Annotated in this window: 197 protein-coding genes, 5 tRNA genes, 3 rRNA genes and 11 pseudogenes (2 of these 216 running past the window's edge); 107 read left to right on the top strand and 109 right to left on the bottom strand. The window is 47.3% G+C overall.

What is annotated here, in order from left to right; genetic code table 11:
* The 7 genes from xerA to QM717_RS17675 form a co-directional block, all read right to left on the bottom strand.
* A protein-coding gene (xerA, locus tag QM717_RS17705; RefSeq protein ID WP_415039505.1) for a site-specific tyrosine recombinase/integron integrase crosses the window boundary here: on the bottom strand, positions 1–297 show its start. 858 nt of this gene lie to the left of the window's left edge; 297 of the gene's 1,155 nt are visible here — the first part of the coding sequence; its start codon is at positions 295–297; the stop codon falls past the left edge of the window.
* A 385-nt stretch (positions 298–682) separates the two neighbouring features.
* The gene (locus QM717_RS17700) at positions 683–1,864 is read right to left on the bottom strand and encodes a DUF3570 domain-containing protein (protein ID WP_415039504.1); all 1,182 of its coding nucleotides are present in this window, start codon (positions 1,862–1,864) and stop codon (positions 683–685) included.
* Positions 1,865–1,883: 19 nt separating this feature from the next.
* Entirely contained in the window at positions 1,884–2,105 is a 222-nt protein-coding gene (locus QM717_RS17695) for a DUF4266 domain-containing protein (RefSeq protein ID WP_415039503.1), read from the bottom strand.
* On the bottom strand, positions 2,102–2,995 hold the full coding sequence (locus tag QM717_RS17690) for an FAD:protein FMN transferase (protein WP_415040166.1): 894 nt from the start codon (positions 2,993–2,995) through the stop codon (positions 2,102–2,104). The genes QM717_RS17695 and QM717_RS17690 overlap by 4 nt, the downstream gene beginning before the upstream one ends.
* 31 nt (positions 2,996–3,026) lie before the next feature.
* Complete coding sequence (locus tag QM717_RS17685) at positions 3,027–3,458, bottom strand: thioredoxin family protein (protein WP_415039501.1); 432 nt, start codon at positions 3,456–3,458, stop codon at positions 3,027–3,029.
* A 53-nt stretch (positions 3,459–3,511) separates the two neighbouring features.
* The gene (locus QM717_RS17680) at positions 3,512–4,279 is read right to left on the bottom strand and encodes a sulfite exporter TauE/SafE family protein (RefSeq protein ID WP_415039499.1); all 768 of its coding nucleotides are present in this window, start codon (positions 4,277–4,279) and stop codon (positions 3,512–3,514) included.
* Positions 4,280–4,285: 6 nt separating this feature from the next.
* Positions 4,286–5,119 (bottom strand): universal stress protein, encoded by an 834-nt coding sequence (locus QM717_RS17675; protein ID WP_415039497.1) that lies wholly within the window; start codon positions 5,117–5,119, stop codon positions 4,286–4,288.
* A gap of 107 nt (positions 5,120–5,226) precedes the next feature.
* On the opposite strand from QM717_RS17675, the gene QM717_RS17670 reads away from it, so the two are divergent.
* The 3 genes from QM717_RS17670 to QM717_RS17660 are packed head-to-tail and all read left to right on the top strand — an operon-like array spanning position 5,227 to position 6,267.
* Positions 5,227–5,481 carry a heavy-metal-associated domain-containing protein gene (locus QM717_RS17670; protein WP_415039495.1) on the top strand — a complete coding sequence of 85 codons (255 nt, stop codon included), beginning with the start codon at positions 5,227–5,229 and terminating at the stop codon, positions 5,479–5,481.
* A gap of 11 nt (positions 5,482–5,492) precedes the next feature.
* The gene (gene trxA, locus QM717_RS17665) at positions 5,493–5,813 is read left to right on the top strand and encodes a thioredoxin (protein ID WP_415039493.1); all 321 of its coding nucleotides are present in this window, start codon (positions 5,493–5,495) and stop codon (positions 5,811–5,813) included.
* A 13-nt stretch (positions 5,814–5,826) separates the two neighbouring features.
* Positions 5,827–6,267: an OsmC family protein gene (locus QM717_RS17660; RefSeq protein WP_415039491.1), complete on the top strand. Its 441-nt coding sequence runs from the start codon at positions 5,827–5,829 to the stop codon at positions 6,265–6,267.
* An 11-nt stretch (positions 6,268–6,278) separates the two neighbouring features.
* Here QM717_RS17660 and QM717_RS17655 read toward each other — a convergent pair whose 3' ends face one another.
* Positions 6,279–6,959 carry a Crp/Fnr family transcriptional regulator gene (locus QM717_RS17655; protein WP_415039489.1) on the bottom strand — a complete coding sequence of 227 codons (681 nt, stop codon included), beginning with the start codon at positions 6,957–6,959 and terminating at the stop codon, positions 6,279–6,281.
* Positions 6,960–7,063: 104 nt separating this feature from the next.
* On the opposite strand from QM717_RS17655, the gene QM717_RS17650 reads away from it, so the two are divergent.
* From QM717_RS17650 to QM717_RS17615, 8 genes are read left to right on the top strand one after another with little or no spacing between them, the layout of a single operon-like run.
* On the top strand, positions 7,064–9,523 hold the full coding sequence (locus QM717_RS17650) for a heavy metal translocating P-type ATPase (protein ID WP_415039487.1): 2,460 nt from the start codon (positions 7,064–7,066) through the stop codon (positions 9,521–9,523).
* On the top strand, positions 9,520–9,711 hold the full coding sequence (ccoS, locus tag QM717_RS17645; RefSeq protein WP_415039485.1) for a cbb3-type cytochrome oxidase assembly protein CcoS: 192 nt from the start codon (positions 9,520–9,522) through the stop codon (positions 9,709–9,711). The genes QM717_RS17650 and ccoS overlap by 4 nt, the downstream gene beginning before the upstream one ends.
* 2 nt (positions 9,712–9,713) lie before the next feature.
* Entirely contained in the window at positions 9,714–11,903 is a 2,190-nt protein-coding gene (ccoN, locus tag QM717_RS17640) for a cytochrome-c oxidase, cbb3-type subunit I (RefSeq protein ID WP_415039484.1), read from the top strand.
* A gap of 4 nt (positions 11,904–11,907) precedes the next feature.
* Entirely contained in the window at positions 11,908–12,084 is a 177-nt protein-coding gene (locus QM717_RS17635; protein ID WP_415039482.1) for a CcoQ/FixQ family Cbb3-type cytochrome c oxidase assembly chaperone, read from the top strand.
* A 17-nt stretch (positions 12,085–12,101) separates the two neighbouring features.
* Positions 12,102–13,022 (top strand): cbb3-type cytochrome c oxidase N-terminal domain-containing protein, encoded by a 921-nt coding sequence (locus tag QM717_RS17630; RefSeq protein WP_415039481.1) that lies wholly within the window; start codon positions 12,102–12,104, stop codon positions 13,020–13,022.
* Between the two features lie 3 nt (positions 13,023–13,025).
* Positions 13,026–14,438, top strand: coding sequence for a cytochrome c oxidase accessory protein CcoG (gene ccoG / locus QM717_RS17625; RefSeq protein WP_415039480.1), 1,413 nt, complete (start codon positions 13,026–13,028; stop codon positions 14,436–14,438).
* 6 nt (positions 14,439–14,444) lie between these two features.
* The gene (locus QM717_RS17620; protein WP_415039478.1) at positions 14,445–14,891 is read left to right on the top strand and encodes a FixH family protein; all 447 of its coding nucleotides are present in this window, start codon (positions 14,445–14,447) and stop codon (positions 14,889–14,891) included.
* Positions 14,891–15,592 (top strand): sulfite exporter TauE/SafE family protein, encoded by a 702-nt coding sequence (locus QM717_RS17615; protein WP_415039476.1) that lies wholly within the window; start codon positions 14,891–14,893, stop codon positions 15,590–15,592. The genes QM717_RS17620 and QM717_RS17615 overlap by 1 nt, the downstream gene beginning before the upstream one ends.
* On the opposite strand, the gene QM717_RS17610 is transcribed toward QM717_RS17615, so the two are convergent.
* The 17 genes and pseudogenes from QM717_RS17610 to mnmE form a co-directional block, all read right to left on the bottom strand.
* Positions 15,593–15,802: a hypothetical protein gene (locus tag QM717_RS17610; RefSeq protein ID WP_415039474.1), complete on the bottom strand. Its 210-nt coding sequence runs from the start codon at positions 15,800–15,802 to the stop codon at positions 15,593–15,595. It abuts the gene before it with no gap.
* 15 nt (positions 15,803–15,817) lie between these two features.
* A complete protein-coding gene (hemN, locus tag QM717_RS17605) occupies positions 15,818–17,176 on the bottom strand; it encodes an oxygen-independent coproporphyrinogen III oxidase (protein ID WP_415039473.1) in 1,359 nt (452 codons plus the stop codon).
* Positions 17,177–17,344: 168 nt separating this feature from the next.
* Positions 17,345–18,163, bottom strand: coding sequence for a DUF6544 family protein (locus tag QM717_RS17600; protein ID WP_415039472.1), 819 nt, complete (start codon positions 18,161–18,163; stop codon positions 17,345–17,347).
* An 11-nt stretch (positions 18,164–18,174) separates the two neighbouring features.
* On the bottom strand, positions 18,175–18,639 hold the full coding sequence (locus QM717_RS17595; protein WP_415039470.1) for a hypothetical protein: 465 nt from the start codon (positions 18,637–18,639) through the stop codon (positions 18,175–18,177).
* A 10-nt stretch (positions 18,640–18,649) separates the two neighbouring features.
* A complete protein-coding gene (locus QM717_RS17590; protein WP_415039469.1) occupies positions 18,650–20,005 on the bottom strand; it encodes an MBL fold metallo-hydrolase in 1,356 nt (451 codons plus the stop codon).
* Between the two features lies 1 nt (position 20,006).
* Positions 20,007–20,837 (bottom strand): restriction endonuclease, encoded by an 831-nt coding sequence (locus QM717_RS17585; protein WP_415039467.1) that lies wholly within the window; start codon positions 20,835–20,837, stop codon positions 20,007–20,009.
* The gene (locus QM717_RS17580; RefSeq protein ID WP_415039465.1) at positions 20,834–21,379 is read right to left on the bottom strand and encodes a hypothetical protein; all 546 of its coding nucleotides are present in this window, start codon (positions 21,377–21,379) and stop codon (positions 20,834–20,836) included. Before QM717_RS17580 ends, QM717_RS17585 begins: the two co-directional genes overlap by 4 nt.
* A 98-nt stretch (positions 21,380–21,477) precedes the next feature.
* Positions 21,478–21,777 (bottom strand): thioredoxin family protein, encoded by a 300-nt coding sequence (locus QM717_RS17575; RefSeq protein ID WP_415039463.1) that lies wholly within the window; start codon positions 21,775–21,777, stop codon positions 21,478–21,480.
* Between the two features lies 1 nt (position 21,778).
* Positions 21,779–21,982, bottom strand: coding sequence for a DUF2892 domain-containing protein (locus QM717_RS17570; protein WP_415039462.1), 204 nt, complete (start codon positions 21,980–21,982; stop codon positions 21,779–21,781).
* A 7-nt stretch (positions 21,983–21,989) separates the two neighbouring features.
* Positions 21,990–22,490 carry a hypothetical protein gene (locus tag QM717_RS17565; protein ID WP_415039460.1) on the bottom strand — a complete coding sequence of 167 codons (501 nt, stop codon included), beginning with the start codon at positions 22,488–22,490 and terminating at the stop codon, positions 21,990–21,992.
* 12 nt (positions 22,491–22,502) lie between these two features.
* Positions 22,503–23,186 (bottom strand): BON domain-containing protein, encoded by a 684-nt coding sequence (locus QM717_RS17560; RefSeq protein ID WP_415039458.1) that lies wholly within the window; start codon positions 23,184–23,186, stop codon positions 22,503–22,505.
* Positions 23,187–23,212: 26 nt separating this feature from the next.
* The gene (locus QM717_RS17555; RefSeq protein ID WP_415039456.1) at positions 23,213–23,740 is read right to left on the bottom strand and encodes a hypothetical protein; all 528 of its coding nucleotides are present in this window, start codon (positions 23,738–23,740) and stop codon (positions 23,213–23,215) included.
* Positions 23,737–23,934, bottom strand: coding sequence for a hypothetical protein (locus QM717_RS17550; RefSeq protein WP_415039455.1), 198 nt, complete (start codon positions 23,932–23,934; stop codon positions 23,737–23,739). Before QM717_RS17550 ends, QM717_RS17555 begins: the two co-directional genes overlap by 4 nt.
* Positions 23,935–24,034: 100 nt before the next feature.
* Positions 24,035–24,508: a hypothetical protein gene (locus QM717_RS17545; RefSeq protein ID WP_415039453.1), complete on the bottom strand. Its 474-nt coding sequence runs from the start codon at positions 24,506–24,508 to the stop codon at positions 24,035–24,037.
* A gap of 14 nt (positions 24,509–24,522) precedes the next feature.
* Positions 24,523–25,818, bottom strand: a complete 1,296-nt coding sequence (locus QM717_RS17540) for an acetyl-CoA hydrolase/transferase family protein (protein WP_415039451.1) — start codon at positions 25,816–25,818, stop codon at positions 24,523–24,525.
* A gap of 61 nt (positions 25,819–25,879) precedes the next feature.
* Positions 25,880–26,032 (bottom strand): annotated as a pseudogene (locus tag QM717_RS17535) (hypothetical protein); the annotation flags it as partial.
* A 36-nt stretch (positions 26,033–26,068) separates the two neighbouring features.
* Positions 26,069–27,463 (bottom strand): tRNA uridine-5-carboxymethylaminomethyl(34) synthesis GTPase MnmE, encoded by a 1,395-nt coding sequence (mnmE, locus tag QM717_RS17530; protein WP_415039450.1) that lies wholly within the window; start codon positions 27,461–27,463, stop codon positions 26,069–26,071.
* 139 nt (positions 27,464–27,602) lie between these two features.
* Here mnmE and QM717_RS17525 point away from each other — a divergent pair, with 139 nt between their 5' ends.
* Positions 27,603–28,436, top strand: coding sequence for a universal stress protein (locus QM717_RS17525; protein ID WP_415039448.1), 834 nt, complete (start codon positions 27,603–27,605; stop codon positions 28,434–28,436).
* Positions 28,437–28,451: 15 nt separating this feature from the next.
* Positions 28,452–29,819, top strand: coding sequence for an NAD-dependent succinate-semialdehyde dehydrogenase (locus QM717_RS17520; protein ID WP_415039446.1), 1,368 nt, complete (start codon positions 28,452–28,454; stop codon positions 29,817–29,819).
* A gap of 40 nt (positions 29,820–29,859) precedes the next feature.
* Here QM717_RS17520 and QM717_RS17515 read toward each other — a convergent pair whose 3' ends face one another.
* The 8 genes and pseudogenes from QM717_RS17515 to QM717_RS17480 form a co-directional block, all read right to left on the bottom strand.
* On the bottom strand, positions 29,860–30,270 hold the full coding sequence (locus tag QM717_RS17515) for a hypothetical protein (RefSeq protein ID WP_415039444.1): 411 nt from the start codon (positions 30,268–30,270) through the stop codon (positions 29,860–29,862).
* Positions 30,271–30,501: 231 nt separating this feature from the next.
* Positions 30,502–31,200 carry a Lipl32 family lipoprotein gene (locus tag QM717_RS17510; RefSeq protein ID WP_415039443.1) on the bottom strand — a complete coding sequence of 233 codons (699 nt, stop codon included), beginning with the start codon at positions 31,198–31,200 and terminating at the stop codon, positions 30,502–30,504.
* A 158-nt stretch (positions 31,201–31,358) separates the two neighbouring features.
* The gene (locus QM717_RS17505; protein ID WP_415039441.1) at positions 31,359–31,709 is read right to left on the bottom strand and encodes a hypothetical protein; all 351 of its coding nucleotides are present in this window, start codon (positions 31,707–31,709) and stop codon (positions 31,359–31,361) included.
* 170 nt (positions 31,710–31,879) lie between these two features.
* A pseudogene (dnaN, locus tag QM717_RS17500) lies at positions 31,880–32,999 on the bottom strand (DNA polymerase III subunit beta).
* A gap of 104 nt (positions 33,000–33,103) precedes the next feature.
* Positions 33,104–34,900, bottom strand: a complete 1,797-nt coding sequence (gldG, locus tag QM717_RS17495) for a gliding motility-associated ABC transporter substrate-binding protein GldG (protein WP_415039439.1) — start codon at positions 34,898–34,900, stop codon at positions 33,104–33,106.
* Complete coding sequence (gene gldF, locus QM717_RS17490; protein ID WP_415039437.1) at positions 34,900–35,625, bottom strand: gliding motility-associated ABC transporter permease subunit GldF; 726 nt, start codon at positions 35,623–35,625, stop codon at positions 34,900–34,902. The genes gldG and gldF overlap by 1 nt, the downstream gene beginning before the upstream one ends.
* 60 nt (positions 35,626–35,685) lie before the next feature.
* Positions 35,686–35,982, bottom strand: coding sequence for a putative quinol monooxygenase (locus QM717_RS17485; protein ID WP_415039435.1), 297 nt, complete (start codon positions 35,980–35,982; stop codon positions 35,686–35,688).
* A gap of 3 nt (positions 35,983–35,985) precedes the next feature.
* Positions 35,986–36,843, bottom strand: a complete 858-nt coding sequence (locus QM717_RS17480) for an SAM hydrolase/SAM-dependent halogenase family protein (protein ID WP_415039433.1) — start codon at positions 36,841–36,843, stop codon at positions 35,986–35,988.
* Between the two features lie 104 nt (positions 36,844–36,947).
* On the opposite strand from QM717_RS17480, the gene QM717_RS17475 reads away from it, so the two are divergent.
* From QM717_RS17475 to QM717_RS17450, 6 genes and pseudogenes are all read left to right on the top strand, one after another.
* On the top strand, positions 36,948–37,898 hold the full coding sequence (locus QM717_RS17475) for a PhoH family protein (RefSeq protein ID WP_415039431.1): 951 nt from the start codon (positions 36,948–36,950) through the stop codon (positions 37,896–37,898).
* Between the two features lie 3 nt (positions 37,899–37,901).
* Positions 37,902–38,363 (top strand): hypothetical protein, encoded by a 462-nt coding sequence (locus tag QM717_RS17470; protein ID WP_415039430.1) that lies wholly within the window; start codon positions 37,902–37,904, stop codon positions 38,361–38,363.
* A 242-nt stretch (positions 38,364–38,605) separates the two neighbouring features.
* Positions 38,606–40,273, top strand: a complete 1,668-nt coding sequence (locus tag QM717_RS17465) for a S8 family peptidase (protein ID WP_415039428.1) — start codon at positions 38,606–38,608, stop codon at positions 40,271–40,273.
* 121 nt (positions 40,274–40,394) lie between these two features.
* Positions 40,395–41,346 (top strand): annotated as a pseudogene (locus QM717_RS17460) (phosphoribosylaminoimidazolesuccinocarboxamide synthase).
* A gap of 190 nt (positions 41,347–41,536) precedes the next feature.
* Positions 41,537–41,905, top strand: a complete 369-nt coding sequence (locus QM717_RS17455; RefSeq protein WP_415039426.1) for an ankyrin repeat domain-containing protein — start codon at positions 41,537–41,539, stop codon at positions 41,903–41,905.
* Positions 41,906–42,098: 193 nt separating this feature from the next.
* On the top strand, positions 42,099–42,623 hold the full coding sequence (locus tag QM717_RS17450) for a hypothetical protein (protein WP_415039424.1): 525 nt from the start codon (positions 42,099–42,101) through the stop codon (positions 42,621–42,623).
* Between the two features lie 92 nt (positions 42,624–42,715).
* Here QM717_RS17450 and QM717_RS17445 read toward each other — a convergent pair whose 3' ends face one another.
* On the bottom strand, positions 42,716–43,804 hold the full coding sequence (locus QM717_RS17445; RefSeq protein WP_415039422.1) for a M42 family metallopeptidase: 1,089 nt from the start codon (positions 43,802–43,804) through the stop codon (positions 42,716–42,718).
* 81 nt (positions 43,805–43,885) lie between these two features.
* On the opposite strand from QM717_RS17445, the gene QM717_RS17440 reads away from it, so the two are divergent.
* The 6 genes from QM717_RS17440 (at position 43,886) to rrf (ending at position 50,309) form a co-directional block, all read left to right on the top strand.
* On the top strand, positions 43,886–44,551 hold the full coding sequence (locus tag QM717_RS17440) for a DUF4294 domain-containing protein (RefSeq protein WP_415039420.1): 666 nt from the start codon (positions 43,886–43,888) through the stop codon (positions 44,549–44,551).
* Between the two features lie 688 nt (positions 44,552–45,239).
* Positions 45,240–46,755: ribosomal RNA gene (locus QM717_RS17435) — 16S ribosomal RNA — on the top strand.
* 87 nt (positions 46,756–46,842) lie between these two features.
* Positions 46,843–46,916, top strand: a tRNA-Ile gene (locus tag QM717_RS17430).
* A 72-nt stretch (positions 46,917–46,988) separates the two neighbouring features.
* Positions 46,989–47,062, top strand: a tRNA-Ala gene (locus tag QM717_RS17425).
* Between the two features lie 156 nt (positions 47,063–47,218).
* A 23S ribosomal RNA gene (locus QM717_RS17420) occupies positions 47,219–50,091 on the top strand.
* 108 nt (positions 50,092–50,199) lie between these two features.
* Positions 50,200–50,309, top strand: a 5S ribosomal RNA gene (rrf, locus tag QM717_RS17415).
* Together the 16S, 23S and 5S rRNA genes with 2 tRNA genes alongside form the textbook arrangement of a ribosomal RNA operon.
* 372 nt (positions 50,310–50,681) lie before the next feature.
* On the opposite strand, the gene QM717_RS17410 is transcribed toward rrf, so the two are convergent.
* From QM717_RS17410 to QM717_RS17395, 4 genes and pseudogenes are all read right to left on the bottom strand, one after another.
* A complete protein-coding gene (locus QM717_RS17410) occupies positions 50,682–51,236 on the bottom strand; it encodes a 2'-5' RNA ligase family protein (protein WP_415039418.1) in 555 nt (184 codons plus the stop codon).
* Positions 51,237–51,412: 176 nt separating this feature from the next.
* Positions 51,413–52,042, bottom strand: coding sequence for an endonuclease III domain-containing protein (locus QM717_RS17405; protein WP_415039416.1), 630 nt, complete (start codon positions 52,040–52,042; stop codon positions 51,413–51,415).
* A gap of 54 nt (positions 52,043–52,096) precedes the next feature.
* A pseudogene (msrB, locus tag QM717_RS17400) lies at positions 52,097–52,487 on the bottom strand (peptide-methionine (R)-S-oxide reductase MsrB).
* A gap of 10 nt (positions 52,488–52,497) precedes the next feature.
* Positions 52,498–53,361: an alpha/beta hydrolase gene (locus tag QM717_RS17395; protein ID WP_415039414.1), complete on the bottom strand. Its 864-nt coding sequence runs from the start codon at positions 53,359–53,361 to the stop codon at positions 52,498–52,500.
* 96 nt (positions 53,362–53,457) lie between these two features.
* On the opposite strand from QM717_RS17395, the gene QM717_RS17390 reads away from it, so the two are divergent.
* On the top strand, positions 53,458–54,792 hold the full coding sequence (locus QM717_RS17390) for an APC family permease (RefSeq protein ID WP_415039412.1): 1,335 nt from the start codon (positions 53,458–53,460) through the stop codon (positions 54,790–54,792).
* A gap of 114 nt (positions 54,793–54,906) precedes the next feature.
* Positions 54,907–56,808, top strand: coding sequence for a 1,4-alpha-glucan branching protein GlgB (gene glgB / locus QM717_RS17385; protein ID WP_415039410.1), 1,902 nt, complete (start codon positions 54,907–54,909; stop codon positions 56,806–56,808).
* Between the two features lie 9 nt (positions 56,809–56,817).
* Here glgB and QM717_RS17380 read toward each other — a convergent pair whose 3' ends face one another.
* Entirely contained in the window at positions 56,818–56,976 is a 159-nt protein-coding gene (locus QM717_RS17380; RefSeq protein ID WP_415039408.1) for a hypothetical protein, read from the bottom strand.
* A gap of 301 nt (positions 56,977–57,277) precedes the next feature.
* Between QM717_RS17380 and QM717_RS17375 the strand changes: the two genes are divergently transcribed.
* The 5 genes from QM717_RS17375 to QM717_RS17355 all read left to right on the top strand — a co-directional run bounded on the left by QM717_RS17375 (position 57,278) and on the right by QM717_RS17355 (position 64,922).
* A complete protein-coding gene (locus QM717_RS17375) occupies positions 57,278–59,731 on the top strand; it encodes a hypothetical protein (RefSeq protein WP_415039407.1) in 2,454 nt (817 codons plus the stop codon).
* Positions 59,728–59,922, top strand: a complete 195-nt coding sequence (locus QM717_RS17370; protein WP_415039405.1) for a T9SS type A sorting domain-containing protein — start codon at positions 59,728–59,730, stop codon at positions 59,920–59,922. The genes QM717_RS17375 and QM717_RS17370 overlap by 4 nt, the downstream gene beginning before the upstream one ends.
* A 116-nt stretch (positions 59,923–60,038) precedes the next feature.
* Positions 60,039–62,435: a glycoside hydrolase family 31 protein gene (locus QM717_RS17365; protein ID WP_415039403.1), complete on the top strand. Its 2,397-nt coding sequence runs from the start codon at positions 60,039–60,041 to the stop codon at positions 62,433–62,435.
* A gap of 85 nt (positions 62,436–62,520) precedes the next feature.
* Complete coding sequence (locus QM717_RS17360) at positions 62,521–63,342, top strand: M48 family metallopeptidase (protein WP_415040164.1); 822 nt, start codon at positions 62,521–62,523, stop codon at positions 63,340–63,342.
* Positions 63,343–63,617: 275 nt separating this feature from the next.
* Positions 63,618–64,922: an MFS transporter gene (locus QM717_RS17355; RefSeq protein WP_415039401.1), complete on the top strand. Its 1,305-nt coding sequence runs from the start codon at positions 63,618–63,620 to the stop codon at positions 64,920–64,922.
* 34 nt (positions 64,923–64,956) lie between these two features.
* Here the strand turns inward: QM717_RS17355 and QM717_RS17350 are convergent, their stop codons facing one another.
* The 4 genes from QM717_RS17350 to QM717_RS17335 are packed head-to-tail and all read right to left on the bottom strand — an operon-like array spanning position 64,957 to position 67,932.
* Positions 64,957–65,718: a head GIN domain-containing protein gene (locus QM717_RS17350; RefSeq protein WP_415039399.1), complete on the bottom strand. Its 762-nt coding sequence runs from the start codon at positions 65,716–65,718 to the stop codon at positions 64,957–64,959.
* A 32-nt stretch (positions 65,719–65,750) separates the two neighbouring features.
* Positions 65,751–66,815: a hypothetical protein gene (locus QM717_RS17345; protein WP_415039398.1), complete on the bottom strand. Its 1,065-nt coding sequence runs from the start codon at positions 66,813–66,815 to the stop codon at positions 65,751–65,753.
* Positions 66,799–67,341, bottom strand: coding sequence for an anti-sigma factor (locus QM717_RS17340; RefSeq protein WP_415039396.1), 543 nt, complete (start codon positions 67,339–67,341; stop codon positions 66,799–66,801). The genes QM717_RS17345 and QM717_RS17340 overlap by 17 nt, the downstream gene beginning before the upstream one ends.
* A gap of 21 nt (positions 67,342–67,362) precedes the next feature.
* Positions 67,363–67,932 (bottom strand): RNA polymerase sigma factor, encoded by a 570-nt coding sequence (locus QM717_RS17335; protein ID WP_415039394.1) that lies wholly within the window; start codon positions 67,930–67,932, stop codon positions 67,363–67,365.
* Between the two features lie 157 nt (positions 67,933–68,089).
* On the opposite strand from QM717_RS17335, the gene QM717_RS17330 reads away from it, so the two are divergent.
* The 5 genes and pseudogenes from QM717_RS17330 to QM717_RS17310 all read left to right on the top strand — a co-directional run bounded on the left by QM717_RS17330 (position 68,090) and on the right by QM717_RS17310 (position 75,161).
* Positions 68,090–69,328: a hypothetical protein gene (locus tag QM717_RS17330; RefSeq protein ID WP_415039392.1), complete on the top strand. Its 1,239-nt coding sequence runs from the start codon at positions 68,090–68,092 to the stop codon at positions 69,326–69,328.
* Between the two features lie 223 nt (positions 69,329–69,551).
* Positions 69,552–72,003 (top strand): annotated as a pseudogene (gene lon, locus QM717_RS17325) (endopeptidase La).
* A 109-nt stretch (positions 72,004–72,112) separates the two neighbouring features.
* The gene (porQ, locus tag QM717_RS17320) at positions 72,113–73,141 is read left to right on the top strand and encodes a type IX secretion system protein PorQ (protein ID WP_415039391.1); all 1,029 of its coding nucleotides are present in this window, start codon (positions 72,113–72,115) and stop codon (positions 73,139–73,141) included.
* A 10-nt stretch (positions 73,142–73,151) separates the two neighbouring features.
* Entirely contained in the window at positions 73,152–73,844 is a 693-nt protein-coding gene (gene cmk / locus QM717_RS17315; RefSeq protein WP_415039389.1) for a (d)CMP kinase, read from the top strand.
* A gap of 69 nt (positions 73,845–73,913) precedes the next feature.
* Positions 73,914–75,161 (top strand): nucleoside permease, encoded by a 1,248-nt coding sequence (locus tag QM717_RS17310; RefSeq protein WP_415039387.1) that lies wholly within the window; start codon positions 73,914–73,916, stop codon positions 75,159–75,161.
* Between the two features lie 52 nt (positions 75,162–75,213).
* Here QM717_RS17310 and QM717_RS17305 read toward each other — a convergent pair whose 3' ends face one another.
* Together QM717_RS17305 and QM717_RS17300 are read right to left on the bottom strand one after the other, a co-directional pair.
* Positions 75,214–75,894: a T9SS type B sorting domain-containing protein gene (locus QM717_RS17305; RefSeq protein ID WP_415040162.1), complete on the bottom strand. Its 681-nt coding sequence runs from the start codon at positions 75,892–75,894 to the stop codon at positions 75,214–75,216.
* Between the two features lie 1,246 nt (positions 75,895–77,140).
* Positions 77,141–78,529 (bottom strand): hypothetical protein, encoded by a 1,389-nt coding sequence (locus QM717_RS17300; protein ID WP_415039385.1) that lies wholly within the window; start codon positions 78,527–78,529, stop codon positions 77,141–77,143.
* 249 nt (positions 78,530–78,778) lie between these two features.
* Between QM717_RS17300 and rpsA the strand changes: the two genes are divergently transcribed.
* From rpsA to QM717_RS17265, 7 genes are all read left to right on the top strand, one after another.
* Entirely contained in the window at positions 78,779–80,554 is a 1,776-nt protein-coding gene (gene rpsA / locus QM717_RS17295) for a 30S ribosomal protein S1 (protein WP_415039383.1), read from the top strand.
* Positions 80,555–80,655: 101 nt separating this feature from the next.
* Complete coding sequence (locus QM717_RS17290; RefSeq protein WP_415039381.1) at positions 80,656–83,238, top strand: T9SS type A sorting domain-containing protein; 2,583 nt, start codon at positions 80,656–80,658, stop codon at positions 83,236–83,238.
* Between the two features lie 94 nt (positions 83,239–83,332).
* Complete coding sequence (locus tag QM717_RS17285; protein WP_415039379.1) at positions 83,333–85,558, top strand: T9SS type A sorting domain-containing protein; 2,226 nt, start codon at positions 83,333–83,335, stop codon at positions 85,556–85,558.
* 84 nt (positions 85,559–85,642) lie between these two features.
* The gene (locus QM717_RS17280) at positions 85,643–88,453 is read left to right on the top strand and encodes a T9SS type A sorting domain-containing protein (RefSeq protein WP_415039378.1); all 2,811 of its coding nucleotides are present in this window, start codon (positions 85,643–85,645) and stop codon (positions 88,451–88,453) included.
* 110 nt (positions 88,454–88,563) lie between these two features.
* A complete protein-coding gene (locus QM717_RS17275; protein WP_415039376.1) occupies positions 88,564–90,777 on the top strand; it encodes a T9SS type A sorting domain-containing protein in 2,214 nt (737 codons plus the stop codon).
* 110 nt (positions 90,778–90,887) lie between these two features.
* Positions 90,888–91,316 carry a MarR family winged helix-turn-helix transcriptional regulator gene (locus QM717_RS17270; protein WP_415039375.1) on the top strand — a complete coding sequence of 143 codons (429 nt, stop codon included), beginning with the start codon at positions 90,888–90,890 and terminating at the stop codon, positions 91,314–91,316.
* 10 nt (positions 91,317–91,326) lie between these two features.
* Complete coding sequence (locus QM717_RS17265; RefSeq protein WP_415039373.1) at positions 91,327–91,689, top strand: MoaF-related domain-containing protein; 363 nt, start codon at positions 91,327–91,329, stop codon at positions 91,687–91,689.
* A 1-nt stretch (position 91,690) separates the two neighbouring features.
* On the opposite strand, the gene QM717_RS17260 is transcribed toward QM717_RS17265, so the two are convergent.
* Positions 91,691–92,395: a LytR/AlgR family response regulator transcription factor gene (locus QM717_RS17260; protein WP_415039371.1), complete on the bottom strand. Its 705-nt coding sequence runs from the start codon at positions 92,393–92,395 to the stop codon at positions 91,691–91,693.
* Positions 92,382–93,470: a sensor histidine kinase gene (locus tag QM717_RS17255; RefSeq protein ID WP_415039369.1), complete on the bottom strand. Its 1,089-nt coding sequence runs from the start codon at positions 93,468–93,470 to the stop codon at positions 92,382–92,384. The genes QM717_RS17260 and QM717_RS17255 overlap by 14 nt, the downstream gene beginning before the upstream one ends.
* A gap of 213 nt (positions 93,471–93,683) precedes the next feature.
* On the opposite strand from QM717_RS17255, the pseudogene QM717_RS17250 reads away from it, so the two are divergent.
* The 4 genes and pseudogenes from QM717_RS17250 to QM717_RS17235 all read left to right on the top strand — a co-directional run.
* A pseudogene (locus QM717_RS17250) lies at positions 93,684–94,829 on the top strand (FG-GAP repeat domain-containing protein); the annotation flags it as partial.
* Between the two features lie 181 nt (positions 94,830–95,010).
* Positions 95,011–95,451: a T9SS type A sorting domain-containing protein gene (locus QM717_RS17245; RefSeq protein WP_415039367.1), complete on the top strand. Its 441-nt coding sequence runs from the start codon at positions 95,011–95,013 to the stop codon at positions 95,449–95,451.
* Between the two features lie 95 nt (positions 95,452–95,546).
* Entirely contained in the window at positions 95,547–96,806 is a 1,260-nt protein-coding gene (locus QM717_RS17240; protein WP_415039365.1) for a T9SS type A sorting domain-containing protein, read from the top strand.
* A gap of 16 nt (positions 96,807–96,822) precedes the next feature.
* Positions 96,823–97,464: a hypothetical protein gene (locus tag QM717_RS17235; RefSeq protein ID WP_415039363.1), complete on the top strand. Its 642-nt coding sequence runs from the start codon at positions 96,823–96,825 to the stop codon at positions 97,462–97,464.
* 67 nt (positions 97,465–97,531) lie between these two features.
* Here QM717_RS17235 and fumC read toward each other — a convergent pair whose 3' ends face one another.
* Positions 97,532–98,929, bottom strand: a complete 1,398-nt coding sequence (fumC, locus tag QM717_RS17230) for a class II fumarate hydratase (RefSeq protein ID WP_415039362.1) — start codon at positions 98,927–98,929, stop codon at positions 97,532–97,534.
* Positions 98,930–99,224: 295 nt separating this feature from the next.
* On the opposite strand from fumC, the gene QM717_RS17225 reads away from it, so the two are divergent.
* Entirely contained in the window at positions 99,225–99,407 is a 183-nt protein-coding gene (locus QM717_RS17225; protein WP_415039360.1) for a hypothetical protein, read from the top strand.
* Between the two features lie 42 nt (positions 99,408–99,449).
* Here the strand turns inward: QM717_RS17225 and QM717_RS17220 are convergent, their stop codons facing one another.
* Together QM717_RS17220 and arsC are read right to left on the bottom strand one after the other, a co-directional pair.
* Positions 99,450–101,906 carry a TonB-dependent receptor domain-containing protein gene (locus QM717_RS17220; protein WP_415039359.1) on the bottom strand — a complete coding sequence of 819 codons (2,457 nt, stop codon included), beginning with the start codon at positions 101,904–101,906 and terminating at the stop codon, positions 99,450–99,452.
* Between the two features lie 106 nt (positions 101,907–102,012).
* A complete protein-coding gene (gene arsC / locus QM717_RS17215) occupies positions 102,013–102,354 on the bottom strand; it encodes an arsenate reductase (glutaredoxin) (RefSeq protein ID WP_415039357.1) in 342 nt (113 codons plus the stop codon).
* A gap of 86 nt (positions 102,355–102,440) precedes the next feature.
* On the opposite strand from arsC, the gene QM717_RS17210 reads away from it, so the two are divergent.
* Both QM717_RS17210 and QM717_RS17205 read left to right on the top strand, forming a co-directional pair.
* Positions 102,441–103,424, top strand: a complete 984-nt coding sequence (locus tag QM717_RS17210) for a lysostaphin resistance A-like protein (RefSeq protein ID WP_415039355.1) — start codon at positions 102,441–102,443, stop codon at positions 103,422–103,424.
* Positions 103,390–104,463, top strand: coding sequence for an AMP-binding protein (locus QM717_RS17205; RefSeq protein ID WP_415039353.1), 1,074 nt, complete (start codon positions 103,390–103,392; stop codon positions 104,461–104,463). Before QM717_RS17210 ends, QM717_RS17205 begins: the two co-directional genes overlap by 35 nt.
* A gap of 49 nt (positions 104,464–104,512) precedes the next feature.
* On the opposite strand, the gene QM717_RS17200 is transcribed toward QM717_RS17205, so the two are convergent.
* From QM717_RS17200 to QM717_RS17190, 3 genes are all read right to left on the bottom strand, one after another.
* Positions 104,513–104,935, bottom strand: coding sequence for a DoxX family protein (locus tag QM717_RS17200; protein ID WP_415039351.1), 423 nt, complete (start codon positions 104,933–104,935; stop codon positions 104,513–104,515).
* Between the two features lie 83 nt (positions 104,936–105,018).
* Entirely contained in the window at positions 105,019–106,632 is a 1,614-nt protein-coding gene (locus QM717_RS17195) for a M1 family metallopeptidase (RefSeq protein ID WP_415039349.1), read from the bottom strand.
* Between the two features lie 297 nt (positions 106,633–106,929).
* Entirely contained in the window at positions 106,930–108,558 is a 1,629-nt protein-coding gene (locus QM717_RS17190) for an acyl-CoA carboxylase subunit beta (RefSeq protein WP_415039347.1), read from the bottom strand.
* A 203-nt stretch (positions 108,559–108,761) separates the two neighbouring features.
* On the opposite strand from QM717_RS17190, the gene QM717_RS17185 reads away from it, so the two are divergent.
* Together QM717_RS17185 and QM717_RS17180 are read left to right on the top strand one after the other, a co-directional pair.
* Positions 108,762–109,409, top strand: coding sequence for a DUF47 domain-containing protein (locus QM717_RS17185; RefSeq protein WP_415039345.1), 648 nt, complete (start codon positions 108,762–108,764; stop codon positions 109,407–109,409).
* A gap of 24 nt (positions 109,410–109,433) precedes the next feature.
* Entirely contained in the window at positions 109,434–110,519 is a 1,086-nt protein-coding gene (locus tag QM717_RS17180) for an inorganic phosphate transporter (protein ID WP_415039343.1), read from the top strand.
* A 30-nt stretch (positions 110,520–110,549) separates the two neighbouring features.
* Here QM717_RS17180 and QM717_RS17175 read toward each other — a convergent pair whose 3' ends face one another.
* The 3 genes from QM717_RS17175 to QM717_RS17165 are packed head-to-tail and all read right to left on the bottom strand — an operon-like array spanning position 110,550 to position 112,630.
* Positions 110,550–111,098 (bottom strand): DUF1697 domain-containing protein, encoded by a 549-nt coding sequence (locus QM717_RS17175; protein ID WP_415039341.1) that lies wholly within the window; start codon positions 111,096–111,098, stop codon positions 110,550–110,552.
* 11 nt (positions 111,099–111,109) lie between these two features.
* Positions 111,110–111,802 (bottom strand): DUF3575 domain-containing protein, encoded by a 693-nt coding sequence (locus QM717_RS17170; protein ID WP_415039339.1) that lies wholly within the window; start codon positions 111,800–111,802, stop codon positions 111,110–111,112.
* Complete coding sequence (locus QM717_RS17165; RefSeq protein WP_415039337.1) at positions 111,803–112,630, bottom strand: endonuclease/exonuclease/phosphatase family protein; 828 nt, start codon at positions 112,628–112,630, stop codon at positions 111,803–111,805.
* 127 nt (positions 112,631–112,757) lie between these two features.
* On the opposite strand from QM717_RS17165, the gene QM717_RS17160 reads away from it, so the two are divergent.
* Entirely contained in the window at positions 112,758–113,294 is a 537-nt protein-coding gene (locus tag QM717_RS17160; protein ID WP_415039336.1) for a pyridoxamine 5'-phosphate oxidase family protein, read from the top strand.
* An 87-nt stretch (positions 113,295–113,381) separates the two neighbouring features.
* Here the strand turns inward: QM717_RS17160 and prfB are convergent, their stop codons facing one another.
* Positions 113,382–114,479 carry a peptide chain release factor 2 gene (gene prfB / locus QM717_RS17155; RefSeq protein ID WP_415039334.1) on the bottom strand — a complete coding sequence of 366 codons (1,098 nt, stop codon included), beginning with the start codon at positions 114,477–114,479 and terminating at the stop codon, positions 113,382–113,384.
* A 259-nt stretch (positions 114,480–114,738) separates the two neighbouring features.
* Here prfB and QM717_RS17150 point away from each other — a divergent pair, with 259 nt between their 5' ends.
* Positions 114,739–115,764: a threonine aldolase family protein gene (locus tag QM717_RS17150; RefSeq protein ID WP_415039332.1), complete on the top strand. Its 1,026-nt coding sequence runs from the start codon at positions 114,739–114,741 to the stop codon at positions 115,762–115,764.
* Between the two features lie 131 nt (positions 115,765–115,895).
* Here QM717_RS17150 and QM717_RS17145 read toward each other — a convergent pair whose 3' ends face one another.
* The gene (locus QM717_RS17145) at positions 115,896–116,207 is read right to left on the bottom strand and encodes a YbaB/EbfC family nucleoid-associated protein (protein ID WP_415039330.1); all 312 of its coding nucleotides are present in this window, start codon (positions 116,205–116,207) and stop codon (positions 115,896–115,898) included.
* 145 nt (positions 116,208–116,352) lie between these two features.
* Between QM717_RS17145 and QM717_RS17140 the strand changes: the two genes are divergently transcribed.
* Both QM717_RS17140 and QM717_RS17135 read left to right on the top strand, forming a co-directional pair.
* A complete protein-coding gene (locus QM717_RS17140; RefSeq protein WP_415039328.1) occupies positions 116,353–118,410 on the top strand; it encodes a S9 family peptidase in 2,058 nt (685 codons plus the stop codon).
* 76 nt (positions 118,411–118,486) lie between these two features.
* Positions 118,487–119,527, top strand: a complete 1,041-nt coding sequence (locus tag QM717_RS17135; RefSeq protein ID WP_415039326.1) for a PLP-dependent cysteine synthase family protein — start codon at positions 118,487–118,489, stop codon at positions 119,525–119,527.
* A gap of 105 nt (positions 119,528–119,632) precedes the next feature.
* Here QM717_RS17135 and QM717_RS17130 read toward each other — a convergent pair whose 3' ends face one another.
* From QM717_RS17130 to gcvT, 3 genes are all read right to left on the bottom strand, one after another.
* Positions 119,633–121,195 (bottom strand): hypothetical protein, encoded by a 1,563-nt coding sequence (locus QM717_RS17130; protein ID WP_415039324.1) that lies wholly within the window; start codon positions 121,193–121,195, stop codon positions 119,633–119,635.
* A 99-nt stretch (positions 121,196–121,294) separates the two neighbouring features.
* Positions 121,295–122,005: a YebC/PmpR family DNA-binding transcriptional regulator gene (locus tag QM717_RS17125; RefSeq protein WP_415039322.1), complete on the bottom strand. Its 711-nt coding sequence runs from the start codon at positions 122,003–122,005 to the stop codon at positions 121,295–121,297.
* Between the two features lie 86 nt (positions 122,006–122,091).
* Positions 122,092–123,174 carry a glycine cleavage system aminomethyltransferase GcvT gene (gene gcvT / locus QM717_RS17120; protein ID WP_415039320.1) on the bottom strand — a complete coding sequence of 361 codons (1,083 nt, stop codon included), beginning with the start codon at positions 123,172–123,174 and terminating at the stop codon, positions 122,092–122,094.
* A 303-nt stretch (positions 123,175–123,477) separates the two neighbouring features.
* Here gcvT and QM717_RS17115 point away from each other — a divergent pair, with 303 nt between their 5' ends.
* The 3 genes from QM717_RS17115 to QM717_RS17105 are packed head-to-tail and all read left to right on the top strand — an operon-like array spanning position 123,478 to position 125,551.
* Positions 123,478–124,338 (top strand): NAD(P)H-hydrate dehydratase, encoded by an 861-nt coding sequence (locus QM717_RS17115; RefSeq protein WP_415039318.1) that lies wholly within the window; start codon positions 123,478–123,480, stop codon positions 124,336–124,338.
* A gap of 57 nt (positions 124,339–124,395) precedes the next feature.
* Positions 124,396–125,178, top strand: a complete 783-nt coding sequence (locus QM717_RS17110) for a HipA family kinase (RefSeq protein WP_415039316.1) — start codon at positions 124,396–124,398, stop codon at positions 125,176–125,178.
* Positions 125,168–125,551, top strand: a complete 384-nt coding sequence (locus QM717_RS17105; protein WP_415039314.1) for a DUF3037 domain-containing protein — start codon at positions 125,168–125,170, stop codon at positions 125,549–125,551. Before QM717_RS17110 ends, QM717_RS17105 begins: the two co-directional genes overlap by 11 nt.
* Before the next feature lie 70 nt (positions 125,552–125,621).
* Here the strand turns inward: QM717_RS17105 and thrC are convergent.
* From thrC to QM717_RS17085, 4 genes and pseudogenes are all read right to left on the bottom strand, one after another.
* Positions 125,622–126,912 (bottom strand): annotated as a pseudogene (thrC, locus tag QM717_RS17100) (threonine synthase).
* The gene (locus QM717_RS17095; protein ID WP_415039312.1) at positions 126,913–127,842 is read right to left on the bottom strand and encodes a homoserine kinase; all 930 of its coding nucleotides are present in this window, start codon (positions 127,840–127,842) and stop codon (positions 126,913–126,915) included.
* A 30-nt stretch (positions 127,843–127,872) separates the two neighbouring features.
* Positions 127,873–130,322, bottom strand: a pseudogene (gene thrA / locus QM717_RS17090) (bifunctional aspartate kinase/homoserine dehydrogenase I).
* Between the two features lie 347 nt (positions 130,323–130,669).
* Entirely contained in the window at positions 130,670–132,037 is a 1,368-nt protein-coding gene (locus QM717_RS17085; protein ID WP_415039310.1) for a TlpA family protein disulfide reductase, read from the bottom strand.
* 138 nt (positions 132,038–132,175) lie between these two features.
* On the opposite strand from QM717_RS17085, the gene hutH reads away from it, so the two are divergent.
* Complete coding sequence (hutH, locus tag QM717_RS17080) at positions 132,176–133,684, top strand: histidine ammonia-lyase (protein WP_415039308.1); 1,509 nt, start codon at positions 132,176–132,178, stop codon at positions 133,682–133,684.
* Here the strand turns inward: hutH and QM717_RS17075 are convergent.
* A complete protein-coding gene (locus QM717_RS17075) occupies positions 133,673–135,160 on the bottom strand; it encodes a rhomboid family intramembrane serine protease (protein WP_415039306.1) in 1,488 nt (495 codons plus the stop codon). The genes hutH and QM717_RS17075 overlap by 12 nt on opposite strands.
* Positions 135,161–135,280: 120 nt before the next feature.
* Between QM717_RS17075 and QM717_RS17070 the strand changes: the two genes are divergently transcribed.
* A complete protein-coding gene (locus QM717_RS17070) occupies positions 135,281–135,535 on the top strand; it encodes a hypothetical protein (RefSeq protein ID WP_415039304.1) in 255 nt (84 codons plus the stop codon).
* A gap of 124 nt (positions 135,536–135,659) precedes the next feature.
* On the top strand, positions 135,660–136,472 hold the full coding sequence (locus QM717_RS17065) for an alpha/beta fold hydrolase (protein ID WP_415039302.1): 813 nt from the start codon (positions 135,660–135,662) through the stop codon (positions 136,470–136,472).
* 5 nt (positions 136,473–136,477) lie between these two features.
* Here the strand turns inward: QM717_RS17065 and QM717_RS17060 are convergent, their stop codons facing one another.
* From QM717_RS17060 to QM717_RS17045, 4 genes are all read right to left on the bottom strand, one after another.
* Positions 136,478–136,990 (bottom strand): DUF421 domain-containing protein, encoded by a 513-nt coding sequence (locus tag QM717_RS17060; protein ID WP_415039300.1) that lies wholly within the window; start codon positions 136,988–136,990, stop codon positions 136,478–136,480.
* Positions 136,991–136,993: 3 nt separating this feature from the next.
* A complete protein-coding gene (gene xth / locus QM717_RS17055; RefSeq protein ID WP_415039299.1) occupies positions 136,994–137,767 on the bottom strand; it encodes an exodeoxyribonuclease III in 774 nt (257 codons plus the stop codon).
* 6 nt (positions 137,768–137,773) lie between these two features.
* Positions 137,774–139,156 (bottom strand): 30S ribosomal protein S6--L-glutamate ligase, encoded by a 1,383-nt coding sequence (gene rimK, locus QM717_RS17050; protein WP_415039297.1) that lies wholly within the window; start codon positions 139,154–139,156, stop codon positions 137,774–137,776.
* A gap of 164 nt (positions 139,157–139,320) precedes the next feature.
* Positions 139,321–141,867, bottom strand: a complete 2,547-nt coding sequence (locus tag QM717_RS17045; protein WP_415039295.1) for an ATP-dependent Clp protease ATP-binding subunit — start codon at positions 141,865–141,867, stop codon at positions 139,321–139,323.
* A 265-nt stretch (positions 141,868–142,132) separates the two neighbouring features.
* On the opposite strand from QM717_RS17045, the gene gyrA reads away from it, so the two are divergent.
* A complete protein-coding gene (gene gyrA, locus QM717_RS17040; protein WP_415039293.1) occupies positions 142,133–144,730 on the top strand; it encodes a DNA gyrase subunit A in 2,598 nt (865 codons plus the stop codon).
* Between the two features lie 19 nt (positions 144,731–144,749).
* Entirely contained in the window at positions 144,750–146,030 is a 1,281-nt protein-coding gene (locus tag QM717_RS17035) for a tetratricopeptide repeat protein (RefSeq protein WP_415039291.1), read from the top strand.
* A 108-nt stretch (positions 146,031–146,138) separates the two neighbouring features.
* Here QM717_RS17035 and QM717_RS17030 read toward each other — a convergent pair whose 3' ends face one another.
* Positions 146,139–146,900 (bottom strand): C40 family peptidase, encoded by a 762-nt coding sequence (locus QM717_RS17030; RefSeq protein ID WP_415039289.1) that lies wholly within the window; start codon positions 146,898–146,900, stop codon positions 146,139–146,141.
* Positions 146,901–147,125: 225 nt separating this feature from the next.
* Positions 147,126–148,304, bottom strand: a complete 1,179-nt coding sequence (locus QM717_RS17025; protein WP_415039287.1) for an acetyl-CoA C-acyltransferase — start codon at positions 148,302–148,304, stop codon at positions 147,126–147,128.
* Between the two features lie 234 nt (positions 148,305–148,538).
* Between QM717_RS17025 and QM717_RS17020 the strand changes: the two genes are divergently transcribed.
* The 4 genes from QM717_RS17020 to QM717_RS17005 all read left to right on the top strand — a co-directional run bounded on the left by QM717_RS17020 (position 148,539) and on the right by QM717_RS17005 (position 149,670).
* Positions 148,539–148,622: transfer RNA gene (locus QM717_RS17020), tRNA-Ser, on the top strand.
* Between the two features lie 6 nt (positions 148,623–148,628).
* Positions 148,629–148,703 (top strand) — tRNA-Pro (locus QM717_RS17015).
* A gap of 172 nt (positions 148,704–148,875) precedes the next feature.
* Positions 148,876–148,949: transfer RNA gene (locus tag QM717_RS17010), tRNA-Arg, on the top strand.
* Between the two features lie 130 nt (positions 148,950–149,079).
* Complete coding sequence (locus QM717_RS17005; protein ID WP_415039285.1) at positions 149,080–149,670, top strand: M15 family metallopeptidase; 591 nt, start codon at positions 149,080–149,082, stop codon at positions 149,668–149,670.
* Here the strand turns inward: QM717_RS17005 and QM717_RS17000 are convergent.
* The 7 genes and pseudogenes from QM717_RS17000 to tsaD form a co-directional block, all read right to left on the bottom strand.
* Complete coding sequence (locus tag QM717_RS17000) at positions 149,667–150,242, bottom strand: hypothetical protein (protein ID WP_415039284.1); 576 nt, start codon at positions 150,240–150,242, stop codon at positions 149,667–149,669. The genes QM717_RS17005 and QM717_RS17000 overlap by 4 nt on opposite strands.
* A 4-nt stretch (positions 150,243–150,246) precedes the next feature.
* On the bottom strand, positions 150,247–151,422 hold the full coding sequence (locus QM717_RS16995) for a THUMP-like domain-containing protein (protein ID WP_415039282.1): 1,176 nt from the start codon (positions 151,420–151,422) through the stop codon (positions 150,247–150,249).
* Between the two features lie 2 nt (positions 151,423–151,424).
* Positions 151,425–152,513, bottom strand: a complete 1,089-nt coding sequence (locus QM717_RS16990) for an AI-2E family transporter (protein WP_415039280.1) — start codon at positions 152,511–152,513, stop codon at positions 151,425–151,427.
* 37 nt (positions 152,514–152,550) lie between these two features.
* Positions 152,551–153,193: pseudogene (locus QM717_RS16985) on the bottom strand (DUF4159 domain-containing protein).
* Between the two features lie 26 nt (positions 153,194–153,219).
* The gene (locus QM717_RS16980; protein WP_415039278.1) at positions 153,220–154,974 is read right to left on the bottom strand and encodes a T9SS type A sorting domain-containing protein; all 1,755 of its coding nucleotides are present in this window, start codon (positions 154,972–154,974) and stop codon (positions 153,220–153,222) included.
* A gap of 53 nt (positions 154,975–155,027) precedes the next feature.
* The gene (locus QM717_RS16975; protein ID WP_415039276.1) at positions 155,028–155,732 is read right to left on the bottom strand and encodes a 16S rRNA (uracil(1498)-N(3))-methyltransferase; all 705 of its coding nucleotides are present in this window, start codon (positions 155,730–155,732) and stop codon (positions 155,028–155,030) included.
* A 2-nt stretch (positions 155,733–155,734) separates the two neighbouring features.
* A complete protein-coding gene (gene tsaD, locus QM717_RS16970) occupies positions 155,735–156,757 on the bottom strand; it encodes a tRNA (adenosine(37)-N6)-threonylcarbamoyltransferase complex transferase subunit TsaD (protein ID WP_415039274.1) in 1,023 nt (340 codons plus the stop codon).
* 102 nt (positions 156,758–156,859) lie between these two features.
* On the opposite strand from tsaD, the gene QM717_RS16965 reads away from it, so the two are divergent.
* From QM717_RS16965 to QM717_RS16945, 5 genes are all read left to right on the top strand, one after another.
* The gene (locus QM717_RS16965; RefSeq protein ID WP_415039273.1) at positions 156,860–161,410 is read left to right on the top strand and encodes a translocation/assembly module TamB domain-containing protein; all 4,551 of its coding nucleotides are present in this window, start codon (positions 156,860–156,862) and stop codon (positions 161,408–161,410) included.
* A 146-nt stretch (positions 161,411–161,556) separates the two neighbouring features.
* Positions 161,557–162,543, top strand: a complete 987-nt coding sequence (gene pfkA, locus QM717_RS16960) for a 6-phosphofructokinase (RefSeq protein ID WP_415039271.1) — start codon at positions 161,557–161,559, stop codon at positions 162,541–162,543.
* 169 nt (positions 162,544–162,712) lie between these two features.
* Positions 162,713–163,717, top strand: coding sequence for a type I glyceraldehyde-3-phosphate dehydrogenase (gene gap / locus QM717_RS16955; protein WP_415039269.1), 1,005 nt, complete (start codon positions 162,713–162,715; stop codon positions 163,715–163,717).
* Between the two features lie 231 nt (positions 163,718–163,948).
* A complete protein-coding gene (locus QM717_RS16950) occupies positions 163,949–164,800 on the top strand; it encodes an N-acetylglucosamine kinase (RefSeq protein WP_415039267.1) in 852 nt (283 codons plus the stop codon).
* The gene (locus QM717_RS16945; protein ID WP_415039266.1) at positions 164,800–165,168 is read left to right on the top strand and encodes a methylglyoxal synthase; all 369 of its coding nucleotides are present in this window, start codon (positions 164,800–164,802) and stop codon (positions 165,166–165,168) included. The genes QM717_RS16950 and QM717_RS16945 overlap by 1 nt, the downstream gene beginning before the upstream one ends.
* 202 nt (positions 165,169–165,370) lie before the next feature.
* Here QM717_RS16945 and QM717_RS16940 read toward each other — a convergent pair whose 3' ends face one another.
* Complete coding sequence (locus tag QM717_RS16940) at positions 165,371–165,751, bottom strand: RidA family protein (RefSeq protein WP_415039264.1); 381 nt, start codon at positions 165,749–165,751, stop codon at positions 165,371–165,373.
* Between the two features lie 71 nt (positions 165,752–165,822).
* On the bottom strand, positions 165,823–168,576 hold the full coding sequence (locus QM717_RS16935; RefSeq protein WP_415039262.1) for a putative LPS assembly protein LptD: 2,754 nt from the start codon (positions 168,574–168,576) through the stop codon (positions 165,823–165,825).
* 55 nt (positions 168,577–168,631) lie between these two features.
* On the opposite strand from QM717_RS16935, the gene QM717_RS16930 reads away from it, so the two are divergent.
* The 10 genes from QM717_RS16930 (at position 168,632) to QM717_RS16885 (ending at position 179,165) form a co-directional block, all read left to right on the top strand.
* On the top strand, positions 168,632–169,822 hold the full coding sequence (locus QM717_RS16930; protein WP_415039260.1) for an N-acetylmuramoyl-L-alanine amidase family protein: 1,191 nt from the start codon (positions 168,632–168,634) through the stop codon (positions 169,820–169,822).
* 46 nt (positions 169,823–169,868) lie between these two features.
* Positions 169,869–170,825, top strand: coding sequence for an MlaD family protein (locus QM717_RS16925; protein ID WP_415039257.1), 957 nt, complete (start codon positions 169,869–169,871; stop codon positions 170,823–170,825).
* Positions 170,826–170,836: 11 nt separating this feature from the next.
* Positions 170,837–172,168, top strand: coding sequence for a 4Fe-4S dicluster domain-containing protein (locus QM717_RS16920; RefSeq protein ID WP_415039256.1), 1,332 nt, complete (start codon positions 170,837–170,839; stop codon positions 172,166–172,168).
* Positions 172,169–172,246: 78 nt separating this feature from the next.
* Complete coding sequence (locus QM717_RS16915) at positions 172,247–172,693, top strand: phosphoheptose isomerase (RefSeq protein WP_415039254.1); 447 nt, start codon at positions 172,247–172,249, stop codon at positions 172,691–172,693.
* 59 nt (positions 172,694–172,752) lie between these two features.
* Positions 172,753–173,544 (top strand): (Fe-S)-binding protein, encoded by a 792-nt coding sequence (locus QM717_RS16910; protein WP_415039253.1) that lies wholly within the window; start codon positions 172,753–172,755, stop codon positions 173,542–173,544.
* Between the two features lie 63 nt (positions 173,545–173,607).
* Positions 173,608–174,090, top strand: a complete 483-nt coding sequence (locus QM717_RS16905; protein ID WP_415039251.1) for an ABC transporter ATPase — start codon at positions 173,608–173,610, stop codon at positions 174,088–174,090.
* Positions 174,091–174,100: 10 nt separating this feature from the next.
* Complete coding sequence (locus QM717_RS16900; RefSeq protein ID WP_415039249.1) at positions 174,101–177,085, top strand: glycoside hydrolase family 3 N-terminal domain-containing protein; 2,985 nt, start codon at positions 174,101–174,103, stop codon at positions 177,083–177,085.
* Between the two features lie 4 nt (positions 177,086–177,089).
* A complete protein-coding gene (locus QM717_RS16895) occupies positions 177,090–177,500 on the top strand; it encodes an MFS transporter (protein ID WP_415039248.1) in 411 nt (136 codons plus the stop codon).
* Between the two features lie 88 nt (positions 177,501–177,588).
* Positions 177,589–178,731, top strand: a complete 1,143-nt coding sequence (gene bshA / locus QM717_RS16890; RefSeq protein WP_415039247.1) for an N-acetyl-alpha-D-glucosaminyl L-malate synthase BshA — start codon at positions 177,589–177,591, stop codon at positions 178,729–178,731.
* Between the two features lie 11 nt (positions 178,732–178,742).
* Positions 178,743–179,165, top strand: a complete 423-nt coding sequence (locus QM717_RS16885) for a protease complex subunit PrcB family protein (RefSeq protein WP_415039246.1) — start codon at positions 178,743–178,745, stop codon at positions 179,163–179,165.
* Here QM717_RS16885 and QM717_RS16880 read toward each other — a convergent pair.
* On the bottom strand, positions 179,155–179,994 hold the full coding sequence (locus tag QM717_RS16880) for a UDP-2,3-diacylglucosamine diphosphatase (protein ID WP_415039245.1): 840 nt from the start codon (positions 179,992–179,994) through the stop codon (positions 179,155–179,157). The two genes, QM717_RS16885 and QM717_RS16880, sit on opposite strands and share 11 nt — an antisense overlap.
* Before the next feature lie 138 nt (positions 179,995–180,132).
* Positions 180,133–180,585 (bottom strand): response regulator, encoded by a 453-nt coding sequence (locus QM717_RS16875; protein ID WP_415039244.1) that lies wholly within the window; start codon positions 180,583–180,585, stop codon positions 180,133–180,135.
* Between the two features lie 354 nt (positions 180,586–180,939).
* Between QM717_RS16875 and aroC the strand changes: the two genes are divergently transcribed.
* The 4 genes from aroC to QM717_RS16855 all read left to right on the top strand — a co-directional run bounded on the left by aroC (position 180,940) and on the right by QM717_RS16855 (position 185,552).
* Positions 180,940–181,998: a chorismate synthase gene (gene aroC / locus QM717_RS16870; protein ID WP_415039243.1), complete on the top strand. Its 1,059-nt coding sequence runs from the start codon at positions 180,940–180,942 to the stop codon at positions 181,996–181,998.
* A gap of 128 nt (positions 181,999–182,126) precedes the next feature.
* On the top strand, positions 182,127–183,386 hold the full coding sequence (locus tag QM717_RS16865) for a dicarboxylate/amino acid:cation symporter (RefSeq protein WP_415039242.1): 1,260 nt from the start codon (positions 182,127–182,129) through the stop codon (positions 183,384–183,386).
* Between the two features lie 78 nt (positions 183,387–183,464).
* Positions 183,465–184,526 (top strand): T9SS type A sorting domain-containing protein, encoded by a 1,062-nt coding sequence (locus tag QM717_RS16860; protein WP_415039241.1) that lies wholly within the window; start codon positions 183,465–183,467, stop codon positions 184,524–184,526.
* Positions 184,527–184,706: 180 nt separating this feature from the next.
* Positions 184,707–185,552: a T9SS type A sorting domain-containing protein gene (locus tag QM717_RS16855; protein WP_415039240.1), complete on the top strand. Its 846-nt coding sequence runs from the start codon at positions 184,707–184,709 to the stop codon at positions 185,550–185,552.
* Between the two features lie 47 nt (positions 185,553–185,599).
* On the opposite strand, the gene QM717_RS16850 is transcribed toward QM717_RS16855, so the two are convergent.
* Positions 185,600–186,010, bottom strand: a complete 411-nt coding sequence (locus QM717_RS16850) for a thiol-disulfide oxidoreductase DCC family protein (RefSeq protein ID WP_415039239.1) — start codon at positions 186,008–186,010, stop codon at positions 185,600–185,602.
* Positions 186,011–186,415: 405 nt separating this feature from the next.
* Positions 186,416–188,197, bottom strand: coding sequence for an endonuclease MutS2 (locus tag QM717_RS16845; protein ID WP_415039238.1), 1,782 nt, complete (start codon positions 188,195–188,197; stop codon positions 186,416–186,418).
* Between the two features lie 99 nt (positions 188,198–188,296).
* Between QM717_RS16845 and ung the strand changes: the two genes are divergently transcribed.
* The gene (gene ung / locus QM717_RS16840; protein WP_415039237.1) at positions 188,297–188,962 is read left to right on the top strand and encodes a uracil-DNA glycosylase; all 666 of its coding nucleotides are present in this window, start codon (positions 188,297–188,299) and stop codon (positions 188,960–188,962) included.
* 1 nt (position 188,963) lies between these two features.
* On the opposite strand, the gene QM717_RS16835 is transcribed toward ung, so the two are convergent.
* The 8 genes and pseudogenes from QM717_RS16835 to QM717_RS16800 form a co-directional block, all read right to left on the bottom strand.
* Positions 188,964–189,560, bottom strand: coding sequence for a hypothetical protein (locus QM717_RS16835; RefSeq protein WP_415039235.1), 597 nt, complete (start codon positions 189,558–189,560; stop codon positions 188,964–188,966).
* 36 nt (positions 189,561–189,596) lie between these two features.
* Complete coding sequence (locus QM717_RS16830; RefSeq protein ID WP_415039233.1) at positions 189,597–190,166, bottom strand: DUF3575 domain-containing protein; 570 nt, start codon at positions 190,164–190,166, stop codon at positions 189,597–189,599.
* Between the two features lie 68 nt (positions 190,167–190,234).
* Positions 190,235–191,167 (bottom strand): transglutaminase, encoded by a 933-nt coding sequence (locus tag QM717_RS16825; RefSeq protein ID WP_415039232.1) that lies wholly within the window; start codon positions 191,165–191,167, stop codon positions 190,235–190,237.
* A gap of 17 nt (positions 191,168–191,184) precedes the next feature.
* A complete protein-coding gene (locus QM717_RS16820) occupies positions 191,185–192,036 on the bottom strand; it encodes a substrate-binding domain-containing protein (RefSeq protein ID WP_415039230.1) in 852 nt (283 codons plus the stop codon).
* A gap of 117 nt (positions 192,037–192,153) precedes the next feature.
* Positions 192,154–192,549: a DinB family protein gene (locus tag QM717_RS16815; RefSeq protein ID WP_415040161.1), complete on the bottom strand. Its 396-nt coding sequence runs from the start codon at positions 192,547–192,549 to the stop codon at positions 192,154–192,156.
* A gap of 168 nt (positions 192,550–192,717) precedes the next feature.
* Positions 192,718–193,590: a nucleoside phosphorylase gene (locus tag QM717_RS16810; protein WP_415039229.1), complete on the bottom strand. Its 873-nt coding sequence runs from the start codon at positions 193,588–193,590 to the stop codon at positions 192,718–192,720.
* Positions 193,591–193,669: 79 nt separating this feature from the next.
* Positions 193,670–193,999 (bottom strand): translation initiation factor, encoded by a 330-nt coding sequence (locus QM717_RS16805; RefSeq protein WP_415039227.1) that lies wholly within the window; start codon positions 193,997–193,999, stop codon positions 193,670–193,672.
* Between the two features lie 66 nt (positions 194,000–194,065).
* Positions 194,066–195,020: pseudogene (locus tag QM717_RS16800) on the bottom strand (isopenicillin N synthase family dioxygenase).
* A 169-nt stretch (positions 195,021–195,189) separates the two neighbouring features.
* On the opposite strand from QM717_RS16800, the gene QM717_RS16795 reads away from it, so the two are divergent.
* Together QM717_RS16795 and QM717_RS16790 are read left to right on the top strand one after the other, a co-directional pair.
* Positions 195,190–195,909 carry a T9SS type A sorting domain-containing protein gene (locus QM717_RS16795; protein ID WP_415039225.1) on the top strand — a complete coding sequence of 240 codons (720 nt, stop codon included), beginning with the start codon at positions 195,190–195,192 and terminating at the stop codon, positions 195,907–195,909.
* Positions 195,910–196,243: 334 nt separating this feature from the next.
* Positions 196,244–198,220 carry a thiamine pyrophosphate-dependent enzyme gene (locus QM717_RS16790; protein WP_415039223.1) on the top strand — a complete coding sequence of 659 codons (1,977 nt, stop codon included), beginning with the start codon at positions 196,244–196,246 and terminating at the stop codon, positions 198,218–198,220.
* A gap of 76 nt (positions 198,221–198,296) precedes the next feature.
* On the opposite strand, the gene QM717_RS16785 is transcribed toward QM717_RS16790, so the two are convergent.
* The 14 genes from QM717_RS16785 to QM717_RS16720 form a co-directional block, all read right to left on the bottom strand.
* The gene (locus tag QM717_RS16785) at positions 198,297–198,458 is read right to left on the bottom strand and encodes a hypothetical protein (protein ID WP_415039221.1); all 162 of its coding nucleotides are present in this window, start codon (positions 198,456–198,458) and stop codon (positions 198,297–198,299) included.
* A 113-nt stretch (positions 198,459–198,571) separates the two neighbouring features.
* Positions 198,572–198,823, bottom strand: a complete 252-nt coding sequence (locus tag QM717_RS16780) for a hypothetical protein (RefSeq protein ID WP_415039219.1) — start codon at positions 198,821–198,823, stop codon at positions 198,572–198,574.
* A 155-nt stretch (positions 198,824–198,978) separates the two neighbouring features.
* Positions 198,979–199,218, bottom strand: a complete 240-nt coding sequence (locus tag QM717_RS16775) for a hypothetical protein (protein ID WP_415039217.1) — start codon at positions 199,216–199,218, stop codon at positions 198,979–198,981.
* 157 nt (positions 199,219–199,375) lie between these two features.
* Positions 199,376–200,269 (bottom strand): cupin-like domain-containing protein, encoded by an 894-nt coding sequence (locus tag QM717_RS16770; protein WP_415039215.1) that lies wholly within the window; start codon positions 200,267–200,269, stop codon positions 199,376–199,378.
* Positions 200,270–200,560: 291 nt separating this feature from the next.
* Positions 200,561–201,313 carry an Asp/Glu racemase gene (locus QM717_RS16765; protein ID WP_415039213.1) on the bottom strand — a complete coding sequence of 251 codons (753 nt, stop codon included), beginning with the start codon at positions 201,311–201,313 and terminating at the stop codon, positions 200,561–200,563.
* A gap of 225 nt (positions 201,314–201,538) precedes the next feature.
* A complete protein-coding gene (locus tag QM717_RS16760) occupies positions 201,539–202,453 on the bottom strand; it encodes a fumarylacetoacetate hydrolase family protein (protein WP_415039211.1) in 915 nt (304 codons plus the stop codon).
* Between the two features lie 102 nt (positions 202,454–202,555).
* A complete protein-coding gene (locus QM717_RS16755; RefSeq protein ID WP_415039209.1) occupies positions 202,556–203,665 on the bottom strand; it encodes a cupin domain-containing protein in 1,110 nt (369 codons plus the stop codon).
* Between the two features lie 48 nt (positions 203,666–203,713).
* Positions 203,714–204,694 carry a carbon-nitrogen hydrolase family protein gene (locus tag QM717_RS16750; protein WP_415039207.1) on the bottom strand — a complete coding sequence of 327 codons (981 nt, stop codon included), beginning with the start codon at positions 204,692–204,694 and terminating at the stop codon, positions 203,714–203,716.
* 47 nt (positions 204,695–204,741) lie between these two features.
* Positions 204,742–205,164, bottom strand: coding sequence for an acyl-CoA thioesterase (locus tag QM717_RS16745; protein WP_415039206.1), 423 nt, complete (start codon positions 205,162–205,164; stop codon positions 204,742–204,744).
* A gap of 15 nt (positions 205,165–205,179) precedes the next feature.
* Positions 205,180–206,763 carry an FMN-binding glutamate synthase family protein gene (locus QM717_RS16740; RefSeq protein WP_415039205.1) on the bottom strand — a complete coding sequence of 528 codons (1,584 nt, stop codon included), beginning with the start codon at positions 206,761–206,763 and terminating at the stop codon, positions 205,180–205,182.
* A gap of 20 nt (positions 206,764–206,783) precedes the next feature.
* Positions 206,784–208,346, bottom strand: coding sequence for a T9SS type A sorting domain-containing protein (locus tag QM717_RS16735; RefSeq protein WP_415039203.1), 1,563 nt, complete (start codon positions 208,344–208,346; stop codon positions 206,784–206,786).
* The gene (locus QM717_RS16730) at positions 208,346–209,950 is read right to left on the bottom strand and encodes an AMP-binding protein (protein ID WP_415039201.1); all 1,605 of its coding nucleotides are present in this window, start codon (positions 209,948–209,950) and stop codon (positions 208,346–208,348) included. Before QM717_RS16730 ends, QM717_RS16735 begins: the two co-directional genes overlap by 1 nt.
* 15 nt (positions 209,951–209,965) lie before the next feature.
* Positions 209,966–212,266: an FAD-dependent monooxygenase gene (locus QM717_RS16725; protein ID WP_415039199.1), complete on the bottom strand. Its 2,301-nt coding sequence runs from the start codon at positions 212,264–212,266 to the stop codon at positions 209,966–209,968.
* 2 nt (positions 212,267–212,268) lie between these two features.
* A complete protein-coding gene (locus QM717_RS16720) occupies positions 212,269–212,877 on the bottom strand; it encodes a flavin reductase family protein (RefSeq protein ID WP_415039197.1) in 609 nt (202 codons plus the stop codon).
* Between the two features lie 176 nt (positions 212,878–213,053).
* Between QM717_RS16720 and QM717_RS16715 the strand changes: the two genes are divergently transcribed.
* The 14 genes from QM717_RS16715 (at position 213,054) to QM717_RS16650 (ending at position 225,811) form a co-directional block, all read left to right on the top strand.
* On the top strand, positions 213,054–214,547 hold the full coding sequence (locus QM717_RS16715) for an MFS transporter (protein WP_415039195.1): 1,494 nt from the start codon (positions 213,054–213,056) through the stop codon (positions 214,545–214,547).
* A gap of 2 nt (positions 214,548–214,549) precedes the next feature.
* Complete coding sequence (locus QM717_RS16710; RefSeq protein WP_415039193.1) at positions 214,550–214,768, top strand: DUF6814 family protein; 219 nt, start codon at positions 214,550–214,552, stop codon at positions 214,766–214,768.
* An 81-nt stretch (positions 214,769–214,849) separates the two neighbouring features.
* Entirely contained in the window at positions 214,850–216,286 is a 1,437-nt protein-coding gene (locus tag QM717_RS16705) for an MBOAT family O-acyltransferase (RefSeq protein WP_415039191.1), read from the top strand.
* A gap of 1 nt (position 216,287) precedes the next feature.
* A complete protein-coding gene (locus tag QM717_RS16700; RefSeq protein WP_415039189.1) occupies positions 216,288–217,238 on the top strand; it encodes a hypothetical protein in 951 nt (316 codons plus the stop codon).
* Positions 217,239–217,295: 57 nt separating this feature from the next.
* Entirely contained in the window at positions 217,296–219,203 is a 1,908-nt protein-coding gene (gene acs, locus QM717_RS16695) for an acetate--CoA ligase (RefSeq protein ID WP_415039187.1), read from the top strand.
* A 117-nt stretch (positions 219,204–219,320) separates the two neighbouring features.
* A complete protein-coding gene (locus QM717_RS16690) occupies positions 219,321–220,457 on the top strand; it encodes an NAD(P)/FAD-dependent oxidoreductase (protein WP_415039185.1) in 1,137 nt (378 codons plus the stop codon).
* Positions 220,454–221,167 (top strand): methyltransferase domain-containing protein, encoded by a 714-nt coding sequence (locus tag QM717_RS16685; protein WP_415039184.1) that lies wholly within the window; start codon positions 220,454–220,456, stop codon positions 221,165–221,167. The genes QM717_RS16690 and QM717_RS16685 overlap by 4 nt, the downstream gene beginning before the upstream one ends.
* The gene (locus QM717_RS16680) at positions 221,164–222,216 is read left to right on the top strand and encodes a type III polyketide synthase (protein ID WP_415039182.1); all 1,053 of its coding nucleotides are present in this window, start codon (positions 221,164–221,166) and stop codon (positions 222,214–222,216) included. The genes QM717_RS16685 and QM717_RS16680 overlap by 4 nt, the downstream gene beginning before the upstream one ends.
* The gene (locus QM717_RS16675; RefSeq protein ID WP_415039180.1) at positions 222,210–223,001 is read left to right on the top strand and encodes an enoyl-ACP reductase; all 792 of its coding nucleotides are present in this window, start codon (positions 222,210–222,212) and stop codon (positions 222,999–223,001) included. Before QM717_RS16680 ends, QM717_RS16675 begins: the two co-directional genes overlap by 7 nt.
* Positions 223,001–223,447, top strand: coding sequence for a 3-hydroxyacyl-ACP dehydratase FabZ family protein (locus tag QM717_RS16670; protein ID WP_415039178.1), 447 nt, complete (start codon positions 223,001–223,003; stop codon positions 223,445–223,447). The genes QM717_RS16675 and QM717_RS16670 overlap by 1 nt, the downstream gene beginning before the upstream one ends.
* The gene (locus tag QM717_RS16665; protein ID WP_415039176.1) at positions 223,444–224,718 is read left to right on the top strand and encodes a beta-ketoacyl-[acyl-carrier-protein] synthase family protein; all 1,275 of its coding nucleotides are present in this window, start codon (positions 223,444–223,446) and stop codon (positions 224,716–224,718) included. Before QM717_RS16670 ends, QM717_RS16665 begins: the two co-directional genes overlap by 4 nt.
* A gap of 3 nt (positions 224,719–224,721) precedes the next feature.
* Positions 224,722–225,096 (top strand): VOC family protein, encoded by a 375-nt coding sequence (locus QM717_RS16660; RefSeq protein ID WP_415039175.1) that lies wholly within the window; start codon positions 224,722–224,724, stop codon positions 225,094–225,096.
* Positions 225,093–225,347 carry an acyl carrier protein gene (locus QM717_RS16655; protein WP_415039173.1) on the top strand — a complete coding sequence of 85 codons (255 nt, stop codon included), beginning with the start codon at positions 225,093–225,095 and terminating at the stop codon, positions 225,345–225,347. Before QM717_RS16660 ends, QM717_RS16655 begins: the two co-directional genes overlap by 4 nt.
* Positions 225,344–225,811, top strand: coding sequence for a 4'-phosphopantetheinyl transferase superfamily protein (locus tag QM717_RS16650; RefSeq protein ID WP_415039171.1), 468 nt, complete (start codon positions 225,344–225,346; stop codon positions 225,809–225,811). The genes QM717_RS16655 and QM717_RS16650 overlap by 4 nt, the downstream gene beginning before the upstream one ends.
* Here QM717_RS16650 and QM717_RS16645 read toward each other — a convergent pair.
* Both QM717_RS16645 and QM717_RS16640 read right to left on the bottom strand, forming a co-directional pair.
* Positions 225,808–226,401: a 3'-5' exonuclease gene (locus QM717_RS16645; RefSeq protein ID WP_415039169.1), complete on the bottom strand. Its 594-nt coding sequence runs from the start codon at positions 226,399–226,401 to the stop codon at positions 225,808–225,810. The two genes, QM717_RS16650 and QM717_RS16645, sit on opposite strands and share 4 nt — an antisense overlap.
* Positions 226,402–226,403: 2 nt before the next feature.
* Positions 226,404–228,316 (bottom strand): annotated as a pseudogene (locus QM717_RS16640) (DUF294 nucleotidyltransferase-like domain-containing protein).
* Positions 228,317–228,480: 164 nt separating this feature from the next.
* Between QM717_RS16640 and QM717_RS16635 the strand changes: the two are divergent.
* A complete protein-coding gene (locus tag QM717_RS16635; protein WP_415039167.1) occupies positions 228,481–228,987 on the top strand; it encodes a DUF2911 domain-containing protein in 507 nt (168 codons plus the stop codon).
* Positions 228,988–229,778: 791 nt separating this feature from the next.
* Positions 229,779–230,686, top strand: partial view of a DUF4832 domain-containing protein gene (locus QM717_RS16630; RefSeq protein WP_415039166.1) — the 5' portion only. Its footprint extends 733 nt past the window's final position; the window shows 908 of its 1,641 coding nt (coding positions 1–908); it begins with the start codon at positions 229,779–229,781; its stop codon lies beyond the right edge, outside the window.

Below are 230,686 nucleotides of genomic sequence, written 5' to 3'. Positions count from 1 at the left end.
TTCCCGGATTTGGTCTGGAAGTTCGATATTGGCCATGTTGTATCGGTTGCCATATTCTTTGCGTTCCAATGCGGCGGCATCGATTTCTGCATGACCGGTTAGCGTATCCATGATGCGTTTTTTGTTCGCTTCGGAATAATCCAGGTACCAGAATAATTTTGTCGGGCTCCAAGTGGCGTGGAGTTCATGTTTGACCAACGGAATAAAATCGCGGTTTTTCTCGAAATGGATGCTGATGATTTCTTTGTGATGGTGTAAAATAAGGTCCAATTTCACCGCAGGTAAGGAAGTGCTCATAGTCGAATGGTTTGGCGTGTACAAACGCTAATGTACAAAAATAAACCATTGGGAATTAGAATTTTATCCAATACTTTGAAGTTGGCGAATTGAAGGCTGCCGCCTTTGGAAATCAAGTCAGATGCGCATCAAACGGTTACTTCCCGATGCAGAAAGTGATAATAAAGTGTTTGCAAAAGTTAGGGGAGAAGTGAAAGCAAAATTGAAACAAATGTAATTTAGCCTTTTGATTGTAACCAATTAAACGATGCTTCAACCTCACTAAGAATCTTTTTTTGTCTGACTCGAGGAGACTTTTTTGGCGGGATTTCAAGCCAACAAATCGACGGCATTTAAATTTATTTTCAGTCCAAATAAAAAGGCCCAAAAAACTTGGGCCTTTGGATTATTTGTATTTTAAATTGATACTTAAGATATCCGCTGACATCTGTGTCGATTTTGCATAATGTCCGTAACGCATTTCCAGCGTATGAAAATGCCTGATACCAAACACACCTTTAACCGGTGAGTATTTCACGCCCATACCCATAAAATTGCTGTTGAAACGCGATAAGTCGTAGTTGCTCGTATAAAATTCCTGCGAACCGTCATGCATGCCATATCCTTCAAAATATTTGACGGCGCTTTGCGTATAATAACGATAGAACGGGCTCACGGAGAAGAACGGAGACAATTTGATCGGCACCTCAAGATCTAAGGTATGTGCAGTCAATTTCCAGTCGTCAGAATAATAGCGATAATACGCCCGGATAATTACATTGTCACCAAGGAAATAGCTTGCCCTTGCTGCCAATGGAATCTTCAACCTCGAATCCGGCAAATTTTCCTGATGTACCGTTCCATCATTGAAGTATACGCGGTGGAACGGCAAACTCAGGTATCCGTTTTGCGTAATCACATCGGCGAGGAACATGATTTGCAGGTTCTGGTTGATGACTTGCGAATAGCTCAATGAAGCGGCAAAAGTATTCCTCGATTCCGTTCCCGTAGGTGAGGTTGGCGTTCGCAGTTCCACAGGCAAAATCATTTTTACCTGGTCGAGATAAGCCTGGAATTTCGCCGTAAACTCGCCGTTCTTGTCCTTCGTCTTTTTGGAGTAGCTCACATTTCCGCCAAACGATTGGTAGTCGAATTCTGTTGAAGAAGACAGCCCTATGCCCAACGTATTTCCTTTTTCCTCATTTTCCCGGGTATAGGTAATTGACGGAAAGAAGCGGTTGTCTGCCGAAGATGCAGATGAATTGGCTTGGAGGTCGATTCTGTCCGAAGATGCGGAGGTGTAGTGGTCCATTCCGACTTCTATGTCGAAGCCGTGCTTGATTCCCGTCTTGCCGTATTTGAGCAATTTTACATCGATGGTGTTGGAAATATCGGTGAGTTCTTCGGTACCAATACCGCCGGTCACGGCCGAATTATTGCCATCTTGTTTGTAATAGCTTGAAACCAGGTTGATTTCGTCTATCTTGAGCTTGGTGCTTTTGTAGTTTGTCGAATCTGCCGGGGTTGATTGGGCCGACAGCCGCAAAATGCCCAGCAAAGCAAATCCTGTGAGGATGATTCTTTTCATTTGTCTGGTTTGTTAGGGGTTAATTACAGCCACAGCCGCCGCCGGTTTTTCCGCCATTGGCACCCGAGGCACCTTCGCGGTAGGTTTGGAAACTGTTTTCTGTTTTCTGGATTTTTCTATTGGATAATACCATTTCGGAATCGTTGAGCTTTCCTTTCTGGTATTCCTTGACGGGTGTGCAGGATGCCAATATTGACAGACTGCCCAGCAGCATTAGAAGTTGAATGTTTGGCTTTTTCATTTTAGGTTAATGTTTTTTGAAGTGTAAATATTGTTTTCATCATCAATGATGATGCAATGCAAGTCAGGGATTTGATTGATTAAAAATAGCCCAGCATTGATGCCCATCACCGCTATCGGGGTGGCCATCGCATCGGCAAATTCGGCATTTTCACTGATGACTGTCACGCTTTTGATGCCCGTGATGGGAAGGCCCGTTTTTGGGTCGATGGTGTGCGAGTACTTCTTGCCGTTGATTTGGATGAATTTTTCATAATTGCCTGAAGTCGCCACCGCTTTATTGGAAATTTCCAAATACGAAAATGCGGCCTGGGGTAAATCTGGGTTTGCGATGCCGATCGTCCATTGCATGCCGTTGGGTTGCAGTCCCCAAGCCGAGAGGTCCCCACTGGCATTAATGATGCCGCTTGCGACACCATTTTTGATCAAGACTTTTTTCGCCATTTCTGCAGCATAGCCTTTGCCGATGCCACCGAATCCGATGCGCATGCCTTTTTCTTTCAGAAAAACAGTAGTGTTTTCTTTATCGAGAAGGATATTTTTGTAATTGATCAGGTGTACCATTTTTTTCGCGGTTTCGGCATCGGGTAATGCCTTCATCGACCGATCAAAGTTCCATAGCGTTTTGTCGATGCTGCCATAGGAAAGGTCGAATGCGCCTTGCGTGATGTTCGATATGGCGATACTGCGCGCAATCAAATCAAAGACTTCAACATCTACCTTAACGGGTTTGATCCCGGCGTTGTCATTGATTGCGTTGGTTTGGCTGTCGGATTTGAAAGTAGTAAGCAATTGCTCAATCCTTCTGATTTCGGCAACGGCAAGATCAATATTTTGATTGGCGTCCGCGTTAGTTTCGGCGACAACCGTAATCGTAAAGTTGTTGCCCATCAACTTGAGGGATTGGGAAAAAGTTTTCACCTTATTTGTGTTTGGCACAGATGGATTGGATTTCGGCTGTCCATTCGGTTACATTTGTTTCTGGTTTACCGCGCCAGGATTTGAGGACCTTACCGTCAGCGTCGAGCAATAAGGTCAGCGGAAACGATCCTTCTTTATTGTACTGTTCGGCCAAAGCTTCGTTGCGTTTGATCAAGTCTGCATTGCCAATGTTCTTTTTCTTGCGCGGAAAATCGGCATTGACGAGTACCAGATTGTCGTTGGCCATTTGGGTGAACGTTTCACTTTCGAGGTATTCCTTTCGCATCAGGATGCAAGGCCCGCACCAGTCCGAACCTGAAAAATTGAGCAAAATCAGCTCGTGCTTTTCCTTTGCGATTTTTTTGGCATTTTCAAAGCTGGGCTCCCATTGTATCGGAAGCGCAAGAACAAAGAGAAGGGCAAACAGTTTCATGGGATTAGGTATTAAATGTTCAAATTAATTAACGAATAAATGTAATCGTTATTTTAGGAAAGATGATGGGAAAATGTAATATGGAATAAATCTAAATCTAAACTTTTTAACAGCGTCAATAATCCGGTCAACAGGATCAGGGACAGGACGATTTTTCGAAATTGCTGTTCGGAAATATAATCCAGTATTTTTTTTCCGGTGTAGGTGCCGATAAGACTGACAACAATCAAAGCCGGAATCAAGCGCAGCACTTCCTGATCCACATAACCATTGAGAAAATAAGAAATGCTCCTGCCTGAATCAATTCCCAAATCGATGATGGCCGATGTTGCTATGAAAGTAGCCTTATCCAGATTGTACGTGGCCAACGTCATGCCGCGTATGGCACCGCCCGTACCCAATAATCCCGCAAGCAATCCTGAAAAAATTCCGCCGCCAATCGCGTTGGTTGTATTGGGCCTGATTTCGAAATGCTTAAAAACAAGAAACGTCAGGCTGAGCACAATCAGGAATATTGATAAGGTGATTTCGAGCAATGCGGTGTCGACAAACCGTGTCAGATAGGCACCTATAACCACAAATACAACGGCAGGTATGCCCACTTTCAGGACAAGCTGTTTGTCAAACCCTTTACGGAAGATTCCAATTTTAATCAAGTTGCTGGACAAATGAAACAAAGCGGTCAATGCCAGCACGGAATGGAAATCCATGAAATAGCCCGCAATCGGCACAAAGAACAGGGACGATCCAAAGCCTCCCACGGTTCCGAGGATTTCCGAAAACAACGCCAGCAACAGGAAAATGAGCACATGTTCCATCATGAAGTTTTATTTAGTGTGGATTGCGAGTACAGGAACCTGCGAATGAAAAGCCATCTGCCGCGACAGGCTAAAAAGGAACAATCGTTCAAAAAAGTTTTTTTCATGGACGGGCATCGCCACAATATCGATCTTGTTGAGTCGTACGAAATCGATGGCAGTATCTTCGATCGATGCGCTGGCCAGTATATAAAAATAAATATCGGATTTGAGGAAATGCTTTTTCCATTTTTTGAGTAAGCTTTCTTCTTCATCGTTGTGTTTGCCTTTGATTTGCAAAACGTCTATGTGGGCTTTGAAAGGTTCTGCCAGTTGTTCGACTTGTTTGAGTGCTGTCGTCTGCAATTTATCGAGTTCGGCCAAGAATAAAAGGTTCTTGACGTTTTGGTATCGTGCTTTCTCGGGGACGGCCAGGACTAATGTTTTGGCGTGGTTCATTACTTTCTCGGTGACTGTGCCTAAAAAAACTTCTTTTACTCCCGAAGCGCCTGTGGTGCCCATTACGATCATGTCGGTTTTTTCTTTCTCGGCAACATCCAGGATTTCGTTTACGGCGTCTCCTTGTTTCAAAATATGACTAACCCTAACACTTTGGCATTGTTCTTTTTCAGCAAGCATACGCAATTTGGGAACTTCACTTTTGTAGTTTTCGAATTGTGCCAGTTCATTGATGTCGTAATTTTCGTAAATGAAATCGTAATAATCGCCATAGGTACCCGCAATGATAGGGTAGACGTGTAGCGTCACGATTTCGGCATTTGTTTTTTTGGTCAGATGCAACGCATAAACAAATGCATTGAGCGAGTTCTTGGAAAAATCGGTTGGAAAAAGAATTTTTTTCATGATTGACAAATTTGTATCACGAAATTAAGACCGATAAGTCTCAGAAACTATGATAATTATCATATGACGATTTTGAACGGCGGCCTAATTTTACCCAAAAAACAATCATGTTACAAATAGCAGTAGAAAACCTCAAGTGTGAAGGATGCGCGAGCAGTATCGAAAAAGCACTGATGCTGATAGACCAAGTTCAAAAAGTCCGCGTAGAATTGGATAAAAATCTGGTCATCGTCACAGGCGATGCCGACCGCAACGAAGTAATAGCCAAACTGACCGATCTGGGTTACCCGGAAAAAGGACAAAATACCTTAAAGTGCAAAGCCAAATCGTATTTAAGTTGCGCGGTGGGGCGCTTAACCTAATGAATAGCAATATGGAGATACCGTTTGAAACGCTGATTAATTCCGAAAAGCCGACTTTGGTGGACTTTTATGCCGATTGGTGCGGGCCTTGTCAAATGTTCGGTCCTATTTTGAAAGAAGTCAAGGATGCGCTCGGCGACCGCGTCACCGTAATAAAGATCAATGTGGATAGCAACATAGAAGTCGCTTCACATTACAGGATAAAGGGCGTTCCCACGATGATGTTGTTCCAAAACGGCAAGCAGCTCTGGCGACAATCGGGCGTATTGTCCAAAACCGAAATCATGCAGGTCATACTCGACAAGACCACATGGCCCGAATTACCCAAATAAACATCAACTTATCATGTCACATTCTTATCAAGTTAAAATAGATTGGATCGAGGGTCGAAAAGGCTTCCTGACGTCCGAGGTGCTCGATTCACACATTCAGGTCGTCACACCGCCTGAATTCCCGAACGGCATCGCCGGGCAATGGTCGCCCGAGCATTTGTTTGTCGCCTCGGTCAACAGTTGTTTCATGACCACTTTCCTGGCCATCGCCGACAATTCAAAACTCGAATTCAGCCGGTTCGAATGCAACGCGGTCGGGACGCTGGATAGGGTAGAAGGAAAATTCCAAATTACGCAAATCGAACTTTTGCCCATACTCGCGATTTTCGATCATGCGTTAAAGGAGAAGGCAATGCGCGTGCTTGAGATGAGCGAGAAAGCCTGTCTGATCTCGAATTCTGTTCTTTCAAAAGTAATTTTGGAACCGACGATTACCGTTGCATTTTTGCCTTGACGATGAGAAGGTCATTCGCACATGCGTGCCAGTTTGTTCCTGTCGGTAATGATGATCTTTTTGCCGCTGAGTTCAATCAGTCCCGATTTGTTGAATTCAGACAACAATCTGATACAGCTTTCAGTGGCCGTACCGATCATGCTCGCAATTTCTTCGCGTGACAATTGCAATTTCAACGATTTGTCGGGATTGAGGCCGAAGGTGTCTTCAAGGTAAATCAAAGTGTAGGCAAGTCGTTCCTTGACGGTCTTTTGTGCCATATTGACCATGATGTCGTCGGCTTCCTTGAGATCGCCGCAAATGGTTTTCATCACGTTCATCGAAAAGCGGTTGTTGTCGTTAAAGAAGCCCAAGATTTCATTTTTCGGGATGAAACAGACCTGCATGTCTTCGAGCGCCACGGCCGAAAGATTGGCCGGTTCGTCACTGATCATCGAACGCTGTCCGAGCAATTCGCCTTTTTTGACCAAATGCACAATCTGGTCGCGGCCATTGGAGCTGAGTTTGGTCATCTTGCAAACACCATCCTTGACGCAAAACACCCCATTGATGTTTTCGCCTTCACTGAAAATCACTTCGCCTTTGCGCACAATCTTGGACGTTTTACAGTTGGCCATTTTTACCAACTCGTCTTTGGTCAACGCTTTAAGGGAGCTGAATTCCCTAACGATACATTGCTCACACTTGCTCATTGTCAAAACGATTATGACAGGACAAATGTAGCAAGTTCACATGATATATATCATATTTCTGACAAATTTATTGCCGCAAATTTGCTCCAGGTAAATGAGCAATTATGGAAAATAGCACCTGTTTTCATTGTGGGCAGGATATGGCGAAGGCGCAAGCGATTTCGTTTCGCGACAAAGTATTCTGCTGCAACGGTTGCAAGACCGTTTTTGAAATTTTCAGCGACAACGGTTTGCATTCTTATTACGAATTGGGCTTGTCGCCTGGGGCGCGTCCGCTGGAGGATCAAAACAAATACGATTTCCTTGCCAACGAAGAAATCGTCTCGCGGTTGCTGCAATTCAACGAAGGAGGTATTCAAATCGTTAATTTAAACATCCCGCACATCCATTGCAGTTCGTGCGTTTGGATTTTGGAAAACCTGCGCAAATTGCACAAGGGAATCACGGCATCGCAGGTTAATTTTAACGAAAAAACAGTACGCATCACTTTCAATTCTTCGGCCGCCAGCCTCAAGGAAATTGTAGAACTCTTGTGTGCCATCGGTTACGAGCCTTATATTTCGTTGGAGCATTTTGACGCGAAAAAAAAGCAGCACGACAGGACATTGACCTACAAGTTGGGTGTGGCTTTTTTTTGTTTCGGAAACATCATGCTTTTGTCCTTTCCCGAATATTTCGAGATGAAGGAATATTGGCTCGACCAATACCGCGGTTTTTTCAGGGCGTTGATTTTTGCGCTTTCGTTGCCCAGTTTCTTGTATTCGGCCAGCGGTTACTATGTGGCGGCGTGGAAAAGCATCAAAGCCAAAATGCTCAACATCGAAATCCCCATAGCTCTGGGCATCATCGTGATGTTTGTGCGCAGTGTGTTCGACATGGCATTGGATTACGGCCCTGGTTTCTTTGACAGCATGACGGGCTTGGTTTTCTTTATGTTGCTCGGAAAGATGTTCCAAGCCAAGACCTATAATTTTCTCAGTTTCGAGCGCGACTTTAAGTCTTATTTTCCTATTGCGGTTACACGGATTTTGCGGGAGACCGAACAAAGTATTCCCATTTATAAAGTCGAACCAGGCGATCGGCTGTTAATCCGCAACCGCGAACTTATACCAGCAGATGGAATCCTAATGTCCGAAATGGCGGCCATCGATTACAGTTTTGTGACAGGTGAATCGCTTCCGGTCCATAAAAAGTCGGGCGATAAAGTGTTTGCCGGTGGCAGGGTGGATGGCAGTGCAATTGAAATCGAAGCCGTACAATCGGTTTCACAAAGTTACCTGACGCAATTGTGGAGTAATGCCGTTTTTGAAAAACGCAAACAGCGCACCAGACCATCTTTGACCGATGTGGTGAGCCAATATTTTACGCCTGCTTTGCTTTTGCTGGCCTTTTGCGGTTTTGGGTATTGGATTTTCTTTGATGCGGATAAAGCTTTTAATGTTTTTACGGCGGTTTTGATCGTAGCCTGTCCGTGCGCGTTGGCGTTGACCGCGCCTTTCACATTGGGAAATGTACTCAGGCTCATGGGAAAAGCCAAACTATACCTGAAAAGCGCGCCGGTAATCGAGCAACTATCTAAAATCGACACCATTATTTTCGACAAGACGGGAACAATTACTTGCAACGCACAATCACGGATTTCCTATGAGGGTAGCCCGTTATCGGACGAGCAAAAAAATTGGATCAAGAACATCGTACGCGGATCGAATCACCCGCTGAGCCGCATGCTTTATAATCATCTTGCTGCAACTGGAACAATAGCGATCACCGAATTTATGGAGACGACCGGCTTAGGGGTTGAAGCAAAAATTGCAGGCCACACCATACGCATCGGATCGGCGCGTTTCGTAGGGAGAGAATTCGCAGAGGCGGCATTACAGACCGCGGTTTATGTCAGCATCGACGGCAACGTTTCGGGCAAGTTCATCTTCCAAAGCCAATACCGCGAAGGACTCGCCGAATTGCTGCACCGATTGCACCCCCGTTACGAAATCAAGATACTTTCGGGCGATAATGAAGGCGAGAAGCACTTGCTCGAAAAATTACTACCGTTTGGAACCGAGCTGGTCTTCAACCAAACACCCGAACAAAAACTCGAATTCATCAAAAGACTGCAATCACAAGGCCGCTGCGTGATGATGGTAGGCGATGGACTCAATGATGCCGGTGCGTTGGCACAAAGCGATGTCGGGATTGCAATCTCCGAAAACGTCAACGTGTTTTCGCCTGCCTGCGACGGCATTCTCGACGCGACGCAATTTCAGGCACTCCAGCGTTTTCTGGCGCTGTCCAAAAAAGCAATGCTGACGATTAAGTTGAGTTTCGCATTGTCGTTGCTGTACAATGCAATAGGTCTTTCGTTTGCATTGTCCGGAAACCTCCTTCCGCTCGTAGCCGCGATCATCATGCCACTCAGCACGATTACCATCATCAGTTTTGTCACGTTGATGAGCAATCATTATGCGCGCAAATTCAAAATAACCGCGCAAATGCCAAAGCATGATAAATATCATGGTTTGCCTCAAACCGCCAATGTAATTTTGGTCCATAATCAAGCAATATGAGTGTCATCTATCTTTTGATTTCCGTTAGCATTGCGGTCGCCATCGGTTTTTTCATCGCCTTCATCAAGGCCGTGAAGTCCGGACAATACGACGACGATTACACCCCATCGGTACGGATGCTTTTTGATGACGAATTGAAACAATCGCCCGACAAACAGTTAAACACTAAACCCAAAAAACAGATTTAATTATGGAGTTGCAACAATTTTACTACGACAACAAAATTGTAAAGAAATTCATCTATGCCACGATTGTTTTTGGCGTGGTCGGAATGGCCGTGGGGTTACTGCTCGCCTTCCTTTTTTTGTTTCCTAACTTAACCGACGGCATCTCTTTTTTGAGTTTCGGCAGGTTGCGCCCGTTGCACACCAACGCCGTGATTTTTGCCTTCGTCGGCAACGCGATGTTTGCCGGGATCTATTATTCGATGCAGCGCTTGCTCAAGACCAGGATGTGCAGTGATTTGCTGAGCAACCTGCATTTTTGGGGTTGGCAGTTGATCATTGTCGCAGCGGCTATTACTTTACCGCTTGGATATACTTCTTCTAAGGAATACGCCGAGCTCGAATGGCCAATCGATATTGCGATTGCGCTGGTCTGGGTCATTTTCGGGATCAACATGATCGGCACGATCTTGCGCCGACGCGAACGCCATTTGTATGTCGCGATCTGGTTTTATCTTGCCACGTTCGTAACCGTTGCGGTGCTTCATATCTTCAACAGCATCGAGCTTCCGGTTTCGGCACTCAAAAGTTATTCGGTTTATGCGGGCGTGCAGGATGCGCTCGTACAATGGTGGTATGGGCACAATGCGGTGGCGTTCTTCTTGACCACGCCGTTTTTGGGGTTGATGTACTATTTTGTGCCCAAGGCCGCCAACCGTCCGGTGTATTCGTACCGCCTGTCGATTGTACACTTTTGGTCGCTGATTTTCATCTACATCTGGGCTGGCCCGCACCATTTGCTGTATTCGGCCTTGCCCAATTGGGCGCAAAATCTCGGGGTAGTATTCTCGATCATGCTCATCGCGCCATCTTGGGGCGGTATGATCAATGGATTGTTGACCTTGCGTGGCGTATGGGATAAAGTGCGCGTAGAACCCGTACTCAAGTTCTTTGTCGTTGCCATTACAGGGTATGGCATGGCGACGTTCGAAGGGCCGATGTTGTCGCTCAAGAACGTAAACGCCATCGCGCATTTTTCGGATTGGATTATTGCGCATGTGCATGTCGGTGCAATGGCCTGGAACGGATTTCTGGCTTTCGGGATGATTTATTGGCTCATCCCAAGAATGACCAAAGGGCCATTGTTCTCGACCAAACTCGCCAATTTCCACTTTTGGATTGGGACGCTGGGCATCATCATGTATACGCTGCCGATGTATGTGGCCGGATTTACGCAGGCTTCGATGTGGAAGCAATTCAATCCTGACGGTACTTTAACTTATGGCAACTTCCTCGAAACCGTCCAGCAGATCATGCCGATGTATTGGATGCGTGCCATCGGCGGAACGATGTACATCATCGGGATGTTCATTTTGGTATACAACATCGTGAAGACCGTAAAAGCGAATGCCGCGATTACCGATGAGTTGGCCGAAGCCGCCGAACTTGAAAAAATCGCGAGCGGACGGGTCAAAGGCGAAAAATTCCACCCATGGCTCGAAAGAAAGCCCATCCAACTCACCATCCTGGCTACGGTTGCCATATTGATTGGCGGTATCATCCAAATCGTTCCGACGATTATGGTCAAATCGAACATCCCGACCATCTCAACTGTAAAACCGTATACGCCGCTCGAACTGGAAGGCCGCGATTTGTACATCCGTGAAGGTTGTGTGGGTTGCCATTCGCAAATGGTGCGTCCGTTCCGCAGCGAAGTCGAGCGATACGGCCCGCAATCGAAAGCGGGGGAGTTCGTCTACGATCACCCGTTCCTTTGGGGCTCCAAACGCACCGGCCCCGATTTGCTTCGCGTAGGGCAGAAGTACAACGACAACTGGCATTTCAATCACATGTGGGATCCGCAATCGACTTCTTCCGGTTCCATCATGCCGGGTTACAAATGGCTATTCGATAATAAGGAAATGGATATTTCGGATATCGAAAATAAAATGCGCGTCATGCAAAAACTGGGTGTCCCATATTCTGACACGGAGATTGCAAACGCCAAAGCGGCCTTGTTCGAGCAAGCGCTGCGCATCGAAAAGAATCTGCATTCCGATCCCGATTTCGTCAAAAGTTATCAAGACAGTGAGAAAAAAGCAAAGGCAAAAGGGGAAAAGTTTGTACCGATGAACCAACGCGAAATCGTTGCGCTCATCGCCTACATCCAACGATTGGGCACCGATATCAAAGTCAAAGAAACCGCTAAAAAATAAAGTCATGTTCGAACAAATCAAACACAATATGGAAACCATCTCGGGCGTCGCGATTTACCCGATCGTGTCGTTGCTGATCTTCTTCCTGTTTTTTGTAGGTCTCGGCATCTGGGTGTTTTCCTATAACAAGGAAAAGATTGCCGAATTGAGCCGCATTCCGCTAAACGAAGAACCCAAATAATTTTAAAATACTGAAACATGAAACATTTTTTCCCGGCCTGGCTTCGTGTACCGGTCATTTTCTTTACGGTTTTTGGATTGATTGAATACTTTGTCGATTCGGGCGACCGTCCGGCATTCGTTAAATACCCGATCATCATTTTGGTATTGTTCGTTTTCCTGTTCATCCTAATTGCGTTCGAGATGTTGGCCAAAGCGACCGGCAACATTACCTACCATTTGATGACCGAGGAAGAAAAGCAGGCTTTCCACGAAAAAGAAAATCAACCTTTGCATCTTTCTGAACAGCAATGGTTCAAGAACCTGATGCAAAAACTCACGCGTTCCGAACCGGTCGAAAATAACGATTTGGTGATGCTGCACCACAATTATGACGGCATTCAGGAACTCGACAACCGATTGCCGCCTTGGTGGTTGTATTTGTTTTACGGCGGTATCCTTTTCGGGGTGATTTATCTCGTCCGGTATGAAATGATGGGCGGCGATGACCAGGAAACCGAATTGCGCAAAGAAATGGCCCAAGCAAAAATAGATGTGGCCAAATACATGCTTACCGCGCCGGACCAAATGAGCGAAGCCAAGGTAACGCAATTGACCGATGCAGCCGATTTAGCCAAAGGCAAGACCATTTTTACGGCCAATTGTGCGGCGTGCCATCGTGCGGACGGCGGCGGGCAGATCGGGCCGAACCTGACCGACGATCATTGGATTTTTGGCGGCAGCATCAAGAATTTATTCCATACGATTTCTAACGGCGGACGCGACGGAAAAGGAATGGTGGCGTGGAATGCCACTTTGAAGCCGACCGAAATCCAGCAAGTGGCGAGCTACATCTTATCGTTGCAAGGCAGTAATCCGAAAGATCCCAAAGCGCCTGATGGCGATGTTTGGGTAAATCCCGATGCCAATAAAGTCACCACGGACGAAACCAAAAAATAAACGATGGAAAAGAATGAAGCGTTTAGGGATACCATAGGGACTTTGGACGAAGAAGGAAAGCGCAAATTCATTTTCCCTAAGAAACCGAACGGTAAATTCTACAATTATAGAAAATACGTCAGTTATTTTTTGCTGGCCATCTTGATTGCGAATCCGTTTGTCAAAGTGGGCGGCAACCAGTTCATGATGTTCAACGTGCTCGAGCGCCGTTTCAACTTGTTTGGATTTCCGTTTTGGCCGCAGGATTTTTACATTTTCGTGCTCGCGATGATTACGATGGTGGTTTTCGTGATTCTGTTTACGGTGGTTTTCGGACGGATTTTTTGTGGATGGATTTGCCCGCAGACGATATTCCTCGAAATGGTTTTCCGACGCATCGAATACGTGATTGATGGCGACCGTGGCGCGCAAATCAGATTGGACAAGCAGCAATGGAATGCCGAGAAAATCGGTAAGCGATTGCTTAAATGGACCGTGTTCTTTGTCATTTCGTTTTTTATCGCCAATATTTTTCTGGCCTATGTAATCGGGAGCGATGCCTTATGGCTGATGATGGAGGAAGGGCCGGTCAACCAATCCGGTAATTTCATCGCGCTTTTGATTTTTACCGGGGTATTTTATTTTGTATTCGTGTGGTTTCGCGAACAGGTATGCATCATCGCCTGTCCATACGGACGTTTGCAGGGTGTTTTGCTCGACGATAAATCGATCAATGTCGCCTACGATTTTGTCCGTGGTGAAAAAGAACTCGGCCGCGCCAAATTCAACAAAAAGGAAGATCGGTCCACGAGCGGAAAAGGCGATTGCATCGATTGTATGCAGTGCGTTCATGTTTGCCCGATGGGCATTGACATTAGAAATGGTACGCAGCTCGAATGCACCAATTGTACGGCCTGCATCGACGAATGCGATACGATCATGAAAAGCGTCGGGTTGCCCAAAGGACTGATCCGTTACGCCTCTGAAGACGAAATCGAAAAGAAAGCGCCGTTCCGTTTTACCACGCGCATGAAAGGCTATACGGCCGTATTGGTCATCTTGATCGGAATACTGAGCGGATTATTGCTACTGCGCAATGATGTCGAAACCGATATTTTGCGATTGCCCGGACAACTTTACCAACACAAAGGAGCGAACATCAGCAATGTGTACACGTTCAAGATTGTCAATAAATCATCGCATGATTTCAATGATGTCCATTTCAAGTTGCTCGAGCAAAAAGGCACAATCAGCCTGGTAGGTCGTCCGCATTTCAAGGTCGTCCGGCAAGGAATGGCGCAGGGAACGATGTTCATAGAAATCAACCAATACCTGCTCGAAACCGAAAAGACAAAACTAAAGATCGGCGTTTACGATGGGCACACACACATCGAAACCGTCACCACCAACTTCTTAAGCCCGAGGAGTTTTAATTGAAACGTTATGAAAATAAACTGGGGAACTTCGATTGTGATTGCATTTGTGCTGTTCATGGCCTTCATCGGCTATTTTATCGTCAAGGTGCAAAGCAATTCCAAATATGATAATGAACTCGTCGTCGAAGAATATTACAAGCACGATGCGCATTTCGACGACGAATTGGTCCAATTTCAGAATGCGCAGGATTTGAAAATACAGCCTTCGATCTCGACTACCACTGAGGGCGTAAAGATTGTTTTCCCGAAAGCGATCTTTCCCCAAGAAATCGAAGGCAAAGTGTCCCTTTATCGTCCGTCTGCAAAGCGACTGGATTTTGAACTCCCATTCAAAATATCCGGCTCCACAGTGCTCATACCTAAAAGTGATTTTGCAGGCGGCAACTGGGACATGACTTTAACCTGGACTTACGAAAATAAGACCTACGCCGTCAAACACAAATTGTACCTCTGATGCTTTACTCGGCATTGTTACTTGGACTGGTCAGCAGCCTGCACTGCATCGGGATGTGCGGGCCGATTGCGCTCATGCTTCCCGTTGCGCGAAACCATCCGGAGAAAAAGGCGCTGCAAATTTTATCCTACCATGCCGGAAGGATTTTGGCGTACACTGCTATCGGATTGCTGTTTGCGTTGGTTGGTCGTGCCTTTTACCTGGCAGGTTTCCAGCAGCATCTAAGCCTATTCGCGGGATTTGCCATGATTGCGATTGCGATTGTACCTGAAAAAAGATTGGCGCGTTACAATTTTTCAAGACCGATATTCAAGATCATTTCGGAAATCAAAAGTGCTTTGGGTCGGCAATTCCGAAATTCGTCGTTTACCTCACTCTTTACGATCGGTCTGCTCAACGGATTCTTGCCTTGCGGAATGGTCTATGCCGCGGTGTTCGGGGCTTTGGCGATGCCGACAACCGGTTTGGCCGTATCGTATATGGTTTTATTCGGATTGGGAACGGCTCCGCTGATGAGCACCGTGGTTTATTTCCAACGACTGATTACCTTACCGGTCAGAAATAGCATCCAAAAAATTATCCCGTATGCGATGGTGTGCATCGGGATTTTATTCATACTCCGCGGATTGGGATTGGATGTGGCTTATCTTTCGCCATCGAACCTGAATTTATTGGTACAATCCGAACCCAATTGCCATTGATTATTTTTGTTTGTCCTGTTCCATTTTTTTGAACCACAACAACAACGAACGGATTACACTAATGGCAAAAACCAATACGATAATCAGGTAATAATTGCTGAAAAAATCGTGGTAATAACTGCCCATGTAAAGGTAGGCCGAACCGATGCACAGCTTGAGCCATACCATTTCGGCATTGGTCCAGCAGGTTTGTCTTTTAAAGAAATTCATGTCTTGATCTTTTGGTTAAACAGTCATTGAAAACAATTGCGTTCCCGGCGCATGACGCTTCATCCGCAAATCGAAAGCCATGCAGATGTTGCGCACAAATCCCTTGCCCGCGGCAGTCACCTTGAGCCATGAATCTTTGATGACCAATAAGCCATCGTTGCTCATTTCCTGCAATTGCGAGAGTACTTCTGGGATTTCACTGAAATAGAGTTCGGGATTTTCCCACGACGTTTCGAATCGGCACATCAAATTGAGGATGTGCTGGCGGATGATCAAATCCTCGGTGGTCAGGATGTGTCCTTTGAACAGCGGCAATTGGTTCCATTCGAGGATTTGTTGGTAGTCGTCGAGATCCTTGACGTTTTGCGCGAATCCGTACCAACTGTCGCCGATGGCCGAAACACCCAACCCAACCATCATTCTGGTTTTGGAAGCGCTGTATCCCATGAAATTGCGGTGCAATTCGCCCGAAGCCGCCGCACCGAACAACGCATCGGATTGCAAGGCAAAATGATCCATCCCGATTTCCTCATACCCGTGCAACTGCAGCAGTTTTTTGCCGATCTCGTACAGGATTTTTTTCTCATCGTCTTTCGGGATGTCTTCTTCCTTGAAACCGCGCTGACCGTTTCCTTTGATCCAGGGCACGTGCGCGTAGCTGTAAAACGCGATACGGTCCGGGAGCAGGGTTTTGGTTTTTTCGATGGTGTCGACCACATCCTCGACGCGTTGGAACGGCAGCCCGAAAATGATGTCGTGGCTTACCGATGTGTAGCCGATGTCCTTGGCCCACATCGTCACCTTGGCCACATTGCTGTAAGGCTGAATGCGGTTGATGGCTTGTTGCACCCTGTCGGAATAATCCTGAACACCAAAACTCACGCGGCGAAAGCCCAGATCGTATAACTTTTCAAGATGCTCACGCGTCGTGTTGTTCGGATGGCCTTCAAAGCTCATGTCGCAATCCATTCCTTTTCGTGCCAGCGAGAAGATGCCGTTGATGAGGTCTTCGAGGTTCTTTGGGGAAAAGAAAGTAGGGGTGCCGCCGCCCAGATGAAGTTCGCGGATCATCGGTTTTTCATCAAAAAGCTGGCAATACAACCGCCATTCCTTGAGTACCGATTGGACATAAGGATGTTCTAGCGCGTGGTTTTTGGTGATGCGCTTGTGGCAGCCGCAAAACGTACACATACTTTCGCAAAACGGCAAATGGATGTAAACGCTGATGCCTTCGTTTTTACTTTCATCATAGGCCAAAATAAAGGTATTCTTCCAGGTTGGGTAATCGAATTCGGGATTCCAATAGGGAACGGTAGGGTAGCTGGTATAACGCGGTCCCGGAACGTTGTATTTTTGGATCAGTGTTTTTTTCATGGTTGTTATTTTAAACAAAAGTAGGAGTGATGGTCCTCGAATCTTATGACAAATATCATGTTCGCGAAAACGAATTGCCGCCGACTTTGGCCAATATATCGTTCATCATTTCAATTTGCACACGCTGCAGTTCCAATAATTCTCGAAATCTTATGTCTTTTTTTTCATTTAGAACAATTGGTTTTTGTCATATTCCAATTCGGTGATTTGAAATTGGGCATACGGAAAATCCCGATCGCGCATTCGCCAGACCGCCTCGATTTTCGTAGGAATCAAAACGCCGTGAAAAGAGGCGTAGCCCGACAATTTCCCGATCCATGTCTCCAGATTTTTATCGCCCATATAGCGCTTGGTTTCGAGTTGCGTGATTTCGCCGATGTCGTTGAACGTCACGATGTAATACACGATGAATTTGTTACTGGTATAGGTGAGTTTGGCCGAATGGCTGTCAATGGCCGACCATTGCAGGAATTCTGTCGGCAGCAGATTGGTAGGGAACCACACGCTTTCGCCCAGCCACCGCAACAATTCGGCTTGGGAATATTTTAGTCCATGGCCATTGACGATCCGGAACATCGAAAGAAAATAGACGTCCAATTTGCCTTGGCCCGAGATGAAAACGTCGTAAGCGGTAAACCATTTGGTGTGGCCTTTCCAAACCAAACCGGGATCGGCAGTAGTAAAATATTCTTCGCCGGTAATGTCCATCCATTTGCCATGTTCAGAAGTCTTGAATTTTCCGCTGTGCTTGAGTCGAACACAACTGATGTAAGGCAGTCCTTCCTTCAATACATGCCTGAAATAGTTTTGCACGGGTTCCGGCAGATGGGCAAGGTTTCGGTGCGTAACTATTTTGTCCATTTGCTTTGGGGATTGCCCGAGCAAATGGGTAGCCTGTCTTTCAAATAATTGGTCGATATTCCTGAGCAATACCGCAAAAACAATAATGATTGAAAGCGGCAAAAGGGTCAATAAAATGAAAAACATGGCGATTGAAATTAAGGATTGATGGCTAAACCTTCGTCGAGACTCGAATGCAGGGCAACCAACTTGGCATTGAACGCCGTGCGCCATGATTCGTTTTTCAATAGATCTTCTGTCGTGAAATGATCGATGTTGTTCCTGAATTTGATGCCCTGACGAAACAGTTTGCTTTTGAGTTTTTCGAGTTTGTAGTCGCAGGAATTGAATACCCGGCGTAACCGCACTTTTTGGGTGCTTTTTTCATCAGTACATTGGTTTTCAAGCAGGTTCAGTTTTTCTTGTGCCTTCAAGAGCGATTCGCCTGCATCTTTCCTGAACTTTTGCCAATCCTCGATAGTTTGGAGCCGCGTCGAATCGGAAATCGGTTTGGAGCGTTCAGATTCCGATAATGTCGAAATGCTGTCTTTTTCTGGCCTTTCACATGCCGAAAGAACCAAAAGGGTAATGATAAAACAACTTAACAAGACGATGGTTTTCATTTTCGATAGTTTACAGATTGACAATTTCGTTATGGAGCGGCACCTGGCAAGCGTAGTTGTACTTTTCCCTGATTTTGATGCGGAGCTCATCGGCAGGTTCATTCTCACCGTGTACCAAGAATATTTTCTTCGGAGGGTCTTGTAGCTCGGAAAGCCAATGCAACAATCCATTTTGATCTGCATGTGCCGAAAGCCCTTGAATTTCAAGTATATTGGCTTTGACCGAGAAAAACCGGCCATGGATTTTAATTTCAGCAGCACCTTCCAGCAATTTCCTGCCACGTGTGCCTTCGGCCTGGTAGCCGACGATAATGACGGTAGTTTCAGGCCGTTCGATATAATGTTCGAGGTAGGAGAGAACCCGTCCGCCTGTCACCATGCCACTGGCGGCAATGACGACTTTGGGTTGATGGTCGTAAATGGTTTCGACAGTTTGCTCAAAATCAGCGATCATCGTAAATGTTTGTTCCATGGCTGCGCAATCCGAAAGCGACAACTTATGCGCTTGCGGGTTGGCCTTAAAAATTTCGAAAACGCTGATGCCCATGGGCGTATCGATGATGTACGGAACATCCGGGATGCGTTGTTCTTTGCGCAGTTGCCAAAGGAGGTACATGATCGACTGAATACGCTCGACGGCAAAACCCGGGATAATGACCGTTCCGCCATTCTTGAGCGTGTTGTTGATGTAGGTTTCGAGCTCGAGCTTGACATCGGTGTCGGGATGAACCCGGTTGCCGTAAGTGCTTTCCAGGAACAGATAATTGGCTTTTTTGGGACGAAATGGCGGAAACATCAGTACATCGTTGTCGCGTCCGATGTCGCCCGAAAAGACAAGCGTTTTGTTTTCCAGCTTGAGCTCGATGCTCGCCGCACCGAGGATGTGTCCGGCATTGGTAAACATGACTTTTATTTCCGGATTGATCATCACCGGCTCATTGAAGTGAACCGTATGGAATAACGAAAACACTTGCTTGGCCTGTGCTACCGTGTAAAGCGGTTTGGCCATCTGGTGTTTGGAGTAATGTCCGGCGTTGGCTTTGGCAGCTTCTTCTTCTTGGATTTTTGCACTGTCGAGCAGGATGAGCCTGGCAATCGCCTTGGTGGGTGAGGTACACAATATCTTGCCTGCAAATCCTTGCTCGACCAGGCACGGGAGCCAACCACAATGATCAAGATGACCGTGGGTAAGCAAGACATAATCGATCGTAGAAGGCCCTACAGGCAAAGTTTTCCAATTGAGTTCGCGCAATGCCTTGACACCTTGAAACTGGCCGCAATCGATCAGCATCGTTGCGCCATTGCTTTGGATGAGGGTTTTCGAACCCGTTACGGTTCCCGCGCCGCCTAAGAATTGTACTTCCATCTTAAAAAATATTGCAAAGCGAAGCCGCTTCGGTGAGTATGTTTTTTTGTCGGTTTTTGCTGATGCCGATTTGGTGCAGCCCTTCGGGTTTTTCAATCAGCTCTTTGACCAATAGGATGTCCAGTATCAGCAATTGCTCTTTTTCCATGCGCGACATCGTGGTCAGGCAAGTAATCGGGTAAAGCCCGGTTTGGTCGATCTTCGCCTTGATGTTTCCCGTCGTCGGATAATCCCAGCCGAGTAATTGGAGGCCAGAGCAATTCGCAAATTTGATGGCGTCGGCGGTAAATCGGTTGTTGGTAACGATCCAACATTTTTCAACCTGATCGGACTTTGAAAATATTTGATGGGTGTTTTCCTTCAGGTCATTGAAACGCGACAGGATGTACAAGGGTACTTTCACATCAGAATGCGCCGTCTGGCTGCTGTGGAACTTGCATTCGACCATTTCAATTGCGCCTGCTTTTTCTAAAACGACATCTACTTCATGGGTGACGCATTGGCCTTGGAGGATCAGATTGGTTTTTGTTCGATACCCATCGTGGCCGAAGATCCGTGCGATGAATTTCTCAAAGAAGAAACCCGCCGGCCCCAACAATTGCAACGCCGTTCGCAGATTGTATCGTGCCGCATGCGAAGCCGATACTTTTTTGAGCAAATGGGCCGCCATCCCGTAAATTTTTTTCGTAGGGATGCCGTCGTAGAGTTGGCGCTCTATTTTTTCGATAATGGTTTGAACGTCATTTTCGGCTGCGCCCGATTTGAGCAACGACTGCCTGAGTTTTTTGGTGTTGAAATCGGCTATTTCACCCGAATGCTTGCGGACTTTCATGGCGCTTTCCGTTCGGTTCGCCAATCCTTGCCCGCATATTTTTGCTTTGGGATGTGAAATTGCAGGATTTCACGGGCGTTATTTATTTCAATATTTTCGTCGGCCAGCAACAAATAATGGGCTGCCTTGACATCGGTCCGGTATTTTACTTTTCGCTTGTTCGAGAATCGGAAATATACCGCAGCGGAGATTGCGCTCAGGACCGCACCGACTATCCCCAACACCAATCCGGCGATGATCGCACCAATCCAGCCCTGTATCAATGACGGCCCGATTATGGGAATCGAATAGGTCGAAAACCCGAACAACAATCCCCAGAAGCCCGAGTAGAAACCGCCGATGAATGCCCATTTCTTCATGAGGTCGTAGGCATCATAATAACCCAAAACTTTCTCTGAGGTATACAAATCTGTGGCTACGATCGAAAAGCGGTTCATTTCATGGCCGTTTTGCTGTAATCGTATGATCGCATTTTCTGCCTGATCGTGCGAATCGTAGTGCGCCACGATGGTTCTTATAGGATTTGTGATGGTTGTTTTCATGCTAGCGTTTGTAAAAGTTCATATTGTAACTGATACAAAATTGAAGATTTGTATTGGCGAAAAAAATGACAATTGTCATGTTGTCAAACCATTGTAAATCAATTGCTTTTTTGCAAAATTGTCCCGAGTAATTCACCCGAAGACACCATCCCGGACTGTTGCCATAATTTCTTTCCTTTCTGGAAAAGCATTACTGTGGGCACCAGCCGAACTTTATAGGCATGTGCCAGCGCTTTGTTCCGCTCCACATCGACTTTGACGACTTTGATGCGGTTGCCCAGACTTTGTTTAACCGAGTCGAGCACAGTTGCTAATTTTTCGCAAGGTGCGCAAACCGGGAGATAGAAGTCGATCAGTACGGGTTTGTCTGAATGGATGATCTGCTCGAAGGATTTCATCTCAGAGCCGTTTTTTTCTATTTCGGGTATTGATCCCAAGCAGAAAATACAAGGGACAAAAATTGAAAAACGCCGTGGCCATCAAGAGGGCGAGTGCCACCAATGCCCACCAAAAATTGATGAGGTCGGTCAAATACAATGAAAGTACTATGAAAGCAATTAAAAACCGGATAAATTGGTCGTTCGATCCCACATTTTTTTTCATGATATTGCTACTTATAATAACCTGATCTGGATTTTTCGAGTAAATTATCAAGCGTTGTGTTGAGGTCGAACATGTCGCGTTTGAACTGCTTCATGAATGCTTCGTTCTTTTGTTGAACGGTTGGGTCATCGGGGTTGTAGGTCTGTAGTTCGGCCGAAAACTCCTTGTTGCGTTTGATACGCCGCGCCTTGAGTTTGAGCAAAGCCAAATTGCTTGCATTGCTCACTTGCTGCATTTCAATCTTTTCGTCACCGTCGGCTTCGTCGATTTTAGTCTCCAGGCTTGAAAGATTGGTTTCGGTGATGTCGATCAAATCCTGCGATTGTTTGAAAAAGGACTCCCAGCTTTCGATCGCCATTTCTTTGGTCACTTTGTCATTTTTGCCGTAATGCACTTCGTAATAATCCTGGTCTTCATCATAGGTTTCTTCAGCGTCTTTGGCGCATCCGCGTGCGAGAAACAAAAGAGGCAAGAAAGTAAACGTCAATAAATATTTTGCTGTTTTCATTGGTTTGGCAGATTACATATAAATATCATAGTAGATTTTGAGTTGGTTGTCCACCTGTGAGACACCCGGCGTCTTCCAGGCTATCTTCGCTGCTTCTTCTTTTTGGTACAGTGTGCTTACCGTCCCTTTGAGCGTAATGTTACTACCCGATACTTCTACACTGATGTTGGTCGGGTTGATCGACGCATGCCGGAACAGCGCATCGATGACTTTTTGCTTTTCAATTTCCTCGGCCACTTCAGATTCGATCTTGACCGAGCAGACCAACGCTTTGATGCCGTCGACATGTTCCACCAGCCGTTTCGCTGCCTGGCGCTGGTAATCCCACGGCAACGTGCCCGATAGATAAACATCGCCGTTCTCTACTTTTACCTTCAATCGGTCGGGAGGGATGTTCCAACTCTCGCCGAGTGCCTTGATTACTGCCTGGGCGATGTCGAAATCAGTTTTGCTATCTGAATTGGCATAACGGATCTCGATTTTTTCGACAACCGCCAGAACACCCGCGACATTTTTTGCCGCTTCTTCGGCCTGCATTTTCTTTTGGTATTTGTTGACTGTTCCCGTCAGCGTCACTATTCCGCTTTTGACGGTGACGCCAATTTCTGCCGCATGCAAAGCAGGCTCCCATTTGATGGCATCTTCAACATCCTGTTGCAGTTGTTCATTGGTTTTTTGTGGAGCGATGGTTTTCATTTGATTGTGATTTATAGGTTTTTGGGTTAAGGAGCATAGATGTAATCTCCAGTAATTTTCATTTCATTGACATTCAAATCGGTGCGTCGCCATTGTTGAGGATTTATTTTCGAAGTATCGGCTATGGAGACCAAATCGAGGTATGGCAATATTTTTTCGCGCTCGACGATTTGTCGTTTATAGCCAAATGAAAACCGGTCGCCGCGCATCTGGTATTCGATGGTTTGGGAAGGATTTTCGAGATTGCGGTACAAAATGGTCTGCGTTTTCCAATCGCCGTTCCAGGTCAAAAAAGCGGTCAGAAAGCTCACGCACAATGCCGAAAACAAGATAACCAGTACCGTATTGCGATCGCCAAGTCCGAAAAAATGGTATGCGATTAAAATTGGAAAAAGCGCCACGGCCAAAAAGAAAATGATAAAATGAACAACGACGTTATTGATGTACAGGCTGGTGTTGGCGTCCAGAAACAACAATAGAGCCGCGATTAAAAAAACAGCAAGCATCGAGATACTCTTGTAATGGCTTGGCGGTTGTTGGACTGTTTTTTTCATAACGACACCATATAGGTTTCACGGTTCATGTTTCCGGCGTGGAATTGATGATCGATACCAATCAACTGCCGCAAAATTTTCTTCAGTAGCGAAATATCCATTCCCAAACTGGAAAGCGCGTTGTTGAACACGAGCTGGCTTTCGATATTTTGTCCCACCAGAACGATGTTGATTTTATTGCCGGGATATTCCATTGCTATCGATTTTAAATTAAACAATAAGAACGTTTCGGGACAAAGTAAAATTAGGATGGCCTTATCTAAGGAAATATGATAATTGTCAGGCTTTTTAAATTTAAGGAGCGGTTTTTACATCCTCGAACCTGCAACCCAAGCCCACATTGATGCGGATGATTTCGCGCTTGAATTGCTTCTGGAATTCTTTGTTGCGCTTGTGGCTTATTGGATCGTATTGCCGCAGCTCATCGTTGAAGGCATCGTCGCGTTGCATCCTTTTGTGTTCGAGCTCATCGATTGCTTTCTTGTACCGTGAGTAGGTCTTGCCCAATTCGAATTTTTCGGGTCCCTTGCATTCGTCGATTTGGTATTGCAATGATTCGAGGTTATTGCGCGAATAGAAAATCAAATCCTCGGATTCCTTTAAGAATGTTTCCCAATCTTCAACGGCAGTTTCCTCGGGGATTTGGTTTTGATCAAATCGGTACTCGTCCAATTGTTCATTTTTATAAAATTGATTTTCCTCGGATTCACTGGTGCAATGTATCGCGAGCAACAACATCGGAAGGGCAAAAAAAGAATGGATTTTCATAAGATTGCATTTAATTACACATAAGCTACCCGACGTTCAGGTGTATTCAAAAGTTCATAATACTTGCGCTCGATTGATTCCTGATGGTTCGGGTGCGCAATATTGACCAATGCCTCGGCGCGTTGTTTGAGGTTTTTTCCGTACAGGTCGGCGATTCCGTATTCGGTGATGATGTATTGCGCATGCGAACGTGTCGTGACCACGCCTGCTCCCTGTTTGAGGAATGGAACAATTCTACTTTCGCCTTTCTTGGTGACCGATGGCAATGCGATGATGGCCTTTCCGCCTTCGCTGAGCGCAGCCCCACGGATGAAATCCATTTGTCCACCGACACCAGAATACATCTTGGCACCAATCGAGTCGGCGCAAACCTGACCGGTCAGATCGACCTCGATCGCCGAATTGATTGCGATCATCTTTGGATTGCGCCTAATGACAGCCGTATCATTAACAAACGACGATTCACGCATTTCGATAAACGGGTTGTCGTGCACAAAGTCGTACAGCCTTTGCGAGCCGATCAGGAACGTGGCCAGCGCACGTCCTTTGCAAACGCCTTTGTATCTGCAATTGATGACGCCTTTTTCAATCAGGTCGATGACACCGTCGGAGAACATTTCGGTGTGCAATCCCAAATCCTTGTGTGTTTTGAGGTTGGCCAATGCCGCATTCGGAATCGAACCGATGCCCATCTGCAAGGTGCTTTTGTCCTCGATCAGCGACGCAATGTGTTGGCCGATCTTATTTTCGGTTTCGGAAATGTCTTCCTGCTGGTGACTGTAGATGGGCACATCGACATCGACCAGGTAATCGATTTCAGAAACATGGATGATGCCGTCACCAAATGTACGCGGCATTTGCGGATTCACTTGGGCGATCACGGTTTTGGCGTGCCGTATCGCGGCAAGTGTCGCCTCAACCGATACGCCCAACGAGCAGTAACCGTGCGCGTCTGGTGTAGAGACATGGATCAGCACCGTATCGAGCGCAATGGCAGCCTTTTTAAAGAGATTGGGCAATTCGCTCAAGAACACGGGTGTGTAGGAACCATTGCCCGCAGCCAACGTGTGTCTTACATTTTTTCCTAAGAAAAACGAATTGACATGGAACGCGTAGGACAATGCCGGGTTGGCATAGGGCGCTTCGCCTTCGGTATGCAAATGGCAGATCTCAACATTCCTGAGTTCGGAGCCGCGCCGGCTCAGTGCTTTGACGAGTTCGGAGGGTGCGGCCGCTGCGGCTTGGATATAAATTCGGCTGTTGGATTGGACGGTTTTTAGCGCTTCTTCGGCTGAGGTGTAACGGGTCATGTCAAATAATTTTTGACAAAGTTAGATCGTCGGGCTTCTTTAAAATATGATATAAATCATGTTAGCCCTTCATGGCCCAATTGAATAGGATGATGACTTGATTTTGTTGAAACTTTTTGCTTCTTCGGTTCAAGAAACCCAACGAATTTAGTGCTTTGGCAATTGTGTAGAAAGATTTGCCTTGCGTTTTTAACGACACGACTAAAGCCGTTGTTTTGTGCTTATTTTCATTAAAATTTGCGGGCCAACTTTACTTTCCGATGCAGAAATTCGCAAAAATATTCCCCAACAGTTCATCATTGGTGACCTCTCCGGTGATGCTGCCAAAATGGTACAACGCTTCCCGTATGTCAATGGCCATCAGGTCCGAAGACAGGTTGGTCTGCAGTCCATACTGCACTTTCTGGATTTCCTCGAGCGCCTTGATCAACGAATCATAGTGTCGCGAATTGGTCACGATGGTTTCGTTGTTGCGCAGTGCACCCGTGTCGACAAACGAAATAAGTTGGTTTTTAAGATTTTCGATGCCGATATTTTGCTTGGCAGAAATCATTAGAATCTGGGGAATTTCAGTTTTGACGGTTTCAATTTGGGATTGCGAAAGCTTATCGGCTTTATTCCCGATTACAATCAATGGCTTAAGCGGAAATTGATTTTTGATTTTCTCAATTTCAATTTTCACCGCGTCCAGCTCATTATTAATTATTAATTGTTCATTATTAATTAAATACAAAACCACCTGTGCCATTTCCATTTTTTCAAAAGTCTTGCGGATACCGATGCTTTCCACGACATCTTCGGTTTCACGGATGCCGGCCGTATCGATGAACCGGAAGCCGATGCCGTTGATGACCAATTCATCTTCGATCGTGTCGCGTGTCGTCCCGGCAATATCCGAGACAATCGCGCGCTCCTCGTTGAGCAAGGCATTGAGCAAAGTCGATTTCCCGACGTTGGGTTCGCCTACAATCGCTACCGGAATGCCATTTTTAATGACATTTCCAACGGCAAACGAATCGATCAAGCGTTTGAGGACAAATTCGATGCGGTTGAGCAGTTCATGGAATTGCGTGCGGTCTGCAAACTCCACATCTTCTTCGGCAAAATCAAGTTCGAGTTCAATCAGCGAAGCGAAATTCAAAAGCTCTTGACGCAATTGCGCAATCTCGTTCGAGAACCCGCCGCGCATCTGTTTCATCGCAATCTGGTGCGAGGCTTCATTGTCGGAGGCAATCAGGTCGGCGACCGCTTCGGCTTGTGAGAGATCGAGCTTGCCATTGAGGAAAGCGCGCAGCGTAAATTCGCCGGGCTGTGCCATACGGCAACCTTTGCGCAACAACAATTGGATGATTTGCTGCTGGATATAGGTCGAGCCATGGCAGGAAATTTCAATCGTGTCCTCGCCTGTGTACGAATTCGGTCCTTTGAAAACCGACACCAGCGCTTCGTCGAGCGTGAGGATGCCATCGGTGATGTGCCCCAAATGCAAAGTGTGCGATTTCTGCTTCGTGAGGTCTTTTCCCTTTACCGATTTAAAGACGGAATTGCCGATGCCGATGGCGTCGGTTCCCGAAATCCGTATGACGGCAATAGCGCCTGAACCCGAAGGGGTTGCGAGTGCAACGATAGCATCCTGATTGATCATGATCAAAAATTTTATGCAAAAGTACGCTAAAGTTGGCAATCCCATACCATGCCGAAAGCCTAATAAAATGATAAACCGCAGCCATATTTAGCCCTCGATTTTGTAAATTTATACAACCAACAGCTAAATCCGCACACTTATGAAAAAGATCCTGTTTCCCACCGATTTTTCAGAAGTATCCAATAACGCTTTTATTTACGCACTCAAATTGGCCGAGAACATCAAGGCCGAAATCATCACCTTGCATGTGTACGATTTGCCCATCATCGACAACGAAGGCTTTCCGAATTACCTGCTTGAATTGTACGATGTGGTCGAGGTAGGGCAGTTCGAGAATTACAAAGGCCAGATTCCCGTATTGCGCGACATTGCCCAAAAGCACAAACTTGACCATATTAAATTGTCGCATGAGTTGCTGATGGGGGATTTGGTCGGAAACATCAAGGCGATCTGCAAAAAGGAAAACATCGATTATGTCGTGATGGGCACCAAAGGCGCTTCGGGGCTCAAGGAAACCTTTCTCGGTTCTACCGCCGGCAATGTCATCGCCGAAACCGATGTATTTGTTTTGGCGATTCCCGAACATTGCCAGTACCATTCGATCACCAACATCGCCTTTACCTCGCGTTTCAAGGACAAAGACCGCAAAGCGTTGCACAAAATCGTCAAGATGGCCAAGGGATTCAATGCGCAGGTGCATTGCCTGTACGTCAAGACCTCGCATTCGGATGTCAAAGAAATCACGATGCAGGACTGGAAATTTGTGTTCAGCGAGGACGATGTCGAATTCCATGTGATCGAAAGCGAACACGTCAAGGACACCATCCTGCATTTTACCGAGAATGAAAAAATCGACATGCTCGCGATGCTGCATTACAAGAAAAGTTTCCTCGAGGAATTGTTCCACCACAGCTTGACCAAAAGGATTGCGCACCACATCCAAATCCCGATACTGGCGCTGCACGACAACTAAGATAAATTTAAATTTATGCCGATACAAACCACGAATCCCTACAATAATACAGTCGTTAAAACCTTCGATGAGATTTCAGACGAAACACTCGAAAAGAAAATAGCCAAGGCACACAAAGCCTATCAATCCTGGAAAAATACCGATATTAAAACACGGGCGGCGCTGCTCCAAAAGGTAGCCGACCTGATGCGCCAAAACAAAACCGAATTGGCGCGGTTGATCACGCTTGAAATGGGGAAACTCATTGCACAAAGCGAAGCCGAAATTGAAATGTGCGCCTCGGTTTATGAATATTACGCGAAAAATGCAGCAGCATTTCTCAAAGACCAACCCATTCCGATCAAAGACGGAAAAGCCTTTGTGCGTTATACACCGACGGGGATTATTCTCGCCATAGAACCCTGGAATTATCCGTTCAACCAGGTCGCGCGATTGGCTGCGCCGAATATCGTTGGTGGCAATGTCGTGATGCTCAAGCACGCGTCGAATGTGCCGCAATGTGCCGCGATGATTGAAAAATTGTTCAAGCAGGCGGGCGCGCCAGAGGGCATCTTTACCAATTTGTATGTGGCCGGAAAACGCATCGCCAAATTGGCAGAAGACCCCAGAATTACCGGAATGTCACTCACCGGAAGCGAGGCTGCGGGTTCGAGCATGGCAGAAGCCGCGGGGAAAAACCTCAAGAAATCGGTATTGGAGTTGGGTGGCAGTGATGCGTTTATTATTCTGGATGATGCCGATGTGGATTTGGCGGTGGAGAAAGCCGTACTCGGTCGATTTGGCAATATGGGACAGGCTTGTACGTCATCGAAACGCATGATTGCGACGGCCAAAGTCGCCGATGAATTCCTAAAGAAATTGACTGCAAGGATTAAGGATTTGAAAGTAGGCGACCCGATGGATCCCGAAACCAAGGTTGGGCCACTCAGCAGCGAAGAAGCCGCGCAGAAAGTCGCCCGGCAAGTCGCCGATACGGTCAAGCAAGGCGCCAAGGTTGTCGTTGGCGGAAAGCGCATCGAACGGGAAGGTGCATTTATGGAATTTACGGTATTGACGAACATCAAGCCCGGAATGACGGCTTACAGTGAAGAAATATTTGGGCCGGTGGTTTCTTTTTACAAAGTCAAGGACGAAGCCGCGGCAATCAAATTGGCGAACGATACCAGTTTTGGTTTAGGTGGCTCGGTGTTCAGCAAGGACAAAACGCGCGCGATTCGCGTGGCCAGCCAAATCGATACCGGGATGGTGTTCATCAACCAGAATGTGGCCTCACGGCCCGAGTTGCCGTTTGGCGGGACGAAGCGTTCGGGGTATGGACGCGAGCTGTCGGCGCTCGGGATTGAGGAATTCATGAACAAGAAGTTGATTTATATTCCCGGATGAGATTGAAAGCCGGTTTTGGTATTGAATGTTTGCTGATTGGTTACCAGTTGAATCCAACGCCAACATAGCGAATTCCTTTTTGGCCGAAAAACCGTTTGTAGTTTTTCAGTTCTTCGCGAAGATCATTTAAATCATTTTCTACTTTCTGTTTGCTGAATTGCCAGCTTTCCCCATTGTTGGGGTTGGTCCATTTGATATTCCCGTCGGAATGTGAAACCTGGATGCCCTGTTTCCAACCACTGCATTCGGGAACGCCGCAACAACACGAGAAAATGGTAAACTCACCTTCTTGATCCAAGCTTTTTAAAAACTGTTTTTCATCAATGACGTCGCTGTCGGCATAGGGTCTTTCATTGTTGAGCCGGATTTCTAGCTTGCCTTGCATCCAAATATTGTCTGCCTCCATTTGACAGGCGGTTATGATCAATTCTACATAGACAGTGTCCAACATGGTTTCCGGGTATTTTATTAAACGATGGTTGTTTCGCGTTAGGATGGGAGCAAGGTGCCGTGTCCCGATGCGTTGGGACGGACAGCCCGGGCCGAAGGCAACGCCCAAAGTCCGCAAAGCTTGATTGGAAACGTTTAAATCTTACGGTCTTTGCGTAAAGACTTTGACCTTTGCGGTTAAAAAAAAGCCGTCCCTTTCGAAACGGCTTTTCCAATTAGTCAGATTGTTTTGTTATTTTTTAACGCCTGCGGCCAAAGTTGTGGGGTCTGCAGAGATCGCTACTCCTGGCAATTTCACCGGTGCGGCGATTTGTGCGAGGAAACTTCCTTCTACTTCACCTCTCTTGTAAGTGGTGAATGCGATTCTGTACAAGCCCATCACGAGTGACTTGGTAGGGTTTGACGTCTCAGAAGTGATGCGCATCAAAGAGTTGTATTTGCTGCCTGATGGCTGAGCCGGCATTTCTGATGAATCGTCGTTTGAATCGATTTTGGTCCATTTGGCTGTTTTGGCCTTGGCCGCAACGTCCTCGAGTTTGAGGATGCCTTCGGCACGTTCGAGCTGTACCCAAGTATCGAAGAATTTTTTGTTCTCGGTAGCATTGGCGGTGTAGTCAGCCGTTACGTAATCTTTGTCGGTTGGTTTCATTCCGTCTGGTGCCGGTGAAATCATACGAACGCCGATTTCTGGAGCGGCAACCGGGATCCAAACGTATACGTAGTACATTTTCTTACCACCGACTACTTCGTCAGGAGCAGCACCGGGCTTGATGTATCCGAAATAGCTTTGGATATCAGTGTAAGGAACACGGATTTCTTTTCCCATGACGCTTTTCTTTCCGAGGTCAGCGCCGAATTTGTCTAATTTTTGGGCAGAAGCCGTCATTCCAACCGCGAGGCATACTAAACCTGCAAGTACATTTTTTTTCATAATTAAAGTTAGTTTTTGTTAATTTTCCTACTCTTAAGGATTTTCGGTTACTCCATTTGGGTTAGTTATTGAATTTACGGTTATTTATAAACTCAGCGAACCAAATTTAAAAATATTAATAAATTAAATGATGAAATCATCGTTATTTTTTCGGTCCGTTAGTAAAGCAAAAACAGCAGCCAGATCAACAGCCCAAAAGAGCTGATGTTGATCAAAAGCATCGCCTTGTTTTTGTGTTTCAACGTCAGGAATCCCGAGAAGGCCAGCATGACATAACACAACAATGTGCTGACATTGGGGAAACCAGTGTAAAAAAAGCGAATAGATTTCGGCAATTCCTCGAGCCGGTTTTTCGGGATGCCTTTGGAGCCCATTTGCAGGAACTCCTCGGGTGCACACAAATAAGCCCAGCTTAAAATGATCAGGATCGAAACGGCATACAGCAGGATTGCTGCAGTTTGTTTCTTTCCGATGTTTTGATTGTAATTTTCTTGCAATACACTTTCCATTTTTAGTTAAACTTTATCATTGACGAAAGTAAACAGAATGCGAGGCGGGCGATTGCGAAAGTGATAAGTGCAGGTTTGCGTTTATTATCTGCAAGTCAATCCAATAAAAAAACCGCAGCTCCAAATAGAGGCCACGGCTTAGCGGTAATTATTTAGGTTGGTTTAGGTGCTTAATTGTTGAGCATGACCGGCATCACGAGCATCGTGACGGTTTCTCCATCTTCGAGTCCGTCGACCGGGGTCAGGATTCCGGCGCGGTTCGGCAGTGACATTTCGAGCATGATCATGTCCGATTGCAGGTTGGTCAGCATCTCGGTCAGGAAACGCGAGTTGAACCCGATTTGCATGTCGTCGCCCTGGTAATCACAGGTCAAACGCTCCTCGGCCTTGTTCGAGTAATCGATGTCTTCGGCAGAAATGTTGAGTTCGGCGCCCGCAATCTTGAGACGGATCTGGTGCGTGGTCTTGTTCGAAGAAAATCGCCACACGACGGACCGAGCTCAGGAACTGTGTACGGTCGATCATCAATTTGTTCGGATTTTCTTTCGGGATGACCGCTTCGTAATTCGGATATTTTCCATCGATGAGGCGGCACATCAAGACGTAATTGTCAAAAGAGAACGTCGCGTTCGAATCGTTGTATTCGATTTTGACTTCGGCATCCGAAGCCCCGAGGATATTTTTGAGGATGGTCAACGGCTTCTTCGGCATGATGAAATCGGCAACCTGTGAAGCCTTGACGTCGGTGCGTGCATATTTCACGAGTTTGTGCGCGTCGGTCGCAACGAAAGTCAAACCTTCGGGCGAAAACTGGAAAAATACCCCAGACATCACCGGACGCAAATCGTCGTTTCCGGCAGCGAAAATCGTTTTGCTGACCGCGGTAGCCAACACATCGGCCGGGACCAAAGTGGTAGACGGATCGTCGAGGTTCACTGCTTTCGGGAATTCTTCGCCCGGCGCATAGGCCAACGCATATTTACCCGAATTCGAACTGATTTCGATCGTACTGTTTTCCTCGACCGTAAAGGTCAGCGGTTGTTCCGGGAACGTTTTCAGGATCTCGAGCAAGAGTTTTGCAGGAACGGCGACGCTTCCTTTGCTGGTCGAATCGATTTCCAAAGTGGCCGACATGGTGGTTTCCAAATCGGAAGCCGAAACCGTCAGCGTTTTGTTGTCCAATTCAAAAAGGAAATTGTCGAGGATAGGCAAGGTGTTGCTGCTGTTGATCACGCTTCCCAAAACCTGAAGTTGTTTTAATAAGTACGAACTCGATACGATGAATTTCATTGGTCTGTATTTAATTTTTTGGTCGAAACCGCCCTATTTTTAGGCAAGTTACATTTTACAAATATATTTGAATCAGTCTAATATCAAAAAGAATTTTATTAACATTATCGGGCGTATTTGCGCTTGCGGAGCAGCACGAACACCAATCCGAAAATCGCCAGAATCACTATTGGAAGTCCGACAGTTATGAACTGCGAGACCGTGTAATTCGCATAGACTTTTTCCTTGTCGAGAATCGGTAGGTTGACTTGCTTGTTGCGAATGTTAATAAGTCCGCTGTCATCGAGCAGGTAATTGACGCAATTCATCAGGAATTCCTTGTTGCCGTAGAGTTTATTGGTCCATTTGTCATAGCCGAGTTCCATCGGTTGGAAATTCTTGTCGAGGTCATTCTTGATGACATCGCCATCCGAAATCACGATCATTTTGTTTTCTTTCCGGGCTTGTGGAATGTACGACTTGTCGGCAAACGGCAGGACGCGGTTTTCATAGACCGAGTGGAATTTGCCTTCGAGCAAAACCGCCACCGGGATATTGCCCTTACCGGTGAATTCAGATTGTTCCGGGCGTTCGGTCACCATGTCGAGGTTGACCTGCACCGGCGCACCGATCAATTTCGAATAAGGCGAAGATTGCAGCAATACCGTTTTGCGGATGTCGTTCTTGAGCACATCGATGCCGCTCGCGAATTCGAACTTGATGCCGTCGAGATTGCTCACGATCGGGTGTTTGGATGTCGGATAAACCAAGGGCGAATAAAACCACGGATATTGGGTGTATTGCGCCGCGCTGCCTTTTTCTCCCGTGGCCAGTGCAATTGGCGTGGCCATCAAATCCTTGACGAGATTCGGGTTGATGCGTACACCGTATTTGAAGAACAGGTCATTCAGGTTCAAATCATTCGGATAGGCCAGGGTAGCACCGGCATCGTTGTACAGGCTGTCCATTTCCATGTTGACCTGGTCGATGAGCCAAATCGTCTTGCCGCCATTGAGGATGAACTGGTCGAGCACTTCTTTTTCCTCGTCGGTGAATTTCTCGGTCGGCTTGGCGATGACGGCCAGGTCGTATTTCTTGAGGTATTCGAGGCTTTCATTCGGCTTTTTGGCCACCGAATCGAGCGTAAAGGTACCGATGTAATAATTCTCGCGGACATTCTTGATGAAATCGGCCATCAATTGGTCGGGCATTTCGCCATTGCCTTTGATCACGGCGATTTTCTTTTCCTTGGCATTGATGACCGTGTTGAACGCATTGGCGAAAGCATATTCGAGATGCTGTACCGAACCGTTGACTTTCTCTGCCGTGGACGCACCCATGAAATTCTTGAGCAACGGGATTTTGACACTGCGCGCACCGTAAGTAGCAATCGCCCATGGAAAAATGACTTCCTCGGACTGTTTGCCTTTGTCCTCAACGGTCACACTGGCCGGTGTCATGCCGTTTCCTTGAAAAGAGTTGACGATCGCCTCATCGAGGTTGGTGACCTTGTTGATGCTGGCCTTGATTTCGGCTTCGATTTTGGGCGACGGGACGGGGTTGTTCAGTCGGTACAATTTATAGATCAAATCACGTTTGGCCGTTTCGCTGCCTTCGGAGTCGTCCAGCGGATTGATGAAATTGAAAACGATACTCGAATTGTAAGCCTTGAATTCCTCGAGCAATTGCTGGGTTTCGGTTTGCAGTTTCTTGAATTCCCCGGGGAATTGTCCGTCGAGATACACATCGACAATCAAGGGTTCGCCGGCTTTCTTGATGATGCCCAAAGAGGTGCCGGAAAGCGTATAACGTTTGTCGTGCGTCAAATCAAAACGCTTGAAAATAGCGCTGCCAGCAATGTTGATTACAATTAAAACTATAATTGTAATTAATAAGTTCTTAATGTCTGATTTTCTTTTCATTACGCCTTGATTGATTTGAGTTTAAAAACGGTAAATGAAAGAAACAAAACGGTAAGACTGACGAAGTACAAAATGTCGCGTGTGTCGAGTACGCCACGGCCCATGCTTTTGAAATGGCTGTCCATACCCAAGTAAGAAATAAGATTTTGTATTTTAGGAACCAAACCCGCCAAACCTTCGAAGGCGAAATAAAAGAAAAAGCAGCCAAATACAGCAAGGATGAAAGCTACGATTTGATTGTCGGAAAGGGCCGAAGTGAAAACGCCGATTGCGGTATAAGCTGCAATCAAAAAAAGTAAGCCGAAATACGATCCCATAGTGCTGCCCATATCGATATTGCCTTCGGGCATACCGAGTCCAGCAATCACATAGACATAAACGAAAGTCGGGAGGATGGCAATGACAATCAGCAGCACCGACCCAAAAAATTTACCGCCTACAATCTCCCACATTCCCAGTGGTTTAGTTAACAATAATTCAAGTGTTCCTTGCTTCTTTTCATCGGAGAAACTGCGCATGGTGACCGCCGGAATCAGGAAGATCAAGATCCAAGGAGCGATGGTGAAAAAAGGACCAAGATCGGCAAAACCGCTGTTGAGGATGTTGTAATCGCCTTCAAAAACCCAAAGGAACAATCCGTTGAGCAGCAAGAAAATCGCAACCACAAGGTAGCCAATCGGCGACCCGAAAAAGGACTTGATTTCCCTTAAAAGTATTGCTTTCATTGTTTGTTTAATCGTTTAATCGTTTAATCGTTGATGTGTTTAATCGTCCTGGTAGGCTGGCTACTGCAAACTTACTAATTTATCGACGCTCCAGGCTTCGGGTTTGTCGTTGAACAGTTTTTTGGTGAATTGCCAGACGTCGTAGAACAATTCCGACTGGCGGTAATTCTCCAAATCCTGCTCGGTTTCCCAATAACTGTAGGTAAAGAAAATGCATTTGTCGTTCTTGTCCTGGTACAATTCCAGAAAACGGTTTCCGGGGCTGTTTCGTATTTTGAGCTTCATCAATTCGAAATTTTCGAGGAAAGCCGCAATGTGTTCTTCGTGGAAGCTCATTTTTACTATTCGTACGAACATGGTCTAGTTGGTTTCGGTGGTGAAATTGATGGTGATCGGGTCGCGGTAATTCAATCCCAGAAGCGTCGAGGCGTTGCCGTGGCTCGGGTTGCTGCGGAAAATGGCGATTTCGAGAAAGCCCGCCTCATTGAAAATCGCGAGTTTCGTGCCTTCGTAATATTTGATCGGATATTTGTCCGAGATCGCCGCATCGGAATAACGCGGCCAAATCGTCTTGATACTCGAGCGGTCGACCTGGTTGGCTTTCGGGTTCATCACGATTTCATATGGTCGGCCTTTGGCGATGTCGAGGAACATTTTTTTGGAAATATTCGTGACCACGTTGCCGAAATGATCGATATACACCACATAGCCTTTGATCGAGGCTTTGTTTGAGGCGATGACCGGTTGCAGTTCGGTGGCTTGTTTGATTGAAGTGATTTCCTTGCCGATGACATTGAGCAACCCGCCTTTGGCCAAGTGGCAGGCGACTTTGACAAAAACGTCGAGGTCGGTCGCGTCTTCGTGCAAACGGTCATGGATGTTGATCGCGACCATTTTCTGCGGGACGATTTTTTGCATCAGCATGCCCAGGATGCCATTGTCGGCGCAGAGGAAATAATGGTCGTTCCATTGCACGGCAATGTGCTGGTTTTCGGCATTCAATTCGGCATCGACGCCGATCAAGTGCACGCTGCCTTTGGGGAAACTGTTGTAGGATGCCCCGATGATGTAACTCGCCTCGGCGGTATTGAACGGGTCGATGTCGTGTGAGACGTCTATAATTACGGCTTCGCGGTATTCCGATAAGATTTTTCCTTTCAACGCGCCAACGAAATGGTCCTTTAATCCGTAGTCGGTCGTAAGCGTAATTATTGACATAAAATTGTTTATAAATAAAAAGACCTTCGTCTTGAAAAATCATTACATTTGGATGCAAAGCTACTAATTAAATGGCTAAATTTTCTAATTAAAATCGAAGGCTTTTGAACGAGAGAATTATTGAACTGGAAGATATCGCGCCTAAGGATTTTTGGGGCGCCCAGGATGCTCATCTTGAAACGATTAAGAAATACTATCCCAAACTCAAAATTGTTGCCCGCGGTACGACCATCAAGGCATTCGGGGAAAAAGAAGTACTCGATGAATTCGAGGTTCGCTTCAACCGATTGATGCAACATTTCACGCGTTACCAGCGCATCGACGATAATGTGATCGAGCGTGTCATCTCAAGCAACGCGCAGGATGAACAGCGCATGCCCGATCACGATAAGATCCTCGTGCACGGCGTAGGCGGGAAAATCATCAAGGCGATGACGCAAAACCAGCAATTGTTGGTGGACAAGATGGAGAAGAACGACATGGTATTTGCTGTTGGTCCGGCCGGAACCGGGAAAACGTACACCGGTGTGGCGATGGCGGTCAAAGCTTTGAAGGAAAAACAGGTCAAAAGAATCATCTTGACACGTCCGGCCGTCGAAGCAGGCGAGAACCTCGGATTTCTTCCAGGCGATATGAAGGAAAAACTCGATCCGTACATGCAACCCTTGTATGATGCGTTGCGCGACATGATTCCACCGCAATCTCTCGAAGATTATATCTTGAAAGGCATCATCCAGATTGCACCATTGGCTTTTATGCGCGGCCGTACGCTCGACAATGCCTTTGTGATTTTGGACGAGGCACAGAACACGACGCATTCGCAGATGAAAATGTTCCTGACACGTATGGGCCGGAATGCCAAATTCATGATTACGGGCGATCCGGGGCAGGTCGATTTGCCACGCAGGACGATTTCGGGATTGAAAGAAGCGCTGCTCGTATTGAAGGACATCGACGGAATCGGCATCATTTATTTGGACGACAAAGACATTGTACGCCACCGACTCGTCAAGAAAGTCATCGATGCCTACAAACAGATCGAAAACCAGGACTAAAAAATGAAGGAATATTTCAAATATGCCAACGGATATGTCAATATCAAGGGTGATGATTTATTCCTTACCAATTCGGGCAACTGGTCCGAAATCCAAGACCTCAAAGAAAAATCGCCCAAAACGGCCAGTCAGAATCGGCTAAAACGCTTCCGGTTTGACTTTTTCTTTTTCATTGTTCTGCTGCTGATCGGTTTTGCCGTGATGCGGTTTTTCAAGAACGGTTCGATTACTTTTCCGATTGTCATGGTGGCTTTGGGCTTTGGCGTCTACCGTTATTTTAAGAATGAAACGGGGAATTCGTACAAAATCCCAAGGCAAAAAATCATCCGGATTGACCTTTCGGGCCAACAGGCCACGATTGTTTTCTATAACGAACAAGAACAGCAGGATTTGGAAACCTTATCGGGCATTGAACCCAAAGGCGTCGATTTGCTCCAGCAGCTCTATCCGCCAACAAATCCTTAACCATAAAGCGCCATTGGAAACAGTGACGCTTTTTTTGATTCGCATTTTTCGGAACGCTCCATCGCATTAATCCGAACAAAGTTTGGCCGGTATTCTGCGGTCCGAATGGATTTATTCTTAACTTTATCACACTGAGCAGGAAAGCCTACCTTGCTTAATTTCATTGATTGCCATTTGCAGCCCCAGACATCCATCGAGATTTCGATGCCCCTTTTTATTCAGCAACTGTAAATTATAGCGATATGAGAAAAATCATTACTTTTTTGTTTTTGGCTTTGGCCAGCCCTATTTTTTCGCAGGAAACTGTGCGATATACCGAGCGCGACCTTATTGTGAAATTAACAGAAGCCGGGTATGAACAGGCAGATGTTGACCCCAAAAAGCGCAATTTTGGAATTGCATCTCTGGACAACCTGAACCTGGAAATCGGGATTGCTGATTTGAGGCCAATCGGCCAACCCGACAAGACACGGACTTTCGTAATCGGGTTTCAAAATCCTATCGATGCGGTTGCCTTGGCTTCAAGGTACAAACAATTGGGGATTTTTGAATATACGACGCCCAATTGCATCGGTAGCGCGGGTGGAAATTCGACCGAATCGGCAATCATTCCCAATGATCCGCGTTTTGCGATCAGGCAATGGGGATTGTACAATCCCGGGACCCAAACCGGAATCGGTCCTGTGGTAGAGGACGCCGATGTGGATATGGAATTGGCCTGGGACATCCAGACCGGTGACCCGGACATGATTATCGCCGTGGTGGATGGGGGCGCCAGAATGGGACATCCCGATTTTGCCTCGCGGATATGGACCAATCCGGGCGAAACGGCAAACGGGCTGGACGACGACGGCAATGGTCTCGTTGACGATTTGACGGGATGGGACTGGTTTTTTAACGACAACGACACCACCGACGAACGTGGGCATGGCATGAATGTCTGTGGCATCATCGGTGCGGTTTCCAATAACAACAACCTGTTTGCCGGTGCCAATTGGAACAGCAAGATCATGGTACTCAAATCGATCAATTATGATCTGAATGCGACGTACGAATCGGTGGCCAATGCGGTGTATTATGCGGTGGACAAAGGGGCGAAGATCATCAATTTTTCGATTGGCTTCAATCCACAGGCGCAAGTGCTGGAAGATTTTGTGGCATATGCGGGCAACCACAATGTGATCATTTCGGCCTGTATGATGAATTTCAACAACAATACTGTTTACTATCCGGCGGGTTATTCGCTTACGCACACCAATATTATCGCCTGTGGTTCGACATCGGCCAACGACTACCGCACGGTCCCTTTTGATTGGAGCCCGACCAGCGGCAGCAACTACGGAAGCCACATCAGCGTTGCTGCCCCGGGGAGTTACATCTACCAATTGGCGCACAACAATGATCTCGCGGGAGGGGTGTACTGGAGCGGGACTTCGATGGCCACACCTTTGGTCGCTTCGATTGCTTCGTTGGTTTGGGCAGAAGCACCGCAACTGACGCCTGCCGAAGTGCGTTCGATCATCCAAAATACGGCACAGGATCAGGTAGGCAATCCTTCCGAAGATACCGTCGGGTTTGATAATTATATGGGATATGGACGTGCCAATGCACATGCGGCGGTGATGGCGGCCCAAGCATTATCGGCATCCCAATTCAATGCAACACAAGCACAGGAATTCCAAATGATCAATCCGGTCCAAAAGGACAGATTGCAAGTTTCCTGCAAGGGACAATATCCGGGCAGGTATACCGTAATGGTCAACGCGATGGACGGTAAATTGATTGAATCGAAGGATATTGAAATCAAGTCCGGACTCAATGAAGTACCGTTTTCCTATCCGAGGGGAAATTACATCGTGACGCTCCAAAGCCAAGCCTATACCAAAATATTCAAAGTGCTCAAGGAATAATTCGTTCTAATTTTAGTTGAAAGGCTGCGGAATCATTTGGTTTCGCGGTTTTTGTTTTTAAGGTAAAACCGATTACTTTTGTGCCTCCGAAATGCATTCGGGAAATAAACAACACAACAACATGAGCAACACCATCACCACCACGCATTTTAATTTTCCAGGACAACGATCGGTTTACCGGGGCAAAGTACGCGAAGTATACAACATCAACGACGAACTATTGGTCATGGTGGCCACCGACAGGCTTTCGGCTTTCGATGTGGTTCTGCCCAAAGGCATTCCGTACAAAGGACAAATCCTGAACCAGATTGCGACCAGATTCATGGAGCTGACCAATGATATTGTTCCCAATTGGCTGATCGCCACACCAGACCCGAATGTTGCGGTGGGACACCTGTGCGAGCCATTTAAGGTAGAGATGGTCATCCGCGGCTATCTTTCCGGCCACGCTGCACGCGAATATGCGTTGGGGAAAAGGACATTGTGCGGTGTATCGCTTCCGGAAGGGATGAAGGAAAACGACCCATTTCCATCACCGATCATTACGCCGTCTACCAAAGCGGACAACGGGGAACACGATGAAGATATTTCGCGTGAAGATATCATAGCCAAAGGAATCGTATCCGAAGAAGATTATCGTGTGCTCGAGCATTACACGCATGCTTTGTTTCAACGCGGGACGAGTATTGCCGCTGCACGTGGACTTATATTGGTGGATACGAAATACGAATTCGGTAAAACGAAAGAGGGAAAGATTGTTTTGATCGACGAGATCCATACGCCGGATTCCTCTCGTTATTTCTATGCAGAGGGCTATCAGGAAAGGCAGGATAGGGGCGAAGGGCAGAAACAACTTTCGAAAGGAGTTTGTCCGTCAATGGTTGATTGCCAATAACTTTCAGGGGAAAGAAGGACAGCAAATTCCTGAAATGACCGACGAATATATCGCATCTGTTTCGGAGCGCTATATCGAATTGTATGAAAACATCCTTGGCGAACCTTTCGTAAAGGCCGATATTACCGATATTGACAAACGGATTGAAGCGCATGTTTTGGCTTTCCTGAGTAAGTAAGCACTTTGCATTTTATATTAGAACCGCCTGTTGGGCGGTTTTTTTGTTTTAAAATTTGCGTTCTTTGAACAGGTGGTTTAAATATATGTTAAAATTTGAATTTTTCGTAACGTTTTGCTTCTGGCAGACGTCTATGTTATAAAATCATCAACCCGACGGCGTAGCCAACGGAAATCAAATTTAAATCATCATGAAAAAAACAATCATTATTCTCGGAGCGGCGTTTATCGCTTTTTCTAATGTTTCATTTGCTTCAAATGAAAGTTTCCCAAAAACAATCTCAACAGTTGAATTTTCAAGCACACCACTTTGTGTTGCGATCAGCAAGGGTGAGGTTGAAGTAGTCAAAAAGTTTGTTGAATATGGAGCGGACGTCAATGAAATGTCCAATGACATGACCCCATTGATGGTAGCGGCACGTTACAACAATGTTGAAATCATCAAATTTCTTTTGGAAAATGGCGCCAACAAAGACAAGAAAAATGAAAAAGGCTACACTGCTTTGAAGTATGCCACCTTGTCTAATGCCAAAGAAGCAATGGAACTTTTAAAGAAGTAATATCTTCCGAGGCACTGTAAACACAGTGCCTCGGTTTTTATAAGTCCATTTTTAAGAATCAAATCGAAAACATAAATGTTAATTATAAGTTAAGATTAAGTACTATGCAAAACAAGATACTGTTTAAAAGATATATATTTGCATAGAATATTAATACAATCATTTAAATCATCAATCATCAAAATCAATCATCATGAAAAAGTTAATCACCTTAGGAATCGCATTGTTGGCAACCGTCAACCATGCTGTGGCCGAAACCACTCTTGTTAAAGGAGTCGATGCCAATCTTTCAACTGTCGCTGCTGTAAAAGCCCAACAGTTCGAGAACTTACTTACAGAGCAAACGCCTGCAGAAATCGGGAAATTTTCCCCAGTGGAAGACAAAACAATACTCAATCCGGAAACGGTAATTGTATTGCCGGCTGAAAAACCAATCGAAGAGGTAATCGCGCAAGACAAAAAAATAACCGAAAGCATCATCACCGATGAAGGTTATATTTTCTTCTACTTTGAAATTCCAACAGAAGAAATTATCGTTCAGGACAATAAAATCATCGACAGTGAGGCTTCTGCCGAAATTCAACCGTTGTATCTCGAGAGAACCATCGAGGACATCATCGCTGAAGATAACGCAATCATTGAAGGAACTGTACCGACACAAATGATGTGTCTGGATTTCGACAAAATCAACAAGAATTCAATTGTTGCCGAAAACTAAATTATTTTTCATAAATAAGTTAATTAGAGTTAGTTTACAACAAAAAGCACCGCTCATCACGGTGCTTTTTTATTTTCAGTTTGGTCTGTATTTTATTTGAAATAAGAAAAAGTATCTTCGTTTTTGATGTTCAACAACGTTTCGTAAATGAGCCTGATCACATTTTCGACATCGTCACGGTGTACCATTTCAACAGTGGTGTGCATGTAACGCAAAGGCAGTGAAATCAAAGCCGAGGCGACTCCGCCATTGCTGTAGGCAAAAGCATCGGTATCGGTTCCGGTTACGCGCGAAGACGCATGCCGTTGAAACGGAATCTTTTTGTCCTGGGCGGTATCGACAATCAATTCACGCAATTTATTCTGTACTGCCGGCGCATACGCAATGACCGGTCCTTTGCCCATCTGTAGATCACCTTCGATCTTCTTGTCGATCATTGGCGTGGTCGTGTCGTGGCACACATCGGTCACGATGGCCACATTGGGTTTGATCGTTTTGGTGATCATTTCTGCCCCGCGCAATCCAACTTCTTCCTGTACCGAATTGGTGATGTACAACCCGAACGGCAATTTCTTTTTGTTCTCATGCAACAAGCGCGCGACCTCGGCGATCATAAAACCACCCATTCGGTTGTCTATCGCACGGCATACGAATTTATTCCCGTTCAGGACCATAAAATCATCAGGATAGGTAATGACGCAGCCCACATGCACGCCCATTTTTTCCACTTCTTCCTTATTGCTGCAGCCGATGTCAATAAAAATGTTGTCGATTCTTGCCGCTTCTTCCTTGCCACGGCTTCTGGTGTGAATGGCCGGCCATCCGAAAACGCCTTTGACGATTCCATTTTTAGTGTGGATGTTCACGCGCTTGGAAGGAGCAATCTGGTGATCGGAACCACCGTTGCGGATGACATAAATCAAACCGTTGTCGGTAATGTAATTCACATACCACGAAATTTCATCGGCGTGGCCTTCAATGACTACTTTGTATTTGGCTTCCGGATTAATCACCGCAACCGCCGATCCATAGGTGTCGGTAATGAAAGTATCTACATACGGTTTGAGGTAATCCATCCAGATTTTCTGGCCTTCTGCCTCGAATCCGGTAGGAGAGGCATTATTGAGGTATCGTTCTAAAAAGTCAAGTGAGGATTTTTTCAGTATTGTTTTTGTACTCATTTTTGTTTTTTTGGCTAATTTAAAAATTTGGCACCACAGTTGTGTATTTAATGTATAATTTTGACCCATAAATTTCAACGTATGAAAATGATCAAATATCTTCTATTTGTTTTCCTGTTTTCCTTTGCCGCCAATGCCCAGGTTGAACGTGATTCAACAAAAATCACTTACAATTTAGAAGAATCTGATACGATAGTCGAAACCATCGAGCTCGAAGAAATCTACGTCACCAAAGACAAAATGACCGCCGAGGAAAAGAAAGCCTGGCTGCTGCTTCAAAACCGTGTCTATAAAGTATATCCCTATGCCAAAATCGCCGCCGATAGATTGACCGCGCTCAATAAAGGAATGACGGCCCTTAAGACCAACCGCGAGAAAAAGAAATATTTCAAGATTGTCGAGAATTATATGGAGAACGAATTCGAGGACCGGCTCAAGAAACTCTCGCGCAAACAAGGCCAGATTCTCGTCAAATTGGTCTATCGCCAAACCGGGCATACCACGTTCGACTTGATCAAGGACCTCAAAAGCGGCTGGAAAGCCTTTTGGTACAACAATACCGGCAAGATATTCGATATCGATATCAAGAGGAAATATTCCCCTTACGAAGACAACGAAGACTTTCTCATCGAAACCATATTGGTCCGTGCTTTTAATCGCGGTCGTCTAGTTAAGCAAGAAGCTGCCAATCCGGTCGACTTCGATGAACTCACCGAATATTGGGAGAAGAAGGCAGTTAAAAAGTAATACTATAATAAGTAATATAAATCCGTCCCCTGTGGCGGATTTTTTATTTATGGGCGTGCCGGCGCTATCAACCTAGTGATTATATAATGACATTTTTAAAAGCGCCGTCGGGCTGTCCGCTTTATCTTTTACAGCCTTCGCTGCGCTTCGGCCGCAAAAGGATGCCGCTTCCATCCCTCACGCGTGCGGGGCGGGCAAAAAAACTTTGATTTACAACTTGCGTCTTGCCAGTGTGTTAAGGGAAAATGAAGAAAATAATAAAAAAAAGTTTCTCCAAAAGTTTGGAAATGCGAAAAAGCGTACTACTTTTGCACCCGCAATAAAGCAGCACGTTCATCGGATTTTTGAAAAGCAGAAAAAAGTTTTGCAGGATAGGATAAGAGTTTATATCTTTGCCGTCCGGCTTTTTACGAAAGGCATCGCAAAATCACATTTTTTACTGTAAATCAGGGCTTAGGAAAAAAGTTTGAAATTTTTTTCGGAAAAGACTTGGAAATGCGAAAAAGGGTTGTACTTTTGCACCCGCCAAACGAAAGGATGGCGAGATTAAAAAGAATGACACGTTCATAGACATATTGGATTGACAGCCGTTTCAACAGAGATGTTGAAACAAATAAAGAGAGTAAGAAAGATACGTTAGAATATCGGACTAAGTCAAGGAATCACGTCGTAAATAATATAAAAATATACGATGAAGAGTTTGATCCTGGCTCAGGATGAACGCTAGCGGCAGGCTTAACACATGCAAGTCGAGGGGTAGATGGAGCTTGCTCCATTGAGACCGGCGCACGGGTGCGTAACGCGTATGCAACCTACCTTGAACAGGGGGATAGCCCAGAGAAATTTGGATTAATACCCCATAGTATTATAGTATGGCATCATATTATTATTAAAGTCACAACGGTTCAAGATGGGCATGCGTCCCATTAGTTAGTTGGTAAGGTAACGGCTTACCAAGACGATGATGGGTAGGGGTCCTGAGAGGGAGATCCCCCACACTGGTACTGAGACACGGACCAGACTCCTACGGGAGGCAGCAGTGAGGAATATTGGTCAATGGGCGCAAGCCTGAACCAGCCATGCCGCGTGCAGGATGACGGTCCTATGGATTGTAAACTGCTTTTGTACGGGAAGAAACACCGGTTCGTGAACCGGCTTGACGGTACCGTAAGAATAAGGATCGGCTAACTCCGTGCCAGCAGCCGCGGTAATACGGAGGATCCAAGCGTTATCCGGAATCATTGGGTTTAAAGGGTCCGTAGGCGGCCCTGTAAGTCAGTGGTGAAATCTCCCGGCTCAACCGGGAAATTGCCATTGATACTGCAGGGCTTGAATTACTGGGAAGTAACTAGAATATGTAGTGTAGCGGTGAAATGCTTAGAGATTACATGGAATACCAATTGCGAAGGCAGGTTACTACCAGTGGATTGACGCTGATGGACGAAAGCGTGGGTAGCGAACAGGATTAGATACCCTGGTAGTCCACGCCGTAAACGATGGATACTAGCTGTTGGGGGCAACTTCAGTGGCTAAGCGAAAGTGATAAGTATCCCACCTGGGGAGTACGGGCGCAAGCCTGAAACTCAAAGGAATTGACGGGGGCCCGCACAAGCGGTGGAGCATGTGGTTTAATTCGATGATACGCGAGGAACCTTACCAGGGCTTAAATGAGAGACGACAGGCGTGGAAACATGCCCTTCTTCGGACGTCTTTCAAGGTGCTGCATGGTTGTCGTCAGCTCGTGCCGTGAGGTGTCAGGTTAAGTCCTATAACGAGCGCAACCCCTGTTGCTAGTTGCCAGCGAGTCAAGTCGGGAACTCTAGCAAGACTGCCAGTGCAAACTGTGAGGAAGGTGGGGATGACGTCAAATCATCACGGCCCTTACGCCCTGGGCTACACACGTGCTACAATGGCCGGTACAGAGAGCAGCCACCCCGCGAGGGGGAGCGAATCTACAAAGCCGGTCACAGTTCGGATCGGAGTCTGCAACTCGACTCCGTGAAGCTGGAATCGCTAGTAATCGGATATCAGCCATGATCCGGTGAATACGTTCCCGGGCCTTGTACACACCGCCCGTCAAGCCATGGAAGCTGGGGGTGCCTGAAGTCGGTGACCGCAAGGAGCTGCCTAGGGTAAAACTGGTAACTAGGGCTAAGTCGTAACAAGGTAGCCGTACCGGAAGGTGCGGCTGGAACACCTCCTTTCTAGAGAAACGACGCCTTGATTGTCTGGATGAAGACGTTTTTTGCTTACTCTCGCTGTTGGTTCAAAATACAATTTAAGTAAAACAGAGTCTCGTAGCTCAGCTGGTTAGAGTACTACACTGATAATGTAGGGGTCGGCAGTTCGAGTCTGCCCGGGACTACTGATACTTAAGTTAAGGAAATTCTGGAGGTTGGGTTCCATCGTTTGGGATTCTTGCGAAGGAATCTGAAATGGGGGATTAGCTCAGCTGGCTAGAGCGCCTGCCTTGCACGCAGGAGGTCATCGGTTCGACTCCGATATTCTCCACTGGTCCTGTTTAATCGGGGCATCGTTTGATCGGTTGACCGGTTCGACGACTAAACGGTTAAACAAACGGACAGAAGTTCATTGACATATTGGGATAAGAAAATACAAAAAGTAGAAAGAACACAGTTGTGGCAGTGATGCCATCAACGAAAAGTACAATAAGCAAAATAAGGGCGTATGGGGGATGCCTAGGCTCTTGCAGGCGAAGAAGGACGTGATAAGCTGCGATAAGCTTCGGGGAGCGGCACACACGCGTTGATCCGGGGATTTCCGAATGGGGCAACCCAATGCATTGAAGATGCATTACCCGATAGGGGGCGAACGCGCTGAACTGAAACATCTAAGTAGGCGCAGGAGAAGAAAACAAAAGTGATTCCGTGAGTAGTGGCGAGCGAAAGCGGATTAGCCCAAACCAGAAATGTTACGGCATGTCTGGGGTTGTAGGACCACGATATTTCATGCAAAGTGAACCGGAAGGACCTGGAAAGGTTCGCCATAGAGGGTGATAGCCCCGTATGGGTAAGCGATGTTATGGATAGTGGTATCCTGAGTAGGGCGGGGCACGTGAAACCCTGTCTGAATCCGGCGGGACCATCCGCCAAGGCTAAATACTCGCAAGAGACCGATAGTGAACCAGTACCGTGAGGGAAAGGTGAAAAGAACCGTGAATAACGGAGTGAAACAGATCCTGAAACCATACGCCTACAAGCGGTCGGAGCCCTTTCGTGGGGTGACGGCGTGCCTTTTGCATAATGAGCCTACGAGTTAACGTTGCCGGCAAGGATAAGCATTTAAGATGTGGATCCGTAGCGAAAGCGAGTCTGAATAGGGCGCTTTAGTCGGTAGTGTTAGACGCGAAACCGTGTGATCTACCCATGGGCAGGATGAAGCTGTGGTAACACACAGTGGAGGTCCGAACCGGTTGACGTTGAAAAGTCTTCGGATGACCTGTGGGTAGGGGTGAAAGGCCAATCAAACTCGGAAATAGCTCGTACTCCCCGAAATGCATTTAGGTGCAGCGCTGGATACAGTTATATAGAGGTAGAGCTACTGATTGGATGCGGGGGCTTCACCGCCTACCAATTCCTGACAAACTCCGAATGCTATATAATGATTACCAGCAGTGAGGGCTTGGGTGCTAAGGTCCAAGTCCGAGAGGGAAAGAACCCAGACCATCAGCTAAGGTCCCAAAATCTACACTAAGTTGAAAGAACGAGGTTTGTCTGCCCAGACAGCTAGGATGTTGGCTTGGAAGCAGCCATTCATTTAAAGAGTGCGTAACAGCTCACTAGTCGAGCGGACGAGCATGGATAATAATCGGGCATAAGTGTAGTACCGAAGCTATGGATAGAATTTATTCTGTGGTAGGGGAGCATTCCAGCGGGGCTGAAGGTGTGGCGTGAGCCATGCTGGACCTTCTGGAAAAGAAAATGTAGGCATAAGTAACGATAATGCGGGCGAGAAACCCGCACACCGAAAGACTAAGGTTTCCTCAGCTATGCTAATCAGCTGAGGGTTAGTCGGGTCCTAAGGCGCACCCGAAAGGGGAAGTCGATGGCCAACGGGTTAATATTCCCGTACTTGTATCAGTTGTGATGGGGTGACGGAGTGATGAAAGTACCGCGAACTGACGGAATAGTTCGTTGAAGCACCTAGCTATATTCCTTATAGGCAAATCCGTAGGGAATGGTGAAATGCGATAGTACACGGAGTCTTCGGACAAAGTGATAGTGTACCTAAGGGCTTCCAAGAAAAACCTCTAAACTTAGATTGATACAACCCGTACCGTAAACCGACACAGGTAGTCGAGGAGAGAATCCTAAGGTGCTCGAGAGATTCATGGCTAAGGAATTAGGCAAAATAGACCTGTAACTTCGGGAGAAAGGTCGCCAGCGCAAGCTGGCCGCAGTGAAGAGGTCCAGGCGACTGTTTATCAAAAACACAGGGCTCTGCAAAATCGTAAGATGAAGTATAGGGCCTGACACCTGCCCGGTGCTGGAAGGTTAAGAGGAGATGTTATCTTCGGAGAAGCATTGAATTGAAGCCCCAGTAAACGGCGGCCGTAACTATAACGGTCCTAAGGTAGCGAAATTCCTTGTCGGGTAAGTTCCGACCTGCACGAATGGTGTAACGATCTGGACACTGTCTCAGCCATGAGCTCGGTGAAATTGTAGTAACGGTGAAGATGCCGTTTACCCGCAGTGGGACGAAAAGACCCTGTGCACCTTTACTATAGCTTAGTATTGACTTTGGATAAGTGATGTGTAGGATAGGTGGGAGACTTCGATCCGGCGTCGCCAGGCGTCGGTTAGTCATTGTTGAAATACCACCCTTTGCTTATCTGAAGCCTAACCCCGTACTGCGGGGGACATTGCTTGGTGGGTAGTTTGACTGGGGTGGTCGCCTCCAAAAGAGTAACGGAGGCTTCTAAAGGTTCCCTCAGCACGCTTGGTAACCGTGCGTAGAGTGCAATGGCATAAGGGAGCTTGACTGAGAGACATACAGGTCGATCAGGTACGAAAGTAGAGCATAGTGATCCGGTGGTTCCGCATGGAAGGGCCATCGCTCAAAGGATAAAAGGTACGCCGGGGATAACAGGCTGATCTCCCCCAAGAGCTCATATCGACGGGGGGGTTTGGCACCTCGATGTCGGCTCGTCACATCCTGGGGCTGGAGAAGGTCCCAAGGGTTGGGCTGTTCGCCCATTAAAGTGGCACGCGAGCTGGGTTCAGAACGTCGTGAGACAGTTCGGTCTCTATCTACTGCGGGCGTTAGAAATTTGAGTGGATCTGATTCTAGTACGAGAGGACCGAATTGGACCGACCGCTGGTGTATCTGTTGTCCCGCCAGGGGCACCGCAGAGTAGCTACGTCGGGAAGGGATAAGCGCTGAAAGCATATAAGCGCGAAACCCACCACAAGATGAGATTTCTTTTAAGGGTCGTGGGAGATGACCACGTCGATAGGCTACAGGTGTAAAGGCAGTAATGTCATAGCCGAGTAGTACTAATAACCCGTAAGCTTATGTACGCGCACCCGGGCCGCAAGGCCCGGGGCAAACTTTCTAAAACCAAAGTATATTCTTTATCCCAGTGTGTCAACAATATAATGTGATCGAAATCCGATCGCGTAACGGCCTAAGGTGGTTATTGCGGCGGGGCTCACCTCTTCCCATCCCGAACAGAGAAGTTAAGCCCGCCTGCGCAGATGGTACTGCAATCCTGTGGGAGAGTATGTCGCCGCCTTTCTTTTGTGAAGCCCAGCTTTTTAGCTGGGCTTTATTTTTTTATAGGTGCGGCGCGATTCGGGCTACGCCCTCGGGTCGCCGCCTTTCTTAAAGAAACCCTTCATCTTCGATGAGGGGTTTTTTGTTTTTGTTCCGGGGGGGCATGATGAATGCCGATCAACGAATGTTGAATGATGAGCTGCCGTTCGCGTGAGGGATGGAAGCGGCATCCTTTTATGGAGCGCAGCGAATAAAAGATACAGCGGACAGCCCGACGGCGCGCAACCAAATTTAATTCTTAGCAGCTAACTTCAAGCGCCGGCACGCCCAACAAAAGGTCGAAATGATTTGAAAGGCTTTATTTTAGTTTGAATCGTAGAAATTCAGAAACGATTTAAGAAAACAAATTCGGTTGGGGCTGGCCAATAAACGGGAATTGCTCGACAATGTGCGCATATTGTTTGGTTTCATTGTCAAATTGGCGCAATGTCAATCCACCGCAAAGGAACTCAAAATGAATCGGTTTGTTGCCAAACAAACGCTTGGCTTGTTCCAATTGCCCGTCTTTAAGGCTCCGGGCCACCGACATGTGCGCATGTGCTTGTGGTTTTTCTTGGATGAAGCGTGCAAACCTGGTGATGATTTCGTTCAAATAACGCATAGAGACAGCATTGGGAGCGATAAAAAAAGTGCGTGGCGGGAAGGTGTCAAAATGATCAAAGGTGACCTTTTCCGGAATGATGGCTTCACAAAACCGGTGGATGTTTTTTTTCCAGAGGAACAGTTCGTCTGGCGTGGCGTCAAAATTAAAAACGGTAACATGTGCCTGTGCATTGGCACTCCCGAACCAACCGATTTCTTCCTTGAGTCTTTTCTTTAAGGCCGCTACATCATCAATGATGTGCTGTGGCGGACGGATGACCAAAGAATATTCGGGAATATGAACCATAGTTGCTATTAAATTGGTGTGATTGAGGATCGAGGCCAAAGGGCGAACCGGCGAAGCAAAAGATAGGACGGTACATAAAATTAGGCCAAATATAAGCACAATCTGGAAACGCCGGCATGGTCAAAGTAGCAAATCTATACTGCGATTTCTAGCGCGTGTACGCAAAATATTTTTTTCTATCCGTGAATACGGCAGTATTCGCAATGTGTTTTCATGACGCACTGCTCGTGTTTGGGATTGGTCGGGCGGCAGGTTTCTCGACCCAAAAATGAAATGGCCATTCCGGTTTCACCCCAGAGTTCACGCGGGATGACAGCCATCATGTCTTTTTCCATCTTGTCACCGGTTTTGGCGTGTGAAATGCCCAGGCGGTCCACGACGCGCAGCACATGCAGATCGACCATGATGCCTTCGGCCGGGACTTCGGCTTCGCGCATGATGACATTGGCCGATTTCCTGCCGACGCCTTTGAGTGCGGTCAAATCCTTCATCGTGCTCGGGATGTTTTTGTCGTCCTTGAGCTCGCGTGCAATCCCGATGAGCCAATCGGCTTTCTTATCGAAACCACGCACTTTGCCGACAAAGGGTTCGAGCTCGTCCTTCTCGGCTTTGGCCAACGTTTTGAGGTTCGGGAATTTTTCGAAAAGGGCAGGGGCGAGCTTATTGATGTGCGCGTCCGAATCCTGCGCCGACAAAACGACCATGACCATCAATTGATATACATTGTGGTAATCGAGCGGATGCTTCTTGTTTTTGTATTGGGCGATAAGCGGCTCCAGTGCCGCGCCCCAGTCGGTAGTTGCCATAAATAAATCCATTTGATTAAAATTAGCAAAATTACCGCTCGGACTGATTCTAAATTACCCCTTTAGATCGATCGAAAGCGAGTTGACGCAGTAGCGCACACCGGTTTGGGTCGGTCCGTCATCGAACACATGACCGAGGTGACTGCCGCAATTCGCGCACAAAATCTCGGTGCGGATCATGCCGTGCGAAGTATCGCGGATGTATTCTACTTTGCCCGGAATCGATTCGTCGAATGACGGCCAGCCGCAACTCGAATTGAATTTGGAATCGCTTTTCGAACAAAGGCTCGCCGCACGCACCGCATATATAAGTGCCCTTGTCAAAGGTTAGGTTGTATTTTCCGGAATGCGGGAATTCGGTGCCTTTTTGACGCAGGATGCGGTAACGTTCCAATCCGAGTTCTTCTTTCCATTGTTCTTCTGATTTGTTGACTGGATATTCCATGGGTAAAATTTTAAGCGTTGATGAATTCGAGCGATTGCCGGATGACTTCAGGATCGCCCAATATTTTGCGGTGGCCGAGCTTTTTGGTCAGCATCAGTTGGCCATTTTTGAGGTTTTTATGAATGTTGATGGCACAATAAACAGGCACTTCCGCATCATCATGGTCGTGGATCACCAACACCGGGATGTCAATCACCTGAGCCGAAAGTGAAGCGGAAAACTCGGCCATCGTCTTGTTGTATTTGTGTTCGAAATAGTCGCGCATAAGGTCGCTGATTTCAGGTTGGAGTTCCATCTTGAAGACAAAATCATCAAAGATGTCCTTGATGATGTCGCCACTGCCGATGATAACCAAATGCTTGGCTTTCAATCCCAAACGCATGGCATTGAGCAAAGACATACCGCCCAAAGAATGGCCGATTGCCGCTTCAAATGGGCCGTATTGTTTTTCGATTTCAAGAATCGAGGCAATAAATTCGGGCATCAGCGTCGTTTTTCCAGGTGATTTTCCATGTGCGGGTGCATCGAAACTCACGACCGAAAATCCCGTTTCGACCAGTGCGTCGGCAAATTTGACGAGTTGTGTACCGCGCCCGGACCATCCGTGGACGAGCAATATTTTTTTGGGTCCGTCGCCCAAACGATAAACGACAATGTCTTTGCCGATTTCGGGAACATGCAATTTTTCCTGGACGCTGTGGCGGTCCATTTCAAATTCGCGCTTCGGGATTTTGTGTTTGATCGGGGAAGTGAACAAGCGGGCGGCAAATCGCACGATCCATTTGGTCGAAATAAACGCTATAAGTTTAGCAGTCAGGATGATTATCCTCGGAATTTTCAAGGATTGCGCTTGGTTCTTGGCTTTTTTTGACATTCCGCTAAAATTTACGGCAAGTTACCATTTTATGCTTTTTTATGTTAAATTGGGAATCATAAATAAAACTTAAATCATTCCAAAACGCTCGATCGAATGGACGAAAACACTCCGCACCACAGTCTACGCAAAGTTTTGGGTTTGGCCTTTGGTTTGGCAGTTGTGGTCGGGAGCACCATCGGTGTCGGCATTTTGCGCGCGCCGGGCAGTATCGCCGCCTTGACCCCCGATGCCGGACTCATTTTGGGCTGTTGGATTTTGATGGCATTTTACATCGTGCTTTCGGCCAGTTCCTATGCCGAACTCACGACCATGATGCCCAAGGCCGGTGGCGCTTACAATTACATCAAACGCGCCTTCGGAAATTATGCCGGATTCCTCAACGGTTGGTTTGATTTCCTGACCAATGCCATCGCGCCGGCCTACTTCTGCATCGTCTTGGGAGAATATTGCCTGTTGGTTTTTCCTCAATTTGCGGGGCATGAGAAAATAATTGCATTGGGCTTCCTGACCTTTTTCACGGCGATTCACCTTCCCGGGATCAAGGCCGGAAGTGCGGTACAGAAAACCACCAGTGCCATCAAGATCGTATTGTTTCTCGTGCTGATTGTCGGTTGTTTTCTGGCCCAACCCCTATCGGCCGATGCCGTACAAGTGACGGGACAAATGCTCGCCGGTGGCGGTATCATCGCTTTCTTCAAGGCAGTACAACTCATCAGCGGTGCCTATGACGGTTGGATGTCGGTTTCTTTTTTCGCCGAAGAAGACAGCGACCCGGCCAGGAACATCCCAAGATCTTACCTGTTGGGGGCAGCCACGATCGGCGTCCTGTATGTGCTAATCAATGCGGCCGTACTTTACATTCTTCCGGTTGAAGCCATCGCCAGATCACCTTTGGCCGCTTCGGAGGCAGCCACTGCCGCCTTTGGAAGTTGGAGTGGGACGTTCATGACTGCCGTGGCCATCTTTTCTTTGGTCAGCATCCTCAATGCCTACATGTTGATTCCTTCGCGCATCATGTTCGGGCTCAGCCGCGATGGTTTTTTTGCGCGCCAGTTCATGGCCGTCAACCGGGGCGGAACGCCTTATCGCGCCTTGTTGCTGTGCTACGCATTTGCCTTTGTGCTGATTTGCATCAGTTCATTCGAAACCTTGTTCGCCATTTCGGTATTCATGATGACCATCGTTACCGGATTTGCCTTTGCCTCACTGATCCGTTTGCGCTACAAAGAACCCGATTTGCCACGTCCGTATAAGGCTTTTGCCTATCCGTTCTCCACTTGGTTGGCTTTGGTGGTGACCTTTATCTTGTTCATCGGATTTGCAGTCAGTGACCAGTTGAGCCTGTTCATTGTACTGGTTTTCACCGTTGTTTCGTTTGCCGGATACAAGCTTTTGGTCAAACCGGATAATAGTGATACTTTTGATTAGGAGCTTGTTCCCGCTTTCGCCTTTATCTTTTGTTGCGTAAACTACACAAAAGGATACCGGCTTAATCGGGGCTAGGACCAGCCGAAACAACAACCAATCTCATCAAACAACACCATGAACGCCATTCAGTCCCACACACTTTTCACCGATTTCGACATCGACCTGTTCAAGGCAGGGAAGCATTTCCGTCTGTATGAAAAACTCGGCGCGCATTTGATTGAAGTCGACGGCATCAAAGGAACCTACTTTGCAGTCTGGGCGCCCGCAGCGCATACCGTTTCGGTCATCGGGGATTTCAACCATTGGAACGAAAATACGCACCAACTTTTCCCGCGTTGGGACAGCTCAGGAATCTGGGAAGGCTTTGTGCCGGATGTAGGGAAAGGGGCCATTTACAAATACAAAATCCATTCGACCAACAAGAACATCGTCACCGAAAAAGCCGATCCGTTTGCCTTGTATTGCGAACATCCGCCACAAACGGCATCAATCGTCTGGGAACTTGGTTACAAATGGAAAGACACCCAATGGATGAAATCGCGAAAGGAAACCAATGCGCTGAACCAACCGTTTTCGGTCTATGAGGTACATTTGGGTTCCTGGAAGTTGAACAAAGAAGGTCAATTCCTGACTTACCTCGAACTCGCCGACGAACTCGTGGCTTATGTCCAACAAACCGGGTTTACCCATGTCGAATTCATGCCCATCATGGAATATCCATACGATCCTTCCTGGGGTTACCAATTGGTGGGCTATTTTGCGCCCACGGCGCGATTCGGGAAGCCACAGGATTTCATGGTGCTCATCGATAAACTGCACCAGGCCGGGATTGGCGTGATCCTCGATTGGGTGCCTTCTCATTTCCCGGAAGACGGTCACGGTTTGGGGTATTTCGACGGCTCGAATGTGTACGAACATCCCGACCGGCGCAAAGGCTATCATCCGGATTGGAAAAGCCTGGTTTTCAATTACGGCCGCAATGAAGTGCGATCGTTCCTGATCAGCAATGCCTTTTTCTGGCTCCAGCATTACCATGCCGATGGTTTGCGTGTCGATGCAGTGGCCTCGATGCTGTACCTCGATTATTCACGCAACGAAGGCGAATGGGAACCGAATGAATTCGGCGGACGCGAAAACCTCGATACCATCAGTTTCCTCAAAGATTTCAACGAGGCGGTTTACAGTACCTTCGAGGGTGTGCAGACCATTGCCGAGGAAAGCACCTCTTTCCCGATGGTTTCCAAACCGACCTATGTGGGCGGCCTCGGTTTCGGGATGAAATGGATGATGGGCTGGATGCACGATACGCTGCAATACTTCAAGCGCGAACCCATTTACCGCAAGTACCACCAGAACGACCTAACTTTTTCAATGACGTATGCCTACAGCGAAAATTTTATGCTGCCGTTGTCGCACGATGAAGTGGTGCACGGCAAAGCCTCTATAGCCGGACGGATGCCGGGAGACGAGTGGCAACGCTTTGCCAATCTGCGGTTGTTGTACGGCTACATGTTTGCGCATCCGGGAACCAAATTGTTGTTCATGGGATCCGAATTTGGCCAAAGCCGCGAATGGAATTTCGCCGGCAGCCTCGACTGGGATTTGCTGCAATACGATTTCCACAGCGGGGTTCAAAAATTGATCACCGATTTGAACCAATTGTACCGAAGCCATCCCGCCTTTTACGAAAAGCAGTTCAGTCCCGAAGGTTTTGAATGGATCAATTATTCAGACCACCAGAATGCTGTGATTTCGTTTATCCGAAAAGGGGAGAACCCCAAAGAAAATGTAGTGGTGGTTTGTAATTTTACGCCGGTTGTACGTGAAGACTATCGCATCGGCCTGCCCCATAAAGGAAAACTGACCCAAATTTTCAACAGCGATGACAAGCAATACGGTGGAAGTGGCGTGACCTATGCCAAGCCCCTAAAAATTGACAAAAAAGCTTGGGACGGGCGTGAATTTTCGGCAGGGCTGACTTTACCGCCTTTGGGAATTGTGGTATTTAAAATGTAATCGAATCGATTAAAATCCGGAATCGGGATAAAAATCGTAGGAGTCTTTAAATGTTTCTGTATCAGTGTTTGGAAAATTGTTTTCCTGCGTCGATTGTGTTTCAAGGGTTTCTTCAATCGGTTCTTCGATCATCATCCAAAATCCTTTTGCTGTGTTGTTGGTTTCCATGGCTTTATGTTTTTAGATTGGGTTTGCTAAAGTTATCAAGTCTGGCATTCCGTACCTTATTAAGTCGATACAAAACCAAAATTTCGGTTGAAACGACTGATTCTGTGTTTAAACACCATCTATTTGCAAAATTAAGTTTTGGAGCGTGAATGTATATTTTCATCTTATTTGACTATATGATGTTAATATTTAAAGTGTTAGCAAATAAATTACGGTTATTCACTATCTTGTAAAGCTGTTGTGTTGCGAACAGTCTTTTTTACTTTCCACATTTCGGCATTCACATAAAATTCCAGACGATATGAAAAAGATCTACACTTTGTGCATCATCGCCTTTGCCGTTTTGCATGCTAAGGCGCAAGTGGGAAGCTATTCCTTTTCCGCTACGCAAGCCACCTACGAACCGCTGGTCAACGAAACAATATTGGCCACTGCCACGAATAACGGTAGCGGGTCGATTGACAACCAGGTTTTTCATCTTCCAGACGGAACCCTACCGTTTCCGTTTATTTACGATGGAATTTCGGGGTATACCGGACTGTATGTGAGTTCGAATGGCTTCATCACCTTCGGTTCGGCTCCTTCGTCTACAACGTTTTTTCCGTTGAGCAGCAACGAAAGTTTTATCGGAGCCATTTCAGTAATGGGGATGCATGCCAATGGCTTGTACAATATCGGAGGGCATTTCGGACAAATTAGTTATGGGATGAGCAACAGGGACGGCCTTGCTGAATTTGTCATTCAATGGAAAAATTTCCAACCGTATAATTCGGGAATTCCATCTTCCTATTATGAGATGAGTATGCAAATTCGTTTGGCAATTGATGGAAAAATACGCCTGCACTATAAAACGAGAGTCTGGGGATCGCCCGGCGGGTATTCCACCGAAGTGGGACTCAGAGGCCCCAATAATTCATTTCCATTACATGTAAAAAATCTTAAAGCTGTTGGGTCAGGTGGATTGTCATGGTTTAATTCCGTACCGGGAACGGCAAATGATACCAATAGTGGATTAAATTCAGCCAGTTATCCCAATTGCGAATTTATATTTACGCCAACCGAAACGACCCGTTGCATGACACCAAGGCCAATTATAGAACGTCTTACCGCTACTACTGCAAGAGTGAGTTGGATTAGGGCTGGAAATTCCATTGTTGAATGGGGTGAAATACCTTGCTCCGCTGGGACAGGCGCTTGGCCAGGTACTTGTGGCAATATTCTGCCGCCAGGACCATCTCCACAAATTATTACGGGATTGGTTCCAGGTGTGCTATATGGTTTGGCGGTCCGCCAAGATTGTACAGTCAACCTCTCAGGCTATAGTAACAATAATGGACCCGGATATCGAAATGTGCCCGTTTGCCCCAGCGGTTCCGACAATGGCTCAGTTATCATCCCAAGCCTACCTTACATCGCCGCCGAACAAACCACCTGCGGATCAGAAAACGCCGTCACAGCCCAAGTCGTGCAGGCAGTTGGAGGGAATCCGGCCTATTATGCAGGTGAAGACAAAACCTATATATTTACGCCAACTGTAAACGGCGTGCATAAAATTACATTGCATTCCACTACGAATACCAATACCAATACTGGAATGGTGCTGTACCAAGGTTGTCCGTTTACGGCAGGCAGTATGGTGGTTGGGTTTGTCCAGGAGGCCACAGGAAATACAAGAACACTTTTACCGATGCTGGCCAGCGGGGTGACTTATTATCTGGTCGTGGACAATCTTCCGGCGCCCAACTGTATCGCAGCTTTCAACCTAAATATCGACTTGCCCGATCCGCCGGTAGTAACCACTTTATTGCCAGGTTCCTGCGGTGCAACACTGGCTTCAATTGGCTCGCTGATTGGTATTCAAACCATAGGAGGCCATCCAATTACGGGCTACCGGATTCGATTGACCAACGGTTCACAGGTGCAGGTCATTGAAAAAACAGTTCCGCATTTTACGATTCCACAATTTCCCTCCTATGAGTACGCAACTACTTATACCGTCGAAATCCAATTGCAAAGGGCCGGGGTTTGGCAAACCGCTTGGGGCGCACCTTGTTTGGTGTCTACACCCGCAATTTTGGAAGAAGGCGGAGCAGCAAGCATAGCGCCGTCACAGTGCGGCATTACCTTGACAAAAATCAACACGCTTATTGCGACCACAAGCATCGCCGGCGTAACGGGATATCGTTTTCGGATCACCAACCTGACCGATCCGCTTTCGCCATTGGCTGTACAACAAATCGACCGCACACAGAATTGGTTCAGCTTCCCAATGCTTGCCCGTTACAACTATGGAACGACTTACCGGATTGAGGTTGCCGTGAAGACTACCGGTACTTATGGTGGTTTCGGTTCGCCTTGCGAGGTATCGTCTCCCACTGTGCCTTCTCTGATAAATTGTGGCGCATCGGTTTCTTTGGGAACAACTCCGGTGGCAGCTACAAGTGTGCCGGGCGCTACGCAATATCGTTTCCAGATCACCCGTGATTCCGACAATGTTTCGGCTACAATCGATACGAACCACAACTGGTTTATTTTCAATTCGCTTCCGGCTTCTGCATTCTCTGCAGGTTCATTGTATCGTGTTCGCGTTGCGGTGCTCACCACCGGAAATTGGTCGCCTTTGGGGACAGTTGTGCGGTTACGTCACCAGGTGGAACGGCAAGGGTTCAACAAAAAAACACCAGCCAAGAAATTATTCCTGAATTTAAGGTTAGTGTTTTTCCCAATCCATTCACGGATGGATTTCAGATCGTGATTGACGATCCCGGTGAAGCGGAATTGGAATGGTCGGTCTATGATATGTTCGGCAGGAAAATGACGACGGCTACGGTCGAATTGACAGCATTGGATCAAATGAGGATTGGAGCAGACTATCCTGCGGGAATCTATAATGTTATTGTCAAGCAAGGGAATCAGACACGAGTTGTGCGTATGATCAAAAGATAAAGCAGCATTGTTAACGATATCGTTTTCGTGAAAAACCACCAATTTCGTTTCGGGTGACGGTCGAATTTTGTATGTTTGAAATCGTCGGAAAGTAAGTTCCATTACACACAAATACTATGATTACAAACACCGAACTCGAATACAAAGGCGATCTTTTCCCTTCCAAAATAATCACTTTCAACAAAGACGGCGACTCCGTTTATTTCCAGACTGACAATAATGTCATCCTTAAATTGACCGTACTGCGCGATAGCCTCATCCGGTTTCGATACACGACCAAAGGCTATTTCAGCAAGGATTTTTCATATGCAATCGACAAATCACAATCACACGGTTACAATGTGCTCGAAGTAGATGAAGACAAAAGTTTTTACACCATTACCACGAGCAAAGTAATTTGTAAGGTAGGCAAAGCCAATATGCAAATTGTCATCACCGATTTGAATGGCCAGGTCATTTTAGAAGATGAAAAAGGGTTCCATTGGGAGGAAAGCTACCAATTTGGGGGCAATATCGTCAAGATGAGCAAGGCCGCACGCGATGGCGAAAGTTATTACGGTCTCGGCGACAAGGCGTCGCACCTGAACCTCAAGGGCAAACGGCTCGAGAATTGGGCCACCGACCAATATGCATTCCACAAAGACCAGGAACCGTTGTACAAAGTCGTTCCGTTCTACATCGGTTTGCACCATAAGGAGGCGTATGGGATTTTCTTCGACAACACCTTCCGTACTTTTTTTGATTTCTGCCACGAAAGGAGAAGCGTCACGAGTTTCTGGGCCGAGGGTGGCGAAATGAACTATTACTTCATCTACGGCCCGCAAATGGCCGACGTGGTAACGACTTACACGCATTTAACCGGTAAACCCGAAATGCCGCCGTTGTGGGCATTGGGCTATCACCAATGCAAATGGAGTTATTATCCTGAAGCAAAAGTCAAGGAAATCACGGGTAAGTTCCGGGAACTTAGGATTCCATGCGATGCGATTTACCTCGACATCGATTATATGGACGGTTTCCGATGCTTTACCTGGAACAAGGATTATTTTCCCGATCCCAAGAAAATGGTCGCCGAATTGTCCGAGGACGGATTCAAGACCGTGGTCATCATCGATCCCGGAATCAAAATCGATAAAGATTACTGGGTCTACCAACAAGCACTCGAAAAAGATTATTTCTGCAAACGCGCCGATGGCCCGTACATGAAAGGTAAAGTCTGGCCCGGCGAATGCAATTTCCCCGATTATACCAATCCCGCCGTACGCGAATGGTGGGCCGGATTGTTCAAGGAACTCATTTCAGATATTGGCGTCAAGGGTGTATGGAATGACATGAACGAACCCGCCGTGATGGAAGTCCCGGGTAAAACCTTCCCGATGGATGTGCGCCACGACTACGATGGAAACCCATGTTCGCACCGAAAAGCGCACAATATTTACGGCACGCAAATGGCGCGCGCCACCTATGAAGGCGTTAAACAGTTTTCGTATCCGAAACGACCGTTTATCATCACGCGTTCGGCTTATTCCGGCGCACAGCGATATACGTCTTCCTGGACGGGCGACAACGTCGCGTCATGGGAACATTTGTGGATTGCCAACATCCAGATGCAGCGCATGTCGATTTCGGGCATGGGTTTTACCGGTTCGGATATCGGCGGTTTTGCCGAGCAGCCTTCGGGTGAACTGTATGCGCGCTGGATCCAGCTTGGTGTATTCCACCCGTTCTGCAGGACACATTCCTCGGGCGACCACGGCGACCAGGAACCTTGGTCTTTTGATGTGGACGTGATCGACATCACCCGAAAATTTGTAGAACTGCGCTACCAATTGTTGCCGTACCTGTACACGATGTTCTGGGAATACGTCACCGATGGCGTGCCGATGCTCAAGCCGCTCGTGTATTTCGACCAGGAAGATCCGCAGACGCATTACCGCACCGATGAGTTTATTTTCGGCAACCAGATTTTGGTGTGCCCGATCCTCGAACCGAATGCGCAGGGCAGAAGGATGTATCTGCCGACAGGCAATTGGTACAACTACTGGACGGGCGATGTGATTTCAGGGCGCAAGGAACTGTGGGTCAGCACCGATTACGACCAGATCCCGATATTCATCAAAGAAGGCGCAATCATTCCGAAATATCCCGTACAACAATATGTGGGCGAACTCGAATTCGACGAGATCACGCTCGATGTCTATTTCAAACAGGGCAAGGAAACCTCGATGCTGTACGAAGATGCACAGGATGGTTACGATTACAACAAAGGCCGTTACAGTTTGTCGACGTTCCGACTCAAGGGAAGCGAGAACAATCTGGTAATCCAGCAATTCAAGGAAGGAAAATATACCGTTCCGTATGCCAAATACAAGGTCAACCTGCTTGCGTTGCCGTTCAAGGTCAAACGCATTTACATTGACAATGAGCGCGCTGAGTTCGAATCGGTCGCTTTCGACGGCAAAACATTGATAATCGATAAAGATTTTACCGAATTACATATCACGGCAGAATAATTTAATTGTAATTTTGCCCAATATGTTAAAATCGAAACGAATGAAATCGCAGATTCACGAATACCAAGAAAACAAATATTTGCGCATGAGTAAAAAACGTATTTTATTGTCAGGAATTGCTTTGGTAGGTTTGGCCTTTGCTTGTTCTACCAACCCGTTTACCGGAAAAAGCACGTTGAATTTTGTATCCAACGACCAACTGTTTCCGTCGGCTTTCCAACAGTACGACCAATTCTTGAAAGAGAACAAAGTCATCACCGGCACGCCCGATGCAAATCGTGTTTCCAATGTCGGCATGAAAATCAAGGCCGCAGCCGAAAAGTGGCTCGCTGCCAACGGACAGGCGGGTTACCTGAACGGCTACCAATGGGAATACAAATTGGTCGACGACAAGGCCGTCAACGCTTGGTGTATGCCGGGCGGAAAAATTGTGGTCTATACCGGAATCCTTCCGATCACCAAGGACGACGCCGGATTGGCAACGGTAATGGGACACGAGGTTTCACACGCCTTGGCCAACCATGGCGCACAGCGTATGAGCGCCTCGCAATTGCAGGCTTTGGGCGCAGTGGGAGTAGCCGTGGCGACCGGTGGACAAAGTGCAGAGAAGCAACAAATGTGGCAGCAATATTACGGTATCGGTTCGAATGTAGGTGTGATGTTGCCGTTTAGCCGAAGCCACGAAAGCGAAGCCGATATGATCGGTTTGACCTTGATGGCGATTGCCGGTTACAATCCGGACCAGGCGGTTTTGTTCTGGGAAAGGATGTCGTCCAAATCGGGCGGGCAGGCACCACCGGAAATGCTCAGCACACACCCGTCGGATGCGACGCGTATTGCGAACATCAAGAGTTTGATTCCGCAGGCGAAGGCTGAGGCGAAGAAATTTGGTGTCGTTTTTAAATAAAAATTTCGGACGTTCGAGGGTTCGCGTTAGGGATTGCAGCAAGGTGCCATGCACCGCGGAAAGCCCGGCCAGGGCCGAGCGTTAAGAAACAGCCCGGAGGACTGTTTTAGCGAGGAGCCAGCAGGTGCGCAGGCTGGTGTGAAAGGCAACGCCCAAAAAATAAAGATCAAAGTCATTCTTTACGGAATGGCTTTTTTTATTAGGATTATTTAATAACATTCAAACATGCGTTTCCAAGCAAAAAATAAATAAATTAGTGACCTCAAAACACAGCTATGGTACCTCTCGAAAAAGGAAGCAAGAAACTACTCAACGCCTGGGCGTTTTACGATTGGGCGAATTCGGTTTATCCGCTCACGATTTCATCGGCGGTTTTCCCGATTTTCTATAAAGCACAATTTTCGCAGGATGTGACGTATTTGCCTGTTTTTGGGACTGAAATCAAAGATACGGCGCTGATCACTTTTGTGACGGCGGCGGCTTTTTTAGTGGTGGCGTTTATTTCGCCTTTCCTTTCCGGTATTGCCGATTACGTGGGCAATAAGAAGAATTTCATGCGGTTCTTTTGTTACCTCGGCGCGTTTTCGTGTATCGGGTTGTATTGGTTCAATATTGAAAATATTTACCCGGGATTGCTGTTTTATTTCCTTGGATTGATTGGGTTTTGGGGCAGTCTGGTGTTTTACAATTCGTATTTGCCCGATATTGCTTTTCCCGAACAACAGGACAAAATCAGTGCGCGCGGTTATTCGTTGGGTTATGTGGGCAGCGTGATTTTATTGATCATCAACCTTGTCATGATTATGGGTGCTGAAACGGGTGCCGATGCGGTCATGGCCATGCGCTATTCATTTATCATGGTGGGCGTGTGGTGGATCGTGTTCAGCCAATACACCTATTATTACCTGCCGAAAGGCAACCAGAATGCCGAGAAAGTCACCAAGGAAGTGTTGTTCAACGGTTTCCGTGAATTGCGCAAAGTCTGGGGATTGTTATCGGAAAACCTGCGTTTGAAACGATATTTATCAGGCTTTTTTGTCTACAGTATGGCGGTGCAGACCGTGATGCTCGTGGCTACTTATTTTGGCGAAGGCGAAATCGAGTGGGCGAGCAAGGAAGAAAGCCAAAAAGGATTGATCGTTTGTATTTTGTTGATTCAATTGGTAGCGGTTTTGGGTGCGGTGCTGACGTCAAGGGCATCGGCTAAATTCGGGAACATTCCGGTTTTGATTGTGATCAATATTTCATGGATTTTGTTTTGCATCTGCGCGTATTTCATCACACAGCCGATTCACTTTTACGTAATGGCTTCTTGGTGCGGACTCGTGATGGGTGGCGTACAGGCGTTGTCGCGTTCGACTTATTCGAAATTCCTGCCCGAAACCGATGACACGGCCTCGTTCTTCAGTTTCTACGATGTCGCCGAAAAAATCGGGATTGTCATCGGGATGTGCGTGTATGGCATCATCGATCAGATCACGGGAAGCCCGAGATTTGCGATTGTATTCCTCGCGTTGTTTTTCCTCATCGGGGTATTGCTGCTGCTCCGGGTCAATAAAAAAGACGCCTTACCGAAGTAAAGCGCCTTTTACCTAACTTAAGCAAAATGTATTTCTAAGCTTTTGAAATGCTTCCCGAACCGGAAACCTTGGTGTCTTTGGTTTTGGGATCGCCTTTGTATTGGATATCGCCCGATCCGCTGACCCTTGCTTCAAGCGCATTGCTGCAAAATACTTTGCAGTCGCCCGATCCGGTCACCGAAGTTTTGACACTTCCGCTCTTGAGGTCATAAGCGGTAAGGTCGCCCGAACCGGTCAGCTCGCAGTTGAAGGTATCGGCTGAACCTTTGAGCACCATATCGCCCGAACCCGTTACATTGGCCTCGATACTTTTGGCATCCACATCGAGGTTGATGTCGCCCGAGCCGGTCAGTGTGGTCTGGAAATGGGTTGCCTTGATTGGGCTTTTGGTCCTTACGTCGCCCGAACCCGCGAGGCTCACCCCTTCGAGGCTTTCGAAAGGCACAGTAACGATAATGCTTTTGCCGTGGCTGGTGCTGAGGCTTTTGCCTTTTTCGGTGGCGATTTTGAGTGTGCCGCCTTCTACGGCGATCGTGATGTGGTCGATCAAGTTCGATTCGCCTTCTACGGTGATGCTGCCTTCTTTTCCTGAGACGAGGTTGACGTCATAGAAACCGGCTACGCTGACTTTGTCGTAAGCCGAAGTGGTTACCGTTTTGGTGGTCACATTGCCATTGCCCTTGATTTTGTTCTGTGCGCAGGCGACCGTTGCAAAAGCAAACAGTCCGATTAAAAAAGTGGTTTTACTCACAATTTTAAAATTGTTTTTTTGGAGTTCGTGAATCTTCGATTTCATGATAATTGATTTTTTGGATGATTGAAAGCTGATTAGAGTTTTTTATTGAGGTTTACATTCCCGTAATCGGAAACGATCGTGACTTTATTGACACCGGTTTTCTTGTTGTAGCCTTCGTAGGATTTGGTGAAATTGGTTTCCTGTTTCGAGCTTACTTCGAGGTCGTTCGGGTATTTGAGGTTGGCGTACTTGAGCTTGATGTCGAAATCGAACGCATAGGCCGGGCTGTAACCGATGCCTACGGTCGTGTAACCCGAAACCACCGAAATATTGCCCGCACTCGAATTGACCGTATCGACCGTCAATTTGCTGTATTTGGTATTGACCTTGAGGTTGTTCGAAATCTCGTTGATGTTGATCGTCAGGTAATCGCCGCTGCCTTCGAGGTTGTTGAGTTTGCCCGAAACGAGTTTGCCGTAATTGCAATCGAATTTGAGGTTGTTGCCTTCCTTGAAATGGATGTCGGTATAATCGGCCTTGAGCGTCACATTGCCAAAATCGTTCATCGTAAGCCCCGAATAATCGGCAGAAATCGTCGCCGCCTTGACATAATCCACCGAAGATTTGCTGCAGTATTCGATGTCGAGCTTGTTGTCGTTGCCGCTCAGTTTTCCGAGCGTGATCTTGCCGTATTTGCATTTGACATCGACCGTGGAGAACAAATCGGTGGTAATGATGTCGCCGTATTTGTTGTAAATCTTGACGCTGCCGTTTTTGGGAATCTTGATCGTGTAGTTGACCTCGATGCTGCTGTTTTTGGTATTGGTGTTTCCGGCGCCGTTCGAGAAAACGGTTTTGGCGGTCACCAGGCTTTTGAGCGCCTCGATGTCGATGTCGATGTCGTTGAGTTTCTTGGTCGCCCAATCTTCGTTGTCGCTGCTGACCTTGATCAGGATGTCGAGTTCGATTTTGTCTTCGGCCCAAGTCGTTACATAGACATTGCCGTAGGAGTTGTTGATGTCGATGCCCGCGTCAGAATTCACGATGTACGCTTTCTTGACGGATTTCTGTTTAACGTGTCGCTGAAATTCGATTCCATTGGCCCATACAATCGGCGAAAGGAAAAGAATCAATATCGTATTAAATAGTGTTTTCATGGGTACTTAATTTTTCAGTGTTTTCGATGTGTTCCAAAACATCCTCGAGGAATGCAATCCTGGTTTTGAGGTTCTGGATCATCGCATGGATAATTTGTTTGCTTTCGCCATTTCTAATCAGTTCCTGTTTGATTTTTTCGTAATCCTTGTCGAGTGCTTCCATTTGGATCAAAGCATCGGAAACGATTTTCTCGTTGATCGGTGACTTTTTTTGTTTGACCTTTTCGAGCTCGAAACGGATCATCGCCGTAAAGATCGAATCGGTTTCGCGGGTTTGTTTCGAGGCAAATTGCAGGTCTGTCCGCTGCGGGGCCTTGTTGGCATTTCCGTTGAAGAAGGTAAAGAACCCGACCAGCAATAGGATGGAGGCCGCTATCGATAACGAATACCAATAGTTTTTCCCTTTTCTTCGGCGCGATTGTTTTTCGAGAAACCGGTCGTAATGGTTTTCGTCCGGCTCGTGAATATCCCATTGCCCTTGCAGGTTTTCAAATAAGTCATCCAATTTGTCATTTTTCATGTCCATTTTTCCTTTTTTATAGTTGGCTCAGTTCAACTGTAGCGTATTTTCTTGTAATTTTTGTCTCAAACTTTCCTTGGCCCTGCTGATGGTCGTGCGGCAATTGGCGTAGCTGATGTTGAGGATTTCGGTGATTTCTTCCTGATCGTAGCCTTCGATGAAGAACAAGGTCAGGATCATTCGGTAACTGTCCTTGAGGCTGTCGATGGCCTGCAGGACCTGGGCTGCCTTGAGGTTGGTGAAATCGGTTTCTGGTTCTTCTGCAGCAGAACCGTCTTCCACTTTGTACATCACCTTTTCAAAATCATCTGCCTTGAATGCATTGGTCTTTTTGCAAAAATCAATGCTGTAATTGATGATGATCCGTTTGAGCCAGGCGCCAAAGGCCACTTCCTGGCGGTAATCATCGATTTTGGTGAAGGCTTTGAGGAAACCTTCCTGCATCACATCTTCTGCATAATGGGCGTCTTTTACGATCCGAAAAGCCACATTGTACATCGCCTTGCAATAGCGATTGTACACCTCAAACTGCGCTTTTTGATCTTTTTGCCTGCAGAGCGAAATTAATTCCTCGATATTTTGTTTAGCTAAACTCAAACAGATGATGATGATTTAAAACGATAGACAGTGCATTTCTGACGATGTTACACTTTTGATAAAAATAATGTAATTTTTTTTTTACGAAGCAATTGATGAATTAATTATATTTGGGACGTTTTACTAAAAATTTCCAAATCGATAACACCACAACACAATGATTAAATCCAAGTTCTTTCTAGCGATTTCATTGATTTTTATCGGCTTGTCTTTCACATCGTGTGACGATGAACCGATAGATCCCGCTTTGCTTCCGCTGCTTAATCCACCGTCCACCGCATGCTCTGGTCCAGTCTCTTTTGAGGCCAGCGATTTTGTAGGCGGATCAAACGTCAACCTGAGTTGGGTGGCCGCTCCGGGTACATCGGCTTGGCAAATCCAATACGGATTGCAAGGTTTTGCAGTAGGTTCTGGAACACAAATTACAGCGACCGATACCGAAGTAACCGTAAGCGGTTTGGTATCGACCAACAATTATGAATTTTACATCAGGACCGTTTGCGGTGCGCAATCCTTTAGCAGTTGGGTAGGCCCAATCAGCGTAGGCGAAAGCATCGGAAGTTGTCCGTCACCCGTTTCACCAACCGCAGTACGTTCTGCCGCCAATACCGAAATCACGGTTTCCTGGACTTCGGGCGGAAGTGCTGTTTCCTGGCAGGTACAATACGGCAATGCCGGATTTGCATTGGGAACCGGAACCATCACCGCAACCACCTCGCCAACCAAAACCATTACAGGCGTCCTGGCCAATACGGCTTACGACTTTTATGTACGTGCGAATTGTTCGGGTACCGATAACAGCAGTTGGGTCGGCCCGGTACGTGTAGATGCGGTGGGTACGATCATTAGCGATTATTGGCCAACGACCATCGGCAACCAATGGGTTTGGAGTGTCGGCGGTGTCGACCAGGATCCGTTTGCGATTGTGTCTACGAATGTCATCAACGGATTTACGTATTTTACGTTCACGACGCCAACCCAACCCAATACGGCTACGACAAGGATTCGCAAAGCCGCCGGCAATTATTACATCCGTACCGAACAGATTACCCATGTCACGCCATTTCCTGGAACGACAACGGGCAACGAAGTCATTCTGTTAAAGGACAATGTAGCGGTGGGAACGAGCTGGACCGATTCGTTTGTACAAACAACCACTTATACCGGCTTTCCGCCCATCAGCCTGAACATGAGTATCGTTTCTACGATTGAAGCCAAGAATGTATCGGCTACCGTCAACGGAACGACTTACAACAATGTCATCAAGGTAAAACGCGTCACCACGGCCGGAACCGATGTGTACAATGGCGAGTATTGGTTTGCCAAAGACATCGGCCCGATCAAAGTGGTCAATGCGGGAACGGTCCAGGAATTGGAATCCTACATTATTAACTAAGAACATCTTACCAAAAATACCAAGCCTGCATCGACCAAATGCAGGCTTTTTTATTGCAATCGGGTCGCAGAAACATCGACGTATGGCACAGAAATTGACCTTTTCTATTCTGCAACGAATTAATTGGCAGTACGTCGATTTTAAACATCAAACCTACGCACTTCGATTATCTTTGTCTAATCATTTACAAATTTCATGTCAATTTGACCCCTTATTTGAAGCTATGCCACAATCAAAAATCTTTAGTTTTGACAATTTGTCACTACAGGAATTCGACTCAGAGGCCGACTTAATACCACTACTGACGCCCGAGGACGAAGAAGAAATGCTCAACGAAGAGTTACCCGCATCCTTACCCATATTACCTTTACGCAATACCGTTTTATTCCCTGGCGTGGTCATTCCGATTTCTGCCGGACGTGACAAATCGATCAAACTCATCAACGACGCCAATGCCGCCGGAAAAATCATCGGGGTCGTGGCACAGAAGAATGAGGAAGACGAGGATCCCACGAAAAACGATATCCATCATATTGGTACGGTAGCCCGAATCCTTCGTGTGCTCAAAATGCCCGACGGAAACATCACCGTCATCCTGCAAGGAAAAAAACGTTTCGCCATCGATGCCGTAACGGCAGAAAGACCTTACCTGATGGCCAACATCAAGGAAGTAGAGGAAAAACGTCCCGGCAAACACGATACGGAATTTCTCGCCATCCTCGAATCGATCAAGGAACTCGCGATCCAGATCATCAAGGAAAGCCCGAACATTCCAACCGAGGCGACTTTTGCGATCAAGAACATCGAAAGCCAATCGTTCCTGATCAATTTCGTTTCCTCGAATATGAATTTGCCTGTTAAAGACAAACAGGATTTGCTGTCAATCAATGCACTCAAGGAGCGCGCGCTCGAGACGCTCAAATTCATGAACCTTGAATTCCAGAAGCTCGAACTCAAGAATGACATCCAGTCGAAAGTGCGCTTCGATCTTGACCAGCAGCAACGCGAATACTTCCTGCACCAACAAATGAAAACCATCCAGGAAGAATTGGGCGGTGTTTCGCACGAACAGGAAATAGATGATATGCGTCTCAAGGCCAAGTCCAAGCATTGGGATGAAAAAACAGCCAAACATTTCGACAAGGAATTGTCCAAGATGCAACGCATGAATCCACAGGCGCCCGATTTTGGCATCCAACGGAATTACCTCGAATTGTTCCTTGAATTGCCTTGGAATGAATTCTCGAAAAGACAATTTCGATTTGAAACGCGCGCAGAAAATCCTCGACAAAGACCATTTCGGACTTGAGGACGTCAAGAAAAGAATGATTGAACACCTCGCGGTTTTGAAATTGCGCAACGATATGAAATCACCCATTATTTGTTTGACCGGGCCTCCGGGCGTCGGAAAAACATCGATTGGTAGATCGGTAGCCGAAGCTTTGGGACGCGAATACGTGCGTATTTCTCTCGGTGGTTTGCGCGATGAGGCTGAAATCCGCGGACACCGCAAGACCTATATTGGTGCGATGCCGGGACGCATCATCCAAAGCATCAAGAAAGCGGGAACCTCGAATCCGGTATTCGTATTGGATGAAATCGACAAATTGTCGAACAGCAACCAGGGCGATCCGTCTTCGGCTTTGCTCGAAGTGCTCGACCCGGAACAGAACAGCGCGTTCTATGACAACTTCCTCGAAATGGGGTACGATTTGTCGAAAGTGATGTTCATCGCCACTTCGAACAACCTCGGTGCGATTCAACCGGCTTTGCGCGATCGGATGGAAGTCATTAAAATGTCAGGTTATACGATTGAGGAAAAAGTAGAAATCGCGCGCCAGCATTTGTTTCCGAAGCAATTGACTGCACACGGCTTGACGGCCAAAGATTTGACGATTGGTAAAAAGCAATTGGAGAAAATCGTCGAAGGGTACACGCGCGAATCTGGCGTTCGTGGACTCGAAGCCAAGATTGCACAAGTAGTCAGGAGCGCGGCCAAATCGGTGGCGATGGAAGAAGACTACAACAAGAAAATCACCGACGAGGACATCGTTAAAATCCTTGGCGTACCAAGAATGGAACGCGACAAATCGGAAAACAATGATGTGGCCGGTGTGGTTACAGGTTTGGCCTGGACCTCAGTCGGCGGCGATATTTTATTTATCGAATCGCTGATTTCCAAAGGCAAAGGCGCGATGACGATGACCGGGAATTTAGGGACGGTGATGAAAGAATCCGCTACAATTGCACTCGAATACATCAAGGCCAACGCCGAACGGCTCGGGCTCGATCCGGAGGTCATCAACAAGCACAACATCCACATCCACATTCCCGAAGGCGCAACGCCAAAAGACGGACCAAGCGCCGGAATCGCGATGCTGACTTCATTGGTTTCGTTGCTCACGCAGAAGAAAGTCAAGAAACATTTGGCGATGACAGGCGAAATTACGTTGCGCGGAAAAGTATTGCCGGTGGGCGGGATCAAAGAAAAGATTCTTGCGGCCAAACGCGCCAACATCAAGGAAATCATCATGTGTGCCGATAATAAGCAGGATGTCGATGAAATCAAGGCCGAATACCTCGAAGGATTGACTTTTCATTACGTCAAGGAAATGAGCGAAGTGCTCAAATATGCGCTGACCAATGAAAAGGTCAAGAACGCAAAAACGTTATAAATACCACAAACAGATTATAATTGAAAAACGGCTAAATAATTAGCCGTTTTTTTATTAAAAATAATATCTTCGCAATTGCGTTATACCTTACAGCAAACCGCAAGTAAACATGATTCGAAAACTCCTTTATCTGTTTTTTATTTTTATTGGAACTGCTGTATACGGCCAGATTGGCGGAAAGTCGGTGTACCGCTTTTTGAATCTCACCACTTCACCACGACAGGCGGCGCTGGGCGGGAAAGTCCTGACCATTTACGATTACGACGTCAACCAGGCGCATTTCAACCCGGCCTCGATCAATCCCGAAATGGACAATCGTTTGTCGCTCAATTATGGCAGCTATTTCGGTGAAGTCACTTATGGTACGGCTGCTTATGCCTATACCTATGACCGTCATGTACAGACTTTTCATGTCGGTGTCAATTATGTGAACTATGGCAATTTCGACGGTTATGACGAGGATGGTTTTGAAACGTCTAGTTTTACCGGAAGCGAAATTGCACTTTCATTCGGTTATGCCTATAACATCCCATTTACGAATTTTCACCTTGGGGCCAATGGGAAATTGATCTCCTCTACGCTTGAAAGTTACCATTCGTTTGGCGGTGCGATCGACCTGGGTGGTATTTATGTGGACGAGGACAACGACATCAATTATGCGCTGGTACTCCGAAACATCGGGATGCAGTTCACCAAATACGAAAGCGAAAACGAAAAACTGCCGTTTGAAATCATGGCCGGGATTTCGCAGGAAATGGAAAATGTCCCGATCCGTTGGCACATCACGCTCGAGAATTTGCAACAATGGAAGGTGTCGTTCTCGAATCCGGCGCGTGCCGAAAACAACATCGATGGCGGAACGACCCCAGAGAAAGTCGGTTTTTTCAACAATGCGCTGCGTCACTTGATCGTGGGCGCCGAGATTTTCCCGAAGAAAGGATTCAATTTCCGCCTAGGTTACAATTTCAGGCGTTCGGAAGAATTGCGTATTCTCGAACAACGCCATTTCTCCGGACTTTGTGTAGGCGTTGGCCTCAAGGTGGGCCGACTCAAATTTGATTATTCCTATTCGCGCTATACGTTGGCGGCCAATACGAGTTTGTTTGGCTTGACCATCAATTTCGCCGAAGACTATTAAAACTTTCATTTTGAAAAAGATTACCATTGCGATAGACGGTTTTTCATCGACCGGCAAAAGTACTTTGGCCAAGCAACTGGCCCAACACCTCGGTTATGTGTATGTCGATACCGGTGCGATGTACCGTGCGGTGACTTTATTCGCGATGGAAAACGGTTACATCGGTGCGGATTTTTTCGATAAGGAAAGTCTGGTCAACAGTTTGCCGTTCATCAACCTACAGTTTCATTTCAATCCTGAATTGGGTTTTGGCGAAATGTACCTTAACGGAACCAATGTGGAACGCGAAATCCGGACAATCGAGGTTTCTGGTTTTGTGAGCAAGATCGCGGAAGTTTCCGAAGTGCGCGCCAAACTCGTCGAACAGCAACAACAGATGGGCAAGGGCAAAGGCATTGTCATGGATGGGCGCGACATCGGCACGGTGGTTTTCCCCGATGCCGAGCTCAAGATTTTCATGACCGCAAGCCCGCATACGCGCGCGCAACGCCGTTTCGACGAACTACAGGAGAAAGGGCAGGACGTTTCATTTGAAGCGGTACTCAAGAATGTGGTCGAGCGAGACCATATCGATACGCACCGTGAGGATTCCCCGTTGCGCAAAGCAACTGATGCCTTCGAGATCGACAATTCGGAGCTCGACCGCGACCAGCAATTCGCCAAGGTGCTCGAACTGGTGAACCTGCGCTCGAAAACGTTGTAAATTTTTGTTTATTCCATTTTTAATAATAGATTTACGGGCTATTATTTTTTAAACCAATTCAAACTTTTTATGAGTATTAAATTCAGACTCACCCTGATGAACTTCCTGCAGTTTTTTATATGGGGTTCCTACTTGACTTCTTTAGGTGGCTATTTGTACAGCAATTTGCATTTTGAAGGCGAACAGATCGGATTAGTGTATACGACTTTAGGAATCGCATCGCTGTTTATGCCAACACTTACAGGAATCATTGCTGACAGGTGGGTCAATTCAGAAAGGGTTTTGGGTGCTTGTCACATTTTGGGCGCGATTTCTTTGTATGCCGCTTCAACGATCACCGATCCGAATACGTTTTTTTGGGTCATGCTTCTGGTAAGTATGTTTTACATGCCGACCATTGCTTTGAACAACACGGTTTCCTATAATATTTTGGTTAAGAACGGATCGGATATCCAAAAAGATTTTCCGAATATCAGGGTTTGGGGCACCATCGGTTTTATTTGCGCGATGTGGTTTGTCGATTTGAACCATTGGACGATCGATGCCACGCAACTGGTTGTCGCCAGTATTTCGGCTTTGGCCTTGGGGATTTACGCCTTCACGATGCCGCCGTGTCCGCCGCTGTATCATAACGATAGCAAAGGTTTGATTTCTACTTTGGGATTGGATGCTTTCGTACTTTTGAAACGCAAAAAAATGGTCATCTTTTTCCTTTTTGCGATGTTGCTCGGGGCAGCGCTTCAGGTTACCAACCAGTGGGGCGTTCCATTTATTGATCATTTCAAGTACATTGATGAATTTAAAGATACGCTGGGGGTTAAATTTCCCAATATTCTCGTGTCGATTTCACAGATTTCCGAGACCGTATTTATTTTGACCATTCCGTTTTTCCTCAAACGCTTCGGAATCAAAAAGGTAATGATCATCAGTATTGTCGCCTGGATCATCCGTTTTGGCTTGTTTGCCATAGGCGATCCGGGAAGCGGGCTGTATTTGTTGATTTTGTCGATGATTGTTTATGGAATGGCCTTCGATTTCTTTAATATTTCAGGTTCTTTGTTTGTCGAAAATGAAGCCGATGAATCCATTCGTGCCAGTGCGCAAGGATTATTCATGCTATTGACCAATGGCGTTGGTGCGATGATCGGAAGTTATGGAAGCGGCTGGGTAGTTCAGCGTTATACCGAAAACAATCTAACGGATTGGTCGACGGTCTGGACGATTTTCGCTGCCTATGCTTTGATCTTGGCCGTTGTATTTCCGTTTGTCTTTAAATACAAACACGACCCCAAAGCGGTTGAAAATATTGCCCATTAAAACACAAAGCCATCAAATAGATGGCTTTTTTATTACTGTGTTCGCTGAATAATTATCGTTTCATCGCGAAATGTCCGCGGTGCTCCTCGCCGTCTTGTCGGATAACGAGGAACCAATAATCGGTGGAAGGCATTTCCCTGCCGTTGTAATAGCCGTCCCAGCCTTTGCTTTCCGAACCAAATCCGGTCAGCAATTTGCCGTAGCGATCAAAAATATACACCTTGAGGTTTGGTTCGGTCTTGGCGTAATAGACCTGCCAGAAATCATTGTAACCGTCGGCATTGGGCGTAAAGAATTTCGGATAGGAGAGTAGGTGTACCTGCTGCTGGATGCCGTCGCAGCCATTGTTGTCCTTGATGTAGACGGTATACAGTCCGGGCGCCAATCCATAAAAAGTATGGCCCAGTTGGAAATGTTCGTTGTCAAGCGAATAGCTGTAGCTGCCGCTTCCCGGGTTGTTCAGGATGACCGAAATGGTATTTTGGTCATTGGTCCAATCGGTGGTTTCGATATGGTGGATCGACGGCGGTTGCGAAGGCAGAACTTCAATCGAATACGTCGCCGTACAAGTCAGCCCATTGGTCGTTTGCGTCACTTCAAGCGTATAGATGCCGGGTTGATCGACCGTGATGGACGATGTGGTTTGACCGGTTGACCACAAATAGGATTCGAATCCAGGGTCGGCGGTGATGGTGACTTCCTGTCCGTCACAAATCGTATACGACAATTGCATGTCGACTTCTGGGTATTCGTTAACGGTGACATGGAAAGAAGTAATGTCGAAACAAGTGCTTACATTGTTGTACTGCATGCGGCAGAATATTTCCCGGGAGCCTGTCGTGTAAAGTGCCGGCAAAGGATTCGTGCCCGATGTAGCCTCGGCCGCCGAAAGGTGATAGGTAATCGTGAAATTGCCCGGGGTTGCCCCGCCCAGTACCGCAGCGTTTTGTCCGCCAAGGTTGAATTCGGCCATCGCATTGTTGTCGTCGCCATCGCATTCGACCAGGTCACCCGGTTGGTTGATCTGCACCAGCGATGGAAGCAGGGCCACATCGGTGAGCGTGTTGGTCACGTTGCCGCAATCGTCCCTGACCTGAAAGTTATAGACCGCGGGTTGCAGATTGGCAAAAATAGGATTGGTGCCGTTGTTGACCAGAAAAGGCTGGCCGTTCATGCTCGTGATCTGGTAGGTCAACGGGGCTACGCCTACGGCCGAAACCGAAACATCCGAATTGACGCCATTACAAGTGGCTTTTTGGATGTCGACGATGGCCAAACCATTGATAAAGGTGAATTCCTGTATGATGTCGGTACACAGCTTGAACAATCCGACGCTGCCGTTCTCAAAACTCTGGAAACGGTGGATGATCCTGAAATCGCCCAGATAGGAAATGTTGTAATTGGTGCCATTGGCATACAGCAACTGATACGAATTGGCCGGTCCGGGCGTATCGCCGGGATTGAAAGGAACACCGGTCTGCGGATGCCCCCAGGTGCCGGTCACCGGATCCAATCGCTGGAGCCAGAACGTCGAGGTCGTATTGCTCCTGAAATGAAAATCGATGTCGAAAGAACCGCAATGCGGGATGATCGTATAGGCGTTTTCATCGATGGTAAAACCTTCGACGGTGATGGTGACCTCGTTGGTCAGCCCGCAACTGTCCGATACTTTAAACGTATAATCGCCCGGCGGGAAACCATTCATGCAAAAGGTGTCGGGAAAATCGGGGCTGATGTTGAAGGAAACGTCATAAGGAAGCGTTTGCCCAAACGTGCTCGGTGCGGCCGTAATCGAAACGGCGGTCAACTGGATGTCGGCCCCGCGGATGCGCAGCGACCCTTTGCCTTCCTCGCAACCCGGCCACATCATGTAGGACAGTTGCGTGGTCAATCCGGGAACGATGAATTCCTGGGTGTACACATTGCCGCAAGTATCGGTGGCGTTGATGGTGTAAGTTCCTGCGGGAATGTCTTCCATTTCAATGGTTCCGGTATCGGGGTCCAGTTGTGCGGTCCAATCGACAGGGTATGACGTCGAAAAAGAAGCAGGCCCAGCGGTAATGGCTACATAATCCAATTCGTAACCGGTCACGCGCACCACCACGGTACTCGTGTCCGAGTCGCAGCCGCTGTTCGGGGTGACCTCGACGACCAGTTCGGGATCGACATATTCTAAAGTCGCATCCACAATCTTTCGAACGTCCGCAGCCATCGGTAATCTTGACTTCATAATGGCCATAAGGCACGCCGTTGTTGGAATCGCCATAATTGATTGGGCTGGTGCTGAAAGGCCCCGGATGGCTGGTGTTGTAGGTAGCCGGGTCGAAACCTGGCGGCGATTGCAGAAATTCTACGGTCAAAGGCGGCATGAAATGATCGACGGCCAAGGCGATGAAATATTCGCCACATTCGGCTGGCGGCGCCCGGAATTCGGCCAGGAGCGGTTTGTTGATCAGGATGTTGTCGAAATAGAAACCATTGCCGCAGGCATCTGTGACCGTTACATTATAAGTATAGACCAAATTGCTGTAGTACGGAATCACCGTGACAAATTCCTGACCCGAGATGTCCCCGCTGGCCATGGTGGTCGTAGTGACAATATCGGGGCCGCCACCGGGTGGATGGATCGTGTAGGTAATCGTAATCGGGAAACTGATGGCCGAATTGAGTTCGGGCGACAAGGTGTTGGTGATCGTGATTTCATTGCAGTTGACCACTTCGGCCTGATCGGATTCGGTCCACGACAAGTTGGTGCCGGTCGAGGCAAACAGCGTATGGGTCACTACCCAGCCTTGGCCGCAACTGTCAAAGACACGCACCTGATAAACGCCGACGCTCAATCCGGTAAATACATTGGAAGTCTGCAGTGGCGCAATGACTGGCCCCGAAATAATTTCATAGGAAACCGCAGTCCCTTGAAAAGTATTGACGGTCATCGTGCCGTTGTTGCCGCAAGTGACCGCCGTTCCAGAAATAGTATACAACGATGGTGTGACTGTATTGACAATGGTTACATCGACGGTCTGTGTATTGGAATCGGTGCCCAAAACCTGGGTGGCGATCACGCGGTAGTTGCCCGCGGTCAATCCGTTGAGTTGGTTCGTGGTCAGTACGGCGATGGGCGTGGTGGTGTTGGGCAAATAATAAACGCGATAGGTGACCGTCGCGCCTGGATCGGTTCCTGTGACGGAAAAAGTCAGCGCGCCGTTTCCGGGGCAGGATTCGTCGGTTGGGGTGACATCGAGGGTAAAAGCCGGCAATTGGGCGTAAATCATCGAGGTGAAAAAGAATGCCAAACACGCGAAAAGCCACGAATGGCTCGCTTTTTTAGGAATATTCGGATGAATTATTTGTAGCGTTGTGTTCACCAATGGATTCTTTTTCCAGAAATTTTGGTTTCTAATTTAAGAATAATTTCTGATAAAACATGTTAATATTCTAAAACCCTAATGTTCAGTGGTGGAATGTTTGGTAGATTCAAATAGATGTCTTACTTTTGCGCACCTTTTGGCGGAGAAGTATTTCCATTGGGCCTAAACAATTTAAAGCTAACAACTTCTGTTTTTTGATCCGCGTAAGAAATTAGAAAAGAACAGAATACAAATTATTTTATCAGCATGTCTGAATTATTAAAAACACAAGAAGATTTTTTGACCAACTTTAACTGGCACAATTTCCAAGAAGGGATCGACGCCGTAGACGAGAAACACCTCAAAGAATTCGAGGATATGGTTTCAAAAACCTTCATTGCCACTGACCAAGAAGAAGTAGTTGAAGGAACTGTAGTTCGCATCACAGACCGTGACGCTATCGTTGACATCAACGCCAAATCGGAAGGGGTTATTTCTTTGAACGAATTCCGTTACAACCCGAACTTGAAAGTAGGCGACAAAGTTGAAGTACTCATTGACGTTCGCGAGGACAAAACAGGTCAATTGGTTCTTTCACACAGAAAAGCACGTACCATCAAATCATGGGATCGCGTGATCGCTGCCAATGAGACTGGAGAAATCGTTAACGGTTTCGTGAAGTGTCGTACAAAAGGCGGTATGATCGTAGACGTTTTCGGAATCGAAGCGTTCTTGCCAGGTTCACAAATCGATGTGAAGCCAATCCGTGACTACGATGTTTACGTAAACAAAATGATGGAATTCAAAGTTGTGAAGATTAACCACGAATTTAAAAACGTTGTCGTTTCTCACAAAGCGCTTATCGAAGCGGATATCGAAGTTCAGAAAAAAGAAATCATCGGTCAATTGCAAAAAGGACAAGTACTCGAAGGTGTGGTGAAAAACATCACTTCTTACGGTGTATTTATCGACCTTGGAGGTGTTGACGGTCTCATCCACATCACTGACCTTTCTTGGTCAAGAATCAATCACCCAAGTGAAGTTCTTGAACTCGATCAGAAATTGAACGTGGTAATCCTCGATTTCGATGATGAGAAAACAAGAATCCAACTCGGATTGAAACAACTCAACGCACACCCTTGGGATGCTTTGGACAAAAACCTTGCGGTTGGCGACAAAGTGAAAGGTAAAGTAGTCGTGATCGCTGATTACGGTGCTTTCATCGAAGTGGCTGAAGGTGTTGAAGGTTTGATCCACGTTTCTGAAATGTCTTGGTCTACGCACTTGCGTTCGGCCCAGGATTTCGTAAAAGTAGGCGACACTGTTGAGGCAGTTATCTTGACTTTGGACCGTGAAGACCGCAAAATGTCTTTGGGCATCAAGCAATTGTCACAAGATCCATGGACCGACATCACTTCTAAATACCCAGTAGGTTCTAAGCACACTGGAATCGTCCGCAACTTTACCAACTTTGGTATTTTCGTGGAATTGGAAGAAGGAATCGACGGACTCATCTACATCTCAGATTTGTCTTGGACCAAGAAAATCAAGCACCCATCTGAATTCATCAACGTAGGTGAGAAATTGGATGTGATCGTTTTGGAATTGGACGTTGAAGGACGCAAATTGTCTTTGGGTCACAAACAGACTACGCCAAACCCTTGGGATCAATACGAAGATTCGTTCGCAGTGGGAACCATCCACAACGGAACGATTTCTGAAATCGTTGACAAAGGCGCTACCGTAGAATTCGGTGACGACATCGTTGCTTTCATCCCGACCCGTCACTTGGAAAAAGAAGACGGCAAGAAATTGAAAAAAGGCGATGTAGCTGATTTCAAAGTAATCGAATTCAACAAGGAGTTCAAGAGAGTAGTAGCTTCTCACACGGCCATCTTCCGCGAAGAAGAGGAGAAAAACGTGAGAAACGCTCAGGAGAACGTAACGTCATCTTCTAACAATGCACCGGCTGCAACTTTGGGAGACAACAACGACATCCTTGCTGACTTGAAAGCGAAAATGGAAAAGAAAGAGAAGAAATAATCGTTCTCAATCGATAGTAAAAACCCCGCAGTGATGTGGGGTTTTTTTATTCTCGCCTGTTCCTTAAATTATTATGTATATTTACGGGAAAAGCAAAAAATATGAATAAACACTACTTGCTCATTCTTGCCGTTTTCTTTTTTTCTACTGTTGGTGCACAAGTCATCAATTTCCCCGATCCCAATTTTAAGACACAGCTTTTGAATGCCAACGCTTCGGGTTACGCATCGGCCTATGATGGCAACGGCAATGCACTGACCATCGACGCGAATAACGACGGAGAAATTGAAGTAGCCGAAGCCTTGCAATTGGTCTGGTTCTCGATGCCCAATGGCAATGTTACTTCCGTTGAAGGGTTGTCGTATTTCAGCAATATCAAGTTCCTTGGGTTTTACAACAATCAACTTACGGCCTTGGACATTACTGGGCTCGATAATCTGGAAAGTTTGACCTGTAGCCAAAATCAAATAACCACGCTGGATGTCACCAATGCGGTCCACCTTAAATATTTGGATTGTTACGACAACCAGTTGACCAGCCTTACTGTCGGCGGATTGACACAGCTCGAACAATTGTTCTGTCAAAGCAACCAATTGACAGCGCTGGACATTTCGGGTCTCGATGCGCTTACGCAAATCGACTGTTCGCACAACCAAATTGCGTCATTGGCCTTGAGTCCGCTGACCCACCTGCAATTGTTGAACTGTAGCAATAACCAGATTCCGGTACTGGATTTGTCGGGATTCACCAGCCTTTTTAACTTGGATTGTTCCCATAACAATTTGAGCACATTGGATGTTTCGCAATCCACCGGATTGGGTTACCTGCACTGTCTGAACAACCAGCTCACTTCATTGAATGTACACGGATTGACAGATTTGCTGCAATTGTGGTGTGAGTTCAACCAGTTGCAGTCGCTCGACGTGAGTGGCCTCACTACGCTCAATAGTTTGCGTTGCAATGACAACCAGCTCTCGAGCATCGACCTTTCTGGCGGCCTGGATTTGTGGGAATTGCTGTGCGACAACAATCAGCTTGCCAGTATCGACGTAAATCAGCTTTCCGGGTTGACTTTCTTTACCTGTAAGAACAACCTGCTGACTACTTTGGACGTATCGATCCATGCGCAAATGATTGTTTGCAGCGACAACCAGTTGACATCGCTGTTCATCAAAAATGGCTCAGATGAAGGCAACGGATTGCTGTTTTCCGGAAATCCGAATTTGGAATATGTATGCGTTGATGATTTTCAGTTGGACGAGGTGCAAAACATGATCACGGAATACGGCTACGCGAACTGCTTCGCCAACACTTATTGTACTTTCGTACCGGGCGGAACTTCCTATGTCATACAAGGCAATGCCAAACTGGACAGCAATGCCAACGGATGCGATGCTTCGGACATCAATTTCCGCGACCTTAAGTTTGCGGTGTCAAGCAACGGAGATTCGGGCGTATTTGTGGCCAATACGGCCGGAAATTACAGGTTGCCCGTCACGGCGGGAAGCCATACCGTTACGCCGCAATTTGAAAATCCGGACTATTTTATCGCGACGCCATCGGTTTTAAATGTTGATTTCCCTGCCGCCGGGAGTACAGTCAACCAGGATTTCTGCATTACCGCCAACGGAGGGCACAACGACCTCGACATTGTCATTTTGCCTACCGATATCGTCCAGCCAGGATTCACATCCACCTACAAAATACTATTCAAGAACAAAGGCACCAGCGCCCAATCTGGAACGGTTGTTTTGGGTTTTGATGAACCGACACTCGACTTTATTGTCGCAAACCCAAGCAACAATAATCAAGGCACAGGCAGTTTGACATGGGATTTCACCAATTTGCAACCGTTTGAAAGAAGGGAAATTTTCGTCACGCTAAAATTGAACGGACCGATGGATACGCCGTCGGTGGGCGTCGGATACATTTTAAACCTCCAGGCGACAGTAGTTGCAAATGTCGATGAAACACCCAACGATAACACCTTCAATCTCAGTTTTTCGGTACTGAATTCGTACGATCCCAATGACAAGACCTGCTTGGAAGGGGCAACCATCGCTCCCGAAAAGATTGGTCAATACGTGCATTACAAAATCCGTTTTGAAAATACCGGGACGGCAAATGCCCAAAATATCGTCGTCAATGATCTGATCGACCTCAATAAATTTGATGTCGAATCGCTTGTTCCGCTTGACGGCAGCCATAATTATTCCACGAGGATTTCGGGAAATAATGTGGCGTTCATCTTCGAAAACATCAACCTGCCTTTCGACGATGCCCACAATGACGGCTATGTGCTGTTCAAGATCAAAACCAAGCCGTCGCTGGTCTTGGGCGATACCTTCAGCAATACAGCGAGCATCTATTTCGATTACAACCACCCGATTGTGACCGAACCGGCCGTGACCACGATTGCCGCATTGGGCAAAAGAGATTTTGCGTTTTCGGAGCAATTTTCAATTTATCCGAATCCGGCCGGAAATATGCTCAACATCCAATCGAAAAACAGCACAGCAATACAGTCGGTTGCCATTTACAACCTGCTCGGACAATTGGTCTTGAAAGTCATCAACGCCCAACAGGCGAAATCGATCGATGTTTCTGCCTTGCAATCCGGAAATTATTTCATCAAAATTGCCACCGACCGCGGAAATTCGAATACACGATTTGTCAAGAAATAAAGGAGAGCCTTGCCTTGTGCGGGGCTTTTTTTTTTAACGCAAATTTCAAGCAGGCTATTTTTTATTTACATTTATGACGCTAAAAACCAAATACATGAAAAAACTCTACACCTTAGTTGTTGCTTTTGTTGGCATGATGGGCTACGGCCAGGTCATCAATTTTACGGACTATAATTTCAAGGACATGTTGTTGTATTCGTCCGAAACCCATTTGATTGCTTACAATCTGGATGGCCAGCCCACCGTTGTCGATACCAATGCCAACAATGAAATCGAAGTCAGCGAGGCCCAAAACATCAAGGAACTCGATCTTTTCATGTGGGGGCAGGGCGTCCACGATCTTGGTGGAATCGAGTATTTCACCAACCTCGAATCGATCAACATGCAGATCAACCAACACATCCAGACGATCAATTTTTCTACGCTGACGCATTTCAAACACTTGATCGCCGATGGGGCCAATTTGAGCGGCGTGCTCGATTTTAGCAATTGCCCGGATTTGAGGACGGTGTATTGCCCAAACAACCACCTGACCGGAATCAACCTGACCGGCGTCAATTTTCTCGAAGTGCTCGATGTCAGCGGGAGCAACCTGACGAGCCTCGAAGTGCATTCGCATGGAGCCGAAACTGCAACGGGCTATCTTTCGCTCCAATGCAGTGGCAATCAGTTGACAAGCCTTTTGATCGAAGGCCGGTTTTCGGAAATCAATTGCGCGGACAACCAGTTGACCCATATCGATATTTCCAATTGTGAAGATTCCTCGAGTTGCTATTTCACAGGAAACCCACTGGTGTCGATGAACATCAAGAACGGTTTTCACAATTACATGATTTATCCGGGTGATTTTCCGTTGCTTGAATACCTCTGTTGCGATGCGGGCTATGAGTATGACGAATTGGTCGAATCGGCCGGATGGAGCGGCTCTACCGCCGAAATCAATACCTATTGCACGGTGGAACCGCAAGGCAATCATTTTACGCTGCAGGGAACGGTTCGCGTCGATGCCAACAGCAATGGTTGCGATGCCTCTGATGAAGCCTATCCGCACCTCAGGTTTACAGCCGATCCAAGCATGAATGTTCCGTACCATTTTATAGCCAACGAGAGCGGCAATTATACCATGTGGTTTACCGCCGAGACTTATACCATTACGCCCAATATCCAAAATCCATCTTATTTTACCGTATCGCCACCGAACCTGAACATTACGTTTGCGGCACAGACCACGCCGGTAATCCAGGATTTTTGTATCACACCGAATGGTTCGCACGATGATTTATCGGTGTCTATTGTGCCGCTGAACGTAGCACGTCCGGGTTTTGATGCCCGTTACAACATCGTTTACCGAAACGTGGGAACGACCACGCAATCGGGTTCGCTGGCCTTTTCTTTTGACGATGCCGTGATGGACTTGGTTGACGCGACGCCTGCCGTTTCTTCGCAATCGACCGGACAATTGCACTGGAATTTTGCCAATCTGGCCCCGTTTGAAAGCCGGACGATCTTGGTCAGGGTCAACCTCAATTCCCCGGTGGAAACCCCGTCGCTCAACAGCGGGGATGTTTTGAATTACACCGCAACGCTGTCTGCCAATACCGATGAAACGCCTGCCGACAATTCAGCCACGGTGGCCCAAGGCGTTGTGAATTCTTTTGACCCGAACGACAAAAACTGTCTCGAAGGCACTGTCATCAGTCCGGAAATGATCGGCGGTTATGTGCATTACCTGATCCGTTTTGAAAATACGGGCACTTTCGCGGCCGAGAATATTTTTGTCAAGGACATGATCGATACCGATAAGTTCGACATCGAATCGTTGGTGGCACTCGAAGGCAGCCATCCTTATGTTACGAGGATCGATGGCAACAAGGTCGAGTTCGTGTTCCAAAACATCAACCTTCCTTTTGACGACGCCCACAATGACGGTTATGTCCTGTTCAAGATCAAGCCGAAAAATACTTTGGTTTTGGGAGATTCGTTCAGCAACACGGCCAGTATCTATTTCGACTTCAACCACCCGATCGTAACCGAGCCCGCCGTGACCCTCATTGCCGCATTGGGTAAAAAGGATTTTGAGTTTTCGGAGCAGTTTTCGATTTATCCGAATCCGGCTGGAAACACACTTCACATCCAATCGAAAAATCAAACGGCGCTGCAATCGCTGCGGATTTACAATTACCTCGGCCAATTGGTGATGAGCGTATGGAATCCGCAACCCCTGCAACCGATCGATGTTTCGGCATTGCCTGTTGGAAGCTATTTCCTACGGATTGATTCGAGCCGCGGCCAATCCAATACACAGTTTATCAAGAAATAAAATTAGCCCTGCCATGTGCGGGGCTTTTTTTAGTTTCCGTTGAATCAAATATTTAGTTACATTTAGCAAACCAAAACAAAACCCATGAAAAGAAATTGCTTACTCATTATGATGGCGTTGTTGGCCCAGTTTTCGGTGGCGCAGATCGTCAACATTCCGGATCCGGTCTTCAAGATGGTCCTGGTCAACTCGAGCAACGTCGATCCCAATTCGTTTTTTTACAATGTGGCCAAAGATTTGGCAGGCAACCCGCTGGCCATCGATGCCAATGATGATGGCGAAATTCAGGAATCCGAAGCGGCACAGGTCAGCTTTCTTTGGATTTCCCCGGGATTCGACCCCAATGTGTACAGTTTTGTAGGCATCCAGAGTTTTGTCAATTTGCGCGAGATCCGGTTTTATGGCAACCCGATCACGACGCTCGATTTGAGCGGGATGTCGAGCATCCAGAAACTCAAGATCGAAGGCATGAGCACCCTGACCCAGGTCAACCTGACCGGACTGACCGGTTTGCTCGATCTGTATGTCAACCAGGTGCCCAATGCCAACATCAATTTTACAGGCGTCAACAATCTCAAGACTTTGAAATGGAACAACAACGGCACGGCGCCCTTGACGCTTTCGTTGCTTCCGGGCCTTGAAAAATTGACTGCCAATTACAACACGTTCACGACGATGAATTTTACGGGATTGTCGAGTATCCGGTCGATCGATTGCAACTACAACGAAATTACAACGCTCGATTTGAGCCCGATTGTCACGCTTGATTCCCTGACCTGCCACCACAACAGCATCGCCACGCTCGATGTGCAGCCGTTGGTCAACCTCAAATACCTGAACTGTACCAGCAACGAAATGACTTCGCTCGACCCGCACGGATTAGCCAGTCTCAAATACCTGTGCTGTGGGGGCAATGTGCCTTTTGCCAGTGTGAACCTGCAGGGACTTGTGAGTCTCGAAACCCTGATCCTTAGTTTTACCGGCATCACGGCCATCGATTTGTCGCCGGTACCAAGCCTCAAGACACTGACGCTGATCAGGAACGAATTGGATGCGCTCGATCTGTCGCCTGTGCCCAACCTGGTATCGCTGAATTGCACCGAGAACAACCTGACGGCGCTCGATCTGTCGGTAGTACCCAATTTACAGACGTTGAACTGTTCGCGCAATTTGATTACCGATCTCAATATCAGCCAGAATACCATGATGAAAACCATCGATGTTTCGTACAACGATGTGCCGGCCATCGACGTCAGTGCCATGCCGAATTTGCAGACCCTGAACGTTTCCCACAATGAAGTCTCCACGATTGATATCAGCCAGAATACCCAAATGACCGGTTTACTTGCCGGAAGTTGTCCGATGCTCGAAACGGTCTTTGCCAAAAACGGCGCGAACGAAACCATAACTATGTTCAACCAATCGTCCAACATCCGTTATGTGTGTGTGGATGAAGCGCAGGTGGCGGGCATCCAGCAAAATATTGTCACGTATAACCTGACGGCGACCTGCCATGTCAACAGCTATTGCTCGTTTGTTCCCGGCGGCCAATTTTATACCGTGGCCGGCAACAACAGATTGGATCTGGACAACAATGGTTGCGATTCGGGGGACATTGCTTTTCCGAACCTCAAGCTTACGTTTGCTTCGAATACCGATTCGGGCAGTTTTATCGCCAACCATTCGGGGGCTTATACTTACAGTTTGCAGGCCGGGAATTATACGGTCACGCCTTCGGTTGAAAACCCGTCTTATTTTAGCGTTTCTCCAGCGAGTACGGCGGTTAGTTTTCCAAGCATGGCAAGCCCGGTTTCGCTTGATTTCTGTCTTGTTCCAACCGGAAGCCATCCCGATGTGGAGCTTGTCATCATGCCCGATGGAATAGCCCGTCCGGGTTTTGATGCCCATTACAAAATCATTTACATCAACAAAGGCAATACAATTGAATCGGGTTCGGTTACGCTCGATTTTGACGATGCGATTCTGGATTTTGTATCCTCAAGCCAAAGTCTATTGGTACAGACCGCCAACCTGCTCACCTGGGATTTCGACAACCTGATGCCTTTTGAGACCCGCGAAATCGACTTGGTGTTGAATGTCAATTCGCCATTGGAAGTCCCGGCAGTCAATTTGGGCGACGTGCTTTCCTATACGGCTACAGCGGTGACCGCCAACGACGAAACCCCCAACAACAATGTGTCGTCGTTGCGTCAAACCGTGGTCAATGCCTTTGATCCCAACGACAAAACCTGTCTCGAAGGCAGTACGGTTGGACCGGATATGGCCGGACAGTATGTGCATTACCTGATCCGTTTTGAAAACCTGGGGACCGCCGTGGCCGAAAATGTGGTCGTGGCCGATCTGATTGACAGCAATAAATTTGAAGTGTCTTCGCTGGTTCCGCTTGCCGGAAGCCATGATTACGTGGCGCGAATCAATGGCGATAAAGTGGAATTCATTTTTGAGAACATCAACCTGCCGTTCGAGGATGTCAACAATGATGGCTACGTGTTGTTCAAGATCAAAACCAAACCGACGCTGGTGCTCGGCGATACGTTCAGTAATGCCGCGAGCATCTATTTTGATTACAACCATCCGGTTGTGACCGAGGCGGCAGTTACGACCATTAGTGCATTGGCGGCCAGAGATTTTGAAATCGGCCAATATTTTTCAATTTATCCGAATCCCGCAGACAATGTATTGAACATCCAAACCAATGGAAACATACAGTTGCAGTCATTGGTTGTTTACAATACATTGGGTCAGGCCGTTATGGTTGTGGCCCATGCCAATCAAGCCCAAAAAATTGATGTTTCTTCACTGCCAACCGGAAATTACCTGATTAAAGTAGGGACGGACCGTGGCGCTTCATCGATGAAATTTATCAAAAAGTAACATCAAATTCTTAAAAAACCAAAGGCCCTGCTGAGTCAGGGCTTTTTTATTAACAAAAAATTAAGAATATCCCTAAAAATTTTATATTTACGTAATTCAAAACAAATCCTATGAAAAAAAGCTACCTATTGATTGCCTGTTTTGTACTTTCCAATGCGGGCGCGCAAATCATTAATTTTCCGGATCCTGATTTCAAGGCTTTGCTGCTGGGCAATCCTTCGGCCTGTGCTTTCAACGGCAGCAGCGCGATGACCGTCGATGTCGATGGAAATGGCGAAATCGAACAATCCGAGGCGCTTGCCGTCACCAGTATTGTCATCAATAACAATGCGGCAATCAACGACCTGACCGGGATCGAATATTTTACCAACATGAGCGGTTTGACCGTGACCTATACTTCGTGTACGACACTTCCGGCCTTGACCTTGACCAATTTGAGAAACGTCCATTGCAATGACAACAGCATCACTTCGCTCGATTTCAGCAACGCGATGCAGCTCGAGACGGTCATCTGCGACAGCAATCAATTGACTTCATTGCTCATGCCCGATGCCGAGACCATCTGGAAACTCACCTGCGCCGGCAACCACCTGACGTCGTTGGCGGTCAACTTTTATGGGGACCCGGCAGGGCCAAGCCATTTCAATTGCAGCAACAACAACATTTCCGATTTGGATATCGGCGGTAGTTTTTATTCAATTGATGTCAATTACAACAACCTTACGGTGCTCGATTTGTCGAGGTGTTATTACTTTTTGACCGGGTATGGCGTTTCCTGTTACGGGAACAATAACCTGGCGTACATCAACCTCAAGAACGGTTTCAACGATTTGGAGCAGAACCTGTCGCTTACCCTCAGCGATTTCCCGAACCTGCATTCCATCTGTATCGATGATCTGGAAGAAACCAGCATGATGAACTTGTTGGAGATGCAAAATTCGAGTGTAAACATCAACAGCTATTGTACGTTTGTGCCCGATGGCAATTTCACGATGATTTCCGGGACGGCGCGTCTGAGTACCGACGGATCTTGCACGGAAACCGACCAAGTCGCGACCAATGTAAAAATCAATCTGTACGATATGGACAATGGCATCTCTTGGACCTATCTGACCGATGCCAATGGACAATACCACATACCGGTGGTGAGCACGACATTAATGTTTTCGCCAACGGTATTGCAGCCTGAAAATTTTACGATCGATCCTGAATTTACTTTTATCAGCATCTTCAACGACCCAACTTATGTGCAGAATGTTTGCCTCACGGCCAATGGGACGCACGACGATGTGTCGGTTTCGATCCTTCCGATTACCGAAGTGAGACCAGGCATTCCGGCCCAATACCGGATCATTTTGGAGAACAATGGTTCGCAATCGGCCTCGGGAACCGCGACTTTCAATTATGACGATGCCCTGACCGATTTTTCGAATGCCACGGTCATTCCAGACGCCCAAAGCGTTGGACAACTGACCTGGAATTACAGCGATTTGCTGCCGCTGCAAACGCGCACGATCGATGTGGTGCTCAACGTCCATACCCCGATGTCTGTCCCGCCGGTAGATGCCGGAACCCTATTGTCGAGCAGCGCCACGATAACGGCTGCCAATGACGAAGACCCGGACAACAATACGATGGCCCTCAACGAAGTGGTTGTCAACTCGCTCGACCCGAACGACAAAGTGTGTCTCGAAGGCGCCACGATTGCGCCGGAGCGGGTAGGGGAATATGTGCATTACATGATCCGTTTTGAAAATACGGGAACCGCAAACGCCATCAATGTGGTGGTGGCCGACAACATCGATACCGATAAGTTTGTACTGGAGTCGCTGCAGTCTTTGGGCGCGAGCCATCCTTGCGTGACGCGAATCGTCGGATCCCGTGTAGAATTCATTTTCGAGAACATCAACCTGCCATTCGACGATGCCAACAACGATGGTTATGTGGCGTTCAAGATCAAGACCAATCCAGATTTGGTATTGGGCGATACGTTCAGCAATGCGGCCAAGATTTTCTTCGATTTCAATTTCCCGATTGCGACCGAACCGGCAGTGACTACAGTTTCATTATTGAAGACTTCTGATTTTGAAACCGCCAATGGTTTCAGGATTTACCCTAACCCGGCAGGCGACGTTTTGAACCTCCAATCCAACAGGAATATGCACGCAGTTTCGATTTACAATGCCCTCGGACAATTGGTTTTGGCTAATGGCCTCAAGAATCAGTTGGAGCGCATCGATGTTTCCGGTTTGCGAAGTGGCAATTATTTCATCAAGGTCCAGACGGATGATGGGGTAGGTCATGCCCAGTTCCTAAAAAAATAATTTTAATTGTATTGTACCGAAAGCCTTTCCTACGAGAAAGGCTTTTTTATCCACAAAATTAGGATTTAATTGATATATCAAATATTTTTACATCAATATACGGAACAATCATGGAAAAGTTGGAACAAATCGTTTTCTATTCACTCGACAAAGCAATCAAGTCATACCGCCAGATGGCGCAGAAAAACATCAACAAGGAAAACATCGACATCACGATCGACCAATGGCTTTTGCTGACGACCATCAAGAACAACCCGGATGCCACCCAGCAGATCATCGCGGCCAATGTGTTCAAGGATTTGGCCTCGATTACACGCATGATTGAAATATTGGTCAAGAAGGAAATCCTGACACGCGACTTTCATCCCGAAGACCGCCGGAGATTCAGTCTCAATGTAACAACCAAGGGCGAGCAGATACTAACAGATTTGGAGCCGATTATCCGGTCCAATAGGAGCAAGGCGCTTGGGGGAATTTCACCCGAGGAAATCGAAACGCTCAAAACGCTGCTCAATAGAATTGTACGCAATTGCAAATAAATCCACAGCCATGAAAAAATTCGCATTCCTTTATTTGATGCTGTTGCCGATCATCATCTTTGGCCAGCAAACCGATGCCAAAAGCTTTTACAACAAGCCATTGACGCTCCAGTTTAAAGCAGGCGCCATCCACATGACCATTTATACCGATTCGACCTTGTATTGGAAAAACCCAAGCAAAGGCACCGAAGGCAAGGAGCAATCCAAAACCATCCACGTGGACAAGCATACGATCATGACGGCCTGGCAGGAAGCCGACAAGACTTTTGTGAATTTGCTGTCCGATTTTAAAACGCGCAAGGTATCGGGTATGGTCTACCGTCCCGATGGCAAATTTTACCCGATCGAAGGCCGTATAGAAATAGGCAACTGATTTATTTCTCGATCACCGACAGCACCAATTCCTTGTAGCTTCGGCCGATGGGCAGGAGTTTGTTGTTGATCTCGACATCGGTGGCCGAAAAGGCTTCGATTTTATTTTTGGCGACCATAAAGGAGCGGTGGATGCGCAGGAATTGGTCTTTCGGAAGCAATTCCTCGATCTGGGCGAGCTGAAATTTGACCTGTATCGACTTTTGCGCCGTGACCACATTGACATATTCCTTGACGCTTTCGATGTACAAGATTTCATCAAAATACACTTTTACCTTTTTTTTGCTGACGTTGAAAAACGCAAATTCCCTTTCGCTTTTAGTGATCGCGGTAGGTTGTGCAACCATTTCGGTCGATGGTTTCAACTTGTTGACCGCGACCAGAAAACGGTTGAAGGCAATCGGTTTCATCAAATAATCGATCACGTTGAATTCATATCCTTGCAGCGCATATTCGTGGTAAGCCGTCGTGATGATGATGCGCGGCGGATTTTTGAGTGTCTTGATGAAATCAAACCCTTTGAGTTTGGGAAGATTAAGATCCAAAAAGACCAGGTCGATTTTTTCCTTCTGCAAAATATCCAAGGCATAAATGGCATCTTCGCAGACCGAAACCAGGTTCAGGAACGGAATCTGGCCGATGTAATCCTTCAGGATTTCGGCTGCCAACGGTTCGTCTTCGACAATGAGGCAATTATATTTTTCCATCGTTGAGATTGATATGGAGTTTCACGGTGAATGCGGTGGGCGTGTTGTCGATCGCCAACCGGTGTTTCGGATAGAGCAATTCGAGTTGGCGTTTGATGTTGCCCAGCCCGATTTTGGCTTCGGCTTGATCGGGATCATTTGGACCAGTCCGTTCGTCATCGCCCGAGCCTTCCTTTGAATTCTTGATTTCATAGGCCAGTTGTTGGTTCTGAAGCGTCAGGTTGATGTCGATGAAACTCTCGAACCTCGATTCGCCCGCCCCATGTTTGAACGCATTTTCGACAAAAGGCAGCAACAGCAAAGGCGCTATCTTTTCTTTGTAATTGTCGATCGAATGGCTGAAAGTCACATTGAGCCGGTTGGTATACCTGAGTTTTTCAAGCTCGATGTAGTCGTTGATGATCTTGATTTCACTTTCTATGGCAATCGAATCGCGCGCATTTTCGTAGAGCATGTAACGCAGCATGCTCGACAATTTGAGTACGACATCGGCGGTTTGGTCGGAGTTTTTCCGCGCCAGTCCGTAAATGTTGTTCAAGGTGTTGAACAGGAAATGCGGGTTGGATTGGGCTTTCAAAAATTGCAGTTCGATTTCCAGTTTCTTTTTGAGTAATTCCTGTTCCTCGATCTTTTGCCGGATGCTCAACCGCGTCAATTTGATCGAAATCGCGATTCCGCTGACAAAAGCCAAAATGAAAAACCAATAGCCGATGCTTTGAAACGAAGTAAGGCTTTCCCATAAATCGATCTGGGTCTGAAAAATCCAGCCGTACACCACAAAATGGTTGATCAGGATCGAACCCAAAACCGCGAAGGCAAACAGGCCAATGCCCGCAACGATTGTTTGGGGCAATGCCCATTGTTTGGACAGAAAACGATTGGTCACGGCAAACAAGGCATAAACGAGCGGAATTTTCACCACCAAAAAAACCGTTTGCACCAAGACAATCGTCAGGAAAAGTACCATGCCCGATTTCCCTTCAACTCCCGATGAACCGGAGTCAAAATTCAAATAGCTTTTGTACAGTACATACAATACCCAAAAGGCGGTGTGATAGCATAGTCGTTTGCCCATGTACCAAAAATAGACAATATTATTGATGCATCATAGGCCAACCGGTCGGCGTTGGTTTGAATCCCATGAACAACCGTTTGCTCCACATCAAATCCATTGAACCGTCTTTTTGGGTTTTGATTGTGCCGTAAATTGTTGTCCATGGACAGCCAAAAAATAGCAGTGCAAAACCGATTAATTTTAACCGTATGCTAATCGTAAAATCAAAACAACATGAAAAAAAATTACCATAAAACGCTGCGGCTGGCTACTGTTTCAGCCATGATGCTGTCCGCAAATGGGGTGCTCGCCCAAACCTTTACCAAAGTGACCACGGGGCCAGTGGTCAATACCGCAGGAGATTCGCGCAGTGTCAACTGGGTCGATGTCAACAACGATGGGCGTCTGGATCTTTTTATTTCCAACGGCAAAGCGGGCGGACAGAACAACATGCTGTACCTCAATACCGATGGGACCAATTTTACAGCGGTAACCGCAGACCCAATCGTGAACGATGGCAAACCCAGCGATGGCGCCACTTTTGCCGATTGCGACAACGACGGTGACCTTGATGCCGTGGTCGTGAATTGGTATTTGCAGGACAACATGTTTTACCTCAATGACGGGGCCGGGAATTTCACCCAGCAAACCACACAACCCATGATCGCCTCCGGCGGATACAGCGAAACGGCTTCCTGGGGCGATTACGACGACGACGGCAAAGTCGATCTGTACGTCACGCGGAGCGGCGCCACCACGGCCACGAGAAGAAATCAATTGTACCACAACGACGGCAACAATGCCTTTACCAAGATCACGAGCGGTGACCAGGTCATCAATTCGTTTCTTTCGCGCTCGGTCAACTGGACCGATATGGACAACGATGGCGACCTCGACCTGTTTGTGACCAACGAAGGCAATACGAGCAACAACGAAAACATTTACCGCAACGACGGCAACGGTACTTTCGTACGCCTGACGACCGGGGATATCGTCAACAATGGCGGTTGGACGATGAGCAGCAGTTGGGGCGATTACGACAACGACGGCGATCTCGACGTGTACCTGTGCAACGATGGCGCCGACAACGCCCTGTTCCGCAACGACGGGAATTTCAATTTCACCAAAATTACGGGCGATCCGGTGACGATGACCAATGCGCATTCGTTCAGTTCGGCCTGGAGCGACATCGACAACGACGGTGATATCGATCTGTTCGTGACCAATGCGTTCAACAGCGTAGCCGAACCGCTCAACAACTTCCTGTTTCTCAACAACGGCAATGGGACATTCACCAAAGTGCTCGATGGTGCGCCTGCAACCGATTTGTCCTGGTCGTACGGCTGCGCCTTTGGCGATTACGACAACGACGGCTTTCAGGATTTGGCCGTGGCGACTACGACTTTCGGTGGCGTCGATGCCAATGATTTTCTGTACCATAACGACGGAAACGCCAACCATTGGATTGCAATCAACCTAATCGGGACCGCTTTCGAACCGATCGGCCATAGGAGCAAAAGTGCGCGTAACGGCCACCATCAATGGCAATACGGTGACCCAGATGCGCGAGATTTCGGCGCAGAGCCAGTATTGTGGACAGAACGATTTGCGCGCGCATTTCGGTCTCGGCGATGCGACCACGGTCCAATCGATTTCGGTCGAATGGCCGTCCGGGGCGACCGAAGGTTTTGACAATGTTAGCGGTGACCAATTCATTAACATTACCGAAGGCGAGGGCTTGAAGGTGGGCAGTTTCCAAACCGAAACCAAGGATTTGATCATCTATCCCAATCCGGCCAAAGAGGTCTTGAACATCAAAAGCAAAAGCCAGGTGCAGATTGCGTCGGTAAAAGTTTACACCGTTTCAGGGCAACTGGCGATGAGTATTATGGGAACCAATCAAACTGCGACCATCGACGTTTCGGGTTTGGCGGCAGGACAATATTTCCTGCGCATCCATTCCGACCAAGGAAGCCACCAGGCAAAATTTACCAAAGAGTAGTTAATTGATACATTTAGTTTTTGCGACGAAAGCCTCATTGTTTTGAGGCTTTTTTTATTGATTTTCATATATTTACATTGCAAAACAAAACCACTATGACCAAAAACTACATTTTATTACTGTTGGTTTTCTGTATCCCGGCAGCCCATTCGCAGATCATCGACATTCCGGATGTCCATTTCAAGGCCAGGCTTTTGGCTTCGGGCCCGACAGATGGCGTGGCACGCGATGCGAACGACCAATACCTTGTCGTAGATACAAATAACAACGGCGAAATTGAAGTCAGCGAGGCGCTTCCCGTGCGCAAACTGGAGATTCCGGGTGATGAGATTGCCGACCTGACCGGAATTGCGGCCTTTGCAAACCTGACCGATTTAAACATCAACAACAATTACCTGACGAGCCTCGATGTTTCGATGCTGTTGCAACTCAAGTGGCTGTTGGCCGATTACAACCAAATCAGCTCGCTTTCGGTTGGGCCGGGTTTGGAATTTTTGGGCTGCGGCAACAACCAGCTCACTTCGCTCGATGTTTCCAATTGCAATGCGCTGCAAAACATTCATTGCAACAACAATCAATTGGCAACCTTGGATTTGAGCAACAAACCCAATTTGAATACTATTTTTTGTTTCCGGAATGTATTGACGAATTTGAACATAGCTAATTCACCTAATATCAGTACCATCTGGTGTTCAGAGAATTTGTTATTTGGTATCGATTTGTCGGATGCGCCCACATTGTCCTGGCTCGAATGCGACCACAACCAAATCACAAGCCTCGATTTGAGCAACATTGCATTGCCCGAATGGAGTATTTTCTTTCTTTATTGCAACGACAATTTGTTTTCATCTCTTGATCTCAGTGTAGCCAATTCCCGCGTCGTGGCCGATTGCAGCAATAATCCGGATCTTGCTTTTATCAATTGCATGGGTACGGGCACTTTTTACGACCCGAATGCACACGAGCCGCCTTATCCTGGCCTTTTTTTCCAGAATTTGCCGAGCCTCATGCACATTTGCGCCGATGCGGTCAATTATGAATACCTCGACGACAAAATCCTGATGTATGGTTACACCGGCGTTACGGTAGATGCTACTTGTACGTTGCAAGATGTCGATTTTGCCATCAATGATTTGGCGGTTTATCCGAATCCCGTGTCCGATGTGTTTTACATTCATTCCAATGAAAAAGTTGACGCGGTCGACCTCTATAATATTTTTGGGCAACTGGTTTTATCGGCCATCTGTAACCAAAAAGAATTTAGCATCGATGGGTCGAAGCTCGCATCCGGAAATTATTTTGTCAAGGTTCAATCCGGGACATCCATTTCGTGGACCCAGTTGATTAAACAGTAAATCCAATACCAAACCGATGGGAATTTTTGACCGATTTAAAAAAAACACGCCAGCCCCAGAAAATGATTCGACCAATTTGATCTATGAATTGTTGTTTTGCGACAATATCGAATTGTATAGAAACCCCACGCAAGGCAACGATTATCCGTGGATGATTTTGTTTGCTGAAAATCCGGCCACTGAAGATTTGATTCGAATCGTCAATGATGAAAATGCAGAAACACGTGTAAAAGTACTTGCTGCCAATATTTTACATGCCAAAGGACAAACACTCGAACCCAAAAAATTGTTTGCGGTTATCGTCGAAGTGGGCCTCGACGAAGGACTGGATGTATTGGCTTCTTTTGCCGATGGAACGGCGCGGTACATCAATTACACCGGACGGATATTGGTATGGGAAACGACAGACGAAACTTCCAATGCACTGACTTCTGATCTTTTCCGCGAAAGTACCCACATCGTCAACAAGATTGGCCCTTGGAACCAGCCCAGAAAACCACGCCCTCCAAAAGGCAATACCAGGATCTCGTTTCTGGTTTCGGACGGTTTGTATTTTGGCGAGGGGCCGATTCAAGTTTTGTTTAATGACCCAATGGCCCAACCTGCTTTTACAGCGGCGACTTCGCTTATGCAATACCTGACCAGTAAAGCGGTGTGATTTCTCTCAAAAATAAAAAGGTGTTGACTTATCAACACCTTCCTAATTATCAATTGTCAATTATTGATTATTTCAAGCTTCCGACCATGTCTTCGGGTTTGACCCAGGCGTCGAAATCTTCGGGTGAAACATACCCCAAACGAACGGCTTCATCTTTCAGAGTTGTACCATTTTTGTGTGCGGTTTGCGCAATCTCGGCGGCTTTGTAGTAACCGATTTTGGTGTTGAGCGCGGTCACGAGCATCAGTGAGTTGTCGACCAATTCCTTGATGCGTTTGTGGTTCGGCTCGATGCCTTGCGCACAATGCTCGTCGAATGAAACGCAGGCGTCGCCAATCAAGCGTGCCGATTGCAGGAAGTTGGCTGCCATCACCGGCTTGAAAACATTGAGTTCGTAATGGCCTTGCATACCGCCGACCGCAATCGCTACATCATTGCCCATGACCTGTGCACAAACCATCGTCAATGCTTCACATTGCGTCGGGTTGACTTTGCCCGGCATGATCGATGATCCCGGTTCATTCTCCGGAATAAAGATTTCGCCGATTCCCGAACGCGGACCAGAAGCCATCATACGGATGTCGTTGGAGATTTTATTGAGCGAAACCGCGAGTTGCTTCAATGCCCCATGCGATTCTACAATGGCGTCATGCGAAGCCAAAGCCTCGAATTTGTTCGGCGCGGTCTTGAATGGATGACCGGTGAATTGGGCAATGTACTCGGCGACTTTCACGTCGTAACCGGCAGGCGTATTCAAGCCCGTTCCTACGGCTGTTCCGCCGAGGGCCAGTTCAGACAGGTGCGCCAATGTATTTTTCAAAGCTTTGATGCCATAATCGAGTTGGGCAACGTAACCTGAAAGTTCTTGTCCGAGTGTCAATGGGGTTGCGTCCATCAAGTGCGTGCGCCCGATTTTGACCACGTCCATGAATTGTTTGGCTTTCGCGTCGAGTGTGTTTCTGAGTTTCTCCACACCTGGAATCGTGATTTCTACCGCCGATTTGTAGGCCGCGATGTGCATGCCGGTCGGGTAGGTGTCGTTCGACGATTGCGATTTGTTGACGTCGTCATTGGCTTTGACGAGTTGTTCGCCTTCACCGATTTTAAAGCCTGCCAAAACCTGTGCGCGGTTCGCGATGACTTCGTTGACGTTCATGTTCGATTGCGTGCCCGAACCGGTTTGCCAGATGACAAGCGGGAATTGGTCGTCCAATTTACCGGCGAGGATTTCGTCGCAGACGGCGGCGATTGCGTCGCGTTTTTCAGTAGACAATACGCCGAGGTCGCAATTCGCGTAGGCGGCCGCTTTTTTCAAGTAAGCAAAACCTTCGATGATTTCTTTGGGCATCGACGCCGACGGTCCGATCTTGAAGTTGTTGCGGGAGCGTTCGGTTTGTGCGCCCCAGTATTTGTCGGCTGGGACTTGAACTTCGCCCATCGTGTCTTTTTCTATTCTGTATTCCATGGTTTATTAATTAGAAAATTAGTCAATTAGAAAATGAGATAATGATTTGCAGGACGTGATACAATTATCTAATTTTCTCATTATCTAATTGTCGCATTTTAGCCCGGATGGAAGCGGCATCCTTTTGCTGGCTTCTTTAGCCAGGAAAAGATACAGCGGACAGCCGGAAACAGCTCCTAAAAATCCACCGCGAATTTAAGGATAAAAACTATTTTATAAAAATCGTACGGACTTTATTGCGGTGCAAAAAATAAAAAACTACATTTGCGTATAATTCAAAAAAATTCCGGAAAACATGTTTGAATTTCAACAGTACTTGGGCTTTTTGCTTTTCCTCACCATCTTGACGATGGGTTTCTGGCTGATGATTTTCCTGATCAACTTCGTATTTTACTGGGTGTTCGGGGCAAGTATCGAGCTTTGGAAAGAGAAAAGAGCAAAGAAAAAGCACGAAGATCAACAATCTGCATTGAACTAATGCGATTGAAAAAAGGAAGCCGATTGGCTTCCTTTTTTTGTTTTATCCTGGGAAATCGTCGTTTGAGCCGTCGTCGGAGCGTTTCGGCTGTTTTTCCTTTTCTCCTTTTTTCTTGTTGAAGCGGTAGGTAAACGAAAGCGTGATCTGGCGTTCGCGCCATTGCATTTCGCTGTACGAATTCGAAACGCCGGGCAGGTAGGTTTCGTTGATTCTTTTTCTCGAGTTGAACAAATCCTGGACGTTCAAAGCCAAAGTCGCTTTTTCCTTGAACAAATCCTTGCTGAATCCGAGGTTGGCACTCGCGACGCCTCTGCTTTTGCCTTGGGCGGTGTTCTGCGGGCCATTGTAGGTCACGTTGGTCTGCCAGTCGATTTTGTACGGCAAAGTTACTTTTGACGTCAATCGCGTAAACCACGAAGTCGCCGTATTGTCGAGGTCGATCGTTTCATTCAAATTGTTGAGCGGGTTAAAATAGGTGTACTCGCCATCGGTCTGGTTGCTGAAGAAATTGAAGTTGCTGTTGAGTTTCCACCATTTGAACGGCGAATAATTGAGTGTGAACTCGAAGCCAAAACGCGTTTCGGTGGCGATGTTGACCGGCGTGCTTTCGATGACCGGAATGCCGTCTACGCGCAAGCCCGAATCGCGACGGATGAATTGGAACGAATCGGAAGTTTTGTTGACATAGGCCGAAGTACTCAACGTAAGCTTGTTGCCCCAGCGTTTGAGGTAGCCCAAATCGACCGCATCGGTCAGGGCAGGATCGAGGTCGGGATTTCCACGGAAGATGTTGATGTTGCTCGAATAATTCGAGAATGGGTTGATCTGACGGCCACGCGGACGCGAGATGCGTCGGCTGTAGCTCAGGGAAATATTGCTTTGGTCGGACAATTCATAAGTCAAAAAAGCACTTGGGAAGAAATTGCCGTATTTTTTATTGTTGTATTCGCCCGTGATCCATTGGTTGATGTCGATGTCCGAATGTTCATAACGCAACCCGAGCAAATACGAAAACTTGTTGATTTTGGAACCGAATTGCGTGTAAATCGCATTGATCTGTTCTTTGTATTCGAGCGTATTCGTATAGCCTTTGTGGACGTCGTACGCATTGGTATTGATATTTAAGGTATCGACTTCGAAATCGGTGACCAATTTGTTGAAATCGCCTTTGTAGCCCGCTTCGAATTGGCTTTTTTCACCAATCGGCAAGACATAATCGGCCTGTACGATGCTGCGGTTTTGGTCCTGTTTGTTGAAAGTGAGTTCTTCGCCGTTGTTGATTTCGGAAGAATCGTCGTCGCGGTTTTTGGAAAACGAACCATCGATGGTCAATTTGTGTCCGTCTTTTTTGAATTTCTTGGTGAAATTGGTCGCGTATTCGACGTTCGTGCTTTCGTTCTGTTGGTCGTTGAAACGGTAGGTTGTAAACTGGTAATTGTGGAAGGCGTCGTAATTGTCGTAGCTCACGCGATCGGGGTTGCCGCCGGTGTTTCTCCTCAAATTGATCGAATTCGACCAGGTCGCCGATTCGGTAAGGTACCAATCCATTCCAAAATTCGAATTGTAGCCTTTGCTCAGGCGCTCGTTTTCACGCGATTCATAGATGTATTTGCGTGTCGTACCATCGGCATTCAAATATTCGGTGTCGTTGAGGGAATTTCCGGGATTGTTGCGGTAGTTGTAACCTGTGGTCGTGAACAGGTTGAATTGGTCGGTCTTGTAGTTGATGTTGCCCGATAGGCCATAGCTTTCCGGATCGCCGACCGAGGCGATGAACGTTCCGTTGACGCCCTGGTTTTTGCCTTTCTTGAGGATGATGTTGAGCAAACCGCCGCCGCCTTCAGAATCGTAACGCGCCGATGGGTTGGTCACGACTTCGACCTTGTCGATCGCATCGGCCGGAATCAAACGCAGGGCTTCGGAAATATTGATGGCGTTCGATGGCCGTCCGTCGATCAAGATCCTGACATTGTCATTGCCACGCAGGCTCACCACGCCATCAGCATCGACGGTCACCGATGGGATGTTGTCGAGCACATCGCTCACGGTGCCGCCTTTGACCATCAAATCCTGGCCGACGCTGTAGACTTTTTTGTCGAGCTTGATCTGGACCGTCGTGGCTTCTGCGCGGATGGTGACGTCTTCGAGCTGTGTCGCGTCTTCGGTCAGGGCAATGTCGCCCAGATTGGTGTCTTCTTTCAATAATTTATTGTTGATTTCCAATACCTTGAACGAGATGAATTCTACCTTGATGTTGTACATCCCGGCGTTGGCCTCGATGTCGAATTGGCCTTGGGCATTGGTGATTCCGCCGGCGATGTTTTTGGGATTCTTGACATTGGTCAGCGTAATGGTCGCATATTCCAAGGGTTGCTTGCTGGTTTTTTCGATGACTTTTCCGCTGATCTTGATTTTTTTGGGCTCGGGTCTGTCCTGTGCAAACGAAAACAGACTGTTGAATAGGAAAAGGGCGGAGAAGAGAAGCGATGCTTGTTTCATACAAATTAAAATTAAACCGGCTTAAGAACACAAATGTAAGTGTTGGTTTAAGCGTCAAATCACAAAGGTTTGTTAAATGAGGCGGTTGCGGGTTTTGTTGCGGCGTTTAGATGATGGCAGCCGCTTTTTCGAGCGGACGTGCGATAATGGCCTTGTCTCCATTGATGACGATGGGGCGTTCGATCAGGATCGGATTTTTGGCGAGTACTTTTAAGACTTGTGCAGGCGTCATTTTTTTATCGGCGTATTTGGTTTTCCACAATTCTTCTTTCTGTCGAACGATGGCTATCGGTTTCACGCCAAGTTTCTTGACAATCGCCTTGAGTTCTTCATAGGTAGGCGTATCGGTCAGGTAATGAATGACTTCGAATTCTTTGCCGCTTTCCTCTAGAAAAAGCAGGCAGTCGCGTGATTTGCTGCAACGCGGATTGTGTAAGACTTGTATCACTTTTCGATCAAATTTTTTGCAAAGTAATGGCTTTATATTTTAAAAAATACGCTAAATTAGGCAGAATTAATCTTAACTCGACTGCGATGTTTATAGCACAGGCCATCAAGCCCGGAAACCATTTTGGAAAGTATTTGTTGGGCTTGCTCATCATCTTTATCGCTTCTTTGATGGGGCAGACGCCGTTCGGGATAGCCGTTTTTGTCCAATCCATGAATGAGGGAAACGGGCTCAACCTGACAGCCGAGAACATGATGTCGATCCTCGAACCCAACCTCACTTTATTTTTATTGTTGATTTCGTATATCGCAACGCTCGGAGCCACATTTTTCGCAGCCAAATATTTACACGGGCAAAGCATCGTGTCGCTGACGACCTCAAGAAACAAAATCGATTGGAGCCGGGTTTTCTTTGCTTTTACGGTTTGGGGACTTTTTACGGTGGTTACGACTGGGATTGCTTATTGGGCGGCTCCGGAAGATTTTGTAGTCAATTTTAAACCGGTACCTTTTCTCATTTTATTGATCATCGGAACTTTGCTGATCCCGATCCAAACTTCGTCAGAAGAATACATTTTCAGGGGATATTTGATGCAAGGTTTGGGACTTGTTGGCAACAGATGGTTTCCGTTGCTGCTGACTTCGGTCATTTTTGGATCGTTGCATTTGATGAATCCCGAAGTTACGAAAATGGGGTACATTATCCTGATTTATTATATCGGAACAGGGTTGTTTCTAGGAATCTTGACGTTGATGGATGAAGGAATGGAACTGGCCCTGGGTTTTCACGCGGCCAACAATCTGTTTGGCGCCTTATTGGTCACTTCCGACTGGACCGTTTTCCAGACGCATTCCATATTGAAAGACGTCTCGGAGCCTTCTGCGGGTGTTGATGTTCTTTTGCCCGTTTTGGTCATTTTCCCGATTCTTTTGTTTATCTTTAGTAAGAAATACGGTTGGTCCGATTGGGCCGAAAAACTGACCGGAAAGATCGATACCAGAATCGATCGATTGTCGAATACCAATACCACTGCCTATGGAAACCATGACGCTGACACCAACTTACCATAACGTACACAGTAGTTTTAAACTCAACGGATTTCACCTAGATAAGGAAGATCTGTGCCGTGTAGCCTATAGTTTTATCAAGGAAGGCGACGATTTCGAGAAGCCTGTCGGGCATTTCCTGCTCGATTGGTTTGACGATTTGCCTTACATCGAAATGACGACTTCGGGAACAACGGGCAAACCGAAAACGATCCGCATCGACAAACAAGCGATGGTCAATTCTGCTTTGGCCACCGGAGATTTCTTTGACCTGCATCCCGGAAACAAAGCCCTGCATTGTCTGCCCGTCAAATACATCGCAGGGAAAATGATGCTCGTGCGCGCCTTCATCCTGGGGCTCGACACCGATTTTGTCGCCCCTAGTTCGAGTCCGTTTGCACAGAACAACGACACTTGCTACGATTTCGTGGCGATGGTTCCGTTGCAGGCGCAGCATTCGCTCGGTTCGCTCAAAAGAGTCAAAAAAATGATCATCGGCGGGGTCGGCATCAGCAAGTCGTTGACCAAGGAATTGCAGAAATTGCCCACCGAAGTCTACGAAACCTATGGCATGACCGAAACCATCACGCACATCGCCGCCAAGAAAGTAGGAGAGAAGGCGTTTACGGTTTTGCCCAATGTGACGTTGTCGTATGACGAAAACAATTGTCTGGTCATCCATGCACCACGCATTTCGAACGAAATCATCCTGACCAACGATTTGGTCAAATTGGTCAATGAAAACCAATTCGTTTTCTTGGGCCGATACGACAATGTGGTCAACAGCGGCGGCATCAAGTTGATTCCCGAACAGGTAGAGGAAAAGCTTTCCGGACATGTCCCGTCGCGCTATTTCGTGGGCGGTATCCCCGATGAAAACCTCGGTGAGAAATTGGTTTTGGCAGTCGAGGGCGAACAACCGAATGATTACGATTTCAAATTCGATTTGCTCGACAAATATGAAAAACCCAAGGAGGTTTTTTTCATTCCCAAATTCCGCGAAACGGAAACCGGGAAAATCATGCGCAAGGAAACGCTCAAGGAAGCGCTAAAAAACAAATAAAAACGCCGTAGGAATACGGCGTTTTCGTTTTATTCAAGGGTCAATGCTATTATTGCTGCATCTTAAAATAATAATCGGCTGAATGTTTGCCGCTTCCATAAAACATAAAAAACAGGCAGACGGCAAGTGTCACCGTGGCCAAGACCAGGTTTTTCACATCAAGGTCACCGATGAAATTGATCACCACGGCCCCGAACAAAATCGGCAATTGCGCAATGATGGCCCAGCGGGTCAGCAATCCAAGCGCAATCATGATGCCACCCATAATGTGCGCCGCAGCGATGTAATGGAAGGTCAGCATGCCGCCCGGGAAATTGCTCAGCGGTGAAAGAATGTTGTCTAAATACTGGCTGTTCGTGATAAAGGAAGCGCCCTTGAGTACCAAAAAAATCCCCAAGGCTATACGTAAAATATCGAGCGGATAATACGTATGGTTATTGGCCCATTTATTCCAATTTTTAACTGTATCCATGATAATTTAGTTTTAAAATTCAGTCTAAATTACTGATATTTAATTAAATACGTGAAATTTTTGCGTTAAAAATAAAGCAAGATTTATTTGACGTCGATTAGGAATTTGTCGGTGGCCACGGTGACATCCTTTTTGTTCTTGACTTTTACCGGTGCGGTTTGCCAGTCATTGTTTGCCTTGAGCCTGATGGTTTCCCCGCGCACTGCAATTTCGACCGGCATCTCGAAATCGGGTTCGTCGGTTACCCAACGGTATTCGAGTTTATTGCCTTTGGTGCGCAATTCCAAAACCGGAACCTTTACATAACGCAGGTATTGATTGAATACCGGGGTCAAATATATCCCGCTTTCGGCGTTGAAGAAATCGACCACGGTCTTGGTATCGATGATTTGGTGACGGTAGGCATTCGAATAATCGAGCAGCAATTTCCACCATTTCGCGTCATCGTTGATGATGTGACGAATCGTATTGAGCATCAAGGCGCCTTTGTAATACATATCGCCCGAGCCTTCGTTGGCCACACCATAATGACCGATGATCGGGATGTCATTGTCGAAATTCCTGCGCAAGCCGTTGATGTAGATCCTGGCTTTTTCTGCACCGTATTGGCATTCGAGAAAGACCGATTCGGAGTAACAGGTAAACCCTTCATGGATCCACATGTCGGCCACATCGGCCGAAGTGATACTGTTGCCGAACCATTCGTGTCCGCTTTCGTGGATCGTGATGAAATCGAACAGCATGCCGTTTCCGGTACCCGACAAATCGGTGCCACGGTAACCTTTCTGATAGCCGTTTCCGTAGGCGACCGCGCTTTGGTGTTCCATGCCGAGGTAAGGTGTTTCGACCAGTTTGTAGCCGTCTTCGGCAAAAGGATAAGTGCCGAATTTCGCTTGGAAGCAATCCATCATCGGTTTGACTTCTTCGAAATGGATTTTGGCTTTTTCTTCGTTGGCCCGCAATACATAATAATCCAAATCCAAGCCTTTGTGGTTGTCGTGCAGGTGCACATAATCGGCGATGTTGACCGTGATGTCGTAAGTGTTGATCGGACTTTTGACTTCCCAATCCCAGCGCGTGTAACCGTTTCTGAGGTCTTCGCTGCCTTTGAACCTGCCGTTGGAAACATTCATCAAACCATTGGGAACGGCCACCTTTATTGTGGCGCCATTATCGGGTTCGTCGGTCTGGGTGTCTTTGACCGGATACCACAAACTCGCTCCTGTTCCTTGTACGGCCACGCCAATCCACGGTTTGCCCGCCTGGTCTTTGCTGAATACAAAACCGCCGTCCCAAGGCGCACGCTTGGCGACCAAAGGATTTCCGGAATAGTAAAAACGGATTCGTTGTTGGGAATTTTTCTCCAAGGTTTTATCGAAAGCGATGAAAACCGCGTTGAATTCGCGTTTGTATTGGAGTTTTTGGTGGTTCAGGACGATGCTGTCGACCTTCATGTTTTCGAACAGGTCGACTTGGATCTTGTTGGTGTTTTCAACGACCTGGAACGCGATGTCGTTGTAACCGACGATCGATCTTTGTTCGGGATCGATCTTGATATTGAGGTCGTAATGCAGGACGTTGTAACAGGTTCTTTCCGGGCGCAATCCGCCGAAAAGCGAGTCTTTGCGGGTAAAAGTCTGGGCGTAATTGTTTTGGAATAATAACAGAACTAATGACAGGAGGGCAATTTTCTTCATTGTAATAATTTTGAAACATTAGTATTCCGATTGCGGATTTGGTTACATGGCATACGTAATTCAAACCGAAAAGCCCTAGCCCGGATAGGGCCGAGCGCTAATAAACAGTCCACTGGACTGTTTTAGCGATGGAGCCAGGTGGCGCGCTGGCGTATTTTAAAATAATCGTGAATGCATCGATGAAATCTAGCCCGGATTGTAGCGAAAATCCTTTTTCAAGGATTGCCCGAAGCTTGCGACGGGAAATAAATCCTTGAAAAAGATTGCAGCGCAAAGCCGGAACCAGCTCCTAAAAACCTAAACCTGAATCACACCCAAATTGAATTTCTTCTCAATCGGCGCATGGTTGGCCGCCTCGATGCCCATCGAAATCCACGTACGCGTTTCGAGCGGATCGATCACGGCGTCGGTCCAGATGCGTGAAGCCGCATAATACGGCGAAACCTGCGCGTCGTAACGGGCCTTGATTTTATCGAACAATTCTTTTTCTTTTTCTTCGTTGATTTCTTCGCCTTTGGCTTTGAGGGCTGAGGCTTCGATTTGAGCCAAAACTTTCGCGGCCTGCGTTCCGCCCATGACGGCGAGTTCGGCGCTTGGCCAGGCAAAAATGAGCCTTGGATCGTAGGCTTTGCCGCACATCGCATAATTTCCGGCGCCGTAGGAATTGCCAACGACAACCGTGAATTTCGGTACGACCGAATTGGATACGGCATTGACCATTTTTGCTCCATCCTTGATGATGCCGCCGTGTTCCGATTTGGAGCCGACCATGAAACCGGTCACGTCCTGAAGGAAAACGAGCGGGATTTTCTTCTGGTTGCAATTCGCGATGAAACGCGTGGCCTTATCAGCAGAATCCGAATAGATCACGCCCCCGAATTGCATTTCACCTTTTTTAGATTTAACGACCTTGCGTTGATTGGCAACAATGCCGACCGCCCAGCCATCGATTCGGGCATAACCCGTGATGATCGTTTGGCCGTAGCCGTCTTTATACGGTTCGAATTCGGAATTGTCGACGAGGCGGTGAATGATGTCCATCATGTCGTATTGCTCGGTGCGTGCTTTGGGCAGGATGCCGAAGATTTCCTTTTCGTCGAGTTTGGGTTTTTCTGATTTGACACGATTGAAACCGGCTTTGTCGAAATCGCCGATTTTGTCGACGATATTTTTAATGGTGTCGAGCGCGTCTTTGTCGTCCTTGGCTTTGTAATCGGTGACGCCGGAGATTTCGCAATGCGTGGTTGCGCCGCCAAGCGTTTCGTTGTCGATCGTTTCGCCGATGGCCGCTTTGACCAAATAACTTCCGGCCAGGAAAATACTTCCGGTTTTGTCTACGATCAACGCTTCATCTGACATAATCGGCAAATACGCGCCGCCGGCCACGCAACTCCCCATGACGGCGGCAATTTGGGTGATGCCCATGCTGCTCATGATGGCATTGTTGCGGAAAATTCTACCGAAATGTTCCTTATCGGGGAAAATCTCGTCCTGCATCGGCAGATAAACACCGGCGCTGTCAACGAGATAAATAATGGGAAGTCGGTTTTCCATCGCGATTTCCTGGGCACGCAAGTTCTTTTTTCCAGTAATCGGGAACCAGGCACCGGCTTTTACGGTCGCATCGTTGGCCACGACCATGCATTGCTTGCCGCGAATGTAGCCGATTTTGACAACCACACCACCCGAAGGACAACCGCCGTGTTCGGCATACATGCCATCTCCGGCAAAAGCGCCGATCTCGATGCTCTTGGCTTTGTCGTCGAGCAGGTAATCGATGCGTTCGCGCGCGGTCATCTTGCCTTCGGCGTGCAATTTGGCGATGCGTTTCTCGCCGCCGCCGAGCTTGACTTTGGCAAAGCGTTGTTTGAGATCGGAAAGTAAAAGCTTGTTGTGGTCTTCGTTTTTGTTGAAGTTGATGTCCATAAAATTGTTGCTGGTTTGATCGCTGAATTAAAATCAAAAATACCGTTTTTGTTTTGTATTTTTGAGTTCGCTAAAGTACGAAAACGTTTGAAATAAAAAAGAAAGCCGTGTTTTTCGCGACCGATTGTTTAATCTGCAAGACATGATAACTTAATGTTCTCTTAACATTGGAGTCCTATATTTGCACCATCAAAAACGACCCTATGAATTTAAACAGCATCTTTCAGTTTTTAGTTCCAAAAGACAAGAAATTTTTTCCACTTTTTGAAGAAGCGTCTAAAAATTTAACCCTTTTGGCGGAAACCCTCCACGAAGCCATCAACGTACCGAAGGCGGAAAGAGAAGATTATTTCAGGAAAATTGAAGAACTGGAAGGCAAAATCGAAGAAATTACACACTCGACCCACTTGGAACTGAGCCGTAATTTCATCACGCCGTTCGACCGCGAAGACATCCACTCACTGATCAAGGCCATCGATAACGTAGCCGATTACATGCACGGTGCAGCGAGCCGTATGCGTTTGTACCAGGTGGAAAAAATCACCAAATCGATCCGTAAACTCACAGAAATCAACCTCGAGGCTTGCCAATTGATCGGAATCGCAATCAAGGAACTCAAAGACCTCGATGGCAACCACAAGAAAATTGCCGACGTCTGCAAGAAAATCAACAAGCTCGAAAGCAAGGCCGATACGGTTTTCGACAAGGCAGTGGCCGATATCTTCGAAAACGAGACCGATGCCAAGAACATCATCAAATACAAAGAAGTGCTGTCGGCGCTCGAATCGGCATCCGACAAATGTAAAAGTGTATCCAACGTTTTGGAACAGATTTCGGTCAAACATTCTTAATTGTAATAAGCGAACAAGCGACCTATGGATTTTACGTTACTTATTATAATCATTGTCCTCGCGCTGATTTTTGACTACATCAATGGTTTCCATGATGCGGCGAACTCAATTGCCACGATTGTCGCGACCAAAGTATTGACGCCGTTTCAGGCGGTTTTGTGGGCGGCGATGTTCAACTTTGCGGCCTATTTCATTTCCAAGTTCATCATCGGGGAATTCAAGATCGGGAATACAATCGCCAAATCGGTCGATGAGCATTTCATCACGCTTGAGGTGATTCTCGCGGGATTGATCGCGGCCATCATTTGGAACTTATTGACGTGGAAACTCGGGATTCCATCGTCTTCCTCGCATACTTTATTGGGCGGATTCATGGGCGCGGCCTTGGCCAATGCCGGAGTGTTGTCGAAAGTGATCGATGGGGAAACGGTAAATGTGATCAATTACGCCAAAGTAGTTCCGACCTTTTTATTCATTTTCCTTGCGCCATTGATTGGTTTAATCATCGCGTATTTCATTACGATTCTCATCCTCAACATCTGCCGAAAGGCGAATCCTTCGAAAGCCGACCGTTGGTTCAAGAAATTACAGCTCGTGTCTTCGGCCTTGTTCAGTTTGGGCCACGGTGGAAACGACGCGCAGAAAGTCATGGGTATCATCGGTGCGGCGGTCATCTGTTACAAAATGGATTTGGGCGACGCGGCTTATGTGGCGGCCGATTCCAAGGAACGTTTCGGAATGTTCGTCGAAGATCCACACTGGTGGTGGGTGCCGCTGGCGAGTTTTATCGTGATTGCACTCGGGACCTTGAGCGGCGGTTGGAAAATCGTCAAGACAATGGGATCGAAAATCACCAAGGTAACGCCATTGGAAGGGGTTGCTGCGGAAACTTCGGGTGCAGTGACTTTATATTTGACCGAGCATTTTGGTGTTCCGGTTTCGACCACGCATACGATTACCGGGAGTATCATCGGGGTAGGGATTACCAAAAGGATTTCGGCCGTACGCTGGGGCGTGACGATCAATTTGCTTTGGGCGTGGATCCTGACCATTCCGGTTTCGGCGGTCATTGCAGCGTTGTTTTACTACCTTTTGAAATTATTCCTTTAAATACAAGAGCCGCTTCAAGAGCGGCTTTTTTTATTTTCCGATCGCTTCGGAAAGTTCGATCAGTTTTTTTACCGTTTTCCAATTGCGCGCGGTCGAAGTCAGCTTGAGCTTCTTTTCGATCACGGCGTTGCTCAGTTTGGTCGTTCCGGCGCCGACGGCGTAATGCAGGTACATGGCCTTGTCGATGATTTGGAAACGGTCGTTTTGGAAATCCATCGCTGATAGAACCGCTATATTTTCTATTGCGGGCACTTCGGAAAGGAAAGCCACATACGGCTGCGGTTCTTCGATGTTTTCATCTGCGTATGGATTCTTGGCGACGACGGCTTTCAAATCGTCTGGCGTGACAACCAGCACTGCCACATCAAAACCGAAATGTTTTTCGATCAGGTCGTGGATTTGCTTTTCGAGTTTCTTCGGATCTAAAATCGTACTCTGGAATAAAATATTCCCGCTTTGGATGTAGGTCGAAACGTTGTCAAAATCCAATTCTGCCAAGGCTTGGCGCAACAATTCCATCTTGATGATTTTCTGTCCGCTGACGTTGATGCCGCGCAACAGGGCGATGTAGGTTTTCATGTCAAAAAAAATTAAAAGATATAGCCGAAACGGATTCCCAAAGTTAAATTTCCCGTGTGGCCCGATTCTTCACTATCGTCATAGGAAACATTGAACTCCTCGTATTCTTGAATGTAAACAGAGTTGTCATTGTAAGTCCCGCTTCCCGAGTTTTTGATGTCGCGGTACATGTATCCGGCGGCAAAATAAGGCTCGAATATAAAGTGACGCGTGGCTTTCTGGTAACCGACGCTGACGTTCAATCCGTAGGACGTTTTGCGCACGCCAAAAACATCCACGAACTTGATCTCGTGATTCTCGGGCAAATAACGTGCATCATCTGCGGTGTATTGGTTACGTCGCAAAAAAGGTTGAAGTCCGACGAATAATCCGCTGGCTTTTTTGGTTGCATTCGGGTTCAACATCGAAATAACATAACTGCGCGCCTCTACATTCACCTTGAAACCACGTTGCTTGTAGATTACAATCTTTGGGTCATCTTCTATTTTATAGCATTGGTAACCTGCCTCGGCATTGAGGCTGAACCATCGGTTGATTCTTTTCTCGACACCGATTGTTAGGGTCGGAAAAGCGAATACATCGACCGCTTGCAGCGGGTTGAATTTGATTGCCCAACTGTGTTCGTTGCTGGTTTCCGGTTTTGGGGTGATTTCCTGGGCCAATAATGCGGTAGGAATCAACAAAAATAGCAATACCTTTTTCATTTATGGGAGTTTGATTTGCGTCAATACAGGCAAATGGTCCGATGGATATTTGCAGTCTTTCGAATCGCTCAAAACGGAATATTTTTCGACTTCAATTCCTTTGCTCACAAAAATATAATCGATCAGCAACTTCACCGGTTCATGGAATTTGAATCCGTTGAAAGTCCCCGAAGGACCAAATGGTTTGGTTTTACAGACGATTCTCGAATCATTCATTGTTTTGGAAATGGTTTGATACGCTTCGCTTTTGGTTTCGCTGTTGAAATCACCGGTTAAAATGACCGGGAGCTTTTTTGTATTGATGGCATTGATCTTTTCGATGATGAGCTTCACGCCATTTTCCCTTGCCATTTCACCGATATGATCGAGGTGCGTATTGAAAACATAGAAGTGTTTCTTGGTTTTCAAATCCTCGAACAACCCGTAAGTGCAAATGCGTTCGTAAGCCGCATCCCAGCCCTTGGACTTTTGATCAGGAGTTTCTGAAAGCCAAAAGGTTGCGTCCTGCAACAGTTTGAATTTTTTCTGGTTGTAGAAAATCGCGCAGAATTCGCCTTCGGATTTCGAGTTGTCGCGGCTCAATCCAAAATACGTATAATCGGTCAGCAGGCTATCGATGAATTGTAATTGATGTGCCTTTCCTTCCTGCGTGCCGATGAAATCGGGCTCATAAAAACCCAGTTGTCCGGCCAGAAAGTCGCGCCGGAATTCCCAATTGTTTTCGCCGTCCCCGCCAAAATCGACACGGAGGTTATAGGACATGATTTTAAGCTCCTGCGCCGGTGCGGCAGTAAGGAACAGCAGCAGTAAAAGCGTTATTTTCTTCATCATTTCAAATATAACAAAATCGGCGGCGTTTTCCCTAGTTTTCGAAATGCTGTAACAATCGATTTGCATCTTATAAATCGTTGGTTTCTCGGATTTGTAATTTCAATGAAATTTAAAAATTGAAATCATGGACAGCATCAACCAACAGCAAAAAGAAGATAATTTCAAGAATGTAGCAGGGGCAGAGGCCATCGAGAAAATCAAACTGCTAGCGGAGAAAGGCGGCTCGTGCTTTTTCTGCACCAAAATCGAAACCGGGAAACCGTTCCATTCGAGACCGATGGCGCCCGAAAAAATCGACGACAACGCCCACTTTTGGTTCCTGAGCGCGAACGATAGTTACAAAAATAAGGAACTCGAACAAGATCCCGCAACGCAACTGCTGTTCCAGGGCTCGACCTATTCCGACTTCATGACGCTTTACGGAAGGACGGTCATCTCAACCGACAAGAACAAAATCGACGAATTGTGGGATGACATGATGAAAACCTGGTTTACCGAAGGCAAAGACGACCCGAGGATTACGGTCTTGCAATTCATCCCGTCCGAAGGTTATTATTGGGACACCAAAAACAACATGCTCGTGGCGATGGCCAAACGCGCATATGGCGCCATGGTTGGGGAAACGTATGACGATTCGATGGAGGGAAACATCCGTCCTTAAGGCATTCTTTCAAATTTCTAAGCCACGAATTCACGAATTTAAAAGCAAATAATTCGCGAATTCGTGGCTCTATTATTTTACGCCGGCTTATTCTTCCTCTTTCTGGCCCATCATCATCAGGTAGGCTTTGAGGAATTCGTCGATTTCGCCGTTCATGACTGCATCGACGTTGCTCGTTTCATAAGAAGTGCGTACGTCCTTGACGAGCTTATACGGCTGCATCACATAATTGCGGATTTGCGACCCCCATTCGATTTTCATCTTGCCAGCTTCGATGTCGGCGCGTTGTTCGAGCCGTTTCTTGAGTTCGATTTCGTACAATTGCGACTTGAGCATCTGCATCGCGCGTTGTCGGTTGTCATGCTGCGAACGCGTTTCCGAGCATTGGATCTGGATGCCGGTCGGTTTGTGCAACAACTGCACCTTGGTTTCGACCTTGTTGACGTTTTGTCCGCCCGCGCCGCTTGAACGTGCGGTCGTGATCTCGATATCGGCGGGGTTGATCTCGATTTCGATCGTGTCGTCTACCAATGGATAAACGTAAACTGAAACAAACGACGTATGTCTCTTGGCATTGCTGTCGAAAGGCGAGATGCGCACGAGGCGGTGCACGCCGTTTTCACCCTTGAGCCAACCGAATGCAAAGTCGCCTTCGATTTCGAGCGTTACGGTCTTGATTCCGGCCACGTCGCCTTCCTGGAAGTTGAGTTCCTTGACTTTGTAGCCTTGCTTTTCGGCCCACATCAGGTACATGCGCATGAGCATCGAGGCCCAGTCGCAACTTTCGGTACCGCCGGCGCCGGCCGTGATTTGGAGTACGGCGCTCAGTGAATCGCCCTCGTCGGACAGCATATTCTTGAATTCGATGTTTTCGATGTGCGAGTTGGTTTTGTCGAACTGCTCGTCGAGTTCGTCTTCGGTGAGTTCGCCTTCCTTGAAGAATTCGTAGGCGAGCTGCAGTTCGTCGGAGAGTTCGACGGCTTTGTTGTAATCTTCGACCCAGCTTTTCTTGGAACGCAGGTTCTTGACGATGAGCTCGGCCTCGCGTGCGTTGTTCCAAAAGTCTGGTGCAAAGGTTTTTTCTTCCTCGTTGGCGATTTCGATGAGCTTGGCGTCGACGTCGAGATACTTTCTGAGTGCGGTGAGGCGTTCTGTAATACCTTTGATTTGTTCGGTATTTGTCATAAATAGTTTATATTTTTGCAGGAATGTTGATGGTTTGTTAAACTTCGACATTCGTTAATCGACATTCGACATTTTTTAATGCATTTTGAACGCTGGATATCGATTAACGAACGCTGAATGTTGAAGTGTTTGGAGTCCTAGCCCTGATGGAAGCGGCATCCTTTTGCGGAGTTTACGAAGCAAAAGATATAGCGGACAGCAGGAAATTGCTCCTAGAAAATCAAATTCACGTACAAAAATAAGACATCCTTTTGAGATTATGGAAATAAATTTAGTGAGCGACACGGTGACCAAACCGACCACCGAAATGCTCCAATACATGTTCAGGGCCAAGGTAGGCGATGATGTGTACAAACAAGACCCGACGGTGAACGAACTCGAGATGCGACTGGCCAATTTTTTTGGGATGGAAGCGGGGTTGTTTTTTCCGTCGGGGACGATGGCCAACCAGACGGCGATCAAACTGCATACGCAGCCCGGTGAACAGTTGATTGCCGACAAATGGGCACATGTGTTCAATTATGAAGGCGGGGGCGTTTCGTTCAACAGCGGGGTGTCGTGTAATTTACTCGACGGCGACCGCGGCATGATCACGGCAGAGCAGGTCAGGGGCGCGATCAACGACCCTGAATTTTACCATGCGCCATTGACTTCTTTGGTTTGTGTGGAGAACACGACGAACAAAGGCGGCGGTGCGTGTTATGATTTGGATGAACTCAAGAAAATCAAGGCCGTTTGCGACGAGCATGGTTTGAAATACCACCTCGATGGCGCGCGCATCTGGAATGCGATGGTGGCCAAGAACCAGCATCCGAGTGAATTCGGGAAGTTGTTCGATACGGTATCGGTCTGCTTGTCGAAAGGCTTGGGCGCACCGATTGGTTCTGTTTTACTATCGGATAAAGCAACGATCCATAAAGCACTGAGGGTTAGAAAGATATTGGGTGGTGGGATGCGGCAGGTGGGTTATCTCGCCGCGGCCGGAATCTATGCCTTGGAAAACCACATCACACGTTTGGCAGAAGACCACCGCAGGGCCAAAGAATTGGCTGTTGCGCTTCAAAAATTGGAGTGGGTGGAAAGCGTGGAACCTGTGGAGACGAACATCCTGATCTTCTCGGTCAGGAAGCCGTTTGACGAAAACGAGATCATCAAGAAATTAAAGGAACGCAGCATTTTCATCAGTTCGATGGGGCACGGAAAATTGCGTATCGTGACGCACCTCGATTACAAGGAAGTGATGCATACGTATGTTTTGGAAACGCTTGAGAAGTTGGTTCTTTAGACCGCTTCTCTGCAAGACCACTGCGTTGCTAGAGCAAAGACCGCTTCGCTGAAAGATGGACAAACTTGTCTTTCTTCTTTCAGCGAAGCGGTCTTTCAATGAAATGGTCTTTTCTCTTTCAGCGAAGCGGTCTAAAATCCCGGAATATTCGGAAGTCCATCTTTTGCCGCAGCGGCCAATTCAGCGTCGTTGATGGCGGTCGCGCGTTCGATCGCGTTGTTCATAACTAGGAGCAGGTAGTCTTCGAGTTGCTCTTTGTCTTCGAGTAAAGCGTCGTCGATGGTGATGGCTTTGAGCTTGCGGTTGGCGGTCAAAGTGACTTTCAACAAACCGTCATTGCTCTGCTGGTCAATGAGAACCGTGTCGAGGCGCTTCTTGGTTTCTTCTACTTTTTGTTGGGCTTCCTTGAGTTTGCCCATCATGCCCATGAGGTCTCCAAACATGTTGATAATTTTTATGATTTCTGTTGGGCGAAATTATTAAATTGCAAGGTGATATTCAATAAATAAATCAATGAAAAATATAATATTCGTAGGTTTCCATTGCTTTATTTTTGCCCTGTCACTTGCTCAAAACAAAACGACCTCAATGCCAACACATAACCTTCCGATTGCTGCTGTAAAGCCAGTCGTACTTGAAAAACACGGAGACCAGCGAACCGATAATTACTTCTGGCTCAACGACCGTGAAAACCCAGAGGTAATCGATTACCTCAATCAGGAAAACGCCTATTATGAATCGATGACCGCCGATACCAAAACGTTCCAAAAGGAATTGTTTGAGGAGATGAAAGCGCGCATCAAGGAAGACGACGAATCGGTTCCTTATTTATACAATGGTTATTACTACATCACGCGATTCGAAAAAGGCAAGGATTACCCGATTTATTCGCGTAAAAAAGGCAGCCTTACCGCCAAGGAAGAAATTATGTTCGATTGCAACGAATTGGCCCAAGGACATTCGTATTTCCAATTGGGTGGGTTGAGTGTGAGCCCGGACAATCAATTTGTGACTTTTGCGACGGATATTGTGGGCAGAAGAATTTACACGATCGGAATCAAAAACCTCAAGACCAATGAAATTCTTTCGGATAAAATTGAAAACGTGACCGGTGGTTCGGTTTGGGCCAACGACAATCAAACGATTTTTTACACCCGAAAGGACAAGGTGACCTTGCGTGCCGATAAAGTGTACAAACACAAACTGGGCGCCGATTCGCAAGCAGATGTGTTGATTTATTTTGAAAAGGACGACACCTTCGACGTTTCGGTCAGCAAGGAAAAATCGAAAAAATACATCGTAATCGGTTCGACGAGTACGCTCACGACCGAATTCAGAATCCTCAATGCCAACGAACCCGACGGCGAATTCAAAGTGTTCCAGAAACGCACGCGCGGCCTCGAATACCATTTCGCGCATTACGGCGACAGCTTCTATATTGTGACCAACAAGGACAAGGCTTCCAATTTCAAGCTCATGAAGACTTCCGAAAAGGCAACGGAAGCGACGAACTGGACCGAAGTGATTCCGCACCGCAAGGACGTTTTGATCGAAGACATCGAAATCTTCAAGAATTTCCTCGTCGTGGAAGAACGTTCGAATGGACTCAATAAAATATGGATCAAACCCTGGGATGGAAAAGGGGAGTATTACCTGCCATTCGAAAGCGAAACCTACACGGCCTGCACCACGAGCAATGTCGATTTTGATACCGATATTTTGCGTTACAGCTACCAATCATTGGCTACGCCGTCTTCGGTGATCGACTTTGACATGAAGAACAAGACCAAGGAAATTAAGAAAGAACAGCAGGTTTTGGGCGGTAAATTCAGTAAGGACAATTACACTGAAGAACGCATTTGGGCGACCGCCGCCGATGGTACGAAAGTCCCGATTTCAATGGTGTATAAAAAAGACATACAAAAAGACGGCAAAAACCCGTTATTGCTGTATGCTTATGGATCATACGGCATGTCGATGGATCCATATTTTTCGTCGGCACGTTTGAGTTTGCTCGACCGCGGGTTTATTTTCGCGATCGCACACATTCGTGGCGGTGAGGATTTGGGACGCCAATGGTATGAAGACGGCAAGTTGCTCAAGAAGAAAAATACGTTCACCGATTTCATCGATTGCTCCAAATATGTGATTGCCCAGGGCTATACCTCGCCACAACATCTGTATGCCGAAGGCGGGTCGGCCGGTGGTTTGCTTATGGGCGCGGTCATCAACATGGCGCCCGAATTGTACCATGGCGTGATTGCGCAGGTGCCGTTCGTGGATGTAGTCACGACGATGCTCGACGACAGCATTCCATTGACCACCGGAGAATACGACGAATGGGGCAACCCGAATGACAAAAAATATTACGATTACATGAAGTCGTATTCACCTTACGACAATATCGCCCCAAAAGAGTACCCAAATATGTATGTTTCAACTGGTTTGCACGACTCGCAGGTGCAGTATTGGGAACCCGCCAAATGGGTCGCCAAATTGCGGGTCATGAAAACAGATAAAAATTTATTATTTCTCAATACAAACATGGATGCTGGACATGGCGGGGCTTCCGGAAGGTTTGAAGCGCTAAAGGAAGTCGCCAGGGAGTTTAGTTTTTTATTAGATTTGGAAAAAATTAAAATCTAATTAGATTTTTTTTGTTAAATTTGCAAGGATTTGAGGTCAGCCAAAACTGAAGCCTACCTTGATTAACTATTTTTTTATGAAAGAAGAAATAAAAGCCTACAATAATGTCTTGGAATTAATAGGTAACACGCCCTTAATCAGGCTCAACAAAGTCACCGAAAACCTGGAAGGCAATTTCTACGCGAAAGTAGAAGCTTTTAATCCCGGACATTCAACCAAAGACAGGATTGCACTTTATATCATAGAAGAAGCCGAAAGAAGAGGCATTCTGACACCGGGGGACACGATTATTGAAACTACTTCCGGAAACACAGGGTTCAGCCTGGCCATGGTAAGCATCATCAAAGGATACAACTGTATCCTTGCCGTAAGCTCAAAATCTTCCAAAGACAAAATTGACATGTTGCGCAGCATGGGCGCCAAAGTATATGTTTGCCCAGCGCACGTTTCAGCCGATGACGACCGTTCGTACTACAATGTGGCCAAAAGGTTGCACGAGGAAACCAAAGGGTCGGTCTACATCAACCAATATTTCAACCAACTCAACATCGATGCGCATTACAAAACCACTGGCCCGGAAATCTGGGAGCAAACCAATGGAAAAATCACGCATTTGATCGCTTGCAGCGGAACCGGCGGAACCATTTCAGGTGCCGGAAAATACTTGAAGGAAAAGAATCCAAATATCAAAATCCTGGGCGTTGACGCTTTTGGTTCGGTGTTGAAAAAATACCACGAAACCAAAGAATTCGACAACGACGAGATTTACCCATACCGTATTGAAGGGCTCGGCAAGAACCTGATTCCATCGGCCACCGATTTTGACCTGATCGACAAATTCATCAAGGTCACCGATGAGGAAAGTGCACACGCCACGCGCGACATCGCCAAAAAAGAAGGTTTGTTCGTGGGCTATACTTCGGGTGCGGTGATGCAAGCGGTCAAACAATACGCCGAGGAAGGCGAATTCGACGCCAACAGCAACGTCATCATGATTTTCCCGGATCACGGTTCGCGTTACATGAGCAAAGTATTCAGCGACGAATGGATGAACGAGCAAGGTTTCTTCGACAGCGTCAATGTAGAGGAAGCACAGAAGATTGAATTCATTAAGTAATTAGAAAATGAGACAATCAGTCGATTAGATAATTGGCTGACTTATCGATAAAAAAACTCCGGAAGCAATTCCGGAGTTTTTATTTTATGAAGGTTTTGTCTTAACTTATTTGACCAGTTGTTTCACGGCGTCAAATCCGTCTACTTTAAAGATGTAAACCTGGTTTGCGGTCGCTTCAAATTTGATCGTATTGGCGTTGATTACAGCCGAATGAACCAGCTTTCCAGACAAATCATAAACAGAAAGTTTTTTGCCTTTTACCATTTCTGCATTCTGGAAATCGATGCTCTTGGTTTCGTTGTTGTAGAAAAAGGCCAACGTTGATGCGGCAAAAGCGGTAGTGCCCAAAGTTGCACTTTCATAGCAACCACGATCTACTGTAGTCTGGCTGATCCTGGCGTTCTTGGCGATGTCCAATGAAGTTGTGGTATAGGCATTGTTGCCACTGTTGGCTGCAGTCGATGAAATAGGGATGCTGTAATTGAAACTTTCATGCGAGAATGGCGCAGAAGCACCGGTTCCCGCAGCACCAAATGTAGGATTTGATGACAAAATATTGTTTGCCGCTACACCGGTATAACCGCCTTGTACCGTACAATACCTCACTACAGGATTGACCACTGTCGAAAGCGTATAAATCTGGGCCGTCGCTACATTGTCCCAAAAAATGGAATTGCTGATTGTTGTACCCGTATTGAACTGACAGGCATTGGTCGTTCCGGAAGCCGTCGTCTTGTTGCTCGCGATCGTACAGTTCGCAAAAGAATGGGTAAACGTATTGAACGTCGTGTTCATATAAATCGTCGCGCCAGTTGTAGCCGCGCTGCTGTTGCCCACGATCAACGCATTGGTGGCGTTGAACGAAGCATTGTCGCCGATGTAGATCGCACCGCCTTCGTCCACACTCGAATTCCCGGAAATGTAAGTGCGGTCCATCGTGATCGTGCCGCCAAAGGCCGAAATACCACCGCCGGTTTGCAGCGAAGAATTTTCGATAAACTTGCAATCGGTCAAGGTAACGTTTCCGGAATTGATAAACATTGCGCCACCACTGGCCTGAACGTTATTGCTTACCGTATTGCTCCTGAATTCGCAGTTCAGGAATTTCGGGCTGCCACTGTTCTTGACATGCACCGCACCACCGCGGATCTTGGCATGGTTGATCAGGAACTGGCAATTTTCTACCGTGGCACTGCTGTTGTCCGAGGTGATGGCGCTTCCGCCCGAATCGAGTGCCGATGAATTGTTGTAGCCGTTGATGAATTTGAATCCATCCACGCGCGTACCAGAAGACGAGTTGAGCAAGCGCATGATGACCGATACGTTGTCGGTGGGCACGCCCGTAGTCCCGATATCGCCATTGAGCGTGGTAATGTTTGCCGACAAATCGCGTTCGGACAAAAGGGCTTCGGTTCCGGCAAAACCGCCATAGAGTTTCACCCCATTGGGTACGCTCAAAGTGGCGTTGACCAGATATACATCATTGCTGACCCAAATCTCATCGCCAATAATCGAAGCGGCAAAGGCACTTTCAATGGTGGTAAAAGCATTGGTCCAGGTCTGACCGTTATTGGTACCCGTGGCATTTTTATCCACGTAATACCTTGCAGCAAATGCATTTGCAGATGCCAAAAGCAGCATCACTGCCGAAAGCGTAATTTTTTTCATAGACTTTGTTTTGTGTTTGACGCAGGGAAGATATAAAAAAAACAAACCGGAAACATTTTTTTGAAATATTTCCGGTTGATTATCGATAAAATGTAGGATTTACTCCTCCATTGTATGGTAAACGTTCTGAACGTCATCGTCTTCCTCGATTTTCTCGAGCAATTTTTCGACATCGGCGACCTGCTCTGGGGTGAGTGCTTTGGTCACTTGCGGGATTCTTTCAAAGCCCGAGGAAAGGATTTCAATCTTGCGGTTTTCGAGTTCTTTCTGGATCGCCCCGAAGCTGCCGAAAGGCGCATAGATCAAGATACCATCCTCGTCCTCAAATACTTCTTCAGCGCCGAAATCGATCAATTCGAGTTCGAGTTCTTCCGGGTCGATTCCCGTAGAAGGAATGCGGAAATTGCAGGTATGGTCAAACATGAATTCCACCGAACCCTGCGTGCCCATCGTACCGTTGCATTTGTTGAAATAACTGCGGATATTGGCCACGGTCCTGTTGTTATTGTCGGTTGCCGTTTCAATCAGGATGGCAATCCCGTGCGGCGCATACCCTTCAAACAACACTTCCTTGTAATTGGCTGTATCTTTGTCGGTCGCTTTCTTGATCGCTCGCTCGACGTTTTCCTTTGGCATGTTTGCCGCCTTGGCATTCTGCATCACGGCACGCAGACGCGAATTGGCATCCGGATTCGGACCGCCTTCTTTTACGGCCATCACGATGTCTTTCCCGATTCTCGTAAACGCCTTGGCCATCGCAGACCAACGTTTCATTTTTCTTCCTTTGCGGAACTCAAACGCTCTTCCCATTTCTAAGTCTAAATTTTATGGTGCAAAAATAATTTTTCTATACGATTTCAAAAACTTTGTTGCTTTGAATCTTTGTGACTTTGCAACTATTTTTTGTAAAAAGGCAACTTTACGACTTTGGCCGCAATGTCCTTATTTCTGATTCGAATGAAAATCTCCGAATCCACCGCCGAATGCTCCGTTGTCACATAACCCAAACCGATTCCTTTGTTCAGGCTCGGCGCCATCGTTCCCGAAGTCACAATTCCAATTACATTTCCGTCTTTGTCAACAATTTCATAATCGTGTCTCGGAATCCCGCGCTCGATCAATTCAAATCCAACGAGCTTTCTTGTAACGCCTTCTTCTTTCTGTTTCTTCAAATTTTCCGAATTGACAAAATCCTTGTTGAATTTGGTGATCCAACCCAATCCGGCTTCCAAAGGCGAAGTCGTATCATTGATGTCATTGCCATACAAGCAGAATCCCATTTCCAAGCGCAAGGTATCGCGTGCCGCCAAACCGATCGGCTGGATGCCAAATGATTTTCCGGCTTCAAACGCCTTATTCCAAATGGCTTCGGCTTGGTCATTCTTGCAATAAATCTCAAATCCGCCCGAACCGGTGTAACCCGTAGCCGAAATGATCACATCGTCAAAGCCTGCAAAATTCCCCACTTCAAAATGGTAGTATTTGATCTCGGACAGGTTGATGTCGGTCAACGCCTGCATCGCCTCAACGGCTTTCGGGCCTTGGATCGCCAGCAACGAATAATCATCGGAGGCATTTTTCATCTCGACGCCCAAATCATTGTGCTTCGAAATCCAATTCCAATCCTTCTCGATATTCGACGCATTGACCACCAGTAAATACTTTTCTTCGGCCATTTTATACACGATCAAATCGTCTACGATTCCACCGTCGGCATTGGGCAAACACGAATATTGTGCCCGTCCAACCGTTAAAGTCGCCGCATCATTCGAAGTCACTTTCTGGATCAGGTCGAGTGCTTTCGGTCCACTCAAAAAGAATTCGCCCATGTGCGACACATCAAAAACACCCACGCCGTTGCGTACGGTTTCGTGTTCGGCATTCACGCCTTCATAAGTGATCGGCATATTGTATCCGGCAAACGGCAGCATTTTCGCGCCAAGTCCTTCGTGGATGTGCGTAAGGGCAGTATTTTTCATGTGTTGTAGTTTGTATTTTTGAAGCCGCAAGTTAGTGCAATTATTTGCAATTTAAAAGTGGATTTTTTTTTGATTTTTAAGGAGCTTTTTGCTTCGCCTGTTCGCCCCAAATATTTTTTATTTGGAGCTCGAGTCCGGCTTTCCGCTGCAATCTTTTGCAACTCCGCTGCGCTGCATTACAAAAGGATTTCCGCTGCAATCCGGGCTAGGGCAACCGTTTTCAAAACACGTCTTGAATTCATCAGAAATTCCGTAACTTCAATCCACATTTTCTAATTATCTAATTGACTCATTTTCTAATCAATGAAACTCACCAAATCCTTTATCCAAAAAATCTACAAACCCATCAGTGCCAAAGCGCACAAAGGCACGCAAGGCCATGCCTTGATCATCGGGGGCAGTTACGGCAAAATGGGTTCGATTTGTCTGTCAACCAAAGCCGCGCTCCATTCAGGCTGCGGGCTCGCGACGGCGTTCATCCCCAAATGCGGCTACGACATTCTCCAGATTTCGATACCCGAAGCGATGGTGATTACCGACAAAGAAGACAAGTACATCAGTAAAATCAGTTTTTCCATCGAACCCAAAGCCATTGGTATCGGCCCGGGAATGGGTCAGGCCGACGAAACGCAAATGGCTTTCCGCAAATTCCTCAAAAATAATACAGTGCCGCTGGTCATCGACGCCGACGGGCTCAACATGCTCTCCGAAAACGACGAATGGCTCGAACTGCTCCAGCCCCAAACCATCCTGACACCGCATTACAAAGAACTCGAAAGGCTGCTCGACGGCTGGGATTCCGATGAGGATATGCTGCAAAAAGCGGTTGCATTTTCCAAGCAGCATCAAGTAATTGTCGTCATGAAAGGGGCACCGACCCAAATCATCGATGGCGACAATATTTATGAGAACACCACCGGAAATCCCGCCTTGGCCACTGCCGGCTCGGGCGATGTGCTGACGGGAATCATCACTGGCCTGCTTGCGCAATCTTACGAACCGATCCATGCGGCCCAACTCGGCGTTTACCTGCACGGCCTGACCGCCGACATCGCGCTTCCGCATACCGGCCACGAATCATTTGTTGCGTCAGACATCATCCATTTATTAGGGAAAGCTTTTCTCACGCTCCAAGGCTACCGCAACGAAATCGGTTTCAAATAGCTCAGGCCCCCAGGTGCTTTTAAACTCAGGCACTTTTCACTAAGTTTGTAATCGATTATGGAAAAGCAATTCAATTTACGGACGGTCAACGTCACCCGATACATCACGCCGTTGCGCGAAGGCGGCTCTTTGCCTGCGCTTGCCGAAGCCGACGACGATTTCAAATACGTACTCAAATTCCGCGGTGCCGGTCATGGTGTCAAGGCTTTGATTGCCGAACTCATCGGCGGGGAAATTGCGCGTGCTTTGGGTTTGCCCGTTCCCGAACTCGTATTCGCCAATCTCGATGAAGCGTTCGGAAGGACTGAAGGTGATGAGGAAATCCAGGATTTACTGCAAGGCAGCCAAGGCTTGAACCTGGCCTTGCACTTTCTTTCGGGTGCGATCAATTTTGATCCGGTCGTGACCGAAGTCGATCCCAAACTGGCTTCCCAAATCGTGTGGCTTGACGCTTACATCACCAACGTCGACCGTACGTTCCGCAACACCAACATGCTCATCTGGCACAAGGAATTGTGGCTCATCGACCATGGCGCCTGTTTGTATTTCCACCATTCGTTTACCGATTGGCAAGGCCATGCGAAAGTACCATTTACGTTGATCAAAGACCATGTGCTTTTGCCGCAGGCTTCACAATTGAAGGAAGTCGACGCCGAATTCAAAGCCATTTTAACCGATGAAGTTTTGCGCGGCATCGTCAACCTGATTCCACAGGATTGGCTGCAATGGGAAGATGTCGATGAAACGGCGGAACAAATCCGAGACATCTATTTTAAATTTCTCACGACCCGACGCGACCATTCCGAAATTTTCCTAAAACAAGCCAACGATGTCCGATAAGCAATTATACGAATACGCCGTCATCCGCGTGGTTCCTAAAGTCGAGCGCGAGGAATTCCTGAATGTCGGGATCATTTTGTTTTGCAAACGCGCGAAACAAATCAAGGTGCGTTTTGCCATCAACGAAGCGCGATTGCTCGCATTGTCCCCTGATATCGACATGGACCAAATCCGGCTCAATCTCGATTCGTTTGTCAAAATTGCGAATGGCCTCAAAATCGGTGGCCCGATTGCGCAATTCGATGTGCCGGAACGTTTTCGTTGGTTGACCGCGGTAAGAAGTTCGGTGATCCAAACCTCGCGTCCGCATCCGGGGATGTGCAGCGATTTGGATGGCACTTTTGAAAGGCTGTTTGCCGAATTGGTTTTATAAAATTTAACCGCAAACAAGCGCAAAGCTTTATAAATTTTGCGTGAACTTGGCGCTCTTTGCGGTTAAAAAATTATTTGAAAAATGCTTTCAGTTCGTCGTAAGTGCCGATTGGCGTTTTGATCTTCTCTTTCCCCAAAACACTTTCAATCTGCATCGGAATCGGAAGTCTAATGTTCAAAGTATTTTCTACAATTTCATCAAACTTGATCGGATGAGCGGTTTCTAGAAAAACACCCACGGCTCCGGGATGTTTTTCCATTTCTTTTTTCAAACCGAGATAGCCGACGGCGCCATGCGGTTCGCAAACATATCCTGAATTTTGATAAACCGTTTTCATGGCCAATCGGGTTTCTGCATCCGAAAACGAAAACGAAGAAAAATCTTTTTCAAATTCCTTTAAATCGTGCTGATACATTTCTTTCGATGCGGACAAAATTGCTCGGATTGCCCACATCCATCGCATTGGAAATCGTTGCCACGGAAGGTTTTGGTTCAAAAAGTCCATTTCGTAAAAACCGCGGCACCGTGTCATTGGCGTTGGTGGAAGCGACAAATCGTTCAATCGGCAAACCCAGTCTTTTGGCCATAATGCCGGCACAGATGTTCCCGAAATTGCCGCTCGGACACGAAACGACCAATGGTTTATTTTGCGATTTCAACGCTTTGTAGGCGAAGAAAAAGTAAAACATCTGCGGCAGCCATCGGGCAATATTGATCGAATTGGCCGAAGTCAGGTTCTTGTGCTGCAGGTTTTCATCCAAAAAAGCCTTCTTGACCATGGCCTGGCAATCGTCAAAAGTACCTGCCACTTCGAGCGCCCGGATGTTTTGCCCCAATGTGGTGAGTTGCCTTTCCTGGATGTCACTGACTTTTCCCGAAGGATACAAAATGACGACATCCACACCATCCACAGCCAAAAAACCACTGGCCACCGCGCCACCCGTATCTCCCGAAGTGGCGACCAGGACGGTGTTTTTCTGTTCCGGATTATTCCTGTTGAAATACGCCAGGCAACGGGCCATGAAACGGGCGCCGACATCTTTGAACGCCATGGTCGGACCGTGGAAAAGCTCGAGCGAATAAATGTCGTCTTGCACATTTACCAATGGGAAATCAAAACTCAAGGTTTCTGCGATGATGCTGCGCAATTCGGTTGGTGGAATTTCATCGCCTACAAATTGGCGGATGGCTTCAAAGGCAATTTCCACATCGGTTAAATGTTCAATCGATTCAAAGAAATCGGAGGGAAGCGCCGTAATATTTTTCGGGAAATACAATCCGTTGTCGGGCGCCAATCCGTTGACGACGGCCTGTTGGAAAGAAACGTCTGGCGCATGCTGGTTCAGGCTGTAGTAGTTCATTTATTCTTGGCTTAAAATTTTTATTCCATTGGGGTTGATGGCAGAAACATGGGTTTCATACGGCAAGTCCATCTGATCCAATACGACGCCCATCGCCGCTGCGGCAATTTCGGCCGACTGTTTTCCTTTGCACAAAGCAAAAACCGAAGGCCCCGCACCCGAAATTCCGGCCCCGAGCGCCCCATTGCTGATGGCTGCATTTTTGACTTCATGGAATCCGGGGATCAGGACGCTGCGCAGAGGCTCGACGATATGGTCTTGCAAAGACCTTCCGATCAAATCATAATCGCTCGTGTACAAACCCGCAACGAGTCCGCCCACATTTCCCCATTGCATGATGGCGCTCTTGAGCGGGACTTGTTGTTTGAGCACTGAACGCGAATCGGAAGTCTTGAGCTCGATTTGGGGATGGATCACGGCCGCATACAATTCAACCGGGCTTTCAATCCGGATGATGTCCAAAGGATTGTAACTGCGGATCAAGGTGATGCCGCCCAAAAGGGCAGGGGCGACATTGTCGGCATGGGCACTTCCGCCGGCGAGTTTTTCGCCCTGCATGGCAAATTTGACCAATTCGGCCGCCTCGAAAGGACTTCCCAACAAGGCGTTGATGCCAAAAACGGCACCCGCCGCACTCGCCGCCGAACTTCCGATGCCGCTACCGGCCTTGATGCGTTTGTGGATTTCGATGTCGAACCCGTAATCGGTTTTCCACTGCTGAAGCAAGGACAGCGCGGCAACACCGGCAACGTTGTTTTCGGTTTCCATCGGCAATTCGGCACCGGTTATTTTGGTGATGCGTACGCCGGGCTGGCTGGTTTTGTGTACGATCATTTCATCGCCTACCTTGTCGAGACACAATCCGAGCACGTCGAATCCGCAGGAAAGATTGGCGATGGTGGCTGGGCAAAAAAATCGTATCGTTTTCAAGTTCTTGAAGTTTGGGTTGAATGTACAAAATCAAACGTTTCCAATCCGTATCACATCGGCAAAAATGCCCGATGCCGTAACCGCGGCCCCGGCTCCTGCGCCTTTGATCAACAACGGTTGGTCGGTATAACGGTCGGTGTAGAACAACACAATGTTGTCTTTGCCTTCGAGATTGTAAAATGGATGGTCTTTCGGGATCAGTTGCAAGCCCACACTGGCTTTACCCTCGTCGAATTGCGCCACAAACTTGATGCGGCTGTCGGCGGCATGGGCCTCGGCGAGCAATTTCTCAAAATGGGCGGCGTGCTTTTCTAGCGACTGGAAAAAATCTTGGTTGTTTGTGGTTTGCATGCACTCATCGGGCAGGAAACATTTGTTTTCGATGTCTTCGATTTCCATCTCGTAGCCGCTTTCGCGAATCAGGATCAGAATTTTGCGCGCGACATCGACACCGCTCAAATCGATTTTGGGGTCGGGTTCGGTAAAACCTTGTACGCCGGCTTCTTTTACGACTTCCAGAAACGAAGTGCTTTCGTTGAAATTGTTGAAAATAAAATTCAAGCTTCCCGATAAGACTGCCTGGATTTTGTGGACTTTATCCCCAGATGCGATCAAATGCTTGAGGGTGTCTATAATAGGCAATCCCGCACCCACATTGGTCTCGAATAAAAAAGGCGCGTTGTATTTGCGCGACAGGTTCTTGAGCGATTGGTAGTTGTCGAATGCGGACGAACAGGCAATTTTGTTGCAGGTCACCACCGCAATATTGTCTTCGAAGAAAATCGGCGTAGGTCTGTGAAACGCTTTCGTTTGCAGTGATGTCCACAAAGATGCTGTTGCGGTAATTGAGCGCTTTTGTTTTGGCGATAAATTGCTCCTTCTGCGCGGTTTCTCCATGGTCGAGTAGTGCTTTCCAATCTTTGAGCGCAATCCCGTCTTCATCAAAATGCATTTTCCTCGAATTGGAAATCGCGATGACGCGCAGGTTGATCTTGAGTTGGTCCTTGAGGAATTTCTTTTGCTGGTTGACTTGGTCGATGAATTTTTCACCCACGTTCCCAACGCCCATCACAAAAAGGTTGAGCTGTTTGGTGTTGTCCTCGAAAAATCGTTCGTGCAAAGTATTGAGCGCCTTCTTGACGTTGTTTTCGTCGATGACCACCGAGATGTTGCGTTCAGAAGCGCCTTGCGCAATCGCGCGGATATTGACATTGTTCTTGCCTAAAGTGCTGAACATGCGCCCGCTCAACCCTTGGTGGTTTTTCATGTTTTCGCCCACGAGCGCAACGATGCATAAATTCTTTTCGACGATGCAGGGATCGACTTTGTGTTGCAGGATTTCGGTTTCGAAAGGCACGGTCGATCTTGATTTTGGCCTCATCGGCTTCGTTGTCCAGGATGCCCACGCAAATGGAATGTTCAGATGAAGCCTGGGTGATGAAAATAACGTTGATGTTCGCATTCGACAAAACCTCGAGCAGTCTTTTGGACGAACCCGAAACACCAATCAAACCCGAGCCCTCGAGCGTAATCAAAGCGATTCCGCCGATGTGGCTGATGCCTTTGATTGGGTTTTCGGCCCCATTGCTGGTTTGGGTAATATAAGTACCGGCCGCTTCCGGTTCGAATGTGTTCTTGATCCAAATCGGGATGTTTTTGTCCAAGACCGGCTGTATGGTAGGCGGATACAATACCTTGGCCCCGAAATGCGACAATTCCATCGCTTCCTGGTACGAGATTTTTTCAATCGGTCGGGCTTGTTTGACGAGTTTGGGATGTGCGGTGTACATTCCGTTGACATCGGTCCAGATTTCGAGGCAATCGCTATGGAGTGCGGCGGCGAGGATGGCTGCGGTATAATCGGAACCGCCACGACCGAGCGTAGTGCTGTGGCCGTCTGCCGACGAGGCAATGAAGCCGGGCAGGATTGTCACGCGGGCCGGATTTTGTCTGAAATAGTCCTCGACCAACCCATCGGTTACGGCAAAATTGACCGCGGCTTTTCCAAAACGTTTGTCGGTTTTGATCAGTTCGCGGCTGTCTTTGTAAACGGCTTCGGGGATTTGCCGCTGGATTGCCGCCGTGACGACCGCCGACGAAAGCAACTCGCCGAATCCTGCAATGGTATCGGCGGTGCGGTCGGATAGTTCACCCAAAAGGAAACAACCGTCGAGTAAGGTTTCCAGGTGGTTGATCAATCTTTTGAGACGGCTTAGCAAAGCGGTTTGTGCTGTAGCCGGAATCAATTGGCGTACAATGGCGAGGTGTCTTTCTTCGATCTCGGCCAATGTTTCTTTGTAATCGGTTGATTGCTCGGCGGCTTTCTGTGAAGCGAGCAGCAGCAAATCGGTTACGCCGCCCAGCGCAGAAACGACTACTGCCAATTGTTCTTTTTGTGATTTGTTTGCCACGATAGTGCAAACCAGGGCTATGTTTTGGGCATTGGCGACTGAAGTTCCGCCGAATTTAATGACATTCATTGGGTTGGGGTTTTTAAGGACAACAAGATTTCTTTTCTCAATCGAGAAACACGCTAACGGGTGATATGTGAAAAGCTTACCCCAAAGGGGTTGTGGTAGTTGTTGTAGTGGTGCCAACGGAAAATACCGCCGAAGCAGCGGTCAAAAATGAAGTGTTTATTTGGTTTTCCGGTTTCATCTGGGTCAAATGTAATTACTTTTTTTAAAAATAAAACACTTGTGTGAAATTTTTAGGAATATCCAAAAAGTACAGCCAATTAAATTAAGTATTGCTATAAAAGCAGAGTGTAATTTAAAGATGATTCAATTTGGATTGAAAAAAAGCCCTCCGTCTGGAAGGCTTTGCATTATATTTTCAAACCGGCCAATAGCGTTACCAATGCCGGATCGGAAGGTCTTGGCGCATCGGCAGAGACGATTTTCCCATCTGGATCAATCAGGATGAACCTTGGGATGGCCACGATGGCATAATCCACGATGAATTGGGAATTCCAGTCATTGTCGGCCATAAGCTGGATTCCGCCCATTTGACGGTCGGTCACCATTTTTTTCCATTTTTCATAATCCTTCTTGGCGTCGATCGAAATGCTTACAAATTCAATGTTCTTTCCTTTGTAATCGCTTTCCAGTTTTTGCAGGGACGGAATTTCGCGGATGCATGGCCCGCACCAAGTGGCCCAGACATCGATGTAGACGTATTTGCCCTTGAGGCTTTCGAGCGCGGTTTTGCCGCCTTTGTGGTTTTCGTAATCAAAAGCAGGGGAGAGCGAACCCGTGTTCAGGGCTGCTATTTTGTTGTAAGTCGCGGTGATCTCTTTTTTAAAATGAGGGTTTGTGGAAAGGCCGACGAGTTCATCATACAGCATTTTCGCATCGGGATTGGCGGCATTGACTTCAAACGACAAGGCATACAATAAGGCATTTTTGATGCTTTGACTTTTGACTTTCTTGATTTCGGGCAGCGCTACTTTCCAGACGAACTGGTCTTCGGGCTTGAGTTGTCTTTGCACGAGATCGTTGAAATTGAGGTTGACCAATTGCTTGTACGGGTTCGAAAATAGGAAGTCTGATTCGTTGTCGTAGTCCAATTTTGGGTCGAGTCTCGGGAAGCTATCGGAAACCGTAAAATTCGGAAGCTTGAGGAAATGTGCGTGGTTTTTCGCATAACTCACGATAAAAATCTGCTCGAGGTAATTGATGTTGCGCAGCTCGCTGGTCTTGAATTTTCCATCGGGAAATTTGCCGTGGTCGAGCAATTTAAGAATGTCCTGCTTGATGGCCTTGAGCTCGGCCAAAAAAGCAGCCTCATCCAGGCTGTACAATTTTTCCTGGTTGATTTGGTTCACATACGCATTCTTGCTCGCGATGTATTGGTTCTCGATGCTGCCTTTGCCGGTAAATTTGAGCGTTTTGTAAAAATCCTTGTTGTCGGCGTTGATGCTCAGGTTTGTGCCACGGGTCAGGTAGATCGCCGCGCGGTTTTCGGCTGTAGTCAGGAAATAAGTCCCGCTGTAATTGATGGTGATTTTTTCATTGAAACTGCCATCGGACTTGAGCTTGATTTCTTTTTCGAAAGATTCTCCCCAAAGCTTGAATTTGCCGTCGGTATTGTTGGTTATTTTTCCTGAAAATGTTATTGTCTCTGGTGGTGCCGCAAATGAAAACAGCGTAAAAAGCAACCATACAGGCCAGGTATTTTTGAGGAAGTTACTCATCTTCAATAGGAATTTTGTTCTAATGGAAGCCAAATGTAGGGAGAATTTTAAATGGTTAATATTATTTTAAATATTATTAACAAACCTTGCTTTTTACCGATGGTTTGCGGAATTTTGAGACCACAATCAAAACACAAAATGGACAATACGCATTACATCAGTTCGGATGTACTTTCCCTCGAAAATTTACAGGAAATCCTCAGCCATGGCAAAAAACTCGCCTTGTCCGAAGAAGCCAAAATCAATATAGACAAATGCCGCGAATACCTCGACCAGAAAATGCAGTCGCACAGCGATCCGATTTATGGCATCAATACGGGATTCGGTTCTTTGTACAACATCAAAATCTCCAACGAAAATTTATCCAAACTTCAGGAAAACCTGGTCAAATCGCATGCTTGCGGAACCGGGGATGAAGTACCGCAGGACATCGTCAAGATGATGTTGCTGCTCAAAATTCAATCTTTGAGTTACGGTTATTCGGGCGTACAGTTGGTTACCGTCGAACGGTTGATCGATTTCTACAACCACGATGTATTGCCGGTCATTTATGAGCAAGGTTCGCTCGGTGCTTCGGGCGATTTGGCTCCGTTGGCGCATTTGTCGCTGCCTTTGCTCGGCATGGGAGAAGTCAATTTCAACGGACAAAAATCCCAGGCCAACGAAGTGCTCGACCAATTCGGATGGCAGCCGATCGTCTTGCAGTCCAAGGAAGGACTGGCGTTGCTCAACGGTACCCAATTTATGAGTGCTTATGGGGCGCATGTCTTAATCAAGGCTTGCAAATTCTCGTGGCTTGCCGACTTGATCGGAACCATTTCCCTGGAAGGATTTGATGGCCGTAAGGAACCGTTCAATGAATTGATCCACATGATCCGTCCGCACAAAGGACAAGTGGTGACGGCCAACCGCGTCAACGAATTCCTCGACGGCAGCCAAATCATCGAACAGCCCAAACAACATGTACAGGATCCGTATTCGTTCCGTTGCATCCCGCAGGTGCATGGTGCCTCGAAAGATGCCATCGATTACGTCAAGAAAGTTTTCAAGACCGAAATCAATTCGGTGACCGACAACCCGAATGTATTCATCGATAACGACCAGGTCATCTCGGGTGGGAATTTCCACGGCCAGCCTTTGGCGTTGGCGCTCGATTTCCTGGCCATTGCCTTGTCGGAACTCGGCAGCATTTCCGAAAGAAGAACTTACCAGCTCATTTCGGGATTGCGCAATCTGCCGCCATTTTTGGTCAACAACCCCGGGCTCAACTCGGGTTTCATGATTCCGCAATACACCGCGGCGAGCATCGCAAGCCAGAACAAGCAATTGTGTACGCCGGCCAGCGCCGACAGTATTGTCTCGAGCAACGGGCAGGAAGACCACGTCAGTATGGGGGCGAATGCGGCTACGAAAGCGCTGCGTGTAATCGACAACCTCGAGCGCATTTTGGCCATTGAGCTCATGAATGCCTCGCAGGCCATCGAATTCAGGAGACCGTTGCAATCGAGCGACTTTATCGAATCGTTCCTCAAGACGTACCGGGCAGAAGTGCCATTGGTCGAAGAAGACCGCATCCTGCATTACGACATCGAAAAAACGGTGGTTTTCCTCGACAGCTTTGTGATCGAGGAGGATTTATTGGGGTAACCGGCTGATTCTTTCAATTTCATTAGCGATTTCATCGATTTGACGCCGGTAATCCTGGAGCTGGCTTTCGTATTGGTCAACATTGTTTTCGTTGAGCCCTTTGTAAAGCAATTTGTTCATCTCCATGTACAATTCGCAGTATTCGCCGGCCAGGTCGTTTTGCTGGTGGATTGTGGCCGGTAAATCCAAATCGTCGATTTCTTCGACAAGCTTGAGGTTTTCCTTCCAGTAGTAATCGCTGCGGTTTTTCAATTCATGCATCAGTTCTTCCCGCGTAGAATAGTCAAAATGGCGGTAGACTTCGACGGCAAGATTTTCCATTTCGGCAAAATCGCTGACCTTTTGCTGGAACAAGGCATAGTCGTTCTGTACGGTAACTGTTTTGGAAAAAATCCAGGTGGTCAGAAAAACACCCGTTGCCAGAACGGCGATTGCGGCATATTGCAACAACGGTTTCTCTTTTCGGATGAGCCCCGGTACAAAACCATAACCCGCCACAATCCCCGAAATCAGTCCGCCCAGGTGTGCTGCGTTGTCTACATTGCCTTTCATTCCGACCAGCAGGTTGTAAATAATGAAAACCAAAATACTCGGAAGCACCACGTTGCGTACCTTTTTTTCGATAAAATTGGTGGTCAACAAGGCCAGGAAAATCCCATACATGCCAAAGATGGCTCCCGAAGCACCGACACTGACCGTCTGGGAATGTTGCCAAAAACTTACGGCGCTTGCAAAAATTCCCGTCAACAAATACGCAGACAGGTAGCGCACGCGGCCCAGTTTGGGTTCCAGCAAGGCACCGATGTAAGCTAACGCAAACATGTTCATGCACAAATGCAGCAGCCCCGAATGGACAAAACAACTGGTCAATAGCCGCCACCATTGACCGTTTACCGTATTCTGCCTGAGATTGCCACCCCATTGGAGCAATACCTCTGCCGAAGGTTCAAAGACGGAAACCCCAAAAGCCACCATCACGATGAAAACCAACGTGTTGATGTAAATCAGGACGGGAGTGACCGTATAATATCGCGAAGGCTTGAACAAGCCGATAAAATCAATCGAATAAAGGGACTGCGAATTCCCGGCAGCTTCCACCGGTTCGTCTTCGATAAGGTCGGGCTGCAGTGTTTCGAATTTTTCGGTCAGTGTTTCCAGTGGATAATCGCGGTACATCTGGTAATACATTTCCTGAAACGCTTCGACATTCTTCCTGTTGCGTCCCAGATCGAACATTTCATTCCCGATGGAAACACTATTCAGGTGGACCGTTTGGTCCTGTATGCCAATCGAAATTTGTGCATTGTGCACCAAACGGCCGTGATTGGTTTGCAGTACGATTTCCTCTGGGTCGATTGCGGCAATCTTCCAGCCGAGTTTTCGGGCAATTTCTGCGGACAGCGCCATGAATTGCTGGGCCGTAAAGTGATTCAGCGGCATCATCGCGCTGTAAGAAGGGGTAATTCCGATAGCCATCTGTTTGGTTTTTAGTAAATATATTGAAAAGTTTAACACCTGCAAATGCCAATCTTTCCCTAAAACGGTTTTATGCTTTTTGGGGTTTTCGTAATTTTAAGTCAATCAAAAGTTTAGATTATGGAAACAAATAATAACGGCAGACGCGATCGGGAAGATTCGCAAAGCCAATACCGGGACCATCGTGACGGGTCGGAAGAAGTGAGCCACATCGGGGCCACGGACCGTGACGCTTCCGGCAATGATATTACAGCCGAAAACCGCGACGAACGCCGACACCACCAACAGTTCGGCAACCGCAAATACGAATCGTATAAAAACCATTCTTCTGCCGATGACCAGCCCAGGGTCAACACCGGACCGGACTTTTCTTAAAAATTTAATGATTGGTAGAAACGGCCTGTGCTTTGAAGTACGGGCCGTTTTTTTACCGAATCTTTCTTAACCTGTAACAAGTCCAAGCCAACGTCGGCTACTGTATAAATCAAAAAACGATACCATGAAAAAAATGTTGCTTTCCCTTTTGTTGTTATTTACCATTGGCGCCCAAGCGCAAACCCCGAAAATAAAATATGGCGACAATCCCGAAGCCGGCCATTATGCCACTGTCAACGGCATCAAGATGTACTATGAAACTTACGGTGAAGGCAAGCCGTTGCTGCTGTTGCACGGAAATGGCGGATCAATCAAAGGCCATACGGGACGCATCGAACATTTCAAGTCGAAATACAAAGTCATCGCCGTGGACAGCCGCGCGCATGGCAAAACGCAAGATCCGGGCGATACGCTGACCTATGAAAAAATGACGGCCGACATTAATGCCCTGCTCGATTACCTCAAAATCGATTCGTGCTACGTCTGGGGGCAGAGCGACGGCGGCATCATAGGATTGGAATTGGCCATCGATTATCCTAAAAAAGTCAAGCGTCTTGCGGTTTTTGGTGCGAATGTGCAACCTGATTCCACAGCGGTTTTTCCCGAACTTTTGCGTTGGGTGGACAAAACTTTGGCTACTGCAAAAAATGACAATGAGAGACGGCTGCTGTTGCTGCTCAAAAACCATCCCCATATCGAATATGCCGCTTTGGCAAAAATCAAAGTGCCAGTATTGGTCATGAGCGGCGACCGCGATGCCATCAAATTGGAACACAGTATTAAAATCTTTCAAAACATCCCGAAAGCCAATCTTTTCATCATGCCCGGCGCGACGCATTTCGGCTCTTATGAAAAAACCGATCTGTTTTTTAAAGTGCTCGACGACTTTTTCACCGCGCCATTTTCCACCAAAGCCACAACCGATATTTTAAAATAGCCTCATTATAAAGCCGTCAGGTTTTTTCTATTGTGTTTGCGTTTGAAATGCGTTTGCCGCAGCCGGGCTTCCCCTGAAATGATGCTGATGTTGCCGTCGGGTTCCAAAATGGCCAGCTTGACATCGGAAAAATGCTCGACGCCGTGTTCACGGATGGCTTCCTTGAGTTCGTCATTCGAAATGTCCAGTTCGGACAATTGCTTGAAATCGAGTTTGCCGTTGTGGATCAATACCTGGGCCTTGTCCTGTATCAGGTTGCCGAACCATTTGGATTTGCGCATCAATTTCTTGAAGCCGAAATTGAGTGCAAAGAGTACGGTTGCCGCAGCCAATCCACCCCAAAGGCTGGTGTCGGGCCCCACCATGGCATTCTGCACCGAGTTGCTGATGAGCAGAATCAGGATGATGTCGGCGGTGTTGAGTTGCGAGAGTTCTTTTTTTCCGAAAATGCGCAAAGCGGCAATCATGAACACATAAACGGCGGCGGAACGGAGGATAATATCAAAATAAGCATTCATGGGCTATGGTTTTAATTCGATCCATACGGGCGCATGGTCACTGGTTTTCTCCCATCCGCGTACGTGCTTGTCCACACCGCCGGATTGGAGTCGGTTTTTGAGCTGTGGGCTCAGCAAAAAATGGTCGATGCGCAGACCGGCATTCCTTTGGTAGGCATTGCGGAAATAATCCCAAAAAGTATAAATGGTTTCGTCGGGATACAAAGTGCGAATCGCATCCGTCCAGCCTTGGGCGACCAATTCGTGAAAAGCCTGGCGCACTTCGGAACGGAACAAGGCATCGTTGAGCCAACGTTTGGGTTTGTAAACGTCTTGTTCGGTGGGCATCACATTGAAATCGCCCACCAAAACCACAGGCGCATTGAATTCGAGCAATTTCTGCGCACGCGCCTGCAAACGTCCAAACCATTTCAGTTTATAATCGAATTTGGGCCCCGGTGTCGGATTGCCATTGGGAAGATACAAACAACAAACCACAATCCCGTCCACCATCGCTTCGAGGTAGCGGCTTTGCAAATCTTCCGGATCACCGGGCAAACCGCGTCCGATTTCTTCGATATTGGAATTTCGTGATAGGATCGCTACGCCATTCCAGCTCAATTGTCCGTGCCAGATTGCATGGTAGCCTGCATCGAGTAGGGCTTGTTCGGGGAATTTTTCCTGCGGCGCCTTGAGTTCCTGCAGACAAACCACATCGGGTTTTTCCTCGGCCAGCCAGCGCAACAAAACAGGAAGGCGTCCGTTGACGCCATTCACATTGTAAGTCGCAATTTTCATCGGTGGTTATTTCGTCACCTTAAATTTAAGGTTTTTCTCGATAGCCTTGATCATTTTACCTGCAATATCTTTGTTGGTGGCCCCTTCGATTCCTTCGAGACCCGGTGAGGAGTTGACCTCGAGCAGCAACGGCCCTTTGGACGAACGGATGATGTCGACACCGGCCACTTTGAGGTTCATCGCTTTGGCGGCGCGGATGGCCATGCGCTTTTCCTCCTCGGTAATCTTGACGATCGAAGCACTTCCGCCGAGATGGATGTTCGCGCGGAATTCTCCGGGCAAGGCTTCGCGCTGGATGGCCGCCACGACTTTTCCATCAATCACAAAGCAACGGATGTCTTTGCCGTTGGCCTCCTTGATGAATTCCTGTACGAGAATATTGGCGTTGAGGCTCTTGAATGCATTGATGACCGATTCGGCCGCTTTTTTGGTTTCGGCCAATACGACGCCTTTTCCTTGCGTGCCTTTGAGCAATTTGACGATAAGCGGCGAACCACCGACCATTTTGATCAAATCGTCGGTGTCGAGCGGGGAATTGGCAAAGCCAGTCGTCGGGATGTCGATGCCGTGGTTGAGCAGCAATTGGAGCGAATACAATTTGTCACGAGACTGGGCAATCGCATTCGAGGAATTGAGGCAAAATACGCGCAGGGCTTCAAATTGGCGTGTCAATGCGCATCCATAGAAAGTCATGCTCGGCCGAATCCTTGGAATGATCGCGTCGAATTTATTGAGGATTTTTCCACCGCGGTAATGGATCTCGGGCAATTTCGCATCGAGTTTCATGTAGCATTCCTTGATGTTGAGGAATTCCATCTCGTGCCCGCGGATCATGCCGGCTTCCATAATGCGTTTGTTGCTGTACAATTCTGGGTTGCTCGCGAGAAGCCCGATACGCAAACCCGAAGGCCGTTCCTCGGAATCTTTATAGATTTCCTTGAGGTAATCGGTTGTGGGTTGGTTGCCGAGCACGTATTTCTTTTCGGGATCGACGAGCAGACGGCCGCTCATCGCTTCACGTCCCAACAGCATGCGGAATCCCATCGAATCGCGGTTGGTCAGGGTCATTTCTATCGGCCAGGTCGATTCGCCGATTTCGACATGGGTTTGGATCACATAGCGCTGTTCGCGGAAACCGCTCGAGCTCTTGACAATGCGTTTGTCCACGAGCGGTGCTTCGCAATGGATGATGGTCTTGAGGTTGTTCTGGATCGGGTTGATGTCAAATTTGACCCAATTTTCGCCTTCCTTCTGGAACGGCGCGATGTTGATGGCGTGCAGGGCAGAGGTCTTGGCGCCCGAATCAATGCGTGCCTTAATCGCCGGGATTCCCAAGTCGGGAAAAGTAAACCATTCTTCGCTGCCGATGATGACTTTGTGTACTGACATGACAAGTGCTTGAAAAGGCGCGAAAGTAAAGCAAATTTGGCAACCTTCAACAGCGATAACATAAATATAACAATGTCTTAAAAAAGACATTAAGGCCACTGCGCTGTAAGACCGCTTCGCTGCAAGAGCAAAGGCTTCTTTTTCAATAAAATAAAAAAACCTACTTAATTAGTAGGTTTTTCTGCTTTCTTGACTTTTACGCTGAGTTCCTGCGAAGTATCGTCTTCGAGGTCCATGTAGATTTCGTCTCCAGAACCAATCTTGGAAGTGATGATTTCTTCCGCGAGCGCGTCCTCGACGTATTTCTGGATGGCCCTTTTGAGCGGCCTTGCACCGAATTGTTTGTCGAAACCTTTGTCGGCGATGAACGCCTTGGCTTTGTCAGACAACACGAGGTTGTAGCCCAATTCGTGGATTCTTGCGTATAATTTCTTGAGTTCGATTTCGATGATCAAATCGATATCGGCTTTTTCGAGTGCGTTGAACACAATCACGTCGTCGATACGGTTCAGGAATTCAGGTGCGAATGTTTTCTTGAGCGCATTTTCAATAACGCCTTTCGAGTGTTCATCGGCATTGGCTACTTTGGCAGCCGTTCCGAATCCAACCCCTTGACCGAAATCCTTGAGTTGGCGTGCACCGACATTCGAGGTCATGATGATGATCGTATTCTTGAAATCGATTTTGCGTCCCAAACTATCGGTCAGGTAACCGTCGTCCAAAACCTGCAGCATCATGTTGAACACGTCAGGGTGCGCTTTTTCAATCTCGTCCAAAAGCACGACGCAATACGGTTTTCTTCTGACTTTTTCGGTCAATTGTCCGCCTTCTTCATAACCTACATATCCCGGAGGTGCTCCGACCAATCTCGAAATCGCAAATTTTTCCATGTATTCGCTCATATCGATGCGGATGAGTGCATCTTCAGAATCGAACAATTCCTTGGCCAAAACTTTGGCCAATTGCGTTTTTCCGACACCGGTTTGTCCCAGGAAAATAAACGACCCAATCGGACGGTTCGGATCTTTGAGACCGGCGCGGTTTCTTTGGATCGAACGCGCGATTTTCAAGACCGCATCTTTCTGTCCGATGACTTTGTTTTCAATGAGTTCGGGCAGGTTTGCTAATTTATTGCTTTCGGTTTGTGCGATACGATTGACTGGAATTCCGGTCATCATCGAAACCACATCGGCCACGTTGTCCTCGGTCACGAGAATACGGTTCGATTTGGAATCTTCTTCCCATTGTTCCTGGGCGATGGCCAAATCTTTTTCGATGCGTTTTTCATCGTCGCGCAGTTTCGCCGCTTCTTCGTATTTCTGTTTCTTGACGACAGAGTTCTTGAGTTCACGTACTTCTTCCAATTGTCTTTCCAAATCCAAAATTTGTTTCGGAACTTCAATGTTGGTGATGTGCACGCGTGAACCGGCTTCGTCCATCGCATCGATCGCCTTGTCCGGAAGGAAACGTTCCGACATGTATCGGTTGGTCAATTTCACACAGGCTTCTACCGCTTCTGGCGTGTAGGTCACGTTGTGGTGGTCTTCGTATTTGTTTTTGATGTTGTTCAAGATGGTGATTGTTTCCTCAACCGAAGTCGGCTCTACAATAATCTTTTGGAAACGTCTTTCGAGCGCACCGTCCTTTTCGATGTACTGGCGGTATTCGTCCAAAGTCGTGGCACCAATACATTGGATTTCGCCACGCGCCAAAGCCGGCTTGAACATGTTCGAGGCATCGAGCGATCCAGTCGCGCCGCCCGCACCAACGATGGTGTGGATTTCGTCAATGAACAGGATGATGTCGTCGTTCTTTTCGAGTTCGTTCATCACGGCTTTCATACGTTCTTCGAACTGCCCGCGGTATTTGGTTCCTGCGACAAGACTCGCCAAATCCAAGGTCACGACGCGTTTGTTGAACAAAATGCGCGATACTTTTTTCTGTATGATTCTAAGCGCGAGACCTTCGGCGATGGCCGATTTACCCACACCCGGTTCACCAATCAGTAACGGGTTGTTTTTCTTGCGTCGGCTGAGAATTTGCGATACGCGTTCGATTTCTTTTTCACGGCCTACGACCGGATCGAGTTTGCCTTCTTCGGCCAGTTCGGTCAAATCGCGACCGAAGTTGTCGAGTACCGGCGTTTTCGATTTTTTGTTCGACTTGTTGGCCGGATTATTAAAAGTGCCTTCTTTGAGGCTGTCATCCTGTCCGGAATCTTCATTGAAAGATTCGTTCTTAGGAAGGTTTTCAAGGAAATTATCTTCGTTTGGCGTCATATTCAAATATTGTTCTTTGGCTGAATCGTAGTCAATCTTGAGTTTGTTCAGCAGTTTAGTGGTAGGGTCGTTCTCGTTTCGTAAAATGCACAGCAGCAAATGTGCGGTGCTGATCGATGTGCTCTGGAAAACCTTGGCTTCGAGGAAGGTGGTTTTGAGTGCACGTTCGGCCTGGCGTGTCAGGTGGAGGTTTTTCTTTTCGTTGCTGGCGGTGACGTTTGGATTGGCGGGGCTCAGGATTTCGACTTTGCGTCTAAGGTGCTCCAGGTCTACCGATAAATTATTCAGAATTGTAATTGCTTTCCCGTTGCCATCCCTCAAAATCCCCAACATCAGATGCTCTGTCCCGATGAAGTCATGGCCCAAACGAAGGGCTTCTTCCTTGCTGTAGGTGATTACATCTTTGACTCTTGGTGAAAAATTATCATCCATAATAAGTATAATTGGTAATGTAAATTTAATAATAATGGCGCGCTTTTGCAAAAACCATTCCCGACATTATCCGATGTCAGGCTAAGTGACAAAAAAAAGTCCAATTTCAGCGTTAATTATTTATTAACTTATTAACGGAATTCTGAAGCGTTTTTGTTAATAAATACACGTAAATTTCTGTTAAGTTATATACGCAGAATCTTCGGGAAAGGTTATATTAGCGGGATTTTTTAATTAGAATAATTTTTAAACCAAATAGTAGAATATGTCTGACGGAGAAAAGTTAATTCCTATTAACATAGAGGACGAAATGAAATCAGCTTACATCGATTATTCGATGTCAGTTATTGTGTCAAGGGCACTGCCTGACGTGCGCGACGGCCTGAAGCCCGTTCACAGAAGGGTACTTTACGGAATGTATGATTTAGGGGTTTTTTCAAACCGCGCCCATAAAAAATCGGCGAGAATCGTAGGAGAGGTTCTCGGTAAATACCACCCGCACGGGGATTCTTCCGTGTATGACGCGATGGTGCGTATGGCGCAGGACTGGAGTTTGCGTTATCTGTTGATCGACGGACAAGGTAACTTCGGCTCGATCGACGGTGACAGCCCGGCGGCGATGCGTTACACTGAGGCACGTTTGCGTAAGATGTCAGAGGACATTATGGCAGACATCGACAAGGAGACGGTCGATTTCCAGCTCAACTTCGACGACACGCTCGAAGAACCCAAAGTAATGCCGACGCGTGTCCCGAATCTCTTGATCAACGGGGCTTCCGGAATTGCCGTGGGTATGGCGACCAACATGCCGCCGCACAATTTGAATGAAGTAGTCGACGGGACTTTGGCTTACATCGACAACAACGATATCGAAATCGACGAACTCATGAACCATGTCAAGGCCCCGGATTTCCCGACGGGCGGCGTGATTTACGGATACGAAGGCGTTCGCGAAGCATTCAAGACCGGACGCGGACGAATTGTCATGCGCGCCAAGGTCAACTTCGAGGAAGTCGAAGGCCGCGAGTCGATTATCGTGACCGAAATCCCGTACCAGGTCAACAAGGCGGAAATGATCAAGAAAACCGCCGATTTGGTCAATGACAAAAAAATCGAGGGTATTTCGAACATCCGCGACGAATCGGACAGGAATGGTATGCGTATCGTTTACATCTTGAAACGCGACGCGGTGCCGAATGTCGTCCTGAATACCTTATATAAATACACCCAATTGCAGTCGTCGTTCAGCGTGAACAACATTGCGCTGGTCAACGGCCGTCCGCAATTGCTCAACTTGAAAGACCTGATCCATTATTTCGTCGAGCACCGTCACGAAGTGGTCGTTCGTCGCGCCCAATACGAATTGCGCAAGGCAGAAGAACGCGCGCACATCCTCGAAGGACTCATCATTGCGTCGGACAACATCGACGAGGTGATCCAAATCATCCGCGGCTCGAAGAACACCGACGAGGCGCGTGAGAAATTGATGGAGCGCTTCAGCTTGTCCGACATCCAATCGCGGGCGATCGTTGAAATGCGTCTGCGTCAACTCACCGGTCTGGAGCAGGATAAATTGCGTGCGGAATACGAGGAGATCATGAAACTCATCGAACACTTGAAAGCGTTATTGGCCAGCAAGGAAATGCGCATGCAATTGATCAAGGACGAATTGGTCGAAATCAAGGAAAGATACGGCGATGAGCGTCGCTCGCAAATTGAATATTCAGGCGGCGATGTCAGCATCGAGGACTTGATTGCCAATGAGAATGTGGTTATTACCATTTCGCATGCGGGATACATCAAGCGTACGCCTTTGTCCGAATACAAAACGCAAAACCGTGGTGGTGTAGGGCAGAAGAGTGCCGGCACGCGCGATGCCGATTTCCTCGAGCACATGTATGTGGCGACGAACCACCAGTACATGATGTTCTTTACGCAAAAAGGAAAATGTTTCTGGATGCGCGTTTACGAGATTCCGGAAGGCAGCAAGACAAGCAAAGGCCGTGCGATCCAAAACTTGATCAATATCGAGAACGACGACAAAGTCAAGGCATTCATTTGTACGCAAGACCTTAAAAATACCGAATACATCAACGGCCATTATGTCATCATGGTGACCAAGCAAGGCCAGGTGAAGAAAACTTCGCTGGAGCAATATTCACGTCCGCGTGTCAATGGGGTAGCGGCGATTACGATCCGTGAAGACGACGAATTGCTCGAAGCCAAACTGACCACGGGTCAAAGCCAGATTTTGGTGGCCGTGAAGTCTGGAAAGCTTGTTCGTTTTGAAGAAAGCAAAACCCGTCCGATGGGAAGAACTGCCTCAGGAGTTCGAGGCATTACCTTGGCCAACGAACAGGACGAAGTCATCGGAATGGTGGCCGTCAACGACATGAACAGCGAAATCCTCGTCGTGGCCGAAAACGGTTACGGCAAACGTTCAAGCCTCGAAGAATACCGCGTAACCAACCGCGGTGGAAAAGGAGTCAAGACGCTCAACATCACCGAGAAAACAGGTAAACTCGTATCGATCAACAACGTGACCGACGCCGACGATTTGATGATCATCAACAAATCCGGGCTCACAATCCGTATGGCCGTAGAAGATTTACGTGTCATGGGCCGTGCCACACAAGGGGTTCGACTCATCAACATCAAAGGGAACGACTCGATTGCAGCGGTAACCAAAGTCATGAAGGAAGAAGAAGTAGCCGATGTGGAATTGGATGAAAACGGAGACGTGATTTCGCCGAATGCCGTCCCGGTTCCAAAAAGCGAAGCTTCGAATGACAACTACGACGATGATGACATCGAAGAAAATGACGACATCGAAGACGAAAACGATGAAGAAACAGAAGAATAATTAATTAAACACAACCACAATGAAAAGTAAATATGTAATCCTTGCGTCGGCTTTGCTGATTTCGGTTAGCGGTTTCGCACAGAAAGACCAAATCAAGGCGGCTGAAAAAGCGCTCAAAGGCGGAAATCCTGCGGAAGCCATCAACCAGCTCAAGCAAGCGGAAGCTACAATCGGTGCCGCTTCCGAAAGTGAAAAGGCCCAATATAATTTCGTAAAAGGAAATGCTGCCAAGGAACTGGCCGATAAAAAAATCGAACCGGGCAAGAATATCTCCGTAGCTGCAAAAGCCTACCAAGATGTCATTTCCATCGAGAAAGCGGCCGGTAAATCGAAATACAGCGAAGACGCCACAGCGGCACTCAAAAAGCTCAAGACTGATATTGTCACTCTCGCACAGACTAAAATCGATGCAAAAGATGACAAGGGTGCAGCCGACTTGCTGTATCAAAGCTATGAGATGGACAAATCAGAACCAGAAAATCTTTACTTCGCAGCCATTTATTACATGAGGGGTGAAGACTACGGCAAGGCACTCGCCAATTTCCAGGAACTCAAGAAAATCAATTACTCGGGCGAGAAAATGAATTACTACGCCAAGAATGAAGTTTCGGGGCAAGAGGAGTTTTACGGCTCTGGCGATGAGGCCAAGAAAAACCGCGACAGCCAGGTGCGCCTCAAATTGGCCTCTGCACCACGCGACGAGAAAGTGCCTTCCAAAAAAGGGGAAATCGCGCGTTATGTGGCCTTGATCTACATGCAGCAAAAAAAATTCGACGAAGCCAAAGCGGCCATTGCCGAAGCCAAAGCAGCCAATCCAAACGATACCGATTTGCTCGTAGCCGAATCTGAAATCTACTTGCAGCAAGGCGATATGGACAATTATAAGAAAGTCACGACACAGCTCGTAGAGAAAAACCCGAACGACGCTTCGTTGTTCTTCAACCTCGGTGTCGCTTCTGCCAAAGCAGATCCCAAGGCAGCAGAGGATTACTACAAAAGAGCGATTGCCATCGCACCGGACGATTACGGCGCCAACCTCAATTTGGCCTTGCTTTATCTGCGCGACGAGCAAAAACTCGTAGACGAGATGAACAAGCTCGGCAACTCCGAAAAAGACAACAAGAAATACGAAGCGCTCAAGAAACAGAGAGACGACATGTTCCGTTCGTCAATCCCGTATTTCGAGAAAGCCTACGACCTCAAGAAAGACCCGGATGTGGGCGACAACCTGCTCAACATCTACGGTGCGCTTGAAATGACCGACAAACGAAAAGCCTTGAAGGCCAAGTTGGGAAAATAAATCCTAAAATATAAAACCCGGCAAATGCCGGGTTTTTTTATGGCCACGAATTCACAAATTTTTGCATTCGCTAAAATAATCCGTGAATTCGTGGCTAAACTTTTGAAACTATATGATTTTCTTGATTACACGCAATTTGTGCGTATGCCGGTTTTGCTCGGCGTTGTAAATTCCCAAATGATCCAAACGGTCAATCCGGATTTTTCCGCTGCCATGGATGATGTAATTGTCATCCATGATGATGCCCACGTGAATGATACGGCCTTCCTCATTGTCGAAAAACGCCAAATCACCCGGTTCGCTTTCCTCAATAAAACTCAGCGCATCACCCTGCGTGGCCTGTTGCGACGCATCACGCAGCAAATGATAGCCGTTGAGCTTGTACACCATCTGCGTAAACCCCGAGCAATCAATCCCAAAAGGTGTCTTTCCGCCCCACAAATAGGGTGCGTTCAAATACATAAATGCCGTATTGATCAAATTCGACTTGGGCTTGACACCGCTGATGCGCATGCCCTCGAAATCAAAATTATCGACATTGATTTCCGGATGGTTCAGGAACGAAAGTGAAGCGCCAAGCGGTATCGGCAGCAGCAAATTATTCGGTGCCGTAATGTATTCGATCAAATCCGAATTAAGCACAATCGCATCCTCGCTGAGTTGTTTGTATTGTTCCTTCAAAATGACGCGGTATTGTTTGGTGTCGATCCAGCCTTCGTAACCGTCGTATTGCAGCTTGATGCGCGTCCATTGTTTGGCCGTCTCCAAAACCTCGAAATGTTCGCCAAACAAAACCTGCGACACGATTTCGCTGCGGTCGCTGGCTTCAGCGCGCAAAGGGATGATGGCAAGGTTGCAAATTCCGAACATGTATTTTTTTTAGGAGCCATTCCGGCTATCTGCTGCAATCTTTTGCCGTGTCATTTACGATTGATGTTCTTCAATGCGTTGTGTCATTTCGACCGCAGGGAGAAATCTCATAAAAGGCAAAAGGATTTCCGCGTCTATCCGGGCTAGGGATTCTGGTGTAAAATTAAAAAATAAATAAAAATGGGCTAACGTCAATCAGCCCATTTTTCCTATCGTTATGAACAATTAAGCTCTTTCAATCACAACCGCCGAAGCACCGCCGCCGCCATTGCAAATCGCAGCCGCACCAATCTTGGCATTGTTCTGTTCCAAAACGTTGATCAGGGTCACGAGGATACGCGCTCCCGAAGCACCCAATGGATGGCCCAATGAAACCGCACCGCCATTGACGTTCACTTTATTGCCATCCAAACCAAGGATTTGCGTATTGGCCAAACCAACCACCGAAAACGCCTCGTTGAATTCGAAGAAATCGACTTGGTCTTTGGTGATGCCTGCTTTATCCAAAGCTTTTGGCAAGGCTTTCGCCGGCGCAGTCGTGAACCATTTCGGCTCTTGTTCCGCATCGGCGTATGATTTGATGTAAGCCAAAGGTTTCAACCCGAGTGACTGTGCTTTTTCCTCGCTCATGAGGACCAAAGCCGCCGCTCCGTCGTTGATCGTGGAAGCATTCGCCGCCGTAACGGTTCCGTCTTTGGTAAAGGCCGGGTTCAACGCCGGGATTTTGTCGAGTTTTACCGCAGTATATTCCTCATCTTTGGTTACCATGATCGGGTCGCCCTTTCTTTGCGGAACGGCTACTGGAACGACCTCATTGTCGAATTTTCCGGCATCCCAAGCTTTGGCTGAACGCTCGTAGGAATTGATGGCAAATTTGTCCTGGTCTTCGCGTGAAATCTTGTATTCGGTCGCGCACAAATCGGCGCAAACGCCCATGGCGTTGTTGTCGTAGGCATCGCTGAGTCCGTCTTTCTGCATGCCGTCGATCATGTTCACGCCACCGAATTTCATTCCGGTTCTCATTTGTACATAATGCGGAATCAAACTCATGTTTTCCATGCCACCTGCCACGACGATTTCGGCATCACCGAGCATGATCGCTTGTGCGCCTTGTGTCACGGCTTTCATTCCCGAAGCACATACTTTGTTGACCGTCGTAGTAATGACGCTGTCGGGCAAACCGGCATAAATAGCCGCCTGACGCGCAGGAGCCTGGCCCACGCCAGCCTGAACGACATTGCCCATTAACACTTCATCCACCAATTTGGGATCAAGGTTGATTTTATCCAGTGCGCCCTTGATGGCCGCTGCACCCAATTTTGGGGCAGGAACCGTAGACAAGGCACCCATAAAGCTTCCGATTGGCGTCCTCACAGCCGACACGATAACCACTTTTTTGCTCATAGTATTTGTTGTTGTTTATTTGGCTGCGAATTTAACCAATTTTGAATGATTTCTAAATGACTTTTAGATTTAATTCTGAAATGGTCGTATTTTCAAAATTGATACATTCAACTGACAATGAACGCATTCAATATAAATCCAAAAAAAACATCAAAAAAAATTATTATTTAGTTGTGCGGTATGGAATGAAAAGTTACATTTGCAACCGCAAAAAAGGTTAAACTTGTTTGCAACGGAGAGGTGCCGGAGTGGTAACGGAGCAGATTGCTAATCTGTCGGCGGGTAACTGTCGCCAGGGTTCGAGTCCCTGTCTCTCCGCTTCTTCGGGGTGTAGCGTAGCCCGGTCATCGCGCCTGGTTTGGGACCAGGAGGTCGCAGGTTCGAATCCTGCCACCCCGACAAGCAAATCCCTTTGCGCAGCGAAAGGGATTTTTTGATTAAAAGCAAATGCCGAATTCATTCGAGCATTTGTGTTAATCAAAAAAGCACAAAATGCCGTCAGGCTTTCGGGATTTGATTAGCATCAAACCCACTTCAGGATCACGAAGTAATCCTGCAAATAAAAGAATTAGGACGCATAGCTCAGCTGGATAGAGCACCTGCCTTCTAAGCAGGCGGTCGAAGGTTCGAATCCTTCTGCGTTCACAAAAAGCCTTTCATTTTGGAAGGCTTTTTTGTTTTCAAAAATTGTGGTACTTTGTAAAAAATTTCCACCGCAATGAAAAATCCTTTCATTCTATTTTTTTTACTTTTTTCCGCTTTCTGCCAAAGCCAAATGATCGATTTCAATACCGATGATCTTCCAGAGGATGTAGACGATTCCACTTTCGTCAATCTGCGCGATTACAGCAACGATTTCGTCTACGACATGAAATATGCCACAGCCGACAATTTCCTAAAATCAAAAGTATACGATTGCGCCGATTGCTACCTGCGATTCAAGACCGTCAAGGCGCTCATCAAAGCCAACCAGAAATTCATCAAGAAAGGCTATCGCATTAAACTGTTCGATTGCTACCGTCCACTCGACATCCAGAAAAAAATGTGGGCCATCGTTTCCAATCCCGAATATGTGGCCGACCCCAAAAAAGGTTCGATCCACAACCGCGGCGGTGCGGTCGACATTACGTTGGTGGATGAAAATGGGGTAGAACTCGACATGGGAACCACATTCGATCACTTCGGTCCGGAGGCGGCGCACGCATACGACAACCTATCCGAGGAAGTCAAGGCCAACCGCAAGTTCTTGCGCAACACCATGACCAGTTTCGGTTTCCGGATTTTCGAAAGCGAATGGTGGCACTACAACCTCAAGAAATCGGCGCGCAATTTCGAGGTGTCCAATTTCAAGTGGAATTGCGATTAATTCGATTCGTTGATGCAGTGGAAATAATCCATAAAGTAATTCGCCGGCGTATACAATTGGTTGTTGAGTTCGGCCTTGATCGCGTTCTTGATGATGTAATCGACCGTTTCCGTCGAAAATTTGATGCGCATCAATGAAACCGGTGATTTTTTAAGATATTCCGAATCGTCTTTCTTGAACAGGAAATAACCGGTCAGCACCCTGTTGTACATGCCTTTTTCATCGCGAACCATTGTCCCGCAGCTTTCCTGCGCTACATGCAGCAACGTCACGATCTTGCCGTTTTCGAGTTGCAGAAAAATCTTGGAATTCGCATCCAGGCATTTCGCCTTGATGAAATCGGAACTCTTTTCGATAAATTGTACGTTGAGCGTGGGCAAACCATCCGAAATGGCGATGGAATTGAAAATATAGGAGGAGTTTCCGGCGAAGACTTTTTCATAGACAATGTAATCCTTGGTCACTTTGTACTGGCCAATCGAATCGGTCACGTTGACGGAAAAATCACAAGGTTTTTGGGCAAAAATACTGCCGCTGAAAAGCAAAACGGCCAGAAAGGTAAGGAATCTCATTGCATTAAATTTTGCTGCAAATTAAAGCTATTTTATTGTTATTTGTATCGGTTGTGAAAAAACAATACACGTTGCCGCCGTCCTTGATTTTCCATTTCTTGCGGATGGTTTCGACCGAATCGGGGAAATTGCGCGTCGTGATGTTGGCCTTGCCATTTTGCAAAAAGGTTTTCATTTCGGCTTTGCCGTAGCCGATGTTGTGCCTGATTTCGAATCGGCGGCCGGGAAAATCGATCAAATCTTCCGAAGTATACAAATGCGAATGCGGATGCAGTTTATTCAAATTGTAGGATTCCGAAATGGCGTCGAATCCGCCCGATTTCATGATTGCGGCGTTGGGTTCGTACAGGTATTTTTGCGGAAGGCCGAAAGTCGCGTGCGGCTCATCGTCGAGCATAAAACCAAAGGTTTCGGTTTTGTCCCTGTTGATGTTGGTGGTTTTGACCGCAATTCTTCCCGAATGACCCTTTGAAAGCAGCCACAGCAACTCCTTGACTTCATTGTCAACGGCCACCACATGAATTTCCTTTACTTTTTGGAGTTCGGACAATCCGGCCGAAATGTCAAGAATCGGCGCGGTCTTGATCAAGATGTTTTCCGAAAACTGAAAATACAAACCCAGCAATTCCAGAACATTGGGCAAACAGTCCTTGAGCAGGAACACTTTGCCCTTGGCATCGTTGCGCCGCGAAGGATCGATGTAAATCCAGTCGAATCCCTGGCTACTGTCTTGAAGGATTTGGGTGCTGTCACCCGCCAAACACTCGATATTGCCGACTTGAAGCTGTTCAAAATTGTATGCGACGATTTGCGACAATTCCCGATTGATTTCACAATGGACGACATGGGCGACGCGTTTCGCCAAATAAAAATCATCCACGCCAAAACCGCCGGTCAGGTCAACGAGACGCTGGCCGGAAACGAGCTGCGCTTTATACTGTGCCGTTTTTTCAGAAGAAGTTTGCTCCACCGAAACCTTGGACGGATAGATGATGTTTTCGGCCGCAAACCAACTCGGCAGTTTGTCCTTGGCTTTGGTACGGGCCGCAACCTGGTTCAGGATTTCTACCCAATTGGCGTCTGGAAACGGATTTTTCTGGAGCGCCAGTTTTTGCAAATCGGCGTCGGTATTTTGGCGGATGAATTGCTGTATCTCCGGCCGCAGCAATGAATTGTCCAAAATCAGAGGTCTTTGGTTAACATTTGGACGACTCGGTTTTCAGGGAAAAATTCCTTGCCGATTACCTTGAGGATCGTATACATCGGCACGGCTATGATCATGCCCAAGATACCGAAAAGCGAACCGGCGATCAGGATCACGAGGAAAATTTCGAGCGGATGCGAGTTGACGCTGTTTGAGAAAATCATCGGCGACGATACATTGTTGTCAATGACCTGTACGATCCAAAAACCAATCATCACGTAAATGGTTGTCGGTAAGATTTCGGTCTGGAAATCGCTGCCCAGGTTGCTGATCATCGTCAGGACTGCCGCGAGCAGTGAACCGATCAGCGGCCCGATGTAAGGGATGATGTTCAAGACGGCACATAAAAACGCTATGACCAGTGCATTCTGTATCCCGAAAATGAGCAAAACGATCAAATACAGCACAAAAATAATGAGCAGTTGCAACAGCAGCCCCACAAAATACCGGGTAAGCAAGTGGTTGATCTTGTCGAGCGAATTCAGGATTTGTTCTTCGTGCGAATCGGGAATGAGCTTTTTGGCGCCGCGAACGAACAGCATACGGTCTTTGAGGAAAAAGAAGGTGATGAACAGCACCGAGGCCAATCCGACGCCAAAACTGCCGATGGTTCCCAGCAAAATATTGAGAAAATTGGGGATGAACGAGAAATTGATCTTCGAACCGATATTGGCTTCCTTCATCAAATTCTTCGAATCGATGTTGTGGCTTTCGAGCCAGATACCGATTTTACTGAGGAGTTCGGTGATGTTTTGCTCAATCTTGGTCGTTTGCAGCAAGGACAGGCTTTCGCCCTGCGAGGAAATCAGCGGGATGAACATCATGATGAATCCGGCCAGGATCAGCACAAAAATAAAGACGGTCGCAATCGTAGCGAAAATATTGTTGAATTTGAGTTTGCGCTGGAAGAAGTTGAGGATCGGCAAACCGATCAAGGTCGTAATCAAGGCCACGACCAAGTAAACGATCACCGCCTGGATCTGGTACAGAAAATAACCCAAAAGGCAGATGCCCGTAATGATTCCAACGGCGCGCAAAATACCGTTGGCTAAAGTTTTTGAAGTCATCCGATACAATTTTAGCCGAAGATACTAAACTTTTTGGCTAGTTGCTGAAAATATAGCTCATGATATTGGCGCCCATCTTGAGTGCTTTTTGACGCACCTCGAGCGGATCGTTGTTGACTTCTGGATCTTCCCAGCCGTCGCCCAAATCGGTTTCGTAGGTATAGAGCAGCACCAATCGGCCTTGCTCAAAAATTCCAAAAGCCTGCGGACGTTTGCCGTCGTGTTCGTGGATTTTGGGAATTCCCGCCGGAAAAGAATACGGTTTCTGGAAAATAGGATGCGTGGCCGGGATTTCAACCAAATCACTATTCGGGAAGATTTTCTTGATTTCCTTGCGCACATATTGGTCCATGCCGTAATTGTCATCGATGTGCAGGAAACCGCCGGCCGCAAGGTAGGAGCGGAGGTTGGCCACATCCGAATCACTGAAAACCACGTTGCCATGGCCGGTCATGTGTACATACGGATAGGAAAACAAATCCGGGCTCGAAAGGTTCGACCGTTGCAGGCTTGAGCCGGATCTTGGTCTGGATGTTCTGGTTGCAAAATTTGATCAAATTCGGCAGCGAAGTCGGGTTGGCATACCAATCTCCGCCGCCGTTGTATTTGAGCAAGGCGATTTCCTGTGAAAAAATAACAGAATTCATTAAAAGGAAAAAGAGCAACGTGATTTTTTTCATACAGAATAAACGCTGGCTGGTCAATATTATTTCTTGATAAATTTAGTAGTGACGATTTCATTTCCAGCCTGCAAACGAATCATATAATGACCGCTTTTTAAGTTGGAAACGTCAACTGTAAAATCATTTTTATTTTGTTGTTGCTGCAAAAACATTTGTCCGAGCAGGTTGTAAATTTCAATTTGATCGACATTGGTCGGATAGCTTACCTTTAAAGAATGGCTTGCCGGATTTGGATACAAACGAATGTCGCTTTGCGAAAATTGCTGGTTGCCCAACGTTGCCGTGACCGTTACTGCCAGGCGATTGGCCAAGATACGGCTTTCGCAACCACCGACATTCTGGCTGGCATAATACGTTGTACCGTTGACCAAAACCGTCGAATCAGGCAATAGGTTGCCTTGCGTTGGATGATCGTACCATTGGATGTTTTGCCCAGACACCACCAAATTGGCCAGGGTTTGTCCTGGGGTAAAGGTTTGTGTGGCGTCGCCACTAGGCGCATCCGGAACGGGATTGATGATGATGTTGGCCGGAAAGACGCTGTAGCAGCCGGTAACGATATTGTCCACGCCGATGTAGATGGTGGTGTCATCCATCACGCTATAAGGTGAACTCGAAGGAATCGTTCCGGTAGGCGATTGGATTTCGGCATCCTGTAAATTATTGTAGTAAAGGATCATGTAGTCATTGGTGTTGGGAACAGCGCCAAGGAGCGTTGCATTGAATTGGCCTAGGTCAAACTGATAAGGCGGTGTGTCATTCGTGCACAGCACAATATCGTCTGGTGCAGTCAAATAATTTTCGGCAGGAATCAATGCAATTTCATTCGAAATCGAAAAAGGCGTCGCAGTCTGGTAAGTCACGGTAGCCAAATAAGACGCAGATCCAGTAGGGCAAACGGTAATCGGGTTTCCCGAACCGACAGGCGTTCCTGCTTGCGTCCACGAAACCGTGGCAGCGATGGCCGTTCCGGATGGGGTAAAGCGCCAGGCTTCATTGGTTGCGTTCCAGGTTCCCGTGTTTCTTCCCGGTGGCGCTATCGCCTGCGAACCGGTACTGTTCTGCAGTCCGATGACACCAACGCCGGCATTCCATGTCGCACAGCTTGTGCGGTTATGAACAAAAACCTCAATCACATTGCTTCCTTCGTGCAGTACAATCTGGCTGGTCTGCAAACCAACCGAGCCTTCGCATTGGAATTGCGGCAGCATGTTGAAATTAATTATAAAAGCGCGATTGGGCGCTGCGTTGATTCCGGTATCTGAAATGTAATAATTTACGTTCTGGAGGTTGTCAGCAACCGCATCGTTGTCCATTGCCTCGGTACGGATATCGGTATCCTGGTACACGCCGAAAATGGCATTCTTGATCGGGAAATTGGTATTCGGAATCGGTGTGGTGAAATTCCAGAGACAAGCGCCCTGAAGCCCCGAAAGCTGTGTTGAATCGAAAGTGACGACCCCATTGCTGCCCACTTTCAGTTGGTTGTAAAAGGCGCCGTAAAAATTAAAATTGAAAGGCAGGTTTACCGTGGGCGACCAGACATCGTCGGCGGTATTGTCGAGCACCATACCGCCTGTAAATGGAAATTGTGGGCTGTAAGGAATCGAACCCACCGAGTACGAAGTGGTTTCGGACAAATTGGTATAATTGGCGAACAATTCCACACAGTCACCGGGCGAACAAACCAACCCTGATTGGTCGATATTCACTTGCAAATTCTGCGCTTGGGTATTCCAAACCAAAGATAAGCCAAGCAAAAAGTAAAGTTTTTTCATACATTTTATGTTTACGCCAAATATGAAACTTATTTTTCTGATTTGCAAGAATTTTACTCATTGGCAAACACTACGCTGTGGCAGGCAACCACCGCGGCGGTTTCGGTACGCAAACGGTTATTTCCGAGTGTGACAGGGATGTAATTGTTCTCCAAGGCCATTTTGATTTCCTTTTCAGAAAAATCGCCTTCAGGGCCGATTGAGATGGTAATGTCTTGTCCGGCTTGTATAACCGACTTCAGCGATTTCCTCTCGGTTTCCTCGCAGTGGGCAATAAACAACTGCCCGTTGCGCGGCTGTTTGATGAAATCCTTGAACGCAACCGGTTCGTGGAGCTTGGGCAGAAAGTAATGCAGCGATTGTTTCATGGCCGACTGCAGGATTTTGTCAAAACGGTCGGTTTTTACCTGTTTTCTTTCGGAATGGTCGCAGATGATCGGTGTGATTTCGCTGATGCCGATTTCGGTCGCTTTCTCTAAAAACCATTCATAACGGTCGTTCATTTTGGTCGGCGCGACGGCCAGATGCAAGTGGTATTTGGGTTTTTCGGCGGTTTCGAAAGAAACAATTTTTACCGTGCATTTCGAATCGGAAGCCAGTGTGATTTCGGTTTTAAATAAATTCCCTAAACCATTGGTTACAAATAAATGGTCTCCGTCTTTTTTTCGGAGCACTTTAACGATGTGTTTGCTTTCCTCACGGTCAAAAGTGAAGCTTTCGGTTTGGGTCGTCAGCGATGGATTGTAGAACAACTGCATGGTCAGAACGCGATTCGGGCTTTGGAAACCACATCCGATTTTTCGAAATTTTCGCTTAGGAATTTCTGGTAACCGACGATACCGATCATCGCCGCATTGTCGGTCGTGTATTCGAATTTCGGGATATAGGTTTTCCAGCCGTATTTCGATTCGGCTTCTTTCAATGTTTTTCTGATTCCGGAATTGGCCGACACGCCGCCACCGATCGCAATCTGTTTGATGCCGGTCTGTTCGACGGCCATTTTGATTTTGTCCATCAGGATCTCGATGATCGTATGTTGAATCGACGCACAGATGTCGTCGCGGTTTTCTTCAATGAAATTCGGATTTTCGGCTACATTCTTTTTGATAAAATACAAAATTGCGGTCTTGAGTCCGCTGAAGCTGAAATCAAGTCCGGGCACTTTCGGTTTGGTGAAAGCAAATGCCTTCGGGTTGCCGAGTTGGGCGTATTTGTCGATCAATGGACCGCCCGGATAAGGCAATCCGAGGATTTTGGCACTTTTGTCGAATGCTTCGCCCACGGCATCATCGGTCGTTTCCCCGATGATTTCCATATCGAAATAATCGTTGACTTTGACGACTTGTGTGTGTCCGCCCGAAATCGTGAGCGCAATGAACGGGAATTCGGGTTTGTCGAAATTTTCCTCATCGATGAAATGCGCCAGGATGTGCGCCTGCATGTGGTTGACGGCAATCAGCGGTACACCGAGCGCGAGCGACAACGATTTGGCAAACGAACTGCCCACGAGCAACGAACCCATGAGTCCCGGACCTTGCGTAAAGGCAATCGCCGATAAATCTTCTTTTTGGACATTGGCCCTTTTGAGCGCCGCATCAATCACGGGCACAATATTTTGCTGGTGCGCACGCGAAGCCAATTCGGGGATGACGCCGCCGTATTCGCCGTGAATCGCCTGGTTGGCCACAACATTCGACAGCACTTTGTCGTTCTTTAGGACAGCCGCAGCGGTATCGTCGCAGGAACTTTCGATGGCCAATATAAAAACTGGGCGGTTTTGCATAAAATAGCAGGAAATTTTGGATTATATTTGACGAACATTTCGAAGCGTACAAAATTAAAGAATTTTTATAAAGGTACCGGCCTTTAGGGAGGCAAAATATTTTTGGAACAGCAGCAGACATCGCCAGAGGAAAAAAAGAAGAAAACTTCGACCGGCAGGAAAATCAGGAAAATCATATTGCGCACACTGCTGGCGCTGATCCTGTTATTGCTGGGACTGGCCATTGCGTTGTCGTTGCCGTCGGTACAGACTTACATTGCTGAATACGCGACCGACCGCATCAATTCCGATTTCAAGACCGACATCAAGGTAGAGCAGGTGGCCATCACGTTCTTTGGCGGCGTTAAGCTCAAGAAGGTCATGATCCGCGACCACCACAAGGATACGCTCATTTATGCCAATCGCATCAAGACGAACATTCTCGACCTGAACCAGATGATCAACGGCGATTTGCTGTTCGGTACGATTCGGCTCGACGGACTGGTTTTTAACCTCAAGCAGTACAAAAACGAAGGCGACACGAACCTCGACCGGTTTGTGGCTTTGTTCGACTCCGATGAACCTTCTTCGGGCAAGAAATTCCTCATGAAGGCCCAGAAAGCCTATTTCACGAACAGCCGTTTCATCATGCGCGACATGAACCGTCCGAACCCGGTCGATGTCGATTTCAGGAAAATCAACTCGGAAATTGCCCACTTCAAGATTTACGGCCCCGATGTGACAATGGACATCCAAAAGATGGCCTTGCTCGACCACCGCGGACTGTATGTCAAGAACCTGGCTTCTCAATTTACCTATACCAAGAAAAACATCAAGCTCGAAAACCTCGATTTGCTGACCGATGAATCTTACTTCAAGGGAAAAGCCATCCTGCGCTACAACCGCAAGGATTTCGCCGATTTCAACAACAAGGTGCAGTTCGATATCCGTGTGGACGATGCGGTTTTGGCCACCAACGACATCCGCCATTTTTACAAGGAACTCGGCAAGAACAACACTTTCAAGTTGCGTTCGCATGTGACCGGGACGCTCAACGATTTGACGGCAACCAAACTGCGGCTCGTCGATGCGCGTGGCTCGCAGATCGTGGGCAACGTCAATTTCAAGAACCTTTTCGGAAAGGAAGAACAGCAGCAATATTTCTACATGAACGGGAATTTTTCGCGTGTTTCGTCGAATTATAAAGACTTGACGGCTTTGCTTCCGAATGTATTGGGGAAAAAATTACCGTCTTCGCTTTCCAAACTCGGGGATTTTAATTTAACCGGAACCGCCGAGATTACGGCCAAGACCATCGACACCGATTTCTTTTTGCGTACCGTTTTGGGCAACATCAAGTCGAACCTGACGATGACCGATATCGACAACATCGACAACGCGACCTACGTCGGAACGGTCATCATGGACGATTTCGATTTGGGGAATTTCCTCGACCGCAAAGACATCGGCAAGGTTTCACTCAACGTAGATGTCGATGGCAAAGGCTTTACCGAACAATACCTCGATACCAAATTTTCGGGCGACATCCACAAAATCCATTACAACAACTACACGTATTCGCGCATCGTGGTCGACGGCAGTTTCAAGAAACCGTTCTTCAAGGGCGAGGTGTACGTCAACGATCCGAACCTGTTCATGGATTTCGAGGGTCAGGTCAACTTCAGCAAAAAGGAATACGCCTATGATTTCCACACCAAGGTCGATTATGCGAATTTGAGCAAACTCAAGTTTGTCAAGGATTCGGTGTCGATTTTCAAGGGCGATGTCGTGATGAAGATTTCGGGCAACTCGCTCGACAACCTGCAAGGCAATGTCTACATCAACCAGACGTCTTACCAAAATTCAAAGGACACCTATTATTTTGACGATTTTGTCGTGAGTTCGACTTTTGATGCCGACCGCATCAGGACCATTACCGTCAATTCGCCCGACATCATCGACGGAAAAATCGTCGGCAAATTCGAATTCGGGCAGTTGCGCAAGATGGTCGAGAATTCACTGGGCAGCCTGTATGCGAATTACTCGCCGAACAAGGTCAAGAAAGGCCAGTTCCTCAAATTCAATTTTACGGTCTACAACAAGATTTTCTCGATTTTTTACCCCGGGATTTCGATTGCAGAGAATACGAACTTCAAGGGCAGCATCAATTCGGATGACGACGATTTCAAGCTCAATTTCCGATCGCCAAAGGTCACGGCTTTTGACAATTCGTTCGACAACATCCGCGTGGACATCGACAACAAGAACCCGCTGTTCAACGCCTACATCGCGCTCGACAGCATCAAGACCAAGCAATACAAGATCCAGGATTTCAGCCTGATCAACGTCACGACCAAGGATACCTTGTTCCTGCGTTCGGAATTCAAGGGCGGCAACCAGGCGCAGGATTACTACAATTTAAACCTGTACCATACCATCAACAAGGAAAAGCAGAGCATTGTGGGCATCCAGAAATCGGAGCTCAAGTTCCGCGATTACCTGTGGCACATCAACGAAAACGACACCGACGACAACAAAGTGGTGTTCGACAAGGCGCTCAAGAATTTTACGATCGACAACATCGTGATGTCGCACGAGCAGCAGAAAATCGAATTCGACGGCACGATCAACGGCAAGACCAACAAAGACCTCATGCTACGGTTTACCGATGTCGAACTCGATAAATTGCTGCCTTCGCTCGACCGGTTTGCGATTGCCGGAAACATGAACGGCGTGGTCAATTTCCGCGAAAACAATGCAATCTACCAGCCGACCTCTAAAATAAAGATCGAAAACCTCAAACTCAACGCCGTCGATTTGGGCACGATGAACCTCACGATTGCGGGCGACGAGAGCCTGAGCAAATTTGTCGTCAATTCGAACATCGAAAACAAGAACGTCGAATCGTTTACGGCGCAGGGTACGGTGGAAGTGACCGACAAGAAAACCAATCTCGACCTCGATTTGAATTTCGACGATTTCAACCTGGGCGTGCTCAGTTCGCTTGGGCGCGGCGTATTGTCTAACATCCGCGGATTTGCTTCGGGTCGTGCCAACATTGGTGGTTCGGCCGAGGATCTCGAAATCAACGGCCGATTGTTTCTCAAGGAAGCCGGGATGGGCGTGCCGTATTTGAACACCGACTATGAAATCGAAAGGGGCGCGATTGTCGACGTAACGGAAAAACGTTTCTTGATCCGCAACGTGACGATCAAAGATACCGAGTTCGGTACCGAAGGCCGTCTGTATGGCCATATCGAGCACAATAATTTTGGAGACTGGAAACTCGATTTGACGATCGATTCGAACCGCTTGTTGGCGTTGAACACCAAGGACAGCGAAGATGCGGCTTATTTCGGGACAGCGTTCATCAATGGCTCGGCTTCGATCAAAGGCCCGACGGATGCCTTATTTATTAAGGTCGATGCAAAATCGGAAAAAGGCACGCACATCAAGATTCCGATCAACGATGCCGAGGGTACGGGCGACAGCAATTACATCCATTTCATTTCGGCAACCGAGAAATACAACCTCAAGAAAGGCATTGTCGAGAAACGCGATTACAACGGATTGGAGCTCGAGTTCGACTTCGACATCACGCCAGACGCCGATATCGAAGTTATTTTGGATAGAAATTCAGGCCACGGCATGAAAGGCAAAGGTTTCGGGTCTTTGCTGTTCAAGATCAACACACTCGGGAAGTTCAACATGTGGGGGGATTTCCAGGCGTATGAGGGAACGTATAATTTCCGTTACGGCGGACTCATCAACAAAAAATTCGATGTCAAGAAAGGCGGTTCGATCACCTGGGAAGGCGACCCGATGCGTGCAGTCTTGAACCTTGAAGCAGTATACACGACGCAGGCCAATCCGGCGTTGCTGCTCGAAAATGCCTCGTTCAACAAGAAAGTGCCGGTGGAAGTCGTCATCGGGCTCAAGGGCAACCTGAGCAATCCGGAACCCAATTTCGACATCAATTTCCCGACGGTGAGCTCGGTGCTCAAATCGGAAATCCAGACCAAACTCGACGACAAGGATGTACGCCAGAAACAGGCATTGATTTTACTTTCTACGGGCAGTTTCCTGAGCGAGGAAGGCGTCAACCAATCGTCGATCGCGAACAACCTGTACGAAAAAGCCAGTGATATTTTTGGTAACGTATTCAAGGATGAAGGCGACAAGATCAATTTCGGACTCGACCTCGTGGGCGTCGATCGTACGCCGGGCCGCGAATCGGATGGGCGCGTAGGGGTGACCGTTTCCACAAAAGTCAGCGAAAGAATTACGATCAATGGAAAACTAGGGGTTCCGGTGGGCGGCATCAACGAATCGGCCGTAGTCGGGAATGTAGAGGTGCAATACCGCGTCAACGAAGACGGAACGATGAACCTGCGCGTGTTCAACCGCGAGAACGACATCAACTACATCGGGGAAGGCATCGGCTATACGCAGGGCATCGGTATCAATTATGAAGTCGATTTCAATACGTTTGCCCAGCTCGTCAATAAAATCTTCAAGAGCCAGAAAATCGGGGTCGAGAAAACGCCGGTGCTGGTGGTTCCCGATTCGGAAGCGCCCAATTATATTGATTTCGAGAAGGAAACAAAAAAGGAAAAAGAGGAGCAGAAGGAAGAACTCAAGAAAGACGCCGAAGCCATTCCTACGGAGGACTAATCCCTTTATTTTTCGGCCGATCCGCTGCAAAAAGTCAAAACTTATCAACGAAAACGTTTGAAATTCTAATATTTTGCTAAAGTCTTAAAAACCTTGGTTCAAAAGTGATTGATGTTTGCTAAATTTACATTTTAATTGTAAAATAAATGTCAAAAACAATAAAAAAAATTGGCGTGCTGACCTCCGGCGGCGACTCTCCGGGAATGAATGCAGCCATCCGTTCTGTCGTCAGGACCTGCGCTTACCATAACCTTGAATGCATTGGCATTTACCGCGGTTACCAAGGAATGATCGAAGGTGATTTCAAGGAAATGGGACCACGAAGCGTCAACAACATCGTCAACAAAGGCGGAACCATTCTCAAATCTGCCCGTTCCAAAGAATTCATGACACCCGAAGGCCGTAAAAAAGCCCACGACCACTTGGCCAAAGCCGGTGTAGATGCGCTCGTCGTGATCGGCGGGGACGGTAGTTTCACCGGAGCCGAAGTCTTCAACAAAGAATACGGATTTCCGGTAATGGGCATTCCGGGAACGATTGACAACGATATTTTCGGAACGAGCCACACTTTGGGCTACGATACCGCACTCAACACGGTCATTGACGTGATCGATAAAATCCGCGATACCGCTTCTTCACACAACCGATTGTTCTTTGTCGAGGTCATGGGCCGCGACGCCGGACACATTGCACTCAATGCCGGAATCGGTGCGGGAGCAGAGGAAATCTTGATTCCCGAAGAAGACCTCGGACTCGAACGCTTGCTCGAATCACTCAAAAAATCCAAGGCATCCGGAAAATCCTCCAGCATTGTTGTCATAGCCGAAGGCGATAAAATCGGAAAGAACGTCTTCGAACTCAAGGATTATGTCGAAAGCAACATGCCCGAATACGATGTGCGTGTTTCGGTACTCGGCCACATGCAGCGCGGCGGTTCGCCATCGTGTTTCGACCGTGTGCTCGCGAGTCGTCTTGGTGTAAAGGCCGTAGAATCCATCCTCGAGGGCAAATCGAATTACATGGTGGGATTGCTCAACGACAAGATTACGCTAACACCACTCGAACAAGCCATCAAGGGACATACCGAAATCGACCGCGAATTGCTGCGCGTTTCCGACATCATGTCTACCTAAAGGTTGAATCGGTTAACTGTTTAATCGGTTAATCGGAACATCCTTAGAACAATCGGTTAAACGATTAACCGATCAAACGATTAAACAAATAAAAACAAATAACCAGAAATTAGGAATTTGATCGTGAGGCATTTCATCTCCCCAATTTCACATTCAAAATCAAATACCAATGTCAAAAGTTAAATTAGGAATCAACGGTTTCGGAAGGATTGGACGCATTGTCTTCCGCGAAACCATCAACAGGGATAATGTAGAAGTCGTAGCCATCAACGATTTGCTCGACGTAGATCATTTGGCTTACCTGCTCAAATACGATTCGGTTCACGGCCGTTTCAAAGGAAGCGTCGAAGTCAAAGACGGCAAATTGTACGTCAACGACAAACTCATCCGCGTCACTGCCGAGAAAGATCCATCGGTCCTCAAATGGGACGAAGTCGGAGCCGAAGTCGTAGCCGATTGTACCGGAATTTTTACCGACCTCGAAAAAGCACAGGCGCACATCAAAGGCGGCGCGAAGAAAGTGATCATTTCCGCGCCATCCAACGATGCCCCGATGTTCGTCATGGGGGTCAACCACCAAAAAATGACCGCAGCCGACACCATCGTATCGAACGCGTCTTGTACCACGAACTGTCTTGCGCCATTGGCCAAAGTCATCCACGACCATTTCGGCATCGTCGAAGGTTTGATGACGACGGTTCACGCAACAACCGCGACACAATTGACCGTTGATGGTCCGTCTAGAAAAGATTTCCGTGGCGGCCGTTCGGCTTTGAACAACATCATCCCGGCATCGACCGGTGCGGCGAAAGCCGTGACCAAAGTCATCCCGGAATTGACCGGAAAATTGACCGGAATGTCGTTGCGCGTTCCCGTTGCCGATGTTTCTGTAGTCGACATGACCGTGAAAGTCGCCAAAGAAACGACTTACGACGAAATCATGAAAGTGCTCAAAACGGCATCTGAAACCGATTACAAAGGCATCATCGGCTACACCGAAGACGATGTAGTGTCACAGGATTTCGTGTCCGACACACGCACCTCGATCATCGATGCAAAAGCCGGAATCGGACTCAACTCCACGTTTTTCAAAATCGTTTCCTGGTACGACAACGAATATGGTTATTCCAGCAAACTCATCGATTTGGCCGTACACGCAGCCGGGTTAAAATAAGCTGCAAAAAAGTCCCGTTATTCATTTGACGGGATTTTTATTTTTATATTTTTGAAGCCATTTCCCGCTTTCCGCTCTATCTTTTGCTGCGTAAACTCCGCAAAAGGATGCCGCTGCAATCGGGGCTAGAATGTGTCAATTAGATAATTAGAAAATTAGATAATTGTTGATGCGTTCTGGAAGTCATTTTCTAATTTTCTAATTGACCAATTATCTAATCAACCAAACCAAATGAAACTACTCGTAGATAGCGGTTCCACCAAAGCCGACTGGATTTCGATCGACGAAAACGGCAAAGTATTGTTTACCACGCAATCTTTGGGATTAAATCCCGAAGTACTCGGCAAGGACGAAGTCGTTACGCGTCTCAACGACAAATTCGATATTTCCCACAACAAGAAAAGCGTCACGCATTTGTATTTCTATGGCGCGGGCTGCGGCACCGAACGCATGCGCAACTTCCTGACGGGTATTTTCCAGGAATATTTCCCAAACGCGATTGTGTCGGTACACGAAGACACTTACGCCGCCGTCTATGCGACCACACCAAGAGGCGAGAAGGCCATCGTCGCGATCCTGGGGACGGGTTCAAATTGCAGTTATTTTGACGGCGCGGTCTTGCACCAAAAGGTAGATTCGCTGGGTTATATTGCCATGGATGATTGTTCGGGCAACCAATTCGGGCGCCATTTGATCCGCGGGTATTATTTCAACAAAATGCCACAAGATTTGGCAACCCAATTTGAGAAAGCCTACGACTTGAACGCCGATACGATCAAGCACAATTTGTACAAGGAACCCAATCCCAATGCCTATTTGGCGACTTTTGCCAAATTCCTGATCCAACACAAGGACCACGAATTTTGCCAGAAAATCATCAAGAACTGTATGGAGGATTTCACCGAATTGTACATCAAGCAATACGACAACCACAAGGAAGTGCCGGTGCATTTCATCGGTTCGATTGCGTTTTACCTCAAGGACGAACTCGAGCAAGTGCTCAGCGCGCACGGCATCAAAATCGGCAATGTGCTCAGGAGACCGATCGACGGACTCATCCAATACCATTCGATCAATAAATAATGGAAATCGCGCTCATCGCACACGACCAGATGAAAGCAGATATGGTGCAATTCCTGAACCGGAACAAGCACTTGCTGCTCCACGAACACATCAAGCTGATTGCGACCGGAACCACGGGCAGCAAAGCCGAAAATGCGGGTTTCAAGGTCAAGAAGATGTTATCGGGCCCCATGGGCGGCGATGCCCAGATTGCCGCACGCGTCGCCGAAGGCAAAACCAAAATGGTGCTGTTTTTCAAAGATCCCAATTCGAGCCATGCGCACGAAGTTGACATCAATATGTTGATCCGGGTTTGCGATGTACACAATGTACCGCTGGCGACCAATGAAGCGACGGCGCAGTTATTGCTTAACGCTATTTCTAAATAAAAAAGTCCGGTTTTCGCCGGACTTTTTTATTTCTTATTCCTTTGTTAGGATATCAAAAGTTTTTGACGGAAGTTCCTTTTGGTTTCGTATTGAACTAGCCCCGATTCCTTCGGCAATTGCTTCGCTCGTGTGAGCCGGTATCCTTTTGCTGAATTTACGAAGCAAAAGATAAAGGCGAAAGCGGGAAACTGCTCCTTAAAAACTACTTCATCGCAATCATCGAAATCTCAACATTTACCCCTTTGGGCAAACCCGCCACTTCAACAGTTTCGCGTGCAGGTGCGGTGGCTTCATCGAAATGGCTGCCGTAAATTTCGTTGACTTTGGCAAAATCGGCCATATCGGTCAGGAAAATGGTGGTCTTGACGACGTTTTCGAATGTCATGCCGGCAGCTTCGAGTACGGCGGCAAGGTTCTTCATGACTTGTTTGGCCTCGTCCTCGACATTGGTCACCACGAGGTGCGCGGTTTCGGGAACGATGGCAATTTGCCCGGAGGTATACAAGGTGTTGCCGAATAATACGGCTTGGCTGTAAGGCCCGATTGGTGCAGGCGCTTTGTCGGTGTGGATGATTTTTTTCATGATTAAAAGTTGTGACTTATCAAAGTTACAAAGATTCAAGGCTTTTTAAGCAATAAACTTTGCCAACAATTTTACCTCAAGGTTCTATCCGGAAGCGAACGCTTGTCCCACTTGATGTCGCTCAGCACTCCCGACTTGATGCCGATAAAGAAATTCCAGCTTGCCGTCGTTCCATAAGGCACCCAGTTGAAATCCATGCGCCAGCTCAGCAAATCGCGTTCGAAACGGAATTGGGTAAAGGTAACCCCTTTGTTGACAAAGTCGTAACCGGTAGAAACCCCGGCTTTCCAGCGCGGCGTCAGGTCGGTGTTGATCGAAACCATCAAGGAGTTTCCTGTGATTTCCTTTTCGCGGCTGTTGTTGCTGTAGGTGAGTTGGTAGGCAAAAGTCATGTCCCAGGGCAGCTCGGCATTGAAAAAACCAGAGAATTTGTCGTCATCTGTTTCATCTTCTTCATCGAATTGGCTTTCGCGGCGGTCGCTGAAATCGGTGTTCGTACCAAACAAATCGTCATCGCGTCCACCATTCCGGAGCCCTTGCTTGTTTTCCTTTTTGTCACCGCCATCGCGGCTTGATATCGAGTAGTTGATCGTCATGTTGGCGCTCGTCATGCGGAAAAGGCTACCGCCGTTGTCGATGTTGAATTTTTCGAAACGCTTGCCGTTGTTGTCGATCGCATACGGATCGAGCGTCATACCGAAGTTGATGTTCATCTTGTCCTTGAACAAATTGGTTCCGCCGCTCACGCGCAAAGGCGCCCATTTAAGCGAATCCGCGGTCAGGCTGTAACTCGTTGAAAAGTTCAGGTTGTTGAGCAACATGACCTTCTTGGGTTCGGTTTTGGTGCTGTCGCGGTCGGTGACCTTGGCCTCGAACGTATTGCTGAGGCTGAAACCGACGCTGCTGGAATTGACTTTTCCGGGCGCGCCGTAGATGCCGCCTTCGAAACGTGTGTATTCTCTGAGTTCCATGCGTCCGCTGGCATCGGAGGCGTAAGTGTCGTAATACTTTTCGAAACTCGGCATGTAGCTGTACGAGACCGAAGGACGCATGACGTGTCGGATGGCTTGGATCTTCTTGTCGTCGCCAAATTTAAACGTCCCGTAAATCGTGGTTCCCAAACTCGACGAAAACGAATAGGTACGGTAGGCATCGAATCCGTCGACTTCGACCACGGTGTCTTTCGCCCTGGCAAAATCGTAGGATTTCCGGATGGTTTTGAGGTACCAGACTTCTTCGTAATTGACCGAGGAAGTGGCGCTGAAATATTTGAAGATCTTAAAATTGGTGCTCAATGGAATACTGTGTTGCATCGCCGTTTTGGCATCCTTGAACATTTCCGACTTGAAGAACAAAGAATCTTTGGTGTTGAAACGGTTTTCCCCGCGCAAGTTGTACTGGAGGTTGATGTTTTTCAAGGCCCCTTTCTTGACGCCGTTTTTGCCCACAAACGGATAGACCCGGTCGACACTCGCCTGTAGCGACGGCAAAGTCATGCTGATTTCCTCGGTGTTTGTGTTCTGGGCATGCGTGGCACCGAGCGTAAACATGACCTGCGGTACGGTATTGAATGTCTTGCTGTACGTGATCGAGGAATTCATGGTGTTGTTGAGCTGCGAGCCGATGTTGTAATTGTTGACCGACTGCCTGAAGTACTGGCTGCTTCCCAGGTTGACCGAGGCCGAAAACCGCGAATTGGGGTTGGCTTTCGCGTCCTGGCTGTGTGACCATTGGATGTTGTAGATCTTGTTGCGCTCATAATCGGGTAGGCCGCGCTCACTTGTAATCAGGTTTTCGAAACGCACATTGACATTGCCCCTGAATTTGTAACGCCAGGCATACGAAGACTCGAATCGCATCGCGTAACTGCCATTGGTGTAATAATCGCCCAAAACGGCCAGGTCGTAATGATCGCCCAATGAAAAATAATACCCGCCGTTCTGCAGGAAATAGCCGCGCTGGCGGTTGTCTCCAAAGGTCGGGATGATGAGTCCCGATTGGTTTTCGGTCGTCATCGGGAAGAAGGCAAAAGGCAAGGCGATCGGGGTCGGCACATCGGCGATGACCATATTGGTCAGGCCCGTGACGACTTTTTTCTTCGGGACATATTTGATGCGGTTGGTATAGAAATAATATTCGGGATCTTCAATGTCCTTGGCGGTCGTAAAACGCGCGCCCTTGAGGAAATACACCGAATCGTTGATGCGTTTGGATACCTCGGCCTTGATCTTGAACTCGCCCTGGTCGGTTCGGGAATTCCAGATGAGTGCCTTTTTGGTCTTGTAGTTGAAGCGGATCGAATCGGGTTCGACCACATTCGAGCCCTGCTTGAAAACGGGATATTGGATCAGGGTTCCGGTCGAATCCTTGATGCGCCCGGCATAGACTTCATTCTTTTCGTAATTGAATACAATCAATCCCGCTTTCAATTCAATGTCCTGGTAATACAATTCGGCATTGTCATATAGCGTTATAAGCTTGTCCTTTTGGTTGAGCTTGGCATATTTCTGGGCCTTGTACCTGATTTTGCTTTCGAGGACCGCCTTCTTGGCCTTGACACTGTCGGTAGGAATGGAATCGGCGAGTTTGGCCTGGGCTTGTTTGAGACTGATGGCGATGCTATCGGGCTGGGTTTTAGCAGACTCGGTTTTTGTTTTATTTTTAATTTCCTGGGAATGAATTTTACCGATTCCAATTGTTAGGAAAAATGCTGATAAAACGATATGAAATAAGTTTGTCTGCAAAGGTTTTAATGCTATTTTTGTAAAAATAAGGCTTATTTTTGACGCGCCAAACTTACATATTATTTTGGACCAAAAATACATATTTATAAATTTTAAAACCAGAAGGTTTTTATTAAAATTAACTTTATTTGCCACTATGCTTAAGCTGCCTAAAATCAAGTATTTACTATTGATCATCTCTTTTGCGGCCGCGTTTTCTTCCTATGGACAATCCGGTACCAAATTCAAAGTTGCGCTCGATGCCGGTCACGGCGCACACGATTTTGGCGCCACTTACCATGGACACATCGAAAAAAATATCGCCTTGGCCGTCGTGCTCAAGGTGGGAAAGATTTTAGAGAAAAACCCGAATATCGAAGTCGTCTACACCCGCAAGACCGATGTGTTTATCGATCTCGTCGAACGGGCCAATATCGCCAACCGTGCCGATGCCAATATCTTCGTCTCTATCCATTGCAACGCCAATAAGAATACTGCCGCCGATGGCTGTGAAACCTATGTGATGGGTCTCAATAAAAACGCCTCGAACCTTGCCGTCGCAAAATCGGAGAACGCCGTAATCACGCTCGAGAAAGATTACAAGCAGAAATACGAAGGTTTCGACCCGAACAATCCCGGTTCTATGATCGGCGTGACGTTGATGCAGGAGGAATATCTCGAAAACAGCATCGCCTTGGCCAGCAAAATCCAGGATCGTTTTGTGAGCGACAACGAACGCAAAAGCCGCGGGGTGAAGCAGGCGCCGTTTATGGTCCTGCACAAAGCCTATATGCCGCGGGTGCTGATTGAAATGGGATTCATTTCTAATCAGGCCGAAGGTGCCTTCCTCGATTCGGAAGACGGCCAACAGGAAACCGCACAGGCCATCGCCAATGCCATCATCAGCTACAAAAAGGAATACTTTGGCAATGGTGCCAATGAACCGGGCGAAGAAAAACCATCCAAAAAGGTAAAAGAAACCCCGGTAAAAGATACTTCTGCCGATAAAGAAGACATCGTCATCAAGCCGGAAGTCAAGCCAGAGCCAAGGGAAGGCTCGAGCGATAGCGAACAGGCGAAGCAAACGGCAAGCGGCACCATCTTCAAGGTACAGATCGCCGCCGTGGCCAAAAAAATCGAAACCACACCGTCCAATTTCAAAGGACTCAGTAATATTTCTGTCACGACCGATAACGGAACGCTCTACAAATACATGTACGGCAACACTTCTGATTATGAAACCGCCAAACGCAATTTAGAGGAAGCCAAAGCCAAAGGTTATTCTGGCGCTTACCTGATTGCCTTCCGCGACGGAAAGAAAATCTCGATTCAAGAAGCGCTTAAATAAACGCCATTCAAACTATTTGTCTTAATTTTGTAAAAAATACTGCATTTTGAAAATCACCAGAGAAATTAAAACCGCCATATTAGTCATTTCCTCAATTTTGTTGTTCATCTGGGGGTATAGTTTTTTAAAAGGCCGCGATTTGCTGTCTGACTACCGCACTTTCTATGTACAATATGATAATGTGGAAGGATTGACGGCTTCGGCTCCGGTAACGATCAACGGGCTTGTCGTTGGGAAAGTGGATAAAATCGAATTCATGGACCAACTCGGGAAAATCCGTGTAGAGATGCAAATCAAATCCGATTTCCCGATTTCCAAATCGAGCGTAGCCGCCTTGTATGAACCCGGTTTGATTGCCGGAAAACAAATCCAGATCATCCCGAATTACGAAGACAAAACGCCTGCCGAATCGGGTGCCACCTTACCCGGCAAAACGATTCCCGGATTGACCGCGCTCGTAGGCGAAAAACTGACGCCGTTGCAGGAAGATTTGACCAAGGTTTTGGTCAGCGCCGATAAATTGCTGGGCAACGTCAATGAGGTACTCGACAAAGATTCCAAAGCCAATCTGCGCAAAGCGATTGCCGAACTGCGCGTGACAATGGAAGAATTCCACAAAGCATCGGGCAGTTTGAACGGAATTTTAGACAACAACAAAACCAAAATCGACGGTATCGTGACCAATTTCAACAAGGTTTCGAAAGATTTCTCGTCGATTTCAGATTCGCTCAACAAAGCCGATTTGGGCAAGACCGCCAAAAACCTCCAAAAAACCCTGAACAATGTCGACAAGATCATCGCCGGCATCGAGTCTGGGAATGGAACAATGGGCAAACTCATGAAAGACGACAAATTGTATAAGGAACTGACCGCCGCCTCGAACGAACTCGAACTGTTGTTGCAGGATGTGCGTTTGAACCCGACGCGTTATGTCAACGTTTCGCTGTTCGGCAAGAAAAACAAGCCTTACGTAGCGCCAGTCAACGACACGGTTAAAAAATAAATTCGGAGCCTATGAGCTACTTAGACAATATTTTCTTTGTAATTATCCTGAGCCTCGGCATCGGATATTTTGCAATCAACGTAAAGAAACTCGTGCGCAACATCAAGCTGGGCCGCGATGTCGATCGTTCAGACAATCCTTCGGCACGTTGGAAAAACATGGCGATGGTCGCACTCGGACAATCGAAAATGGTCAAGCGTCCGGTGGCGGCGATCCTGCATATTTTCGTGTATGTGGGCTTTATCATCATCAACATCGAAGTACTCGAAATCGTACTCGACGGAATTTTCGGCACGCACCGTTTATTCGGATTCATGGGCGGTTTCTACGATTTCCTGATCGGGTCGTTTGAAATCCTGGCCTTTTTGGTTTTGTTTGCCGTGATTGTGTTTTTGATCCGACGCAACATCATCAAGCTCAAGCGATTTATCCATTCCGATTTGAAGGGCTGGCCCAAAAGCGACGCCAATTATATTTTGCTTTCCGAAGTGATCTTAATGACCTTCTTTTTGGTCATGAACGCCGCCGATTACCATTTGCAACTGCTCGGTTTCAGACATTATGAAAGGGCAGGGGCGTTTCCGGTTTCGCAATTCATCGAACCGGTGTTCAACGGCATGAACCCAAGCGCGGTCATGATGATCGAACGCGCGATCTGGTGGCTGCACATCATCGGGATTTTGATTTTCCTCAATTACCTGTATTTTTCGAAACACCTCCATATTTTATTGGCATTCCCGAATACGTACTATGCCGATTTGAAACCGAAAGGACAATTCGACAACCTCGAATCGGTGACCAACGAAGTCAAATTGATGATGGACCCGAATGCCGATCCATTCGCCGCCGCACCGCCAGCCGATGAAAATACGGTTCCACAGAAATTCGGCGCACAGGACGTACAGGATTTGAACTGGGTGCAATTGATGAACGCGTATACTTGCACCGAGTGCGGAAGGTGTACGTCTTCCTGTCCGGCCAACATCACCGGCAAGAAATTGTCCCCGCGCAAGATCATGATGGACACACGCGACCGATTGGAGGAAGTCGGCAAGAACATCGACGCCAACAAAGGCGTGTTCGTCCCAGACAACAAAACATTATTGAACGATTACATCACGCCCGAGGAGTTATGGGCGTGTACGTCTTGCAACGCTTGCGTTGAGGAATGCCCGGTCAACATCAGCCCGTTATCCATCATCATAGACATGAGGCGCTATCTCGTGATGGAACAAAGTGCGGCACCGATGTCATTGAACGCGATGATGACCAATGTCGAGAACAACGGCGCGCCTTGGCAGTACAGCCAGCAGGACCGATTGAACTGGAAAAACGAAAATTAAACGATTAACACGGAATTGAAATTCTCTTATAGGTGAGTTTAAGGGGGTTTTTAATTGCACAATTAGAAACCAAACGAAATGAAAACGGAAGAAATTGAAGACAACTTACAAGAGACAACGGAAAACGGCAAAAAGATCAGCCCAATCTTGCCCGAAGGCATCAAGAATTACCTGATCGACATCGACGGGACAATTTGTGACGACATTCCGAACGAAGAACCCGAAAGGATGCTCACGGCAGAGGTTTACCCCGATGCGCTGCATACGCTCAACAAATGGTATGACGAAGGACACATCATCTTCTTCTTTACCTCCAGGACCGAAGCGCACCGCGAATACACCGAAAGATGGCTCGCCCAACACGGTTTCAAATACCACGGCATGGTCATGGGCAAACCGCGCGGCGGCAATTACCACTGGATCGACAACCATTTGGTCAAGGCCACGCGTTACCGCGGCAAATTTACCGACCTCGTCGAAAAGGAAGTGACGATTCAGGTTTTCGACGACGGCAAACACGAATAACAAAACTTTGCAACTTTACCCCGATGCTTCGGAATGACTTTGCAACTTAAAAATAGAATATGTCAGAGAGTTTAGTTGTGCCAACCATGGCCGAAATGATGGCAACAGGACAGCAACCCGAAGTTTTATTTTGGGTAGGCTGTGCCGGTAGTTTCGACGACCGTGCCAAGAAAATCACCAAGGCATTTGTCAAGATTTTGAACCGTGCCAATGTCTCGTTTGCCGTACTCGGAACTGAGGAAAGCTGTACCGGTGATCCGGCCAAAAGGGCAGGGAATGAGTTCCTGTTCCAGATGCAGGCGATGATGAACATCGAGGTGCTGAACGCTTATGAGGCCAAGAAAATTGTGACGGCCTGTCCGCATTGTTTCAATACGCTCAAGAACGAATACCCGCAATTGGGCGGCCAATACGAAGTAATCCACCATACGCAATTCCTGAAGTCTTTGCTCGATGAAGGCCGATTGACAATCGAAGGCGGCCAGTTCAAAGGCAAGAAAATCACCTTCCATGATCCATGTTATCTGGGGCGTGCCAACAACATCTATGAAGCGCCGCGCGATTTGATCGCCAAACTCGACGCCGAACTCGTCGAGATGAAACGCTCGCGTGCCAACGGTTTGTGCTGCGGTGCCGGCGGTGCCCAAATGTTCAAGGACGCCGAACCCGGAAACAAGGAAGTCAACGTCGAGCGCACCGAAGACGCTTTGGAAACACAACCGAGTATCATCGCGGCGGCCTGTCCGTTCTGCAATACGATGATGACCGACGGGGTCAAGGCCAAGGAAAAAGAAGCCGAAATCAAAGTCATGGACGTGGCCGAATTGATAGCCAACGCCCAAGACCTGTAAAAGAATCACCAGACTCAGATTCTGAAATCTGAAATCTGAAATCATAAATCTTAAATTAAAATAATGTACGTTCCTTTTGAAAGTTTACCGCCCGAATCCCGCATCTGGATTTACCAATCCAACCGCAAGTTTTCGGACGATGAGATGAATGAAATTGATGCCGCGACCCAAGCTTTTGTTGAAGAATGGGCCGCACACGGAACCGGACTCGAAGCCTCTTACCAACTCAAATACAACCGCTTTGTCATCTTGGCGGTCAACCAGGAAAACCAAATGGCCACGGGCTGTTCGATTGATTCCTCGGTGCGTTTTATCCAAGGACTGGAGCAAAAATACGGCGTGGATCTGCTCGACAAAATGAACGTAACGTTCAAGCTAGGCGAACACGTCGCACACAAGCCACTCATCGAATTCAAGAAAATGGCCAAGGACAAAGCCGTTTCCGAAAATACGATTGTATTCAACAATCTCGTTAATACGATTGAGGAATGGAATGAAAGCTGGGAAGTCCCGGCCGCCGACAGTTGGCACAGCCGCTTCTTTTAATCCCTGTTTAATGAAAAAAAGTTGCCACATACTCTTTGTCGGACTATGCCTTTTTGCCATCGGATGCGCTTCCAAAAAAGAGGTCAAGCCTACCGTTGAAGCCAAAAAACCAACAGAGCCGGTCGTTGCCGAACAACCCGTGATTGACATCTACGAGGAAGTCTACGATTCCGACAGCCAGCGCAAATGGGTCGACAGCGTTTACAAACAGATGACTTTCGACGAGAAGCTTGGGCAATTGTTTATGGTTTCTGCCTATTCGAACAAAGATTCCGCGCACATCAAGAGCATCGATAAACTGGTGACCGATTACAAAGTCGGTGGCCTCATCTTTTTTCAAGGCGGTCCGGGTAGGCAAGCCCGATTGACGAACCGTTACCAGGCCAAAGCCAAACTGCCGATGTTCATCGCCATCGACGGTGAATGGGGATTGGGCATGCGTCTGGATTCGACCTATCGTTTTCCTTGGAACATGACTTTGGGCGCCATCAAGAACAAGAAATTGATCGAACGCGTGGGCGAACAGATGGGCAAGCACTCCAACCGCATGGGCATCCAGTTCAATTTCGGACCCGTGCTCGACATCAACACCAATCCCAAAAACCCGATCATCGGTTTCCGTTCGTTTGGCGAAAGCAAGGAAAATGTGACCGAAAGTGCCATGGCGATGATGAAAGGTTTCCAAAGCAAAAAAATCATTTCTACCGGAAAGCATTTCCCGGGACATGGCGATACCGAAGCCGATTCGCATTACTCGTTGCCTTTGATCAGCCATTCGCGCGAAAGATTGGAGGAAGTGGAATTTTACCCGTACAAAAAACTGATGAAGGAAGGACTCGAATCGGTCATGGTCGCGCATTTGAATGTACCTGCGCTCGAAAACCGTCCGAATCTTCCGTCCTCGATTTCGTACAATCTGGTGACCAATGTATTGCAAAAACACCTCGGTTTCCGCGGTTTGGTCTTTACCGATGCGCTCAACATGAAGGCCGCGAGCAATTATTTGAAACCGGGCGAAATTGACCTCGAGGCGTTTTTGGCCGGAAACGATATTTTGCTGTGCGCCGAGGATGTGCCGCGGGCATATGAGAAAATCTGTGCGGCTTATCAGGATACGATCATTACACCGGAACGTTTGGCGCTTTCGGTCAAGAAAATTCTGAAATACAAATACAAGGCAGGGCTCAATCAATACAAGCCGATCCAAACTGCTAATTTATACCAAGATTTGAACGATCCCCAAAGCGATGCGCTGCAATATGAATTGTATGAAAACGCGATAACTGTTCTTAAAAATAAAGACGAGATACTTCCAATTAAAGAATTGGAAAACAACAAGATAGCTTATGTAAAACTAGGAGACGACGTCAACTCGTCTTTTGTGTCGACACTCAAGAAATACACCGAAATCACCGAGGTTTTTGCCGACAACATCGACAGTTTGAATGTCAAATTAAAGCCGTTCAACACCGTCATCGTCGGGTTCCACAAATCGGATAAGGCATGGAAAAGCCATGCGTTTTCGGACAACGATTTGTTGTGGCTCGACCAGATTGCCAAGAACAATGTCGTGATCCTCGATGCGTTTACCAAACCGTATTCGTTGATGCAGATTGCCAATTTCGATGACATCGAAGCCGTTGTGCAATCGTACCAGAACAGCAATGTGGCACAGGAAGTTTCGGCGGAAATCATCTTCGGGGCAGTCGATGCCAAGGGCGTGTTGCCGGTATCCATCGCGCCGCATTTCAAGGAAGGCGACGGGCTCACGACCCAAAAACTCAACCGACTCGGGTTTACTGCGCCTGAAAATGTCGGCATGAATGGCTATGTGTTGTCGCAAATCGACGGCATCGCCAAAAAGGCCATCGAGAAGAAAATGACGCCCGGCATCCAGGTTTTGGTCGCACGCAAGGGAAAGGTCGTATACCAGAAATCATACGGCACGCACGACTACACCAATCTGACCAAAGTAGCCAATTCGGATGTGTACGACATTGCTTCGTTGACCAAAATCATTTCGACCTTGCCCAATGTGATGCAGCAATACGACCATAAAAAAGTCACTATGGAAACCACTTTGGGCCAGATGCTGCCGCTGTTCAAGAATTCCGACAAAGAAAAAATCCATTTCAAGGAATTGCTGTCGCATTACGCACAATTGCAGGCGTGGATCCCGTTTTACGAATCGACCTTGGACGCCAATAAAAAACCATCGGACAAATATTACCGCAAGATTGCCGATGCGCAGTTTTCACGCCAGGTCGCCGACAGCCTCTACATCCGCAACGACTACCACGATACGATCATGAAGAAGATCGTCGACAGCAAACTGTTGCCGAAAAAAGAATACAAATACAGCGATTTTACGTTCATCATCCTGCGCGATTACCTCGAAAAGGCCACGGGAAAATCGCTCGACCAGCTCAGCGACCAGCAGTTTTTCAAACCGCTCGGGATGAACAATACGACCTACAATCCGCTCAACAAATTCAACCGGTACATCATTCCGCCAACGGAAATTGACACTTATTTCCGTTACCAAACCATAGACGGCTATGTCCACGACATGGCTGCGGCGATGGATGGCGGGATAGCGGGGCATGCCGGGGTTTTCTCGAATGCGATGGATGTGGCCAAGATGATGCAGCTCTACCTTCAAAAAGGGAATTACGGCGGCAAGCAATATTTCTCGGCACAGACGTTCGACGAGTTCAACACTTGCTACTATTGCGCCGAGGGCAACCGCCGTGGCATCGGTTTCGACAAACCGCAATTGCCCGGAACCGCAGGACCAACCTGTGGCTGCGTACCGATGAGCAGCTTCGGCCACACCGGATTTACCGGTACGATCGCGTGGGCCGATCCAGAAAACGAACTCATTTACGTTTTTCTGTCCAATCGGACGTATCCGCAATCTGCCGTGAATACCTTGTCGAAGGAAAACATCCGCGAGGACATCCAGAAACTCATCTATACCGCAATTTCAAGATAGGCTCATGGTCCAAAAACTCAAAACCTTGCAGACCATCCACTTGGCGATTTGTGCCGGAATGGCCGTGGCCTATGTGTTTGCCGGAAATTTGTCCATTGAAGTACTGACCGTTCTGCCGGTTGTGGATGCTGCTTCGGCCATTTACCTGGTGATTCCTATTGCAGCCTTATTTCTGAGCCATTATCTTTTTAAATCGCAACTCAAAAAGCTGGACCCGAAGGCTTCGTTAGAAGACAAGTTTCCCACGTACCAGACGGCCTCGATCATGCGGTGGGCGATTCTGGAATTTGCGGCTTTCCTTATCCTGTTCCAAAAACCTGAATTCATCACTTTGGGAATCGGCATCATCCTGTACCTCATTTACTTGCGCCCGACCGAGGACAGGATCAATAATGATTTCCAGAATCTGGGCTAGGAGTGTTGCGTCTGTAGTCGTTAAATTTTACTTTTTTCGAGATTTCACGCGTTCTTTTTTGCTAATTTCGTAAGACTAAATCGCAATCATGAAAATCGCAATCGTTTGCTACCCGACCTTTGGCGGTAGTGGTGTGGTCGCCACCGAGCTTGGCCTCGAACTCGCCCGCAAAGGACACGAGATCCATTTCATCACCTACAGCCAGCCCGTGCGTTTGGCCGTTTTGAACCCTAATGTGCATTACCATCAGGTCAACGTTCCCGAATATCCATTGTTCCATTACCAGCCGTATGAATTGGCATTGTCGAGCAAACTCGTCGATATGGTCAAGCTGTACCAAATCGAATTGCTGCACGTGCATTACGCGATCCCGCATGCCTACGCGGGTTATATGGCCAAGCAGATGCTCAAGGAAGAAGGCATCAACATCCCGATGGTGACGACTTTGCACGGCACCGATATCACGCTCGTCGGGAACCATCCGTTTTACAAACCCGCGGTGACGTTCAGCATCAACAAATCGGATATCGTGACCTCGGTTTCGCAGAGTTTGAAAGACGACACACTTAACCTGTTCAACATCACCAACGAGATTTTTGTGATCCCGAATTTCATCGAACTCAACAAAGACATCGATAAAAGCGAAACACCATGTTACCGTTCACGTATTGCCAATGAGAATGAGCGCGTGCTGACCCACATCAGCAACTTCAGGAAAGTCAAGCGCATTCCCGATGTGATCAAGATTTTCCACAAGGTGCAGCAACAGATTCCGGCCAAATTGATGATGGTGGGTGATGGCCCCGAAAAAGAAAAAGCCGAGCAATTGTGCTACGAATTGGGTATCGCCGACAAAGTCATTTTCTTTGGCAACAGCAGTGAAATCGATCGCATCCTGAGTTACAGCGATTTGTTTTTGCTGCCATCGGAAACCGAAAGTTTTGGTTTGGCAGCGCTTGAGGCGATGGCGCTCAGCGTTCCGGTTATTTCGAGCAATTCCGGCGGTTTGCCCGAAGTCAATTTCGAAGGAATCTCAGGCTATCTGAGCAATGTGGGCGATGTGGACGAGATGGCCGCCAATGCGCTTAAAATATTATCCGACGATGTGACGTTACAACAGTTCAAGCACAAGGCGCTCGAAACGGCCAAACAGTTCGACATTAAGAATATTTTGCCGATGTACGAGGAATTGTACCAGAAAGCGATCGGGAGAGAACTCATCGCCAAATAAACCGAATCGACATGAAAAGAATAATCGTTTTACTTTTGATTTTAATCGCCGTGTCTTGCGGACCGGCTGCCGACAAAGGCAAGAAACCATTGTATGAAGTCCTCACGCAGCAAAACGACGGCGGCGCCCAGGTGCGCTTCTTTGAAATCCTGACTGAAGAACGCGAAATCAAAATGCTGCAGAACGACGAAAACCTCAAGAACAAAGTCAAGTCGACCGATGTTAACACCGCCAATTTTGTCATCCTGAACATGGGCGAGAAACCCTCTGGCGGACACTCGATCTCGGTTGAAAGCGTACGTGAAACCGCCGACAAGATTTACATCAAGGTCAAGGAAACGGGGCCGGGCGAAGGCGAAATGGCCACCAGCGTGATGAGTTATCCGTACGCGATTGTCAAGGTCAATTCCAAAAAGGAAATTGTCATCGAGTAGCCTGTTTGGGCGAAAAGATGATCGAGGCGACCAATTGCTGGCCGATCGCATTTTCCATTTCAAATAAATCTTCCTCCTCGGTATAATTGATGTCGCGGTAACGGTACAATTTCCAGCGCTTTTTATTGTATTCGAGCGCGGTCAGGTTTTCGACCCAATCGCCCGAATTCAAATACAAGGTACTGCCATTTTTATCCGATTTCTCGATGATCTTGGGCTCATGGATGTGTCCGCAGACCACATAGTCGTATTTCTTTTCGATCGCGAGTTCGGTAGCCGTATTTTCGAAATCTGAAATGTGCTTGACCGCTTTCTTGACGCTGGCCTTGATTTTCTTGGAAAAAGAATACGGTTCGCGCCCCATCTTGGTCAGGCACCAGTTCACGAATCGGTTGGCCAAAATAAGATAATCGTATCCAAGTCCACCCAATTTGGCAATCCATTTCGAATGCTGCACCGATACGTCGAATACGTCGCCATGGAAAATCCACGCCTTCTTGTCGTCGAGTTCCAAAACGAGCTTGTCCAAAATATGGAAATTGCCCATTTTCGTATCGCTGAACTTGCGCAGCATCTCATCGTGGTTGCCTGTAATATAATACACTTTCGTCCCTTTCGAGGCCATATTGATGATGCGTTGGATCACTTTCATGTGCATCTTGGGGAAATACGATTTCCGGAACTGCCAGATGTCGATGATGTCGCCATTGAGCACAAGTGTCTTGGGCTTGATCGACGACAGGTAGTTGAGCAATTCCTTGGCGTGGCAGCCAAATGTCCCGAGGTGTGCATCCGAGAGGACGACGAGTTCTACTTTTCTCTTTTTCATATCGTAAAGTTTTACTTCGTACAATTCGGGCTTTGCCCTCGGGTTACAAATGAAAAAGTTGTTTGTGAAGTGAACGCGAAGCGAAAGTTAAATTTCAGTTCCCGAAACCACAAACGGCAAAACTTCTAAAGAGACGGTTTACAATTGGATCAAAAAGTCGTTCCGGTCAACAGGCAAGAGCCAATCGTGCAGAACCATCTTGCTGATCAGTAATTTGAGAGAACCGAAGCTGTTGGGCTTGATCGCATAAAACGAAGCGCCTTTCGAAAAAGCCTCGTCCACGCTTTTGGGATTGCTGCTCATGGTCAGCATCACGACATTGATGTGCTGCAAACCATTCGCATTGCTTTTGATTTCCTCCAGACAATCCATACCGGATTTCTTGGGCATGTTCAAATCGACAAAAACGATTCCCGGCAGCGGAAAGGGTGGAAGGTTCAAGGTATCCATCAAATGGATGCCATCGAGTAATTGGGTCAAGACAATCTCGTCGTTGACCGCCGAGAGCGCCTGTGCAAACAGATCGCGGTCATCGCAATCGTCATCTGCCAAATAAATATGGCCATGCGGGGGTTGTGAAGTAACTAACATTTTGATTTGCAGTTGTATTGCAGAAACAGAAGACGAAGATTTAGAGTCGGCTCAGCAAATCAGAATGATCGAGTTGAATCCCTGTAATGGGTTAATATAGGGCTAATAATTGGATAAACGGTCTTGAAAATGAATTAATTAACTTTTGAGAGCTGGTCCCGAAGCGTCGGGATGCTGTTCGCTTTATCTTTTTCACGCCAAGGTTGGCGTGAAAAAGGATGTGCTTTGCCAGTTCGGCCTCCGGCCTCGGGTCGCTGCCATCAGGGCTAGTGTTCTGTGGTCATTTCAAAAATCACGTTATATTCGGCTTTCGACATTCAACGAAAACGTTTACATTTGCTTAAAACTCCAAAAATGGCCAACTCCTTCGGAAGGATTTTCAAACTTACCACTTTCGGCGAATCGCATGGCGAAGCCCTGGGCGGCATCATTGACGGCGTTCCACCTGGAATTACAATCGATTTCGAAGCCATCCAAAAAGAAGTGGAGCGAAGAAAGCCCGGGCAATCGGCCATCGTGACCCAACGCAAAGAAACCGACACGGTGCAATTCCTATCGGGCATTTTTGAAGGCCAGACCACCGGAATGCCGATCGGGTTCCAGATTGCGAACACGAACCAGAAATCAGCCGATTATGCGCACAACAAAGATGCTTTTCGACCTAGCCACGCCGATTATGTCTATGAAAAGAAATACGGTATCCGCGATTACCGCGGCGGTGGCAGAAGTTCGGCACGCGAAACGGCCAATTGGGTCGTGGGCGGTGCGATTGCCAAGCAACTATTGAAAGACATCACGATCAATGCTTTCGTTTCATCGGTTGGGGAAATCTTTATCGACAAGCCCTACCAGGCGCTCGATTTTTCTAAAACCGAATCGAACGATGTACGTTGCCCCGATCAGGCGACCGCCGAAAAAATGGAGGCGCACATCCGCGAAATCAGGAAGCAAGGCGATACGATTGGCGGCACGATTACCTGTGTCATCCAAAACGTCCCCGTCGGGCTCGGCGAACCGGTATTCGACAAACTCCACGCCGCATTGGGTCAGGCGATGCTCTCGATCAACGCCGTCCACGGTTTTGAATACGGCAGTGGTTTCTGCGGCGCAAAGATGAAAGGCAGCGAGCACAACGACTTGTTCAATCCCGATGGCACGACACAATCGAATTTGTCGGGCGGCATCCAGGGTGGGATTTCGAACGGGATGGACATTTATTTCCGGGTGGCATTCAAACCCGTGGCGACGATCATGCTGACGCAGCAAACCATAGACAACCAAGGCAATATTGTAGAAATGCAAGGCAAAGGCCGACACGATCCGTGTGTGGTGCCACGTGCCGTACCGATAGTGGAGGCGATGGCCGCGATGGTTTTGGCCGATTTTTATTTGATCAACAAAATTTATAAATGAGAAAATTAGACAATGAGATAATTAAATAAGGAAAGAATTATTCTAATGTTCTAATTGACCGGTTATCTAAAATACAAATGATCCAATCATTTTCTAATTTCCCAATTGACTAATTATCTAATTAAAATATGACGAACGAACAACCCACCAAAACTTCCTTTTTCGGAAACCTGACAACCCAAATCCTCATTGCGATGATCCTTGGGGTAATTCTTGGCGTAATCGTACACAACAACATTTCGGCCGAAGGCGCCAAGGAATTCAGTACCTACATCAAGATGCTCGCGACGATTTTCATCCGTCTGGTGCAGATGATCATAGCGCCGCTCGTGTTTACGACATTGGTGGTCGGAATCGCCAAATTGGGCGACATCAAGGCGGTCGGGCGAATAGGAGGCAAGGCGCTGGGTTGGTTTTTTACCGCTTCGTTTATATCGCTATTGATCGGGATGTGCTGGGTCAATATCCTGAAGCCGGGCGTTGGACTCAACTTGTCGGATGTGGATTTGAGCACGGCTTCGGAAGTGACCGAAAAAACGAGTAATTTCTCGGCACAGAATTTCATCGAACACATCATTCCCAAAAGTATCGTCGAGGCGATGGCGACCAATGAAATCCTGCAAATCGTGATCTTTTCGATTTTCTTCGGGTTGGCGGCGGCAGCCATTGGCGATACTGCCAAACCGGTGGTCAACGCTTTGGACAAGACCTCGCACATTGTTTTGAAAATGGTCAATTATGTGATGAAGTTTGCGCCGCTGGGCGTTTTTGGTGCGATTGCCGGTGTTTTTGCGATTCGTGATTTTGGTGATTTGCTGTTGACTTATGCGAAATTCTTCGGCTCGTTTATGGTGGGCATTTCGACACTTTGGGTCGTGTTGCTCGTCGTAGGTTATCTGTTCCTCGGCAAGGCGATGGGGCTTTTGCTCAAGCGCATCGTGAGCCCGTTGATCATTGCGTTCGGTACGACAAGTTCCGAAGCGGTGTTCCCGAAACTGACCGAAGAACTGGAGCGTTTTGGCGTGAAAGACCGCATCGTTTCATTTATGTTGCCGCTCGGCTATTCGTTCAATCTCGACGGCAGTATGATGTACATGACGTTTGCGAGTATTTTCATTGCGCAGGCGTATGGAATCGACCTGAGTGTCGGCACCCAATTCACGATGCTTTTTGTTCTGATGCTGACCAGCAAAGGGATTGCGGGTGTGCCGAGGGCGAGTTTGGTCGTGGTTGCGGCTACTTGCGGGATGTTTAAGATTCCGATTGAAGGCATTGCGCTCATTTTACCGATCGACCATTTCTGCGATATGTTCCGCAGTGCGACCAATGTACTTGGAAATGCGCTGGCTACGAGTGTGGTAGGCAAGTGGGAAAAGCACGACTCCTAAATGAACAGAAATATTTTATAATCAGCTTTTTAACACATAAGTTTGTTATATTTGTGTGAAACCATTAAAATCCTGATTATGAAAAAAACATTACTCTCTTTATTTGCATTAAGTTTGGGCTTGTTCAGCAACGCCCAGGTCATCGTTACCGAAGATGCTTCCTCGCTTGTCGTAGGAGACATCGGTGATGATCTTACAGGCATGACACCGGGGCAAGGCGATTGGCTGACCTTTGTGGTGGCCTCAGGATCGAATTCTGATTTCCAGGTCGTCGACCAAGGCAACGGAAACATCATCCAGATTACGGGCTCGAATACTTCAGCCAACACCCGTAGGATGTTCAAGGATGTGTCCGGAAGCTGGGGATTCAGGGATTCGGGCAACAACGTAGCCGAAGTACAGTTTGATTTCTTTTCCGGACCGGTTACCACGAGCAACAATTCCATCCGTGTGATTCTTTACAATTCCGATTTGACAAAGATATTGGGCGGTATGATGTTCAGTATGGGGTCGAAAGTGTTGAGTGGCTTGTCGTATTACGACAATACGGCTTCGGCGGGTGGCGTATTGGGCAATTATTCATTCCGTTTATCTTATACTGCTGTGCCTACACCTACCTACAGCGACCTGGTTTTGCAACCCAATACCTGGTACCGCGTAGGCTTTAGCTTCAACTACACTACCGGGGAAGTTATTTTTAAGGAAGGGACCGGTTTAATCACGAGCTCGCCAATCATTGGTGCTTCTGCAGGGATCGATGCCGTTCAGCTCAACATGATGGTGACCGCCATTTCATTGACCGGACAAACCAATACGGTTTCGTCTTTGGGATTGTTTGACAACCTCAATTTCCAAGCCTCGGCCGTGAATGGGCCGCTTTCTGTAAAAACCGAAGAAGTGGTGGCCAATGAAGTTTCGGTTTATCCAAATCCTGCCACCAATGTGATCAACGTCAGCAATCCGAATGCATCGATTACCAAAATCACGTTGACCGATTTGAACGGCAGAACAGTCAAGCAAATCAATTACGACAAAGTAGCCGAGATCCAAATCAACATTTCCGACTTGGCTTCGGGCATGTATATGATGAACATCCAATCTACGGATGGGGAATCGGTCAAAAAGTTCCTCAAGAACTAAGCATGGTTTTCTTTATAAAAAACATTAAGGCCCTTTTGAAAAGGGCTTTTTTTATGGCCCATTCTGTTGAAAACCAAAAGGCACTTTTCTTACAAAAAATTTAACAAAAAGATTTGAAATCCGGATAGTGACTATGTGCGTATTTATTGTTAGTTTTGGCAACTTAATCGAAAATACATCATGAAAACAAAATTACTCTTTGCAGGCGCTTTGCTTGCCCTGTTTGCTACCAAAGCGGAAGCACAAACACTTTACTCACAAGATTTCTCGGCTGCGACCGGATTGTCAATCATCGATGGTGATGGCGACACGGCCAACTGGGGATTGTACACCGGAAACGCAACGACTGCAGGTTGGGGATTGGTTGGAAACTTCGCAGGATCTAGATCTTGGAACCCACCAACAGCAACACCTCCGGGAGCTTTGACTCCGAATAACTTCTTGATTACACCAGAAGTAGTAATTCCAGATACTTTCGACGGGATTGAATTGTCTTTCAAATTAGGGACAAACGACGTACAGTTCCCTGCAGAGCAAATCTCTATCTACTTGGCGCCATCTACAGCCAATACACCAGAGTTGATCGCTGCCTTGGAGCCGGTTTTCAACTACACCTTGACGGCTGACGATGCCTTGACGGCTGAATTGCGTACCGTTGACGTTACTGAATACGCTGGACAAACGGTAAGAATCATCATGCGTCACCACGATTGTACAGACCAAGATTTGATGTACCTCGACGATTTGTTGTTGGCTCAAGTTCCATTGGCTACCAAATCTTTCGCTGCTTCACAATTTTCGGTTTTCCCTAACCCAGCTACCAGCGTAGTAAACGTAGAGAACACGAACAAAGACGGCATCACTTCGGTTGTCGTAACCGATATGAATGGAAGAACAGTAAAACAAGTTGCTTTCGACGGTATGGCCAAAGTTCAAGTGAACATCGCCGATTTGACTTCAGGTTTGTACTTGATGAACATCAAGACTGCCAACGGTGAGATCACCAAAAAAATCATGAAAAACTAATCCAAACGTTTTTCAAAATAAAAGCTCCCGATTGGGAGCTTTTTTATTTAGAGGAATTTCGCTTTGAGTTCGGGCGTTGGGATCATGCAACTGTCTTTCTTGCCGTACCATTTGTAGCGGTTCCTGGCCACGTAATCGTAAAGTTTGTCGCGCAACAAGGCAGGGATGATTTTGAATACGGTTCCCAAATGAAACAATCCGCCGAAATGTTTCGCAATCTCAATTGCTGCCGAGGATTTGTAAAAATACGCCACGCCGGGCTCATACAAGACGATGCTGTCGATGTGTTTGGGATCGATGCCGATATGGCTCAGGATTTCCTGACCGATCTCTGATTGCAGGGCCGCAAACCGGAAAACATCTTTCTTGTCGTGTTTGATCACATACTGCACCGAGCTTTCGCACAAATTGCACACGCCGTCAAACAGGATGATTTTTTTATTTTGGGGTAAGTCCATAATTATTTCTTTAAGGCATCTACAAATTCGAGTTCGTCGAGGCTTACCTTCGAGGTAAACAGTCCATAATTGACGATGGCTTTGTTCTTTTCAATCGAATCGATCGTACCGATGGCTTTGCCTTCGAGCATCCGGACGCGGTCACCGACTTTCAAAACGGGTTTCGGCTTTTCGACAACCTGTGCCGCCTTGATTTTCTTTTCTTTTTTCTCCTTTCGGATTTCTTCCACCTGCACGGCCACTTCCTTGATGAATTCTTTTTTCTGCTCGATTTTGGCTTTTTCGGCTTTGGCTTCTTTGGGCGTCGCGGCTTTCTTGCGTTTCGAATTTTCGATTTCGACCACTTTCAAAAATTCACCAATCAGGTCTTTCTTGTTCTTGCTGTTGAAATATTTCGCCGCCATGTCATCGATTTTCTGCCCAAGGTAAATGATGCGTTGGTTGCTGTCGTACAATTCCTGGTAGCTTTCGAGTTTCTGGCGGATCTTTTGGTTCGTGTCTTCGAGTTTTTTGCTTTCCTCGCGCGCCTTGGTTTCTTCTTCTTTGAGGGTTTGCGAGGTTTTTTCCATCTTTCGAGCGTTCTTTCTGCAGCGTCGCAATGGTCTTGTCAAAGCGCACTTTGCCGACTTCAATTTTTTTCTTCGCTCGATTGATGAGCCCGAACGGAATGCCGTTTTTCTGCGCGACCTCAAATGTAAATGAACTTCCGGCTTGACCCAGTGCGAGTTTATACATCGGTTCGAGTGTCTGTTCGTTGAACATCATGTTGGCATTGGTGGCATGCGGCAGCTCGTTGGCCAAAATCTTGAGGTTGGCATAATGCGTCGTGATGATACCGAAAGCTTCGCGGTGGTAAAATTCCTCTAGGAAAATCTCGGCCAAGGCACCGCCCAATTCCGGATCGGAACCGGTACCAAATTCATCAATCAGGAATAAGGTCTTGCGGTTGCACTTCTTGAGGAAATAATTCATGTTCTTGAGTCGGTAGCTGTACGTGCTCAAGTGATTTTCAATCGATTGGTTGTCGCCGATATCGGTCAGGATTCTATCAAACAAGAACGTTTCGCTGCGCTCGTGCACCGGAATCAAAATTCCCGATTGCAGCATCAATTGCAGCAAACCGACGGTTTTCAAGGAAATGGTTTTCCCGCCCGCGTTCGGCCCCGAAATGACGACAATCCGATTTTCCTGGTTGAATTCAAAGGTCTGCGGATGCGTCACTTCGTTCTTTTGTTTATTGGTCAAATACAAAATAGGGTGGAAGGCATCGCGGAAAAACAAACGCCGCTCCTCGGTGATCTGCGGCAAAATGCCATTGATCCGTCGCGCATATTTGGCCTTGGCCGCCACCACATCGATGTCGCTCAAAAAATCCTGGTATTGGACCAACAGCGGCAGGAACACACGGATTTCAGCCGATAAAATTTTGAGGATGCGCGTGATTTCTTCCTTTTCTTCATATTCAAGGTTGCCGAGTTCGCGTGAATATTTGAGCGTGGCCTCGGGTTCGATGTAAGCGATGCTGCCCGTTTTGGAGCTGCCCAGAATCGTGCCCTTTACTTTGCGCCGGTACATCGCCAAAACGGCCAAGACGCGCCGGTTCTGCACAAAACTTTCCTTGATGTCGTCGAGGTAACCGAGCCCGTTGTATTGCGTGAGCGCCACACCAAAACTTTGGTTGACCTTGCCGCGCACCGTGTTCATTTCCCTGCGGATGTGTTGCAATTCGGGCGAAGCATTGTCCTTGATTTCTCCGTACTTGTCGATGATGTTGTCGATGCGCTGGATGATTTCCTTGGTGTGTTGCACCCCGGAAGCGCGCAAATTCAGGTTCGGATAATAATCGTCAAATTTTTTGAAGAACTGCAAAAGCACATTGGCTGTTTCAGACAAGGCTGCGATTTTGCGGAAAGCCGCCGCCTCGAGGAAACTGTCTTCGATTGCCAGGAATTTGATTTCCTGCGCCACCGATTCGAATCCGTGGTTCGGAATGGCGTTGTTATTTTGGTAGGAAGACACATATTCCGAGGTCTCGAGCAAAGCCTGCATGAGCGCCGCCTTGTCCTTGAAAGGAACAATTTCGGCGGCTTTCTGCTGACCCAGGTCGGTGTTGCAGCTTGCAGAAATGGTTTCTAAGATGGTCGGGAATTGTAAATCCTGGAGTGTTTTATCGGTAATGGAAATCATTCTTTTTGGGCAAATTTTCAATGCAAATTTAACGAAAAAACCGCTTGGCCACTACTGTGCCGGCCATCGTAAATTGCTATATTTGGGTAAAAAGTTTTTATGGACATCAAAATGGAATCTTCGTGGAAAAAAGTCCTCGAATCGGAATTCGAAAAACCTTATTTTGAACAGCTTATTGGCTTTGTCAAATCAGAATACAAACAGCACACTTGTTATCCGCCCGGACCCGAAATCTTCTCGGCTTTCGACCATTGCCCGTTTGATAAAATCGAAGTGGTCATCATCGGACAGGACCCGTACCATGGACCGAAACAGGCCAACGGCTTGTGTTTCTCGGTACGCGATGGGATTCCGTTTCCACCTTCACTAATCAATATCTTCCGTGAAATACAGGAAAGCCTGGGCAAACCGATGCCCAAAAGCGGCAACCTAGAACGCTGGGCCGACCAAGGCGTATTGCTGCTCAATGCCACTTTAACCGTCAGGCAAGGGGAGGCGGGAAGTCACCAGAACAAAGGTTGGGAAACCTTCACCGACGCGGTCATCCGCAAAATCTCGGAGGAAAAAAGCAATGTCGTTTTTCTGCTCTGGGGCGGTTTTGCCAAAAAAAAGGGCGCCAGCATCGACCGCAGCAAACATTGCGTGCTCGAATCAGGGCATCCATCGCCGCTGAGCGCCAACAAAGGACACTGGTTCGGGAACCGCCATTTTGGGAAAGCGAATGACTACCTGGTTTCGGTAGGCAAACCCACCATCGGTTGGTAGATTAAATCACATTGAATACATAATAACCGCCCGGCGTTTCTTCGCACAACGAGTATATCGTCACAAAAAGATTGTTGTTGACACTGTCCGAAGTCAAGACGACATTCGGTGAAACCCCATCGTTATAGGTAAAACGCAGTCGGTATTCGCCAGCGGTCGTCAATTTAATCCCGCCGTTGTATTCGTAAGCCTGCAATTCGAGGTCGAAATAAGCCTTGGCCAACATGAAATCGCCGAATGGGGTCGTTTCTCCCACGCTGCGTACGGTGTTTACTTCATCGATATTGACGGTATTCCAAAGTCCGTTGGCATCTTTCCTTTCGAGTACGTATGAAAAGGTAAAGCTCAGCGCGCCGCCGGTGGTTTTGTATAAATCCAACTGGTTGGCCTGGCCCACCTCGTCAACATGTTTCGGGATGAATGCAGATACCATCAGGTTTTCACCTACATTGTACTGGCCATCGGAAGCATCAACCGAAACCAGGTTCGGGCTGCTGATGAATACGTCGTTGTAAAATTCGTTGTCCTCGTTCGAACAGTCGGCGGCCATCAACAAAGTCGCCATGGCGCCGAAAAATAAATATTGCAGTGTTTTCATTTTGATTTAATTTCAGATTTTAGGGTGCTGATTTTTTTAGAATCTGTAGCCGAAGCTGAGACCTACTCGGGAGAATACATCGGGGCTTTTGTCGGTATCGATCGTGTTTACGCCAAACCCGACAAGCAATTCAATCGCAAACTGTTCCTTGATGTACATTTTGTAACCGGCACCGGCGCCGATGGCCACATCGAAATAATCTGATTTCTCGATGTCGTAATAGCCGACGTTGTTTTCATTGAAACGCGTAATTTCACGGAAATCACCGCCATTGGCAGAAGCAAAAACCTCTGCAAAATAAAAACGCGAAAGGCTTTTGGACAATTTGTACCGTACAAAAGGCGTGATTTCATATTTCGGGATCGTATTGCGGTTGCCTTCGTCGAAATCGTCGTTGACCCTCTTGTTGTTGGCGTAATTGACGCTAAGACCGAGTGACCAGTCTTCGCCCAAATAACGCTCATAACTCAGGTTGTATTTGGATAAAGCGACCAAAGACAACAAGTCGACACGGACTTCATTGTGTTTGCCCGCAAGGCCCGAAGGAGAATCCTGCGCATGGCCCAACTGGGCACAAAGCAATGCAATAAAAATGATTTTTTTCATGGTAGGGGATTAATTCGTAGCTAATATATGAAAAAGGAATGGCAATAAAACGCATTTCTTTTTCAAAATCAATACAGTGTGAGTGCACCTAGGATTTCCTCAGACATGAACGGCCCGCCCGGATAAGTCGCCGTATAATCGAGGTTGAGCCACACCTGCCCGTGTTCGTCGATGTGGTAATGGATCTGCTTGCCCTTGGATTCCTTGATGAAAAGCACTTTCTTGATCAGGTAGTTGATCGTTTCCAAATCCGATTTGTCCCCGATCAAAATCTCTGGATAAATGTGCCCGCCGGTATGGATCAGTCTCGGTGTTCCGCCAATCGCCTTGACACAAGCCGCCATCAGGATCGAATGGTCGTCGCAATCACCCGAAAAATAGAGCAAGGATTCCGAGGCATTGGCGATGTATTCGCGTCCTTTGGGATCGCTGACATAATTCCAACGGCTGTTGATTTCCTTGAACACGGCAAAACACTGGATAATCGTGCGGTATTTCGGGTAACCGCGTACATTCTTGAAATCTTTGGTCGTGGCCATGAGCGCGAAATTGCGCACTTTGGGATTTTCGTATTCGACCGCCTTCAAAATCCTGGACTTGCTCGGAAACGGAAGCAGTCGTGTCAGGATCAAATCCTGCGGATTCGGGCTGTCCGACATGGTGTAGATCATGAACCGGTAATCTTCAAAAACGCTGTTGAAGCCATAGTTTCCAAACGCACTTCCCCACAACAACGCAATCAAATACAACGCAATGCAAATGATGATGATGCGCCGCATGAGCCGCAACAGCAATTGGATGACCACTACGATAGTGACAAACAAAACGATACGGTCGATCTGGAACGGCCATTGCGGATCGATGATGTTTTGGTGGATGATGATGAAAACCGGGATCGCAATGAGCAAATTGAGCACAAAAATAATGACCATATCCCAAGGCCGCGGCACCTGAAGTTTGTCTTTTATTTTCTGGAAAGGGATGTCCCGCAGTGCTACCATAGTGAAAATGGCGAGGGCTAGATGTCCTTCACGATTTCAGCAAAAATACCTTTTTTATCGATAACCGAAAGGGCAAGCAATTGATTTTGAACTTTGTTTAACATTTGCTCCGACAACGGTTTTTGCGACCATTTCGTGAGCGAAAGCCACTCGCGGATGTCCTCGATTTTTTGGTTGTATTTGGAAGCCAATGTACGGTCAATACTTGGTATTTCCTTGAACTCGATCGTGGTATTATTGATGATTTCGAGTATGCGACGAATCGTTCCCGGATGTTTCTGCAACATTTCATCGGTCACGGCAATCACGAAACACGGCCAAGGTGTCGGGCAATCGGCAATTCTGCGGAAAATTCCTTTGTCGACAAGCGGTTTGGTCATGAACCGTTCCCACATAAAATAATCGGCCGTTTCATTGGTCAATGCCTCGACCGCACCATCAATTGTATTGACGATTTCGAACTGCAAGTCTTGGGTATTCCAACCTTCATTTCCGGCATTGACATAGGCCATCAATTGCGAACCCGAACCAATCCGGCTGATGGCCGCTTTCTTGTTCTCAAGGTCCGATAACTTTTGGAAATTCGAATTCGCCGCCACGTGGATTCCCCAAACCAAAGGCGACTCCACATACACCTGTACGATTTTGGATGGATTTCCGGCAATAATATCTTTCACAATTCCTTCGGTCAGGATAACCGCAATGTCGGTTTCGCCCGAGCGCAACATCTGGCATAATTTGCCCGTGCCTTCGGGTACATCGGTCCATTCGAGGTTGATGCCTTCCACGTCAAATTCGCCATTTTCAATGCACAAATGCCAGGGCAAGTTGAAATGTTCCGGAACCCCTGCTATTTTGATATTTTTCATTGTTGCTATATTATTTATTGGTTGGGCGTGCCCCTGCGGGTCGCGCTGTCCGCTCTATCTTTTGCTTCGTAAACTATGCAAAAGGATGCCGCTGCCATCGCTCACGCAAACGTGCCATCATCCATTCACGATTTGGTTCAAATGATATTCCATATGTTCGGGATAATCCTGCATGATGAACCGCAGATCCGACAACTCGCCATCGGTAAAAAGGACTTTGAGATCCAGTCGTTCTTCGGTTTGATTGTGCATCACACGCGCGATCTGTTTGTTGAGCGAAAGCCACAATTGGAGCAATTCTTTGGTGTCCATATTTTGGTAATCGTTCATTTGGACCAACTCGGCCTGATGGTATTCACGGTACACATACGGCTGCGGCTGGTAACCGATTTCGGTAAACCGCTGCAAATTATTGATCGCCGAATCAATCAAATGCCCGAGGATTTGTTTGCGCGACCATTTGCCTTTCGAGCCGTGGTTTTTGAATGGCGGATTCTTCGGTTTGGGAAAAATAATTTTCGCCGGTAACCAATAGTCGTTGTAATTTTTCGATCGTTGATTTCATTTTAAATTGGTCAATTAGAAAATTAGATAATGAGAAAATGACTTAATATCTAGTTTTGGGAAAATTTCATGAGCAATCAGCAAATTGTCCAATTGGCACATTTTCTAATTGTCACATTAATTCTTGGCCAACTTATCCAAAGTATAGGCAATCAATTCATCCACGGCTTTGTACGGATCGGCACTGAAAGTACCCGAAGCACGGTTGGCAATGATCGCGTTGAGCGACAAGGCGTTGTGCCCGAGCAAAGCCGAAAGTCCATAAATCGCAGCGGTTTCCATTTCGAGGTTCGTGATGCGATTGCCGTCGAAATTAAAATTGTCCATCTTGTTGTTGAGTTCGCTGTCCTGGATTTCGAGGCGCAGCACACGGCCTTGCGGACCGTAGAAACCACCGGCCGTTGCCGTGATTCCTTTGTGCATTTGATCGCTTTCGATAACCATTTCTAATTTTTCGGAACAAGGAACGACATAAGGTTTCCCTTTGCGAAAATCCCAGCCTGTGTGCGCGCTGAATGCTTCTTCGATGGCGGTATTCGTCACGTCTTCGATGCGGTAGGAGCGCAGCATGTTGTCGAGGCCGAGACCAAATTTCGACATCACGAAACTGTCGACCGGAATGTCGGCCTGCAACGAACCCGAAGTCCCGATTCTAATGATATTGAGTGAAGTCAATTCTTCTTTGGGTATGCGCGTTTCGAGGTCGATGTTGACCAATGCGTCGAGTTCGTTTATGACGATATCGATGTTGTCTGGCCCGATTCCGGTTGACATTACCGTAATTCTTTTGCCTTTGAACAAGCCCGTTTGCGTTTTGAATTCGCGTTTCTGTGTAGAGAATTCGATCGAGTCGAAAAATTGCGTGATTTTCTCGACGCGGTTTTGGTCGCCCACGAAAATGATGTCATTGGCGATGTGTTCGGGAAGCAGGTTTAGGTGATAGACGCTGCCGTCGGGATTTAATATGAGTTCTGAGGATTGGATGGCCATATTTGGGTTTAATTTAACCGCAAAGTTTGCAAAGTTTTCGCAAAGTTCACAGGGGTTTTAAGATTGTTTTTGTTTGATTTTATCCGCCGACGCGTTTGGTCTTGAAACCTTTGTCTTGCAGCAATTTCATGATCTTGTCGCGGTAATCGCCCTGGATCAGCATTTCGCCGCCGCGGAAACTGCCGCCGACCCCAAATTTGGTTTTGATTTCCTTGGACAGGATTTTGAAATCCTCGTCGGAGCCTTCGTAGCCTTCGATGATCGTGACGGGTTTGCCGTTGCGCTTTTCGAATTTGCAGACCATGGGTTCTTTTTGTACAAAAAGCCGGTGTTCGGCTTGTGGCTTGTTTTCTTCGGGCGACGCTTGGTGGTCGGGGAATAGATTTTTGAGTTGGTCTTGTAGATCCATATTATTGGTAAAAAACAAAAGTACGAATTGAAACAATCCGTACTTTGCCTTATAGATAAAAAAACTTTATTTCTTGATCAAGCCCAAATCAACCAGACGCTCGTGCAGGAATTCACCGGCCGTGATGTCTTCGTATTGTTTCGGGTGGTTGGCATCGATGGTTTTATCGAGCACGTCGAGTTTCATTTCACTGATCGGGTGCATGAAGAACGGGATCGAGTAACGCGAAGTGCCCCACAATTCACGCGGCGGATTGACTACTTGGTGAATCGTCGATTTGAGACGATTGTTCGTATGACGCGACAACATATCACCCACATTGATCACAAGTTCGTCGGGTTCTGCGATTGCATCGATCCATTCGCCGTTGTGGTTTTGCACCTGCAATCCTTTGCCTTGTGCGCCCATCAAAAGCGTAATCAGGTTGATGTCGCCATGCGCCGCAGCACGTACTGCACCGTCAGCCGGTTCGTCGGTAATCGGCGGGTAGTGGATCGGGCGCAGGATGCTGTTGCCGTCCTTGATGTAATTGTCGAAGTAGAATTCGTCCAATCCTAAATATAAAGCCAGGGCACGCAACACGTAAATTCCTGTTTTCTTCGAGCATTTTATAGGCTTCCTTTCCGACTTCGTTGAAGCGCGGCAATTCCTCCACTGATACATTGGCCGGATATTCATCGGCATATTTGGAATGGGCATCCACATATTGCCCGAAGTGCCAAAATTCTTTCAAGTCTCCGGCAGAACGTCCTTTGGCATGTTCCTTTCCGAAAGAAACGTAGCCGCGTTGGCCACCAATCCCCGGGATTTCATATTTCGCTTTGGTTTCCAGCGGCAGACTGAAGAAATTGCGGACTTCGCCGTACAATTCATCTACCAATTGGTCATCTAAAAAATGACCTTTTAACGCCACGAAGCCGATGTCTTCGTATGCCTTTCCGATTTCATTTACAAATTTTTGTTTACGTGCCGGGTCACCCGACAGGAAATCACGCAAGTCAACACTAGGAATGTTTTGCATATAAAAAATATTTGTTAATAACTAAAAGGACGTAAAGCCCTGATGAATACAAATGTATTGAATAAATCAAATTACGCATTTAAAAGTTATTAACAGGCATTTCGTCGGAAAAATTAGATGCAACTGGATTAGATTTTTATATTTGGATTAAACTAAAAAACCATCTTTTATGAAAAAACTTTACTTATCCCTTTTGTTGGTTTCGGCCGGAATGTTTGCGCAAGGTTCGCTTTGCGAAGATCCAATCGTCATCGCTTCGTTGCCGTTTTCGGTGACCGATGACACGGCCAATTACCTAGACAGCTACGATCCGCAAACCACGACGCATCCGAGCTGTACGACCACCACTTATGGCAATTACTACCACGGCGGCAATGACGTGATCTATTCGTTTACGTCCTCGTTTACCGGAACCATCAAGGTCGAGATCCCGAATGCCATCGGCTGGACCGGCATGTTCATCTATAACAATTGCGCCGATATCGGGGTGACCTATGCCGCGTGCGCCACCGGTGTTTCTGCCGGATTGCGTACGATCAGCAATTTTGCGGTCACTTCGGGCCAGACGTATTTCATTTACATTTCTTCGTGGCCGACACCACAAACCGTAGCTTATACATTAAATGTAATCGATACGACGCTGGGCACCACCCAATTCGAGCAAAAGCAGGGCATTGCCATTTATCCGAACCCGGCCCAAAACATTTTGCATGTCGGAACCAGTTTGAACATCAACAAGACGGTCATCTACAATGTCAACGGCCAACAACTGGAAGCCAAAATGTCGGCGGCCAATGAAATCGCCATCGACCACCTGCAATCCGGATTTTACATCCTTGAACTGCAGACCGAAGAAGGCACCGTTTTCAAGAATTTCGTCAAATCGTAAAACTACATACTTCTTTCATCTGAAAACCCCGATGGCATTGTGCTTTCGGGGCTTTTCTTTTTTTGGGCGTTGCCTTCGGCCGGGCTGTACGTTTCAATCTTTTTGTATAATACCTAAACCCGTTTTGGTTGTCATTTTTGATAAAGTAAATCTCATTAAGATTCACAAAAAGGATTTCCACTTCCATCCCTAACGCTGCCTCTCTAAAACCTCCTATTCACTGTCCTTTTCTAGTTTTTTCAACCTTTCAACAGGAATTTTTGCCGCTTCTCAAAAGAATTAGGAATTGTCAAAGGTTATTTCTTATTTTTGAGGGCATTTTAAACAAGGCAAAATGAATTTCGAAAGAAAAAATCTAAGCGACGAAAAATTACTTGATTTATACAAAAGGCTACTCAAGCCAAGGCTCATTGAAGAAAAGATGCTGATCCTGATCCGTCAGGGAAAAGTATCCAAATGGTTTTCGGGAATAGGGCAGGAAGCGATTTCTGTGGGCGTGACCGCCGTCCTCAATACCGATGAGTACATTTTGCCGATGCACCGAAACCTTGGTGTATTTACCGGACGCGACATCCCGTTGTACCGACTGTTCTCGCAATGGCAGGGCAAGGCCAACGGATTCACCAAAGGCCGCGACCGTTCGTTCCACTTCGGGACGCAGGAATACAAGATCATCGGGATGATTTCGCACCTCGGACCGCAACTGGGCGTAGCCGACGGAATTGCCTTGGCCAACAAACTCAAAAACAACGGCAAGGTAACCGCTGTGTTTACGGGCGAAGGTGCGACGAGCGAGGGCGATTTCCACGAGGCACTCAACATCGCTTCGGTTTGGGATTTGCCGGTCGTTTTTGTTATCGAGAACAACGGCTATGGTTTATCGACCCCGACCAATGAACAATACAAATGCGAAAACCTCGCCGACAAAGGCATCGGTTATGGCATGGAAGCCCACATCATCGACGGGAACAACATCCTAGAGGTTTATACTGAACTTTCTGAAATCGTTGCCTCGATGCGCCAGAATCCACGTCCGGTACTGATCGAATTCAAGACGTTCCGTATGCGCGGACACGAGGAAGCCAGCGGCACCAAATATGTCCCGCAGGAACTCATGGATCTGTGGGCCGAAAAAGACCCGGTCGATAACTACAGAAGATACCTGATCAAACAAAATATCCTTTCTCCCGACACCGACGAGAAATGGCGCAACGAAATCAAGAAGGAAATCGACGACAATTTATTGATCGCCAATACCGAAGCCGAAATCGTGGCCAGCTATGACGAGGAACTCAACGACGTCTACAAACCCTACGATTTTGAAAACATCGAACCGACAGGCGAGACCGAGAATATCCGTTTCGTCGATGCGGTTTCGCAAGGTTTGAAACAATCGATGCAACGCCACGACAACCTGGTCATCATGGGGCAGGACATTGCCGAATATGGCGGGGCGTTCAAGATCACCGATGGTTTTGTGGCCGAATTCGGGAAAGAGCGCGTCATCAATACACCGATTTGCGAATCGGCAGTCGTTTCAGCAGGAATGGGCTTGTCGATCAACGGTTATAAGGCGATTGTCGAAATGCAGTTCGCCGATTTCGTCTCGACCGGTTTCAACCCGATTGTGAATTATCTGGCTAAAGTCCACTACAGATGGCAGGAAAATGCCGATGTGGTGGTGCGTATGCCTTGCGGTGGTGGAACCCAGGCCGGACCGTTCCATTCCCAGACGAATGAAGCCTGGTTTACCAAAACCCCGGGATTGAAAGTCGTTTATCCGGCGTTTCCATACGACGCCAAAGGCTTGCTCAACGCGGCGATCAACGATCCGAACCCGGTCATGTATTTCGAGCACAAATTGTTGTACCGAAGTATTTATCAAGATGTGCCGAAGGAATATTATACGTTACCACTCGGAAAAGCGGCCATATTGAATGAAGGAAAGGACATTACCATTATTGCTTTCGGGGCAGCCGTCCATTGGGCGCTCGAAACCCTCAAGCTCAATCCGGAAATTTCTGCCGACCTGATCGACCTCAAGACGTTGCAACCTTTCGACAAAGAAACCGTTTATGCCTCGGTCAAGAAAACCAACAAGGTCATCATTTTACAGGAAGACAGCATGTTTGGCGGGATTGCGAGCGACATCTCGGCGATGATCATGGAGGATTGTTTCGAATGGCTCGACGGGCCTGTGAAACGTGTGGCCAGCCTTGACAGCCCGATTCCGTTTACCAAGGCGCTCGAGGACCAATATTTGCCAAAAGGCCGATTCGAAGCCGCGCTCAAGCAATTGATGGCTTATTAAACCACAAGAAATAGATCAATAAAAAAGTCTTCCGATTGGAAGACTTTTTATTTTTGAGAGAAAATGTAGAGGATGGTTAATCCTTTGCGTTGAGTGCGTAGTACATTTCGTTGGGATCATAATCGAAATCATAATCGTCCGAATCGTCTTCGGCTTCGTTGTTATTGTTGATTCTGATGATGTTATTGAGGTCGTCGCCGGCGTCAAAAAAATCGTTGTTAGCGTTGAAGTGTTCCATAGCGTTTGTTTTTTAGTAGTTGGTGTTTTGTGATGTTTTCAAATTTCAAGATATAAAGCGCGGTTTGTTTTATATTTAAAAGTCCAATTGTTATACAATTAACACATTTGGTGTCAAATCGCAATATTTCCATCAAATTGACCGTCGGAATTGAGCGATTTGTTGACTGAATTCAAATCAGGCTGCGATTCTGGCAAAACTGCTGTATGTGGATCCGCAGCCGGTTTGTCTTCATCGGTATCGTCGTATTTATGAAAGTCATCCGAATCGTCAAAATCTTCCTCGTCCTTTCGGTCGAACGAAACATCCTGGTTCAATTGCGGATCGTCGATCATTCTCTTGTCTTTTTCATTTGGATCTTTCATGGCTTTTGTTTTATAAGTATCCGAGCAAATAATAAATGATGATAAAAGCGATGACCACCCCGAGGCAGCCGCCTCCGATCTTGGAAGCGCCCCATCCGGCAATGATCGTTTTAAAAAAACTGTTCATGATTTCAAAAAGTTAGATTCTACAATTTTTATTCTTCGTGGCGGTGTTTGTCGACGTTCATGCCTTTGTCGTCGAATTCCATATCGGTCTTGGCCTGGTGCATGTCGGGATCGAAATTGGCATCGTTGGTCAGCGTCTCGTCGTGTTCTTTGTATTCGTGGTCTCGTGTCGCATTGCGGATATTGTCGGGGTTGCGTTGATTAGAATGTTGGTAGTTTTTCTGGCCGTCGTGTCTTTGGCCGCCTGCATTATTATTGAGCGTTCCCATGGTTTCTGGATTTTAATTTTAGTAAAGTTACCCATCGAGAAAACCATCATGTTACGCAGTTTGTCTGAAATGTTACACAATTTGTTTGTCACAAAAAAAGCCGACAATCGAAACTGCCGGCCGTGCCAAAAAATAACGGTATAAATAAAGGGTATCGTTAAGCGCTGAGGCGGTGTTCGCGTTCGAAAATTTCGAGGTGGCGGTGCGTATGCTCAATCGCCTTGGCATTCTTGTAATCGATCCAAGCCTGGCCTTTGTATTTGCGCATGAAGTTGTCGAAATGGCGCATAATGAAAATGTTGTATACGGCTTTCCCTATGTTGGAGATTTTCCTCGGAAAGGCGCGCAGGCTCATCGAAAATCCCGGCGTCAAATATTTCATGTAATGCCAATAACCTTCGGGCATGTACAACATTTCACCGTGCTTGAGGTTGCAGATTAACCCCTGTGCTTTTTCAAGTGCGGGCCATTTGTCGAAATCGGGATTGTCGAGATCCATATCCTCGCGCGAAATCAACGCAAACGGTACTTTGTACAAATAGGGTGTTTCGGACGGCGCAAACAAAATACATTGTTTGGTTCCTTGGAAATGAAAGTGCAGGATGTTCGAATAATCGATGTCGTAATGCATAAAGACGCGTGAATTTTCCCCTCCGAAAAACAACATCGGCAACTGCTTGACGAGCTTGAGTCCGATGTCTGGCCATTTGAAATCATCGCGCAACTTCGGCACCTGCTTCATCAAATTGTACAGGAAAATGCGGTAATTCGTAGGTTTGGATTGCAGCAAATCGATGTAATCGGACATTTTCATCTGCGCATGCGCCTGATTGAATCCGTCCTTATGAGACACCGGGCGGTCGTCATACAGCGGAACCGTTTTTTCACCGGCTATATTTTTCATGTACTCAAACTTCCATTTGTCGTAAGCCGGCCAATCGGCGGTGAGCTGCTCGATTACGAGCGGTTTTTGCTTCTTGACGTAATTATGGTAAAAATCATCCTTCGAAATGGTTTTTACGCGTTCGATTTCGGTTAAATGTAAAGACATATTGTATTGATTACGTGGTTTCTGACATAACAAAAACCAATTAGCAGAATGTATTTGGCTTGTCCCATAGTGCAATTTTTTTGAACACCTCCCAAAGAGGTCATACAAATTTCACCAAATCCACATATTGGCTTTTTACAATTATCCGCGCGTTTTTTACATGATTTTAAACCAATAAAAAAGCCTGATCGCAATGACCAGGCTTTTGCTTTCGAACCATTAAGGGATTGAGCAACATTAAGTTTAATGGACTTTAATTTCTTAATCGTTCAAATATTTTTAAATTTAGGTTTAATATTTCCCATTCAACAAAGTCCCGCCAATCGCCGACTTGGCTTCGATTCCCAATTTCTTCATCATTTCATAAGTCGTACAAACCGCCGCCGAAGTCACGGGTTTGCCGATCTGTTTTTCCATCAAATCAATAGCTTCCAAAGATGGCATCTGTACGCAGGCCGAAGCCACGACTACATCGGCACCCTCAATATTCAAACGCTTGACGATTTCGAGCAAGTTTATCGGGTCCTGCGCCGCGACTTCCAAATTATCGGGAATTTCGAGCGCAATCGAATCGATGACCTCAAATCCTTGGTGTTCGATGTAATCGACGACCAAATCGGTCAGTGGACGCATGTACGGCGTAATGATCGACACTTTCTTCGCACCCAAAACCTTGAGCCCGTTGATGAGCGCGCCCGCACTCGTCACAATCGGCGTAGGGAAGTCGTTGGCCACCGTTTCCTGGTGCAAATTCACTTCCGAAACGCAATGGTAACCGCGTCCCATGCTCATGATCGCCACCAGACAGGCATAGCCCATCACATCGACATGCGCATCCGACAATTCCTGTGCACATTTAAGGCTCATCGCGTCCATCGCCTCGAGTTCTTCCTTGGTCACTTTCTTCATGCGCATCCGGCTCGAATGAAAGGTAAAACGTTCGGGCAATATGGTTTCACGCGATCGAAAAATCGCTGGGATTTCGGTTTCCATCGTGACGTTGGAAGACGGGACTATTTGTCCGATTCTGTATTTTTTACTCACAATTTTATTTTTTTTTAGTGTTCGTGAACCTTACGGTTTCATTTTTTTACCGCAGAGAATGCAAAGTTCTTCGCAAAGTTTTAAAGTTGTTTTTCGGGCGTTTCCCTGCGGGTCGGGCTTTTCGCTTCAATCTTTTTGAGTCACGTTTGTCATTCCGACGAGAGGAGGAATCTCAAAAAGGATTTCCGCTGCAATCCCTAACGCGTCCTCGCCCGAACTTATTCGTTAAACATTAATTTCTTTTACCGTGTTGACCAAAGTACCGATGCCTTCCACAGTCGCTTCGACCACATCGCCGTTCCACATCCATTCCTGCGGATCGCGTCCGGCACCCACACCAGCGGGCGTTCCGGTGGCAATGATGTCGCCAGGTTCGAGCGTAAAGACCGTACTCAAATCCTCGATCAGTTCGTTGATGTTGAACAGCATGAATTTGGTATTCGAGTTTTGTTTCTCGACGCCATTCAACTTCAATGACAGATTGAGGTTGTGGGGATTTTCGATTTCGTCCTTGGTTACCAAAACCGGTCCCATCGGCGCAAAAGTATCCTGTCCTTTGGAAACGATCCATTGCCCGGCACGGCGGCAATCGCGCGCAGAGATGTCGTTGATGACCGTGTAGCCAAACACATAATCGAGCGCTTCTTCTTTTTTGACATATTTGCCTTTCTTGCCGATAATCACGGCGAGTTCGACTTCCCAATCGAGTTGCTGTGTCAGTTTCGGGTTGAGCAAAATTTCAGTGTTGTTGGCCGTTACTGTTGTGGGTGGCTTTGAAAAGATGACCGGTTTTTGCGGCAATTCCTTTGAAGTATCGAGTGTTCGTGCACTTTCGGCTACGTGTTCGGTATAATTCAAACCGATGCCGATGATGTTTTTGCGTGGCTTTGGGATAGGAGCGAGGACCGTGACCTCGTTCATCGGAATCGAAACCGCAGCAATCGTGTTTTCATTGGCGCTGCCGTAGGCATTCTGGATTTTCTTGACTTCATCCAGACCGGCATCGATGAGTTCGAGCATTGTGCCGGGAAAGGTTTCATTCGATTTGTGTCCGAGTTTCTCGATGTCGATGATCGTGTCGTTGTCGAGAATACCGATTTTTTGTTCGCCTGAGGCGTTTTGGTAGGTGAGTAGTTTCATATTTTTTAATGCGACAATTAGAAAATGAGATAATTAGTCAATGTCTACCAATCCACAAATTTCTAATTTTCTAATTTTCTAATTTTCTAATTTTCTAATTTTCTAATTTTCTAATTGATAACCGTTGTTGTCCGGGTATTCTTTTTCTTGGTACAAACCGAGTTTTTCGATCACGGGCAAATCGTTGAACGAGAACAGCACCGCGTCTTCGGTTTCGGATAAATTGACGTGTTCGTGGTACACCCAGCTCGGCACGCAAAAAATATCGCGCTCCTTCCAGTCGAACCTTTTACCGCCGATGACCGAATAGCCTTTGCCTTTGGCGCATTGGTATACGAATGAACCCGTGTGTTTGTGGGCTTTCGTATGTTCGCCCGCGCGCAGCAATTGGATCGATGCGCCCATGGTTTGCATCACGTGGCCGCCTGTTAATGGATTCGAATATTGCATCAGGATGCCATCGAAAGGCGAGCCGTCCTGGACTTTGGCGGCTTCCAAAAGTGCCGGATAAACCGATTTCCACGAATATTTGAACAAAGGCGAATAGGGTTTGTCCCAGACCATATCGGCTGGAATTACGCCCGACCCGCTGTAACTGAGCGGAGAAAAGTTAATCGGGTTGGCGAGTGGCTGTTTGCCGTCAAATACCGCATAATCGTTGGCTTCGAGTGCGTTGACGAGCGGAATATCGAGCCCGTCCTGCCACACGCAGGTTTTGCCGCCTTCGGCCACGCCGTGTTCGTGCCAGGTCGAATTGGGCGTAATCACAAAATCATTGACCTCAAACGTAATCTTGTTGCCGTCGACGACCGTATAGCCGCCTTCGCCTTCCATGATGAAACGCAGCGCAGAGGCTTTGTGGCGGTGCGCCGAAGTGCTTTCGCCGGGGCGCGTCACCTGGATTCCGGTGTAGAGCCAACCCACGGCCGCCGAAACATCTTTGCGTTTGTCGTTGACCAGGTAAACCACGCGGCGTCCGGCCTGTTCAGGGGTGACGAGTTCGGAGGACTTCAGGACGAGTTCGCGCAAGTCTTCGTATTTCCAGAGCATCGGCACCGAAGAAGTACGCGGTTCCCAGGGTTCGATGTCGTTGGCTACGGTCCAGAGTGCGCCGGCGCCCAGTGATTCTAATTCTTTGTAATAGGCTTCGAGTTCGGGCGTGTCCTTGACGCGGGCGCGGCCGATGACGTCGTCTGAATGTTTTGATTCCATGGTTGTGTGTTTAGGATTCCAAATTTACTGTTTTTTATGCGAGACGTATTATCTTTTGTTGAAATCCTCGTGGTTGTCGATGAACGTAATCTTGCGCGTCGGTGCCACATTGACGCGCAAATCGAAAATATCAAATCGGTTGTAATGCCCGAGGATGTCGTGCATCTGTTTGGGCTGGATGCATTTGGCCAGATCGATTTCGGCATAAACGATGCCTTCGTCGTCAATCAAAGGTTCGCCCACAACGGCACCGTTCGGGCCGATAATTCCAGAGAAAGCCGAATTTTTGCGGGTCAGCAATTCCTCGGCATTCGGAACATCCTGTTTCATGACCTCCATAATTTCCTTCGAAATAGTAGAACACGACACAATCGTAAACAATTTGCCTTCGAACGAATGCGCGGCAGCACGAATCTTGATCGCCTCGGCCATGTTGTAATCGGGTGGGGCGACCGGCAGCGAAATGTAATTGGCGATGTGGATCAATTCGCCTTGCGACAACAGGGTGAAACGCGCCAAGGTGTTGGTATTTTCGCCACAGGCCAGCGTTCCAATCGGACCGATTTCGGTATTGTAAACCTTCAAGGAAGAACCGTCTCCCGATGTCCAGGTCAGTTTTTCTGCCCAGGTCGGTACCAATTTGCGGTGTTTGCCGATCAGTTTGCCTTGGTTGTCTATTATGAGGTTGGTGTTGTAGATTTCACCGTAACTGTCCCCGCGTTCGTTGATCCCGATGACAATATGGATGCTGTTTTCCTTGGCGGCTTTGCAGATGCGCGCGATTTCTTCGCCTTCGGCCGTCACCGAATTGCGGTACAACTGCTCGTACCATTTGCTGCCCTGAACCGGCGTCATGATCCAATTCCAGTACGGATAGCCCGAAACGAAAACCTCGGGAAAGGCCACGAGTTGCGCACCATTGGAAGCCGCTTCCTTGATGATCGAAATCGCTTTGTCAATGGTTTTGTAAACGTCTAAAAAAATAGGGGAAGTCTGTACTGCTGCGGCTTTGAATTTTGAAAATTCCATGGGTATTTTTTGATGCAATTAAAATTAGTGAAAAATCGGATGCGGATTTACGCCAAAAGGTATTTGTTGATGCGGGCTTTGGTGTCTTCGGTAAAAGCCTCGGCCTTGATTTCATTAGTCGCTTTGTTCAAGGCCACGTTCACCAAAGTCACTTCGCCTTCCAGACAGGTTTTTCCGTTGTCATCCTCGAATCTAAATCCGCATCTCACCGATGCCCCGCCGAGGTGCAATACCCACAATTGTTTGGTCAACACATCGCCAATACGCGCCGCTTTCTTGAATTGGACTTTCAAGTCTACGGTGGGAATGCCAGTGTTGCTTTCATGGATTTTGGAAAAAGGCCGATCGAGCGCTTCGGCAAACCAATCTTCTACTAGATCGTTGAGCATTTCAAGGAAACGCGGATAAAAGACGATGCCGGCGAAATCGACATGCTTGAAACGGATTTGTTCTGTTTTGGTAAATTTCATTATTCGATTTTGGTATTAAAAACTTTCAGGGGTTGCTTTTTTCCAGACGTAAAACAATTTGTCGGGAACCGTTTCGGGCTGCAAGAGACAGCCTTTCTTGAGTTCGGGGAACAATTCAGAAAAGGTCTGGATGTTGATTTTATCGACACGCATGCTCACCAGGTCGCGGCCCACTTTGTCCGGATGGTCGATTCCAGCCGAAGCCATGAGTTCCATTGCCGCCTTGACCGTTTCGTGCTGATAACGTGCCACGCGGATGCTTTTTTCTTCGGGAACGAGCCCTTTGACCAACTGCGGATCTTGCGTGGCTACACCGGTCGGGCAGGTATTGGCATGGCATTCCAAAGCCTGGATGCAACCGAGGGCAAACATCATCCCGCGCGCCGAGTTGCACAAATCGGCACCCATCGAAAGGGCCCGGATGATGTCGAAACCGCTGATGACCTTGCCACTGGCGATGATCTTGATTTCCTCTTTCAAATCAAACCCGACAAGGCAATCGTAGACAAAGGCCAACGCATCGCGCAACGGCATGCCCACATGGTCTGAATATTCGATCGGGGCTGCGCCCGTTCCGCCTTCGCCGCCATCGACGGTGATGAAATCGAAATAAGTTTTGGTTTGTACCATCGCCTTACAGATGGCCAAAAATTCTGATTTGTTGCCGATGCAGATTTTCATCCCAATCGGTTTCCCGCCCGAAGCCTCACGCAGTACTTTGATAAAGTCCATCAGTTCCAATGGCGTCTTGAAAGCCGAATGCTTCGGTGGCGAAATGATGTCGCCGCCTTTTTGGACGAGTCGGATCGCCGCAATCTCATCGGTGACTTTTTCCTTGGGCAAAATCCCGCCATGCCCTGGTTTGGCACCCTGCGAGAATTTGATCTCGATCATCTTGACGTTGTCGTAATGCGCGCGCTCGGTGAAATGCTCACGTGAGAAATTGCCATATTCGTCGCGGCAACTGAAATAGCCCGTACCGATGTTCCAGACGACATCGCCGCCGGGTCCAAGATGGTAGGGAGAAAGCCCGCCTTCGCCCGTGTTGTGGAAAAAACCGCCTTGCTTGGCACCCGAATTGAGCGCCAGGATCGCATTGCGGCTGAGCGAACCGTAACTCATCGCGCTGATGTTGAACAGGCTCGCCATATACGGTTTGCTGCACTGGGACGAACCGATGCGTACTTTGGGGTTCTGGTCGATCTCTGAAAAAGAAATCGCCTTGATGCTGTGGTTGATCCATTGGTAGCCCTGGTCGTAGACATTGATCTGTGTGCCAAACGGATGCGAATCGGTTTCCTTCTTGCTTCTTTGGTACACCAGACTTCTTTGCAAACGCGTGAACGGTCGGCCTTCGGTATCGGTTTCGATGAAATACTGGCGCAATTCGGGACCGATCGATTCCAATAGATAACGCAAACGGCCCAGCAACGGGAAATTCCTGCGGATGGTGCGTTTGGACTGGTACATGTCGTACAACCCCATCACAATCAACGGGATAAAAATGAGCAGCAGGAACGCAAATTTGAGGTTGACATAAATCAAAATACCCGTAAGGGCAAGTACTGTGATGCTGATGATGACGAATGCTTTTCTCATGGCATTTTGATTTTAGTTGTTTATTGCTTGATGAATTGGCTCCGATAGGTTTTCCCCGAAGACAGGGCTTCGATGAAATAGGTACCCGTTGAGAATGCGTCTACATTGATTGTGGAAACATTCGTTTGATGGATGCATTTCCCAGAGAAATCATAAATCTTGATCTGTTGGACTGAATCCTTATGGGGCAATTCGACGTGGAGCAGGGAAGTGGCCGGATTCGGATAAATACCCAACCCTGGGTTTTCAAATTCGGTGGTTGCCAAGTTATCGGAACCCAATTTCACGATCCAATAATCGCTGTTACCATGGTGCCCCGTCACATCGCCGTTGGAAGACCATGCGAAACCACAAACGGCAAATCCGTTGTCATTGGTCTTGAGTATCGTTTTTGAGGCATCGGCATTGGTGCCACCCATACATTTTTGCCACAAGATTTGTCCGGCCGATCCAATTTTGCCGATCCAAAAATCGGTTGAACCGTGGTTGCCAATTACGTCGCCATTGGTGGAAGCTGCTTTGCACGAAAAAACAAAATTTCCATCGGGCATTTCAAGGATGTTGCTACCAAATTCCCCATCAGAAACGACCACATCCTCGGCTGTACCGCCATAGCAGCGCTGCCACTGCAAATTTCCGGATGCATTGAGTTTGAGTACCCAAAAGTCTGAGGCACCGTGATTGGAAGTGACATCCCCATCATTCGATCGGGTAAGGCCGGTGGCAATATAGCTTCCGTCGGACAAATATTTAATCGTATTGGCGGCTTCTTGGTTACTGCCGCCAAAAGTCTGTTGCCATTGAATGGCACCCGTAGCGTTGGTCTTAACTACCCAGATGTCAAACAATCCATTGGTATCGGTGACATCACCGCTAAAATTGCTGGTGTAGGCTTCTCCGATAAAAACACATCCGCCGTCAGGGGTCAGGTCTAAATCCGAAAACTTTTCAAACCCCGTGCTGCCATAGCAATGTTCCCAAAGGATATTTCCGGAAGCATCCAAATGCAACACCCATGCGTCATTTGTTTGCGGGTTGTGATTGGACCCCACATCACCGTCAGATGAAGTGGTTTCACCTACAACCATGTAAGTGCCATCGGCCAATTGTTTGGTACTTTTGAAGTAATCCGATTGCGTTCCGCCGTAGCACCTGCTCCACAATACATTGCCGGAAGCATCCGTTTTGATGGCAATGCCATCAGTCAGATTGTTGTGGTTTCCAACGGCATGCCCATTGATTGAGTTGGTTGTGCCCACCATAAAATAACCACCATCGGCTGTTTGGATGATGCGACTGAACCAATCGTTGAGCGAACCGCCGTAATTTTTTTTCCATTGAAGCGTGCCGTTAGCATCGAGTTTAACGATCCAGAAATCGGAACCGCCCAATTGGTTGGCCACATCGCCATCATTTGAAGTCGTTAAGCCGCCAACGATATAACCGTTATCGGTTGTCTGCACCATATCATAAGCTTGATCTGATGACGTACCACCAAAACATTTTTGCCATTGGATGGCGGGCGCTTGTGCCATGGCAAGACAGGAAAAGCCTGCCAAAATTGTAGTGTAAATTCTTTTCATCAATTTTTCAATTTAAACCGTTGGATTTTTCCGGTTTCCGTCTTCGGCAACGTTTCCATAAAATGGATCTCGCGCGGATATTTATACGGCGCGGCCACATTCTTGAACCATTCCTGGATCGCCTTGGCTTTTTGATCCGAAGCCTGCATTTGGTCTTTCAAGACGATGTGCGCGCAAACAAGCATGCCGCGTTCCTCATTGGGCAACCCGACGACAGCGCATTCGGCGATGTCCTCATGCATGAGCAATACGTTTTCGACTTCGATCGCGGCAATGTTATAACCCGAGGAAATGATCATGTCGTCGCCACGCGCCACGAACCAGAAATAACCGTCTTCGTCCTGGCGAAAAACATCGCCTGTGATGTTCCATTTGTTTTCGACGTATTCCTTTTGTTTATCGGGCGAATTCAGGTATTTGCAACCTGTAATGCCGCGAACGGCCAGTCTCCCGGGCTCATTGGTCGGCATTTCGTTTCCTTCGCTGTCGATAATTTTGGCCTCGTAACCATGAATGGGCAGACCCGTCGCGCCCTTGCGCATATTGCCTTCGTGTGAAGAAATAAAGATATGCAATATTTCGGTCGATCCGATGCCGTCGATGATCTTTAATCCCGTGGCATTGTAAAAATCCTCCCAAACTTTCAAAGGCAAAGTTTCGCCGGCCGACACGCATTTCCTGAGTGATGAAATGTCGTAATCCTTGATCAAGGTCGTGATGATTCTCCAGGCCGTCGGTGCGGTAAAACAAATGCTGACCTTGTGCTCCGAAATCGCTTTGAGCAATAGCTCAGGCGATGGTTTCTCGATCAGAAAAGTCGAGGCGCCGTAGTAAAACGGGAACAAAACCAATCCGCCAAGGCCAAACGTAAAGCCCAGCGGCGGACTTCCGGTAAAAATATCTTCGGGTTTGGGTTGGAGTGAATATTTGGGGAAGGCTTCGCAGATGAGCAAAATATCGCGGTGGAAATGCGAGGTCATTTTGGGTTTTCCGGTCGTTCCCGAGGTAAATCCGATCAATCCGATCGAATCGGCCATCGTGTGATAGTTATGGAACGTTTTAGGCTTGGACGTCATCCATTCTTCCAATTGCTGCGCGCTTTCATTCGAACCATCGAAATAACAAACCTGTTGGAGGAACGGCGATGGGACCTGTGCCATTTCATCCTTCAAACGATAATCGCAGAACGCATGCGAAATCTCGGCGCTCTCGATCATTACCGTCAATTCCTTTTCGCGCAAGAGTGGCATCGTGGCCACGACAATCCCGCCGGCCTTGAGTACGGCAAACCAAATAGCGACAAACATCGGGTTGTTGGCGCCGCGGATCAATACACGGTTTCCAGAAACCAAACCCAAATCTTCGGTCAATACGTGGGCAATCTGATTCGATCTGTCGAACAAATCCTGATAGGTCCAGGTCTCGGTAAACGTGCGGATGGCAACAGCATTGCCACGGCCTTCCTTGATGTGATTATCCAATAATTTGTCGACACAGTTCAAACTTTCCGGGAAACGGAAATCGGGATGTTCCAAAATATAGTCGGGTTGCAATTCCTGTGGCGGCAAATGTTCATGTGCAAAATTGTCGTTGTAATGTTTCATTGGTTTGGTGCGTAGTTATTTTTTATGGCTTTCGGGTTTGAGCGCTTTCTTCATGCCTTCCTTTTCCTTTCGTTCGCTTTGGCGCAAAGGAAACAAATGCGAAACCCCCAAATGGTATTGGTTCGGGATGTCATCGGGTTGGAATTGCTCATAAGCCTGTGCATTGCGGACAAAATACGGGTCAAGCAACAGCGGTTTCCCGAGTGCGACCAGGTCGGCACGGCCGTTGAGCAGGATCGTATTGATCTGGTCGATGTCCTGGATGAAACCCGTCGTAAGGGTTGGAATGCCGGCCGAGTTGCGCACCAGATCCGAGAACGGCGTTTGCCACATTCTGCCCACCTGCGGTTTTTGGTGTGACACGGTATTTCCGGTGGAAACGTTGATGATATCGGCACCGGCATCTTTAAAAGCATTGGCAATCGTGATTACTTCTTCTGGAGAAATACCATTCTCTGCCCAGTCGGAGGCAGAAATCCTGACCGACATCGGTTTGTCCGGGTTAAAGACTTCGCGCATCGAACGGAACACTTCCAGTGGAAATTTGAGTCGGTTTTCGATGCTGCCGCCGAATTCATCTTTGCGGTGGTTGGTCAATGGCGAAAGGAACGAAGCCAATAAAAATCCGTGGTGCGCCTGCAATTCGACCATATCGAAACCGGCTTCGTCTGCGTTGACAGTGGCGTTGACAAACTCCGCAACGATCTTGTGCATGTCGGCCGAATCCATTTCCTTGGGCACCGGCATGTTTTCCTTGAATGGGATGGGCGAGGCCGAGATCAATTCCCAGCCTTTGTTCTCGAGCGGAATATTGCTGCCTACCGAAGGCACATTGACCGAGCCTTTGCGCCCCGAATGCCCGAGCTGGATTCCGATTTTGGACTTGCTGTTTTTGTGGATAAAATCGGTGATTTGTTTCCACGCAACCACTTGTTTATCAGACCATATTCCAGCACAACCTAAAGTGATTCGTCCTGTTTTGGAAATCGCGGTCATTTCGGTAATGATGAGCCCGACACCGCCAGTGGCACGTGCGCCGTAATGCACCAAATGCCAATCGGATACAAGCCCGCTTTCTGCCGAATATTGTCCCATCGGAGCCATCACGATGCGGTTTTTCAACTGCATGCCGCGCAGGCTGAATGGTGTAAATGCGGCCGGTGTACCGAACTTGAAGTTGCCATTGGCCGAATTGAATTCCGTCAATACTTTTTCGGTAAACGACTGATCGCGCAATGCCAAATTCTCAAAAGTTACTTTCTTCGCACGCGTCATCACCCCAAACGCAAACTGCATAAAGTCGTGCTGCATGTGGCGTTCCATGTTCTCGAACCAATCGAGCGACACATTGGCCGCATGCTGGATTTGCTCGACACGGTTGCGGCGCAGTTTTTCGTAATGCTCGAACGCCTTTTGCTTGTCGGTTCCGAAAGCGATGACCGAATCGGCGAGCGCAATGGCGCATTCCATCGCGAGTTTGGTTCCCGAGCCGATCGAGTAGTGGGCGGTTGCCTTGGCATCACCGAGCAGTACAATATTGTCCTTGTGCCACTTTTCGTTGGTGATTGTCGGGAATTGGCGCCAGTGCGATTTGTTCGAAATCAGGCCGTGTCCGTCGAGTTCTTCTTTGAATATTTCGGATAATTTTTGGATTGTATCGGCCTCATTGGTGGTCTCAAAACCGGCCTTTTCCCAGGTTTCGGGCGTGCATTCGAAAATCCACGTACTCATGCCTTCCTGGTACTGATAGGTGTGGGCCACGAAAGTGCCGTACGGCGTCGAGCGGAAGAAATAGGTAAACGCATCGAGCGGCTTGGTCGAACCGAGCCAGACGAATTTGTTTTGCTGCAAGATGGTTTTCGTACCGAAATCGGCGGCGAATTGCTCACGGATGAAGCTATTGATACCATCGCAAGCCACGATGTAATCGGAATCCTTGAACTGCGACAAATCATCGACATTGGCCTCGAAATGCAGATTGACGCCTTCCTCGGTACAGCGCTGTTGCAGCAATTGAAGCAAGGTTTTGCGCGAACAGCCGCAGAATCCGTTTCCGGTGATGCGTACCACTTCGCCGTCGCGCGCTACATCGAGATCGTCCCAATAGGCAAAACTGCCGCGGATGAGTTCGTACGATTTGGGATCGCGCGAGAGGAATTCACTCAAGGTCTCATCCGAAAATACGACACCGAAACCGAAACTGTCGTCGGCCTTGTTTCTTTCATAGACATCGATTTGTGCTTTAGGATTTGCTTTTTTCACAAGGATGGAAAAATACAAACCGCCGGGGCCACCGCCAATTACTGTAATCTTCATTTTTATATGGGTCTTTTGATGGTAAAAATTTCTCCTAGTTTGGCATAGTTCGCCCCGGCCAATCTTGAAACCGGGCGATACGTCTGCATGTTGATTTTGTAATCGTCGAGCAAGACGCTTTCGTCGATGTGGAACAACACGATCCGGCCGACCACAATCGTCGCACCGCCATTTTTATGGTCTTCGAGTGTGTAATGGTGGACGACTTTGCATTCCATCGTGATCGGGCTTTCGGCCACGCGGAACGGTTTGACCTTGACCGACGCAATAGGGGTAAGCCCGCCGAGTTCAAACTCATCGACATCGGGCGGCACCATTTCTGAAGTGCGGTTCATGCGCTCGACGGTATCTTCGGTGACCATGTTGACGACAAATTCGCCTGTGGCCAGTACGTTATTGAGGGTGTCTTTATTGGTATTGTTCGGACGGATCGTCGAAAACATCACATGCGGCGGATCTTCGCCTACGGCATTGAAATACGAAAAAGGGGCGAGGTTGGGAATGCCTTCGGGGCTGATGCTCGAAATCCAGCCGATGGGGCGTGGAATCACACTTCCGGTTAATAGTTTATAGACCGCTCGAGGGTCGATTTCCTGCGGATCAATATGCATGGTTGGTTGTTTTTACAAATTAAGTAAAAATCTGGCGTTTGCTCAATCGTTTTCGGTAAACAATTCTTGAAATTTTTAACAGGGTTTGCAACTTGTCTGAAAAATCGGTAGAACATCGTTCGCGGTTTTGTCGGTTCGATTTTTTTTCTAATTTAGAAAATTATAACCCCTTAACTATGAGCCAAACATCTGCAAAAGGAATCTGGAAAGTCATCACAGCTTCTTCTATGGGTACCTTGATCGAGTGGTACGATTTCTACATTTTCGGCAGCCTTGCCGTGGTAATTTCCACCAAATTTTTCCCAGACAGCAACCCGACGGCGGCATTTTTGTCGACATTGGCCACTTTTGCGGCGGGTTTTGTGGTACGTCCGTTTGGCGCGTTGTTCTTCGGGAGGCTTGGCGATTTGATTGGCCGAAAATACACTTTTATGGTGACGCTGATGCTCATGGGCGGGGCGACATTCCTGATTGGCTGTGTGCCCAGTTTTGAAAGCATCGGCTATCTCGCGCCGGTTTTGGTACTGATCCTACGTCTGTTGCAAGGATTGGCTTTAGGTGGCGAATACGGCGGCGCGGCAACTTATGTGGCCGAGCATGCGCCCAAAGGACAAAAAGGGTATTGGACTTCATGGATCCAGACGACCGCGACCGTAGGCTTGTTTGTTTCGCTAATGGTCATTTTGGCTACACGGACGGTTTTGTCCGAAAGTGCATTCGACCAATGGGGCTGGCGCGTACCGTTCTGGGTTTCGATATTGATGGTGTTCGTGTCGTACCTAATCCGCAAGAAAATGGACGAATCGCCCGAATTCGCCAAAGCCAAGGCCGAAGGAAAAACCAGCACCAATCCTTTAAAGGAAAGTTTCGGCAACCGCTACAACCTCAAATTTGTGTTGCTCGCCTTGTTCGGCGCGACGATGGGGCAGGGCGTGGTTTGGTATACGGGGCAGTTTTATGCAATGAGCTTCATGAAAACCGTAATGAACATCGATTCTTCGCAGGTGGATGGCCTGCTCGGCATCGCCTTGCTATTGGGCACCCCGTTCTTTGTCATTTTTGGATGGCTCAGCGATAAGGTGGGACGCAAAAGCGTCATGATGGTCGGGATGCTATTGGCGATTGTACTCTATCGTCCGATTTACCAGAAAATGTACGATACGGTCGATGTCAAGCATAAAACCGAAATAACCAAAGAAGCCAGCAGCGAACCCGACGCCGACCAGAATCTAATCATTACCACCAAAACCCAATACAATGACGGCACGACTTTAAAAGTCACCAGCACCAAAGACATCAATGGACGGTCGGCCAAACCCGACGCCAAAACGCTCCTGATCAATTCGCACGACAAATGGCTGCTTATTTTTCTGGTCTGGATCCAGGTCATTTTCGTGACGATGGTCTACGGCCCGATTGCGGCTTTCCTCGTCGAAATGTTCCCGGTCAAGATCCGCTACACTTCGATGTCGCTGCCGTACCACGTCGGCAACGGGATTTTCGGCGGATTGCTTCCGGCAATTTCGACTTATCTGGTCACGAATGCCAAGGAAGCCGGCGATGCACAGTTTTACCTAGAAGGATTGTGGTATCCAATCATCATCGCCTCGATCAGCTTTGTGATCGGGATGATTTACATCGACAGAAAAATCAATACCTTACACGATTAATTATGAACGCGATCAAAAGAATACTCGGCATCGTATGGCTCGCACTGGCTTTGGCCGCGGCCTATTTCTGCATTTTCATTTTTGGCTTGCCCAAATTGGAGACCGGCAAACAGGACGATCTGGTTTTTGGGATCATCATCCTGTTCATCCTGACCCCTTTGATTGTGCTGGGGCTTGGAACCTTTGGATACTACGCGCTTAAAGGCGAGTACAATGATTGAGACGCATTGCCGCAGTAGATTAATTTTTATATTTTTACCGTCGGCGCGATGATCTCCCATCTGCTTTTGACCCCTTAAAAAATGCTGTTCAATACGTTTGATTTTGCGATTTTCCTCCCGATAGTATTCCTGCTTTATTGGTTTGTCGTCGGCAAAAGTCTCAAGGCACAAAACCTGTTGCTGCTGGTAGCGAGCTATTATTTCTACGCTTGCTGGGATTGGCGGTTTTTGTTCCTGCTGATTTTCTCGACGTTTTTGGATTATTACACAGGAATCAAGATGGAGCAGGCCAAGCAGTTCCATTTCAAGAGATTCTGGTTCTGGCTCAGTATTTCGGTCAACCTGGGTTTCCTGGGCGTGTTCAAGTACTATGATTTCTTTGCCCAGTCCTTTGCCGAAAGCGTGGCGCAATTGGGATTCCAGGTCAGCCCGTCCACGCTCGGCCTGATTCTTCCCGTGGGCATTTCGTTTTACACTTTCCACGGATTGTCGTATGTGATCGACATTTACAAACAGCGCATCCACGCCGAGCGCAATTTTGTCGATTATGCCGTCTTTGTGAGCTTTTTCCCTTTGCTTGTGGCAGGACCGATCGAACGCGCCACGCATTTGCTCCCGCAGATCAAGTCCAGGCGTGTTTTCAATTACGAGCAGGCCATAGACGGTTTGCGGCAAATCCTTTGGGGGTTGTTTAAAAAAATCGTCGTTGCCGACAGTTGTGCGCATTTTGCCAATGAAATCTTCAACCAATCGGGCGATTATTCGGGCAGCACATTGCTCGTGGGCGCCATTTTCTTTACGTTCCAGATTTACGGCGACTTCTCGGGCTATTCTGATATTGCGCTCGGAACGGCGCGTTTGTTTGGCGTCGAACTGCTGCGCAATTTCGCCTATCCTTATTTTTCACGCGACATCGCCGAATTCTGGCGCAGGTGGCACATTTCGCTCTCGACCTGGTTCCGCGATTACCTGTACATTCCGCTCGGCGGCAGCAAAGGCGGCACCTGGATGCGTGTGCGCAATACGTTCATCATTTTTCTGGTCAGCGGATTTTGGCATGGCGCCAATTGGACGTTTATCGTTTGGGGCGGACTCAATGCCTTATACTTCCTGCCTTTGTTGCTGACCAACAAGAACCGCGACAACCTCGAAATCGTCGCTCAGGGCAAAATATTTCCGTCCCTCAAAGAAACGTTCCAGATGGTATCGACATTTGCGCTTACGGTGCTGGCCTGGATCTTTTTCAGGGCCGAAAGCGTCGGTCATGCGTGGTCCTATTTGTCGGGTATCTTTAGCCGCTCGTTGTTTTCGGTCCCCGAAGTGCGACCGACCAATATCTTTGTGATTTTGGGACTGTTTATGCTGATCGAATGGGCGGGAAGACAACACAAATTTGCGATTGAAGGCATCGGTTACCGGTTGAACCGTCCGGTGCGTTATGCGTTTTATTATGTGCTGATCGTCTCGATCTTTTATTTTTCGGGTAAGGAGCAGAATTTCATTTATTTCCAATTTTAGCATGAAAAAATTCCTGTCCCGAATATTGTGGTTTTTGGCGCCGATCCTGTTGTTGGCCTATCCGCTAGACCTTTATTTTTCGGATCGATTGCTCCAGGCGCATTTCGAGACGGGCGAAATCGAGGTCAACCGCGACATCTACGGCGGAAAACTTCGTTGCGACGTGGCAGTTTATGGTTCCTCGCGCGCTTGGGTGCATTTCAATTCGCAGATGATGGAAGACTCGCTTTCCCAAAAAATGTACAATTTCGGGATCGATGGACACAACTTCTGGTTGCAATACCTGCGCCATCTGGAATTCACCAAACGAAACCCCAAACCCAAAACGATCATTCTATCGCTCGATGCCTTTTCGATGCAAAAACGCGTCGACCTCTACAATCCCGACCAATTCCTCCCGACCATGCTGTGGAACAGGCAAGTGTACCAATACACGCATACAATGGAAGGTTTCGCGGCTTATGACTACTTTGTCCCACTGATCCGTTACGCCGGGCAAAAAGACGCCATCGACAAAATCACAAAGATCGTTTGCGGTGTTCCGATGACCCCGATCAGGCAGAAAGGATTTGCCGGCATGGACATGACTTGGACCAAAGACATGGAATCGGCTTTGGCCTCGCAAAAGAAATATGTGATCGCATTCCATGCGCCGACCATGCGTTTGTTCGAACGTTTTGTCGCCGAATGCCAAAAGGCTAATATTGATCTGATTTTCGTCTATGCCCCCGAATACATCCAGGGACAACGGTTCGTGGCCAATCGTCAGCAAATGATGGATTATTACCAAAAAGTCGCCCAAGCCAACCAAATTCCTTTTCTTGATTTTTCATCCGACCCCATTTGCCAGCAAAAATCGCTGTTCTACAACGCCAGCCACCTGAACAAGACCGGCGCCGATCTGTTCACGCAAAAATTAATCACGCGCCTAAAGCCCATTCTGAAAAAATAATGCTATTGCAATCGATTGCAAATCGCTAAATTTGTTTGATACCAACGAAACCATACCATGAGTTACTACAAAATCGAAAACCTGGAACAATACTTCAAGCATTACAATAAATCGATCCGCGAACCACGTAAATTCTGGGGCAAGATTGCCGAGGAAAATTTTACCTGGTACCAGCAATGGGAAAAAGTGGTCGAATTCAATATGGCCGAAGCCGACATCAAATGGTTTGTTGGCGCCAAGGTCAACATCGTCAAGAACTGCATCGACCGTCATTTGGCCCGACGCGGCAACAAGACCGCCTTTATCTTCGAACCCAATGACCCGAGCGAACCCGCCCAGCACATCACCTATACCGAACTGCACCAACGCGTCTGCAAAATGGCCAATGTACTGCGCGAACAAGGCATCGGCAAGGGCGACCGCGTCTGTATCTATTTGCCGATGATTCCCGAACTCGCGATTTCGGTTTTGGCCTGTGCGCGAATCGGGGCGATCCATTCGGTGGTTTTTGCGGGATTTTCATCTTCCGCCGTTGCAACAAGAATCAACGATTCCGATTGCAAGATGGTCATTACGGCCGATGGCGGCTACCGCGGCAACAAGACGATTGACCTTAAAGGCATCATCGATGAAGCGCTTCAGAATTGCCCATCGGTAAAGAAAGTCCTGGTAGTTAAACGCACGAATACGCCGGTCAACATGAACCCGAGCCGCGACCAATGGCTGCAACCGTTGCTCGATGCCGCTTCAGACAACAACGTCGCCGAGATCATGGACGCCGAAGATCCGTTGTTTATTTTGTACACTTCGGGCTCGACGGGAAAACCCAAAGGCATGCTGCACACGACCGCCGGTTATATGGTGTACATGGGCTACACGTTCAAGAATATTTTCAATTACGAAGAAAACGATGTGTTCTGGTGTACGGCCGATATTGGCTGGATTACCGGACATTCCTATATTGTGTACGGTCCGCTGCTCAATGGCGCGACGACGGTCATTTTCGAAGGTATTCCGTCTTACCCTGATTTTGGAAGATTTTGGGAAGTCATCGACAAGCACAAGGTAACGCAATTTTATACCGCACCGACTGCCATCCGTTCGCTCGCCAAGGAAAATTCTTCCTGGGTCGACAGCCATGATTTGTCGTCGCTCAAACTGATCGGTTCGGTAGGCGAGCCGATCAACGAAGAAGCCTGGCATTGGTACAACGACCATGTCGGCAAAAAGAAATGCCCGATTGTCGATACCTGGTGGCAAACCGAAACCGGCGGCGTGATGATTTCGCCGATTCCGTTCGTTACACCGACCAAACCGACTTATGCGACCTTGCCCTTACCCGGAATCCAGCCGGTGCTGATGGATGAGACGCGTACCGAAATCGAAGGCAACCAAGTCGTCGGGAGCCTGTGCATCAAATTCCCATGGCCATCGATTGCGCGTACGATCTGGGGCGACCACCAACGGTACAAAGACACGTATTTCTCTACTTTCCCGGGCAAATATTTCACAGGGGACGGTGCTTTGCGCGATGAAGTCGGTTATTACAGAATCACCGGCAGGGTAGACGATGTCGTCATCGTTTCGGGCCACAATCTCGGCACGGCACCAATCGAAGATGCCATCAATGAACATCCGGCCGTAGCCGAATCGGCGATTGTTGGGTTTCCGCACGACATCAAAGGCAATGCGCTTTACGGATTCATCATCCTCAAAGAATATGGCGAGTCCCGCGATCGCGACAACCTGCGAAACGAAATCAACCAGCATGTCTCTAGCCATATCGGCGCGATTGCCAAACTCGACAAGATCCAGTTCGTGTCGGGCTTGCCCAAGACGCGTTCGGGTAAAATCATGCGCCGTATTTTGAGAAAAATAGCCGAAGGGGACTTTTCCAACTTTGGCGACACGACGACTTTACTCAATCCAGAAATTGTAGAGGAAATCAAGAACGAAAGGGTATAACCGACCTTTATCATCTGAGGTTGCAGGCCGAATCGGGCGGAGCCAATTGTTAAATTATATAAACTTTTGCGTTTATATGCAACAGTTGAATTGGCCGAATTGCCTAAATTCGTTCCTATGGAAGCAAACCAAACAGTAATCATTGCAGGGGGCGGGCTCGCTGGGCTAACCGCTGCCATCCACTTATCCAAGATTGGGATTGCGGTGACTTTGGTCGACAAAAATGAATTTCCCAAACACAAGGTTTGTGGCGAATACATTTCGAATGAAGTGCTGCCGTATTTGAACTGGTTGGGCGTGAATCCCGAAAACCTGCATCCGGCGCACATTTCCAAGATCGTATTTTCTACCGGTAAGGGTAAAAAACTCGACGGCGATTTGCCGCTCGGAGGTTTTGGGCTGAGCCGTTACGCGCTTGATTTTTACCTGTACCAGATTGCCCTCGAGTATGGCTGCCAGGTGATTCGTGAAACCATCACCTCGATTGATTTCAAGGACAATCGGTTTTCTGTGGCGCTTTCCAACGACCAGATCCTTCAATCGGAAATGGTCATCGGCGCCTTTGGCAAACGCTCCAACATCGACCAGAAAATGCACCGCCATTTCATTGGCAAGAAATCGCCGTGGCTTGCCGTAAAAGGACATTTTAAGGGAACGCTTTCGGATGATGTCGTGGGCTTGCACAATTTCCGTGGCGGGTATTGCGGGGTTTCCAAAGTCGAAAATGACATCATCAACATTTGCTATCTGGCCGATTTCCCAACATTCAAAGCCTATAAAAACATCGACGAATACCAAAAAGAAGTACTGTATCAAAATCCCGAACTCAAGCAGGTTTTTGAAAATACCGAACCGATATTCGACAAACCGATGACCATCAGCCAGATTTCGTTCGACAAAAAAGACTGTGTCGAAAACCACATCCTGATGATTGGCGACACGGCCGGACTCATCCATCCACTGTGCGGAAACGGCATGGCGATGGCGATCCACAGCGCCAAAATCGCCTCGGAACTGATCGGACAATATTTCAATGGCGCAATCACCTCGCGTGAAAGCCTCGAAAAACAATACACGATGACCTGGAACAAGCAATTCAGTTCCCGACTCCGCATCGGCAGGTGGCTGGGCAGTCTGTTGCAACGGCAAACATTGTCTGAATGGGCATTGAATGTTGTCGCCTTCTTCCCATCGCTTCTGCCCAAAATCATCCGCCATACGCATGGCAAACTTTTAACCGTACCGCAACCATGATGATCGACACCCGATTCAGGACCAACCAGCCAGAAATCATGGACGATTTGTCTATGGAAGGCGAGGCTTTGCGCGATACGCTCGATGAGATTGCCGGTATCAATCGACTGCTCGGCGGCAACCGCATCACACGCAAAGGAGTCGAGCGGTTGCTCAGGAAAATCCCGAAATCGGAAGAAATCACGATTGTCGATTTGGGCTGCGGCAACGGTGACATGTTGCGGATGCTGTCGGATTATGCCGCTAGGAATGGTTGGGTTTTCAAGCTGATCGGTATCGATGCCAATCAGGATGCTATCTGTTATGCCCGTGAGTTGTCGGCGCTTTATCCCAACATCATTTACCTTTCCGAAAATATCTTTGGTGAAAACTTCGAGAAACTGGAATACGATATTGCGCTGTGCACTTTGACGCTGCACCATTTTGACGACGAGCAAGTAATCCGGCTCATGCAACAATTGAAACAACGCGCCAGTATCGGCGTAGTGGTCAACGATTTGCACCGAAATGTCTTGGCTTACCGGCTTTTCCAGTTGGTCGGCTTCGTATTCCGATTAAAAGCGATGCCCAAAAGCGACGGGCTGGTGTCGATCTTAAGGGGATTCAAAAGGGAAGAATTGGTTGGGTTTTCAAAAAAATTAAACACTAAAAATTACAGCATCCATTGGAAATGGGCCTTCCGCTACCAATGGATCATTTCAAAAATATGAGTGTAAAAATCATTTCGGTGGCCAAGCAATTGCCACAGTATTCGCGTCAAACACAAGACATCATTCCGCTGCTCGACGGCTGGCTCGAGGGGCAGGAAGACCGTTTTGTACGCAAAGTCAAGAAGATTTTCGAAGGCGCCGCGGTCGACAAACGTTATTCGATCATGGAACCGACCGAGGTTTTTACGGCCACTTCGTTCGAGGACAAAAACGACATCTATGCGCGCGAAGCCATTGTGCTGGGCGAGCAGGTGTTGCAAAAAGCACTTGCCAAAGCGGGCTGGCAACCACAGGATCTGGATTACATCATTACCGTGAGTTGCACGGGCATCATGATTCCTTCGCTCGATGCGTACCTGATCAACAAATTGCAGTTGCGTCAGGACATTGTTCGGTTGCCCGTTACCGAAATGGGTTGTGCCGCCGGGATTTCCGGAATCATCTATGCCAAGAATTTCCTGCAATCCAATCCGGGCAAACGCGCCGCGGTGATTGCGGTTGAAAGTCCTACGGCAACCTTCCAGCTCGAGGATTACTCGATGGCCAATGTGGTCAGTGCGGCCATTTTTGGCGACGGCGCGGCCTGTGCGCTGCTGTCTTCCGATGAGCGCGAAACGGGACCCGAGGTCATCGCCGAGGAAATGTACCATTTTTATGAAAATGAACACATGATGGGCTTCAAACTCACCAATTCGGGCTTGCAGATGGTTTTGGATGTGGATGTTCCCGAAACGATTGCGTCGCATTTCCCCGACATCATCCATCCGTTCCTAAAAAAGCAGCACTTGGAAATCAACGACATCGATCATTTGATTTTCCATCCGGGTGGAAAAAAAATCATCCAATTGGTCGAAGAATTGTTCTCTGATTTGGGAAAGAATATCAATACCACCAAGGAAATCCTGCGTTTGTACGGCAACATGTCGAGCGCCACGGTATTGTATGTCCTGGAAGACATCATGGACAATGAACCGCAGAAAGGAGAAAAAGGTTTAATGCTGAGTTTTGGCCCCGGGTTTTCAGCACAACGCGTTTTATTGCAATGGTAAGGGATTTTGCCAACAGCGGTTATTGGGCCATCGTGCTCGGCGGCAGCAGTGGCCTCGGGCTTGCGGCGGCCAAGAAACTGGCGCAACACGGCATGAATTTGTGTATCGTGCACCGCAATCCGCGTACGGAAATGGAGCAGGTACAAGCCGAATTTACTTCGATCAAATCCAACCGCATCATGTTTGTCGATTTCAACGCCGATGCGTCGAATGCCGAAAAGCAACAGCAGATCATTGCCGAAATCAAAACCAAAATTGGCAAGAAAGGCAGCATCCGCTGTTTGTTGCACAGCATCGCCAAAGGAAATCTCAAACCCATGGCGGGCGAAAACCCGCTGTCGAATGATGATTTCCAGGTGACTTTGCAGGCCATGGCACTGAGTTTATACGACTGGACTAAGGCGGTTTACCAAACCGGTTTGTTTGCCAAAGATGCGCGTGTGCTGTCGTTTACGAGCGAAGGCAGTTACAAAGCCTGGCAAAATTACGGCGCGGTTTCGACAGCCAAGGCGGCGCTGGAAGCCATCTCGCGCAACATCGCCTTGGAGTTTGCCCCATACGGAATCCGGGCCAATTGCATTCAGGCCGGCGTAACCGATACGCGTTCGCTGCGCATGATTCCCGGAAGCGAAAAACTGATCGAATATGCGCAACAACGCAATCCTTTTAAAAAACTGACGACCCCCGAAGACGTGGCCGGCGTGGTCTACCTGCTTTGTAAAGACGAAGCGGCTTGGATCAATGGCGCCGTGATCCCGGTCAACGGTGGCGAACATATCAATTGATGGACAAAAATGAAATCATAGCCAAGCTGCCTTATTCGCCTCCATTTTTGTTTGTGGACGAACTGACCCGTATCGATGAGAATGGGGCAGAAGGGACGTACCAATTGGACGAAAATGCCGATTTTTACAAAGGGCATTTCAAAGGCAATCCGGTTACGCCCGGGGTTATCTTAACCGAAGTGATGGCGCAAATCGGACTGGTTTGTCTGGGTATCTTTTTATTGGATGATGAATTGAAATCAACAACCACAATTGCCTTATCTTCAATAGAAATAGATTTTTTAAAACCCGTATTTCCGAATGAAAAGGTGACGGTTATTTCTGAGAAAATTTATTTCCGTTTCGGCAAACTCAAATGTCAGGTCACCATGAAAAATGAAAAAGGCGAAGAAGTATGCAACGGAAAAATCGCCGGAATGATTACATCAAAAATACAAGAATTATGAAACGCAGGGTAGTCATTACCGGGCTTGGCATTGTTGCTCCAAACGGGGTCGGGATCGAGGCGTTTCTGGATGCCATTCAACAGGGAAAATCGGGAATCCGTTTCGACCAGCAATTGGCCGATTTGCAATTCTCGTGTCAGATTTCGGGAACCCCACAGATTTCAGAAGAAAAGAAACTCGATTATTTAACCGAACTCGAACTGCGCAATTTTGCCGCCACCGGAATCCTATACGGCGTCATGGCCGGAATCGATGCCTGGAAGGATGCGGGCTTACCTGTAGAAAATAACCCAAGCCCGGATTGGGACAGCGGGACGATTTTCGGAACCGGGACCTCTGGCATCGAAAAATTCCGCGAAAGCATCTATAAGATTGACGAATTGCAAACCCGTCGATTGGGCAGTACCGCTGTGGCACAAACGATGAACAGTGGCGTAAGCGCTTATCTGGCCGGCAAACTCGGGCTTGGCAATCAGGTCACGACCAATTCCTCGGCCTGTACCACAGGAACGGAAAGCATTTTGATGGCGTTTGAAAGGATCCAGTCGGGAAAGGCCAAACGCATGCTGGCCGGCGCCACGAGCGATTCGGGACCTTACATCTGGGGCGGGTTCGACGCGATGAAGGTCTGCACTTTCAAGCACAACGATGCACCCGAACAAGGTTCAAGGCCAATGAGCGAAAGCGCTTCGGGTTTTGTACCGGGCAGCGGGGCAGGTGCCTTGTTATTGGAGGACTTGGAATCGGCTTTGGAAAGAGGCGCACGTATTTACGGCGAAATATTGGGCGGCAACATCAATTCTGGCGGGCAAAGAGGACAGGGCACGATGACGGCGCCCAATTCCGAAGCGGTACAGCAATGCATCCGTTCAGCGATAAAAGAGGCCGGGATTTCGCCTGCCGAAATAGAAACGATCAACGGCCATTTGACCGCAACTTCCAAAGACAGCCTCGAGATCGAAAACTGGAGCAAGGCATTGGGACGAAGCGGCAAGGATTTCCCTTACATCAATTCATTGAAATCGACCGTCGGGCATTGTTTGTCGGCTGCAGGTGGCGTTGAAAATGTCGCTGCGGTTTTGGAATTGTACCATGATTTTGTCTTCCCAAATAGAAATTGTGAAGATTTGCATCCCGAAATTACAGCGATTGTGGATCCATCACGGATTCCGCATCATATCCTCCAAACTCCAATCAATGTAGTCGCAAAAGCCAGTTTTGGTTTTGGAGATGTCAACGGATGTGTTATCTTTAAGAAGTTTAAAAAATAACCGATGAAGTTCAGGGCAGCGCGGCATACCAATCATTTACAGCCAATCATTGATTTCTATTGCGGGATTCTCGACCTGGAAATCCTGGGCGAATTCCACAACCATGATGGATATGACGGCATTTTTATTGGAATCCGCGGTTCGGATTGGCACCTAGAGTTTACCGTTTCGGCGGCAAAACCACAACACCAACCCGACGAGGACGACCTGCTTGTTTTTTATGCCGAAAGCCAGGCAGAATTCGAACACCTGACCGAAAGATTTCGTCTCCATAACATTGCGGAAATCGAAGCTAAAAATCCGTATTGGAAATACAACGGAAAAACCTATACCGATCCTGACGGTTTCAGGATTGTCATCTCAAAAGCACACCTATGAACCGGGAAGAAACCATCTCCAAACTCAAGACCATCGTCAAACCTTATGTCAAAAACCAACCGGCATTGGACAATCTGACCGAGGAAACCGACTTCATCAACGACCTCAAGATCAATTCGGCCAATCTGGTCGATATCGTACTCGATGTGGAAGAAACCTTTGACATTGTCATCGACAATGAATCGATGGAAAAAATGCTCAACGTCAAAGCTGCAGTGGAAATCATCGAACGCAAACGCAGTGAGAAATGATCGGCAACGACGTCATCGATTTGGCATTGGCCCGCAAGGAAAGCAATTGGAAGCGCAAAGGCTATCTCGATAAAATATTTACGGCTGATGAACAAGCGATGATTGTCCGTGCAGAAAACCCAACATTGATGGTTTGGAGTCTATGGAGCAGGAAAGAAGCCGTCTATAAAATCCATAACCGAACAGCGCATTTTCGCGGCTTTATTCCACTCAAAATAGCATGTCAAGCGGATGGCAAAGTGCTTTGCGGTGGGCAATTTTATTTCACCGACACCATCGTGACGGCAGAAAGTATTGCCACTGTTGCTGTCTTGGAAGAAAGGCAACTCAGCCAAATATGCTATTTGCAAGACAGGGAAGAAGTGGTCAAGAAAGAAGGATTTCCTTACCGGAAAACCAACTCAAAGCCCGTATCCATCAGTCATCACGGACGTTTCGAGCAAATCGTCACCCTAACCGATTAAAGCCCGAGTCGCGCCTTGAGCTTGAGGAAAAGCAACGCCAAAGTATAGGCATCTTCGGCAGATGAATGCCGATCGGCGGGAATAATCTTGTAAATTTTACACAATTCGTCGATTGAAAAATGTCCGTCTGTATTGTCGGCCACTTTTTGGTGCATGATTTCGATATCGAGCGCCTCGTTCTTGAGTCGTCCGCAATCCATTCGTTCCAGCGCCTCATTGATCATTTCGACATCAAAATGGATGCGATGGCCTACCAATACTGCATTTCCGATGTATTCGATAAAAGCCTGCAGCGCCTCGCGCTCGCCCAATTTGGGTTGCTGGCTTTCGATGATGAACTCATTCGACAGTCCATTGTCGTGCAGGAATTTGTACTGCAGCAAAATCACCTCGAAATTATCGCTGACCACAATGCTGTTGGCTTCGACGCCCATGGCGCCAAAAGACAGGATCACATCTTTCTCAGGGTTGAGTCCAGTGGTTTCGGTACTTACGATAACAAAACGCGATGATTTTTTCTCGAATTTGGAAAGGTAATTTTTCCAGAATTCGGGATAATCCTTGTTGATATTTTTAATCCAGTCGAACATAATCAAGAAAATTGCGTCAGTTGGAAACGGTCTTTGATCAATTCTTCGAGGTCTTTCATCGGGGCGAGTGCATTTTTGAGGCGTTCGCGGTCTACTTTGGACATTTCTTCGATGTTGATGTATTGGCCGCTACTGTCTGTTTTCAACCCTTCGATGGTCCTGAATTTAGACAACGTCAGGAACGCTTCGGCGCAACTGAGGTAAATCTCGGCATGCCTTGGATCGACTATGGCCAATTGCTTGAACCGCAAAAAAGTGTTGTTGATACCCCGGATATTAAGGCTTAGCGTAAACAAACGCGCACTGTCGATGAGCGGCATCAATGCCCGTGTCTTGAGGTCGAACTTGTCTTTGTGTGGTCCATCTTCCTCGATATTGAATTTCTTGAAGAAGCTGAGCGGGGCCGGTTTGCGCAAGGCATCGTTGCCCAGATAGTCAAAGAACAACCGGTTGCTTCCTGCATTTTTGAAGATCACATCGGTAATGGCTTCCTCGATGCGCGCTTCGCCAAAAGCGATTTCGTAATCGAAGAAAATACTCGCGATTTCGTTGCTTTTTTCTCCTGGAGTCTTCATCCAGTTGGTGTATTGTTTAATCCAGTCGGTCAGTGATTTACACCAAAGAATATTGCTTGACACATGTCCATTCGGACAAGGTTCGTAGCCGACTTTTGCCAAGGTGTCGGTGGCCTTCTTGGCCAATTTGAGGAAATAGTCCTTGACGTCGCGGTACTTATCGGCGGCCACGTCCTCGAAAACAAGGATATGGTCCTGGTCGGTCAACAGCAATTGCTCCTTGCGGCCCTGGCTTCCGATACTGAGCCACGCAAAACGGGCAGGAGGTGAGCCCAATTCAAGAATCGCCAGCTCGACCGAACGCTTGATGATGGCCAACGTGATTTCGCTGGCGACGTTCGTAATATGGGACAATGGCAGGTTCTTGGTCATTGAAGTCTGTACCAATTCTGTAAGTTTTGTCCTGATCTTCTTGAGGTCTTTGGCGTCCTGCGAACGTTTGATTTCCTTGATGAGTACGCCTGGGTTACTGGCTTGTGCCACAATCAAATCGTGCTGTGAAATAATTCCTTTGATTTCCGAAGCCTCGGAGCCGTCTTGTGTCACGCACAAATGGGTGACGTTGTATTTAAGTATCAGCAATTGCGCTTCTGCAAGCGAGACATTTTCGGGAACGGCCAGGACAGGAGCCGCCATGATCTTGTCGATCGTCGCGGTAATCGGGACACGGCCTGTGGCGATTTTGGCGCGCATGTCGTTGTCGGTCACAATCCCGACCGGAAGCCCGTTCTCGATAATGATTGCGCTGTCGAGCAGGTTGTCGGTCATGAGTTGGGCGACATCTTTTACAAGACTTGCCCGTGAAATCTTGAGCGGGGTTTTGTTGTAGCCCAACGATTGGAAATACTGGATTTCGGTCTGTTGCCCGCCCGAATAAACGCCATCCGAAATCAATTTTCCTTTTTCGCGGTCCGCCGGATTATTCGAATTGGTGGCGAAACTTTCAAGCAGGAAATTCAAAACTTCGGCATTCTTGGCCACGAAAGGACGGAAAGTCGCAATCGGAATCGCGTAAAGAATACTTTCCTCGCGCGCCTTGGCCGTCATCATGTAATTGTTCTTGGCAAAAAAGGGACGCAGCCCAAAAATATCGCCCTCGACGCATTTGTTGAGCAGGGTTTCCTCGGCATCCGAAATCACCGAAAGATTGATCACGCCCGAAGCCACGACATAAAAACTGTCGTGCGGTGTATCGTTGATGCGGAACAAGGTCTGGTTCTTTTGCATCGTGACCACACGGATACTGGTGGCAACAATCGTCAGCTCTTTCGAAAAGACAGATTGTTGAATGGCGCATATTGTTTGAGGAAATCGGCAATACGTTCGGCAATAACATTCATGGCGGTTGGGATGTAATGGATTGGTAAAAATAGGATTTCTTGGCTTAAGATACAATATAATTAGTCATGCAAGATGAAGTCGGTGTTAAATGTATGATAATGCCAACGGTTGCTTTTGCCTATCCGCATACCTTTATAGGATATAACCAACTAAAATCAAGATTATGAATTGGAAATCAAGAATCAGTTTATGCTTATTGACGTTTATCGTCACGTTTGCCACGCATGCGCAGGGCAAGAAAGCGAGTCCAACCGAGACCGCAAAGGGAACGATCAACGGCGCAGATATCACGATCAATTATGGCAGTCCGTCGGTTCGCGGTCGTGTCATTTGGGGCGAATTGGTGCCATTCGGACAAGTTTGGCGTGCCGGAGCCAATGAGGCAACGACTTTCGAGACCAGCAAGGACATTACCGTAGCAGGCCAAAAATTACCGGCTGGCAAGTATTCTTTTTTTATTATTCCTGAGAAAGACAACGCGACGATCATTTTCAACAAAGATGCAAAACAATGGGGCGCTTATGATTACAGCGAAAAGAAAGACCAATTGCGTGTCAAGGTAAATCCGCAAGCCAAAACCGACAGCACCGAAAAAATGTTGTTCATCGTAAATCCAGCCGACGTAACATTGAGTTGGGAAAAATGGAATATCGTAATTCCGATAAAATAAGCAACGTAAATTTCATGAAGAAAGCACTGTTTGAAGCGGTGCTTTTTTCATTGGCTAAAATCGACGGATTCTGATAATCAGTGGGGAATTCAAAAAATATTCTATTTTACATAATATATATTATAGTGTAAAATAGGATTTTATTGTGAATACCAAATTTGCTGGAATTTGTCCTTTGGAAGCTCACCAGACCATTCAACATGCAACTATTCGATTTGAGCAGTTTTAAAGAATTAATTTTGCAAAATGGCATTCCGATAACTTAAAAAACGAATCGTGCCTTAAACCATTTTTAAACGAGTCGTTTTCTATTTTCAAAATCTATTGCAATTAAAATTACCATAATTTTTACCAACCGTAAACTGAAATAATAATTGTTCAATATTTGTCATTTTGATCAAAAAAATTCAAAACCGAATTGATTCCCAGAAGATTTTACGATTTGCTTAACTTAAAATCCAATTTATTTTGTTTATTATTTGTGTCTGATTTCCTGTTAATCAAGACTTATCAACAGCCTCAAAATCAATTGTTGATAAATAAAAATCTCCATTTCAGGATGATTTCCTACAAGAATTGATAATTATATAGATTTATTCTTACAAATATTAATATTTTATGCAGTTCGTCGATAAAATGAGATTTTTTAACACTTTAATCGATAAAATATGCACTTAATCGTATAGATTTGTGAAGTGGATCGGTCGTTCCCCAAAATGATCGACATCCAAAAATTTCCAAATCAAAGTATTAACTAAAGCATTGGTACAAAATCTTAACCTACTACTACTATGAAGAAATTTTTTCTCACTCTAACCGGAGTACTTCTGTCCTTGAGCGGAAGCGCACAGACCGCAAGTGTGAATTATACCGCTTCCACTGCGATCATATCGAATCCCGAACGCGGATTCTACAAATACTCCGCTGCCCATTCAACCGGCTACGAAGCCTTGAACCAGACTACTTTGACCAATTATAGGGTCAACAACAACATCACTGTTATCTTTAGGTATTTCTATCTTGAAAATTTCAAGAACGGCCCCATTTCGGCCGACTACCTGGCCAAGATGCAGGGCGATTTCGACAAACTCCGCAACGCGGGATTGAAAGGCGTCATCCGTTTTGCCTATTCCGATGATGAAAACGAATCACAGCTCGACGCTTCCAAGGCGCAAATGCTTTCCCACATCAACCAGATCAAACCTTATCTGATTGCCAATGCCGATGTGATCATGGCCATGCAGGTAGGATTTATCGGTGCCTGGGGCGAATGGTATTTCACCGATCAGGCCGAATTTGGCGGATACGGTTACAACGACACCGCACTGACCACTGCCAACCTGAACCACCGAAAAGACATCGTCAACGCGCTATTGAATGCGTTGCCTGCCAACCGTATGCTGCAAATCAGGACGCCCGGTTTCAAACGCAGCATGTATGGAAATGCCGCAACGACCAATGCGCAGGCTTTTGACCAGAGCGCCGTGGCCCGAATCGGTCACCACAACGACTGTTTCCTGGCCAGCGAGGATGATTACGGAACTTACGTCAACCCGACGGCCGAATTTCCTTATATGATGCAGGACACCAAATTTACACCCGTGGGCGGCGAAACCTGTGCGGTCAATTCTCCGCGAAGCGATTGTTCGAGCGCGTTGGAAGAAATGGCCAAATTCCACTGGTCTTACCTGAATTCAGA

This window comes from Flavobacterium sp. (genome assembly GCF_047602195.1).
In the GTDB taxonomy this organism is placed as follows: Bacteria; Bacteroidota; Bacteroidia; order Flavobacteriales; family Flavobacteriaceae; genus Flavobacterium.
This window is presented reverse-complemented; position numbering and strand designations above follow the sequence as displayed.

Excerpts from the sequence above, each read along its gene's own strand:
- QM717_RS17700 (WP_415039504.1), bottom strand. The coding sequence starts at position 1,864 with ATGAAAAGAATCATCCTCACAGGATTTGCTTTGCTGGGCATTTTGCGG.
- QM717_RS17695 (WP_415039503.1), bottom strand. The coding sequence starts at position 2,105 with ATGAAAAAGCCAAACATTCAACTTCTAATGCTGCTGGGCAGTCTGTCA.
- QM717_RS17690 (WP_415040166.1), bottom strand. The coding sequence starts at position 2,995 with ATGGGCAACAACTTTACGATTACGGTTGTCGCCGAAACTAACGCGGAC.
- QM717_RS17685 (WP_415039501.1), bottom strand. The coding sequence starts at position 3,458 with ATGAAACTGTTTGCCCTTCTCTTTGTTCTTGCGCTTCCGATACAATGG.
- QM717_RS17680 (WP_415039499.1), bottom strand. The coding sequence starts at position 4,279 with ATGATGGAACATGTGCTCATTTTCCTGTTGCTGGCGTTGTTTTCGGAA.
- QM717_RS17675 (WP_415039497.1), bottom strand. The coding sequence starts at position 5,119 with ATGAAAAAAATTCTTTTTCCAACCGATTTTTCCAAGAACTCGCTCAAT.
- QM717_RS17670 (WP_415039495.1), top strand. The coding sequence starts at position 5,227 with ATGTTACAAATAGCAGTAGAAAACCTCAAGTGTGAAGGATGCGCGAGC.
- trxA (WP_415039493.1), top strand. The coding sequence starts at position 5,493 with ATGGAGATACCGTTTGAAACGCTGATTAATTCCGAAAAGCCGACTTTG.
- QM717_RS17660 (WP_415039491.1), top strand. The coding sequence starts at position 5,827 with ATGTCACATTCTTATCAAGTTAAAATAGATTGGATCGAGGGTCGAAAA.
- QM717_RS17655 (WP_415039489.1), bottom strand. The coding sequence starts at position 6,959 with ATGAGCAAGTGTGAGCAATGTATCGTTAGGGAATTCAGCTCCCTTAAA.
- QM717_RS17650 (WP_415039487.1), top strand. The coding sequence starts at position 7,064 with ATGGAAAATAGCACCTGTTTTCATTGTGGGCAGGATATGGCGAAGGCG.
- ccoS (WP_415039485.1), top strand. The coding sequence starts at position 9,520 with ATGAGTGTCATCTATCTTTTGATTTCCGTTAGCATTGCGGTCGCCATC.
- ccoN (WP_415039484.1), top strand. The coding sequence starts at position 9,714 with ATGGAGTTGCAACAATTTTACTACGACAACAAAATTGTAAAGAAATTC.
- QM717_RS17635 (WP_415039482.1), top strand. The coding sequence starts at position 11,908 with ATGTTCGAACAAATCAAACACAATATGGAAACCATCTCGGGCGTCGCG.
- QM717_RS17630 (WP_415039481.1), top strand. The coding sequence starts at position 12,102 with ATGAAACATTTTTTCCCGGCCTGGCTTCGTGTACCGGTCATTTTCTTT.
- ccoG (WP_415039480.1), top strand. The coding sequence starts at position 13,026 with ATGGAAAAGAATGAAGCGTTTAGGGATACCATAGGGACTTTGGACGAA.
- QM717_RS17620 (WP_415039478.1), top strand. The coding sequence starts at position 14,445 with ATGAAAATAAACTGGGGAACTTCGATTGTGATTGCATTTGTGCTGTTC.
- QM717_RS17615 (WP_415039476.1), top strand. The coding sequence starts at position 14,891 with ATGCTTTACTCGGCATTGTTACTTGGACTGGTCAGCAGCCTGCACTGC.
- QM717_RS17610 (WP_415039474.1), bottom strand. The coding sequence starts at position 15,802 with ATGAATTTCTTTAAAAGACAAACCTGCTGGACCAATGCCGAAATGGTA.
- hemN (WP_415039473.1), bottom strand. The coding sequence starts at position 17,176 with ATGAAAAAAACACTGATCCAAAAATACAACGTTCCGGGACCGCGTTAT.
- QM717_RS17600 (WP_415039472.1), bottom strand. The coding sequence starts at position 18,163 with ATGTTTTTCATTTTATTGACCCTTTTGCCGCTTTCAATCATTATTGTT.
- QM717_RS17595 (WP_415039470.1), bottom strand. The coding sequence starts at position 18,639 with ATGAAAACCATCGTCTTGTTAAGTTGTTTTATCATTACCCTTTTGGTT.
- QM717_RS17590 (WP_415039469.1), bottom strand. The coding sequence starts at position 20,005 with ATGGAAGTACAATTCTTAGGCGGCGCGGGAACCGTAACGGGTTCGAAA.
- QM717_RS17585 (WP_415039467.1), bottom strand. The coding sequence starts at position 20,837 with ATGAAAGTCCGCAAGCATTCGGGTGAAATAGCCGATTTCAACACCAAA.
- QM717_RS17580 (WP_415039465.1), bottom strand. The coding sequence starts at position 21,379 with ATGAAAACAACCATCACAAATCCTATAAGAACCATCGTGGCGCACTAC.
- QM717_RS17575 (WP_415039463.1), bottom strand. The coding sequence starts at position 21,777 with ATGAAATCCTTCGAGCAGATCATCCATTCAGACAAACCCGTACTGATC.
- QM717_RS17570 (WP_415039462.1), bottom strand. The coding sequence starts at position 21,982 with ATGAAAAAAAATGTGGGATCGAACGACCAATTTATCCGGTTTTTAATT.
- QM717_RS17565 (WP_415039460.1), bottom strand. The coding sequence starts at position 22,490 with ATGAAAACAGCAAAATATTTATTGACGTTTACTTTCTTGCCTCTTTTG.
- QM717_RS17560 (WP_415039458.1), bottom strand. The coding sequence starts at position 23,186 with ATGAAAACCATCGCTCCACAAAAAACCAATGAACAACTGCAACAGGAT.
- QM717_RS17555 (WP_415039456.1), bottom strand. The coding sequence starts at position 23,740 with ATGAAAAAAACAGTCCAACAACCGCCAAGCCATTACAAGAGTATCTCG.
- QM717_RS17550 (WP_415039455.1), bottom strand. The coding sequence starts at position 23,934 with ATGGAATATCCCGGCAATAAAATCAACATCGTTCTGGTGGGACAAAAT.
- QM717_RS17545 (WP_415039453.1), bottom strand. The coding sequence starts at position 24,508 with ATGAAAATCCATTCTTTTTTTGCCCTTCCGATGTTGTTGCTCGCGATA.
- QM717_RS17540 (WP_415039451.1), bottom strand. The coding sequence starts at position 25,818 with ATGACCCGTTACACCTCAGCCGAAGAAGCGCTAAAAACCGTCCAATCC.
- mnmE (WP_415039450.1), bottom strand. The coding sequence starts at position 27,463 with ATGATCAATCAGGATGCTATCGTTGCACTCGCAACCCCTTCGGGTTCA.
- QM717_RS17525 (WP_415039448.1), top strand. The coding sequence starts at position 27,603 with ATGAAAAAGATCCTGTTTCCCACCGATTTTTCAGAAGTATCCAATAAC.
- QM717_RS17520 (WP_415039446.1), top strand. The coding sequence starts at position 28,452 with ATGCCGATACAAACCACGAATCCCTACAATAATACAGTCGTTAAAACC.
- QM717_RS17515 (WP_415039444.1), bottom strand. The coding sequence starts at position 30,270 with ATGTTGGACACTGTCTATGTAGAATTGATCATAACCGCCTGTCAAATG.
- QM717_RS17510 (WP_415039443.1), bottom strand. The coding sequence starts at position 31,200 with ATGAAAAAAAATGTACTTGCAGGTTTAGTATGCCTCGCGGTTGGAATG.
- QM717_RS17505 (WP_415039441.1), bottom strand. The coding sequence starts at position 31,709 with ATGGAAAGTGTATTGCAAGAAAATTACAATCAAAACATCGGAAAGAAA.
- gldG (WP_415039439.1), bottom strand. The coding sequence starts at position 34,900 with ATGAAAAGAAAATCAGACATTAAGAACTTATTAATTACAATTATAGTT.
- gldF (WP_415039437.1), bottom strand. The coding sequence starts at position 35,625 with ATGAAAGCAATACTTTTAAGGGAAATCAAGTCCTTTTTCGGGTCGCCG.
- QM717_RS17485 (WP_415039435.1), bottom strand. The coding sequence starts at position 35,982 with ATGTTCGTACGAATAGTAAAAATGAGCTTCCACGAAGAACACATTGCG.
- QM717_RS17480 (WP_415039433.1), bottom strand. The coding sequence starts at position 36,843 with ATGTCAATAATTACGCTTACGACCGACTACGGATTAAAGGACCATTTC.
- QM717_RS17470 (WP_415039430.1), top strand. The coding sequence starts at position 37,902 with ATGAAGGAATATTTCAAATATGCCAACGGATATGTCAATATCAAGGGT.
- QM717_RS17465 (WP_415039428.1), top strand. The coding sequence starts at position 38,606 with ATGAGAAAAATCATTACTTTTTTGTTTTTGGCTTTGGCCAGCCCTATT.
- QM717_RS17455 (WP_415039426.1), top strand. The coding sequence starts at position 41,537 with ATGAAAAAAACAATCATTATTCTCGGAGCGGCGTTTATCGCTTTTTCT.
- QM717_RS17450 (WP_415039424.1), top strand. The coding sequence starts at position 42,099 with ATGAAAAAGTTAATCACCTTAGGAATCGCATTGTTGGCAACCGTCAAC.
- QM717_RS17445 (WP_415039422.1), bottom strand. The coding sequence starts at position 43,804 with ATGAGTACAAAAACAATACTGAAAAAATCCTCACTTGACTTTTTAGAA.
- QM717_RS17440 (WP_415039420.1), top strand. The coding sequence starts at position 43,886 with ATGAAAATGATCAAATATCTTCTATTTGTTTTCCTGTTTTCCTTTGCC.
- QM717_RS17410 (WP_415039418.1), bottom strand. The coding sequence starts at position 51,236 with ATGGTTCATATTCCCGAATATTCTTTGGTCATCCGTCCGCCACAGCAC.
- QM717_RS17405 (WP_415039416.1), bottom strand. The coding sequence starts at position 52,042 with ATGGCAACTACCGACTGGGGCGCGGCACTGGAGCCGCTTATCGCCCAA.
- QM717_RS17395 (WP_415039414.1), bottom strand. The coding sequence starts at position 53,361 with ATGTCAAAAAAAGCCAAGAACCAAGCGCAATCCTTGAAAATTCCGAGG.
- QM717_RS17390 (WP_415039412.1), top strand. The coding sequence starts at position 53,458 with ATGGACGAAAACACTCCGCACCACAGTCTACGCAAAGTTTTGGGTTTG.
- glgB (WP_415039410.1), top strand. The coding sequence starts at position 54,907 with ATGAACGCCATTCAGTCCCACACACTTTTCACCGATTTCGACATCGAC.
- QM717_RS17380 (WP_415039408.1), bottom strand. The coding sequence starts at position 56,976 with ATGGAAACCAACAACACAGCAAAAGGATTTTGGATGATGATCGAAGAA.
- QM717_RS17375 (WP_415039407.1), top strand. The coding sequence starts at position 57,278 with ATGAAAAAGATCTACACTTTGTGCATCATCGCCTTTGCCGTTTTGCAT.
- QM717_RS17365 (WP_415039403.1), top strand. The coding sequence starts at position 60,039 with ATGATTACAAACACCGAACTCGAATACAAAGGCGATCTTTTCCCTTCC.
- QM717_RS17360 (WP_415040164.1), top strand. The coding sequence starts at position 62,521 with ATGAGTAAAAAACGTATTTTATTGTCAGGAATTGCTTTGGTAGGTTTG.
- QM717_RS17355 (WP_415039401.1), top strand. The coding sequence starts at position 63,618 with ATGGTACCTCTCGAAAAAGGAAGCAAGAAACTACTCAACGCCTGGGCG.
- QM717_RS17350 (WP_415039399.1), bottom strand. The coding sequence starts at position 65,718 with ATGAAATCGAAGATTCACGAACTCCAAAAAAACAATTTTAAAATTGTG.
- QM717_RS17345 (WP_415039398.1), bottom strand. The coding sequence starts at position 66,815 with ATGAAAACACTATTTAATACGATATTGATTCTTTTCCTTTCGCCGATT.
- QM717_RS17340 (WP_415039396.1), bottom strand. The coding sequence starts at position 67,341 with ATGGACATGAAAAATGACAAATTGGATGACTTATTTGAAAACCTGCAA.
- QM717_RS17330 (WP_415039392.1), top strand. The coding sequence starts at position 68,090 with ATGATTAAATCCAAGTTCTTTCTAGCGATTTCATTGATTTTTATCGGC.
- porQ (WP_415039391.1), top strand. The coding sequence starts at position 72,113 with ATGATTCGAAAACTCCTTTATCTGTTTTTTATTTTTATTGGAACTGCT.
- QM717_RS17310 (WP_415039387.1), top strand. The coding sequence starts at position 73,914 with ATGAGTATTAAATTCAGACTCACCCTGATGAACTTCCTGCAGTTTTTT.
- QM717_RS17305 (WP_415040162.1), bottom strand. The coding sequence starts at position 75,894 with ATGCAATTGTCGTATACGATTTGTGACGGACAGGAAGTCACCATCACC.
- rpsA (WP_415039383.1), top strand. The coding sequence starts at position 78,779 with ATGTCTGAATTATTAAAAACACAAGAAGATTTTTTGACCAACTTTAAC.
- QM717_RS17290 (WP_415039381.1), top strand. The coding sequence starts at position 80,656 with ATGAATAAACACTACTTGCTCATTCTTGCCGTTTTCTTTTTTTCTACT.
- QM717_RS17285 (WP_415039379.1), top strand. The coding sequence starts at position 83,333 with ATGAAAAAACTCTACACCTTAGTTGTTGCTTTTGTTGGCATGATGGGC.
- QM717_RS17280 (WP_415039378.1), top strand. The coding sequence starts at position 85,643 with ATGAAAAGAAATTGCTTACTCATTATGATGGCGTTGTTGGCCCAGTTT.
- QM717_RS17275 (WP_415039376.1), top strand. The coding sequence starts at position 88,564 with ATGAAAAAAAGCTACCTATTGATTGCCTGTTTTGTACTTTCCAATGCG.
- QM717_RS17270 (WP_415039375.1), top strand. The coding sequence starts at position 90,888 with ATGGAAAAGTTGGAACAAATCGTTTTCTATTCACTCGACAAAGCAATC.
- QM717_RS17265 (WP_415039373.1), top strand. The coding sequence starts at position 91,327 with ATGAAAAAATTCGCATTCCTTTATTTGATGCTGTTGCCGATCATCATC.
- QM717_RS17260 (WP_415039371.1), bottom strand. The coding sequence starts at position 92,395 with ATGGAAAAATATAATTGCCTCATTGTCGAAGACGAACCGTTGGCAGCC.
- QM717_RS17255 (WP_415039369.1), bottom strand. The coding sequence starts at position 93,470 with ATGGGCAAACGACTATGCTATCACACCGCCTTTTGGGTATTGTATGTA.
- QM717_RS17245 (WP_415039367.1), top strand. The coding sequence starts at position 95,011 with ATGCGCGAGATTTCGGCGCAGAGCCAGTATTGTGGACAGAACGATTTG.
- QM717_RS17240 (WP_415039365.1), top strand. The coding sequence starts at position 95,547 with ATGACCAAAAACTACATTTTATTACTGTTGGTTTTCTGTATCCCGGCA.
- QM717_RS17235 (WP_415039363.1), top strand. The coding sequence starts at position 96,823 with ATGGGAATTTTTGACCGATTTAAAAAAAACACGCCAGCCCCAGAAAAT.
- fumC (WP_415039362.1), bottom strand. The coding sequence starts at position 98,929 with ATGGAATACAGAATAGAAAAAGACACGATGGGCGAAGTTCAAGTCCCA.
- QM717_RS17225 (WP_415039360.1), top strand. The coding sequence starts at position 99,225 with ATGTTTGAATTTCAACAGTACTTGGGCTTTTTGCTTTTCCTCACCATC.
- QM717_RS17220 (WP_415039359.1), bottom strand. The coding sequence starts at position 101,906 with ATGAAACAAGCATCGCTTCTCTTCTCCGCCCTTTTCCTATTCAACAGT.
- QM717_RS17210 (WP_415039355.1), top strand. The coding sequence starts at position 102,441 with ATGTTTATAGCACAGGCCATCAAGCCCGGAAACCATTTTGGAAAGTAT.
- QM717_RS17205 (WP_415039353.1), top strand. The coding sequence starts at position 103,390 with ATGGAAACCATGACGCTGACACCAACTTACCATAACGTACACAGTAGT.
- QM717_RS17200 (WP_415039351.1), bottom strand. The coding sequence starts at position 104,935 with ATGGATACAGTTAAAAATTGGAATAAATGGGCCAATAACCATACGTAT.
- QM717_RS17195 (WP_415039349.1), bottom strand. The coding sequence starts at position 106,632 with ATGAAGAAAATTGCCCTCCTGTCATTAGTTCTGTTATTATTCCAAAAC.
- QM717_RS17190 (WP_415039347.1), bottom strand. The coding sequence starts at position 108,558 with ATGGACATCAACTTCAACAAAAACGAAGACCACAACAAGCTTTTACTT.
- QM717_RS17185 (WP_415039345.1), top strand. The coding sequence starts at position 108,762 with ATGAATTTAAACAGCATCTTTCAGTTTTTAGTTCCAAAAGACAAGAAA.
- QM717_RS17180 (WP_415039343.1), top strand. The coding sequence starts at position 109,434 with ATGGATTTTACGTTACTTATTATAATCATTGTCCTCGCGCTGATTTTT.
- QM717_RS17175 (WP_415039341.1), bottom strand. The coding sequence starts at position 111,098 with ATGAAAACCTACATCGCCCTGTTGCGCGGCATCAACGTCAGCGGACAG.
- QM717_RS17170 (WP_415039339.1), bottom strand. The coding sequence starts at position 111,802 with ATGAAAAAGGTATTGCTATTTTTGTTGATTCCTACCGCATTATTGGCC.
- QM717_RS17165 (WP_415039337.1), bottom strand. The coding sequence starts at position 112,630 with ATGAAGAAAATAACGCTTTTACTGCTGCTGTTCCTTACTGCCGCACCG.
- QM717_RS17160 (WP_415039336.1), top strand. The coding sequence starts at position 112,758 with ATGGACAGCATCAACCAACAGCAAAAAGAAGATAATTTCAAGAATGTA.
- prfB (WP_415039334.1), bottom strand. The coding sequence starts at position 114,479 with ATGACAAATACCGAACAAATCAAAGGTATTACAGAACGCCTCACCGCA.
- QM717_RS17150 (WP_415039332.1), top strand. The coding sequence starts at position 114,739 with ATGGAAATAAATTTAGTGAGCGACACGGTGACCAAACCGACCACCGAA.
- QM717_RS17145 (WP_415039330.1), bottom strand. The coding sequence starts at position 116,207 with ATGTTTGGAGACCTCATGGGCATGATGGGCAAACTCAAGGAAGCCCAA.
- QM717_RS17140 (WP_415039328.1), top strand. The coding sequence starts at position 116,353 with ATGCCAACACATAACCTTCCGATTGCTGCTGTAAAGCCAGTCGTACTT.
- QM717_RS17135 (WP_415039326.1), top strand. The coding sequence starts at position 118,487 with ATGAAAGAAGAAATAAAAGCCTACAATAATGTCTTGGAATTAATAGGT.
- QM717_RS17130 (WP_415039324.1), bottom strand. The coding sequence starts at position 121,195 with ATGAAAAAAATTACGCTTTCGGCAGTGATGCTGCTTTTGGCATCTGCA.
- QM717_RS17125 (WP_415039322.1), bottom strand. The coding sequence starts at position 122,005 with ATGGGAAGAGCGTTTGAGTTCCGCAAAGGAAGAAAAATGAAACGTTGG.
- gcvT (WP_415039320.1), bottom strand. The coding sequence starts at position 123,174 with ATGAAAAATACTGCCCTTACGCACATCCACGAAGGACTTGGCGCGAAA.
- QM717_RS17115 (WP_415039318.1), top strand. The coding sequence starts at position 123,478 with ATGAAACTCACCAAATCCTTTATCCAAAAAATCTACAAACCCATCAGT.
- QM717_RS17110 (WP_415039316.1), top strand. The coding sequence starts at position 124,396 with ATGGAAAAGCAATTCAATTTACGGACGGTCAACGTCACCCGATACATC.
- QM717_RS17105 (WP_415039314.1), top strand. The coding sequence starts at position 125,168 with ATGTCCGATAAGCAATTATACGAATACGCCGTCATCCGCGTGGTTCCT.
- QM717_RS17085 (WP_415039310.1), bottom strand. The coding sequence starts at position 132,037 with ATGAGTAACTTCCTCAAAAATACCTGGCCTGTATGGTTGCTTTTTACG.
- hutH (WP_415039308.1), top strand. The coding sequence starts at position 132,176 with ATGGACAATACGCATTACATCAGTTCGGATGTACTTTCCCTCGAAAAT.
- QM717_RS17075 (WP_415039306.1), bottom strand. The coding sequence starts at position 135,160 with ATGGCTATCGGAATTACCCCTTCTTACAGCGCGATGATGCCGCTGAAT.
- QM717_RS17070 (WP_415039304.1), top strand. The coding sequence starts at position 135,281 with ATGGAAACAAATAATAACGGCAGACGCGATCGGGAAGATTCGCAAAGC.
- QM717_RS17065 (WP_415039302.1), top strand. The coding sequence starts at position 135,660 with ATGAAAAAAATGTTGCTTTCCCTTTTGTTGTTATTTACCATTGGCGCC.
- QM717_RS17060 (WP_415039300.1), bottom strand. The coding sequence starts at position 136,990 with ATGAATGCTTATTTTGATATTATCCTCCGTTCCGCCGCCGTTTATGTG.
- xth (WP_415039299.1), bottom strand. The coding sequence starts at position 137,767 with ATGAAAATTGCGACTTACAATGTGAATGGCGTCAACGGACGCCTTCCT.
- rimK (WP_415039297.1), bottom strand. The coding sequence starts at position 139,156 with ATGTCAGTACACAAAGTCATCATCGGCAGCGAAGAATGGTTTACTTTT.
- QM717_RS17045 (WP_415039295.1), bottom strand. The coding sequence starts at position 141,867 with ATGGATGATAATTTTTCACCAAGAGTCAAAGATGTAATCACCTACAGC.
- gyrA (WP_415039293.1), top strand. The coding sequence starts at position 142,133 with ATGTCTGACGGAGAAAAGTTAATTCCTATTAACATAGAGGACGAAATG.
- QM717_RS17035 (WP_415039291.1), top strand. The coding sequence starts at position 144,750 with ATGAAAAGTAAATATGTAATCCTTGCGTCGGCTTTGCTGATTTCGGTT.
- QM717_RS17030 (WP_415039289.1), bottom strand. The coding sequence starts at position 146,900 with ATGTTCGGAATTTGCAACCTTGCCATCATCCCTTTGCGCGCTGAAGCC.
- QM717_RS17025 (WP_415039287.1), bottom strand. The coding sequence starts at position 148,304 with ATGAGCAAAAAAGTGGTTATCGTGTCGGCTGTGAGGACGCCAATCGGA.
- QM717_RS17005 (WP_415039285.1), top strand. The coding sequence starts at position 149,080 with ATGATCGATTTCAATACCGATGATCTTCCAGAGGATGTAGACGATTCC.
- QM717_RS17000 (WP_415039284.1), bottom strand. The coding sequence starts at position 150,242 with ATGAGATTCCTTACCTTTCTGGCCGTTTTGCTTTTCAGCGGCAGTATT.
- QM717_RS16990 (WP_415039280.1), bottom strand. The coding sequence starts at position 152,513 with ATGACTTCAAAAACTTTAGCCAACGGTATTTTGCGCGCCGTTGGAATC.
- QM717_RS16980 (WP_415039278.1), bottom strand. The coding sequence starts at position 154,974 with ATGAAAAAACTTTACTTTTTGCTTGGCTTATCTTTGGTTTGGAATACC.
- QM717_RS16975 (WP_415039276.1), bottom strand. The coding sequence starts at position 155,732 with ATGCAGTTGTTCTACAATCCATCGCTGACGACCCAAACCGAAAGCTTC.
- tsaD (WP_415039274.1), bottom strand. The coding sequence starts at position 156,757 with ATGCAAAACCGCCCAGTTTTTATATTGGCCATCGAAAGTTCCTGCGAC.
- pfkA (WP_415039271.1), top strand. The coding sequence starts at position 161,557 with ATGTCAAAAACAATAAAAAAAATTGGCGTGCTGACCTCCGGCGGCGAC.
- gap (WP_415039269.1), top strand. The coding sequence starts at position 162,713 with ATGTCAAAAGTTAAATTAGGAATCAACGGTTTCGGAAGGATTGGACGC.
- QM717_RS16950 (WP_415039267.1), top strand. The coding sequence starts at position 163,949 with ATGAAACTACTCGTAGATAGCGGTTCCACCAAAGCCGACTGGATTTCG.
- QM717_RS16945 (WP_415039266.1), top strand. The coding sequence starts at position 164,800 with ATGGAAATCGCGCTCATCGCACACGACCAGATGAAAGCAGATATGGTG.
- QM717_RS16940 (WP_415039264.1), bottom strand. The coding sequence starts at position 165,751 with ATGAAAAAAATCATCCACACCGACAAAGCGCCTGCACCAATCGGGCCT.
- QM717_RS16935 (WP_415039262.1), bottom strand. The coding sequence starts at position 168,576 with ATGTATTTTTGGTCCAAAATAATATGTAAGTTTGGCGCGTCAAAAATA.
- QM717_RS16930 (WP_415039260.1), top strand. The coding sequence starts at position 168,632 with ATGCTTAAGCTGCCTAAAATCAAGTATTTACTATTGATCATCTCTTTT.
- QM717_RS16920 (WP_415039256.1), top strand. The coding sequence starts at position 170,837 with ATGAGCTACTTAGACAATATTTTCTTTGTAATTATCCTGAGCCTCGGC.
- QM717_RS16915 (WP_415039254.1), top strand. The coding sequence starts at position 172,247 with ATGAAAACGGAAGAAATTGAAGACAACTTACAAGAGACAACGGAAAAC.
- QM717_RS16910 (WP_415039253.1), top strand. The coding sequence starts at position 172,753 with ATGTCAGAGAGTTTAGTTGTGCCAACCATGGCCGAAATGATGGCAACA.
- QM717_RS16905 (WP_415039251.1), top strand. The coding sequence starts at position 173,608 with ATGTACGTTCCTTTTGAAAGTTTACCGCCCGAATCCCGCATCTGGATT.
- QM717_RS16900 (WP_415039249.1), top strand. The coding sequence starts at position 174,101 with ATGAAAAAAAGTTGCCACATACTCTTTGTCGGACTATGCCTTTTTGCC.
- QM717_RS16895 (WP_415039248.1), top strand. The coding sequence starts at position 177,090 with ATGGTCCAAAAACTCAAAACCTTGCAGACCATCCACTTGGCGATTTGT.
- bshA (WP_415039247.1), top strand. The coding sequence starts at position 177,589 with ATGAAAATCGCAATCGTTTGCTACCCGACCTTTGGCGGTAGTGGTGTG.
- QM717_RS16885 (WP_415039246.1), top strand. The coding sequence starts at position 178,743 with ATGAAAAGAATAATCGTTTTACTTTTGATTTTAATCGCCGTGTCTTGC.
- QM717_RS16880 (WP_415039245.1), bottom strand. The coding sequence starts at position 179,994 with ATGAAAAAGAGAAAAGTAGAACTCGTCGTCCTCTCGGATGCACACCTC.
- QM717_RS16875 (WP_415039244.1), bottom strand. The coding sequence starts at position 180,585 with ATGTTAGTTACTTCACAACCCCCGCATGGCCATATTTATTTGGCAGAT.
- aroC (WP_415039243.1), top strand. The coding sequence starts at position 180,940 with ATGGCCAACTCCTTCGGAAGGATTTTCAAACTTACCACTTTCGGCGAA.
- QM717_RS16865 (WP_415039242.1), top strand. The coding sequence starts at position 182,127 with ATGACGAACGAACAACCCACCAAAACTTCCTTTTTCGGAAACCTGACA.
- QM717_RS16860 (WP_415039241.1), top strand. The coding sequence starts at position 183,465 with ATGAAAAAAACATTACTCTCTTTATTTGCATTAAGTTTGGGCTTGTTC.
- QM717_RS16855 (WP_415039240.1), top strand. The coding sequence starts at position 184,707 with ATGAAAACAAAATTACTCTTTGCAGGCGCTTTGCTTGCCCTGTTTGCT.
- QM717_RS16850 (WP_415039239.1), bottom strand. The coding sequence starts at position 186,010 with ATGGACTTACCCCAAAATAAAAAAATCATCCTGTTTGACGGCGTGTGC.
- QM717_RS16845 (WP_415039238.1), bottom strand. The coding sequence starts at position 188,197 with ATGATTTCCATTACCGATAAAACACTCCAGGATTTACAATTCCCGACC.
- ung (WP_415039237.1), top strand. The coding sequence starts at position 188,297 with ATGGACATCAAAATGGAATCTTCGTGGAAAAAAGTCCTCGAATCGGAA.
- QM717_RS16835 (WP_415039235.1), bottom strand. The coding sequence starts at position 189,560 with ATGAAAACACTGCAATATTTATTTTTCGGCGCCATGGCGACTTTGTTG.
- QM717_RS16830 (WP_415039233.1), bottom strand. The coding sequence starts at position 190,166 with ATGAAAAAAATCATTTTTATTGCATTGCTTTGTGCCCAGTTGGGCCAT.
- QM717_RS16825 (WP_415039232.1), bottom strand. The coding sequence starts at position 191,167 with ATGGTAGCACTGCGGGACATCCCTTTCCAGAAAATAAAAGACAAACTT.
- QM717_RS16820 (WP_415039230.1), bottom strand. The coding sequence starts at position 192,036 with ATGAAAAATATCAAAATAGCAGGGGTTCCGGAACATTTCAACTTGCCC.
- QM717_RS16810 (WP_415039229.1), bottom strand. The coding sequence starts at position 193,590 with ATGGCCATCCAATCCTCAGAACTCATATTAAATCCCGACGGCAGCGTC.
- QM717_RS16805 (WP_415039227.1), bottom strand. The coding sequence starts at position 193,999 with ATGGATCTACAAGACCAACTCAAAAATCTATTCCCCGACCACCAAGCG.
- QM717_RS16795 (WP_415039225.1), top strand. The coding sequence starts at position 195,190 with ATGAAAAAACTTTACTTATCCCTTTTGTTGGTTTCGGCCGGAATGTTT.
- QM717_RS16790 (WP_415039223.1), top strand. The coding sequence starts at position 196,244 with ATGAATTTCGAAAGAAAAAATCTAAGCGACGAAAAATTACTTGATTTA.
- QM717_RS16785 (WP_415039221.1), bottom strand. The coding sequence starts at position 198,458 with ATGGAACACTTCAACGCTAACAACGATTTTTTTGACGCCGGCGACGAC.
- QM717_RS16780 (WP_415039219.1), bottom strand. The coding sequence starts at position 198,823 with ATGAAAGATCCAAATGAAAAAGACAAGAGAATGATCGACGATCCGCAA.
- QM717_RS16775 (WP_415039217.1), bottom strand. The coding sequence starts at position 199,218 with ATGGGAACGCTCAATAATAATGCAGGCGGCCAAAGACACGACGGCCAG.
- QM717_RS16770 (WP_415039215.1), bottom strand. The coding sequence starts at position 200,269 with ATGTCTTTACATTTAACCGAAATCGAACGCGTAAAAACCATTTCGAAG.
- QM717_RS16760 (WP_415039211.1), bottom strand. The coding sequence starts at position 202,453 with ATGAAACTACTCACCTACCAAAACGCCTCAGGCGAACAAAAAATCGGT.
- QM717_RS16755 (WP_415039209.1), bottom strand. The coding sequence starts at position 203,665 with ATGGAATCAAAACATTCAGACGACGTCATCGGCCGCGCCCGCGTCAAG.
- QM717_RS16750 (WP_415039207.1), bottom strand. The coding sequence starts at position 204,694 with ATGGAATTTTCAAAATTCAAAGCCGCAGCAGTACAGACTTCCCCTATT.
- QM717_RS16745 (WP_415039206.1), bottom strand. The coding sequence starts at position 205,164 with ATGAAATTTACCAAAACAGAACAAATCCGTTTCAAGCATGTCGATTTC.
- QM717_RS16740 (WP_415039205.1), bottom strand. The coding sequence starts at position 206,763 with ATGAGAAAAGCATTCGTCATCATCAGCATCACAGTACTTGCCCTTACG.
- QM717_RS16735 (WP_415039203.1), bottom strand. The coding sequence starts at position 208,346 with ATGAAAAGAATTTACACTACAATTTTGGCAGGCTTTTCCTGTCTTGCC.
- QM717_RS16730 (WP_415039201.1), bottom strand. The coding sequence starts at position 209,950 with ATGAAACATTACAACGACAATTTTGCACATGAACATTTGCCGCCACAG.
- QM717_RS16725 (WP_415039199.1), bottom strand. The coding sequence starts at position 212,266 with ATGAAGATTACAGTAATTGGCGGTGGCCCCGGCGGTTTGTATTTTTCC.
- QM717_RS16720 (WP_415039197.1), bottom strand. The coding sequence starts at position 212,877 with ATGCATATTGATCCGCAGGAAATCGACCCTCGAGCGGTCTATAAACTA.
- QM717_RS16715 (WP_415039195.1), top strand. The coding sequence starts at position 213,054 with ATGAGCCAAACATCTGCAAAAGGAATCTGGAAAGTCATCACAGCTTCT.
- QM717_RS16710 (WP_415039193.1), top strand. The coding sequence starts at position 214,550 with ATGAACGCGATCAAAAGAATACTCGGCATCGTATGGCTCGCACTGGCT.
- QM717_RS16705 (WP_415039191.1), top strand. The coding sequence starts at position 214,850 with ATGCTGTTCAATACGTTTGATTTTGCGATTTTCCTCCCGATAGTATTC.
- QM717_RS16700 (WP_415039189.1), top strand. The coding sequence starts at position 216,288 with ATGAAAAAATTCCTGTCCCGAATATTGTGGTTTTTGGCGCCGATCCTG.
- acs (WP_415039187.1), top strand. The coding sequence starts at position 217,296 with ATGAGTTACTACAAAATCGAAAACCTGGAACAATACTTCAAGCATTAC.
- QM717_RS16690 (WP_415039185.1), top strand. The coding sequence starts at position 219,321 with ATGGAAGCAAACCAAACAGTAATCATTGCAGGGGGCGGGCTCGCTGGG.
- QM717_RS16685 (WP_415039184.1), top strand. The coding sequence starts at position 220,454 with ATGATGATCGACACCCGATTCAGGACCAACCAGCCAGAAATCATGGAC.
- QM717_RS16680 (WP_415039182.1), top strand. The coding sequence starts at position 221,164 with ATGAGTGTAAAAATCATTTCGGTGGCCAAGCAATTGCCACAGTATTCG.
- QM717_RS16675 (WP_415039180.1), top strand. The coding sequence starts at position 222,210 with ATGGTAAGGGATTTTGCCAACAGCGGTTATTGGGCCATCGTGCTCGGC.
- QM717_RS16670 (WP_415039178.1), top strand. The coding sequence starts at position 223,001 with ATGGACAAAAATGAAATCATAGCCAAGCTGCCTTATTCGCCTCCATTT.
- QM717_RS16665 (WP_415039176.1), top strand. The coding sequence starts at position 223,444 with ATGAAACGCAGGGTAGTCATTACCGGGCTTGGCATTGTTGCTCCAAAC.
- QM717_RS16660 (WP_415039175.1), top strand. The coding sequence starts at position 224,722 with ATGAAGTTCAGGGCAGCGCGGCATACCAATCATTTACAGCCAATCATT.
- QM717_RS16655 (WP_415039173.1), top strand. The coding sequence starts at position 225,093 with ATGAACCGGGAAGAAACCATCTCCAAACTCAAGACCATCGTCAAACCT.
- QM717_RS16650 (WP_415039171.1), top strand. The coding sequence starts at position 225,344 with ATGATCGGCAACGACGTCATCGATTTGGCATTGGCCCGCAAGGAAAGC.
- QM717_RS16645 (WP_415039169.1), bottom strand. The coding sequence starts at position 226,401 with ATGTTCGACTGGATTAAAAATATCAACAAGGATTATCCCGAATTCTGG.
- QM717_RS16635 (WP_415039167.1), top strand. The coding sequence starts at position 228,481 with ATGAATTGGAAATCAAGAATCAGTTTATGCTTATTGACGTTTATCGTC.